This window comes from Micromonospora sp. NPDC048830 (genome assembly GCF_043198215.1).
Classification (GTDB): Bacteria; Actinomycetota; Actinomycetes; order Mycobacteriales; family Micromonosporaceae; genus Micromonospora.
On the sequence record NZ_JBICUP010000004.1, the window covers coordinates 55,318 to 255,526 of the forward strand.

General features: G+C 74.0%; 179 protein-coding genes, 4 tRNA genes, 1 rRNA gene, 1 other RNA gene and 5 pseudogenes (1 of these 190 cut by a window edge). 78 read left to right on the forward strand and 112 right to left on the reverse strand.

The genetic code is table 11. The features are described from left to right. Positions 1 to 551, reverse strand: partial view of a DUF4032 domain-containing protein gene (locus ACGFIZ_RS05590; protein ID WP_393416149.1) — the 5' end (the start) only. Its footprint begins 649 nt before the window's first position; the window shows 551 of its 1,200 coding nt (coding positions 1-551); its start codon is at positions 549 to 551; the stop codon falls past the left edge of the window. 89 nt (positions 552 to 640) lie between these two features. Here ACGFIZ_RS05590 and ACGFIZ_RS05595 point away from each other — a divergent pair, with 89 nt between their 5' ends. Together ACGFIZ_RS05595 and ACGFIZ_RS05600 are read left to right on the forward strand one after the other, a co-directional pair. Further along, on the forward strand, positions 641 to 1,402 hold the full coding sequence (locus ACGFIZ_RS05595) for a phosphatase PAP2 family protein (protein WP_393416151.1): 762 nt from the start codon (positions 641 to 643) through the stop codon (positions 1,400 to 1,402). Between the two features lie 10 nt (positions 1,403 to 1,412). Further along, positions 1,413 to 2,654, forward strand: coding sequence for an APC family permease (locus tag ACGFIZ_RS05600; protein ID WP_393416153.1), 1,242 nt, complete (start codon positions 1,413 to 1,415; stop codon positions 2,652 to 2,654). A 52-nt stretch (positions 2,655 to 2,706) separates the two neighbouring features. Here ACGFIZ_RS05600 and ACGFIZ_RS05605 read toward each other — a convergent pair whose 3' ends face one another. Next, on the reverse strand, positions 2,707 to 4,497 hold the full coding sequence (locus ACGFIZ_RS05605; RefSeq protein WP_393416155.1) for an NAD-binding protein: 1,791 nt from the start codon (positions 4,495 to 4,497) through the stop codon (positions 2,707 to 2,709). A gap of 84 nt (positions 4,498 to 4,581) precedes the next feature. Here ACGFIZ_RS05605 and ACGFIZ_RS05610 point away from each other — a divergent pair, with 84 nt between their 5' ends. The 3 genes from ACGFIZ_RS05610 (at position 4,582) to ACGFIZ_RS05620 (ending at position 6,908) form a co-directional block, all read left to right on the forward strand. Continuing rightward, a complete protein-coding gene (locus ACGFIZ_RS05610; RefSeq protein WP_393416157.1) occupies positions 4,582 to 5,061 on the forward strand; it encodes an MSMEG_6728 family protein in 480 nt (159 codons plus the stop codon). Between the two features lie 4 nt (positions 5,062 to 5,065). After that, a complete protein-coding gene (locus ACGFIZ_RS05615; protein ID WP_393416159.1) occupies positions 5,066 to 6,595 on the forward strand; it encodes an FAD-dependent oxidoreductase in 1,530 nt (509 codons plus the stop codon). A gap of 157 nt (positions 6,596 to 6,752) precedes the next feature. Continuing rightward, entirely contained in the window at positions 6,753 to 6,908 is a 156-nt protein-coding gene (locus ACGFIZ_RS05620) for a hypothetical protein (RefSeq protein ID WP_393416161.1), read from the forward strand. A gap of 133 nt (positions 6,909 to 7,041) precedes the next feature. Here the strand turns inward: ACGFIZ_RS05620 and ACGFIZ_RS05625 are convergent, their stop codons facing one another. Both ACGFIZ_RS05625 and ACGFIZ_RS05630 read right to left on the reverse strand, forming a co-directional pair. Continuing rightward, complete coding sequence (locus tag ACGFIZ_RS05625; RefSeq protein WP_393416163.1) at positions 7,042 to 7,815, reverse strand: enoyl-CoA hydratase/isomerase family protein; 774 nt, start codon at positions 7,813 to 7,815, stop codon at positions 7,042 to 7,044. A 126-nt stretch (positions 7,816 to 7,941) separates the two neighbouring features. Continuing rightward, a complete protein-coding gene (locus ACGFIZ_RS05630) occupies positions 7,942 to 10,329 on the reverse strand; it encodes a M4 family metallopeptidase (RefSeq protein WP_393416165.1) in 2,388 nt (795 codons plus the stop codon). Positions 10,330 to 10,494: 165 nt separating this feature from the next. Here ACGFIZ_RS05630 and ACGFIZ_RS05635 point away from each other — a divergent pair, with 165 nt between their 5' ends. Next, positions 10,495 to 11,031 (forward strand): hypothetical protein, encoded by a 537-nt coding sequence (locus ACGFIZ_RS05635; RefSeq protein WP_393416167.1) that lies wholly within the window; start codon positions 10,495 to 10,497, stop codon positions 11,029 to 11,031. Between the two features lie 132 nt (positions 11,032 to 11,163). Here ACGFIZ_RS05635 and ACGFIZ_RS05640 read toward each other — a convergent pair whose 3' ends face one another. From ACGFIZ_RS05640 to ACGFIZ_RS05655, 4 genes are all read right to left on the reverse strand, one after another. Further along, positions 11,164 to 11,580 (reverse strand): ASCH domain-containing protein, encoded by a 417-nt coding sequence (locus ACGFIZ_RS05640; protein WP_393416169.1) that lies wholly within the window; start codon positions 11,578 to 11,580, stop codon positions 11,164 to 11,166. 126 nt (positions 11,581 to 11,706) lie between these two features. Next, complete coding sequence (locus tag ACGFIZ_RS05645) at positions 11,707 to 12,126, reverse strand: VOC family protein (protein ID WP_393416171.1); 420 nt, start codon at positions 12,124 to 12,126, stop codon at positions 11,707 to 11,709. A gap of 35 nt (positions 12,127 to 12,161) precedes the next feature. Further along, positions 12,162 to 12,560, reverse strand: coding sequence for an AraC family transcriptional regulator (locus ACGFIZ_RS05650; protein ID WP_347669657.1), 399 nt, complete (start codon positions 12,558 to 12,560; stop codon positions 12,162 to 12,164). Positions 12,561 to 12,837: 277 nt separating this feature from the next. Then, positions 12,838 to 12,914, reverse strand: a tRNA-Thr gene (locus ACGFIZ_RS05655). A 364-nt stretch (positions 12,915 to 13,278) separates the two neighbouring features. On the opposite strand from ACGFIZ_RS05655, the gene ACGFIZ_RS05660 reads away from it, so the two are divergent. Beyond that, complete coding sequence (locus tag ACGFIZ_RS05660) at positions 13,279 to 14,370, forward strand: ABC transporter ATP-binding protein (RefSeq protein WP_393416173.1); 1,092 nt, start codon at positions 13,279 to 13,281, stop codon at positions 14,368 to 14,370. A gap of 73 nt (positions 14,371 to 14,443) precedes the next feature. Here the strand turns inward: ACGFIZ_RS05660 and rlmB are convergent, their stop codons facing one another. Continuing rightward, the gene (rlmB, locus tag ACGFIZ_RS05665) at positions 14,444 to 15,577 is read right to left on the reverse strand and encodes a 23S rRNA (guanosine(2251)-2'-O)-methyltransferase RlmB (protein WP_393416175.1); all 1,134 of its coding nucleotides are present in this window, start codon (positions 15,575 to 15,577) and stop codon (positions 14,444 to 14,446) included. Further along, positions 15,577 to 16,998, reverse strand: coding sequence for a cysteine--tRNA ligase (gene cysS, locus ACGFIZ_RS05670; RefSeq protein ID WP_393416177.1), 1,422 nt, complete (start codon positions 16,996 to 16,998; stop codon positions 15,577 to 15,579). The genes rlmB and cysS overlap by 1 nt, the downstream gene beginning before the upstream one ends. Before the next feature lie 489 nt (positions 16,999 to 17,487). Between cysS and ACGFIZ_RS05675 the strand changes: the two genes are divergently transcribed. Beyond that, entirely contained in the window at positions 17,488 to 18,099 is a 612-nt protein-coding gene (locus tag ACGFIZ_RS05675) for a helix-turn-helix domain-containing protein (RefSeq protein WP_347669669.1), read from the forward strand. Positions 18,100 to 18,427: 328 nt separating this feature from the next. Continuing rightward, positions 18,428 to 19,564 (forward strand): hypothetical protein, encoded by a 1,137-nt coding sequence (locus ACGFIZ_RS05680; protein WP_393416179.1) that lies wholly within the window; start codon positions 18,428 to 18,430, stop codon positions 19,562 to 19,564. A gap of 345 nt (positions 19,565 to 19,909) precedes the next feature. On the opposite strand, the gene ACGFIZ_RS05685 is transcribed toward ACGFIZ_RS05680, so the two are convergent. Further along, complete coding sequence (locus ACGFIZ_RS05685; RefSeq protein ID WP_393416181.1) at positions 19,910 to 20,887, reverse strand: DMT family transporter; 978 nt, start codon at positions 20,885 to 20,887, stop codon at positions 19,910 to 19,912. A 78-nt stretch (positions 20,888 to 20,965) separates the two neighbouring features. On the opposite strand from ACGFIZ_RS05685, the gene ACGFIZ_RS05690 reads away from it, so the two are divergent. Continuing rightward, positions 20,966 to 21,511: a CGNR zinc finger domain-containing protein gene (locus ACGFIZ_RS05690; protein ID WP_393416183.1), complete on the forward strand. Its 546-nt coding sequence runs from the start codon at positions 20,966 to 20,968 to the stop codon at positions 21,509 to 21,511. A 25-nt stretch (positions 21,512 to 21,536) separates the two neighbouring features. Here the strand turns inward: ACGFIZ_RS05690 and ACGFIZ_RS05695 are convergent, their stop codons facing one another. The 5 genes from ACGFIZ_RS05695 to ACGFIZ_RS05715 all read right to left on the reverse strand — a co-directional run bounded on the left by ACGFIZ_RS05695 (position 21,537) and on the right by ACGFIZ_RS05715 (position 28,055). Further along, complete coding sequence (locus ACGFIZ_RS05695; protein ID WP_393416185.1) at positions 21,537 to 22,145, reverse strand: GNAT family N-acetyltransferase; 609 nt, start codon at positions 22,143 to 22,145, stop codon at positions 21,537 to 21,539. 304 nt (positions 22,146 to 22,449) lie between these two features. Further along, positions 22,450 to 23,850: a class II fumarate hydratase gene (locus tag ACGFIZ_RS05700; RefSeq protein ID WP_393416187.1), complete on the reverse strand. Its 1,401-nt coding sequence runs from the start codon at positions 23,848 to 23,850 to the stop codon at positions 22,450 to 22,452. A gap of 316 nt (positions 23,851 to 24,166) precedes the next feature. Continuing rightward, positions 24,167 to 25,834, reverse strand: a complete 1,668-nt coding sequence (locus ACGFIZ_RS05705; protein ID WP_347666751.1) for a fumarate hydratase — start codon at positions 25,832 to 25,834, stop codon at positions 24,167 to 24,169. Positions 25,835 to 25,984: 150 nt separating this feature from the next. Next, entirely contained in the window at positions 25,985 to 27,445 is a 1,461-nt protein-coding gene (locus ACGFIZ_RS05710) for a PQQ-binding-like beta-propeller repeat protein (RefSeq protein WP_393416190.1), read from the reverse strand. Positions 27,446 to 27,566: 121 nt separating this feature from the next. Beyond that, the gene (locus tag ACGFIZ_RS05715; protein WP_393416192.1) at positions 27,567 to 28,055 is read right to left on the reverse strand and encodes an Lrp/AsnC family transcriptional regulator; all 489 of its coding nucleotides are present in this window, start codon (positions 28,053 to 28,055) and stop codon (positions 27,567 to 27,569) included. A 137-nt stretch (positions 28,056 to 28,192) separates the two neighbouring features. On the opposite strand from ACGFIZ_RS05715, the gene hppD reads away from it, so the two are divergent. Next, a complete protein-coding gene (gene hppD, locus ACGFIZ_RS05720) occupies positions 28,193 to 29,398 on the forward strand; it encodes a 4-hydroxyphenylpyruvate dioxygenase (protein WP_347666754.1) in 1,206 nt (401 codons plus the stop codon). Positions 29,399 to 29,436: 38 nt separating this feature from the next. On the opposite strand, the pseudogene ACGFIZ_RS05725 reads toward hppD, so the two are convergent. Next, positions 29,437 to 30,619, reverse strand: a pseudogene (locus tag ACGFIZ_RS05725) (RNA-guided endonuclease InsQ/TnpB family protein). Between the two features lie 174 nt (positions 30,620 to 30,793). Between ACGFIZ_RS05725 and ACGFIZ_RS05730 the strand changes: the two are divergent. Together ACGFIZ_RS05730 and hisC are read left to right on the forward strand one after the other, a co-directional pair. Next, positions 30,794 to 31,801 carry an RDD family protein gene (locus ACGFIZ_RS05730; protein ID WP_393416194.1) on the forward strand — a complete coding sequence of 336 codons (1,008 nt, stop codon included), beginning with the start codon at positions 30,794 to 30,796 and terminating at the stop codon, positions 31,799 to 31,801. Next, complete coding sequence (gene hisC / locus ACGFIZ_RS05735) at positions 31,798 to 32,901, forward strand: histidinol-phosphate transaminase (protein ID WP_393416196.1); 1,104 nt, start codon at positions 31,798 to 31,800, stop codon at positions 32,899 to 32,901. Before ACGFIZ_RS05730 ends, hisC begins: the two co-directional genes overlap by 4 nt. 13 nt (positions 32,902 to 32,914) lie before the next feature. Here hisC and ACGFIZ_RS05740 read toward each other — a convergent pair whose 3' ends face one another. The 5 genes from ACGFIZ_RS05740 to ACGFIZ_RS05760 form a co-directional block, all read right to left on the reverse strand. Then, positions 32,915 to 34,168, reverse strand: a complete 1,254-nt coding sequence (locus ACGFIZ_RS05740) for a PQQ-binding-like beta-propeller repeat protein (RefSeq protein WP_393416198.1) — start codon at positions 34,166 to 34,168, stop codon at positions 32,915 to 32,917. Positions 34,169 to 34,239: 71 nt separating this feature from the next. Continuing rightward, positions 34,240 to 34,722 (reverse strand): SRPBCC family protein, encoded by a 483-nt coding sequence (locus tag ACGFIZ_RS05745; RefSeq protein ID WP_393416200.1) that lies wholly within the window; start codon positions 34,720 to 34,722, stop codon positions 34,240 to 34,242. 78 nt (positions 34,723 to 34,800) lie between these two features. Then, entirely contained in the window at positions 34,801 to 35,010 is a 210-nt protein-coding gene (locus tag ACGFIZ_RS05750; protein ID WP_393416202.1) for a DUF397 domain-containing protein, read from the reverse strand. 164 nt (positions 35,011 to 35,174) lie between these two features. Beyond that, positions 35,175 to 36,371 carry a fumarylacetoacetase gene (gene fahA, locus ACGFIZ_RS05755; RefSeq protein WP_393416204.1) on the reverse strand — a complete coding sequence of 399 codons (1,197 nt, stop codon included), beginning with the start codon at positions 36,369 to 36,371 and terminating at the stop codon, positions 35,175 to 35,177. Continuing rightward, entirely contained in the window at positions 36,368 to 37,219 is an 852-nt protein-coding gene (locus ACGFIZ_RS05760; protein ID WP_393416206.1) for a hypothetical protein, read from the reverse strand. The genes fahA and ACGFIZ_RS05760 overlap by 4 nt, the downstream gene beginning before the upstream one ends. A 94-nt stretch (positions 37,220 to 37,313) precedes the next feature. On the opposite strand from ACGFIZ_RS05760, the gene ACGFIZ_RS05765 reads away from it, so the two are divergent. Continuing rightward, a complete protein-coding gene (locus tag ACGFIZ_RS05765; protein WP_393416208.1) occupies positions 37,314 to 38,510 on the forward strand; it encodes a homogentisate 1,2-dioxygenase in 1,197 nt (398 codons plus the stop codon). A gap of 103 nt (positions 38,511 to 38,613) precedes the next feature. Here the strand turns inward: ACGFIZ_RS05765 and ACGFIZ_RS05770 are convergent. Further along, positions 38,614 to 38,899: pseudogene (locus ACGFIZ_RS05770) on the reverse strand (hypothetical protein). Positions 38,900 to 39,053: 154 nt separating this feature from the next. On the opposite strand from ACGFIZ_RS05770, the gene ACGFIZ_RS05775 reads away from it, so the two are divergent. Then, on the forward strand, positions 39,054 to 39,242 hold the full coding sequence (locus tag ACGFIZ_RS05775; protein WP_393416210.1) for a helix-turn-helix transcriptional regulator: 189 nt from the start codon (positions 39,054 to 39,056) through the stop codon (positions 39,240 to 39,242). Between the two features lie 173 nt (positions 39,243 to 39,415). Here the strand turns inward: ACGFIZ_RS05775 and ACGFIZ_RS05780 are convergent, their stop codons facing one another. Genes ACGFIZ_RS05780 through ACGFIZ_RS05790 form a run of 3 tightly spaced genes read right to left on the reverse strand, consistent with a single transcriptional unit; the run spans position 39,416 to position 41,679 of the window. Next, entirely contained in the window at positions 39,416 to 40,429 is a 1,014-nt protein-coding gene (locus ACGFIZ_RS05780) for a tetratricopeptide repeat protein (RefSeq protein ID WP_393416212.1), read from the reverse strand. A 9-nt stretch (positions 40,430 to 40,438) separates the two neighbouring features. After that, the gene (gene ispF, locus ACGFIZ_RS05785) at positions 40,439 to 40,924 is read right to left on the reverse strand and encodes a 2-C-methyl-D-erythritol 2,4-cyclodiphosphate synthase (protein WP_393416452.1); all 486 of its coding nucleotides are present in this window, start codon (positions 40,922 to 40,924) and stop codon (positions 40,439 to 40,441) included. 17 nt (positions 40,925 to 40,941) lie between these two features. After that, on the reverse strand, positions 40,942 to 41,679 hold the full coding sequence (locus ACGFIZ_RS05790; RefSeq protein ID WP_393416214.1) for a response regulator transcription factor: 738 nt from the start codon (positions 41,677 to 41,679) through the stop codon (positions 40,942 to 40,944). Between the two features lie 375 nt (positions 41,680 to 42,054). Here ACGFIZ_RS05790 and ACGFIZ_RS05795 point away from each other — a divergent pair, with 375 nt between their 5' ends. Continuing rightward, positions 42,055 to 43,050, forward strand: a complete 996-nt coding sequence (locus tag ACGFIZ_RS05795) for a hypothetical protein (RefSeq protein ID WP_393416216.1) — start codon at positions 42,055 to 42,057, stop codon at positions 43,048 to 43,050. 42 nt (positions 43,051 to 43,092) lie between these two features. On the opposite strand, the gene ispD is transcribed toward ACGFIZ_RS05795, so the two are convergent. Together ispD and ACGFIZ_RS05805 are read right to left on the reverse strand one after the other, a co-directional pair. Beyond that, the gene (gene ispD, locus ACGFIZ_RS05800) at positions 43,093 to 43,797 is read right to left on the reverse strand and encodes a 2-C-methyl-D-erythritol 4-phosphate cytidylyltransferase (RefSeq protein ID WP_393416218.1); all 705 of its coding nucleotides are present in this window, start codon (positions 43,795 to 43,797) and stop codon (positions 43,093 to 43,095) included. 54 nt (positions 43,798 to 43,851) lie between these two features. Further along, positions 43,852 to 44,337, reverse strand: a complete 486-nt coding sequence (locus ACGFIZ_RS05805) for a CarD family transcriptional regulator (RefSeq protein WP_007073334.1) — start codon at positions 44,335 to 44,337, stop codon at positions 43,852 to 43,854. Positions 44,338 to 44,665: 328 nt separating this feature from the next. On the opposite strand from ACGFIZ_RS05805, the gene ACGFIZ_RS05810 reads away from it, so the two are divergent. Beyond that, positions 44,666 to 45,400 carry a hypothetical protein gene (locus ACGFIZ_RS05810; RefSeq protein WP_393416220.1) on the forward strand — a complete coding sequence of 245 codons (735 nt, stop codon included), beginning with the start codon at positions 44,666 to 44,668 and terminating at the stop codon, positions 45,398 to 45,400. 136 nt (positions 45,401 to 45,536) lie between these two features. Here the strand turns inward: ACGFIZ_RS05810 and ACGFIZ_RS05815 are convergent, their stop codons facing one another. The 4 genes from ACGFIZ_RS05815 to ACGFIZ_RS05830 all read right to left on the reverse strand — a co-directional run bounded on the left by ACGFIZ_RS05815 (position 45,537) and on the right by ACGFIZ_RS05830 (position 49,672). Continuing rightward, positions 45,537 to 46,205, reverse strand: a complete 669-nt coding sequence (locus tag ACGFIZ_RS05815; RefSeq protein ID WP_393416222.1) for a hypothetical protein — start codon at positions 46,203 to 46,205, stop codon at positions 45,537 to 45,539. Between the two features lie 209 nt (positions 46,206 to 46,414). Next, complete coding sequence (locus ACGFIZ_RS05820; RefSeq protein WP_393416224.1) at positions 46,415 to 47,464, reverse strand: type III polyketide synthase; 1,050 nt, start codon at positions 47,462 to 47,464, stop codon at positions 46,415 to 46,417. Between the two features lie 217 nt (positions 47,465 to 47,681). Next, positions 47,682 to 48,848 (reverse strand): acyl-CoA dehydrogenase family protein, encoded by a 1,167-nt coding sequence (locus ACGFIZ_RS05825; RefSeq protein WP_393416226.1) that lies wholly within the window; start codon positions 48,846 to 48,848, stop codon positions 47,682 to 47,684. Between the two features lie 44 nt (positions 48,849 to 48,892). Next, positions 48,893 to 49,672: a methyltransferase domain-containing protein gene (locus ACGFIZ_RS05830; RefSeq protein ID WP_393416228.1), complete on the reverse strand. Its 780-nt coding sequence runs from the start codon at positions 49,670 to 49,672 to the stop codon at positions 48,893 to 48,895. Between the two features lie 45 nt (positions 49,673 to 49,717). Here ACGFIZ_RS05830 and ACGFIZ_RS05835 point away from each other — a divergent pair, with 45 nt between their 5' ends. The 4 genes from ACGFIZ_RS05835 (at position 49,718) to disA (ending at position 54,414) form a co-directional block, all read left to right on the forward strand. Continuing rightward, complete coding sequence (locus ACGFIZ_RS05835; protein ID WP_393416230.1) at positions 49,718 to 50,560, forward strand: UbiA family prenyltransferase; 843 nt, start codon at positions 49,718 to 49,720, stop codon at positions 50,558 to 50,560. A 138-nt stretch (positions 50,561 to 50,698) separates the two neighbouring features. Then, positions 50,699 to 51,553 carry a hypothetical protein gene (locus ACGFIZ_RS05840; protein ID WP_393416232.1) on the forward strand — a complete coding sequence of 285 codons (855 nt, stop codon included), beginning with the start codon at positions 50,699 to 50,701 and terminating at the stop codon, positions 51,551 to 51,553. An 87-nt stretch (positions 51,554 to 51,640) separates the two neighbouring features. After that, complete coding sequence (gene radA / locus ACGFIZ_RS05845; RefSeq protein WP_393416234.1) at positions 51,641 to 53,086, forward strand: DNA repair protein RadA; 1,446 nt, start codon at positions 51,641 to 51,643, stop codon at positions 53,084 to 53,086. A gap of 143 nt (positions 53,087 to 53,229) precedes the next feature. Next, positions 53,230 to 54,414 (forward strand): DNA integrity scanning diadenylate cyclase DisA, encoded by a 1,185-nt coding sequence (gene disA / locus ACGFIZ_RS05850; protein WP_347666774.1) that lies wholly within the window; start codon positions 53,230 to 53,232, stop codon positions 54,412 to 54,414. 85 nt (positions 54,415 to 54,499) lie between these two features. Here disA and ACGFIZ_RS05855 read toward each other — a convergent pair whose 3' ends face one another. From ACGFIZ_RS05855 to ACGFIZ_RS05865, 3 genes are all read right to left on the reverse strand, one after another. Further along, the gene (locus ACGFIZ_RS05855; RefSeq protein WP_393416236.1) at positions 54,500 to 55,237 is read right to left on the reverse strand and encodes a hypothetical protein; all 738 of its coding nucleotides are present in this window, start codon (positions 55,235 to 55,237) and stop codon (positions 54,500 to 54,502) included. Between the two features lie 170 nt (positions 55,238 to 55,407). Beyond that, entirely contained in the window at positions 55,408 to 55,968 is a 561-nt protein-coding gene (locus ACGFIZ_RS05860; protein WP_393416238.1) for a peptide deformylase, read from the reverse strand. Further along, entirely contained in the window at positions 55,965 to 56,477 is a 513-nt protein-coding gene (locus tag ACGFIZ_RS05865) for a glycine cleavage system protein R (protein WP_393416240.1), read from the reverse strand. The genes ACGFIZ_RS05860 and ACGFIZ_RS05865 overlap by 4 nt, the downstream gene beginning before the upstream one ends. A gap of 96 nt (positions 56,478 to 56,573) precedes the next feature. Here ACGFIZ_RS05865 and ACGFIZ_RS05870 point away from each other — a divergent pair, with 96 nt between their 5' ends. Beyond that, positions 56,574 to 57,491 carry an A/G-specific adenine glycosylase gene (locus ACGFIZ_RS05870; protein ID WP_393416242.1) on the forward strand — a complete coding sequence of 306 codons (918 nt, stop codon included), beginning with the start codon at positions 56,574 to 56,576 and terminating at the stop codon, positions 57,489 to 57,491. 100 nt (positions 57,492 to 57,591) lie between these two features. Here the strand turns inward: ACGFIZ_RS05870 and ACGFIZ_RS05875 are convergent, their stop codons facing one another. From ACGFIZ_RS05875 to lysS, 3 genes are all read right to left on the reverse strand, one after another. Continuing rightward, complete coding sequence (locus ACGFIZ_RS05875) at positions 57,592 to 60,123, reverse strand: ATP-dependent Clp protease ATP-binding subunit (protein WP_347666779.1); 2,532 nt, start codon at positions 60,121 to 60,123, stop codon at positions 57,592 to 57,594. A 602-nt stretch (positions 60,124 to 60,725) separates the two neighbouring features. Further along, the gene (locus ACGFIZ_RS05880) at positions 60,726 to 61,076 is read right to left on the reverse strand and encodes an Lsr2 family protein (RefSeq protein ID WP_393416244.1); all 351 of its coding nucleotides are present in this window, start codon (positions 61,074 to 61,076) and stop codon (positions 60,726 to 60,728) included. A 115-nt stretch (positions 61,077 to 61,191) separates the two neighbouring features. Then, a complete protein-coding gene (gene lysS, locus ACGFIZ_RS05885; protein WP_393416246.1) occupies positions 61,192 to 62,700 on the reverse strand; it encodes a lysine--tRNA ligase in 1,509 nt (502 codons plus the stop codon). 91 nt (positions 62,701 to 62,791) lie between these two features. On the opposite strand from lysS, the gene ACGFIZ_RS05890 reads away from it, so the two are divergent. Continuing rightward, positions 62,792 to 63,532: a class I SAM-dependent methyltransferase gene (locus ACGFIZ_RS05890; protein WP_393416248.1), complete on the forward strand. Its 741-nt coding sequence runs from the start codon at positions 62,792 to 62,794 to the stop codon at positions 63,530 to 63,532. A gap of 105 nt (positions 63,533 to 63,637) precedes the next feature. Here the strand turns inward: ACGFIZ_RS05890 and ACGFIZ_RS05895 are convergent, their stop codons facing one another. The 7 genes from ACGFIZ_RS05895 to ACGFIZ_RS05925 form a co-directional block, all read right to left on the reverse strand. Then, positions 63,638 to 64,396, reverse strand: a complete 759-nt coding sequence (locus ACGFIZ_RS05895; RefSeq protein WP_393416250.1) for a type III pantothenate kinase — start codon at positions 64,394 to 64,396, stop codon at positions 63,638 to 63,640. 27 nt (positions 64,397 to 64,423) lie between these two features. Beyond that, positions 64,424 to 65,338 (reverse strand): carboxylating nicotinate-nucleotide diphosphorylase, encoded by a 915-nt coding sequence (gene nadC, locus ACGFIZ_RS05900; protein ID WP_393416252.1) that lies wholly within the window; start codon positions 65,336 to 65,338, stop codon positions 64,424 to 64,426. Further along, on the reverse strand, positions 65,338 to 67,029 hold the full coding sequence (locus tag ACGFIZ_RS05905) for an L-aspartate oxidase (protein ID WP_393416254.1): 1,692 nt from the start codon (positions 67,027 to 67,029) through the stop codon (positions 65,338 to 65,340). Before ACGFIZ_RS05905 ends, nadC begins: the two co-directional genes overlap by 1 nt. Before the next feature lie 80 nt (positions 67,030 to 67,109). After that, on the reverse strand, positions 67,110 to 68,015 hold the full coding sequence (locus tag ACGFIZ_RS05910) for a septum formation family protein (RefSeq protein ID WP_393416256.1): 906 nt from the start codon (positions 68,013 to 68,015) through the stop codon (positions 67,110 to 67,112). A 119-nt stretch (positions 68,016 to 68,134) separates the two neighbouring features. Beyond that, positions 68,135 to 68,560: an aspartate 1-decarboxylase gene (panD, locus tag ACGFIZ_RS05915; RefSeq protein ID WP_393416258.1), complete on the reverse strand. Its 426-nt coding sequence runs from the start codon at positions 68,558 to 68,560 to the stop codon at positions 68,135 to 68,137. 26 nt (positions 68,561 to 68,586) lie between these two features. Continuing rightward, a complete protein-coding gene (gene panC, locus ACGFIZ_RS05920; RefSeq protein ID WP_393416260.1) occupies positions 68,587 to 69,435 on the reverse strand; it encodes a pantoate--beta-alanine ligase in 849 nt (282 codons plus the stop codon). A gap of 120 nt (positions 69,436 to 69,555) precedes the next feature. Next, on the reverse strand, positions 69,556 to 70,536 hold the full coding sequence (locus ACGFIZ_RS05925) for a Rossmann-like and DUF2520 domain-containing protein (RefSeq protein WP_393416262.1): 981 nt from the start codon (positions 70,534 to 70,536) through the stop codon (positions 69,556 to 69,558). A 148-nt stretch (positions 70,537 to 70,684) separates the two neighbouring features. On the opposite strand from ACGFIZ_RS05925, the gene ACGFIZ_RS05930 reads away from it, so the two are divergent. Next, positions 70,685 to 71,851, forward strand: a complete 1,167-nt coding sequence (locus tag ACGFIZ_RS05930; protein ID WP_393416454.1) for an SAM-dependent methyltransferase — start codon at positions 70,685 to 70,687, stop codon at positions 71,849 to 71,851. Beyond that, positions 71,848 to 73,017, forward strand: coding sequence for an NADH-quinone oxidoreductase subunit D (locus ACGFIZ_RS05935; RefSeq protein ID WP_393416264.1), 1,170 nt, complete (start codon positions 71,848 to 71,850; stop codon positions 73,015 to 73,017). Before ACGFIZ_RS05930 ends, ACGFIZ_RS05935 begins: the two co-directional genes overlap by 4 nt. Before the next feature lie 46 nt (positions 73,018 to 73,063). Here ACGFIZ_RS05935 and ACGFIZ_RS05940 read toward each other — a convergent pair whose 3' ends face one another. The 4 genes from ACGFIZ_RS05940 to ACGFIZ_RS05955 form a co-directional block, all read right to left on the reverse strand. Continuing rightward, positions 73,064 to 75,028 (reverse strand): hypothetical protein, encoded by a 1,965-nt coding sequence (locus ACGFIZ_RS05940; RefSeq protein ID WP_393416266.1) that lies wholly within the window; start codon positions 75,026 to 75,028, stop codon positions 73,064 to 73,066. A gap of 129 nt (positions 75,029 to 75,157) precedes the next feature. Beyond that, entirely contained in the window at positions 75,158 to 76,162 is a 1,005-nt protein-coding gene (locus tag ACGFIZ_RS05945) for a glycine betaine ABC transporter substrate-binding protein (protein ID WP_393416268.1), read from the reverse strand. 177 nt (positions 76,163 to 76,339) lie between these two features. Further along, entirely contained in the window at positions 76,340 to 77,062 is a 723-nt protein-coding gene (locus ACGFIZ_RS05950; RefSeq protein WP_393416270.1) for an ABC transporter permease, read from the reverse strand. Further along, the gene (locus ACGFIZ_RS05955; protein WP_393416271.1) at positions 77,059 to 77,745 is read right to left on the reverse strand and encodes an ABC transporter permease; all 687 of its coding nucleotides are present in this window, start codon (positions 77,743 to 77,745) and stop codon (positions 77,059 to 77,061) included. The genes ACGFIZ_RS05950 and ACGFIZ_RS05955 overlap by 4 nt, the downstream gene beginning before the upstream one ends. Positions 77,746 to 77,747: 2 nt before the next feature. On the opposite strand from ACGFIZ_RS05955, the gene ACGFIZ_RS05960 reads away from it, so the two are divergent. Continuing rightward, entirely contained in the window at positions 77,748 to 78,761 is a 1,014-nt protein-coding gene (locus tag ACGFIZ_RS05960) for an ABC transporter ATP-binding protein (RefSeq protein ID WP_393416273.1), read from the forward strand. Between the two features lie 72 nt (positions 78,762 to 78,833). Here the strand turns inward: ACGFIZ_RS05960 and ACGFIZ_RS05965 are convergent, their stop codons facing one another. From ACGFIZ_RS05965 to folP, 7 genes are all read right to left on the reverse strand, one after another. Next, the gene (locus ACGFIZ_RS05965) at positions 78,834 to 79,322 is read right to left on the reverse strand and encodes a hypothetical protein (RefSeq protein ID WP_393416275.1); all 489 of its coding nucleotides are present in this window, start codon (positions 79,320 to 79,322) and stop codon (positions 78,834 to 78,836) included. A gap of 63 nt (positions 79,323 to 79,385) precedes the next feature. Then, entirely contained in the window at positions 79,386 to 79,694 is a 309-nt protein-coding gene (locus ACGFIZ_RS05970; protein ID WP_347666798.1) for a hypothetical protein, read from the reverse strand. A 58-nt stretch (positions 79,695 to 79,752) separates the two neighbouring features. Beyond that, positions 79,753 to 80,970, reverse strand: a complete 1,218-nt coding sequence (locus ACGFIZ_RS05975; protein ID WP_393416277.1) for an ABC transporter permease — start codon at positions 80,968 to 80,970, stop codon at positions 79,753 to 79,755. Between the two features lie 120 nt (positions 80,971 to 81,090). Further along, positions 81,091 to 81,621: a DUF3180 domain-containing protein gene (locus tag ACGFIZ_RS05980; protein WP_393416279.1), complete on the reverse strand. Its 531-nt coding sequence runs from the start codon at positions 81,619 to 81,621 to the stop codon at positions 81,091 to 81,093. 19 nt (positions 81,622 to 81,640) lie between these two features. Further along, on the reverse strand, positions 81,641 to 82,168 hold the full coding sequence (folK, locus tag ACGFIZ_RS05985) for a 2-amino-4-hydroxy-6-hydroxymethyldihydropteridine diphosphokinase (RefSeq protein ID WP_393416281.1): 528 nt from the start codon (positions 82,166 to 82,168) through the stop codon (positions 81,641 to 81,643). Then, entirely contained in the window at positions 82,165 to 82,587 is a 423-nt protein-coding gene (gene folB / locus ACGFIZ_RS05990; RefSeq protein WP_393416283.1) for a dihydroneopterin aldolase, read from the reverse strand. Before folB ends, folK begins: the two co-directional genes overlap by 4 nt. Further along, entirely contained in the window at positions 82,584 to 83,456 is an 873-nt protein-coding gene (gene folP / locus ACGFIZ_RS05995) for a dihydropteroate synthase (RefSeq protein ID WP_393416285.1), read from the reverse strand. The genes folB and folP overlap by 4 nt, the downstream gene beginning before the upstream one ends. A 353-nt stretch (positions 83,457 to 83,809) precedes the next feature. Between folP and ACGFIZ_RS06000 the strand changes: the two genes are divergently transcribed. The 7 genes from ACGFIZ_RS06000 to ACGFIZ_RS06030 are packed head-to-tail and all read left to right on the forward strand — an operon-like array spanning position 83,810 to position 92,136. After that, positions 83,810 to 84,124 (forward strand): hypothetical protein, encoded by a 315-nt coding sequence (locus ACGFIZ_RS06000; RefSeq protein WP_393416287.1) that lies wholly within the window; start codon positions 83,810 to 83,812, stop codon positions 84,122 to 84,124. A gap of 12 nt (positions 84,125 to 84,136) precedes the next feature. Further along, the gene (locus ACGFIZ_RS06005; protein ID WP_393416289.1) at positions 84,137 to 84,499 is read left to right on the forward strand and encodes a hypothetical protein; all 363 of its coding nucleotides are present in this window, start codon (positions 84,137 to 84,139) and stop codon (positions 84,497 to 84,499) included. 52 nt (positions 84,500 to 84,551) lie between these two features. Further along, positions 84,552 to 87,854 (forward strand): ATP-binding protein, encoded by a 3,303-nt coding sequence (locus tag ACGFIZ_RS06010; RefSeq protein ID WP_393416291.1) that lies wholly within the window; start codon positions 84,552 to 84,554, stop codon positions 87,852 to 87,854. Between the two features lies 1 nt (position 87,855). Then, a complete protein-coding gene (locus ACGFIZ_RS06015; protein WP_393416293.1) occupies positions 87,856 to 89,814 on the forward strand; it encodes an MFS transporter in 1,959 nt (652 codons plus the stop codon). A 6-nt stretch (positions 89,815 to 89,820) separates the two neighbouring features. Further along, positions 89,821 to 90,369, forward strand: coding sequence for a hypothetical protein (locus tag ACGFIZ_RS06020; RefSeq protein ID WP_393416295.1), 549 nt, complete (start codon positions 89,821 to 89,823; stop codon positions 90,367 to 90,369). After that, positions 90,366 to 91,523 carry a M23 family metallopeptidase gene (locus ACGFIZ_RS06025; RefSeq protein ID WP_393416297.1) on the forward strand — a complete coding sequence of 386 codons (1,158 nt, stop codon included), beginning with the start codon at positions 90,366 to 90,368 and terminating at the stop codon, positions 91,521 to 91,523. Before ACGFIZ_RS06020 ends, ACGFIZ_RS06025 begins: the two co-directional genes overlap by 4 nt. Positions 91,524 to 91,536: 13 nt before the next feature. Continuing rightward, positions 91,537 to 92,136, forward strand: a complete 600-nt coding sequence (locus tag ACGFIZ_RS06030) for a hypothetical protein (RefSeq protein ID WP_393416299.1) — start codon at positions 91,537 to 91,539, stop codon at positions 92,134 to 92,136. 6 nt (positions 92,137 to 92,142) lie between these two features. On the opposite strand, the gene ACGFIZ_RS06035 is transcribed toward ACGFIZ_RS06030, so the two are convergent. Beyond that, the gene (locus ACGFIZ_RS06035) at positions 92,143 to 92,709 is read right to left on the reverse strand and encodes a hypothetical protein (protein ID WP_393416456.1); all 567 of its coding nucleotides are present in this window, start codon (positions 92,707 to 92,709) and stop codon (positions 92,143 to 92,145) included. Positions 92,710 to 92,934: 225 nt separating this feature from the next. Here ACGFIZ_RS06035 and ACGFIZ_RS06040 point away from each other — a divergent pair, with 225 nt between their 5' ends. After that, on the forward strand, positions 92,935 to 95,535 hold the full coding sequence (locus ACGFIZ_RS06040) for an FtsK/SpoIIIE domain-containing protein (RefSeq protein ID WP_393416301.1): 2,601 nt from the start codon (positions 92,935 to 92,937) through the stop codon (positions 95,533 to 95,535). After that, on the forward strand, positions 95,532 to 96,755 hold the full coding sequence (locus ACGFIZ_RS06045; RefSeq protein ID WP_393416477.1) for a hypothetical protein: 1,224 nt from the start codon (positions 95,532 to 95,534) through the stop codon (positions 96,753 to 96,755). Before ACGFIZ_RS06040 ends, ACGFIZ_RS06045 begins: the two co-directional genes overlap by 4 nt. Before the next feature lie 136 nt (positions 96,756 to 96,891). Here the strand turns inward: ACGFIZ_RS06045 and folE are convergent, their stop codons facing one another. From folE to ACGFIZ_RS06065, 4 genes are all read right to left on the reverse strand, one after another. Then, positions 96,892 to 97,554: a GTP cyclohydrolase I FolE gene (folE, locus tag ACGFIZ_RS06050; RefSeq protein ID WP_393416458.1), complete on the reverse strand. Its 663-nt coding sequence runs from the start codon at positions 97,552 to 97,554 to the stop codon at positions 96,892 to 96,894. 35 nt (positions 97,555 to 97,589) lie between these two features. Next, a complete protein-coding gene (gene ftsH / locus ACGFIZ_RS06055) occupies positions 97,590 to 99,599 on the reverse strand; it encodes an ATP-dependent zinc metalloprotease FtsH (RefSeq protein WP_393416303.1) in 2,010 nt (669 codons plus the stop codon). 407 nt (positions 99,600 to 100,006) lie between these two features. Further along, positions 100,007 to 100,582, reverse strand: coding sequence for a hypoxanthine phosphoribosyltransferase (gene hpt, locus ACGFIZ_RS06060; RefSeq protein ID WP_393416304.1), 576 nt, complete (start codon positions 100,580 to 100,582; stop codon positions 100,007 to 100,009). 101 nt (positions 100,583 to 100,683) lie between these two features. Next, positions 100,684 to 100,821, reverse strand: a complete 138-nt coding sequence (locus ACGFIZ_RS06065) for a hypothetical protein (protein WP_393416306.1) — start codon at positions 100,819 to 100,821, stop codon at positions 100,684 to 100,686. Positions 100,822 to 100,971: 150 nt separating this feature from the next. Between ACGFIZ_RS06065 and ACGFIZ_RS06070 the strand changes: the two genes are divergently transcribed. Beyond that, positions 100,972 to 101,937: a GlxA family transcriptional regulator gene (locus ACGFIZ_RS06070; RefSeq protein WP_393416308.1), complete on the forward strand. Its 966-nt coding sequence runs from the start codon at positions 100,972 to 100,974 to the stop codon at positions 101,935 to 101,937. A 262-nt stretch (positions 101,938 to 102,199) separates the two neighbouring features. On the opposite strand, the gene ACGFIZ_RS06075 is transcribed toward ACGFIZ_RS06070, so the two are convergent. From ACGFIZ_RS06075 to dacB, 5 genes and pseudogenes are all read right to left on the reverse strand, one after another. Continuing rightward, positions 102,200 to 103,834, reverse strand: coding sequence for a gamma-glutamyltransferase family protein (locus ACGFIZ_RS06075; RefSeq protein ID WP_393416310.1), 1,635 nt, complete (start codon positions 103,832 to 103,834; stop codon positions 102,200 to 102,202). A 232-nt stretch (positions 103,835 to 104,066) separates the two neighbouring features. Next, positions 104,067 to 104,318: pseudogene (locus tag ACGFIZ_RS06080) on the reverse strand (TilS substrate-binding domain-containing protein); the annotation flags it as partial. Positions 104,319 to 104,615: 297 nt separating this feature from the next. Next, a pseudogene (gene tilS, locus ACGFIZ_RS06085) lies at positions 104,616 to 105,356 on the reverse strand (tRNA lysidine(34) synthetase TilS); the annotation flags it as partial. A 10-nt stretch (positions 105,357 to 105,366) separates the two neighbouring features. Next, positions 105,367 to 106,434 (reverse strand): zinc-dependent metalloprotease, encoded by a 1,068-nt coding sequence (locus ACGFIZ_RS06090; protein WP_347666818.1) that lies wholly within the window; start codon positions 106,432 to 106,434, stop codon positions 105,367 to 105,369. A gap of 89 nt (positions 106,435 to 106,523) precedes the next feature. Continuing rightward, positions 106,524 to 108,032: a D-alanyl-D-alanine carboxypeptidase/D-alanyl-D-alanine-endopeptidase gene (gene dacB / locus ACGFIZ_RS06095; RefSeq protein ID WP_393416460.1), complete on the reverse strand. Its 1,509-nt coding sequence runs from the start codon at positions 108,030 to 108,032 to the stop codon at positions 106,524 to 106,526. Positions 108,033 to 108,460: 428 nt separating this feature from the next. Here dacB and ACGFIZ_RS06100 point away from each other — a divergent pair, with 428 nt between their 5' ends. Then, positions 108,461 to 108,967, forward strand: a complete 507-nt coding sequence (locus ACGFIZ_RS06100) for an inorganic diphosphatase (protein ID WP_393416312.1) — start codon at positions 108,461 to 108,463, stop codon at positions 108,965 to 108,967. Positions 108,968 to 109,127: 160 nt separating this feature from the next. Here ACGFIZ_RS06100 and eccD read toward each other — a convergent pair whose 3' ends face one another. Then, positions 109,128 to 110,531 (reverse strand): type VII secretion integral membrane protein EccD, encoded by a 1,404-nt coding sequence (eccD, locus tag ACGFIZ_RS06105; protein WP_393416314.1) that lies wholly within the window; start codon positions 110,529 to 110,531, stop codon positions 109,128 to 109,130. A gap of 102 nt (positions 110,532 to 110,633) precedes the next feature. Between eccD and eccCa the strand changes: the two genes are divergently transcribed. From eccCa to ACGFIZ_RS06125, 4 genes are all read left to right on the forward strand, one after another. Continuing rightward, positions 110,634 to 114,617, forward strand: coding sequence for a type VII secretion protein EccCa (gene eccCa, locus ACGFIZ_RS06110; protein WP_393416316.1), 3,984 nt, complete (start codon positions 110,634 to 110,636; stop codon positions 114,615 to 114,617). Between the two features lie 277 nt (positions 114,618 to 114,894). After that, positions 114,895 to 116,079, forward strand: a complete 1,185-nt coding sequence (gene mycP, locus ACGFIZ_RS06115) for a type VII secretion-associated serine protease mycosin (protein WP_393416462.1) — start codon at positions 114,895 to 114,897, stop codon at positions 116,077 to 116,079. A gap of 68 nt (positions 116,080 to 116,147) precedes the next feature. Beyond that, entirely contained in the window at positions 116,148 to 116,957 is an 810-nt protein-coding gene (locus tag ACGFIZ_RS06120) for a phosphatase PAP2 family protein (protein WP_393416318.1), read from the forward strand. Positions 116,958 to 116,987: 30 nt separating this feature from the next. Further along, positions 116,988 to 117,713, forward strand: a complete 726-nt coding sequence (locus ACGFIZ_RS06125) for a phosphatase PAP2 family protein (RefSeq protein WP_393416320.1) — start codon at positions 116,988 to 116,990, stop codon at positions 117,711 to 117,713. Positions 117,714 to 117,731: 18 nt separating this feature from the next. Here the strand turns inward: ACGFIZ_RS06125 and ACGFIZ_RS06130 are convergent, their stop codons facing one another. The 6 genes from ACGFIZ_RS06130 to ACGFIZ_RS06155 form a co-directional block, all read right to left on the reverse strand. Beyond that, positions 117,732 to 118,910 (reverse strand): MarP family serine protease, encoded by a 1,179-nt coding sequence (locus tag ACGFIZ_RS06130; protein WP_393416322.1) that lies wholly within the window; start codon positions 118,908 to 118,910, stop codon positions 117,732 to 117,734. A 55-nt stretch (positions 118,911 to 118,965) separates the two neighbouring features. Further along, positions 118,966 to 119,664: an NUDIX hydrolase gene (locus ACGFIZ_RS06135; RefSeq protein WP_393416324.1), complete on the reverse strand. Its 699-nt coding sequence runs from the start codon at positions 119,662 to 119,664 to the stop codon at positions 118,966 to 118,968. Positions 119,665 to 119,719: 55 nt separating this feature from the next. Beyond that, a complete protein-coding gene (locus tag ACGFIZ_RS06140; protein WP_393416326.1) occupies positions 119,720 to 120,418 on the reverse strand; it encodes a TlpA family protein disulfide reductase in 699 nt (232 codons plus the stop codon). Then, the gene (gene nth / locus ACGFIZ_RS06145) at positions 120,415 to 121,203 is read right to left on the reverse strand and encodes an endonuclease III (protein ID WP_347666828.1); all 789 of its coding nucleotides are present in this window, start codon (positions 121,201 to 121,203) and stop codon (positions 120,415 to 120,417) included. Before nth ends, ACGFIZ_RS06140 begins: the two co-directional genes overlap by 4 nt. Positions 121,204 to 121,287: 84 nt before the next feature. Further along, on the reverse strand, positions 121,288 to 122,445 hold the full coding sequence (locus ACGFIZ_RS06150; RefSeq protein WP_393416328.1) for a CapA family protein: 1,158 nt from the start codon (positions 122,443 to 122,445) through the stop codon (positions 121,288 to 121,290). A 56-nt stretch (positions 122,446 to 122,501) separates the two neighbouring features. After that, the gene (locus ACGFIZ_RS06155; RefSeq protein WP_393416330.1) at positions 122,502 to 123,173 is read right to left on the reverse strand and encodes an adenosylcobinamide amidohydrolase; all 672 of its coding nucleotides are present in this window, start codon (positions 123,171 to 123,173) and stop codon (positions 122,502 to 122,504) included. Positions 123,174 to 123,341: 168 nt separating this feature from the next. On the opposite strand from ACGFIZ_RS06155, the gene ACGFIZ_RS06160 reads away from it, so the two are divergent. From ACGFIZ_RS06160 to ACGFIZ_RS06200, 9 genes are all read left to right on the forward strand, one after another. Beyond that, positions 123,342 to 124,019 (forward strand): Crp/Fnr family transcriptional regulator, encoded by a 678-nt coding sequence (locus tag ACGFIZ_RS06160; RefSeq protein WP_347666831.1) that lies wholly within the window; start codon positions 123,342 to 123,344, stop codon positions 124,017 to 124,019. 110 nt (positions 124,020 to 124,129) lie between these two features. Beyond that, the gene (locus ACGFIZ_RS06165) at positions 124,130 to 124,873 is read left to right on the forward strand and encodes a metallophosphoesterase family protein (RefSeq protein WP_393416333.1); all 744 of its coding nucleotides are present in this window, start codon (positions 124,130 to 124,132) and stop codon (positions 124,871 to 124,873) included. A 640-nt stretch (positions 124,874 to 125,513) separates the two neighbouring features. After that, complete coding sequence (locus ACGFIZ_RS06170) at positions 125,514 to 126,119, forward strand: TetR/AcrR family transcriptional regulator (RefSeq protein ID WP_393416335.1); 606 nt, start codon at positions 125,514 to 125,516, stop codon at positions 126,117 to 126,119. 21 nt (positions 126,120 to 126,140) lie between these two features. Then, positions 126,141 to 126,956, forward strand: coding sequence for a TIGR03084 family metal-binding protein (locus tag ACGFIZ_RS06175; RefSeq protein ID WP_393416336.1), 816 nt, complete (start codon positions 126,141 to 126,143; stop codon positions 126,954 to 126,956). Further along, positions 126,953 to 128,641, forward strand: a complete 1,689-nt coding sequence (locus ACGFIZ_RS06180; RefSeq protein WP_393416338.1) for an acyclic terpene utilization AtuA family protein — start codon at positions 126,953 to 126,955, stop codon at positions 128,639 to 128,641. The genes ACGFIZ_RS06175 and ACGFIZ_RS06180 overlap by 4 nt, the downstream gene beginning before the upstream one ends. Then, positions 128,638 to 129,777, forward strand: coding sequence for an acyl-CoA dehydrogenase family protein (locus ACGFIZ_RS06185; RefSeq protein ID WP_393416340.1), 1,140 nt, complete (start codon positions 128,638 to 128,640; stop codon positions 129,775 to 129,777). Before ACGFIZ_RS06180 ends, ACGFIZ_RS06185 begins: the two co-directional genes overlap by 4 nt. Beyond that, positions 129,774 to 131,375 (forward strand): acyl-CoA carboxylase subunit beta, encoded by a 1,602-nt coding sequence (locus ACGFIZ_RS06190; protein ID WP_393416342.1) that lies wholly within the window; start codon positions 129,774 to 129,776, stop codon positions 131,373 to 131,375. Before ACGFIZ_RS06185 ends, ACGFIZ_RS06190 begins: the two co-directional genes overlap by 4 nt. A 74-nt stretch (positions 131,376 to 131,449) precedes the next feature. After that, complete coding sequence (locus tag ACGFIZ_RS06195) at positions 131,450 to 133,423, forward strand: biotin carboxylase N-terminal domain-containing protein (protein WP_393416344.1); 1,974 nt, start codon at positions 131,450 to 131,452, stop codon at positions 133,421 to 133,423. Then, a complete protein-coding gene (locus ACGFIZ_RS06200) occupies positions 133,420 to 134,610 on the forward strand; it encodes an acyl-CoA dehydrogenase family protein (RefSeq protein ID WP_393416346.1) in 1,191 nt (396 codons plus the stop codon). The genes ACGFIZ_RS06195 and ACGFIZ_RS06200 overlap by 4 nt, the downstream gene beginning before the upstream one ends. Here ACGFIZ_RS06200 and ACGFIZ_RS06205 read toward each other — a convergent pair. Both ACGFIZ_RS06205 and ACGFIZ_RS06210 read right to left on the reverse strand, forming a co-directional pair. Then, positions 134,607 to 135,653: a hypothetical protein gene (locus ACGFIZ_RS06205; RefSeq protein ID WP_393416348.1), complete on the reverse strand. Its 1,047-nt coding sequence runs from the start codon at positions 135,651 to 135,653 to the stop codon at positions 134,607 to 134,609. The two genes, ACGFIZ_RS06200 and ACGFIZ_RS06205, sit on opposite strands and share 4 nt — an antisense overlap. Next, positions 135,650 to 136,588 (reverse strand): transporter substrate-binding domain-containing protein, encoded by a 939-nt coding sequence (locus ACGFIZ_RS06210; RefSeq protein ID WP_393416350.1) that lies wholly within the window; start codon positions 136,586 to 136,588, stop codon positions 135,650 to 135,652. Before ACGFIZ_RS06210 ends, ACGFIZ_RS06205 begins: the two co-directional genes overlap by 4 nt. A 140-nt stretch (positions 136,589 to 136,728) precedes the next feature. On the opposite strand from ACGFIZ_RS06210, the gene ACGFIZ_RS06215 reads away from it, so the two are divergent. Then, positions 136,729 to 137,073: a hypothetical protein gene (locus tag ACGFIZ_RS06215; RefSeq protein WP_393416352.1), complete on the forward strand. Its 345-nt coding sequence runs from the start codon at positions 136,729 to 136,731 to the stop codon at positions 137,071 to 137,073. Here ACGFIZ_RS06215 and ACGFIZ_RS06220 read toward each other — a convergent pair. The 7 genes from ACGFIZ_RS06220 to ACGFIZ_RS06250 all read right to left on the reverse strand — a co-directional run bounded on the left by ACGFIZ_RS06220 (position 137,060) and on the right by ACGFIZ_RS06250 (position 144,982). Beyond that, entirely contained in the window at positions 137,060 to 138,649 is a 1,590-nt protein-coding gene (locus ACGFIZ_RS06220) for a serine/threonine-protein kinase (protein WP_393416354.1), read from the reverse strand. The two genes, ACGFIZ_RS06215 and ACGFIZ_RS06220, sit on opposite strands and share 14 nt — an antisense overlap. Before the next feature lie 30 nt (positions 138,650 to 138,679). Next, complete coding sequence (locus ACGFIZ_RS06225) at positions 138,680 to 139,117, reverse strand: hypothetical protein (RefSeq protein ID WP_393416464.1); 438 nt, start codon at positions 139,115 to 139,117, stop codon at positions 138,680 to 138,682. 101 nt (positions 139,118 to 139,218) lie between these two features. Continuing rightward, positions 139,219 to 142,866: an adenylate/guanylate cyclase domain-containing protein gene (locus ACGFIZ_RS06230; RefSeq protein WP_393416356.1), complete on the reverse strand. Its 3,648-nt coding sequence runs from the start codon at positions 142,864 to 142,866 to the stop codon at positions 139,219 to 139,221. Continuing rightward, the gene (locus ACGFIZ_RS06235; RefSeq protein ID WP_393416358.1) at positions 142,863 to 143,660 is read right to left on the reverse strand and encodes an MBL fold metallo-hydrolase; all 798 of its coding nucleotides are present in this window, start codon (positions 143,658 to 143,660) and stop codon (positions 142,863 to 142,865) included. Before ACGFIZ_RS06235 ends, ACGFIZ_RS06230 begins: the two co-directional genes overlap by 4 nt. 121 nt (positions 143,661 to 143,781) lie before the next feature. After that, positions 143,782 to 144,243: a RidA family protein gene (locus ACGFIZ_RS06240; RefSeq protein WP_393416360.1), complete on the reverse strand. Its 462-nt coding sequence runs from the start codon at positions 144,241 to 144,243 to the stop codon at positions 143,782 to 143,784. Positions 144,244 to 144,274: 31 nt separating this feature from the next. Continuing rightward, positions 144,275 to 144,430, reverse strand: coding sequence for a DUF4177 domain-containing protein (locus ACGFIZ_RS06245; RefSeq protein ID WP_013736319.1), 156 nt, complete (start codon positions 144,428 to 144,430; stop codon positions 144,275 to 144,277). An 81-nt stretch (positions 144,431 to 144,511) separates the two neighbouring features. After that, positions 144,512 to 144,982, reverse strand: a complete 471-nt coding sequence (locus ACGFIZ_RS06250) for a hypothetical protein (RefSeq protein ID WP_393416362.1) — start codon at positions 144,980 to 144,982, stop codon at positions 144,512 to 144,514. A gap of 715 nt (positions 144,983 to 145,697) precedes the next feature. Between ACGFIZ_RS06250 and ACGFIZ_RS06255 the strand changes: the two genes are divergently transcribed. Genes ACGFIZ_RS06255 through ACGFIZ_RS06265 form a run of 3 tightly spaced genes read left to right on the forward strand, consistent with a single transcriptional unit; the run spans position 145,698 to position 148,515 of the window. Then, on the forward strand, positions 145,698 to 146,285 hold the full coding sequence (locus ACGFIZ_RS06255; protein WP_393416466.1) for a hypothetical protein: 588 nt from the start codon (positions 145,698 to 145,700) through the stop codon (positions 146,283 to 146,285). Between the two features lie 47 nt (positions 146,286 to 146,332). Continuing rightward, positions 146,333 to 147,310 carry an ArsA-related P-loop ATPase gene (locus tag ACGFIZ_RS06260; protein WP_393416364.1) on the forward strand — a complete coding sequence of 326 codons (978 nt, stop codon included), beginning with the start codon at positions 146,333 to 146,335 and terminating at the stop codon, positions 147,308 to 147,310. A 56-nt stretch (positions 147,311 to 147,366) separates the two neighbouring features. Continuing rightward, positions 147,367 to 148,515, forward strand: a complete 1,149-nt coding sequence (locus ACGFIZ_RS06265) for an ArsA family ATPase (protein WP_393416366.1) — start codon at positions 147,367 to 147,369, stop codon at positions 148,513 to 148,515. 6 nt (positions 148,516 to 148,521) lie between these two features. On the opposite strand, the gene ACGFIZ_RS06270 is transcribed toward ACGFIZ_RS06265, so the two are convergent. After that, positions 148,522 to 148,842 carry a WhiB family transcriptional regulator gene (locus ACGFIZ_RS06270; protein ID WP_145773991.1) on the reverse strand — a complete coding sequence of 107 codons (321 nt, stop codon included), beginning with the start codon at positions 148,840 to 148,842 and terminating at the stop codon, positions 148,522 to 148,524. Between the two features lie 400 nt (positions 148,843 to 149,242). Between ACGFIZ_RS06270 and ACGFIZ_RS06275 the strand changes: the two genes are divergently transcribed. Further along, on the forward strand, positions 149,243 to 151,696 hold the full coding sequence (locus ACGFIZ_RS06275; protein WP_393416368.1) for a penicillin-binding protein: 2,454 nt from the start codon (positions 149,243 to 149,245) through the stop codon (positions 151,694 to 151,696). A 78-nt stretch (positions 151,697 to 151,774) separates the two neighbouring features. On the opposite strand, the gene ACGFIZ_RS06280 is transcribed toward ACGFIZ_RS06275, so the two are convergent. Then, entirely contained in the window at positions 151,775 to 152,230 is a 456-nt protein-coding gene (locus tag ACGFIZ_RS06280) for a GatB/YqeY domain-containing protein (protein ID WP_347666851.1), read from the reverse strand. 25 nt (positions 152,231 to 152,255) lie between these two features. Between ACGFIZ_RS06280 and ACGFIZ_RS06285 the strand changes: the two genes are divergently transcribed. Further along, positions 152,256 to 153,149, forward strand: coding sequence for a metallophosphoesterase (locus ACGFIZ_RS06285; RefSeq protein WP_393416370.1), 894 nt, complete (start codon positions 152,256 to 152,258; stop codon positions 153,147 to 153,149). A 288-nt stretch (positions 153,150 to 153,437) separates the two neighbouring features. Continuing rightward, positions 153,438 to 153,514: transfer RNA gene (locus tag ACGFIZ_RS06290), tRNA-Pro, on the forward strand. A gap of 91 nt (positions 153,515 to 153,605) precedes the next feature. On the opposite strand, the gene ACGFIZ_RS06295 is transcribed toward ACGFIZ_RS06290, so the two are convergent. After that, positions 153,606 to 154,991: a WD40 repeat domain-containing protein gene (locus ACGFIZ_RS06295; protein WP_393416372.1), complete on the reverse strand. Its 1,386-nt coding sequence runs from the start codon at positions 154,989 to 154,991 to the stop codon at positions 153,606 to 153,608. 648 nt (positions 154,992 to 155,639) lie between these two features. Continuing rightward, positions 155,640 to 156,521 carry a phosphodiesterase gene (locus ACGFIZ_RS06300; RefSeq protein WP_393416374.1) on the reverse strand — a complete coding sequence of 294 codons (882 nt, stop codon included), beginning with the start codon at positions 156,519 to 156,521 and terminating at the stop codon, positions 155,640 to 155,642. 133 nt (positions 156,522 to 156,654) lie between these two features. Here ACGFIZ_RS06300 and ACGFIZ_RS06305 point away from each other — a divergent pair, with 133 nt between their 5' ends. Further along, positions 156,655 to 158,031, forward strand: a complete 1,377-nt coding sequence (locus tag ACGFIZ_RS06305) for a diguanylate cyclase (protein ID WP_393416468.1) — start codon at positions 156,655 to 156,657, stop codon at positions 158,029 to 158,031. A gap of 124 nt (positions 158,032 to 158,155) precedes the next feature. Here the strand turns inward: ACGFIZ_RS06305 and ACGFIZ_RS06310 are convergent, their stop codons facing one another. Then, the gene (locus ACGFIZ_RS06310; protein ID WP_393416376.1) at positions 158,156 to 159,217 is read right to left on the reverse strand and encodes an aspartate-semialdehyde dehydrogenase; all 1,062 of its coding nucleotides are present in this window, start codon (positions 159,215 to 159,217) and stop codon (positions 158,156 to 158,158) included. 2 nt (positions 159,218 to 159,219) lie between these two features. After that, positions 159,220 to 160,485: an aspartate kinase gene (locus ACGFIZ_RS06315; RefSeq protein WP_393416378.1), complete on the reverse strand. Its 1,266-nt coding sequence runs from the start codon at positions 160,483 to 160,485 to the stop codon at positions 159,220 to 159,222. A 358-nt stretch (positions 160,486 to 160,843) separates the two neighbouring features. Between ACGFIZ_RS06315 and ACGFIZ_RS06320 the strand changes: the two genes are divergently transcribed. Next, entirely contained in the window at positions 160,844 to 161,632 is a 789-nt protein-coding gene (locus ACGFIZ_RS06320) for a hypothetical protein (RefSeq protein WP_393416380.1), read from the forward strand. Positions 161,633 to 161,940: 308 nt separating this feature from the next. Then, entirely contained in the window at positions 161,941 to 163,692 is a 1,752-nt protein-coding gene (gene leuA / locus ACGFIZ_RS06325) for a 2-isopropylmalate synthase (protein WP_393416382.1), read from the forward strand. A 41-nt stretch (positions 163,693 to 163,733) separates the two neighbouring features. Here leuA and ACGFIZ_RS06330 read toward each other — a convergent pair whose 3' ends face one another. Continuing rightward, a complete protein-coding gene (locus ACGFIZ_RS06330) occupies positions 163,734 to 165,212 on the reverse strand; it encodes an MFS transporter (protein WP_393416384.1) in 1,479 nt (492 codons plus the stop codon). 109 nt (positions 165,213 to 165,321) lie between these two features. Between ACGFIZ_RS06330 and ACGFIZ_RS06335 the strand changes: the two genes are divergently transcribed. Further along, a complete protein-coding gene (locus tag ACGFIZ_RS06335; RefSeq protein WP_393416470.1) occupies positions 165,322 to 165,963 on the forward strand; it encodes an HNH endonuclease family protein in 642 nt (213 codons plus the stop codon). Beyond that, positions 165,960 to 166,397 (forward strand): hypothetical protein, encoded by a 438-nt coding sequence (locus tag ACGFIZ_RS06340; RefSeq protein WP_393416386.1) that lies wholly within the window; start codon positions 165,960 to 165,962, stop codon positions 166,395 to 166,397. Before ACGFIZ_RS06335 ends, ACGFIZ_RS06340 begins: the two co-directional genes overlap by 4 nt. A 47-nt stretch (positions 166,398 to 166,444) precedes the next feature. Here the strand turns inward: ACGFIZ_RS06340 and ACGFIZ_RS06345 are convergent, their stop codons facing one another. From ACGFIZ_RS06345 to ffs, 9 genes are all read right to left on the reverse strand, one after another. After that, positions 166,445 to 167,542: an ABC transporter ATP-binding protein gene (locus ACGFIZ_RS06345; RefSeq protein ID WP_393416388.1), complete on the reverse strand. Its 1,098-nt coding sequence runs from the start codon at positions 167,540 to 167,542 to the stop codon at positions 166,445 to 166,447. Next, complete coding sequence (locus tag ACGFIZ_RS06350; protein WP_393416390.1) at positions 167,539 to 168,525, reverse strand: ABC transporter ATP-binding protein; 987 nt, start codon at positions 168,523 to 168,525, stop codon at positions 167,539 to 167,541. Before ACGFIZ_RS06350 ends, ACGFIZ_RS06345 begins: the two co-directional genes overlap by 4 nt. Positions 168,526 to 168,688: 163 nt before the next feature. Further along, a complete protein-coding gene (locus tag ACGFIZ_RS06355; RefSeq protein ID WP_393416392.1) occupies positions 168,689 to 169,645 on the reverse strand; it encodes an ABC transporter permease in 957 nt (318 codons plus the stop codon). Further along, positions 169,642 to 170,649, reverse strand: coding sequence for an ABC transporter permease (locus tag ACGFIZ_RS06360; RefSeq protein ID WP_393416394.1), 1,008 nt, complete (start codon positions 170,647 to 170,649; stop codon positions 169,642 to 169,644). Before ACGFIZ_RS06360 ends, ACGFIZ_RS06355 begins: the two co-directional genes overlap by 4 nt. Before the next feature lie 96 nt (positions 170,650 to 170,745). After that, on the reverse strand, positions 170,746 to 172,419 hold the full coding sequence (locus ACGFIZ_RS06365; protein ID WP_393416396.1) for an ABC transporter substrate-binding protein: 1,674 nt from the start codon (positions 172,417 to 172,419) through the stop codon (positions 170,746 to 170,748). A 458-nt stretch (positions 172,420 to 172,877) separates the two neighbouring features. Continuing rightward, positions 172,878 to 173,471, reverse strand: coding sequence for a recombination mediator RecR (gene recR / locus ACGFIZ_RS06370; protein WP_145774005.1), 594 nt, complete (start codon positions 173,469 to 173,471; stop codon positions 172,878 to 172,880). A 12-nt stretch (positions 173,472 to 173,483) separates the two neighbouring features. Continuing rightward, complete coding sequence (locus tag ACGFIZ_RS06375; RefSeq protein WP_246140594.1) at positions 173,484 to 173,792, reverse strand: YbaB/EbfC family nucleoid-associated protein; 309 nt, start codon at positions 173,790 to 173,792, stop codon at positions 173,484 to 173,486. Between the two features lie 217 nt (positions 173,793 to 174,009). Further along, positions 174,010 to 176,604, reverse strand: a complete 2,595-nt coding sequence (locus ACGFIZ_RS06380) for a DNA polymerase III subunit gamma and tau (protein ID WP_393416398.1) — start codon at positions 176,602 to 176,604, stop codon at positions 174,010 to 174,012. Between the two features lie 107 nt (positions 176,605 to 176,711). Further along, positions 176,712 to 176,801: signal recognition particle sRNA small type (ffs, locus tag ACGFIZ_RS06385), an RNA gene on the reverse strand. 82 nt (positions 176,802 to 176,883) lie between these two features. Between ffs and ACGFIZ_RS06390 the strand changes: the two genes are divergently transcribed. Next, positions 176,884 to 176,968, forward strand: a tRNA-Ser gene (locus ACGFIZ_RS06390). A gap of 413 nt (positions 176,969 to 177,381) precedes the next feature. On the opposite strand, the gene ACGFIZ_RS06395 is transcribed toward ACGFIZ_RS06390, so the two are convergent. Further along, positions 177,382 to 178,041 carry a hypothetical protein gene (locus ACGFIZ_RS06395; RefSeq protein WP_393416400.1) on the reverse strand — a complete coding sequence of 220 codons (660 nt, stop codon included), beginning with the start codon at positions 178,039 to 178,041 and terminating at the stop codon, positions 177,382 to 177,384. Positions 178,042 to 178,043: 2 nt separating this feature from the next. Then, a complete protein-coding gene (locus tag ACGFIZ_RS06400) occupies positions 178,044 to 179,237 on the reverse strand; it encodes an AAA family ATPase (RefSeq protein ID WP_393416402.1) in 1,194 nt (397 codons plus the stop codon). Positions 179,238 to 179,735: 498 nt separating this feature from the next. Between ACGFIZ_RS06400 and ACGFIZ_RS06405 the strand changes: the two genes are divergently transcribed. The 9 genes from ACGFIZ_RS06405 (at position 179,736) to ACGFIZ_RS06445 (ending at position 184,707) form a co-directional block, all read left to right on the forward strand. Further along, complete coding sequence (locus ACGFIZ_RS06405; RefSeq protein WP_393416404.1) at positions 179,736 to 180,974, forward strand: helix-turn-helix domain-containing protein; 1,239 nt, start codon at positions 179,736 to 179,738, stop codon at positions 180,972 to 180,974. 239 nt (positions 180,975 to 181,213) lie between these two features. Continuing rightward, positions 181,214 to 181,459 carry a hypothetical protein gene (locus tag ACGFIZ_RS06410; RefSeq protein ID WP_393416406.1) on the forward strand — a complete coding sequence of 82 codons (246 nt, stop codon included), beginning with the start codon at positions 181,214 to 181,216 and terminating at the stop codon, positions 181,457 to 181,459. Next, the gene (locus ACGFIZ_RS06415; protein ID WP_393416408.1) at positions 181,456 to 181,653 is read left to right on the forward strand and encodes a hypothetical protein; all 198 of its coding nucleotides are present in this window, start codon (positions 181,456 to 181,458) and stop codon (positions 181,651 to 181,653) included. The genes ACGFIZ_RS06410 and ACGFIZ_RS06415 overlap by 4 nt, the downstream gene beginning before the upstream one ends. Beyond that, a complete protein-coding gene (locus ACGFIZ_RS06420; RefSeq protein ID WP_393416410.1) occupies positions 181,647 to 181,931 on the forward strand; it encodes a hypothetical protein in 285 nt (94 codons plus the stop codon). Before ACGFIZ_RS06415 ends, ACGFIZ_RS06420 begins: the two co-directional genes overlap by 7 nt. A gap of 2 nt (positions 181,932 to 181,933) precedes the next feature. Beyond that, the gene (locus ACGFIZ_RS06425) at positions 181,934 to 182,191 is read left to right on the forward strand and encodes a hypothetical protein (protein ID WP_393416412.1); all 258 of its coding nucleotides are present in this window, start codon (positions 181,934 to 181,936) and stop codon (positions 182,189 to 182,191) included. 94 nt (positions 182,192 to 182,285) lie between these two features. Beyond that, complete coding sequence (locus ACGFIZ_RS06430; RefSeq protein ID WP_393416414.1) at positions 182,286 to 182,816, forward strand: hypothetical protein; 531 nt, start codon at positions 182,286 to 182,288, stop codon at positions 182,814 to 182,816. Between the two features lie 378 nt (positions 182,817 to 183,194). After that, positions 183,195 to 183,392: a hypothetical protein gene (locus ACGFIZ_RS06435; RefSeq protein ID WP_393416416.1), complete on the forward strand. Its 198-nt coding sequence runs from the start codon at positions 183,195 to 183,197 to the stop codon at positions 183,390 to 183,392. Positions 183,393 to 183,568: 176 nt separating this feature from the next. Continuing rightward, positions 183,569 to 184,183 (forward strand): hypothetical protein, encoded by a 615-nt coding sequence (locus tag ACGFIZ_RS06440; RefSeq protein ID WP_393416418.1) that lies wholly within the window; start codon positions 183,569 to 183,571, stop codon positions 184,181 to 184,183. A gap of 32 nt (positions 184,184 to 184,215) precedes the next feature. Beyond that, the gene (locus tag ACGFIZ_RS06445) at positions 184,216 to 184,707 is read left to right on the forward strand and encodes a hypothetical protein (RefSeq protein ID WP_393416473.1); all 492 of its coding nucleotides are present in this window, start codon (positions 184,216 to 184,218) and stop codon (positions 184,705 to 184,707) included. Positions 184,708 to 184,768: 61 nt separating this feature from the next. Here ACGFIZ_RS06445 and ACGFIZ_RS06450 read toward each other — a convergent pair whose 3' ends face one another. Further along, a complete protein-coding gene (locus ACGFIZ_RS06450) occupies positions 184,769 to 185,227 on the reverse strand; it encodes a hypothetical protein (RefSeq protein WP_393416420.1) in 459 nt (152 codons plus the stop codon). A gap of 106 nt (positions 185,228 to 185,333) precedes the next feature. Continuing rightward, positions 185,334 to 185,420 (reverse strand) — tRNA-Ser (locus tag ACGFIZ_RS06455). A gap of 75 nt (positions 185,421 to 185,495) precedes the next feature. Between ACGFIZ_RS06455 and deoD the strand changes: the two genes are divergently transcribed. Continuing rightward, positions 185,496 to 186,203 carry a purine-nucleoside phosphorylase gene (gene deoD, locus ACGFIZ_RS06460; protein WP_393416422.1) on the forward strand — a complete coding sequence of 236 codons (708 nt, stop codon included), beginning with the start codon at positions 185,496 to 185,498 and terminating at the stop codon, positions 186,201 to 186,203. 61 nt (positions 186,204 to 186,264) lie between these two features. Here the strand turns inward: deoD and ACGFIZ_RS06465 are convergent, their stop codons facing one another. The 4 genes from ACGFIZ_RS06465 to ACGFIZ_RS06480 form a co-directional block, all read right to left on the reverse strand. Further along, entirely contained in the window at positions 186,265 to 186,711 is a 447-nt protein-coding gene (locus ACGFIZ_RS06465) for a nucleoside deaminase (RefSeq protein ID WP_393416475.1), read from the reverse strand. A gap of 238 nt (positions 186,712 to 186,949) precedes the next feature. Then, entirely contained in the window at positions 186,950 to 187,480 is a 531-nt protein-coding gene (locus tag ACGFIZ_RS06470) for a tRNA adenosine deaminase-associated protein (protein ID WP_393416424.1), read from the reverse strand. A gap of 145 nt (positions 187,481 to 187,625) precedes the next feature. Then, on the reverse strand, positions 187,626 to 187,793 hold the full coding sequence (locus ACGFIZ_RS06475; protein ID WP_393416426.1) for a hypothetical protein: 168 nt from the start codon (positions 187,791 to 187,793) through the stop codon (positions 187,626 to 187,628). Positions 187,794 to 187,890: 97 nt separating this feature from the next. Continuing rightward, on the reverse strand, positions 187,891 to 188,274 hold the full coding sequence (locus ACGFIZ_RS06480) for a hypothetical protein (protein WP_393416427.1): 384 nt from the start codon (positions 188,272 to 188,274) through the stop codon (positions 187,891 to 187,893). 82 nt (positions 188,275 to 188,356) lie between these two features. On the opposite strand from ACGFIZ_RS06480, the gene ACGFIZ_RS06485 reads away from it, so the two are divergent. Together ACGFIZ_RS06485 and ACGFIZ_RS06490 are read left to right on the forward strand one after the other, a co-directional pair. Continuing rightward, positions 188,357 to 189,112 (forward strand): M23 family metallopeptidase, encoded by a 756-nt coding sequence (locus tag ACGFIZ_RS06485; RefSeq protein WP_393416429.1) that lies wholly within the window; start codon positions 188,357 to 188,359, stop codon positions 189,110 to 189,112. Between the two features lie 66 nt (positions 189,113 to 189,178). Then, positions 189,179 to 190,243 (forward strand): PHP domain-containing protein, encoded by a 1,065-nt coding sequence (locus ACGFIZ_RS06490; protein WP_393416430.1) that lies wholly within the window; start codon positions 189,179 to 189,181, stop codon positions 190,241 to 190,243. On the opposite strand, the pseudogene ACGFIZ_RS06495 reads toward ACGFIZ_RS06490, so the two are convergent. Beyond that, a pseudogene (locus ACGFIZ_RS06495) lies at positions 190,132 to 191,018 on the reverse strand (DMT family transporter); the annotation flags it as partial. The gene ACGFIZ_RS06490 and the pseudogene ACGFIZ_RS06495 overlap by 112 nt on opposite strands. Before the next feature lie 116 nt (positions 191,019 to 191,134). Between ACGFIZ_RS06495 and ACGFIZ_RS06500 the strand changes: the two are divergent. Both ACGFIZ_RS06500 and ACGFIZ_RS06505 read left to right on the forward strand, forming a co-directional pair. Then, positions 191,135 to 191,734 carry a Uma2 family endonuclease gene (locus tag ACGFIZ_RS06500; RefSeq protein ID WP_393416432.1) on the forward strand — a complete coding sequence of 200 codons (600 nt, stop codon included), beginning with the start codon at positions 191,135 to 191,137 and terminating at the stop codon, positions 191,732 to 191,734. A 52-nt stretch (positions 191,735 to 191,786) separates the two neighbouring features. After that, positions 191,787 to 193,457 carry a DUF885 domain-containing protein gene (locus ACGFIZ_RS06505; RefSeq protein WP_393416434.1) on the forward strand — a complete coding sequence of 557 codons (1,671 nt, stop codon included), beginning with the start codon at positions 191,787 to 191,789 and terminating at the stop codon, positions 193,455 to 193,457. 69 nt (positions 193,458 to 193,526) lie between these two features. On the opposite strand, the gene ACGFIZ_RS06510 is transcribed toward ACGFIZ_RS06505, so the two are convergent. The 3 genes from ACGFIZ_RS06510 to nudC form a co-directional block, all read right to left on the reverse strand. Beyond that, positions 193,527 to 195,134, reverse strand: a complete 1,608-nt coding sequence (locus tag ACGFIZ_RS06510) for a DUF6114 domain-containing protein (RefSeq protein ID WP_393416436.1) — start codon at positions 195,132 to 195,134, stop codon at positions 193,527 to 193,529. A 54-nt stretch (positions 195,135 to 195,188) separates the two neighbouring features. Continuing rightward, complete coding sequence (locus ACGFIZ_RS06515) at positions 195,189 to 195,731, reverse strand: DUF6230 family protein (RefSeq protein WP_347671497.1); 543 nt, start codon at positions 195,729 to 195,731, stop codon at positions 195,189 to 195,191. 459 nt (positions 195,732 to 196,190) lie between these two features. After that, a complete protein-coding gene (gene nudC, locus ACGFIZ_RS06520; RefSeq protein WP_393416438.1) occupies positions 196,191 to 197,114 on the reverse strand; it encodes an NAD(+) diphosphatase in 924 nt (307 codons plus the stop codon). A 160-nt stretch (positions 197,115 to 197,274) separates the two neighbouring features. On the opposite strand from nudC, the gene ACGFIZ_RS06525 reads away from it, so the two are divergent. Then, entirely contained in the window at positions 197,275 to 199,095 is a 1,821-nt protein-coding gene (locus ACGFIZ_RS06525; protein ID WP_393416440.1) for a VanW family protein, read from the forward strand. A 113-nt stretch (positions 199,096 to 199,208) separates the two neighbouring features. Here ACGFIZ_RS06525 and ACGFIZ_RS06530 read toward each other — a convergent pair whose 3' ends face one another. After that, positions 199,209 to 199,835, reverse strand: a complete 627-nt coding sequence (locus ACGFIZ_RS06530) for an NADPH-dependent F420 reductase (protein ID WP_393416442.1) — start codon at positions 199,833 to 199,835, stop codon at positions 199,209 to 199,211. A gap of 279 nt (positions 199,836 to 200,114) precedes the next feature. Beyond that, positions 200,115 to 200,209, reverse strand: a 5S ribosomal RNA gene (rrf, locus tag ACGFIZ_RS06535); the annotation flags it as partial.

A 200,209-nucleotide genomic window follows, 5' to 3' on the forward strand; every position in this document is an offset into this window, starting at 1 on the left:
CCCCGCTGACCGTTGGAGAGGGAGGCGCGCAGCGCGCCGGTCTCGGCGTCGACGAGGTACGCGGCGAACGCGCCGGCGTCCCGCCGGAACAGCGTGTTGGACAGCGAGCAGTCGCCCCAGAAGAAGCCGGTCAGGTGCATCCGGACGAGCAGCGCCGCCAGCGCGTCCAGCAGCCGGCCCATGGTCTCCGGGCGCAGCGTACGGGAGAACAGCGCCCGGTACGGCAGGGAGAACTGCAGGTGCCGGGTGATCAGCACCGGGTCGAGCGGCTCGCCGTCCTCGGTCTGCCGGTCGGCGACGATGGCCACCGCCTCCACCGCGGGGAAGTCGATCCGCTCCAGCGCACGGAGCAGGTCGTACTCCCGCTCGGCGACCCGCTCGCCGGTCTCCTTCACCGCGTACACGTAGCCGCCGAGGCGGACGAACCGGACGATGTGCCGGGAGATGCCCTGCGGCAACGCCACCAGGTGCTCGGCAGGCCACTCCTCCAGCGGGGTCGACCAGGGCAGGTCGAGGAGCGCCGGGTCCACGAGGGCAGAGGTGATCCGCACGCGACAAGCATGACCGCTGGTTCCGCTGAGCGCCTCCCATCGTGGCTCGCCCCACAGCCCGTCCCCGGGCGGGCCGGTACCGTGGGCGCGTGCAGAAGACCAGGACCGTACGGCTGCGGCCGGTGCGCCCGGCCGGCTGGTGGTTCGACGCGCTGCTGCTCGCCGCCCTGGCCGGGCTCACGGCCGCGCTCGCCGCCGACCGGCTCCTCGGCGTCGACCGGGCGGTGGCCGACTGGGCGGATGCGCACCGGCCGGCGCCGGCCGAGTGGACGGCGGTGGTCCTCAACTACCTGGGCCAGGGCAGCCCCCTGACGTTGATCGCGCTGGGCGCGGGCGTGCTGCTGGCCGTCCGGGTGCGGTCGGTGCTGCCGGTGCTGCCACCGGTGTGCGCGTTCGTGCTGAACTACCTGACCATCGGCCCGCTCAAGGTGTGGACCGCCCGGCCGGCGCCCAGCGCCAGCACCAAGGACCCCTTCCTGACCCCCGAGCAGACCCTGCCGCTGTTCCAGCACGAACTGCCGCTGAAGTACGCGCAGTCGTATCCGTCGGGGCATGTCGCCAACGCAATCGTCTGGTACACGGTGATCGCGCTGCTGCTGGCCCCGCTGCTGCGCAGCTTCGACCGGACCGTGCCGCCCCGGCTGGTCACCGTGGTCCGGCTGGTCCCGCCGGTCGTCGTGCTCTGCACCACCACGTACCTGGGCTGGCACTGGCTCACCGACTCGGTGGCCGGGCTGCTGCTCGGCCTCCTGATCAGCCGGGTGCTGCGCCGGGTGCCCTGGGACGACCTGCCGCTGCCGGCACGGTTCGACAGCCCCGACCGTCTCGCGTTGTTCACCTCGACCCCCTAGGGTCCGCGTCGTGGAACGGTTGGCGCGGCGGTTGGGCGTACCCGATGCGGTGGTCGTCGGTCTGGGGTCGATGCTCGGCGCGGGCGTCTTCGTGGTCTTCGCGCCGGCGGCCGCCGCGGCCGGCGGGTCCGGGCTGCTCGTCGCGCTCGCCGTCGCCGGGTTCGTCGCCTTCTGCAACGCGACCAGCTCGGCCCGGCTGGCGGCCCGCTACCCCGAGTCCGGCGGCACGTACGTCTACGGCCGGGAACGGCTCGGCCCGTTCGCCGGCTTCCTCGCCGGCTGGGGGTTCGTGGTCGGCAAGACCGCGAGCTGCGCGGCGATGGCGCTGACGATCGGGGCGTACCTCTGGCCGGGGCGGGCCCGGCTCGTCGCGGTGGTCGCGGTGGTCGCCGTAACCGCGGTGAACCTGCGCGGCATCGGCAAGACCGCGACGGCCACCAAGGTCCTGGTCGGCGTGGTGCTGGCCGTGCTCGCCCTGGTCGCGGCCACCGGGATCGTCGGCGGCGGGTTCGCCCCGGCCCGGCTCGGCGGCCCCGGTGGCGGGGCGCACGGCGTGCTCGCCGCCGCCGGGCTGCTGTTCTTCGCGTTCGCCGGGTACGCCCGGATCGCCACCCTCGGCGAGGAGGTGCGCGAACCGGGGCGCACCATCCCCCGCGCGGTGCCGCTGGCCCTCGGCATCGTGCTCGCGATCTACCTGGTGCTGGCGGTGGTCGCGCTCGGCGTGCTCGGGGCCGACCGGCTGGCCGGGTCGGCCGCGCCGCTGGCCGACGTGGTGACCGCCGCCGGGCTGCCCGGCCTGGCCTGGGTGGTCCGCGCCGGGGCGACCGTCGCGGTGACCGGGGTGCTGCTCTCCCTGCTCGCCGGGGTCGGCCGGACGCTGCTGGCGATGGCCCGCCGCCGGGACGTGCCGCACGCGCTGGCCGCCGTCGACGCCGTCCACCGGGTGCCGCGCCGGGCGGAGCTGGCGGTGGCCGCGGTGGTGACGCTGGTGGTCGCCGCCGGCGACGTACGCGGGGCGATCGGCTTCTCCAGCTGCACGGTGCTGGTCTACTACGCGATCACCAACGCGGCGGCGCTCACCCTGGGCCGGGACCCGGACCGGAAGCTGCCCGTACGGCTGCTCGCCGCGCTGGGGCTGGTCGGCTGCGTGACGCTCGCGGTCAGCCTGCCGGCGGCCAGCGTCCTCGCCGGCCTCGGCGTGCTCGCCCTCGGCGCCGCCTGGTACGCGCTGCGTCACCGCCTCGGCCGCTGACCGGGTGGTGCCGCCGCCCCGGGGCCGCCGGCGCCGTCCGGCCGCCCGCCGACTACTCGCCCGCCCGGGGCAGGGGCGCGCCCGGGGCCTCGGGCTGATGGGGCGCCGGGGGCGGGGTGGTCTGGCGCAGCAGCGCGGTCAGCCCGGCCCGGCGGGCCAGCACGGTCAGCCGGTCCCCCGCGGTGATCACCAGGCGCGGGTCGGCGGACCAGTCCGCCTTCTGCCCGGGGCGGGCGTGCGCGAGCAGGCGTACCTCGCCGGGGTGGGCCACGCTGGCGAGCGGGCGGCCGTCCAGCGGCGACCCGGCGGCCACCGGCACCTCCGTGACCAGCAGCGCGTGCCGGCCCACCGGGATCGTGGCGATCACGGCCCGGTCCAGCAGCGCGGCGGCGAACGAGGGCGCGGCCAGGTACGACACGCTGCGCGAGATGCCGATGCCGAACGCCTTCTGGACGCGCTCGGCGAAGTCGCCGTCGAACAGGCGCAGCACCACCCGCAGGTCCGGGTCGAACCCCCGGGCGTTCAGCGCCGCGCGGAGGTTGACCCCGTCGTCGGTGGAGACCACGACCAGGGCCTGGCAGGTCTCCACGGAGGCGGACCGCAGGGTCTGCTCCAGCGCCGCGTCGCCGACCACCAGCGGCACGCCGAGCCGGTGCGCCAGCGAGGCGCCGCGGGCCTCCGGGTTCTTGTCGATGGCCACCACCTCGACGCCGAAGTCGTGCAGCTGGGCCATCACCCGGGTGCCGATGTTGCCGAGGCCGACCACCACGATGTGCCCGGACCGGTGCGGCTGGAGCCGGCCGGTGTGCAGGGCCAGCCGGGCGTTGACGATGCCGTCGACCACCGCGGCGGTGATCAGCGGGATCAGGGCCAGCCCGGCCAGGTTGAGCACCACCTGCATGACCTGCGCGGCGACCGGCTTGTCGACGTTCGGGTCCTCGCCGGTGAGCGTGGTGACCAGGGTGAGGTAGAGCGCGTCGGCCCAGCCGACCCGCGCGGCCCGGGCGTTGAGCCAGCCCAGCACGGCGATGACCCCGAGCAGCACGAGCACGGCGATCCCGATCTTGCGGGTCGCAAAGCTGCGGACCGCCCGCAGCAGCACGGCGACCGGCCGGCGGCGGCGCCGGGCCCGGGCGAGCCGGCGGGCCGCCAGCTCGGTGCCGGGCGGCTGGCCGGTCGCCTCGGCGAGCACCACGTCGGCGCTCGCCTCGTCGGCGGGCAGCACCCGGGCGCGGGCCGGGTCGCTGGTGTCGGCCACCCCGCACACCACGTCCTGCGGGCGTACGTCGGCGCGGCGGGCCACGTACAGGGTGCGCCCGCCGTGCCGGAAGTGGGTCGGGGCCACCTCGCCGAGCGCGGCGGCCACGAACGCGGGGGCGGCCATCGACGCGTCGGAGAGCACCGCCGAGTCGGGGAAGAGCTGCCGCACCCCGTTGGCCAGGCTGGTGTTGAACATCCGTACCACCAGGCGCAGCCGGGGCTCGACCTCCTGGGCGCACAGCGCGGCGTGCATGTTGCCCACGTCGTCCTGGTGCAGCAGGGCCAGCCCGTCGGCGCCGGCCAGCCCGGCCCGCCGGAACGTCGCCTCGTCGAGCCGGTCGGCGCGGACGACCTGGATGCCGTCGACGTCCCGGCCGTCCGGCCCGTCGGAGCGGCGGCGCTCCGGCACCACCAGTGTGATCCGTACGCGGCCGGACTCCAGCTCGGTGGCGAGCAGCGCCCGCACCACCCAGTACGCCAGGGGATCCGAGCCGCAGACGACGTAGTGGGGGCGGTGCTCCCCGTTCATCCGTAGCCGCCAACCCGTCGCGCGGCGCGCCCGGTCCCGCAGCGGCTCCCCCATGGCCGAATCGTAGTCAGCGGGCGGAATCCGGCGCAGCCCCGTGATCATGAACGCGCGGGGTGCACCGGCGGGTAGAACGGTGGCATGCAGACGTTCCTGCCGTACCCGGACTTCCTGGCGAGCGCCCGGACGCTGGACCAGAAGCGGCTCGGCAAGCAGCGGGTGGAGACGATCCAGGTGCTGCGCGGGCTGACCTGGCCGACGTACGGCTGGCGCAACCACCCGGCGGTCAAGATGTGGGCCGGGTACGAGGAGGCGCTGGTCCGGTACGGCCTGGACGTCTGCGCGGTCTGGTGCGAGCCCGGCCGGGCCGACACCTGCGCGGCGACGCTGGCCACCGACCTCGCCGCCGCCTGCGGCGTCGGCACGGTACGCACCCAGCCGGAGCTGGCCGAGGCCGGCGAGCTGCCGCCCTGGCTGGGTCGGGAGGACCTGCACCGCAGCCACCGCTCCTCGCTGCTACGCAAGGACCCCGAGCACTACGGGCCCCTGTTCGGCGGCGTCCCGCCCGACCTGGAGTACGTCTGGCCGCCCTCGGACCGCCCCCGCCGCTGCGCGGCCTGAGCGGATGGACGTGTCGCGGCTGGTCGGGCGCCTCCTGGGCGTACGACAGCATGTGGTGGACCCGGGCGGCGGTGGCGCCCCCCGCGTGCCGGAACCGGTCGCGGCCCTGGTCGTCGGCGGCGGGATCGCCGGCATGTCGGCGGCCGTGGTGCTCGCCGAGCGGGGGGTGGGCGTGACGGTGCTGGAGGCGGCTGCGACGCTCGGCGGCCGGCTGGGCGCGTGGCCGGAGACGCTGGCCGACGGCACACCGCAGGCGGTCGAGCACGGCTTCCACGCGTTCTTCCGGCAGTACTACAACTGGCGCTCGATCCTGCGCCGGGTCGACCCGTCGCTGGGCTTCCTCCGGCCGGTCCCCGGCTACCCCGTCCTGTCGGCGCGGTGGCCCGCCGAGGAGTTCGGCCGGCTGCCGCCGGCCCCGCCGGCGAACCTGCTCGCCCTGCTGCTGGGCAGCCCCAGCGTGCGCCTGGCCGACCTGCGCGCGATGGACCGGGACGCCGCGCTGTCGCTGCTCGCCTACGACCCGGTACGCACGTACGCGGAGCTGGACACCAGCACCGCGGAGGAGCTGCTCGACTCCTTGCGGCTGCCGGATCGGGCCCGCGCGATGCTCTTCGAGGTCTTCGCGCACTCGTTCTTCAACCACGAGGCGGAGATGTCGGCCGCCGAGCTGGTCGCCCAGTTCCACTTCTACCTGCTCGGCAACCCGGAGGGGCTGGCCTTCGACTGCCCGGACGAGGACTACGCGAGCGCGATCTGGCGGCCGCTGGCCCGGTACGTGGAGGGGTGCGGCGGGCGGGTGGTCACCGGGGCCGCCGCCGGCCGGGTGGACCCGGGCCCGGACGGCTGGCGGGTGACCACGGCCGACGGCGCCGCGTACGCGGCCGGGCACCTGGTGCTCGCCGTCGACCCGCCCGCGCTCGCGGCGCTCGTCGCGAACTCCCCCGGCCTCGCCCGGGCGGCACCGGGGCTGGCGGCGCGGATGCCGTCGTTCGGCGCGCCCGGCCCGCCGTACGCGGTGGCGCGATACTGGTGCGACGGGGACGTCGGCCCCGGCCGGGCGGTGTTCAGCGGGGTGTCCCGGCAGCCGACGCTGGACTCGGTGACCCTCTACCACCGGCTGGAGCGCGAGCCTCGCCGCTGGGCGGAGCGCGTCGGCGGCTCCGTGGTCGAGCTGCACGCGTACGCCTGCGAGCCGGGCGTGCCGGCCGGGGAGCTGGCGCGGCGGATGTGGCGCGAGCTGGCCGCGCTCTGGCCGGAGGCGGCCCGGCTGCGGGTCCGGGAGCTGCGGGCCCGGGTGGCCGCCCAGGCCCCGGCGTTCGCCCCGGGCAGCCACGCCGGGCGGCCGGCGGTACGCACCGACGCCGCCGGGCTGTACCTGGCTGGCGACGGCATCCGGACGGACTTCCCGAGCGCGCTGATGGAGCGGGCGGCGGCCACCGGGATCGTCGCCGCGAACCACATCCTGCGGGCCGCGGGCGCGGCGGCCGAGCCGGTCCGCTCGATCCGCCCCCGCGGCCTGCTCGCCCGGCGCTGACCCGGCGCGCGGCGGCGGATCGAAATGCGTTGCCCGCCGCGCGCCCGCCGACCTACCGTGATCGCGCAAGGTCAACCAGTACGCCGGGAGCAGGTCATGCCGTTGTCGCACGTCACCAGCGTGTCGTCGAGGCTACCCGTCGACGGTTGCCGATCCGTTGGTCTCCGGGGCGGGTGGCCCGACTGACGCGTGCCCGCACGCCGCCTGCTACGGCTGCAACCAGCGCAAGGGCGACCTGACGCCGGCCGAGGCGGGCATGCCGCTGCGGCACGAGCCGGTCGTACCGAGCTGGGCGTCGTCCGCCGCGCGGTGACGAGCGGGGCCGGCGGGCATCGGGGGGCCGCATCGGGGTACGCCCCGGCGCGGCACCCGTCGGCCCCTCCGGGGCGTACCTCCACGGCCCCACCCACCGCGAGCGGCGCCCGGGCGTCAGCCGGCGGTGGACATCAGCCGGCGGTGGGCGGGGTCCAGCGGAACACGGGGGGCCGGCGCTCGTTGGCCGCCGCCACCCCTTCGCGGGCCTCCCCGCTCTCCCGCGCCTTCCGGTGCCACCAGGCGACGCGGGCCGGGCCGGCCCGGTCGTCGACGATCTCCTTGGCCGCGGCGATCGTGAGCCGGGAGCGCTCCGCGATCGTGGCCGTCAGCGCGTCCGTTCGCGCGGTGAGCCCGTCGGGCGGCAGCACCTCGTCGACCAGGCCGATCCGCAGCGCCCGCTCGGCGTCGATCAGCTCGGCGGTGAAGAGCAGGTGCTTCGCGGCGGACGGGCCGACCAGGCGGGTCAGCCGCCGGGTGGTCGGCGCGGGGTACACCACGCCCAGGCGCGCCGGCGGCACGCCGAACCGCGCGTCGGCGGCGGCGATCCGCAGGTCGCAGGCCACCGCGAGCTGGCAGCCGCCCCCGACGCAGGCGCCCTCGATCGCGGCCACGGTCGGCCGGTCGAACGCGGCGAGCCGCTCCTCGGCGGCGACGGCGATGCTGGCGTCCCCGGCGTTCAGCAGCTCGTCGAGGTTCCCGAGGTCCGCGCCGGCGCAGAAGGTGCCGCCGGCGCCGGCAAGCACCAGGACGCGGACCCGCTCGTCCGCCTCCAGCCGGTCCAGCAGCACCGGCAGCCGCCGCCACATCGCCGGGGTCATGGCGTTGCGCCGCCCCGGATTGGAGATCACGATCCTGTCCACCGGCCCGGCCGTCGCCACGGTCAGCTCCGCGTCCGGCACCGTCACCGCCCCCTCGCCTCGCCCGATCCCGGCGCTCGGGAGCGCGCCGACCCGGTGCGGCGACCATAACGGCGCGGGCCCGGCGACCACCCGTGTGGGGTGGCCGCCGGGCCCGCCGGCGGTCCGGCTACGTCAGGAGACGTTGACCGCCGTGTCGTCCACGACGAAGGAGGTCTGCAGCGAGACGTCCTCCGTGCCGGTGAACTTCAGGGTGACGGTCTGGCCCGCGTACGCGGCCAGGGAGAACGACTTCTGGCTGTACCCGGTGGCCTTGTTCAGGTTCGAGTACGTGGCCAGGGTCGCCAGCACCGTCCCGGACGAGTTGAGCACCTGCACCCGCAGCGTGTCGTACGCCGTGGTCGTGGTGCTCTCGGCCGAGTCGATGTGCAGCCAGAAGCTGAAGTTGTACGAGGCGCAGCCGGCCGGCAGGCTCACGGACTGGGAGAGCGTGTCGGTGTGGCTGGTGCCGTAGCCGTCCATCCAGGCGTTCCAGGTGCCGGTGCGCGGCGGCTGACCACCGCTGCCGTTCTGGCCGATGACGCCGGAGCTGGCCGTCCAGACCGTGTTGCCGGACTCGAAGCCGGGGTTGCCGAGCTTCTGGCCCGGGCTGGTGCAGCCGCCGGTGCCGTTGACGGTCAGCGTGTACGTCGCCGTGCGGTTGCCCGAGGTGGCCGCGCCGGTGACCGTGACGGTGTAGGTGCCGGGCGCGGTGCTGGCCGAGGTGCTGATGGTCAGGGTGGACGAGCCGCCCGAGGTGACCGAGGCCGGGTTGAACGACGCGGACGCGCCGCTCGGCAGGCCGGACGCGGAGAACGTCACGGTCTGGGCGGAGCCGCTGGTGGTCGCGGTCGACACGGTGGTGGAGACGGCGCTGCCCGGGTTCACCGAGCCGTCGGTCGGCGACAGCGTCACGGAGAAGTCGTTGCCGGTCGAGCAGGGCGCGTCGTTGCCGGCCACGTTCACCGCGGTCCACGCCGCCTGGACGGTCTTGTACTCCGTGGAGCAGGTGCCGTACAGGTCGGTCGCCGCGCGCAGGGTGTACGCCCGGGCGGTGTTGGCCGGGTTGGTGGTGTTGACGTACGACGTGCTGGAGGTGAAGTACACGTCGAGCGCGCGGTACCAGATCTTCTCCGCCTTGGTCCGGCCGATGCCGGTCACCGCCGGGGCGGAGCCGCAGAGCGGCGAGGTGCCGTACGCGGTGGAGCCGGTGCCCTCGGCGAGGTTGAAGAAGAAGTGGTTGCCCGGGCCGGAGGAGTAGTGCACGTCGACGTTCTTGGTGTTGGTCGACCAGCAGGTGTGCGACGCGCCGTCCAGGCCGGGGTTGTACATGTAGCGCAGCGGGGTGCCGTCGCCGTTGATGTTGATCTTCTCACCCATCTGGTAGTCGCCCGGGTCGGCGGTGGTGTTGGCGTAGAACTCGACCGCGGTGCCGAAGATGTCGCTGGTGGCCTCGTTGAGGCCGCCGGCCTCGCCGGAGTAGACCAGGCCGGAGAGCGCCTCGGTGACGCCGTGGGCCATCTCGTGGCCGGCCACGTCGAGGGCGACCAGCGGGCGGGCGTTGCTCGCACCGTCACCGTAGGTCATCCGGGAGCCGTCCCAGAAGGCGTTGACGTAGTTGTTGCCGTAGTGCACCCGGCTCGGTACGCCCCGGCCGTCGCCGAAGATGCCGTTGCGGCCGTGCACGAGCTTGAAGTAGTCGAACGTCTTGGCGGCGCCGAAGTGGGCGTCGACGCCGGCCGACTGCCGGTTGGAGTTGGTGCCGTTGCCCCAGACGTTGTCGGCGTCGGTGAACGTGGTGCAGGTCGACGTGCCGTTGTTCATGTCGCAGGTCGTGCCGTTGCCGTGCGACGGGTCGACCATCTGGTACGTGCTGCCGGAGAGCGTCGTGTCGACGGTGACGGTGCCGGAGTAGATGCTGTTGCCGGTGCCGGCGACCGACTCGATCTCGTCGTAGGAGCCGATGACCTTGCCGGTGACCGCGTCGGTGATGACGTGCAGGCGCGACGGCGTCTGCTTGTCGGCCTGCCAGCCGGAGGCGACGGTCTCCCAGGCCAGCCGCCCCTTGCCGGAACTGGCGTCGACGAAGAGCTCGGGAGCACCCACCTCGGTGAGCGAACCGGAAAACTCCTGGCGGGCGGCCTCCTTGGCCTTCGCGGAGGAGACCTTCGGGGTCACGCTGAGGGCCAGCGGGGCCGCGAGGCCCACCGAGGACCCGGCGTACGCGCCGTTCGCCGCGGTGTGGATGACGAAGTCACCACCGTAGACACGCAGCCCGTGGTAGGTCCGGGTGTACTTGGTGTGCGCCGCGCCGTCGGCGTCCACCTTCGTGCGGACGGCCTGGTACGCCTCTCCGCTGGCGCCTTGGACGGCGCCGGGGTTGCTGCGGAGGATCGACTCGGCGCGGGTGGCGGGCGAGGAGTCCGGGGCCGCGGCGGTGGGTGCTGCCTGCGCGGTTGTGGCGCCGGTCAGCAGGCCGCCGGTCAGCAGCGCTACGCCGACGGCTGCGAGGGATTTCTTCACGTGCCCTCCTGCAATGAATGCGTGACGAGGGTAGTCACACATGTAGATATAGCTATGCATTAGGGAAAAGAGAAGGGGGCAGCCGATTCCCGATCCCAACACTGGCCGTTCGGGGGAGGGACCGCAGGTGAGGAACCACACGGAGTCCGGACACGTCCGACCGGCATGAGACCCTTCCCCGCGCGCCTGGCCCCGATCGCCGTGCTGTTCGTGGCGCTGAGCGGGTGTTCGACGAAGCAGCCCGACCCACCCGCACCGCCGCCTTCGGCGGCCGCCGCGTCGCCCGCCGCCACCAGCGCACCGGCCCCGCCCGACGCCGGAACGCCCACCGCGACCGCGCCGGCGGGCACCCCCTCCGCCGCCGCCGTCCGGGTCACCCTCCGCCGTTCGGGCGGCATCGCCGGACAGCACCACACGGTCACCGTGGAGCGGGACGGCCGGTGGACGGCCGTGGACCACACCGGCGCCCGGAGCAGCGGCCGACTGGGCGCGGCCGACCTCGACCGGCTGCGGAGGCTCGCCGCCGACCCCACGCTACGGAGCGCCGCCAGCCCCGAACCGGACGGCCACTGCGCCGACGCCTTCGCCTATCGCCTCACCATCGGCGCGACCACGGTGAACTGGCTCGACTGCGCGCCGGCGGGCACCCCGCCCGAGGCCGCGTCGGCGCTGGCCGCCCTCATCCTCGAAGCCGCCCAGTGATCGAAGCCGCTCAGCAAAGATCCGCCGTCGCGGAGGCACACCGACCGGCCCGGCCGACGACGACGGCCGGCTGACCGGCGGTCGGCCGGAGCCGCCGATCGACCGGAGCCCGGGGGCCCGCCTCGCGACCTGTCAGAGCCGCCGCACTAGCCGGAACCGCACGGCGACCGCCAGCATGTCGTCGTCCACCGTGAACTCCGGGTCGCCGAGGTAGCCGCGGTAGTCGGGGCCGTGCCAGTACTCCTCGTGGCCGGCCCGCCAGGCGGCGACCGAGTCGTACCCCTCGCCCTCGTCGCGCGCGTGGTCGAGATCGACGTCGCTGAGCCGGACCACGCGCACGTCCGTCACCTCGATCACCGCGACCGGGCGGTCGGCGGAGTCGACCACCACCGAGCGGTCGCCGACCGCCGACAGCGGCTCGCCGTCCCGCTCGTAGTCGGCCAGCAGGCCGGTGGTGGAGGTCTTGGCCCCGGAGAGCACGGCCGCGACCAGTTGGTCGCGCAGCGGCCCCGGGAAGGCGAAGTAGGTCGTCGGCAGGTCGGGCGTCATCGTCACCTCGCACGGATCGGGGAGGCGCGATGGTAGCCCGCGCCTCCCCGATCCCTCGTTGCCGTGCCGCCGCGGGCCCCTCAGGCCCGCGGCGGCGGGCCCCTCAGGCCCGCGGCGGCGGGCCCCTCAGGCCCGCGGGAACATCTGGCCGATACGGATCTTGTTGCCGAACGGGTCCCGGATGCCGAAGTCGATGCCGTACGGCCGCTCGGTCGGCTCGTCGTAGCACTCCACGCCCTTCGCCACCAACTCCTCGTACGTCTTGTGGGCGTCGCCCGTGGTCATGAAGAGGTGGCCGCCCAGCGCGCCCTTGGTGAGCAGCTCCCGGACCTGCTCGGCGGTGGCCGGGTCGAGGGCCGGCGGCCCGGGCTTCTCCAGCAGGACCTCGCGCTCCGGGTCGCCGGGCAGGTTGACCGTGAGCCAACGCATGAAGCCGAGGTCGACGTCGGTGTTGACCTCCATGCCGAGCTTGCCCACGTAGAAGTCGAGGGCCTCGTCCTGGTCGAGCACGTAGATCTGGGAGCGGCTGATCGCGTTCATCGTCATGCCCGGAACGCTATGGCACCGGCCTGACCTGCCGCTTATCCAAAACTGCTCGGTCTCATCCACGCCTTCACGAAGCACGACGGCACGTTCGCCGGGACCTTGCGCCGGCGGTACTCCGTCGGAGACTCACCGACGATCTGCCGGAACGTTCGGCTGAAGGTGCCGAGGCTGCCGAAGCCCACGGCGAAGCAGACGTCGGTGACGTCCCGGTCGGTCCGCGTCAGCAGGTACATCGCCCGCTCGACCCGGCGCCGCTGGAGGTAACGGTGCGGGGTCTCGCCGAACGTGGCGCGGAAGGTACGGATGAAGTGCGCCTCGGAGACGTGCGCTATCCGGGCCAGCGCGGGGATGTCCAGAGGTTGGGCGTACGCCCGGTCCATGGCGTCGCGGGCACGCAGCATCGCCCGGTTGGACTCCTCCACCGCCCGACTCACGCCCACCCCTTCGTACCTGGACAGGATACGAGCCGTCACAGGTGCTGGACGACGTGGATCGGACTGCTGTCGAAGGCGCGAGACCCGCCTCCGCACCGCCCCCCAGCCCCTGGAGGTTCCACGCATCCCGGGTGAGCAGCGACAAGGATCACCGAACTCCCCGAACGTCGGGAACGGCAGCGGGCCGGGCGGCTGCCGTGAGCCGGTGGCTGTCAGCGTCGCTGTCAACCGCCGGCTCCCGGTCGGCACCCACCCGTCCCGGAGAGCCCGATGGAGTTGGAGCCCCCGGCCGGGATCGAACCGGCGACATCTCGCTTACAAGGCGAGTGCTCTGGCCAGCTGAGCTACAGGGGCGCGTCGTTCGTGGCCAGCATAAGCGACGCAGGCCGGAAGATCCGCCTCGGCAGGCCCTCCGAGCACGGAAAACGCCGTTTTGCCGACCCGTTGCCGGCCATTCGTCGGCAGGCGGACCGGTCTCCGCGGAGATTGATGCCTGCCTGTGCCCGAGTGACCGGAATGCGCATGCCGTCCGTCCCACCCCATGCTCCCCGTCTTGGCAGGTCACGGAAAGCCGTTTACCGTGCAGTGGCACGGATGACACCAGGTCGCCGTCAGGTTGGCCTGGTCGTCGCCCGGAAGGCCGGCGTCGCACGACGCCGGTCGCTCCTTCACTCGGATCGTCCGGCACGTTCCTGCCGGTGAAAGGAAGCGTTCCAGCATGGCCACGGTCACCTACGCGAAGGCGTCCCGGATCTACCCGGGCACCGAGCGTCCCGCAGTGAACCAGCTCGACCTCGAGATCGGCGACGGGGAGTTCCTCGTCCTGGTCGGTCCCTCCGGTTGCGGCAAGTCCACCAGCCTGCGCATGCTCGCCGGCCTGGAGGACGTCGACGACGGCGCGATCTACATCGACGACCGGGACGTCACCCACCTGCCGCCGAAGGCCCGCGACATCGCGATGGTCTTCCAGAACTACGCCCTCTACCCGCACATGTCGGTGTACGAGAACATGGCGTTCGCCCTCAAGCTGCGCAAGACCCCGAAGGACGAGATCGACCGGCGGGTCAAGGAGGCGGCCGGCCTGCTCCAGCTGGAGGACTTCCTCAACCGCAAGCCGAAGGCCCTCTCCGGCGGTCAGCGTCAGCGGGTCGCCATGGGCCGGGCCATCGTCCGCGAGCCGCAGGTCTTCCTCATGGACGAGCCGCTGTCGAACCTCGACGCCAAGCTCCGCGTGCAGACCCGTACCCAGATCGCGTCGCTGCAGGCCAAGCTGGGCATCACCACGGTCTACGTCACCCACGACCAGGTCGAGGCCATGACGATGGGTCACCGCGTGGCGGTCATGCTCGACGGCAACCTCCAGCAGGTGGACACCCCGCGGGCCCTCTACGACACCCCGGCCAACGTCTTCGTCGCCGGCTTCATGGGCTCCCCCGCCATGAACATCAAGACCGTGCCGCTGACCGACAACGGCGCCGAGTTCGCCGAGCTGGTCATCCCGCTGACCCGGGAGCAGGCCGAGGCGGCCCGCGCCGAGGGCGCCAACGGCAAGGTGACCGTCGGCTTCCGCCCGGAGGACTGCGACCTGGTCAGCCCGACCGAGGGCGGCATGCCGGTCGTGGTCGAGCTGGTCGAGGACCTCGGCTCGGACGCCAACATCTACGGCCACGCCGCGCTGGAGGGCCAGAACGAGCGGTTCGTGGTCCGCACCGACCGGCGCAACATGCCGAACATGGGCGACACCGTGTTCGTCAAACCGCGCGCCGACCGTACCCACGTCTTCCACGCCGGCACCGGCAACCGGATCTGACGTACGCCGGAAAAGGGGCGGCCCGCCGACCGGCGGGCCGCCCCTTTCGTCGTACGCGGATGACGCGGCCGGGTCACGCCTCCGCGGCGCGCCGGCGGGCCACCTCGGCGAGGGTGACGGCGGCGGCGACACTGGCGTTGAGCGACTCCACGTCGGAGACCATCGGAATGCGCACGGTCAGGTCGCAGGTCTCCCCGACCAGCCGGGACAGCCCGCGCCCCTCGGAGCCCACCACGACGACCAGCGGGCCGACCGCCGCCTCCAGGTCGTACAGGTCGGTGCCGCCGTCGGCGTCCAGCCCGACGATCATGAAGCCGGCCTCCCGGCATGCCTTCAGCGACCGGGTCAGGTTGGTGACCTGGGCGACGGGCACCCGCGCCGCCGCGCCGGCGCTGGTCCGCCAGGCGGTCGCGGTGATCCCGGCCGCCCGCCGCTCGGGTACGAAGACACCCTGCGCGCCGAACGCGGCGGCGGACCGGATCACGGCGCCGAGGTTGCGCGGGTCGGTCACCCCGTCCAGCGCGACCAGCAGCGGGCACGCCTGCTCCAGCGCGGCCGCCACCATGTCCTCGAACGGCTCGTACCCGAACGGCGGCACCTGGAGGCCGACGCCCTGGTGCAGCACCCCGCCGGTCATCCGGTCCAGCTCGGCCCGGCTGACCTCCAGGATCGCGATGCCCCGGTCGGCCGCGGTGCGGATGGCCTCCTTGACCCGGTCATCGATGTCGATGCCCTGGGCCGTGTAGAGCGCGGTGGCCGGCACCTGGGCGCGCAGCGCCTCCAGCACCGGATTGCGCCCGACGAGCAGCTCCGGGCTGTCCTTGGCCGGGTTGGACTTGCGGCCCGGTGCGACCCGCGGGCCGGTGCGGCCCGTCGGCTTGCCGCCCCGGCCGGCGCCCCCGCCCCGACCGGCGGCGGGAGCGCCGCGCCCGCCGCCCCTGCCCCAGGTGGTGTCCTTGCTGCCCGGCTGGCCGACCTTCGGGGCGCGCCCCTCCTCGGCCGCCGCCCGGCGCTCCTTCTCCTGCTTCCAGGCGGTGCGCTGGGGCAGCTTCTCGGTGCCCGAGTACGCCTTGTGCCAGGGCCGCTCGTCCGCCGGCAGCGTCTTGCCGCGGCCCGCGAGGGCGTCTCGGTTCTTGCCACCGGAGCCCTTGGGGGCGCCCGCCTTCGGCGTCAGTCGCCGGCCACGGCGCTGCGAGTTGCCGGCCATCAGTCCTGCTCTCCAATAGTCCAACGGGGGCCCTGGGGGGTGTCCTCGACCACCACACCCGCCTGCTTGAGCTGGTCGCGGACGGCGTCCGCGGCGGCCCAGTCCTTGCGGGCCCGGGCCTGCGCGCGCTGCTCCAGGGCGAGCGCGACCAGCGAGTCCACCGCGTCGCGCAGGTCGCCGGCCCGGCCGCCGGTCCAGACGGCGTCGAGGGGGTCGAGGGGGTCGAGCCCGAGGATATCCAGCATCGCCCGGGCGTCGGCGAGCGCGGTGCGGACCGTCACATCATCGCCGGTGGTCAGCGCGGTGTTGCCGTCCCGGATCGTCTCGTGCAGCACGGCGAGCGCCGCCGAGGTGTTGAGGTCGTCGTCCATCGCGGCGACGAAGCCGGGCGGCAGCGTGCCGAGCTGCCCGGTGCCGACCCGCTCGGCGGCCCGCTGCACGAACCCCTCGATCCGCCGGTACGCCACCCCGGCCTCGCGCAGCGCGTCCTCGGAGTAGTCGATCCGGGAGCGGTAGTGCGCGGCGGCGTAGTAGTAGCGCAGCTCCACCGGGCGCACCCCGAGCGAGTCGACGTACGCCAGGTCGAGGGCGTTGCCGAGCGACTTGCCCATCTTGGTGCCGGCGATGCTGACCAGCCCGTGGTGCACCCAGTAGCGGGCGAACGGCAGGCCGGCGGCCTGCGACTGGGCGATCTCGTTCTCGTGGTGCGGAAAGGTCAGGTCGAGCCCGCCGCCGTGGATGTCGAACTCCGCGCCCAGGTAGCGCCAGCACATCGCCGAGCACTCGATGTGCCAGCCGGGGCGTCCGCGCCCCCACGGCGAGGGCCAGTACGCGTCGGCCGGCTCGTCGGGCTTGGCGCCCTTCCAGAGGGCGAAGTCGCGCGGGTCGCGCTTGCCCCGCTCCGGGGCGTCGTCGGCCGGCTGCATGGCGTCCGGCGACTGACCCGACAGCGACCCGTACGCGGGCCAGGAGGCCACGTCGAAGTAGACGTCGCCGGAGCCGTCGGTGGCCGGGTAGGCGTGCCCGCTGTCGATCAGCTTCGCGATCAGCTCGTGCATCTCCGGGACGTGCCCGGTGGCCCGCGGCTCGTACGTCGGCGGGAGCACGTTCAGCGCCCGGTACGCGGCGTCCAGCGCCTGCTCGTTGGCGTACGCGATCGACCAGAACGGGCGGCCCTGGTCCAGCGCCCGGATCAGGATCTTGTCGTCGATGTCGGTGAGGTTGCGGATGAAGGTGACCTCGAAGCCCGAGGCCAGCAACCAGCGGCGCAGCACGTCGTAGTTGGCGCCGGAGCGAAGGTGACCGATGTGCGGGGGCGCCTGGAGGGTGAGGCCACACAGGTAGACCCCCACCTTGCCGGCTTCCCGCGGGACGAAGTCCCGCACCGATCGGGTGGCGGTGTCATACAGGCGTAGCGTCACCGTACAAGGGTAGCCGCCCGCGCTTCCCCGGGTCGCTCCGAGTTGGGCCGCACGCCGCCCGCCGCGGCGCGCGGCGAACCGGGACGGTCGGAGGCGGAGCCGGGTCATAGGCTGCCCCTCGTGGACGAGGCGGGACGGCCGGACGGGACGGCCCGGGCGGTGGAGCGGACGGACGGCGCCGGGAACGCGCCGGCGCGCGGAGGCGACATGGCGCGCGGGGGCGACACAGCACGCGGAGGCGAGACGGCGCGCGGAGGCGACACAGCACGCGGGGGCGACACGGCGCGCGGAGGCGACACGGCGCGCGGAGGCGACACAGCGCCCGGGGGCGACACGGCGCGCGGAGGCGACCCAGCACGCGGGGGCGAGACGGCACGCGGGGGCGAGACGGCACGCGGGGGCGAGACGGCACGCGGGGGCGAGACGGCGCGCGGGGGCGAGACGGCGCGCGGGGGCGAGACGGCGCGCGGGGGCGAGACGGCGCAGACCCTGGACCGGGGGCTGCGGCTGCTGCACCTGGTCGCCGACGCGCCGGCCGGGCTGACCGTGACCGAGGCGGCGCACCGGCTGGGCATCGGCCGGGCCGCCGTGTACCGGTTGGTCGGGGCGCTGAGCGGGCACGGCATGGTGCGGCGGGACGCCGACGGCCGGCTGCGCCTCGGCGCCGGAGTGCTGCACCTGGCCCGGCGGGCCCAGCCGCTGCTCGCCGAGGGGGCGCTGCCGGCCCTGCGCCGCCTGGCCGAGCAGGCCGGGGCGACCGCGCACCTGACGGTGGTGGAGGGCGGCGAGGGGGTCGCCCTGGCGGTGGTGGAGCCGAGCTGGACGTCGTTCCACGTCGCGTACCGGACGGGGACGCGGCACCCGCTGGAACGGGGGGCGGCCGGACGGGCCATCCTCGCCGGCCGGGCGGGCACGGCTGGCCCGGTGAGCACCACGGGCGAGTTGCAGCCCGGGGCGTACGGGGTGGCCGCGCCGGTGCTCGGCGTACCGGGGTTGGAGGCGAGCGTCGGGGTGGTGGCGCTGGCGCCGCTGGACCCGGAGGTGGTGGGCGAACAGGTGCTGGCGGCGGCCGCCGCCGTAGCGGCGGCGTTCGCAACCTGACCCACCGCCCGGTCACAAGCGCAGGACCGCCCGGCCGCAGGCGCAGGACCGCCCCTGGCCGCAGGCAGCGGGGCCGCCCGGCCACAGGCAGCGGGGCCGCCCGGCCGCAGGCAGCGGGGCCGCCCGGCCACAGGCAGCGGGGCCGCCCGGCATGTCGGCGACATGGGGCTGTACCGGCTGCCGGATACCACCATGTCGCCGACATCGCGTCGCCCCTTACCACATCGAGCCCCGATCGGGCCGGTTGTCCACAGGGGGACAGCGCGTGGCGTGCGGCGGTTGTCCACAGGGGTGTCGCGATGGGTCGGATGACCGTGACGCTGTGGACATGCCCCCACAACCTCACCGGCCCGGCGCACTGGAGTGGCAGGTCTTCCGCGGTTCGGAGGCCGTCCGGCGCGGGTTGCTCACCCGACACCAGCTCCGCGGCGCGTCCTGGCTGCGCGTACGCCATGACGTGTACGCCGACGTCCGCCTGCACCGCGACCACGGGCTGGCCTGTCGCGCCGCCATGCTGCGGCTGCCGCCCGACGCGGTGCTCGCCGGCCCCTCGGCGGCCTGGCTGCACGGCATCGAGCACGCGGCATCCTTCGCCGACGACGTACACGTGCTCATCCCGAGGTCGGCGCGGGTCGATTCCCAACCCGGCATCCGCGTGCACACGCTCGGCGCGGACCTCCCGATCCCGGCGACCCACGGCGCAGGCACGGCGACCCACGGCGCAGGCACGGCGACCCACGGCGCAGGCACGGCGACCCACGGCGCAGATGCGGGCGGCCTGTCGGCCCAGCCGGGTCAGGCGTCGCTCTACCCCGGCACGCCGGGCACTCGCGCGATCAGCCTCGCCACCGACTGCGGCCCGGCCGGCCTCCGCGTGCCCGGCCCGGCCGCCGACCCCGGCGCGGCCAGCCTGGGCAGGGCTAGCCATGACGCTGGCAGGCTGCCGCGGAGCCAGCCGGCCCAGGCCGCGTGGGAGACGGCGGTGTGGCTGGAGCCGGTGCAGGCGGTGGCCATCGTCGACAGCCTGCTCGGCAGGGGTCTCACCACCCGGGCGGCCCTGGCGGCGGTTGCCGGCCACAACGCGGACCGGCCGGGCGGCCGGCGCGCCCAGTGGGTGTTCGGGCTCGCCGACGGGGGTGCCCAGTCACCACCGGAGTCGCACCTGCGGGTCCGGCTCGTCCTCGCGGGCCTGCCCCGCCCGGTCACCCAGCACCCGGTGCCGCTGGCGTCCGGGCTGGTCCTGCACCCCGACCTGGCGTGGCCCGGCTTCCAGGTCGCCGTCGAGTACGACGGACACTGGCACGCCGACGCCGACCAGCTGCACCGCGACCGGCAACGGCTCAACCACCTCGTCGGGGCGGGCTGGGTGGTACTGCACGCGACCAGCCGCCGGCTCCACCAGGACTTCCCGGCCCTGGTCCGGGAGGTTCGCGCCGCGCTGGTGGCCCGTGGCTGGCGGCGCTGACCCACAGGAGAGGGCCTCAGCGCCACTATGTCGCCGACATCGCGCAGACCCACGCACCCTGACACCGCCACATCGCCGACATCGCGCGGCCCGCCCCAGCCTCACCGGCCCCACGCACCCCGAACACCGCCACATCGCCGACATCGCGCGGACCCGCCCCAGCCTCACCGGCCCCACGCACCCCGGACACCGCCACATCGCCCACCGGCCCCACCCCGACACCGTCACCATGTCGCCGACATCGCGCGGACCCACGCACCCGGCTACCGCCCCGTCGCCGACATCACGCGCCCCGCGGGAGCGGGCACCAGGGACGGGCGCCAGGGACAGGGGGCGCGGGGGTGGTCAGCGGTCGGTGGCGAGTGCGGGTTCGGTGGGCCGCTCGGCTGGCCGGTCGGCGGCGGCCCGCGCAGCGCGCAGCTCGTCGAGCCGGACCACGGCGACCCCCACGACGATGAGCGCCCCGCCGAGCAGTTGCACGGCGGTCGGCAGCTCGTCCAGCATCAGCCAGGCGATCAGCACCGCGAACATCACCTCGGTCAGCCCGACGAAGGACGACAGCCGGGCACCCAGGATCCGGGTGCCGGCGATGCCCGCCAGGTACGCGACCACGGCGGCGACCAGTGCCAGGCCGGCGACGGGGACCAGCCAGCTGGTGCGCTGCCCGGCGAAGGTGACGTCGCCGAAGGCGGCCCGCAGCGGCAGCACCCCGACCAGGTCGAGTAGGAGCAGGACGGCCGCGCCGACGGCCATGCCGGCGCTGGCCATCGTCACCGAGGGCAGTCCGTCGTCGAGCCGGCCGGCGATCACGAAGTATCCGGCCAGACCGATGGCGGCGCCCAGCCCCCAGAGCACGCCGATCGGGTCGAGGCGGCCGGCGCCGGTGAGGTCCAGCACCCCGACGAGGCCACCGAGCGCCGCCACCGAGCCGGCGACGGTGAGCCCGCGCGGGCGCTGGCCGTGGACCAGCCACATCCAGCCCACCACGAGCACGATGCCCAGGTACTCCAGCAGCAGCGCCACCCCGACCGGGAGGTAACGCACGGCGTTGAAGAAGCACGCCTGCGCCGCGGCGACCCCGAGCAGCCCGAAGACCCCGATGGGGAGCAGGTTGCGGCGCAGCACGCCCAGCCGGCCGCGTACGGCCAGCGCCGCCGGCACCGCGAGCACGAGGGCGGCGACGCCGACGCGGGCGACGACGGCCGCCTCCGCCGACCAGCCTGCCTCGATCAGCGACCGGGCGAAGGTGCCCGAGGTGGCGAAGGTGACGGCCGACAACAGCGCCAGGCCGAGTCCGACGCCGGCGGCGGGTCGTGGACGCATCGACTCTCCTCGGGGTACGTCACAAGCAAAGTAGTCTTATGCTGATGACGCTAGGCCGGCCGAGTGACAGGAGTCAAGTTGCTCTTCGCTCATGACACCGAGTGCGGGCTGATCGCGTCCGCCGCCCTCGTCAACACCGAAAGCGCCCAGGGGGAGGGGCTGCCGGACGTGGCCGCCCTGGGCGCGTTCATCACCGCGCAGGGCTGGACCGGCCGGCACGAGCAGACCGAGGCGGAGCTGCGGTCCGTCCGGGAGCTGCGGCCCCGGCTGCGCCGGATCTGGTACGCCGACACCGACGAGATCGTGGCGATCGTCAACGGTCTGCTCCGCGAGGCCGGGGCGCTGCCGCAACTGATCCGGCACGACGACGAGCCGTACCACCTGCACGCCGTGCCGAGGGACGCGCCGCTGGCCACCCGGATGGCAGTCGAGGCCGCGATGGCCATGGCCGACCTCGTTCGCAGCGGTGAGCTGAGTCGGCTGCGCCGCTGCGCCTATCCGGACTGTGACAACGTGCTGGTGGACCTGTCGAAGAACCGGTCCCGGCGGTTCTGCGACGCCGGCTGCGGCAACCGCGCCGCCGTCACCGCCTACCGCGCCCGCAAGGCCGCCGCGGGCTCCTGACCGGGCACCGGCGACAGGACCGGCCCTACCGGCCCCGGTCGCCGGCCGTCCACTCCGCGCGCAGCAGCTCGTACTCGACCTCGCCGTGCTCCGTGCCCGCGATCGGATCGTCCCAGTCGAGGTGGAACGTGCGCACGTACCGCAGGCCGGCCTTCTCCATCACCCGGCGGGACGCGGCGTTGACCGCCATCGTCTCCGCCCAGACCCGCCGCAGGCCGAGGGTGGTGAACGCGTACCGGACCAGCGCCAGCGACCCCTCCGTGGCCAGGCCCCTCCCCCACGCCGCCCGGCGCAGCCGGTAGCCCAGCTCGGCCTGCGTCCCGTCGCCGTCCGTCGGCGCGTCGAGGGCGAACCAGCCGAGGAACTCTCCACCCGCGCGGTCCACGGCCGCCCAGCGGCCCAGCCCGGGGTGGCGGTCGTACCCGCGTAGCAGCCGGGGCAGCACCTCGGCCCGGACCACCTCGGCAGGGGTCGGCCGGCCGCCGGTCAGGAACCGCATCACCTCAGGGTCCGAGTCCAGCTCGACCAGGGCGTCGGCGTCGGCTGGGTCGAACCGCCGCAGCCGCAGCCGGTCGGTCTCCAGCAGGACGCTCGCCCCGGCCCCGAACCCGCCGCTCTCCCCGATGCCAGCCATGGCGTGGATGATGCCGGCACCCGGCCCGGCGGTCGAGCGGATAAGCGGCACCGGCACCGGTCGGCGGGCCAGCCGACGACGGGGATGAGACAGCCGATCGCGGCCGCCGGCCGATAGCGTGAACGGGGCAGCTCCAGAGGGCCGGGTTCAGCCACGTGACCAGGGACTCCGTCACGCTGCATCGCCACCTCCGACGCGACGTCGCTGCCGAACCGCACGTCGGGCCAGGAGCCGACGCGCCGGGCCAGCGCGCCGAGGGCCAGGAGCCGACGCGCCGAGGGCCAGCGCGCTGCCTCCAACTCGGTCAGGGGTGGGTCATCCGGAGCAGGTCCAGCGCCTCCTCCAGCTGGTCGGCGCTGAGCTTGCCGTTCGCCACGTGGCCCCGCTCGATCACCACGTCCCGGATCGCCGCCTCCCTGGCCAGCGCCTCCTTGGCGATGGAGGCGGCCTCGTCGTACCCGAGGTAGCGGTTGAGCGGGGTGACGATCGACGGCGACCCCTCCGCGTACGCCAGGCAGACGTCCTCGTTCGCGACCAGGCCGGCCACGCAGCGGTCGGCGAGCAGGCGGCTCGACGCGGCCAGCAGCTTGATCGACTCCAGCAGGTTGCGGGCCATCACCGGGAGCATGACGTTCAGCTCGAAGTCGCCCTGCGAGCCGGCGAAGCCGACCGCCGCGTCGTTGCCGACGACCTGGGCGCAGACCTGCCGGACGGCCTCGGCGACCACCGGGTTCACCTTGCCGGGCATGATCGACGAGCCCGGCTGGAGGTCGGGGATGCGCAGCTCGCGCAGCCCCGCCCGGGGGCCCGAGCCCATCCAGCGGATGTCGTTGGCGATCTTGTACAGGCCGACGGCGACGGTGCGGAGCTGACCCGAGGCCTCCACGAGGGCGTCCCGGGCGCCCTGCGCCTCGAAGTGGTTGCGCGCCTCGGTCAGCGGCAACCCGGTGGACTCGCGCAGCTTCGCGATCACGGCGGCGGCGAAGCCGAACGGCGTGTTGATGCCGGTGCCCACCGCCGTCCCGCCGAGCGGCAGTTCGGCCAGCCGGGGCAGGGTCGCCTCCAGCCGCTCGACGCCGTAGCGGACCTGGGCGGCGTACCCGCCGAACTCCTGGCCGAGGGTGACCGGCGTGGCGTCCATGAGGTGGGTGCGCCCCGCCTTGACCACGGTCTCGAACTCGGCGGACTTCTCCTCCAGCGCCCCGGCCAGGTGCTTCAGCGAGGGGATCAGGTCCTCCACGACGAACTGCGTCGCGGCCAGGTGGATCGAGGACGGGAAGACGTCGTTGCTGGACTGCGAGGCGTTGACATCGTCGTTGGGGTGCACGTCCCGGCCCAGCTCCCGGCTGGCCAGGGTGGCGATGACCTCGTTGGCGTTCATGTTGGACGAGGTGCCCGAGCCGGTCTGGAAGACGTCGATCGGGAACTGGTCGTCGTACCCGCCCTCGGCGACGTGCGCGGAGGCGGCCGCGATCGCGGCGGCCACGTCCGCGTCGATCACGCCCAGCTCGCCGTTGACCAGGGCCGCCGCGCCCTTGATCTGGGCCAGGGCCTTGATCTGCGCCGGCTCGATGCCCCGTCCCGAGATCGGGAAGTTCTGCACCGCGCGCTGGGTCTGCGCCCGCCACAGCGCCTCGGCGGGCACCTCCACCTCGCCCATCGAGTCGCGTTCGATCCGGTAACCGGTCTCCTCTGGAGTCGTCACGCGTTCCATCCTGCCGCGCCCGCCGCCGGTCCGCAGATGATCGCGGGTCGTCGGCGGCGCTCGAAAAAGGGGGCGGGCACGGGGTCCCGCGCAGACGGTCGCGGCGGGCGCCGACGGCTCGGCGTCGGTGACCTACACGCCGACGACCGCGGGGCTGCACCGGGTCACCGTCTACTCGCGGACCGGCGACGGGTCGTGTCGCAGACCTTCAGCAGCCTGTTCTTCGCCGCCCAGGCCGCCTGACGGGCGACCCGGACGCACAACCGGGCGGCGGACCGGCCGGAGGGTTCACCTCCGGCCGGTCCGCCGCCGCGGGTCAGCGGCGGCCGACGGTGAGCACCGGCTTGGTGACCTCGGCGAAGAAGTCGTTGCCCTTGTCGTCGACGACGATGAAGGCCGGGAAGTCCTCCACCTCGATCTTCCAGACCGCCTCCATGCCCAGCTCCGGGTATTCCAGGACCTCGACGTGCTTGATGCAGTCCTGGGCGAGCCGGGCGGCGGGGCCGCCGATCGAGCCGAGGTAGAAGCCGCCGTGCTGCTGGCAGGCGCGGGTCACCTGGGCCGACCGGTTGCCCTTGGCCAGCATCACCATCGATCCCCCGGCCGCCTGGAACTTCTCCACGTAGGCGTCCATCCGCCCGGCGGTGGTGGGGCCGAACGAGCCGGAGGCGTACCCCTCGGGGGTCTTCGCCGGGCCGGCGTAGTAGACGGCGTGGTCACGCAGGTACTGCGGCATCGGCTCGCCCGCGTCCAGCCGCTCGGCGATCTTGGCGTGGGCGATGTCCCGGGCCACGACCAGCGGGCCGGTCAGGGACAGCCGGGTCTTCACCGGGTACTTGGACAGCTCGGCGCGGATCTCGTCCATCGGCCGGTTCAGGTCGACCCGGACGACCTCGGACGCGTCCAGGTGCGCGTCGGTGACGTCGGGCAGGTACCGCGCCGGGTCGGTTTCGAGGCGCTCCAGCCACACGCCCGACGGGGTGATCTTCGCGACCGCCTGCCGGTCGGCGGAGCAGGAGACCGCGATGGCCACCGGGCAGGAGGCGCCGTGCCGGGGCAGCCGGACCACCCGTACGTCGTGGCAGAAGTACCGGCCGCCGAACTGCGCCCCGATGCCGAAGTTGCGGGTCAGCTCCAGCACCTCGGCCTCCAGCTCCAGGTCGCGGAAGCCGTGGGCGGTCATCGAGCCGGAGGTGGGCAGCGCGTCGAGGTACTTGGCGGAGGCGTACTTGGCGGTCTTCAGCGCGTACTCGGCCGACGTGCCGCCGATGACGATGGCCAGGTGGTACGGCGGGCAGGCCGACGTGCCGATCAGCCGCAGCTTCTCCTCCAGGAACTGCATCATCCGCGTCGGGTTCAGCAGTGCCTTGGTCTCCTGGTAGAGGTACGACTTGTTGGCGGAGCCGCCGCCCTTGGCCATGAAGAGGAACTTGTACGCGTCCGGGTGCCCGTCCGGGTCCTCGGCGTAGATCTCCACCTGCGCCGGAAGGTTGCTGCCGGTGTTCCGCTCCTCCCACATGGTCAGCGGGGCGAGCTGCGAGTACCGCAGGTTCAGCCGGGTGTACGCCTGCCAGACGCCGCGCGAGATCGCCTCGGCGTCGCCGCCGTCGGTCAGGACGTGGCGCCCGCGTTTGCCCATCACGATGGCGGTGCCGGTGTCCTGGCACATCGGCAACACGCCGCCGGCCGCGATGTTCGCGTTGCGCAGCAGGTCGAGGGCGACGAACCGGTCGTTCGGCGAGGCCGCCGGGTCGTCGATGATCGCCCGGAGCTGGGCGAGGTGCGCCGGGCGGAGGAAGTGGGCGATGTCGTGCATCGCCTCGGCGGTCAACGCGGTCAGCGCGGCCGGCTCCACGGTCAGGAACCGGCGGCCCCCGGGACCGTTGACGACGTCGACGCCCTCGTCGGTGATCAGCCGGTACTCGGTCTGGTCCGGCCCGGTCGGCAGCAAGGGGGCGTAGGAGAACGCGGCGGCACTGCTCATGAGCGGAAAGCCTAGGGCAGACCGGTCGATCGTTGGCACCCGCCGGGTGCGTCCTGGGACGCCGCTCTCACCCGGCCGGGCCGGCGACGCGGCCGTGAGCCCGGACACGGCCGGGAACCGGGCGGCCGGGCCCCGCCCGCCGGCCGGGACTCAGCCGTCCTTGCCCCGCTCCGGGCACAGCTCCTGCTTCGGCCCGCAGGTGCTGCCGCCGTCGGCGCCCGGGGCGCCGCCGGTGCTGCCCGGGCCCGCGCCGCCGGGGTCGCCGGGATCGCCGCCCGGCGGCTGTGCCGGGCCGGCCGCGCCCGCGCCGAAACGGACGTACCCGATCTCCCGCCCCTCGCCGATGATCATGCCGGCCGGCCCCACGGCCAGGGCGTTCGCCGGGGTCCGCAGCACCACCAGCTCCCTGCCGGTACGCGGGTCCAGCGCCACCAGCCGGTTCGGCTTCTCGTCGGCCAGCACCGCCGCGTACGGGGTGAGGGCGGCGCCGCTCTTCCCGCCGGCCGGCCGGCTCCACCGGGTCCGGTCCGCGCCCAGCTCCCGGGCCAGGACCGAGCGCCGGTCGGCGGACCGGACCAACGCGTACCGGTCGTCGACCGCCATCAGCCGCTCGCCCTCGGCGTTGACCTGGAGCAGCCGGCCGTCGTATCCGTCGAGGACAGCCTCCCGGCCGTCCGGGGCGACACCGATGAGCACGTTCCGCGCGCCCTGCGGATCCTCGCGCTGGGCGCAGCCGGCGCTGTCGGCGGTGCGCAGGTTGATCCCGGCGCGCCGCCACACCTGCTTCCCGTTGGCGGGGTCGTGCGCGGTGAGGGTGAACCGGCACGCGCCGTCCTGGGACACCGCGGTGATGCGCAGCATCCGGCCGCCGACGACCGCCAGCCGCTCGTCCCGGCCTGGTTCGACGTCCTGGAGCACCCGGCCGGTCGCCGTGTCCACGACGTGCACCCGGCCGTCCACGGGGAAGCCGAGCAGCGGGGGTACCGGCTCGGGGCCGGCCACGCCGCCGTCGATCCGGCTGGCGGTGAGCCGGCGGGTGCCGAGCAGGCCGGGATTGTCGGCGAAGAGGCCGGTGCTGACGCCGGGCAGGAACGCCGTCCACAGCGGCGACGTGCCGCGCGGGTCCCAGGCGCGCAGCGTGCAGTCGGTCGCCGCGACGCACCGGGCGTCGAGCAGCAGGTTCCGGTACGTCCAGACGCCCACCGCGTCGCCGTCGCGGCGGCGCACCGCCCCGGTGGTGGGGTCGAGCAGCTCGTACCCCTTGCTCAGGAGCTTGCCCACGGCGACGACCGGGTCGCGGTCGCCGCCGGCCACCGCGGACCAGTCGGCCTTGCGGTCCCAGAGTTGTGCGCCGGTGGCGAGGCTGCGCGCCTCGACCCGGGTGCGCTGCTCGACGATGACCGCGTCGCCGGCGATGGTGACGCTTCTCGGGGTGCCGCCGATGCGCTGCTGCCAGACCACGTCCGGCTCCGAGATGGGCGTGCTCCGGTTGACCCGGTCCCAGACGCCCGGCCACGGGTTCCAGACTCCGGTGGCGGCGAGGACGATCACCGTGACGAGGCCGAGCAGCAGCCAGCCACGCACGCCGATCCTCCGGTTCACACCGGACACGGTAACGACGATTACCAGCGTCCCGGGCGCCCCGGTGGCCGTGTCGCGGCGCTTTCTCCGCGCGCCGTCGTGTTAGTAGGGGGTTCCTGCTCTACCGGAAGCCTTGCTGAGGGGCCCTTGCTCAGCCGCCGGCGGCGGAGCGGACCAGCGGCAGCACGCGGTACGGGATCTGCTCGGCGAGGGCGATGATCGTCGAGGCCCGCCGGATGCCCTCGTACGAGACGATCTGGTCGATCACCCGCTGGAGGTCGGTGTTCGAGCGGGCGACGATCCGGCAGAGCAGGTCGCTGGAGCCGGTGATGGTGTGTGCCTCCAGCACCTCCGGGATCGCCGCGAGGTGCCGGGTGACGGGGTCGTGCCCGTGCCGCTGGCTGATCTCCAGCGTGACGAAGCTGGTCACCCCGAAGCCGATCGCGGCCGGGGAGACGTCCGGCCCGAAGCCGGCGATCACACCCCGCTCGACGAGCTTGTCGAGCCGGGCCTGGACGGTGCCGCGGGCCACCCCGAGCCGCCGCGAGCACTCCAGCACCCCGATCCGCGGCTCCTCGGCGAACAACGTGAGCAGCCGTGCATCAAGGTCATCGAGCTGGACAGGTTGTACAGCGTTCATGGGTGAATACCGTACCGAATGCGCAACCTGACCAGCGAATACGGCAACTGTTGCCCAGCCCGCGCCAGGCGGCGATTCTCCCCACATCAGCAACCACGGCGGCCCGCGGGGCCGGCCGGTACGCAAGGGAGGCCACCATGACCCAGGCGATCGACCGACCCCAGTCGACCGAGGACGTCGACGTCGACCGGCTGGTCGGCGCCGTCGACCACGACATCAGCCGCGACCCTTTCCCCGTCAGGGGCCTCGACCACGTCCGCTTCCTCGTCGGCAACGCCAAGCAGGCCGCGCACTACTACTCCACCGCGTTCGGCATGACCTGCGTGGCGTACCGGGGGCCGGAGCAGGGCTACCGCGACCACGCCGAGTACGTGCTGACCAGCGGATCGGCCCGGTTCGTGCTGACCGGCGCGGTCCGCCCCGACGCCCCGGGCGCCGAGCACGTCACCAAGCACAGCGACGGCGTCTCCGACATCGCCCTGGAGGTGCCCGACGTCGACGCCGCGTACGCGCACGCCACCGCGCAGGGCGCGACCGGCCTGGTCGAGCCGCACGACGTCACCGACGAGCACGGCACCGTCCGGCTGGCGGCCGTCGCCACGTACGGCGACACCCGGCACACCCTGGTCGACCGGTCCCGCTACACCGGCCCGTTCCTGCCCGGCTTCGTCGCCCGCGGCCCGATCGTGGACCGGCAGCCGATGATCGACGCCGGTCTCCAGCCCAAGCGCTTCTTCCAGGCGGTCGACCACGTCGTCGGCAACGTCGAGCTGGGCCGGATGGACGAGTGGGTGGAGTTCTACAAGCGGGTCATGGGCTTCACCAACATGGCGGAGTTCATCGGCGACGACATCGCCACCGACTACTCAGCCCTGATGAGCAAGGTCGTCGCGAACGGCACCCGCCGGGTGAAGTTCCCGCTCAACGAGCCGGCGATCGCCCGCAAGAAGTCGCAGATCGACGAGTACCTGGAGTTCTACCAGGGCCCGGGCGCCCAGCACATCGCCGTGGCGACCAACGACATCCTCGCCAGCGTCGACGCGATGCGGGCCGCCGGCGTCGAGTTCCTGGACACCCCGGACTCGTACTACGACGACCCGGAGCTGCGCGCCCGGATCGGCGAGGTGCGGGTGCCGATCGAGGAGCTGAAGTCCCGCAAGATCCTGGTGGACCGGGACGAGGACGGCTACCTGCTGCAGATCTTCACCAAGCCGGTGCAGGACCGCCCGACGGTCTTCTTCGAGCTGATCGAGCGGCACGGCTCGCTCGGCTTCGGCAAGGGCAACTTCAAGGCCCTGTTCGAGGCCATCGAGCGCGAGCAGGAAGCGCGCGGCAACCTTTGACGTCCTCCCCGCTATGGATGGCGAGGATTCCGGCCTGCTCACACCCGGCTAGGTGTGGGCTTCCGGTGGGTTACCGCTTCACCGCGCTGCGCCGGCACGGATGCCGGTCTTACCCGCGCTCCACGGTCGTTGAGGTCCGCCCGTCCGGCGGCCCTGATGTTCCTGGCGGCGTTGACGTCCCGGTCGTGGACACTGCCACACGAGCAAATCCACGACCGGATGTCCAACGCCAGCTTGTCGCCGACCCGACCACAGGTCGAGCACATGCGGGTGGACGGCAACCAGCGGCCCACCCGGGCGAAGGCGCGTCCGTACCGGGCGGCCTTGTACTCCAGCATGCCGACGAACGCCGACCAGCCGGCGTCGTACACCGACTTGGCGAGCCTGGTGCGGGCAAGACCGGCCACGGGGAGGTCTTCCACGTACACCGCTTGGCTGTCGCGGATGATCGTGGTCGACAGTTTGTGCAGCCAGTCCCGCCGCGTGTCGGCCACATTCGCGTGCGCGCGGGCGACCTTGACGACGGCCTTCTTACGGTTGTTGCTGTCCCGCTGCTTGCGGGACAGGTCCTGCTGCAGGCGGCGCAGCTTCCGCGCCGCCCGTCGCAGGAACTTCGGTGCCGCGATCTTCGTCCCCGTCGGACAGAACGGCGAAGTGCGTCAGCCCCAGGTCGATGCCCACCTCGGCATCGACCTGGGGGAGCGGCTGGTCGTCAGCCTGCACCACGAACGAGGCGAAGTACCGGCCTGCCGCGTCTTTGATCACAGTCACGCTCGACGGCGACGCAGGCAGCGGGCGCGACCACCGCACTTCCAGGTCACCGATCTTCGGTAGCCTGAGCCGACCGTTGTTCAACACCCTGAACCGGGCATTTGCGGTGAATCGGATCGCCTGCCGGTTGTCTTTGCGAGACCGAAACCGCGGCGCGCCCACCTTCCGGCCCTTGCGTTTACCCGACAGGGAGGCGAAGAAGTTGCGAGACGCGGTATTTAGGTCTGCCAGAGCCTGCTGGAGCACCACCGACGACACCTCGGCCAGCCACGCCCGCTCCGGTGTCTTCTTCGCCTCGGTGATGACCAGCTTCGACAACTCGCCGTCGGAGACGTATGGCAGCCCGGCCTTCCAGGCCTGCTGTCGTGCGCGCAGCCCGTCGTTGAACACCACCCGCGCACACCCGAACGCTTGAGCCAACGCCTCGCGCTGACTGACATCCGGGTACATCCGGTAGTTGTAGCGAAGCTGCACGTAAGGGAGCCTAACTGTGTCCAATGACCGAATCTACGAACGTCCGCATTGGCACGCGCTGTTCTCCCGCCCACTTGATTTGGCGAGCGCGTCAACATACCGGCCGGTGGGCAGCCGCCCGTCGCCGCACGGCGTCGTTAAGGTTGCTCCGTGAGTGTGCAGCCAGGCTGGTACGTCGATCCCGCCGACCCGGAGACCAGGCGGTACTGGGACGGTGAGGGCTGGATCGGTGCGCCGATCCCGGTCGACGCCACCCCGCCGGAGGGGCCGCCCCCGGTCGAGCCTCCCCCGCCCCCGGTCAGCCCGGCCGCCCCGGCGGGACACCCCGCCGCCGCGCCCATGTCGGCCGGCCCGTTCCCCGGGCCGCAGCCGGGCCCCGCGCCCGGCCCCGGCGCGCACCAGGGCCCCGGCTACGGGCCACCGCCCGGATACGGGCAACACGGACCACCGCCCGGATACGGGCAACACGGACCACCGCCCGGATACGGGCACCCGCAGGGGCCGCCGCCCGGCTGGCCGTATCCCACCTGGCCCGTGCGCCCGCCGCAGCCGCGCCCGCACGGGCTGCCGCTGGCCGGCTACGGCGCCCGGCTGGTCGCCCGGCTGATCGACCTCGGCATCGTGTTCCTGCTCAACGTGGTGGTCAACGGCTGGTTCGTCTGGCGGTACGTCGAGGAGGTCACGCCGTACCTCCGCGAGGCGTGGCGCCGGGGGCTGGCCAACAACCCGTCCATGGAGGGGCTGCCCCAGCCCGGCGAGCAGGCCGGCGGCCTCCAGATCGCCATCCTGCTCATCGCCACCGCGCTGTGGTTCGCGTACGAGGTGCCGGCGATGGCCGGCAACGGGCAGACCCTCGGCAAGCGGCTCATGGGCATCCGCGCCGTGCCGATGGAGGCCGACCAGCCGCTCGGCTTCGGCCGGGCGCTGCGCCGGTGGAGCACCCTGGGCCTGCCCACCCTGCTCTGGTACTGCTGCGGCCTCGGCCTGCTGCTCCAGCTCGTCGACGCGGTGTCGCCGCTGTTCGACCAGCCGCTGCGCCAGGCGCTGCACGACAAACGCGCGCTGACGGTGGTGGTCCAACTCCCCCGCACTCCCGGTGCCGGCACCGGCACCGCCGCCCCGCACGACCCCGCCAACCCTCCGGGAGACACGCCATGACCGACACCGGACGCCACGAGCCGCCGCTGCGGCTGACCCGCGCCGACCTCGACGCCCTGCCGAACTACGTCCCCGGGCGCAGCCCGGCTGACCTGGCCCGCGAGCTGGGCCTGCCCGAGGCGATCAAGCTGGCCAGCAACGAGGTGCCGTACGGCCCGCTGCCCGGGGTGGTGGAGGCCGTCACCGAGGCCGTGACCGCGTCGCACCGCTACCCGGACATGGGCGTGGTCGCGCTGCGGGGGGCGCTCGCCGAGCGGTACGGCGTCGACGCCGAGCGGATCGCCACGGGCTGCGGATCGGTGGCGCTGGCCGAGCACCTGGTCCGGGCGACCTGCCTGCCGGGCGACGAGCTGCTCTACTCCTGGCGCTCGTTCGAGGCGTACCCGATCATCGCGGCGACCAGCGGCGCGACCAGCGCGCGGGTGCCCAACGACGCCGCGCACGGGCACGACCTCACGGCGATGGCCGCCGCCGTGACCGACCGGACCCGGATGATCCTGGTCTGCAACCCGAACAACCCGACCGGGACGGCCGTCCGCCGCGCGGAGCTGGACCGCTTCCTCGACGCGGTGCCGGACGACGTGCTGGTGGTGATCGACGAGGCGTACCGGGAGTTCGTCACCGACCCGGAGGTGCCGGACGGCCTGACCTACTCCGACCGGCCGAACGTCGCCGTGCTGCGCACCCTGTCCAAGGCGTGGGGGCTGGCGGGGCTGCGGATCGGCTGGCTCGTCGCCGCGCCCGAGGTGGCCGCCGCCGTGCGCAAGGTGGTCACCCCGTTCTCCACCAGCATGGCCGCCCAGGCCGGGGCGCTGGCTGCGCTGGCCCAGGCCGACGAGGTGGAACGCCGCTGCGCGCTGGTCGTCGCCGAGCGGGACCGGGTCACCGAGGCGCTGCGCAAGCTCGTCCCGGACGTGCCGTCCAGCCAGGCGAACTTCGTCTGGCTGCCGCTGGGCGACCGGGCCGTGGAGTTCGGCCGGGCGTGCGAGGCGCGCGCCGTGATCGTCCGCCCGTTCCCCGGCGACGGCGTCCGGGTCACCATCGGCACCCCGGCCGAGAACGACGCCTTCCTCGCCGCCGCCGAGGCCGCCCTCGCGTGACGGCGCGGCCGGCTCAGGTGGCGGCCAGCACCACCGGCTCGGACATCAGGAAGTACCGCTGGTCGTCCGCGTCCGGGTCGACCGGCTCGCGCAGCCGCTCCACCGCCACGTAGCCGTCCGCCGCGTACGCGAGGCCGGGCGCCCAGCCCAGGCCGTCCCGGCCCACGGTGAGCGGGAAGCGGGAGCGTTGCGCGCCGGTCGCCGGATCGAGGGTGACCAGGTCGTTCCGCTCGGTGAGCAGGTGCACCCGGCCGGGCTGGGTGGCGAGGATCCGGACCGGCCCGAGGTCGGCCCGGCGCCACAGTTCCTCGCCGGTCCGGGCGGACCGCGCGGTCAGCACCCCGTCGGTCACCCCCACGACCCGATCCCCGGCCACTTCCGACCCGGCCACGTCGAGGCCCGACGCCGCGACGGGCGGGCCCGCGGCGACCAGCCAGCCGCGGGCCGGGGCGTCGGCCGGGCCGGCGGTGCGCAGACCCCGGCACCGGGAGCGGTGGCTCACACAGCCGACGGGGGTGGCGAACAGCTCGGCGGAGCCGCCCGGCGGCTGCCAGAGTGTCGTCGTCGTGCCGGTCGACACGTCGCGGAACTCGACCGCGGGCGGGCCGGCGCAGCGGTCGACCGCGAGGAACTGCCCGGCCACCGTGGTGCCGACGTCGGTGCGGCACCGGTCGTCCACTCCGGCCGACCAGAGCTGCCGGCCGTCGGCCAGCGCGAAGCCACGGACCCCGCGTCGCCCGGAGACGACCAGCACGGCCCGGCCGTCGGCGGCCCGGGCGAGGAAGAGCCCCGCCGGGTCCCAGACGGTGCCGGCCCCGGTGCGGCGGGCGGTCGGGGAGTCGGCGGGCGCCGGGCCGTCGGCCCGCCAGGCGACCCGTCCGGTACGCGCGTCCAGCGCCACGAGCTTCCCGTCCGACCAGTGGCTGAGCACGGTGGTCCCGTCGGCCACCACCCCGCTCAGCCGCGCGGGCCAGCGCCGGTACGACCAGTACGGGCTGACCCGGTACCGACCGTCGGCGGGCTGGTCGGCGTACACCTGGCGGGCGGCCGTGTAGACGCGGAGCCGGCCGTCCACGATCAGCGGGGCCACCGGGAGCCGCCCCACCACCCCGACGGTCGGCGTGGCCGCAGGCGGGTAGCCGGCCCGGGCGACCGTCTCGACCTCGGCGGGGGCGAGCACCCGGTGGACGACGACCGCGACCGCCCCGACGCCGAGCAGCGCCGCGACCACGGCCGCCACCCCGCGCCGCCCCTTCGGGAACCCCATGCCGCACCTCCGCCCGGCACCCTACCGAGGGGAACCCCGGCAGCCCCTGTCAGGTCGCGCGGCCGCCCGGCTCAGGCCGCCGCCGCGGCGGCCGGGGATCGGGCGGCGCGGGCGAGGTCGCACAGGTCCCGGCGGAACGCGCCCTCCACGGCCCGCGCTGCCAGTCCGCCCAGGAGCAGGGCGAGCACCCGGCCGTACGGGGCGGTGGGCAGCGCCTCCTGCCGCACGCTGACGGCGGTGCGGGCGCGACCGCACCGCCGCACCGCACGCAGGGTCCAGGTGGTCCGGTAGTCCACGCCGATGCCGGGCGAGCTGAGCACGAGCCGCCGGAACGGGACGGCCTCCACCACGACGAACTCCTCCGTGTGGGCGGCCCCGTCCGGTTGGGTGCGGGTCTCCCGCCAGGCGGTGCCGGGGGCGAGGCGGCCCGGGGTGAGCAGCTCGACCGCGCGGACCGTGGAGAGCCAGTCGGCGCGGTCCGGCAACTCGACCAGGAGCCGCCAGAGCTGGTCGGCGGGCGCCTCGATGATCTGGGTGACCGAAACCGTCGACATGAGCACCTCCCGTGTCCCCCACCGTACGGGGAGTGAGGGTGCGACGGGAGCCCATTTTTCGTCGCCGGCGGGCGTCGCTCAGGTGCGGAATCCCCCGTCCCGGACCGCCCCGACAAAGGCCGCCCAACCCGACGGGCTCACGGTCAGCGCCGGGCCGGACGGGTCCTTGGAATCGCGTACCGCGACCACGCCGACGGTCCGGACCAGGTTGTCCGCCACCTCGACGCACAGCCCCTGGTCGTTGGAGCGGCTGCTGGTACGCCAGGCGGCGCCCGCGAGATCGGTCATGCTCGTCTGCCTCCTCGTCCGCTGGGGCGTTTCCCCACGACGACCGGCGCCGCCGGCGGGTGCCCGCCGCGAACCGGCCCGGGACGATCAACGCGGATACGCCGAACCCCGGTCGCACAGCGGGTGCGACCGGGGTTCGGGGTGGGGGGAGGCTCCCGGCCTGGTCAGCGGGCCGGGCGGATGGTGCCCATGACCTCGCCGAGGGCGACGGTGGTGCCGTCCGGGCCGGGCGCGGTGGCGGTGATGGTGACCGTGTCGCCGTCCTCCAGGAACGTGCGGGTCTCGCCGCCGACCTTGACCGGCTCGGCACCGCCCCAGGTCAGCTCCAGGAACGAGCCGACCTGGCCGCGCTCGGGGCCGGAGACGGTGCCCGAGGCGTACAGGTCGCCGGTGCGCAGCGACGCGCCGTTGACGGTGAGGTGGGCCAACTGCTGGGCGGGCGTCCAGTACATGGTGGCGAAGGGAGGCTCGCTGACCCGCTCGCCGTTCCACTCCACGGCCAGCCGCAGGTCCAGCCCGAGGTGCGGCACGTCGTGCAGGTACCGCGCCACCGGCGGGTCCTGGTCGGGCGCGGGGACGAACGCGTCGGCGAGGGCGTCCAGCGGCGTCACCCACGCCGACACCGAGGTGGCGAAGGACTTGCCGAGGAACGGGCCGAGTGGCTGGTACTCCCAGGCCTGGATGTCCCGGGCGGACCAGTCGTTGACCAGCACCACCCCGAAGACGTGGTCCGCGAAGTCGGCCACCGGGACCCGGTCGCCGAGCGCGCTCGGCACGCCGACGACGAAGCCGACCTCGGCCTCGATGTCGAGGCGTACGGACGGTCCGCAGACCGGCCCCTGCGGGGTGGCCCACTGCCCGGTGGGCCGGACGATCGGCGTGCCGGAGACCACCACCGTGCCGGCGCGGCCGTGGTAGCCGATCGGCAGGTGCTTCCAGTTCGGCAGCAGGGGCGGCTGGCCGGGGCGGAAGATCTGCCCGACGTTGGCCGCGTGGTGCTCCGAGGAGTAGAAGTCGACGTAGTCGGCCACCTCGAACGGCAGCAGCAGCTCGACCTCGGCCAGCGGCACCAGCAGCGGCTCCACCGCGGGCCGGTGGGCCTCGTCGGTGAGCAGCTCGGTGATCCGCTGCCGGACGGTGGTCCACTGGGGACGGCCCAGCGCCATGAACGCGTTGAGGGTGGGCCGGCGCAGCGCGCCTCCCGCCAGCACCAGCTCGGCCGCCTCGGCGCCGGCCAGGTCGAGCACGAGGTCGCCGATCCGCACCCCGATCCGGGGCTCGCGGCCGTCGGAGCGAAACACCCCGTACGGCAGGTTGCGCACCCCGTACGCCGAACCGTCGACGCCCGTCACCCAGGTCATTCCTCGCCCCCGTTCACCAGCCCCAGCCGGATGAGATCGGTCAGTGGTTCCACGATGCTGCACGAGCCGAACCCGACCCACAGCGGGCGGGTCGCGTCCCGGGCGGCCCGGGCCCGCTCGGCCAGCCGCGCCGGGTCGGTCGCGGCGAGCAGGGCGGCCAGCTCGTCCACCTCGGCGCCCTCCGGCGCGGCGAGCGTGGCGGCGAGCACGTTGCCGAAGCCGTGGTGGACGAGCCCGGTCTCCGGGTCGAGGTGCCGGACGGCGTGGTGCAGCCCGGCGGTCAGCTTGAACGGCAGCTCCCGGTCCCGGCAGGCGGCGATCACGGCGGCCAGCTCGACCGGGGTCGGGAACAGCTCGGCGGCCAGCCCGCCGGTGCGGAACTTGGCCGCGATCGGCACCCCGTCGGCGCGGGCGGCGGCGAGCGCGTCCAGCGCCCCCATCAGCCCGAACGCGAGCGGCACCTCGGCGTACGCCCGCAGACCGGTGGCGCGGGCGAGGGCGGCCAGCTCGGCCAGGCCGGGCTGCGGGTCCTCGCCGCGCTTGGCCACGGCCGCCTCGACCTGCCGGACGTCGATCCGGGGGTCGATCCCGGCGCGCAACCCGTCGAGCCGGTCCAGCGGGACGTCCGCGATCACCCCGACGGCGAACCGCTCGTCGACCCCGAGCAGGCCGGCCAGCGCGGGCAGCGCCGAGGCGGGGACGAGCAGCGGGCCGACCAGGTCGGCGTACCAGGAGTCGCGGTGCCGCCGGTGCGCGGCGAGCGCGTCGGGCAGCGTCGCGCTGCCGGGCGGGAAGACGGCGGCGTCGTCGACGAGGCCGGCGAGGAGGCGGGGCACCTGCGTTGACACGAAACAAGAACTTACGGGACGCTACAAGGAACGGACAACAGCGTCCGATTATCGGACGCCAGCGGCCGGTGAACGGGACGAATCGGGAGGTGACATGCCGTACTACCGCAGCGTCGGCGAGGTGCCCCGGAAGCGGCACACCCAGTTCCGCCAGCCCGACGGCAGCCTGTACGCCGAGGAGCTGATGGGCCAGGAGGGCTTCTCGTCCGACTCGTCCCTGCTCTACCACCGCCACGCCCCGACGGCGATCGTCGCCGCCGAGGAGTACCACCCGCCCGCCTTCACCCGCGTGCCGAACCTGCCGCTCAAGCCCCGCCACCTGCGCACCCACAAGCTGGACTCCACCGCCGCCGACCCGATCCTCGGCCGGCGCTACCTGCTGGCCAACGACGACGTCCGGATCGCGTACGTGCTGGCCGACCGGCCGTCCCCGCTGTTCCGCGACGCCACCGGCGACCACTGCCTCTACCTGGAGTCGGGCACGATGCGCGTGGAGTCGCCGTTCGGCGCCCTCGACGCGGTGGCCGGCGACTACGTCATCATCCCCACCTCGACCATCCACCGGCTCGTGCCGACCGGCGGCGAACCGGTCCGGCTGCTGGCCGTCGAGGCCGCCGGGCACGTCGGCCCGCCCAAGCGCTACCTCTCCGTCCGGGGGCAGTTCCTGGAACACTCGCCGTACTGCGAGCGGGACGTCCGGGGGCCGGACGCGCCGCTGCTGGTCGACGGCGAGGACGTGGAGGTCCTGGTCCGCCACCGGTCCCGGGCGGGACGCCCGGATGGCAGCGGCACAGCTTGGACGCGTCACATCTACGCCAACCACCCGTTCGACGTGGTCGGCTGGGACGGGCACCTGTACCCGTGGGCGTTCTCCATCCACGACTTCGAGCCGATCACCGGCCGGATCCACCAGCCGCCGCCGGTGCACCAGACGTTCCAGGGCCCCAACTTCGTCGTCTGCTCGTTCGTGCCGCGCAAGGTGGACTACCACCCGGACGCCATCCCGGTGCCGTACAACCACCACAACGTCGACTCCGACGAGATGCTGTTCTACACCGGCGGCAACTACGAGGCCCGGCGCGGCTCCGGCATCGAGCAGGGCTCCATCTCGCTGCACCCGTCCGGGTTCACCCACGGGCCGCAGCCGGGCGCGGCCGAGCGGGCGATCGGCGCCGAGTTCTTCGACGAGTTGGCGGTCATGGTCGACACGTTCCGCCCCCTCGACCTGTGCGACGCCGCGAACGAGTGCGAGGACCCGGGGTACGCCTGGACCTGGGCGCGCCGGGCCTAGCGTCGCGTCCCGGAGCGCGCCGCCCCGTGATCGTCTGCTGCTGGGGAGTACTTCCACCGGCGTGTCGTCCACCCCAGCAGCAGACGATCACCGCACGAGTGCCCTAGTCACCCGCCCCCGCTCGCCGGTCACCCGGGGGCGGGTGTCTCCTCGCCTGGGCGCCCCGCGTCCCGGCCGTCCAGGCGAGGAAGCGGTCGAAGAGGTCGGCGGGCGACGGCGCCGGGTTCGGGTTGAGCCGCACCAGGTCGCCGGTCGCCTCGAACAGCAGTCCCGCCATGTACACCGACAGCCCCACCCGGTCCCGCCGGTACTCCATCACCAGCAGCAGGCGGGCCGGCTGACAGGGCCACGGCCCCCGCACAGACCTGGCACAGCCACAGCGGCCGCATGGGCAGATGCGGCCGAACGGCCCGCCGCTGCCGCTCCTGACCAGCAAAGGCACCAAATGACGACACCACTCCATGCTGACGCAAGCCGTTGCCACTGTCAACGCGCTCCGTCGTTGTCGCAGCGGCACGACAGCCGCACTGCCATCGTCAACCCATGGAGCTGGTGGGCGTGTCCGAGATCCGGGAGATGCTCGGGAACGTGTCCCGGCAGCGGGCCAGCGTGATTGCCAATCAGCGGAACTTTCCCGAGCCGATCGCCGTTCTGGCGATGGGCAAGGTGTGGCTGAAGTCCGACGTGGAGGCGTGGATCAGGCAGCACCGCCCCGAGCTGGCAACGGACTAGAGCGGAGCAGGCAGACCTCGGCCCTGGGAGGGCAGTTTCGTACCAAGGTTTCTGCCGCTCGCGTCGGGCGGACCGGGACCACGTCAGGCTTTCGCCGGAGCCCGCCCGCGGAGGGATCAAGCCTGACCGCCCGGAGCGGGCGGGCTCCGGCGAAACCCACCGCACCCACAACCTCAACGCACGGTACGGAAGAACACCGCCGACTCCGCCGCAGCAGTAACCACGATCGCCAGGACCAACGGCCACGGCGTCCCCACAACCGCGTAGAGCAGCAGCAGGACGGGTGCCGCCGCCACCCCGTACACGGCGAGCGCCAGCAACCGGTCCGAGCGCAGCAGGTCCGGCAGGACGGTGCGGGTCAGCCCCGGCACCCGGGCCGCCAGCAGCCAGCCCACCACCGCCCCGCTGAGCGCCACCAGCACCGCGAGGAACCGGGACGGGCCGGACGCGCCCGCCGCCGCGACCGCCACCAGGACGGTGCCGACCAGCGACCACCCCGCCCCGTACAGCACGAGCCGGCGCAGGTCGTCGGGGGCGCCCCGGCGCGGATCGGCGACCGGCACGGGAGCCGCCGGGGCCGTCTCCGCCAGCGCCGCCAGCGCCTCGGCGTACCGGCGCCGTTCCAGCCGGACCACCCCCGGCTCGTCGGCCGCCCCGGCCAGCTCCGGGTCCAGCCGCAGCGCCTCCCGGTACGCCCGCTCGGCCAGGTCGTACAGGTGCAGCCGGGCGGCGACGAGGCCGAGGACGAGGTGCGCCTGCGGCTCCTCCGGGGCCAGCTCCACACCCCGCCAGGCGGCGTTGAGGGCGGGCTGCCCGTTGCGCGTTCCGGAGAGGATCGCCGCCGCGCTGCGCTGGGCGTACGCGTCGTCGGGGCCGGCGACGAGCAACTGCTCGGCGGTGCGCGCCGACTCGGCGTACTCGCCGAGGTCGGCCAGCGCGAGCCCGCGGACGACCAGCGGGCCGACGGTGCCGGGGGCGACGGTCAGGGCCGCGTCGGCGGCGTCCCGCGCCTCGGCGGGCCGCCGGGCGGCGAGGTGCACCCGGGCCAGGGTGGTCAGCGCGGCCGGATTCGCCGGTTCCAGGGCGAGCGCGAAGCCCACCTCGCCGGCCGCCTCGTCGTACCGGCCCAGGTCGGCGAGGAGCTGGGCCCGTTGGAGGTAGCCCTCGGCGGTGGCGTCGCTCGACATGCGGCGGCCCTAGGCGGCGGAAGCCGGGTAGACCAGCGCGACCGCGATCCCGGCGAGCCCCTCCCCGCGCCCGGTGAAGCCCAGGCCGTCGGTGGTGGCCGCGGAGACGCTGACCGGGGCGCCGACCGCCTCCGACAGCACCGCCTCGGCCTCGGCCCGGCGCGGCCCGATCTTCGGCCGGTTGCCGACCACCTGCACCGACACGTTGCCGATCTGGAAGCCGGCCGTGCGGACCCGGCGGGCGGTCTCGGTGAGCAGCGCCACGCCGGGGGCGCCCGCCCACTCCGGCTCCGCCACCCCGAAGTTCGACCCGAGGTCGCCGAGGCCGGCGGCGGAGAGCAGCGCGTTGCAGGCCGCGTGGGCGGCCACGTCGGCGTCCGAGTGGCCGGCCAGGCCGTCCTGGTCGGGCCAGTGCAGACCGGCCACCCAGCAGGGCCGGCCGGGCGCGAAGGCGTGCACGTCCGTGCCGACGGCCACCCGAGGAACGATCATGATCCGAGGGTACGCCGGGATCAGTCGCACCAGCCGAGCCGGGCGGCCAGCACACCCGCCTGGAACCGGGTACGCGCTCCCAACTCCGTCGCCACCCGGGCCATCCGGGCCCGCACCGTCCGCACCGACACGCCCAGCCGACGGGCCACGGCGTCGTCGGTGAGCCCCTGCGCGAGCAGCGTCACCACCTGCCGGTACGGGTCGGCGGCCGGCCCGCCCACGGGCACCGCCCCGCGCCACAGCTCGATGAAGAGGCTGGCCAGCGCGGCCACCAGCACCGGCGACCGGACCAGGTGGAACTGGTACGCCGAGCCGGCCAGGTCGTCGCCCCAGCGCAGCGGCAGGGCGGCGTGCTCGCCCAGCACGTAGTAGCCGCTGGGCAGCTCGGACCGGACGCGTACCGCCATTCCCGCGTCGGCGAAGCGGGCCAGGCTGGCGGCGGCCGGCGCCGAGTCGAGGACGGCGGCCTCGACCAGCAGCGACATCACCACCAGCCCGTCGCGGGAGGCCTGCAGCAGGTCGTCTATCCACGGCAGCACCGCTGTGTCGAACGCCCGCGGGTCCCGCTGGCAGCAGTACGACCGCATCGGCGGATCGGCCCGCACGACCGAGATCGGCACGTCCCATGCCTGGTCGACGCCGGAGACCAGGCGCACCGCCCACGCGTCCGCGCCCGCCCGCAGCCCGGCCGCGTGCTCGCGGCTGAGCGGCTCGAGCTCGCCGACCAGCCGCTCGATCGCGGCGAGCCGCTCCCCCAAGCGCCGAGGCCGGAGCGCAGCAGGTGGGCCAGGCCGGCGGGCGGCATCGGCTCGACCGTGGCGTCCGTCCCGGTTATCAGGCCGAGCGCGCGGAGGCGGGCCAGATCGGCGTCCACCCGGTCCGGGGTGGCCCGCAGCGCGCAGGCGAGCTCGTCCCGGCCGGCACCCGGCATGCGCAGCGCCAGGGCGTAGAGCGCGCGCAGGTCGTCGTCGAGATTCACGGCGGCACGGTACCGCCACCCGCCAGGGACCGCCGATCGTGCAACTTGCTGAAGCTGCACGTTCTGACATGGAGCGCCAGGCCGGCCGCCCCGACCATGGGGGCCGCGACGGAGCCGTCCACCCCGGACGGACCGGCGGACAGGAAGGAACGGCATGGAGCGGAACAGTGCGCTGCGGGCGGTGATCGTCGCCCTGGCGGCCGTCGGTCTGGTGGCCGGTTGCGGTCCGGACGACCTCGACCCGGGTACGCGGGACGCGGTCGACGCCGTCGCCTCGGCGGGCGCCGAGGTCGACCTCGGCGGCGGTGGCGGGACGATCGACCTGGTGATCACCGGCGACCTGCCCCGGACGGAGTGGACCGGCGGCATCACCGACACGTACGGCGAGCACTGCCGGCTGGGGCGTACCCCGCCGTTCGAGGGTGGCTCGGGCGCGGACGTGGTCAAGTCGAAGGCCGCCAGCGGGGAGCGGCCGGCAGTGGCACTGAACGTGTGGAGCCCGCGCCAGGCCGAGGCCGGCGAGTTGCAGGGCCCGCCCCAGGTGATCGTCGAGGTGAACCTCGACACGGCGTTCACCGCGCCGTTGCCCGCCGGGGCGGTGAACGGTGCCACCCTGCGGCTGGACCTCGCCCTCGCCGGGGTGAACGCGTACGCCGGGAAGACCGCACACGTCGCCGGCACCGTCACCTGCGCCGCCGGTTCGCCGACGCGGCCGGCGGCGGCCGGCACGCCCGGGTCGGCGAGCCCGACGGACGGCCCGGCCGGAAGGGTGGACGTCTGCGGCCTGATCAGCACGGCCCAGATGGCGGAACTGGCCGGGGTGGAGGTCACGGGCACCGAGTTCGAGATGAGGGGCGACGTCTCCAACTGCGCGTACGTCACCGTGCACCACGGATTCATCAACGTCCAGTACCAGCCGGGCGGCCGGACGCACATCGACAGCCCGTTGTTCTCCGGTGGCGAGAAGGTGCCCGGGCTCGGCGAGGACGCCAAGTGGTTCGAGGGACGGGCCGGCCTGCACGTCGCGGTCGGCGGTCAGGACACCCTGAACGTGATGCTCGGCGCGTCCGGCGTCAAACTGCGCGGCGGCGACCTGAAGGGCCTCGCGATCGACATCGCGGAGGCGGCGCTGCCCCGGCTGCGGCGCTGAACGGGAGGCGGAGAGCCTTCGGGCGGGGCGCGCAGGAGCGGGTTACCCGGACCGCGGTGCCGCGCGCAGCAGGTGCTCGGCCAGCGCCAGGTCGAACGGCCGGGTGATCTTGAGGGCGTACTCCGAGCCGGGGACGCAGACCACCGGCACGCCCTGCTTCTCCACGAGGCCGGCGTCGTCGGTGAGCGGGTCGCCGGCCGCGGCGTGGGCGGCGGCCAGCACCGAGCGGCGGAAGCCCTGCGGGGTCTGCACGGCCCGCAGGGCGGACCGGTCGACCGTACCGAGGACCACCTCGTCCGCGCCGACCTCCTTGATCGTGTCGACGACGGGGAGCACGGGGATCACCGCATCGTGCCCGGAGCGGACCGCCGCGGCGACCGACTCGACCAGGTCGGGCGGGGTCAGCGCGCGGGCCGCGTCGTGGACCAGGACGATCTCCGGGCCGGCGGGGACGGCCGCGAGCGCGGCGGCCACGGACGCCTGCCGCTCCGCGCCGCCGGGGACGACCAGCGCCGGGGCGACCGGGTCGAGCAGTTCACGGACCGCCCCGACCTCGGCGGCCGGGGCGGCCACCACGATCGTGTGCACGGACGGGGCGGCGGCGATCCGGCGTACCGCGTGCACCAGCAGCGGCTCGCCGGCGAGCAGGCGCAGGGCCTTGGGCGCGCCCGGGCCGAGGCGTACCCCGGCGCCGGCCGCAGGGACGAGGACCGCGACGTCACCGCGCGGATTGAGCTGCGCGGTCACGTCGCGGTCCTCGGGTTTCTTTGCTTCGGGGTGGGTACGAAAGTGCTGTGGGAACTAGGCCTCGGTCAGCACCTTGTCGAGCAGCGTCTCCGCCTCGTCCTTGGTGCTCTTCTCGGCCAACGCGACCTCGCCGACCAGAATGTCGCGGGCCTTGGCGAGCATGCGCTTCTCGCCGGCGGACAGGCCCCGCTCCCGCTCCCGGCGCCACAGGTCGCGGACGACCTCGGCCACCTTCAGCGGGTTGCCCGAGGCCAGCTTCTCCAGATTCGCCTTGTAACGCCGCGACCAGTTGGTCGGCTCCTCGGTGTGCGGAGCCCGGAGGACGTCGAAGACCTTGCCCAGGCCCTCCTCGCCGACCACCTCGCGCACACCCACGATCTCGGCGTTCTCAGCGGGCACCCGGACCGTCAGGTCACCCTGCGCAACCCTCAGGACGAGGTACTGCTTAGGCTCGCCCTTGATGACCCGAGTCTCGATTGCCTCGATGAGTGCGGCCCCGTGGTGGGGGTAAACAACGGTCTCGCCGACACTGAAAACCATAGGTTCGAAACCCCTTTCGCTGTGTCTAGGGTAACACGCTCAGACACCGATGTCCCACCGCTGTCCTGACCGTTGGCGCAGCTCAGGGGCCCTGTGAGAGGTATTTCTTCGGCTTGACAGGCGGCCAAGCCAATGAATCGAACACGCTCCGTGATGGCCGTATGACAACCCGGCACGGGTGATCGGGGCGTGGATTTCTCGGGCGATGCGCTCGTCCCATGGTATCCCGCCCCGGCCAACCGCGCCCAGGTGTAGCGGGAGGAGCCGACGGTGCGGGACGCTGGAGGTGAACCGCTGTCCACGCGCCGAGACGGTTCGAGGGGGTCCGATGGGCATGCCTGACGCAGACGGCCCCGGCCCCGGCGAGGGCCTCCCGGGCCTGCCGCCCGAGTGGGGCCGGGTGGTCGTGCCGGACGACGCGTCCGCGCTGGCCGAGGAGGCCGAGCGGATCAGGCGCGAGCTACGCCGACGGGCCGCCCGGGCCCGGTTGCGCGCCCGGCTCGGCCTGCCGCCCCGGCCGAACGGACGGCCCCCGCTCGGCCTGCCGCTGGTCGTCCTCCTGGTCGCCGTCCTCGCCACCGTCGCCGGGCTGTTCGCCGTCACCTGGAGCCGTCCGCCGCGTACCGCCGAGCGCCCGACCGTCGTGCCGCACCCGACGCCGGCGACCGACCTGGCCGGCCGGCCGCTGCCCGCGCTGGAGCTGGTCGACGCCGAGAACACGGCCGTCTCGCTGCGCGCGCTGCTCCCCGCGGTGATCGTCCTGGTGGACGCGTGCGCCTGCCCGGAGCGGGTCGCCGAGGCCGCCGCGCTCGCGCCGGCGGGGGTGACCGTGGTCACGGTGGCCGGCGGCCGCAGGGTGGACCCGACGGCGGCTTCCGTCGGCCCGCCCGTACGCGCGCTCGCCGACCCGGCCGGCGGCCTGCGCGCCTTCCTGCGCCTGCCGCCGCGCCCCGGCACGGCGACCGCCGTCCTGGTCGACCGCGGCGGGACCGTGCTGCGCGTGGTGCCCGAGCTGCGCTCCGCCGAGGACTACCGCGCCGACCTGCCCCGCCTCGCCGCCTGATCCGCGGCGGGGTCGGGCCGCGTCGGGCCGCGTCGGGGCGGGTCGGGGCGGGTCGGGCAGCACCATGTCGGCGACCTGGGGGTGTCCGAACGCCACGGACCCTGCCAGGCCGGCGACATGGGGGTGGACCACCGGCTCAGGGGAACAGGGCCGCGAGCTGCGCCTCGACCACGACCGGGGCGCCGCCCGGGGCGGCGAGGGCAACGCCTACCCGACCGCCCGTGGGGTTCACCCACAGCGTGGCGAGAGACCCGTCGCAGCGCACCCGCCGGCTCTCGGAGCGGCCCGACCGGACCTCCAGCACCAGGTGGCCGCCGGGGCCGCCGCACCGGTACTGGAGCAGGTGCGGGCCGCCGGCGACCGTCACGACCCGGCGCTGTGGAGGCAGGCCGGGCGACACCTTCAGCCGAGCCTGCCAGACCGTCCCGCCGAACTGCCCCGCGCCGCCACGCGGGCCACCGTCGCCCGCGACGGGGCTGCCCTGCCCGCTCACGATCTGGCCGGTGGCCGGGTCGACGAGAAAGGAGCGGACCGTGCCGGACTCGGCGATCACCCGGCCGGTGGCCGCGTCGAGGACAACCGTTCGGCGAAACAGACCGCGCCGGAGACCGCTACCCGGGGCGTCCGCATCGGCGGCCAGGCCGCTCGCCGCGCCGCCGGGCGCCGCGTCCTGGGATGCGCGCGGGACGGACGGACCGGTCGTCGGGGCGTGGGCGCTCCACCAGGTCACCCCGGCGGTCAGGGCCAGCGCGGACAGCCCCGCGAGCACACCGAGGCGCAGCCGGTCAGCCGCATCGATGTCCACGCCGCCGAGCGTAGCCACCCGCCGCCGGTCCCGCACCACGGCGCCCGCCGCGGTCCCGCACCACGGCGCCCGCCGCCGGTCCCGCACCACGACGCCCGCCGCCGGTCCCGCACCACGACGCCCGCCGCCGGTCCCGCACCACGACGCCCGCCGCGGTCCCACAGCACGCGCCCCTCGCGGTCCCGCAGCACGGCGCCCGCCGCCGGCCGTCAGTCCCGGCGCTCCAGCAGGGCCGCGTACAGGGTCAGGCCGGGGCCGAACGCGAGCATCAGGACCCGCCCCGGCGGCCGGCCCGCGCGCAGCAGCCGGTCCAGGATCAGCAGCACCGTCGGCGAGGAACAGTTGCCGTGCTCGTCCAGCGTGGCCCGGGACGCGGCCAGCCCGTCCGGCGGCAGGGCCAGCTCGCGTTCGACCACGTTGAGGATGCGCGGCCCACCCGGGTGCACCGCCCAGCCGTCCACGTCGGCCAGGCCGGCGCCGTGCCGGGCCAGCAGGTCGTCGACCAGGCCCCGGACGTGGGCGGAGAGCACCTGGGGCACCTTCGGCGACAGTCCCATCCGGAACCCGGTGTCGGTGACGTCCCAGGTCATGTGGTCGGCGGTCGACGTGTCGGTGACCGAGGTGACCTCGCGCAGCGCGTACCCCCGGCCGTCGGGGACGACCACGGCGGCGACGGCGGCGTCCGAGAAGAGCGCGTGGGAGACGATCTGCTGGGTGTCCACCCGGGCCGTGGCGGGCTGGATGTGCAGGCTGGTCAGCTCCGCGCAGAGCAGCAGCGCGGGACGCCCCCGGGCGGTGACGAAGTCGCCGGCCGCGCCGAGTCCCGGCAGGGCGGCGTAGCAGCCCATGTGGCCGACGAACATGCGCTGGGTGTCCGGGGCCATCCCCAGGTCGCGGGCCAGCAGGATGTCCAGCCCCGGGGTGGCGTACCCGGTGCAGGAGCAGACGACGAACAGCCCGACGTCGCCGGCGGCCAGCCCGGCGGCCGTCAGCGCCCGGCCGACCGCCTCCTTGCCCAGCGGCAGCGCCTCCACCTGGTAGCGCCGCATCCGGCGCTCCGTCGGCCAGTCCGAGACGTCCTCCAGCAACGGGTTGACGGCCGCCTGCCGCCGGCTCACCCCGGAGTTGGCGAAGATCCGTTGGGCCAGCGCCCGGGTGGCGCCGGCGAAGTGCCGGGAGAAGAAGCCCTCCCAGAGCTCGTCCTGCGCAGCCGCCGGCGGCTGCGCCGCGCCCAGGCCCGCGATCACCGGTACGGCCACGCTCCCACCTCTCGTCCGCCCCTGCACGCTTCCCCAACTCACCAACGTCGCATTCGTTCGCGCTGCGGGACGGGCGAACCCGGCCCGTTCCTCGCACTCACCAACGTCGCATTTCGTTCGCGCTGCGGGACGGGCGAACCCGGCCCGTTCCCCGCACTCACCAACGTCGCATTTCGTTCGCGCTGCGGGACGGGCGAACCCGGCCCGTTCCCCGCACTTACCAACGAGGGGCAGTGCCGTCCCGGTCCGGGTCACCGCCCAACGCGGCGACGCCCAGCCAGTCCGCGCACACGTCGGAGGTGGCCGGGTGCAGTGAGCCGCACCGGGCGTCCCGGTAGAGCCGCTCCAGCGGGTGGCCCCGGCGGGTCGCCGAGGTGCCCGCGGCCTCCAGCATGGACGCCGCCACCTCGGCCGCGGTGGTGCCGGCGAGCAGCTTGGCCCGCCACACCCAGCGGTTGGTGTCCGCGTCCCCGGGCGCCTCGTCGACCCGGCGGGCCGCCTCCGCGACGGCCAGCCCGGCCGCCGCCACCGCCGCGTCGGCGCGGCCCAGCCGGGCCCGGACCGCGGGCAGGCCGGCGAGGTTGCGGGCGTTCACGTGCTCCGCCGCCGCGTCGACGGCGGCCCGGGCCACCCCGACGTAGACGGCCGCGTAGCTGGCCACCAGCCAGTGCGGCATGAGCTGGGCGACCACCAGGGCCAGGCCCTCCACGCCGCCGAGCAGCCGGTCCGCCGGCACGGTCACGTCGAGGTGCAGGTCGTGGGAGGAGGTGGCGCGCATGCCGAGCGAGTCCCAGGTCGGCTCCACCGTCAGCCCGTCCCCGGCCGGCACCAGGAACTGGGAGACCACCGACGGGTCGGCGGCGCTGCGGGCGGCCACCAGGTAGCCGTCGGCGTGCCCGGCGCCGGAGCAGAACGTCTTGCTGCCCTTGATCCGGAAGCCGCCGTCCACCGGCTCGTACACGGTGCTGAGCTGGGAGAGCCGGGCGCCCGCGCCGCGCTCGCTCATCGCCACCGCGTACCAGGCGCCGTCGGCCGCGGCGCGGAGCAGCCGGTCCCGGGCGGCCAGCGCCTCGTCCGGTACGCCGAGGGCCTCGGCCAACTCCTCGGTGACCGCGCCGAGCGCGCCGGTGACCGAGGCGTGCATGTTGAACACCAGCGCGGTCGCGCCGTTGCCCCTGGCCAGCTCGGTGGCCACGGCGGCGTACCCCGCGAACGTCGCCCCCGCACCGCCCAGCTCCGCCGGGACCATCAGCCCGAACAGCCCGGCGTCGCCCAGGTCCCGGAAGTCCTCGGCCGGGAACGTGCCGTCCCGGTCGTGTTCGGCCGCCCGGGCGGCGAGGCGCGGCGCCAACCGGCGGGCCGCCTCCAGCGCGTGCACAGTCATCCCGTCCCCTTCTCGGCGTTCCATCTACCCCCGCCCCGGCCCGGCTACCCGCGCCGGATGCCGCGCCCCTGGTACAGCACGGCGGTGGACCAGGTCGGCTTGATCTCCGGCGCCGGGCCGGCCGGCGTCGACTGTGGACGGCCCCGCCCGGCAGCGGCCCGCATCCGGCGGGCCAGCCAGCGCACCGTCCCGCGCAGCCCCGGCCGAACGCCCCGCACCCGCAGGTCCACGCCGCGCCGCGCGCACTCGGCGACCAACTGCCGGTGGTCCACGAACAACCGTGGGTCGTGAATGCCCCGGGGCACGGTCGGCAGGCGCTCGCCGATCTCGACCGCGAGCAGCCGACTCAACACGGTGTCGTTGAGGGTGTCCAGCACCAGCAGGCCGCCCGGCCGCAGCAGCCGGCACGCCTCGGCGACCGCCCGCGGCCAGTCGGGGACGTGCTCCAGTAGTTCCCCGGCGGTGACCACGTCGGCGCAGCGGTCGGCCAGCGGCACGGCGGTGGCGTCGGCGTTGACCACGGTCACCCCGTGCGCCGCGGCCTGGGCCAGCGCGGAGCGGGTGACGTCCACCCCGACGTGCCGGTAGCCCTTCCCGGCCAGGTGCGGGGCGAGCAGCCCGGCGCCGCAGCCAAGGTCGACCAGCAGCGCGCCGGGACGGTCGGCGGGCGGCACCAGCGCCGCCCGGGCCCGGGCCAGCCAGTGCAGCATGGCGAAGGCGCCGTCCGGCCGCCACCACTCAGCGGCCAGGTCGTCGTACTGCCGGGGGTCGTTCGGCGGCAGCACACGAGGCACGGCGGACACCGGGGACGGACCCTCTCGCATGGGACGAGCGTGGCACGACTGGGCGGTAACGACCAGACTTCCCTTATGTCGACGACGGTGTTAGGGCTGGTCAGGGCGAGCCATCCGGAGCCGGCCGCGGCCGTCACCGCGGTCGCCGGGCTGCTCGCCCACGGCGTGGGACACCGCCCGGCCGGGGTGGCCGCCGTGGCCCTCACCGTGCTCGCCAGCCAGCTCGCAGTGGGCTGGTCCAACGACCACCTGGACGCCGACCGCGACGCCGCGGTGGGGCGTACCGACAAGCCGGTGGCCACCGGGGCGGTGAGCCGGCGGGCGGTCGGCCTGGCGGCGCGACTCGCCGCCCTGGCCACGGTCCTGCTCGCGGCGGCGGCCACCAACCCCGCGGCGACCCTCTGCGTGGCCGTGGGCCTGGCCTCCGCGCTGCTCTACAACTGGCCGCTGAAGTCGACGCCGGTCTCCGTGCTGCCGTACGCGGTGTCGTTCGGGGCGCTGCCCGCCTTCGTGGTGCTGGCCCTGCCCGGCGCGCCCACCCCACCGGGCTGGCTGCTGGCCGCCGCCGCCCTGCTCGGCGCCGGCGCGCACTTCGCGAACGTGCTGCCGGACCTGGCCGACGACGCCCGGACGGGGGTGCGCGGGCTGCCGCACCGGCTCGGCGCCGTCGGCAGCCGGACCGCCGCCGCCGGGCTGCTGCTGGCGGCAACGGTCACGCTGGTCGTCGGGCCGCCCGGGCCGCCGTCGTGGGCCGGCCTGTCGGCGCTCACGGCCGCCGCCGTGGCACCACCCCTGACCTGGTACGCCGAACGGCGCGGGGACGCGGCCCGGGTACGTGGGACGGCGGTGTTCCGGGCGGTGATGCTGGTGGCCCTGATCGATGTGGTGCTGCTGGTGGCGAGCGGCCGGGTGGTCTGAGGCGGCCCCGCGTAGGTGGCGGTGCCGGGTCCCCGTGCGGCCCTCGATCAGCCCCAACTACCCTGGAGCCCGGTCTGCGCGGGTATGGCCACCGCGCCCGGGAACCGCCGGGTGGGGATCGTGACGAGGAGGACCGACGTGACGCGCTCGATCAGGGGATCCCGGCGGGCGGCCCTGCTGCTGGCCGGCACGGCCGCGGCGGCCGGCCTGCTGCTCTCCGGCTGCGGCTCGGGGCAGATTGCCGAGACCGCCGTCAAGCAGCCGTCGGTGCAGGGCGTCAACCTCCAGACCCCGGACACCAAGCTCAAGGTGCGCGGCCTCTACGTCGAGTACCCGGGGCCGACCGGCTACCAGGCCGGGGCCAACGCCCCGCTCAACGCCGTCATCTACAACGACTCGACGGAGGCGGTGACGGTGACCGTCACCACGGACAGCGCCCGCCAGGTCGTCATCTCCAGCGGCTCGGCCGCCTCGGCCAGCGCGTCGCCGTCCGAGCACGCGTCGCCGTCGGAGCACGCCTCGCCGTCGGAGCACGCCTCGCCGTCGGAGCACGCCTCGCCCTCGGAGCACGCCTCGCCCTCGGAGCACGCCTCGCCGTCCGAGCACGCCTCGCCGTCGGAAAGCGCTTCGGCGTCCGGGTCGGCCAGCCCGGCCGAGAGCGGCTCGCCGTCGCCGTCGGCCTCGGAGGACGCCTCGGCCAGCCCGTCCGCGCCCGCCGGTGAGCCGGCCCGCTTCGAGATCCCGGCCAACAGCTACATGCAGCTCAACGTCCAGGGCGGCCGGTTCCTCCAGCTCGTCGGGCTGAACGAGCGGCGGCTCGTCGGCGAGTCGGTCAACCTGGTCTTCGACTTCGGCAACGGCAGGACGATCCGCGCGGCCGCCGCGATCGGCGTGCCGCTGACCCCTGCCCCACCGGCCTCCCCGATCATCGAGCGTGAGGGCGCGCACGGCGCCGAGGGCGGCACCGAGGCCGGCGCCGGCGGGCACGGCTGACCCGCACCCCCGACGTCGACAGAACCGCCGGCGTGGCACCCGCCACGCCGGCGGTTCTTCGTCGTACGGGGACGCTAGCGTCCTGGTGTGACAACCTCTCGATCCACCTCCCGGGCGACCCCCCGCGGCACGGGCCGGGCCGCCCGCGAGCCCCGTCCGGCCTACGAGTGCGACGCCTGCGGCCACCAGCCGCCCAAGTGGGTGGGGCGCTGCCCCGAGTGCGGCGAGTGGGGCTCGGTGGTCGAGTGCACGGTGACCGGCCCGACGGTCTCCGGGCGGGTGGTCAGCTCCCGGATGCCGGCCGAGCCGGCCCGCCCGATCGCCACCGTCAGTGCCGCCCCGGCACGGGCCCGGCCCACCGGGGTCAGCGAGCTCGACCGGGTGCTCGGCGGCGGGCTGGTGCCCGGCGCGGTGGTGCTGCTGGCCGGCGAGCCGGGGGTCGGCAAGTCCACGCTGCTGCTCGACGTGGCCCAGCAGTGGGCGGCCAACGCCGGCAGCCCGTCCCTGGTGGTCAGCGGGGAGGAGTCGGTCAGCCAGGTGCGGCTGCGCGCCGAGCGGATGGGCGCCCTGCACGACCAGCTCTGGCTGGCCGCCGAAAGCGACCTGGGCGCCGTCCTCGGCCACCTCGACGCCGTCAAGCCGGGGCTGCTGGTGCTCGACTCGGTGCAGACCATCTCCATGGCCGGCACCGACGGGGTGTCCGGCGGGGTGACCCAGGTGCGGGCGGTCACCGCCGCCCTGGTGGCGGTGGCCAAGGAGCGCGGCATCGCCACGGTGCTCGTGGGGCACGTGACCAAGGACGGCCAGGTGGCCGGCCCCCGGGTGCTGGAGCACCTGGTCGACGTGGTGCTGCACTTCGAGGGCGACAAGCACTCCTCGCTGCGGATGGTGCGCGGCGTGAAGAACCGGTTCGGCGCCGCCGACGAGGTCGGCTGCTTCGAGATGCACGAGGGAGGCATCAGCAGCCTCGCCGACCCGTCCGGCCTGTTCCTCACCCGCTACTCCGAGCCGGTGCCCGGCACCTGCGTGACGGTGGCGATGGAGGGGCGGCGGGCCCTGGTCACCGAGGTGCAGGCGCTGATCGGGGCGACGGTCGCGGGCTCACCCCGGCGTACGGTCTCGGGGCTCGACGGCGCGCGGCTCGCGATGGTGCTGGCGGTCCTCCAGCGCCGCACCGAGCGGCTGACCCTGCACGACCGGGAGGTCTTCGCGGCCACCGTCGGCGGCATCCGGGTGGTGGAGCCGGCGGCGGACCTGGCCGTCGCCCTCGCCGTGGCCTCCGGCGGCCTCAACCTGGCCCTCGACCCGCACCTGGTGGCGATCGGCGAGGTCGGGCTGACCGGCGAGGTGCGGCGGGTCGGCGCGGTGCCGCGCCGGCTGGCCGAGGCGGCCCGGCTCGGCTTCCGGATGGCCCTGGTCCCGCCCGGGTGCGGCCCCGCGAGCACGGGCGCAGGCCCGGAGAACATGCGGGTGATGGAGGTCACGGATCTGCGTTCGGCGCTCCAGTGTGCCGCCCGCGCGTCGGCGGAGTGACCGACGGTGTTCGCCCGGCGGGACCGCCCGTGCGATTCGGGACGAGGGCGGCCGGTTCGCCCGGCCCGGCCATCGGGTCGCATCGTGACACATCACAGTAACCGCGACAGCACCCACCGCACGACAGTCCGTAGACTGTGCCCGTGCCGATCGACCGCGATGCCAGCAGAACAGCAGGCGCGACAGCCCACGCCCGCACCGGCGCCGTGGGCTCGCCCGCCCGTCCGATCAGCGTCAGCGTGACCGGGAGCGTCGGCGGCGCGGGTGGCGACCCGTTGCGCGCCAACCTCGCGCTGATGGCGCCGGGCACCGCGCTCCGCGACGGCCTGGAGCGGATCCTGCGCGGGCGGACGGGCGCGCTGATCGTCCTCGGCTACGACAAGGTGGTCGAGCAGATCTGCACGGGCGGCTTCCCGCTGGACGTCGAGTTCTCCGCGACCCGCGTCCGCGAGCTGTGCAAGATGGACGGTGCGGTCGTGCTGTCCAGCGACGGCACCCGGATCGTCCGGGCGGCCGTGCACCTGATGCCGGACCCGTCCATCCCCACCGAGGAGTCCGGCACCCGGCACCGCACCGCCGAGCGGGTGGCCCGGCAGACGGGCTATCCGGTCATCTCGGTCAGCCAGTCGATGCGGATCATCAGCCTCTACGTCAACGGCCAGCGCCACGTCCTGGACGACTCGGCGGCCATCCTGTCGCGGGCCAACCAGGCCCTGGCCACCCTGGAGCGCTACAAGCTGCGCCTGGACGAGGTCTCGGGCACGCTCTCCGCCCTGGAGATCGAGGACCTGGTCACCGTCCGGGACGCGGTGGCGGTGGTGCAGCGGCTGGAGATGGTCCGCCGGATCGCCGACGAGATCGCCGGCTACGTGGTCGAACTGGGCACCGACGGCCGACTGCTCGCCCTCCAACTCGACGAGCTGATGGCCGGCGTCGACGCCGACCGCACCCTGGTCATCCGGGACTACCTCCCCAGCGGTCGCAAGTCGCGGACGCTGGACGAGGCGCTGGTCGAGCTGGACCTGCTCGGCGCCACCGAGCTGATCGACCTGGTGTCGGTCGCCAAGGCGATCGGGTACCCGTCCGCCTCCGACGCGCTGGACGCGGCCGTCAGCCCGCGCGGCTTCCGACTCCTGGCCAAGGTGCCCCGGCTGCCGGTGGCGATCGTCGACCGGCTGGTGCTGCACTTCGGCAGCCTCCAGCGGCTGCTCGGGGCCACGGTGGAGGACCTCCAGGCCGTCGAGGGCGTCGGCGACGCCCGGGCCCGGGGCGTCCGGGAGGGGCTGTCCCGGCTCGCCGAAGCATCCATCCTGGAGCGTTACGTCTGATCGGCGGGCCGGGGCCACTGGCACGCGCCGGCGGCCGGGAAGCCGCGCGGATCATCCGGTCCCTCCGGTCCGGCGGGCCCGCCGTTCAGTTCGTGATGGTGAGCTTGACCGGCTCGCTCAGCTTGGTGTCGAGCCGCCCGAACACCTGGTACGTCCCGGCCGGCACGAACTGACCGCTGGCGATCCCGTTCGCGCACTTGCTGCTGTACTTGCCGTTCCAGTCCACCTGGTACGACCGCTCGAAGCCGGGGGTGAACGACTGCACGTCGGAGCCCTTGGCGGTGCCGCAGGTGTCGGAGGACCAGACCTTCTCCGCGCCCGACTTGATGAACAGCTCCTGCACGTCCGCGCCGACGTCCCGGCTGCACGTGCGGTCCGACCTGTTCTTGATCTTCAGTTGCAGGCCGACCACCGTGCCCGACGGCGCCCTCGCGGGCAGTGGGGCCGGGGTCACGGAGATCTCGGCGTCGGTGCACGTGCCGGCGTCCGCCGCGGGCACGGCCGGCGCGTCGTTCCCGCCCCCGGAGGAGGGCGAGCCGGCGTCGCCCGACGAGCCGGCCTCGTCGCCCGAGCCGCCGGCGGGCGGTGCGCCGGTCTCCGGGGACAGCACGGAGCCGCTCGGGTCCGGCGACGCCGGCTCGCCGGAGGCGTCCGGCACCGGCGTCGAGGTCGGCGTCGACCGCGACTGCGGTGTGGTGCCGCCGTTGCCTGAGGCATTGCACGAGTAGAGCAGGACAATCAGGAAGAGAAGCCCCGCTCCGAGCACGACGGCGCGACGCCGCCAGTACACGGCGGGGGGCAGGGGGCCGACCGTCAGACGCATGATGCCCCCACCGTAACGGCGCGACACGTGCTCGGCCGGCGCGACGCGCCGTACCGTCCTCCGCTCACCCCGGCGACCCTCCACTCACGACACCCGCGGTCGCCGCGCGGCCTCGCCCCGGGCCGGACGCGCCACCGCCCCGGCCCGCCCGGCGTGCGGCGGGGACACCGTCACAGGTAGACCTTGCGCTGGTAGATCGCGTGCGCGCCGGCCACCCGGTCCAGGAAGAGCAGGCCGGCGCAGTGGTCGATCTCGTGCTGCAGTGCCCGCGCCTCGAACCCGTCGGTGACCAGCCGCACCGGTGCCCCGCTGCCCGGCAGCGCCCCCTCGACCACCAGCCGGCTGGCCCGCTTGACGTCGCCGGTGAGGTCGGGCACCGACATGCAGCCCTCCCGCCCCGCCTTCCACCGGGTCGCCTCGACGACCCGCGCGTTGCACAGCACGAACGCGCCGTGCACGGTGACCGCCTTGGGGTGACCGGTGACGTCCACGGCGAACACCCGGGCACTGACCCCCACCTGGGGCGCGGCGAGGCCCACGCAACCGGGCGAGACCCGCATGGTGGCGACCAGGTCGGCGGCGAGCTGGACCACCTCGGCGGAGGCGGGATCCACCTCCGGCCCGGGCCGGCTGAGCACCGGATCGGGCGCGGCGACCACCGGGCGCACCTCGCCGGGCACGCCCAGCGCATCGGGCGTCCAGCCGTCGAGGCCCGCGTACCCGGCTGTCACAGCAGGTCCGGGTCGGCCGGGCGGAGGCTGACGCCGACGCCCAGCTCCGCCGCCGCACGCGTCAGCCGGCCGGCCACCTCGTCACTGCTTCCCGGCGGCAACTCGACCTCGGCGACCACCACGTACAGGGAGCCGGTGAGCCGGGTGCTCAGGTCGGTGACGTTGCCGCCCGCGTCGGCCAGCACGCGGGTCATGGTCGCGACGATGCCCATCCGGTCCGCGCCGTGCACCGCGAGCACGTACGGCTCGCCCGTCGGCGCGACGACGCCGTCGGGGGTGACCGCCCGTACGGTGGCCAGGAGCTGACCGTCGGCGGCGAGCGGGGCCAGGGCGGCCTCGACGTCGGCGGCGGCCGGGCCGACGCAGATCAGCGTCATCGCGAAGTGGCCCCGCAGCCGGGTCATGGTCGAGTCGGTGAGGTTCGCGCCGAGCCGGGCGAGCACCTCGGCGACGTCGGCGACGATGCCCGGCCGGTCCCGGCCGATGACGGTGATCGCTAGCTCGTTCATTCGGGCATTCTGCCCGACCCGGCGCCGACCTCGGCGGTGCCCCGCCCGGCCCGCCCAACCTGCGGGAAGCTCGCCCGTGACATGATCGGCGGCGCCATGTCTGAGCCCACTTTCGCCGCCCTGGTCAGCCGCTGGTACGAGAAGAACGCCCGTGACCTGCCGTGGCGCGAGCCCGGCGTGGGCGCGTGGGCGATCCTGGTCAGCGAGGTCATGCTCCAGCAGACGCCCGTGGCGCGGGTGCTCCCGGCCTGGACGGCGTGGCTGGAGCGGTGGCCCACGCCTGCGGCGCTGGCCGCGGACCCGCCCGCCGAGGCGATCCGGATGTGGGGGCGGCTGGGCTATCCCCGCCGGGCGGTGCGGCTGCGCGAGTGCGCGGTGGCGATCGTGGAGCGGCACGGCGGCGAGGTCCCGGACCGGCTGGAGCAACTGCTGGCGCTGCCGGGGGTGGGCACGTACACGGCCCGGGCGGTGGCCGCGTTCGCGTACGGCCAGCGGCACCCGGTGGTCGACACCAACGTACGGCGGGTGGTGTGCCGGGCGGTCGCCGGCGAGCCGGACGCGGGCCCGGCCACCCGCCCGGCCGACCTGGTCGCCTGCGAGGAACTGCTGCCGGAGGAGCCGGCCGCCGCCGCGCTGGCGAGCGCCGCGTTCATGGAACTGGGGGCGGTGGTCTGCACAGCCCGGTCACCGCGCTGCGGCGTGTGCCCCGTGGCGGCGGTCTGCGCGTGGCGGGCGTCCGGCCAGGAGGCTCCGGCCGGCCCGACGCGGCGGCCACAGCGGTACGCGGGCACCGACCGGCAGGTACGCGGGCTGCTGCTGGCCGTGCTGCGGGAGGCCACCGGACCGGTGCCGCACCAGCGGCTGGACCAGGTCTGGGCCGACGACGTGCAGCGGTCCCGGGCCCTGGCCGGGCTGGTGCAGGACGGCTTGGTCGAGCCGGCCGGCGCGTCGTCGTTCCGCCTGACCGGCGACGGCCCCCCGCCCCCCGCACCCCCGCCCTCACTCGACGCCTGACCCCGCCGTCACCCCTTGTGGCGCGTGGGGCGTGGGACGGGAAAGGCGACGGCCCCGGGTGGCTTTCGCCGACCGGGGCCGTCGCCCTGTCAGATGTGCCTTACTCGTCTGCGCCCGCGGTGGCGGCGCCACCGAGGTCGGCGGGGACGGCGTCCGGCACCTCGACCGGCTTGTCGGCTCCGCGGAACACGAGCTTGGACTTGTCGATGTTGTTGGGGTCGCCCTCGCAGTCGACGACGACGATCTGGCCGGGGATCAGTTCGTTGAACAGGATCCGCTCGGACAGGTTGTCCTCGATGTCACGCTGGATCGTGCGGCGCAGGGGCCGCGCACCGAGAACGGGGTCGAAGCCCTTCGTGGCGAGGTACTTCTTCGCGTTGTCGGTCAGCTCCAGGCCCATGTCCTTGTTCCGCAGCTGGGTCTCGATCCGGGCGATCATGATGTCGACGATCGACAGGATCTCGGTCTGACGCAGCTGGTGGAACACGATCGTGTCATCGATACGGTTCAGGAACTCCGGCCGGAAGTGCTGCTTGAGCTCGTCGTTGACCTTCTGCTTCATCCGGTCGTAGTTCGACTCCTGGTCCTCCGACGCCTGGAACCCGAGGCTCACGGCCTTGGCCACGTCACGGGTGCCCAGGTTCGTGGTCAGGATGATGACCGTGTTCTTGAAGTCCACGATCCGACCCTGACCGTCGGTGAGCCGACCGTCCTCCAGGATCTGCAGGAGCGTGTTGAACACGTCCGGGTGGGCCTTCTCGATCTCGTCGAACAGCACCACACTGAACGGCCGACGACGCACCTTCTCCGTCAGCTGCCCGCCCTCGTCGTAACCCACGTACCCGGGAGGCGCACCCACCAGGCGGGACACCGTGTACCGGTCGTGGAACTCCGACATGTCCAGCTGGATGAGGGCGTCCTCCGAGCCGAACAGGAACTCGGCGAGCGCCTTGGACAGCTCGGTCTTACCCACACCCGACGGGCCGGCGAAGATGAACGACCCCGACGGACGCTTCGGGTCCTTCAGGCCGGCGCGGGTACGACGGATCGCCTTCGACACGGCCTTGACCGCGTCCTCCTGGCCGATGACGCGCTTGTGCAGCTCGTCTTCCATCCGCAGCAGCCGGGAGGTCTCCTCCTCGGTCAGCTTGTACACCGGGATGCCGGTCCAGTTGCCCAGGACCTCGGCGATCTGCTCGTCGTCGACCTCGGACACGACGTCCAGGTCGCCGGCCTTCCACTCCTTCTCCCGCTGCGCCTTCTGGCCCAGCAGCTGCTTCTCCTTGTCCCGCAGCTGCGCGGCCCGCTCGAAGTCCTGCGCGTCGATCGCGGACTCCTTGTCGCGGCGCACCTGCGCGATCCGCTCGTCGAAGTCCCGCAGGTCCGGCGGCGCGGTCATCCGGCGGATCCGCATCCGCGCACCGGCCTCGTCGATCAGGTCGATTGCCTTGTCGGGCAGGAAGCGGTCGGAGATGTACCGGTCGGCCAGCGTGGCGGCGGCCACCAGGGCGGCGTCGGTGATCGACACGCGGTGGTGCGCCTCGTACCGGTCCCGCAGCCCCTTGAGGATCTCGATGGTGTGGGCCAGCGACGGCTCACCCACCTGGATCGGCTGGAACCGCCGCTCCAGCGCGGCGTCCTTCTCCAGGTGCTTGCGGTACTCGTCGAGGGTCGTGGCGCCGATGGTCTGCAGCTCGCCACGGGCCAGCATCGGCTTCAGGATGCTGGCGGCGTCGATCGCGCCCTCGGCGGCACCCGCACCCACCAGGGTGTGGATCTCGTCGATGAACAGGATGATGTCGCCGCGGGTGCGGATCTCCTTGAGGACCTTCTTCAGGCGCTCCTCGAAGTCACCGCGGTAGCGGGAACCGGCGACCAGCGCACCGAGGTCGAGGGTGTAGAGCTGCTTGTCCTTCAGCGTCTCGGGCACCTCGCCCTTGATGATCTTCTGGGACAGGCCCTCCACCACGGCGGTCTTGCCGACGCCGGGCTCGCCGATCAGCACCGGGTTGTTCTTGGTGCGGCGGGACAGCACCTGCATGACCCGCTCGATCTCCTTCTCCCGCCCGATCACCGGGTCGAGCTTGCCCTCGCGGGCAGCCTGGGTCAGGTTCCGACCGAACTGGTCCAGCACGAGGCTGGTGGACGGGGCGGCCTCACCCGCCGCGGCACCCGCCGCCGCCGGCTCCTTGCCCTGGTAGCCGGAGAGCAGCTGGATCACCTGCTGCCGCACCCGGTTGAGGTCGGCGCCGAGCTTGACGAGGACCTGGGCGGCGACGCCCTCGCCCTCGCGGATCAGGCCGAGCAGGATGTGCTCGGTGCCGATGTAGTTGTGCCCCAGCTGCAGCGCCTCGCGCAGCGACAGCTCCAGCACCTTCTTCGCCCGCGGTGTGAACGGGATGTGCCCGCTCGGCGCCTGCTGGCCCTGGCCGATGATCTCCTCGACCTGCTGACGCACACCCTCCAGCGAGATGCCGAGGCTCTCCAGGGCCTTGGCCGCCACGCCCTCACCCTCGTGGATGAGGCCCAGCAGGATGTGCTCCGTACCGATGTAGTTGTGGTTGAGCATCCGGGCCTCTTCCTGGGCCAGGACGACAACCCGTCGCGCTCGGTCGGTGAACCGCTCGAACATGCCCTCGTGCTCCTCACGTGCCGTGCGCCTTGATGGGTCAGATCTCGGCGGGGCCGGTGCGCGGACGTCCGGGATGGGCGTCCGTGCCTCCTTACTCTAACGTCGCGGACCGACTCCGCTGAGGTCGTGTGTCCTCGGCGGGATGCCGGTACGCGCCGTTTATGACAACCGTCCGCGCTCAGGCGGTGTTCCGGTACCTCTTGCTGTACGCGCAGAGCGAAATTCGGATCGCCGGCGAGCCGACGCACCCGGGGGCCTGGGAACTCCTCCCGCCGCCGCCCGGCGCTCACCGGACGGGTGGACGGCAATCCACAGGCTGTGGACAGAATCTCCACCGGCTGTGGACAACGCCGGGGACGGACCGATTCTTCCCGGCGCAGCCGGCCCGTACCGGCGGGCGTCCCGAGGCGTCCACGCCGACCCGGGCGGCACGGTCCGGAGGCGTCCTCGCCGACCGGGCGGCACCGCGCCCGAAAGACGGCGACGCCGGCCCGGAGGCATGCTCCGGGCCGGCGTCCGTGTCGCCCGTGTCGGGTCTGTCCCCCGGATCCCCCTACGCGCCCCTCAGGAGGCGGGCGGAGGCCCGGAACGACGGTCGTCGGTCAGCGACCGGCCTTCGAGTGGTACTCGTCGACGATCTCCTGGGGAATCCGGCCGCGGTCGGAGATCTCCCGACCCTCCTTCTTGGCCCACTCACGGATCGCCTTGTTCTGCTCACGGTCGGCGGTGGCGCCGCCCCGACCGCGTGCGGCCCGGCCGCCCACCACCACGCCGCCCCGGCCCACCTTGGTGCCGGCGCCGACGTACGGCGCGAAAACCTCGCGCAATTTCTCGGCGTTCACACTCGAGAGGTCGATCTCGTACTGAACACCGTCGAGCGCGAACTTGACGGTCTCGTCAGCGTCCCCGCCGTCCAGGTCATCGACCAGCTTGTGAATGATCTGCTTGGCCACGTCCCACATTCCTTTCGAGCAGGGTGTACCTGCAACAATCTGAGAGCACAATAACCCGCCCGACGCTTGTCACGTCAATAGGACGCGGTATCCGCCACCCCCAAGGCGCCCCCGCCTACTCGGGGCGGACCAAGGGGAAGAGGATGGTTTCCCGAATTCCGAGGCCCGTGAGGGCCATCAAGAGCCGGTCGATTCCCATTCCCATGCCCCCCGACGGCGGCATTCCGTACTCGATGGCCCGGAGAAAGTCCTCGTCCAGCCGCATGGCCTCGTCGTCGCCGCGGGCGGCCAGCTGCGCCTGGGCGACCAGCCGCTCGCGCTGCACCACCGGGTCGACCAGCTCCGAGTACGCGGTGCCCAGCTCGAATCCGAGCACGTAGAGGTCCCACTTCTCGGCCAGGCCCGGCTCGCTGCGGTGGCCGCGGGTCAGCGGGCTGGTCTCCTCCGGGTAGTCCCGGACGAACGTGGGCTCCCGCAGCCCCGGCACGACCAGTTCCTCGAACAGCTCCTCGGCCAGCTTGCCCGGCCCCCACTTGGGGTCCACGGACAGCCCGACCTTGTCGGCGTACTCGACCAGGCGGGCGTGCTCCGTGCGGACGGTGACCTCTTCGCCGAGCGCCTCGGAAAGCACACCGAAGAGCGTGACCGACCGCCACTGGCCGCCCAGATCGAGCTCCCGGCCATCCGCGTGCGTCACCACGGTCGACCCGGCGACGGCGATCGCGGCCTGCTGCACGAGATTACGGGTGAGCACCGCCATGGTGTCGTAGTCCGCGTACGCCTGGTACGCCTCGAGCATCGCGAACTCGGGCGAGTGCGAGGAGTCGATGCCCTCATTACGGAAGTTGCGGTTGATCTCGAAGACCCGGTCGACGCCGCCGACGACGGCGCGCTTGAGAAACAGTTCCGGCGCGATTCGCAGATACAGATCGGTGTCCAGCGCATTGCTGTGGGTCACGAATGGCCGGGCGGCGGCACCGCCGTGGAGCAACTGGAGCATCGGGGTTTCCACCTCGATGAAGCCCTCGCCGTGCATGGTCTCGCGCAGGGAGCGCACGGCCGTCGCCCGGGTGCGTACCATCTGCCGCGCCTGGGGCCGGACGACGAGGTCGACGTACCGCTGGCGGACCCGGGCCTCCTCGCTGAGCGGCTTGTGCGCCACGGGCAGCGGGCGCAGCGCCTTGGCCGTCACCGCCCACTCCTCGACCAGCACCGACAGCTCCCCCCGGCGGCTGGTGATCACCTCGCCGGTCACCCCGACGTGGTCGCCCAGGTCGACCAGGCGCTTCCAGTCCTCCAGGCGCTCCGCACCCACCCGGTCCAGCGAGAGCATCGCCTGCAGCTCCGTGCCGTCGCCGTCCCGCAGCGTCGCGAAGCACAGCTTGCCGGTGTTCCGTACGAAGATCACCCGGCCGGTGGTGGCGGCCCGGTCGCCCGTGGCCGTGTCCGTGGGCAGCTCCGCGTACTTCTCGCGGATCTGCGCCAGAGTGCTGGTCCGGGGATATCCCACGGGGTACGGCTCGACGCCCTCGGCGAGCATCCGGTCCCGCTTCTCCCGGCGGACCTTCATCTGCTCGGGAAGGTCGTCGGCGGGGTCGACTGGCACGGCGTTCTGCTCGGTCACGGCACGCTTCCTCAGCTAAGGATTCTCGGCGGGGTCAGCCCCCGAGCGTACTCAAGCCGCCCGCGGGTCGTTACGGGATAACCTGCCCCCCATGACGCACCCCACTCAGGCGCTCTCGTTCGGCGCGGCGGCGGTCGAATACGACCGGTTCCGCCCGCGGTACCCGGAGGCCGCGGTGAGCTGGGCGCTCGACGGGCTGGGCGCGCCCGCCCGCGTGGTCGACCTCGGCGCGGGCACGGGCATCCTCACCCGCGCCGTGCTCGCCGCCGGGCACGAGGTGGTACCGGTGGAGCCCGACCCCGGGATGCGGGCCCAGCTCGCCGCCGCAACCCCCGGCGTGACCGCGCTCGCGGGCAGCGCCGAGTCCGTGCCGCTGCCGGACGGCGCCGCGGACGCGGTGCTGGTGGGCCAGGCCTACCACTGGTTCGACAGGGAACGGGCGCACCCCGAGATCGCGCGGCTGCTGCGCCCCGGCGGGACGTTCGCCCCGATCTGGAACACCCGGGACGAGCGGGTCGGCTGGGTGGCCGAGCTGAGCCGCATCGCCCACCTCGGCGACCACGCGGGCGACGTGACCGAGAAGTACGGCGACTTCGGCCCGGCCTTCGAGGCGACGGAACTGGGCGAGTTCGGCCACGCGACCGTGCTCACCCCCGACGAGGTGATCGGCATGCTGCGCACCCGCTCGTACTGGCTGACCGCGTCGGCCAACGAGCAGGAGCAGATCGACCGCGGCCTCCAGGGCCTCTTCGCCACCCACCCGGACCTGGCCGGACGGGACACGGTCGAACTCCCCTACCGCACCTTCGTGATCAGATCCCGACGGCGCTGAACCGCGAACGGTTTCCGGGCAGCCCGGCCGGCGCAGGGATCAAGCCTGACCGTCGGAGCCGGCCGGGCTGCCCGGAAACCCCACGCGAGGCACCGGAGCGAAGCATCAGACGTTGCGCTCGTAGACCATCCGCAGCCCGATCAGCGTGATCATCGGCTCGTGGTGGGTGATCGAGCGGCACTCGCCGATGACCAGCGAGGCCAGCCCGCCGGTCGCGATCACCGCCTTCACCTCGCCCAGCTCCTCGGTCATCCGCTCGACGATCCGGTCGACCTGCCCCGCGAAGCCGAAGTACAGGCCGGACTGGAGGCACTCGACGGTGTTCTTGCCGATCACCGAGCGCGGCTTGGCCGCCTCCACCTTCCGCAGCTGGGCGGCGCGGGCCGCGAGGGCGTCGAAGGAGATCTCGATGCCCGGGGCGAACGCCCCGCCCAGGAACTCGCCCCGGCCGCTGATCACGTCGAAGTTCGTGGTCGTGCCGAAGTCGACGACGATCGACGGGCCGCCGAAGAGGGTGTAGGCCGCCAGGGTGTTCACCACCCGGTCCGCCCCGACCTCCTTCGGGTTGTCGATCGCGAGCTGCACGCCCGTCCGCACCCCCGGCTCGACGATCACGCTCGGCAGGTCGGCGTAGTACCGGGCCAGCATCGTACGCAGCGAGCGCAGCGCGGCCGGCACCGTCGAGCAGGCGGCCACCCCGGTGATCTCCACGGCGTCACCGGCGAGCAGCCCCCGGAACATCAGACCCAGCTCGTCCGCAGTGGAGCGGGCGTCGGTCTTGATCCGCCAGGAGTGCACCAGCTTGTCGCCGTCGAAGGTCGCCAGCACGGTGTTGGTGTTTCCGATGTCGATGCAGAGCAGCACGCACGCAGCCTAGACGCCGCGCAACCCCTACTCCGTGCGCAGGTCCAACGCGATGTCCAGGATCGGCGAGGAGTGGGTCAGCGCCCCCACCGACAGGTAGTCCACCCCGGTCGCCGCGTACGCCGCCGCCACGTCCAGGGTCAGCCCGCCGGTCGCCTCCAGCTCGGCCCGGTCCCCCACCGCGGCGACCACCGACTCCAGCGTGGCCGGGGACATGTTGTCCAGCAGCAGGAAGTCCGCGCCGGCCTCGACCGCCTCCAGCGCCTCGGCCAGCGTGTCCACCTCCACCTGCACCGGCACGTCGGGGAACGCCTCCCGGACCCGGCGGTACGCCGCCGCGACGCCCCCGGCCGCGAACTTGTGGTTGTCCTTGATCATGGCGACGTCGTGCAGGCCCATCCGCTTGTTCGTGCCGCCGCCGGCCCGGACCGCGTACTTCTCCAGGGCCCGCAGCCCCGGGGTGGTCTTGCGGGTGTCCAGCACCATCGCCTTCGTGCCGGCCAGCGCGTCCGCCCAGGCCCGGGTGTGGGTGGCCACCCCCGACATCCGGCACAGCAGGTTCAGCGCCGTCCGCTCGGCGGTGAGCAGCAGCCGGGTCGGCCCGGTGACCGTGGCCAGCACGTCGCCGCGGGCCACCCGCTGGCCGTCGTGGGCCACCAGCGACACCTCGACCGCCGGACCGGTCGCCGCGTCGGCCGGAAACCCGGTCATCTCGCCGACCAGCTCGAACACCGCCGCGGCGACGGCCAGCCCGGCCACCACCCCGTCGGCGCGGGCGACCAGGTCCGCGGTGTCGGCCTGGCTGGCCGGGATGGTGGCCACGCTGGTGACGTCGAGGAAGTCCGGGCCCAGGTCCTCCGCGAGCGCCGTGACGATCACCTGCCGCACCTGCACCGGGTCGAGCCCCCCGGCCCGCAACGACTGCTCCGTCGACTGCCTCATCACGACTCCTCCCAGCGGGACGTCAGCCTGCCCTGCGCCCCGATCGCGCCCACGGTATGACCCAGCCACCGCTCGTCTGCCGTCGGGAAGTCCTCCCGCCAGTGACAGCCCCGGGTCTCCCGGCGGGTGTACGCGGCGGCGACCAGCGCCGACGCCACGGTGACCAGGTTCGTCGCCTCCCAGTCCGCGGTACGCGGGGTGCCCCGGCCCTCGCCCAGTTCGCCGAGGGTCCGCGCGGTGGCGGCGAGCGTGTCCGCCGAGCGGAGCACCCCGGCGCCCCGGGTCATCGCCCGTTGCATGGTGGGCGTGCCCCCGGCCGGCACGACCCAGCCCGCCCCGCCGACCCAGGCGCCGGTCGCCGCGGGGCGGGCCTGCTCGGGCAGCCCGGTGGCCACGTCCTCGGCGATCCGGCGGGAGAAGACCAGCCCCTCCAGCAGCGAGTTGCTGGCCAGCCGGTTCGCGCCGTGGACGCCGGTGCAGGCCACCTCGCCGCACGCGTACAGGCCGGGGATGGAGGTGCGTCCGCGCAGGTCCGTACGCACTCCGCCGGAGGCGTAGTGGGCGGCCGGGGCCACCGGGATCAGGTCGACGGCCGGGTCCACGCCGATGGCGAGGCAGGAGGCGACGATGGTCGGGAAGCGCCCGGCCAGGTAGTCCCCGCCGAGGTGCCGGGCGTCGAGGTACACGTGGTCCGCGCCGGTCGCCAGCAGCACCCGGTGGATGCCCTTGGCCACCACGTCCCGGGGGGCCAGCTCGGCCAGCTCGTGCTGGCCGAGCATGAACCGCTTGCCGTCCCCGTCGACCAGGTACGCCCCCTCGCCGCGCAACGCCTCGGAGACCAGCGGCTGCTGTGCCCGGCCGGCCCCGGGCACGCCCGCGCCCGGCGGGGTGATCAGGGCGGTCGGGTGGAACTGGACGAACTCCACGTCGGTGACGTCCGCGCCGGCCCGCATGGCCAGGGCCACCCCGTCGCCGGTGGAGACCGCCGGGTTGGTGGTGGCGGAGAAGATCTGGCCCATCCCGCCGGTGGCGAGCACCACGGCGCGGGCGAGGATCGCGCCGACCCCGTCCTCGCTGCCCTCGCCGAGCACGTGCAGGGTGATCCCGCAGGCCGGGCCGAGCCCGCCCGGCCCGTCGCCGGGGGCGCGCAGCAGGTCCAGCACGAGGGCGTGCTCGACCAGGCGGATCCACGGGTCGCGGCAGACGGCCGCGTGCAGGGCCCGCTGTACCTCCGCGCCGGTGGCGTCGCCGCCCGCGTGCACGATGCGGTCCGCCCGGTGCCCGCCCTCCCGGGTGAGCATGAGCGAACGGTCCGGGTTGCGGTCGAACTCCGCGCCGATCCGCATCAGCTCGCGCAGCCGGGCCGGGCCCTCCTCCACCAGCACCCGGACCGCCGCCGGGTCGCACAGGCCGACGCCGGCCACCTCCGTGTCGTACGCGTGCGCGGCAGGCGTGTCGGCCGAGTCGAGCACCGCGGCGATGCCGCCCTGCGCCCAGCGGGTCGAGCCGTCGTCGATGTTGACCTTGGTGACCACGGTGACGTGCAGGCCGGTCTCGCGCAAATGCAGCGCGGCAGTCAACCCGGCCACCCCGGAGCCGACCACGACCACGTCCGTCGTCTCCACCCAGCCGGGCGCGGGCGCGGCCAGCAGCGACGGCAGGGCGGGCAGGTCAACTGTCGGAACGTCCATGAGCACAGTCAACCCGAAGCATTCTCGCTCCGCGCAGCGGGGGCGGGACGAGTGGTTTGGGCTACGGGACGCGACCAGGGTCACTTCGTCCGGACGGGGAGCCCCGCCGGACCGGCGCCCCGGAGCGAGGCGGTGACCGTACGGTCGCTGAGCCACAGGTAGCAGCGGACGCCCCGGTCGCCGACCCGCCAGCGGCCGGCCCCCGGCGGGCGGACCACCACGCCGCTGCGGAAGCGCAGGTCGTCGTCGTCCGGCACGCCGACGTAGCGGGCGAGGACCGAACGGCAGCCGGCGTAGAGCGGAATCCAGTCGGCGTCCCGGGCCGGGTACGGCTTGTCCGGCGCCTTCCACACCCCGACGAACTCGGCGTCGTGCCGGGTCCCGCACGCCACCGGCACCAGCGCCTGCGCCTGCGCCCCCCGAACGGCGGCGGACCGGGTCCGCTGGCAGCCCAGCCGCAGCGCGGAGGTGGGGGACTTCAGGGCGTCCCGCAGGCTGCCGGTGCGGGTCACCACCTTCGCTCCCGCCTCGACCGTGTCGACCTCGACCAGGTCGCAGCGGTACCAACGGGCGCCGGACGCCCACCCCACCTGCGACGGCAACGCCACGGCCAGCCGCAGCCGGCCGGCCCGCCAGTCGTCCCCGAGGTAACCGGCGGCCTGCGCGTCGCAGTCGGCGAACGCGGAGCGCAGCTCCACGGAGTCGGCGGCAGGCGGCCCGCCCCTGCCGGCCCGGAAGATTCCCACGTGCACGGTCTCCACCCGGTGTGCCGCGGCGCAGTCCACCGGCTGGTACGCCGCCAGGGCGACCACCTCGGTGAAGTCGGCGACCTGGCACACCCCGGCGGCCGGGACGAACGGCCCGGCGGGTGCGAGGGCAGCCCAGTCGTCGGTCAGGTCGCCGTCGATCCCCGCGGCGGCGCCGCATCCGGCCAGCGTCACCGCCGCGACCAGGGCCGCGGCCAAAGCGGTCATCGCACGGCGCATCGGGCCTCCCCAGCCACCAGCTCACACGGCGATCCAAGGGTAACCAGAGACGACCTTCCGGTGACAGACCGCGCAGGCAGGCAGAATCCGCCCGCGGTCGGCCGGTCGACCCCGCCGGGTCAGCCGACGACGGCGAGCGGGCTCGGGGTCGGGTCGCCCGCGGTGCCGGGGGCGACCGCGGCCGGGTCGGCGCCCAGCTCGACCACCCGGTTGTCCGCGTCGACGTGCACCACCCGGGGCCGGTACGTCCGCGCCTCCGCGTCGTCCATCTGCCCGTACGAGATGAGGATGACCAGGTCGCCCGGGTGCACGAGGTGGGCGGCGGCACCGTTGATGCCGATCACACCGCTGCCCCGCTCGCCGGGGATCACGTACGTCTCCAGCCGGGCCCCGTTGGTGATGTCCACGATCGCCACCTGCTCGCCGGGGAGCAGGTCGGCGGCGTCGAGCAGGTCCTGGTCGATGGTCACCGAGCCGACGTAGTGCAGGTCTGCCTGGGTCACCGTGGCCCGGTGGATCTTGGACTTGAGCATGGTGCGGTACATGGGGTGCCTTCCGGGAAAAGGGGAGGTCAGGAACGCGGGGCGAGCCGGATCGCCGCGTTGTCGATGAGCCGCGTGTCGCCGACCCAGGCCGCGACCAGCAGCCGGGCCGGACCGGAGACCGGGCCGGGCTCCAGGTCGGGGTCGGTCAGCACGAGATAGTCGAGTTCAGCGCCGGGCGCGCCCGCGCCGAACGCCCGGTGGGCGGCGGCCAGCACCTCGCCGGCGTCCAGCCCCCGGTCGGCGGCCTCCCCGCCGGCCCGCAGCGCGGCCGACAGGCTCAGCGCCGCCTCCCGCTCGTCGGGCGAGAGGTAGCGGTTGCGGCTGGACAGGGCCAGCCCGTCCGGCTCCCGGACCGTCGGCACGCCGACCACCCGCACCGGCACGTCGAGGTCCCGGGCCATCCGCCGCACCAGGGTCAACTGCTGGTAGTCCTTCTCGCCGAAGAAGGCCAGGTCGGGGCGGGTGAGCTGGAACAACTTGAGGACCACGGTCAGCACACCGTGGAAGAAGCCGGGACGGCTCTGCCCCTCCAGGTCCTCGCCGAGCAGGCCCGGGTCGACCCGCACCCGGGGCTCGCCGTCCGGGTACATCTCCTCCCGGCCCGGCGCGAAGACGACGTCCGCCCCGGCCCGCCGGCAGATCTCCAGGTCGTCGGCGAGGGTGCGCGGGTACCGGTCGAAGTCCTCGTTCGGGCCGAACTGGAGCGGGTTGACGAAGATCGTGACCAGCACGTGGTCGGCCTGCTCCCGGGCGGCGCGCAGCAGCGCCTCGTGGCCGGCGTGCAGGGCGCCCATGGTCGTCACCACGCCGACCGTGCCGGTCATGCCGGCGCGCGCCTTCGCCAACTCCTCACGGGTCCGCACCAACTCCGTCACGCTCTACTCACCTCAGTTCGCGACTGCGGGGCTCGCGAAACCGGCTCACTCCTCGCGCTCACGCTCTACTCACCTCAGTTCGCGACTGCGGGGCTCGCGAAACCGGCTCACTCCTCGCGCTCACGCTCTACTCACCTCTCGGTAGGTCCCACCCAGCACGTCCAGCAGCGCCACGGCGTCGCCCGGCCGCAGCCGGCCCGCGGCGATGGCCCGGTCGGCCGTCCGTCTGGCCAACGCCAGGTAGGGGGCCACGGATTCCGGCGCGGTCGCGGCCAGCCGTTCCAGGTGCCTGCGTACGGTGCCCGCGTCGCCCCGGGAGACCGGGCCGGTCAACGCGTCGTCGCCGAGCCGCAGGGCGTTCTCCAGCGCCGCCCGCAGCAACGGGGCGAGCACCTTCTCCGGCTGGGTCACCCCGGCGTCGCGCAGCCGGTCGGCCGCCTCGTTCACCAGGGTGACCAGGTGGTTCGCGCCGTGCGCCAGCGCGGCGTGGTACAGCGGGCGGTCGGTCTCGCCCACCCACTCGGGCACCCCGCCGAGGTCGGCGACCAGCCGGGCGGCGAGCGGACGCAGCTCCACCGGGGCGGTCACCCCGTACGAGATGCCGGCGAGCCGGCCGAGGTCGTCCGGCGTACCGGTGAAGGTCATCGCCGGGTGCAGGGCCAGCGGACGGGCGCCGACGGCGACGGCCGGGGCGAGGACGCCCAGCCCGTGCGCGCCGGAGGTGTGCGCGACGACCCGGCCGGGCCGCAGCGCGCCGGCCTCGGCGAGGCCGGCCACCACCCCGGCGAGCGCGTCGTCGGGCACGGCGATCAGCAGCAGGTCGACGGCCGCCCGGGCCACCTCGGCGGCGGAGCGGTTGCGGGCGCCGGGAAGCAGCAGGGCGAGGCGGGCCGCGGAGGCCCCGGAGCCGCCGGAGGCGGCGACCACCCGGTGGCCGGCGGCGGTGAGCGCGGCGCCCAGCACGGCGCCGACCCGGCCGGCGCCGACGACGCCGACGGTGAGCACGCGGGGAAGGTTGATCGGGGCGCCGGTGCCGGCGCCGCCCGACCGTACGGCGGCCCCGAACGGGGCGGCCGGACGCGGGCGCAGCGGTGCGCTCATGGCGACGATCCAGTCCTCTAGGGGGTACCGGTCGATGGCAAGTATGCGCCGCGGCCACGGAGCCCGAACAAGGATGTGTGAAAACCTTCACCGGCCGGCAGCCCGTAGCGTCGGCTGCGTGACGCACCCTGGATCCGAAGCCGGCCCGATGCGCTGGCGCGACGCGATGGACGGGGCCCTCTACGGGCCGGGCGGGTTCTTCGTCTCCTCCGGCGGACCCGCCGACCACTTCCGGACGAGCGTGCACGCCTCCCCTTTGTTCGCGTCGTGTCTGCTGCGCGTGCTCGCCGCCCTCGATTCCGCCCTCGGGCACCCCGCGCGGCTGGACGTCGTGGACGTCGGGGCGGGGCGGGGTGAGCTGCTGCGGGCGCTGGTCGCGCTCGCCGGGGTGGGGGGTTCCGGGGAGCCCACCCGCTCCGGGCGGTCAGGCTTGATCCCTCCGCGGGCGGGCTCCCCGGAACCCCTGCCACTCGCCCACCGCCTGCGGCTCACGGCCGTCGAGGTCGCCCCCAGGCCGGTGGACCTGCCGCCGGGCATCGGCTGGGTCGCGGAGGTCCCGGCGGGGATCACCGGGCTGCTGCTGGCCACGGAGTGGCTGGACAACGTGCCCCTCGACGTCGCCGTGCCCGCCGAGGACGGCTGGCGGTACGTGCTGGTCGACCCCGCCACCGGCGAGGAGGCGGTGGGCGACCGGGTGAGCGCGGCTGACGCCGGCTGGCTCGCGGCCTGGTGGCCGGGCACCGACGCTCCCACCGTGACCGGGTCGGGTTTCCGGGCAGCCCGGCCGGCGGAGGGATCAAGCCTGACCGCCCGGAGCCGGTCGGGCTGCCCGGAAACGCCCACGGCGACCGGCACACGGGCCGAGATCGGGCGGACCCGCGACGAGGCGTGGGCTGAGGCCGTGGGACACCTCGACCGCGGGCTTGCCCTGGCCGTGGACTACGGGCATCTGCGGGAGGACAGGCCGGTCGGCGGCAGCCTGGCCGGGTACCGGGGCGGGCGGCAGGTGCCGCCCGTACCCGACGGGTCCTGCGACGTGACGGCGCACGTCGCGTTCGACGCCGTCGCCGCGGCCGGGGCGGCGGTCGCCGGGTGCGCGTACACCCTGGTGAGCCAGCGGGAGGCGCTGCGGGCGCTCGGGGCGGACGGCGCTCGGCCGCCGCTGAGCCTGGCCGCCGCCGACCCGGCCGGTTACGTGCGGGCGCTGGCCGCCGCGTCGGCGGTGGCCGAGCTGACCGACCCGGCCGGCCTCGGCGGGCACCGGTGGCTGCTGCAACCGGTCGGCGTCGCCGCCGATGCGCTCATGGCACGATGACGGGCATGACCACGGACGCCGGCGACCTCCGCGAACTGACCGTCGGCACCGGTGCCGGTGGGGAGCAGCTCGGCACCGACATGGTGCTCAACATCGGCCCGCAGCACCCCTCCACGCACGGTGTGCTGCGGCTGCGACTGGTGCTCGACGGGGAGCGCGTGGTCAGCGCCGAACCCGTCGTCGGGTACATGCACCGGGGCGCGGAGAAGCTGTTCGAGGTGCGCGACTACCGGCAGATCATCGTGCTCGCCAACCGGCACGACTGGCTGTCGGCGTTCTCCAGCGAGCTGGGCGTGGTGCTCGCGGTGGAGCGGCTGATGGGCATGGAGGTGCCGGAGCGGGCGGTCTGGCTGCGGATGGCGCTGGCCGAGCTGAACCGGGTGCTCAACCACCTGATGTTCCTCGGCTCGTACCCGCTGGAGATCGGCGCGATCACGCCGGTGTTCTACGCGTTCCGGGAGCGGGAGACCATCCAGGCGGTGCTGGAGGAGGCCTCCGGGGGGCGGGTCCACTACATGTACAACCGGATCGGCGGGCTCAAGGAGGAGGTGCCGGCCGGCTGGACGCGGCGCGCCCGCGCCGCCATCGGCGAGGTACGCCGCCGGATGCCGGACCTGGACAACCTGATCCGGCGCAACGACATCTTCCTGGCCCGTACGGTCGGGGTGGGCGTGCTGTCCGCCGCCGACGCCGCCGCGTTCGGCGCGTCCGGGCCGGTCGCCCGGGCCTCCGGGCTCGACATGGACCTGCGCCGGGACGAGCCGTACCTGGCCTACGACCAGCTCGACGTGCCCGTGGTGACCCGCACCGCCGGGGACTGCCACGCCCGCTTCGAGGTGCTGCTCGACCAGGTGTACGTCTCGCTGGACCTCGCCGAGCGGTGCCTGGAGCGGGTGGACCGGCTCACCGGGCCGGTGAACACCCGGCTGCCGAAGGTGGTGAAGGCCCCCGAGGGGCACACGTACGCCTGGACGGAGAACCCGCTCGGCGTCAACGGCTACTACCTGGTGTCGCGGGGCGAGAAGACCCCGTGGCGGCTCAAGCTGCGCACCGCGTCGTACGCGAACGTGCAGGCCCTGGCCACCCTGCTCCCGGGCTGCCTGGTGCCGGACCTGATCGCCATCCTCGGCTCGATGTTCTTCGTGGTCGGGGACATCGACAAGTAGGCGGGGCGACCCGCTCGGCCCGCCTGCCGTGCGGCGGCCTCGCCGGTCAGCGCCAGCGGTCGGACGAGCGGGCTCCCCCGGCGCGCGGCACCTCGTCGCGCGGCGGGTAGCCGTACCGCTCCTCGTCGGCGCGCTGGTGGCGGCTCGGGCGGCCCCGCTCGGGCTCCGCCGCGCGCCACCGCTCCCCCGACCGGGCGTCGTGCTGGGCCGGCTGGCGCCACTCGGTGGGCACCGGCACGCCGCCTGCGGGCAGCGCCGGCGGGGTGGCTTCGGGCAGCTCCGGCCGGTCGGACCAGGATTCGCCGCCCCACCCCGTACGGCCGCCCTCGTCGTGGCGTCCGCGGTCCCGGCCCGCACCCGGCTCGTCGTGGCGTCCGCGGGCCGGGTCGGCAGCCGGCTCGTCGTGGCGTCCGCGGGCCGGGTCGGCGTCCGGCTCGTTGTGGCGTCCGCGGGCCGGGTCGGCAGCCGGCTCGTTGTGGCGTCCGCGGGCCGGGTCGGTGTCCGGCCAGGAACCGGCCCGGTCCTCGCCGGACCAGTGGCCGGCCTGCTCCCGGCCCGGCCACGGTTCGCCCGGGCCCTGCCAGGAATCGCCCTGCCGGACGGAGGCCCAGCGGTCCTCCACCCGGTACGCCGTCCCGGAGGCGTCCGCGTGCGCCGCGGCCCGGCGCTCGCCGGCCCGAACCTCCCGGCCCCGTTCGTCCTCGCGCACCTCGGCCCAGCGGTCGCCGGCCCGCGCCTGCGACCACTGCCCGGGCCCGGCGGCCTCCCCGCCCGGGTACGGCCGGGCCCGTCCAGCGGGCTCTTCCGCCGGGTACGGCCGGGCCCGTCCGGTGGTGCCGGCGGAGGCCGGCTCGGCCGGCGCACCCCAGGAGCGGTCGGAGCGCCCGGCGTCGGCGGGCTCGTCCCGCTGCTCGGCCCAGCCCGGCTCGTCGATCCGTCCGTGCCTGTCGGGCTGGCCGGAGCGGTCGGGCCAGTCGGCCTGGCCGGGCCAGTCGGCCTCGTTGCGCTGATCGGGCCGGCCCGGCTGGTCGTGCCGGCCGGCCACCCAGCCGTGTTCCTCGCGGCCGTGCTCCTCGCGCCGGCCGGACCAGGCGGGCTCGGGGCGGGCGGGACGCTCGGGCCAGCGGTCGGGGGACGGCTCGGCGCGGGACCGGTCGTGCGGATCGGCGGCGTAGCCGGCCCAGCCGGCCTCGTCCGGCTCCGGCGTCGTCGGGCCGCCCCACGGCCGCTCCTCCGGCGCGGACGACCAGCGGCCGGCGTACCCGCCGCCGTAGAGGCCCACCTCCGGGTCCGGCCCGTCCACCACCGTGTGCCGGGTGGTGACGTGCACGGTCTCGGTGCGCCGGACCACCGGCCGGGGGCCGTGCCCGGCGACCGGCTGGGCGGCACGGGCGTCCGGGTCGGCCGGGCGGGCCGCGCCGTAGACCCCGGGCTGGGCGGAATCGGACCGCCCGTACCGGGGGGCCGGCTGGGGGCGGCGGACCGGGGGCTCGTCGTCCTCGCGGGCCGTCCCGGCCCGGCCGGAGGGCACGTCGTCGACGTCGCGGGAGCGGCCCGCCTCGTCGTACCCCTCGGGGGACGGCACCCGGGCGCGGCCTGCGCCGGCCGGCTCCGCCGACGGGTCCGCGGACTCGCCGGCGATCGTGGCCGCCGTGGCGTCGAGCCGGCGGCGCAGCGCGACGACCTGCTCCTCGATTCGCTGGGACGCGTCGAGCGCCTGGTTGCCGCGCTGGGCGGCGGCGACGATCTCCCCGCGCAACTCCCGGCGCACCTGCTCGATCTCGTCGAGCAGTTCGTCCGCGTCGACGGCACCGCCGCCGCCTGCGCGCAGCGCGATGGACAGGCCGATCAGCACGACGGCGACGATGGCCAGCACGGCGGCGAACCGGAGCGGACCGTTGCCGTCGGCGACCAGCAGGATCAGCGCCGAGACCGGGGCGAACGCCACACCGGTCCAGAAGAGCACGGACAGCAGCCGGGGGTCACGCCTGTCGAGAGCGGAGGCGGGCATGGCTGTGCAGCCTACCGAGAGTTGCGGCCGCTGGAAACGGCGGGCGAACGCCCTGATCCGCAGCGGTCGTCGATTGTGGAGCGATGCCGGTCGCCGGCGGCGCGTGGACCGCCGGCGACCGGCCCGGCGTCAGCTCGCCGCGAGGGCGCCGTCGGACGAGAAGACCAGCCCGACGCTGGCGCTGCCCGTCTTCAGCGCGTTCTTGGTCTGCGGACCACCGGCGTCCAGCGAGCTGAACGAGCCGGCCTTGAAGTCGTAGACCTGGACGAGCCCGGCCTGGCACTTCGGACGCTGCGGGCACTCCGGCGGGCCGGCCAGCACGGTGGCGCTGCCGGAGCACTTGGCGGCCAGCTCGGAGAGCGTGTTCACCCCGTACTTGTCGGCGAAGGCCTTCGTGACGGCGAAGGCGTTCTGGTCCTGCGCGGCGGAGGGCGTCCCGAAGACGATGCCGGCCTTGTCGCCGGCGGCCTTGAGCGCCGCGACCGTCTTGTCCAGCTCGGGCGAGGAGACCGGCTGCGCGTCCTTGCCGTTGGCCTTGGTGTTGAGGAACTCCGCCATGGTCGCCGCGTACTCCGGGACGACCTGGATCTCGCCCTTCTCCAGGGCCGGCTCGTAGAGCTCCCGGTTGCCGATCTGCTGCACCTTGACCTGGTACCCGGCGGCGGTGAGCGTGATCTTGTACAGCTCGGCCAGCGTCTGGCTCTCGCTGAAGTTGCCGGCGCCGACCACGATCGTGCCGCCGGGGCCCTTGGCTACGCCCTGGGTGAGGTTGTTGGCCGTGGCGAACTCCTCGGCGGCGACCTTGGACGTCTTGCGGTCGACGTCGACGGCCTTGTTGAGCCCGATCAGCTTCGTGGTGTCCAGCGCCGCGGAGACCTTGTCCAGCGCCGCGAGCAGCTCCGGCTTGGCCACCTTGGCGTTGACCGCCGGGAGGATGTTGTCGGTGTTCTGCAGTTTCTTGTCGTCGGTCAGGACGACCAGTTGGTCGCCTGCCACCGGGGCGCAGCCGGCCCCCGAGGCGGCCTGCTGGGGCGCCTCGGTGCCGGAGGAGCCGGCGTCCCCGCAGCCGGTGAGGACACCCGCCGCGGCGAGGGCGCCGATCGCGCCGATCGCCAGCCGTGTACGTGCGCGCATGGGTCGAGCCCGCCTTCCGTGTCCCGGCGCGACCCCTCCGGGCCGGCCGCGTGTCCGACGGGCGATTCGGTGTTTTCGATCGCCCGTGATCTCTCACCCAACATCCTGCACGAGGGGCGGACAACTCAAGGCGGCCATTGTCACCAGATCGTCACACCGCCCCGGTACGGGCGGCGCTCAGCTCCCGGGGACGGCGGCGGCGCGCCGATTCGCCCGGCGCCGGACCGGGCGCAACGGGCGCGGGGTGACCAGGCGCTCGACCAGGGCGAGGACCAGCTCGACCAGCACCGCCAGCCCGGCCACCAGCACGCCGCCGGCGATGATCTGCCCGCCGCCGGCGGCGATGTCCAGCCCGAAGCCGGCCCGGATGATCTGGCCGAGCCCGCCGCCGTTGACGAACGAGGCCAGCGCGGCCGTCGCCACCACCTGCACGGTCGCGGTGCGGAAGCCGGCGGCCAGGTACGGCACGGCCAGCGGCAGCTCCACCCGGCGCAGCACCTGCCCGCCGGAGAGGCCCATCCCGCGCGCCGCGTCCCGGGCCTCCGGGTCGGCCTGGCGCACCCCCGTGTACGCGTTGGCCAGCAGCGGCGGCACCGCGAAGACCGCCAGCGCGACCACCACCGAGGAGCGGCCGAAGCCGAGGAAGGTCAGCGGCAGGATGGTCAGCAGCGCCAGGGTCGGCACGGCGAGGGTGACGTTGGACACCAGCACGACCAGCCCGCCGCCCCGGCCGGTGTGCCCGAGCCACAGGCCGACCGGCCAGGCCACCAGGCAGCCGAGCAGCACGGCGGCGGCCGACATGGCCAGGTGCTCGCCGAGCCGGTCCAGGATGCCGCCCGGATTGGTCCAGTTCAGCGGGTCGTTGAGCCAGAGCACCGCCTGGCCTACCGGGTTGCTCACCGGGCCCTCCCGCGCAGCCAGGGGGTGACCGCCCGACCCAGCCCGGCCAGGAGCAGGTCGAGGGCCAGGGCGAGCAGGACGCAGAGCAGTGTGCCGGTCATGATCTCGGCCTTGTAGAAGTTGTTCTGGAAGCCGGCGAAGATGAGCTGGCCGAGACCGCCCCGGCCGACCACCACTCCGACCGTCACCAGCGCGACGGTCGACACGGTGGCCAGCCGCAGCCCGGTCAGCACACCGGGCAGGGCCAGCGGCAGCTCGACCCGGAACAGCTGGCCCCAGCGGCCGTACCCCATCCCCTCGGCGGCCTCCCGGACCTCGGGGGGCACCTGGGCGAGCCCGGCGAGCACGTTGCGGACGATCACCAGCAGCGCGTACAGCACCACCACGCTGAGCACGGTCAGCGCCCCGATGCCCAGGTACGGCGCGAGGAAGGCGAACAGCGCCAGCGACGGGACCGTGTACAGCACTCCGGTGAGTGCGAGAATCGGGCCGGCGAGCGAGCGGTACCAGTGGGCCGCCACGGCCAGCGGCAGGGCCACCAGCGCGGCGATCAGCACGGCCCGGGCGGTCAGCCAGGCGTGGTCGCGCAGCGCGGCGAGGATCGTGTCAGAGTTGTCCCGCACGTACTGCCAGGAGAACCACGGGTTACCCGGGTCGGCCCGGTAGCTCAGGCGGAAGGACATGCGTGGACGTTACCTTGGAAACCCCCGGCGCCGCCGAACTCGACGGCGCGCATCCGGGTGCGGCGTCGATCACCCTCGAGGGCGTCGGCAAGCGGTACCCGGACGGCACCGAGGCGGTCCGGGAGCTGAGCCTGGAGGTCCGGGCGGGTGAGCTGGTGGTGCTCATCGGCCCGTCCGGCTGCGGCAAGTCGACGGTGCTCCGGATGATCAACCGGCTGGTCGAGCCGAGCGGCGGCCGGATCCTGCTGGGCGACGAGGACGTGACCCGGGTCGACCCCGTCGCGCTGCGCCGCCGGATCGGGTACGTGATCCAGAACGTCGGCCTGTTCCCCCACCAGACCGTCCTCGCCAACGTCGGCACGGTGCCCCGCCTGCTCGGCTGGTCGCGCGACCGGGTCCGCGGCCGCGCGGCGGAACTGCTGGAACTGGTCGGGCTCGACCCGGGGCAGTTCGGCCGGCGCTACCCGCACGAACTGTCGGGCGGGCAGCGGCAGCGGGTCGGGGTGGCCCGGGCGCTCGCCGCCGACCCGGTGGTGCTGCTCATGGACGAGCCGTTCTCGGCCGTCGACCCGATCGTGCGGACCCGGCTGCAGGAGGAGTTCCTGCGGCTCCAGGCCGAGGTGCGCAAGACGATCGTGCTGGTCACCCACGACCTGGACGAGGCGGTCCGGCTCGGCGACCGGATCGCCGTGCTCTCCGAGGGCGGCCGGCTGGAGCAGTACGACAGCCCGGCGGCCGTGCTCGGCACGCCCGCCTCGGGGTTCGTCCGGCAGTTCGTGGGCGCGGACCGGGGCATCCGGGCGCTCGCGGTGACCCCGGTCACCGCGGAGGCGCTGGACCCGGTGCCCGCCGACCCGGCCGGGCTGCCGGAGGTCACGCTGGGCTCCTCGGCGTACGACGCGCTGGCCGTGATGCTGACCTCGGGGGCGGACCGCGTGCTGGTCACCGCCGACGGGCGGGCGGCGGGGCTGCTCACCCGGGAACGCGCGCTCGCCCCGGCCCGGCGCCAGGACTGACGACGGTAGGTCTCGGTCCGCCGCGGGGGCGGCGTTCGCCGGGCAGCCGAGCCGCAGGGAAGGGGCGGCCCGTCAGGCCCGGCCCCCGAGGCTGGCCGTGCCGATGATCCAACCGGAGAGGAAGCCGTAGCCGGCGCCGGTGGCGGCGGCCTGCACCGCGCCGAGCAGCGACGGGTCCGGCCCGAGCAGCGTGCCGAGCAGCGCGGCCAGTCCGGCGGCCAGCACGTACGCGCCCCAGCCGGAGAAGAACTGGCTGAGCGAGCCCTGCACCCGGGCGACCTGCCCGGCGGGCAGTACGTAGAGCAGGGCGGCGGTGAGGATCACCAGCAGGATGGCCCGCAGGTCGGTGGCGAGCACGCCCGAGTCGCCGGAGCCGAGCCGCCAGGCGGGCCAGGCGAGCAGCCGCAGGAACCAGCCGCCGGCCGAGTTCGGGTCGGTGGCGTCCTCGGCCCACCCGACGTACAGGGGGCTGCCGCAGACGCCGACGAGCACCAGCGCCGCCAGCGTGCCGGTGCCGGCCGCGGTCCCGTACCGGCTGACCGCGCCGTTGGTGAGAGCCATGCGGCGCCCAGTTCCCGGCGCGGGCCGGCGGGCAAACCTACGAACCGTCACGGTCGGGGCTCGTCAGCGCTGCATCAGGTAGTCGATGAACTTGGCCCGCAGCAGCGGCGCCGACTCCTCGTAGCCGTGGCCGGTGAGTTCCCGCCACAGCGCCGCCGCCTCGTCGACGGTCGGGCCGACCGAGTTCGGCGCGCCGTCCAGCGCGGCGGCCTCGTCGGCGTTCGGCAGGTGCCGCAGGACCGACCAGAAGAACCGGACGTCGTGGCGCTCCCGGGCCAGCGCGAACGCCCGTTCCCGCAACTCCTCGGTGGACAGCGCGTCGAGCTCGTCGAACGTGGTCCCGCCCGGACCGGTGGAAGGTGTCTCGGTCATGTCGCCGAGCCTAACCGGCGAGATCACCACCGGCGCGCCGGACGCGGGCGCGTCGGTCTCAGCGGTCGCCGCCGTCCCAGCGCGGCGGGCGGGTCTCCCACCGGGACGCGTCCCACGGGTCGGTGGGGGTGTCGTCGGGGCGGACGGGCAGGGCGGGCGGCCAGTCGTCCAGCTTCGTCGGCCGGGGCACCGACCAGCCTGAGCCGAGGGTGGAGTCGGCGAGGGCCGGGGGCTCCGGGTCGGCGCCCGCCGGCCGGGGCCGCCCGTACGCCTCGACCAGCCGGGTGACCAGCAGTCCCACGCCGAGTGCGGCGCCGCCGACCGCCCACCGGCTCACCGCCCAGCCCTCGACGTGCGCCCAGGCGAACACGACGCCGACCAGGCTCACCGCGAGCAGGGTGCCGAAGATCCCGCCACGCCGGCCGTACGCGCTGGTGCCGGCGAGCAGCGCGGTGCCGACCGCCAGCACCGTCCAGTCCAGGCCGTCGCCGGGGCCGACCGTGTCCCTGCCGTTGGTGGCGACGAGGATCCCGGCCAGCGCGGCGAGCACGGTGGACACGACGCAGGCGAGCGTGGCCACCGTCGCCGCCACCGCGCCCCGCCGGCGGGCCGGGTCGGCCACCGGCCGGAACCGGCCGACCAGCCGACGTACCGGCCGGATCGCCCCGAACAGCCCGCCGAGGACCGCCACGGCGGCGAAGCCCGCGAAGAGGTAGAACGTGCTGCCCCGCGGGTCGTACCCGCTCTGCACCAGGACCGGCTCGGAGCGGGGCCCGATGTACACCACGACCCCGGCCGCCCCGGCCAGGCTGGCCGCCCAGCCCGGCACGTGCAGGACGGTCACCGCGAGCCCCAGGGCCAGGCCCCCCACGGCGGCCACCGCGGCGGCCTGGCCGAGCGCCAGCGCCACGCCCCGGTCGCCCTGCTCTGCGCAGTGCAGCGCGGCGGCGACCATCACCGGTCCGATCGCCAGGTTCACCGCGGCGGTCCGCAGGCTCAGCCCGGCGGCCAGGGCGAGCAGCCCCAGCGCCACCACGTCCACCAGCAGAACCCGCAGGCCGGGATCGCCCAGCACGGCCGGGTCCGCCTGCCAGAGCAGCCAGATCAGCACGGCCAGGCCGGCGGCCAGCACCACCTCCCAGACCACGTGCACGGCCAGCCGGTCCCGCCCCGGCTCACCGTGGGCGGGGTCGTCGAAGACGTTCTCCAGTACCGCCGCGGGCACCCCTGACGAGGGCTCCACCGGGGCGTGCCGGCCCGGATCGTCGTACCCCATGACGCGCGCCCTCCCCAGGTACGGCCGCGACCGGTCCGCCCGGGGCGGACCGGTCGCGGCCGTTGGTCACCGGTCGCCAGGCACGGTACCCCCGCGCCGCGATCGGCGTAACCCCCGTGATCAACGCTGGCCGGGTCGGCTCTCCCGGTGGTCGGGCTCGCGCTCGTCCTCCGGCCGCTCCGGCACCCGGCAGGACCGCTCCAGCCACAGCGCGGCGGCCACCAGCGCGAGGGAGGCGAGCAGGCTCGCCCCGGCGGCCGGGCGGTCCGTCGCCGCGGCCTGGGTGGGCTCGATGAGCAGCCACCCGGTCAGCCCGGCGGAGAAGCCGGCGAAGATCGCGCCGGCCAGGGCGGACGCCTTGGCCAGCACCACGAACCGGGCCACCATCAGCGGGTTGACCGGGTCGCGACCCGGCCGGCGCTCGATCCGGCCCCGCGTGTTGACCGCGGCGTACCCCTCGAGCACGGCCAGCACGGCGAGGGTGATCACCGGCAGCCAGGGCAGCCGGGGGAACTCCCGGTACGTGCTGCTGATGAGCAGCCAGGCCACGGCGGCGGCGGCCAGGCCGGCGACGACCAGCGTGGAGATCCGGGTGGGGCCCATCCTGAACCGGTCGTGGTCCGTTCCGCGTGGGGACTGCGCCTGGGTCATGCCGGCCGGCTCCACTGGCTCATGCCGACGACTCTAACGCCAGATCGGGCCGCGGGCTCAGTTCCAGCGCGTCGCCGGCCACCGGTTCGGCGTTCAGCAGATCGGTCAGCCAGCCATGGCCGGGCAGCCGCCCGTACGGCTGGATGTCGATCCAGGGCCGCAGCACGAAGGCCCGCAGGTGTGCCCGGGGGTGCGGCAGGGTCAGCTCGGGGCCGTCGCGGAGCACCGGCTCCCCGGCGTCGTCCCAGACCGCCACGACGTCGACGTCCAGGGTGCGGGGGCCGAACCGGCGGGCCGGATCGCGCTCGCGTCCGGCCCGGCGTTCGGCGGCCCGGGCCCGCTCCAGCCAGTCTTCGGGCGCCGCCGCCGGGTCCTCGACCAGCGCCACCGCGTTCAGGTACGCGGGCTGGTCGGCGTCGCCCCACGGCGGGGTCTCGTAGACACCGGAGACCAGCAGCACGGCGTCGCCGAGCCCGGCCACGGCCGTCCGGAGGTGGGCGTGCCGGTCCCCGAGATTGCTGCCGAGGGAGAGCAGGGCGCGGGTCACCAGGCACCCCCGTTACCGGGGGTCTGCTGCCTGGGGCCGGCCGCCCGCTCGCCGGTCTCGACCCGGCTGCGGGTCATGGTGACCGCCACGTCGGTGAAGGCGTGCGGGACCGGGGCCTCGGGCTTGTGCACGGTGATCGTCGCGCGCGCCACCCGTGGGTCGGCCAGGCAGACCGCCAGGAGCCGGTCGGCGAGCGTCTCGATGAGGTTGACCGGTTCCCCGGTCACCACCGCCACCAGCCGCTCCGCCAGTTCCCCGTAGTGCACGGTGTCGGCCACCTCGTCGGAGCGGGCGGCCGGCGTGAGGTCCAGCTCGAGGACGGCGTCGACCACGAACTCCTGGCCCCGCTCGCGCTCGAAGTCGTAGACGCCGTGCCGCCCGTGCGCCCGCAGGCCCGTCAGCGTGATCCGGTCGGTCATCGATTCTGTTCCTTTCCCACCAGCTGGGTGGCGACCAGTCGCGGGCTACCGCTGGCCCGCCAGACGGCCAGCGCGTCGACGGTGCCGAGGACGTCGTGCACGCGTACCCCCCAGGCGCCCGCCGCCACCGCGAGCAGGCTCGTGGCGGCGGTGGCCGCCTCCCGGCCGCCGGCCGGCCGGGGATGCCCGTCCGCGTCGGCCAGCAGCTGGCCGAGGTACGACTTGCGGCTGGCGGCGAACAGCAGCGGGAAGCCGAGTTCCAGCAGCTCGGGCAGACGCGTGCTGAGCTGCCAGTTGTGCTCGGCGGTCTTGGCGAAGCCGAGGCCCGGGTCGATCACGATCCGGTCGGGGGCCACCCCGACTGTCAGGGCCGCCTCGACCCGCTGGGCCAGCTCGGCCTTCACGTCGGCGACCACGTCGGTGTAGGTGGCCAGCTCGCGCATCCCGCGCGAATGCCCCCGCCAGTGCATCAGCACCCAGGGGCAGCCGGCGTCGCGGACCACCCGGGCCATGTCCGGGTCGGCCAGGCCGCCGGAGACGTCGTTGACCACGGCGGCACCGGCCGCGAGGGCCGCCTCCGCCACCCGCGCCCGGGTGGTGTCGATGCTGACGGTGACCTCGGCGGCGGCCAGTTCCCGGATCACCGGCAGCACCCGGGCCGCCTCGGTCTCCGCGTCCACCCGGTCCGCGCCGGGACGGGTCGACTCGCCCCCGACGTCAACCAGGTGCGCGCCCTCCGCCCGGAGTCGCACCCCGTGTGCGACGGCCGCGTCGAGATCGGCGTACCGACCGCCGTCGGAGAACGAGTCGGGCGTGACGTTGAGGATGCCCATCACCACCGGGCCCTGCGCCCGTACCAGATCGGTCACGACTGCACCGTACCGGTCCGACGGGCGGCTCTCGGCGGCCCGGTCGCAACGTCCCGCAGCGACCCTGACATGCACATTGGAACAGGTGTACGATCGGTCGCCGAGGTCGTTCCCGGTCGACTCTTCGCGGCTTGTCGCAAAGGAGGGCGGCCCGTACCCTTTGGAATTGCCCAGCAGCGAGACGGCGAAGCCTGGAGGGAGGGCCGAAGCGGGAAAAATCCCCCCAAAGCTCACCACCCTCCGTGGTGGGCGCCGAACGCAGGGTTGCGTACCTTGCGCAGAGTGAGCATCATCCCGCCAGGCTTGCCTACTGCACCGCCGCGGCTCCGCCGGCCGCGATTGGGGAGGTTCCAGTGATCGCCATCGAGCTCATGGAGGCGGCGTCGTCCGGCGCCATCCACGCGCTCCACGCCCTGGCGTCGACTCCACTCGCCGAGCCCGCGCCCAAGGGCATCGACACCAACGGGGTCGTCACGTTCTTCGCGAGCAAGATCGCCCCGATCCTGCTCGCCGTGCTCGGCGTCATCTTCATCGGCCGGGCCAGCCGGGGCGAGATCTCCAAGGTGCTGACCAGTTCCGCGATCGCGATCGTCGGCCTGGCCTTCATCGCGGGAGCGGCCACGCTCTTCTTCGTCGGCGACTACCTGATCAACCTGATCTTCGAGTAGGCACGGGCAGAGATGCGGCTGCGGACCGACGACGACATCTACCGGGCCCGCCTGGTCTATCTCGGGCCGCCCGGCTACACCCTGCCCGTCCACCTGCCGTACGCCCAGTACGGCCTGTTCATGCTGCTCGTGCCCCTCTACATGTTCATCCACTGGCTGCTCACGCTGAAGGTCGAGCTGTTCCCGGCCTGGGAGATCGCGCTCGCCATCGTGAGCACCTCGTTCATCTTCCGGCACGTCGACCCGGACCGGCCCGCGCGCATGGTGATCCGCACCGCGCTGACCGACTGGCGACGGACCCGGGAGCCGGCCGCCGAGCTGCGCGATCCGCGCCTGGTGGCGAGCCGGATCAGGATCCGGGAGGAACTGGCATGACCGGGCGTACCCCGACCGGGCGGCAACGACGGCACTCGGGCGAGGCGATGGCATGAGTCGCTCTTCCACGCCGGGTTCCCCGGGACGTCACGCCGCGCCGCACGGCAACCGTGCGCGTTCGTTCGACTACCCGGCGAGCGAGGAGCTGGACGAGACCGCCGTCGATCCCGCGCTGGCCACCACGCCCGGGCACGGCCGGGTCGGGGTCTTCCAGGCACCGCGGCCCGCTCCCGGGCGCGGCGCACCGAACGCCGACGCCCCCGCCCCGGTGATCCCCGACGGCGCCGACATCGACTCCCCGTTCCTCGACCTGTTCGGGGGCGCCCACCCCGGCGCGTCCCGGCCGGCGCTGCCCGCGCCGCCGCGGCGGGAGCATCCCGCGATCCCGCACCAGCAGCCGCCGGCCGCGCAGCCGCCGGCCGTCGAGCGGCCCGCCCCGTCCCCGGCCCGGACCCGGGTCCCGCAGCAGGCGGGCGACCGGTTGCCGGTGGTGCGCCCGCCCGCCCAGCCGAAGCTGCCGCCCCCGCCGGTGATCCCCCCGCCCGCCGCCGCCGACGACGAGACGTACGGCTGGCGCGACGTGGAGCCGCCCGCGTCCGGGGAGTCCGGACGGTCCCCCCGCCGGGACCCCGAGCCGGGCCGGTGGGCCGGGCGCCCCGCGCCCGGGGCCGCCGCGCAGCCCCCGGCGGCCCGCGAGGTCACGCCGCCGCGACAGCGGACCGTCGACCGGCAGGAACGGCCGGTTAAGCCGGCGAAGTCGGCGAAACCCGCCAGGCCGGTGCGCCCGCCGAAGATCAAGTTCGGGGACCGGGACCCGTCGGTCGAGCTGGCCATCACCGAGATCGCCGGGCACCTCACCTTCACCCCGAACACCGTCACCGCCTGGTACTGGCTGCCGGAGGTGCGCTGGGCGTTCCGGCCGGACGCCGAGCGGGAGGCCCTGCTCTCCGCGATCTCCGAGCAGTACGCCGGCCTCGCCGGCTTCCGGCTGCACCTGCGCCGCACCACCCGGCCCTTCCCGGCCGACGAGTGGGCCCGCACCATCGACGCGCACACCCCGGCCCCGCTGCCCGACGTGGCGGGCACCCCCGGCTGGGGCGACCACCTGGTGGCCGCCCAGCGGCACCTCCTCTCGGTGAACCACGCGGAGGGGCAGACGTACCTCGGGGTCACCTTCGCCCGGCGCTCGCTCGGCGACACGCTCACCGAGCGGCTGCTGCGCACCTTCGGCCGGGGCGTCGCCGGGGGCGAGCGCCGCAAGCTCGGCCGTACCGTCGAGCAGTTCGACGAGGTGCTGGGCGCCTTCGGCATGCGCGGCCGGCGGGTGACCGCGCAGGAGCTGGAGTGGCTGCTGTACCGCTCCGTCGCGCTCTGCATGGCGCCGCCCGGCACCCTCTCCCCCGTCACCAACGGCCGGTGGGAGCGCGGCGACCTGCTCGCGCTCACCGAGCAGGTCGAGCGGTACCGCACCCCGTACGGGTCGACGGTCAAGCTGGTCAACCGGATGACCGGCGAGGAGCGGCACGTGGCCGTCCTCGCGGTCGGCCGCATGGAGCCGCTGGAGATCCCCGAGCGGCACGAGCCGTGGCTGCACTTCCACGAGCGGCTGCCCTGGCCGATGGAAACCTCCACCCGGGTCGACATCCTCGGCTCCGGCGACTCCTTCCGGAACCTCGAGCACCGGCTGCGGATGATCCGCTCCCAGCAACTCGACTACGCCGAGCACGGCATCGACGCCCCGCCGGAGCTGGAGCGGCTGGCCAAGCGGGCCCTGGTGATCGGCGACGAGATGACCACCGGGCTGCCGGTGGACTCCGCCCGCGCGCACGGCTGGCACCGCATCGCCGTCGGCGGCCGTACCCGGGAGGAGTGCCTGGAGCGGGCCCGGCGGCTGATCCAGCTCTACTCCCGCGAGCTGCGCATCTCGCTGCAGCACCCGAAGAACCAGGACTGGCTGGCCCGGGAGTTCATCCCCGGCGAGCCGGTCGCCAACACCGGCTACGTCCGACGGATGCCCGTCCACCTGCTCGCCGCCGCGCTGCCGCAGGCCGCCTCCACGGTCGGCGACCGCCGCGGCGACCTCATCGGGCGCACCGCCGGCACCTGCCGCCGGCCCGTCTTCCTCGACCTGCACTTCCCGACGGAGGTGCGGGAGCGGTCCGGCCTGGCGGTCTTCGTCGCCGAGCCCGGCGGCGGCAAGTCCACCCTGCTGGGCGCGCTCGGCTACCTGGCCGCGCGGCGCGGGGTGCAGGTGACCCTGCTCGACCCGTCCGGCCCGCTCGCCCGGCTGTGCGACATGCCGGAGCTGCGACCGTACGCGCGGGTGCTCAACCTGACCGGCTCGGAGCAGGGGACGCTGGCCCCGTACGCGCTGATCCCGACCCCGCTGCGCAGCGAGTTCGGCGCCGGCGCGGCGGGCGACCGGGAGTTCGAGATCTCGGTCTCCAACGCCCGGGCCGAGCGGCGGATGCTGGTCCAGGACATCTGCATGATGTTGGTGCCGCCGCAGGTCGCCCGGGAGGCGTCCACGGCGACCCTGTTCCGGCACGCCGTACGCCAGGTGCCGGCGGAGGAGACGTCCACCCTGGACGACGTGGTCGCCTGCCTCCAGGGGCTGGACGACGACGCCGGCAGGGAGCTGGCCAACCTGCTGCTGGACACGGCCGAGATGCCGCTGGCGATGCTCTTCTTCGGCCGGCCGCCGGAGGGGCTGCTCGGCGCGGACGCGGCGCTCACCGTGATCACCATGGCCGGCCTGCGGCTGCCCGATCTCAAGATCGAACGCGAGTACTGGTCGGCCGAGGAGGCCCTCGCGCTGCCCATGCTGCACACGGCCCACCGGCTCGCGGTGCGCCGCTGCTACGGCGGTTCGATGTCGTCGCGCAAGCTCGTCGGCCTGGACGAGGCGCACTTCATGGAGGGCTGGCGCTCCGGCCGGTCGTTCCTGGTCCGGCTCGCCCGCGACTCCCGCAAGTGGAACCTCGCCGCCCTCGTGGCCTCGCAGAACCCCCGCGACATCCTCGGCCTCGACGTGCAGAACCTGGTCTCCACCGTCTTCGTCGGCCGGATCGCGGAGGACAGCGAGATCGCCTCCGAGGCGCTACGGCTGCTCCGGGTGCCGGTCGACGACGGGTACGAGGCCACCCTGGCCTCGCTGTCCATGGCGGACGCCACCTCCGCCGCCCGGCTCGGTTTCCGCGAGTTCGTCATGCGGGACGTCGACGGACGGGTGCAGAAGGTCCGGGTCGACGTGTCGTACGTGGACAGACTGCTGGAGCATCTCGACACCACCCCCGCCGCGGTCGCCTCGGCCGCCGGGCAGCTGCCGACCATCCTGCCGGATCTGGAGGCGTGACATGGCGAGGGCCCGGGCACGGATAACGGCGTTCCTGCTCGCGCTCGGCGTACTCGCCGGGGCCACCGTCGCCTGGCCGGCGGTGGGCGGCGGGAGCGCGTACGCGGCGACGCCGGTCGCGCAGGCGCAGGCACGGGCGGATCTGTGCAGCACCCAGGAGTGGCAAGCCGACTTCCGCGCCTGCGTCACGAAGCTCAGCGAGGTCAGCAAGAGCGAGGTCCAGTGCCGCAACGCTCCGGTACCCGGGACACCGGACTCGGGTCTCGCCGGCTGGTTCGCGGGCCGTCCCGACGCCGCCAAGCTGCCCGGCCCGAAGGGCCTGTACAGCGACTACGGGTACGCCGGATACAGCTACCCCACGTACGACATTCCGGGCGGCTGTGCCTCGTCGGTACTCCACCCGGACTACAAGTTCACCACCACCGTCGCCAACGGTGAGTTCATGATCGCGACGGCGATCATCGGTGCCTCGAACGCGCTGCGCGAGCGTGCGTGGAACCCGCGGTCGATGTGGGGCTGGGCCGACCCGCTGGTCGAGCAGGCCACGAAAGCCGTCTACCAGAAGGTGTTCAGCGTCTTCGGCATCATCACGCTCTGCGTGGTGGGTCTCTACCTGCTCTGGCGCTCCCGCCAGTCCGACATGAGCAACGCCATGACCACGGCCGGCTGGGCCCTGGTCGTGATGGTCGCGGTGACGGCCCTGGCGGCGTGGCCGGTCAAGTCGGCCAACATCGCCGACGGGACGCTCGTGACGACCCTCGGCGTCGTCCACGACGCTGTCGGCCCGGCTTCCAGGGACATCCCGCCCGACAAGTGCGCCCTGCCTAACCCGGATGCCTGCGTCGACAAGCGCCCACCGGCCGTCCGGGCCAGCGATACCGCGACCGAGGCGATGCTGTATCGGAACTGGCTGCGGGGAGTTCTCGGTTCGGCAGACAGCGAGACCGCCAAGAAGTACGGCCCGGCACTCTACGACGCGAAGTCGCTGTCCTGGGAGGAGGCCGAGAAGCTCCGGGCCAACCCGAAGACCCGGGAGGCGACCATCGACGCCAAGCAGCAGCAGTGGGCGCGGGTCGCACAGCAGATCAAGACCGAGGATCCCGAGGCTTACGAATACCTCCAGGGCATCCGGGACATGGACCGGGTGGGATCCGGCTTCATCGCGGTACTGGCCGCGCTGCTGTTCGCGATGTTCGATCTCACCGCCTCCGTGCTGGTTCTGCTGGGCTTCCTGATCTTCCGGTGGGCGGTGATCGCAGCACCGATCCTGGGCACGGTCGGCCTGCTGCGGCCAGCGAGCGCCGGGCTGCGGAGGCTGGCCAACGCCGTCGTCGCGGCGGTCTTCAACATCGCGATCTTCGGCACCGGCGCCGCCATCTACCTCTTCGCGGTTGACCTGATCATGAGCACCGCCACCCTGCCCGGCTGGCTGCAGGTGGTGCTGGTCTGGCTGTGCGGAGTGGTCGGCTGGCTGCTCCTTCGCCCGTACCGACGGATCACGCAGCTCGGCGGCAAGGACAGCAGCGAGGCGGTCAGCTCGGCCGGTTCGTGGCACCGCCGGTTCTTCCGCGACATGCGCACGGCCGCGCGGCTCGACCTGGCCGAGCCCGGCGGCACCGCCGAGCCGGCCCTGAACCGGCACAGGGGTGCCACGCTGGCGCCGAGCACCCTACGGCCCGAAGCCCGGAGCGAGGATCCCAGCCAGTCCAGCGCAGCCGCCGCCCAGACGAGCGAACGGCAGCGGCCCGACGGCCGGGAGCGCCCAGACGAGGCGACTGTACCGGAGCAGAGCGCGGCCACGCCTCCCACCGCGCCGAAGCCGCGTCGTCGCCAGCCGGCGACGTGGACCGAGCCGGACGTACCCGAGGAGAGCCCGTCCTTCGTCATCTACCGCCCTGGCTCGGCTGAGCCCGCCGCGCCTCGTCCCGCCGCGCCCCGGATTCGCACCGAGGCCCGGTGACAGGCGATGCGGCGTGCGGTGGAGTTCCTGGTCACCAGGTTGTTGCGGTCCCGGCTGGGCGTTGCCCTGGCGATCGCCGTCCTGGTGCTCGGCGTGATCGGCGCGGCCCGACTGGTCTCCGGTCCCGCGGACCCCGGGACCGGTCTGAGCAGCCGGCCGAGCCAGCCGATCACCACCGTCGACCCGGAGGCCGGTGACGACGGCGTGGTCGGCAGCACGGCGCCCCCGTCGCCCAGGACGCGGGCCGGCGCGCTGACGCCGGAGCAGACCGCCGACAGATTCACCGCCGCCTGGCTGGGAGGTCGCGGTGACAGCGCCGAGGAGTGGCACGCCAGGCTGCGACCGCTGTCCACGCCGGAGCTGACCGAGAAGCTGTCCGGCGCTGACCCGGCGGGTGTCCCGGCACAGCGGACGACCGGCGAACCGAGCGTCCGCCCACGGACGGAGAAATTTGTCGAGGTGCTGATCCCGCTCGACTCGGGGCAGCTCCGCCTCGAGCTCGTGGCCCCCGACGGGCAGTGGCTGGTAGACGCGGTGGACTGGGAGCGGACATGAGCGATCACGTACGGGAAGCGGGCGCTCCGCCCCGTCGCCGGCAGCTGCGCCTCGGTGCCCTGGCCACGGCGCTGACCGCCGCCCTGACCCTGCTTTGCTGCACCGGCGGCACGGCCGCGTTCTTCCTGACCGAGCTCAGCGGCGGGGCGGACGACGTGTCCCCCGAGTCCCGGTCCGCCTGCGGTACGAGACACGAGGTGAACATCACCGGGGCGATGCCGCGCTTCGCCCAGTACGGCGACAGCCAGATCCGCAACGCCGCGGTGATCATCAAGGTCGGCTCGGACATGAAGGTCCCGCCCCGGGGCTGGGTGATCGCCGTCGCCACCGCCATGCAGGAGTCCGCCCTGCGCAACCTGCCCCATCTCGGGAGCCGCAACGACCACGACTCGGTCGGCCTGTTCCAGCAACGGCCGAGCCAGGGCTGGGGCTCTCCGGAGCAACTGCAGGACCCGGCCTACTCCTCACGGAAGTTCTACGAGAAGCTGGTCAAGGTCCCCGACTGGGAGCGGATGCCACTGACCAGGGCCGCCCAGCGGGTGCAGGTCAGCGCCTTCCCGGACGCCTACGCCAAGCACGAGGAGCTGGCCAGCAAGATCGTCGACGCGTTGGCCGGCGGGGCGGCGCGGACGGCGCAGATCTCCCAGCGCAGCATCTGCAACGCGGCCGCCCGGGGTGCGATCGCCGCCTCCGGTTGGACGGCACCGATTCCGGGCGGCGTCGGCTCCGGGTTCCGGACGGCGGAGCGGCCCAGTCACAACGGCGTGGACATCGCCGCGCCGAAGCACACGCTCATCCGAGCCGCGGCCACCGGCCGGGTGCTGGTCGCCCGCTGCGACCCCGACCACAGTGGTCGGCTGAGCTGCGACGTGGACGGCTGGCCGAACAAGGGCGGATGCGGTTGGTTCGTCGACATGCTGCACGCTGGCGGATACATCACCCGGTACTGCCACATGATCGTCAAGCCGAGGGTCGTACCCGGTCAGCTCGTCGAGGCCGGCGAGGTGATCGGCGAGGTCGGGACGAGCGGCAACTCCTCCGGTCCGCACCTGCACTTCGAGGTGCACCGCGACGGAGACCGGTCCCGTCACGGCGCCATCGACCCGGTGCCGTTCATGCGCGACCGCGGCGCGCCGCTGAACGGCAAGGCGTGAGGCGTCCGGACGCATGACGGGGCCGCTGCCCGATCCCTTCGCGGACCAGCCCGACTGGGCGCCCCGCCCACCCCGCCCGATCGAGATCGTGCCCGCGGGCGGCCGGATCGAGCTGCGCGGCCGGCGGGTCCTGGTCGGGCTGCCCGGGTTCGGCTGGCGTGGCGACCTGCGGGCCGACGAGCGGGTCGTGCAGAACAGCCGCACGTACGTGCCCGTCATTTCGGAGCACGAGTGGTATCGGGCCGAATCCGAGCAGGTCGAAGTTTTCGCTCCGCTCGTCCCGGTCGAACGGGTGTGGGTGGAGACGCTGGGTGACGCGCGTGACGTCAGCCCCGGCGGAGGGTCGAGCGTCAACCTGGTGTCCCTGGACGCGCCCACCCACCGGTCGCCGACGCCGGTGTTCGAGGCCGACGCCGTCACCGGCCGCCGGGTGGTGCACGCGACGGACTCCGGCGAGCAACGGGACCTGCGGGCCGTGACCGAGACCTACTCGGGCGCGGAGGGGGACATCTGCGTCCGGGTCACGCCGGAACTGGAGTGGTACCGGTGGGCCTGGCGCGGCCAGCCACCCACCACCCTGGAGGTTCCGGTCCACCTGCTCTGGATCGAGTGAGACGACTCAGCCGGCAGGCGCTCCGTCGCACACTTTCCACCCATTGTCAACGCGACTGGCCTTGAATCGCCACGGCTGGCGATCGCTCTGTGACATGCCTTCGACAGAGGCGGAAATTATCAGGTCGACGCGCACGTGGGCGCTGTCGCCCTGCTCCTGAACGTCGAGCCTGCCCCAGGTCACCAAAATTGTCGTCGCAAATCGCGTCTCTCGCGCGACTAGGTCGTCGCGCAACAGTCGGATCTCTTTCAGCCCTGGCGCATCGTCATCGCAGGTGAACTGGTTCGCCTTGATGTCGTTGCGATCGACCAGGAAGGCACGCAGGTAGTTGTCGACCACCACGTCGGGGGCGCTGCGGTCCGGGGTTGTCGCGCGGTCGTACAGGACGAAGGCGGCGATGCCGCCGCCGAGAAGGAGCAGGGCGACCACCCCGGCGACCACGGTGACGGCGGTCCGGAGCCGACGTGGCGGGCGGGCCGGCGCCGGTGCCGGCGGCGGGGGCGCCAACTGGTCCGGCGGCGGGGTCCGCTGCGCCGGCACGCGGGATACCTGGGAACCGGCGGGGGGATGCACTGATTCCACCCCCTGAGGCTATCGGCTGGACGCCCCGTACCCAATGCCCCGGAACCCCTCATCGCGATGCGCACGGAGGGCTGGAAGCGGTGCCGGGCGGACGGCGGGCGACGGGCCTGCGGTGCCGGTAATCACCCGGCGCACCGCCGTGCCGCATCCCGCTGGACGGGCCGGACCTGGGATACCGTCACTGCTCGGGGAGGTTGCCAGCCTCGGGACGAGGGGGTGGACGCGGTGGCCGGTCCGAGGGCACGTACGAACCGCGCCGCTGCCCTGCACCGCCGGGCGGAGGCGACCGCCGCAGCAGCAGCCAACATTCTGGACGAGACCCGGCCCGCGCCCGCCGACCAGCGCCGCCAGTACGAGTTGGCGGATCGACTGCGGTCGGCCGCCGCGCTGCTGGCTCCGGGGTGGGCCGGGGCGCCACTGGAGACGGCCACGGTCGAGGCTCCCGCTGGCGAGGGTCCGCCACCATTCGTCCGGGTCGGCACGGCCGCGCCGCTGGAGGACGCGCGTTTTCCCGCGCTGGTGCCCCTGCTCGGCACCGGGCACCTGGCGATCGACACCGACGCCCGCGATCCCCGGGTGGCCGGGCTGCTGCGGGCGATCCTCCTGCGCCTGCTCGCCGCGACGCCCACCGGCTGCCTGCTGGTCCGCGCCGTGGACGCCGTCCCGGTCGACGCCGGCACGGCCCCGGACGCGCGTACCGGCACGTTCTCGCCGTTCGCGGCGCTGGCCGACGCCGGTCTGCTGCCGCCGCCCGCGCAGGACGTCGCGGAGCTGCGGGCCGTGCTCACCGAGGCGGAGCAGTGGGTGGCGCCGGGGACGGGCCGGCCGCGCCGCCACGACCGGACGCTGCTGCTGATGATCGCCGGGCTGCCGGAGCCGATTGGGGCGAGCGACCTGAGGCGGATCGAGGCGCTGGCCGAGCAGGGGCCGGCCGCCGGGCTGCACCTCGTCGTCGCCGGCTGGCCCCCGGCCGGCCCGTACGCCACCCGTCCCGCGTTGCCACTGGCCACCGCGCTGAGCCTGCGCAACGCGTACGCGCTGCTCGGCGCCCCGCCCGGCACCTCGTTCGCCAGCCCCGGGGCGGCGCCGCCGGGCGGGCTGAACTCGCCTGTCTTCGTCGACGACGACCCGCCCCCGAAGCTGGTGAACGTCGTCTGTCGGCGGCTCGCCGAGGAGGTCGAGGCGGGTTCCCGGCTCAGTCTGGCCGATCTGCTGCCCGATCCGGACGCGCCGCTGTGGACGGCCAGCTCGGCGGAGGGGATCTCCACCACGGTCGGCGACGCCGGCGGCCGGCCGGTCCCCGTCGGCTTCACGGAGCTGACCCCGCACTGGCTGGTCAGCGGACGGTCCGGCGTGGGCCGGTCGGCGTTCCTCACCAACGTGCTGCTGGGCCTCACCGCCCGGTACGGCCCGGCCGAGCTGGCCCTGCACCTGGCCGACCTGGGCGACGGTGAGTCGTTCGCCGACTTCCTCCAGACCGCCCGGGACCGTTCCTGGGTGCCCCAGGTGCGCTCGGCGGGGATGGCCGCCGACCGGGAGTACGTGCTGGACCTGCTCGACGAACTGGCGGCGGAGGCTCGGCGCCGCGAGGAGGCCGGGCGGCGGGCGGGCGGGCAGCGGTTCACTGCGCTGCGGGAGCACCAGGATCTGCCCCGGATGGTCTGCGTGATCGACAATCTCGCGCTGCTCTTCGCCGAGCGGGACGGGGTGGCGAGCGAGGCGGCGGCCCGCCTGGACGCCCTCGCCCGCACGGGCCGCGCGTACGGGATCCACCTGGTCCTGGCCGGCGAGGGTGACCTCGGTGTGGCCGGCGGCCCGACGCCCCGCGACTCGATGCTCGGGCAGTTCCCGGTGCGGGTGGCACTGGCCGGCGGCGGCGCCGTGCTGGAACCGAGCAACGACGCCGCGGCCGGGCTGCCGGTGGGCAGCGCGGTGGTGAACACCGCGGGCGGGCTCGGCGGGCCTCGGGGCGCGACCCGGGGCCACGAGCGGACCGTCCGGTTCCCCGACCCCCACGGCAGCCCCGACAGCATCCAGGAGCTGCGGCAACGGCTCTGGACGGCCCGCCCCGAACGCTCCGCCCCGCCGGTGGTCTTCGCCGGCTGGGCGCGTCCGCGGCTGCGCAACGATCCCCGCTACCGGGCGGCCTCCGCCGGCCGGTCGAGCGGTCCGGCCGCCCTGCTCGGCCGGGCCGTGGACCTGCCCCGGTCGACGGTGGCGGTCCCGCTCGGCCCGGCCGCCGGCCGTAACCTGGCCGTCCTCGGCCCGACCGCGGCGGCGCCCGCCCTGCTGGCGACCGCGGTCCGCAGCGTCGCCGCGCACCATGCTCCAGGCACCGGGCGGTTCCTGGTGGCGGCGCTGACCGCCGATGCGGCTCCGGTGGCCGGGGCGCTCGCCGCCGATCTCGCCGCACAGCACCGGGTGGACCGGGTCGACCTGCCGGGGCTGCTCGCGGCGCTGGACGCGGACGAACCGGGCTACCTGGTGGCCTTCGGGCTGGACGGGCCCGCGCCGGCCGACCTGCCTGCGGACCGGCTCCGGAGCCTGCTGCGGGAGGGCCCGCCCGCCGGCCGGCACCTGCTCGGCTGGTGGCGTACGGTGCCGCCGTTCGTGGCGGCGGTCAGCCAGCCTGGGGACGAGGTCGGCAAGCTCGCCGCCGTGGTGGCGGTCGACGTGCCGGGAACGCAGTTGGCGCCGCTGTTCGGGCACCCGGTGCAGTGGCGGCCCCGGCCGGGCCGGGCCATGCTCTGGGACGGCCCGGCCGAGTCGGGCATCCTCCTCGTGCCGTTCGCCGAGCCCGGGGAGGAAAGGTCATGAGGCCGGAGCAGGTTCGCGCCGGCGCGCCGTCCGTGACCGGCCCGCTGCCGCAGCGGACCGCTGACCGTTCCGGCCCCGCGCCGTCCCCTCCCGCCGAGGCCGGGGATCCGGGCGCCGGGGCCACCACGAACGCCTCAGGCGGCGCCAGCCACCACGCCGCCGGAGGCAGCCGGGGCGCCGGGGCCGGCGTCGAGGCCGCCTGGACGGCGTACGTCGCCGCGGCCCGTCAACTCGACGGGGTGCGCCGGGGCGCCGCGGCCGCCGCCACGGAGCAGGCCCGGGCGGTCCAGGCCGCCCGTGAGGAGCTGACCGCCGTACGCGAGCGACTCGCCCCGCAACGCTCCCGGCTGCATGAGCTGGGCGTACCGCCGATGGCGCTGGTGCCGACGCCGCCGGAGCTGACGGAGGCGGCCCGGGCCATGGTCGGCGGGCCGACCGCGGTGCTCGCAACGCTGGGCGCGGCCCGGGGCTGGGCGGACGTGGCGGACGACGTGCTCACCGCGCGGCGCCGGCTCCACCCGGGCAGTTGGCCGCCGCGGGCGCGCAACCTGCTCGTGTACGGGCCGCTGGCGCTGGTCGTGCCGCTTCTGCAGGTTGCGCTCCACGCGGCGTTCGGCACCGGCCCGGCGAGCGTGGCCGCGTTGCTCTGCGGCCTGCCGATGCCCGCGGTCGCCTTCGTCGCCGGCTGGTGGGGCGTCGGCCGCCTGTTCGGCGGGAACTCCCGGGCGGGCGTCGACGGTCCGGCGCGGCCCGTCCCGCCGCCCGGCTTCGGCGTGGGCGGCGCAACCGGCACGGGCAGCCCACCCAACACAGGCGGCCCAACCGAGGCGAGCGGCCCAGCCAACGCGAGCGGCGCACCTGAGGCGGACGGCGCCGTGGGCGGCGCACCCGAGGCCGGCGGCGGTGCCGGTCCGGGCAGTTCAGCCGCGGCGAGCGGCGCCCGTCCGGACGGTTCAGCCGCGGCCGGCGGTGCCGGTGTGGGCGGTTCAGTCGCGGCGAGCGGTGCCGGTGTGGGCGGCGCTGCTGGCGAGCCCGTGCCCGGCGTCGAGGGTCCGGAGGGTCGGGCGGCCTCGTCCGCCGGGACGCCGGATCAGGTCGCACCCGTTCTGGCGGCACCGGCCGGCTGGCTGGACCGCACGCCCCGCTGGGGAGCGCTGGTGTGCCTCGTCCCGGCGGTGCTGGCCACGACCGGGATCCTGCTGTCGATGCTCGCCGGCTGACCCGCCCCGGCCGGCGCGATGTGACGACGAGCGCGGGGGCGACCCCGCGCACCGACCACCGCCGGCCCCGGTCCGAAGGCGGCGTCGCCGGGCCGGGCGGACGCCCGACCCGGCGACGCCGGGGAAGCTCCCGCGGTCAGCGGGGGATGATCAGGGCCATCGCCTCGGCGCGGGACTTCGCGTCGCGCTGGAGCGTGCCGCGTACCGCGGAGGTGATGGTCTTCGCGCCGGACTTCTGGATGCCGCGCATCGCCATGCACATGTGCTCGCACTCCAGCACCACCACGACGCCGCGCGGGGCAAGCCTGTCCATCAGCAGGTCGGCGATCTGCGACGTGAGTCGCTCCTGCACCTGGGGGCGGCGGGCGAAGACCTCGACCAGCCTGGCCAGCTTGGACAGCCCGGTGATCCGGCCGTCCGGCCCGGGGATGTAGCCGATGTGCGCGCTGCCCCGGAACGGGAGGAGGTGGTGCTCGCAGAGGCTCATCACGTCGATGTCCCGGACGAGCACCAACTCCTCGTGGTTGGCCTCGAAGGTGGTGCTGAGCACCTGCGCCGGGTCGACCCGCAGCCCGGCGAACAGCTCGGCGTACGCCCGGGCCACCCGGGACGGGGTCTTGACGAGCCCGTCCCGGTCCGGGTCCTCCCCGACCGCGATCAGGATCTCGCGGACCGCCTTCTCGATCCGGCCCAGGTCGACGGACTCCTCCACCGGTCGGCCGGTCAACCGGCCGTTGACCAGGCGCGCGGCGAGATAGTCCAGCTCGTCGGTATCGGGCTCGGTGGAGGAGGCGGCCAGCGCCGCCCCCTCCTGGCCGACTGTCGATTCGGTGCTCAGTGCGTACCGTCCGAGTTGTTGGGGCTGCCGCTGCTGACGGCCGCGCCGTCGGCCTGGGCCTGCGCCTTGAGTGCGTCCTTCTCCGCCGGCGTGAGCACCGGGGGCTCGGTGGACGGCTGGCGCTTGCCGAACCCGTTGTACGGGGCCATCGGCGGGCGCTTCACCACCCGGCCGCAGATGCGGGCCATGTCGGCGGTGGAGAGGGTCTCCTTCTCCATCAGCTCCAGGACGATGCTGTCCAGGACGTCCCGGTACTCGACCAGGATCTCCCAGGCCTCGTCGTGGGCCAACTCGATGAGCGCCCGCATCTCGCTGTCGATCTCGGCGGCCACCGCGTCGGAGTAGTCCCGCTCGTGGCCCATGTTGCGGCCGAGGAACGGCTCGTCGCCGCTGGTGCCGTACTTGATCGCGCCGAGCTTGGAGCTCATGCCGTACTGGGTGATCATCGCGCGGGCCAACTGGGTGGCCTTCTCGATGTCGTTGCCGGCGCCGGTGGTCGGCTCGTGGAACACCAGCTCCTCGGCGGCCCGGCCGCCCAGCGCGTACGCCAGGGTGTCGACCATCTCCGCGCGGGTCTGGGTGTACTTGTCCTCGGTCGGCAGGACCAGGGTGTGGCCCAGCGAACGGCCGCGGGACAGGATCGTCACCTTGTGCACCGGCGCGGCGTGCGGCAGCGCCCAGGCGACCAGCGCGTGCCCACCCTCGTGGTACGCGGTGATCTTCTTCTCCTGGTCGCTCATCACCCGGGTCCGGCGCTGCGGACCGGCGATCACCCGGTCGATCGACTCCTCCAGGGAGTCGTTGGTGATCGCGCGCTGGTCCTTGCGGGCGGTGAGCAGCGCGGCCTCGTTGATCACGTTGGCCAGGTCGGCGCCGCTGAAGCCCGGGGTACGCCGGGCCACCGAGTCGAGGTCGACGTCGGGGGTGAACGGCTTGCCCTTGGCGTGCACCCGCAGGATGGCCTTGCGGCCCTCCATGTCGGGGGCGTCCACCGGGATCTGCCGGTCGAACCGGCCCGGGCGCAGCAGCGCCGGGTCGAGGATGTCCGGCCGGTTGGTGGCGGCGATCAGGATGACGCCGCCCTTGGTGTCGAAGCCGTCCATCTCGACGAGCAGCTGGTTGAGCGTCTGCTCGCGCTCGTCGTGACCGCCGCCCATGCCGGCGCCGCGGTGGCGGCCGACGGCGTCGATCTCGTCGACGAAGACGATCGCCGGGGCGTTCGACTTGGCCTGCTCGAACAGGTCGCGGACCCGGCTGGCGCCGACGCCGACGAACATCTCGACGAAGTCCGAGCCGGAGATCGAGTAGAACGGTACCCCGGCCTCGCCGGCGACGGCGCGCGCGAGCAGGGTCTTGCCCGTTCCGGGCGGGCCGAAGAGCAGCACGCCCTTCGGGATCTTGGCGCCCAGGGCCTGGTACTTCGCCGGGTTCTGCAGGAAGTCCTTGATCTCCTGCAGCTCCTCGACGGCCTCGTCCGCGCCCGCGACGTCCGCGAAGGTGGTCTTCGGCGTGTCCTTGGTGATCATCTTGGCCTTGGACTTGCCGAAGTTGAGCACCCGGGAGCCGCCGCCCTGCATCTGCGACATGAAGAACAGCAGCAGCAGCACGAGCAGCGCGATGGGCAGCAGGTTGACCAGCAGGCTCACCCAGACGCTGTCGCTCGACACCTTGGTGTCGGCGGGGCCGGTGATCCGGTTGGCCGCCTTGGCGGCGAGGACCTCGTTCCAGACCTGCTCACCGGCCTGGTACGGGAACTGCGCCTCGATCCGGTCGGTGGTGGTGTCGTCGAACTTGGTCTTGCTCTCCAGGTCGAGCTGGAGCGTCTGCTCCTTGTCCTGGTAGACCGCCTTCTTGATCTTCGCGGTATGCAGTTGATCGAGCGCAACGGACGTGTCCACGCGGTGGTAGCTGGGACCAGCGGTGAACAGCTGACTGAGCACAACGGCGCCGAGGATGACCAGGATGATCCAGACCACCGGTCGGCGGAAGAAACGCGTACGTTCCATACTGTCGTCGGGCGAAGAGACGCCCGCATCCTCCTGATCGACGTCCTGACCGTCTTCAATGGCGTTTGCCGCCGTGGCGGCGGCCGGAGCCGCCGTGCGGGCCGGCCTCGACCCCGGGCGCGTCACTTCCGCGCCACGGTCATTCGACGGTACACCGTGTGCGCGAGATGTGAGCTTGTGAGCCCAGCAGTTACGCGTACGGCGAACCGGGACGGCCGGCGTGCCGGGAGCTCCGCGCCCGACCATCCGACCGCCCGGTCACGCGGTTCGAGGGGTCGGGCAGGGAGAAAGCCTCCACGTCACCGGCCCCTACCGTAGTCCCGTTGGCTGAGAGCGCGCTGAACGTCGGCTTGACGCGTGCCGGGCGTGGGCCGGGCCGAGCGGGTCCGCGGCCGCGTCGGCCGCGCTCACGCCCGCGCGTAGACCTCCGGCTTGAGCACGCCGACGTAGGGCAGCTCGCGGTAACGCTCGCCGAAGTCGAGGCCGTAGCCGACGACGAACTCGGTCGGGATGTCGAACCCGACGTACTTCACCGGGACCGGGACCTTGACCGCGTCCGGCTTGCGGAACAGGGCGACGACCTCGACGCTGGCCGCCGACCGGGACTCCAGGTAGCGCAGCAGCCAGGACAGGGTCAGCCCGGAGTCGACGATGTCCTCGACGACGACCACGTGCCGGCCGGCGATGTCCCGGTCCAGGTCCTTCAGGATCCGCACCACACCCGAGGAGGTGGTGCCCTGGCCGTACGACGAGATGGCCATGAAGTCCAGCTCGGCGGGCGGGCCCTGCCGCCCGAGCGCCCGGGCGAAGTCGGCCATGAACATGACCGCGCCCTTGAGCACGCAGACGAGCAGGAGGCCGTCCTCGACGTGCGCGTAGTCCGCGGACACCTGCTTGGCGAGTTCCGCGGTCTTGTCGCGGATCTGCGCCTCCGAAATGATCACGTGGTCGATGTCGGCGTCGTACCAGGAGCCGTCAGCCATAGCTCCTAGCCTGCCGTACGCCGGATGCCCCCCGTCGGCGGGGCCGCCCCTTTCGGCGCGTCCCCGCCCACGATTTTCCGGTACGAAGGGAGCGGATCGGGTCAGCAGGTGCGGGACGCCCATCGCCGGCCCTCCTCGGTGGGCTTCCAGTCCGCCGAGTCCCTGGTGTCGGTGGCGAGGCCGGCCGCCGAGGCGACCGCGAGGAGGAGCAGGAAGAGCAGGAGCAGCAGGAATTCCATGACGAGCTCGCTTTCGCGTGGCTTTGACTGGTTTTCGCCGCTGGTGCGCACCGGGCTGCACCCAGTCTGCGCGGCGCCCGAACCGGCGGACAGCGGCAGCAATGCCACGGGGCATCGATTTCCTGCCAATCGGCGGGTTACCCTCGTCACATGCTCCGCTCGGTCGCCGTCGTCGCGTTGGATCAGGTCGCCGCGTTCGAGCTGGGGGTGCTCGCGGAGGTGTTCGGCACGGACCGCACCGCCGACGGCTTCCCCGGTTACCAGTTCGCCGTCTGCACCGTCGACGGCGGCCCCGTGCAGACCGGCTCCGGGTTCCACCTCACCCCGCACGCGGACCTCGGGCCGATCGAGCACGCCGACCTGGTGGCCGTGCCCGCCCACGGCAAGGACGGCGCCGCCGTTCCACCCCCGGTCCTGGATGCGCTGCGCCGGGCCGCCACCCGGGGCGCGTACGTCATGAGCGTCTGCTCCGGCGCGTTCGTGCTCGGCGAGGCCGGGCTGCTCGATGATCGGGAGTGCACCACCCACTGGCGGCACGTCGACGAGTTGCAGCGCCGCAACCCCCGCGCGCGGGTGCGCTGCAACTCGCTCTACGTAGCCGACGGCCGGCTGCTCACCAGCGCGGGCACGGCGGCCGGCATCGACGCGTGCCTGCACCTCGTACGGCAGGAGCACGGCTCGGCCACCGCCACCCGGCTGGCCCGCCGGATGGTCGTGCCGCCGCACCGCGACGGCGGCCAGTCCCAGTACGTCGAGGCACCCATCCCGAAGGCCCCCGAGGCGCCGACGCTGGAGCCGGTCCTCGCCTGGCTGATGGGGCGGCTGGACCGGCCGGTGACCGTCGACGACCTGGCCGCCCGGGCCGGGATGTCCCCGCGCACCTTCGCCCGCCGGTTCCGCGCCGAGACCGGAACGACGCCGCACGACTGGCTGACCAACCAGCGGGTGCTGCTGGCCCGGCGGCTGCTGGAGGAGACGGGGCTGAGCGTGGAGAGCGTCGCCGGGCGGGCCGGCTTCGGCGACGCGGCGGCGCTGCGGCACCACTTCACCCGCCGCGTCGGCACCACCCCGAACGCCTATCGAGCCACCTTCCGCGACCGCATCGGGGCGCACTGATGCCGCGACCGTCCCTGCGAAACCAGCCGCCACAGCGCCAGCGGACAGCGGCCAGCGGACAGCGGACAGCGGACAGCGGACAGCGGACAGCGCCACAACGCCACAACGCCACAACGCCACGACGCCACAACGCCACGACGCCACAGCGCCACAGCGCCACAACGGGCACGACGGGCACGACGGGCACGACGGGCACGACGGGCACGACGGGCACGGTGACAGAAGGGCTGGCACGGCGGGAGCCGTGACAGGGACGGCCGGGTCAGCAGCCGACGGCGGCGCCGTCCACCCGGGGCTCGGTGCCCGCCACGTAGCCGCCGGCCGGTGACCGCCACAGCGCCTGCCCGTACCCGAAGACCGCGGGCTCGTCGGCGACGGTGACCTCGTGCCCCCGGGCGCGCAACCCCGCGACCAGGCTGGGCTCGGCCGCCAACTCCGGCTCGACGAGCAGCGACCGGCCGGCGTGCCAGTACCAGCGCGGGGCGCCCAGCGCGGCCTGCGGGTCGAGCCTTCCGTCAAGGGTCGCCGAGACCAGCTGGACGTGCCCCTGCGGCTGCATGTGCCCACCCATCACCCCGAACGGACCGATCGGCTCGCCGTCCCTGGTCAGGAAGCCGGGGATGATCGTGTGGTACGGCCGCCTGGCCGGCCCGACCGCGTTGGGGTGACCGGGGTCGAGCCGGAAGCCGAGGCCCCGGTTCTGCAGGGCGAAGCCGTGCCCGGGCACCACCACGTGCGAGCCGAACGCCAGGTACGTGGACTGGATCAGGCTCACCATCATCCCCCGGGCGTCGGCGGCGCAGAGGTAGACCGTGCCGCCGCGCTCCGGGTCGCCGGCCGTGGGGCTGCCGGCCCGATCACCGACCAGGGCCCGGCGGGCCTTCGCGTACGCCGGGGACAGCAGCGCCTCGGTGGGCACCCGCGCGTAATCCGGGTCCGCGACGTGGGCATGCGCGTCGGCGAAGCCGAGCTTGACCGCCTCGATCTGCCAGTGCAGCCGCTCCTCGGGCGGGAACGCGGCGAGGTCGACCCCGTCGAGGACGCCCAGCGCGAGCAGTGCGGCGAGCCCCTGCCCGTTCGGCGGCAGCTCCCACACCTCGTGCCCCCGGTAGCGGACGCTGACCGGGCGCACCCAGGTCGACCGGTGCCGGGCCAGGTCGTCGGCCGTGACGAGCCCGCCGGTGCGGGCCGCGTGCGCGGCCAGGGCCTCGGCGATCCGGCCCCGGTAGAAGTCCTCCGCACGCGTGGCGGCGATCCGGCGCAGGGTGGTGGCGGCGTCCGGGTTGCGCCAGCGCTCGCCGGGCCGGGGCGCCCGGCCGTCGATCGTGAACACCCGGCCGAATTCGGCGTACTCCGGCCCGGCGAGGCCGGCGTGCCCCGCCACCCCGCGCGCCCAGGTCGCCGCCGCGCCGGGGCTCACGGGATGGCCGTGCTCGGCGTAGCCGATCGCGTCGGCGAACAGGTCGGCGAACGGCAGGGAGCCGAACCGGTCGTGCAGGTCCCGCCAGCCGGCAGGGGCGCCGGGAACCGTGACCGGCAGCCAGCCCCGGGCCGGCATGGCCCGGCCGGCGGCCTGGTCGCCGCCGAGCGCGTCCACCGGCTCGGCGCCTAGGCCGCCGGTCGCGGCGAGCACCGCCTCGCGGGTGAGCGCCGCCGGGGACCGGCCGGAGGCGTTCAGCCCGTGCAGCCGCTCGCCGTCCCAGACGATGGCGAAGAGGTCGCCGCCGATGTCGTTCGACGGCGGTTGCACCACGGTCAGCGTGATAGCGGTGGCCAGCGCGGCGTCGACGGCGGTGCCGCCACGCCGGAGCGCGGCCAGGCCGGCCGCGGCGGCCAGCGGGTGGCTCGTCGCCACCGCGCCGTTCCGGGCGTGGAGCGGCTGTCGGGGGTACGCCATCCGCCATGTCTACCGCGCCGGGCGCGGCGGCGGGAGCCCGCACCGGCAGGCGCTCCGCCATGTCGGCGACATAGCGGTGACCCGGCACCGGCGACCCCGCCATGTCGCCGACATGGCGCGTTGCGGGGCCGGGAAGGCCGCCACGTCGGCGATGTGGCGCGTTGCGGGGCCGGGGAGGCCGCCACGTCGGCGATGTGGCGGTATCCCGGGGCCAGCGACCCCGCCAACCGCGCTACCGCCCGCCGTCGACCACCAGCCGGCCGGCGCGGCGGACAACCTGAATCCCGCCGGGAAGATGGGCGGGCCCCTGCCCGCGCCAGCCGGTGACCAGCGCGTCGAGTGCGGCGACGTGCCGGTGTGACAGCGCGGCCGGCGACGCGCCCAGTTCCCGGGCCCAGGCGTGCAGCACCCGGGCCCGGACCGCGGGCACCAACCCGGCCAGCGCCGCGACCGACAGCCCGCCGCCGGCGGCCCGCACTCCAGCTGGCGGCTCGCTCCGCACCGTGAGCGCCTCCGCCGACACCCCGTCAACCCCGGCCCCCACCCCGGCCGGCCGCTCGCCCTCGGCGGCTGGCGGCGAAACGGCGACCGGCGGCGAAACGGCGGCCAGCGGCGAAACGGCGACCGGCGGCGAAACGGCGGCCAGCGGCGAAACGGCGGCCAGCGGCGAAACGGCGGCCAGCGGCGAAACGGCGGCCAGCGGCGAAACGGCGGCCAGCGGCGAAACGGCGACCGGCGGCGAAACGGCGACCGGCGGCGAAACGGCGACCGGGCCAGCCGCGAGGGCGGCGGCGGCCAGGTCGTCGAGGGCGGCGGTGTCGGCGGCCACCAGCCGGGCGGTGCGCGCCAGGTTGTCCACCACCGCGGGGCCGAGCGCCCGGATCAGCGCGGGCAGCAGCTCCGCCCTGACCCGGGCGCGGGCGTACGAGGGGTCGGTGTTGTGCGGGTCCTCCCATGGCGTCAGCCCGAGCGCCGCGCACGCCTTGCGGGTCTGCTCCCGGCCGACGTCGAGCAGGGGCCGCAGCAGCGGCACCCCGGACAGGTCCCGCCGGGGCGGCATCCCGGCCAGCCCGCGCGGGCCGGCACCCCGGGCGAGCGCGAGCAGGACGGTCTCCGCCTGGTCGTCGCGGGTGTGCCCGGTGAGCAGGGCGGCAGCGCCGTGCCGCCGGGCCGCCTCGACCAACGCCTGGTAGCGCGCCTGGCGGGCGGCCGCCTCCGGGCCGCCCGGGCGGCCGGCGACCTCGACCCGTACCGCCTCCGCCGGTGCGAACCCGGCGCCGGCGGCCCAGGCGGCGACGTCGGCGGCCCGCCGGTCGGAGCCGGCCTGGAGGCCGTGGTCGACGGTGATCAGCCCGGCCCGCCGGCCGAGCCGGGGCGCCACGAACGCGGTGGCGGCGGCCAGGGCGAGCGAGTCGGCCCCGCCCGAGCAGGCGACGAGCACCGGGCCGTCCCCGGTCAGCCCGGTGAGCGCCCGGCGGACGGCGGCCCGCAGCGCGGCGACCGGCGGGGAGAGCGCGGCCATCGGCGTACGGTCAGCCGACGGTGGGGGTGGCGCCGGTCGGCCCGTGCACCCGGGCCACCCAGGCGTCCGGGTCGCCCAGCTCCTCCAGCCGGGGCAGGGTGAGCGGCGAACCGAAGACCTTGTTGAAGCCGTCCATGCCGACCCGCTCGACCACGCCGTGGACGAACTTGCGGCCCTCGGCGTACTGGCGCATCTTGACCTCGACGCCGAGCAGCCGGCGGACCGCCTTCTCCAGCGGGTTGCCGGCCTCCCGGCGCCGGTTGAACGCGGCCCGGATGCGCTCGACGCTCGGGATCACCTGCGGCCCGACGCCGTCCATCACGAACTCGGCGTGCCCCTCCAGCAGCGTCATCAGCGCGGTGAGCCGGTCCAGCACGGCCCGCTGGGCGGGGGTCTGCACGAGGTCCAGGACGCTGGTCCGGCTCTCCGGGTCCCGGATCGCATCGGAGAGGGTGGCCACGCCCCGGCGCAGCCGCTCCAGCAGGTGCTCGCCGCCCTGCGAGGCGTCCACGAACGCCTGCACCTCGCCGAGGAAGTACGCCCGCATCCAGGGCACGGCGGTGAACTGCGTCCGGTGGGTCACCTCGTGCAGGCAGACCCAGAGCCGGAAGTCGCGCGGGTCGGCCTGAAGCTTTCGCTCGACCTCGACGATGTTCGGGGCGACCAGCAGCAGCTGGCCCGGGTCGCCGGAGAAGACCTCGTACTGGCCGAGGACCCGGCCGGAGAGGTACGCCAGCACGCTGCCGGCCTGCACCCCGGTCAGCCGGGAGCCGATCGCCTCGGTGAGCGGGCCGGGCCGCTTGTCCCCCGCGAGGCGGCTGACGAGCGGGGCGATCACCTCGCGCAGCCCCGCGATGTTGGTCGCCGCCCAGTCCCGCCGGTCCACCACCCGCACGGGCGGGTGGTGGACCTGGGAGTGCAACCCCGTGTAGTCGGCCACGTGGCCGGCCGCCTCGTCGGTGAGCCGCCGCAGCTCGGCGACGACCTCGGTGGCCTCCGCGTACGACACCCGGGGGCCGGACTTACCCAGTGCCCCCGCGGTCGCGGCGGCCAGATCCCAGTCGACGAACTGCGCCATGGACCCACCGTACCCGCGCCGGAACACCTCGCCGGCCGGCGATCAGGCCCATACCGCCTCCAATCACCGCCAACTCGCCCCGTATCGGGTCAGCGGCAGCCGCAGGCGGCCAGGGCGGAGGTGATGCGGTCGAGTGCGCGGCGGGTCTCGTCCGGGGTGCCGGCCGGGGCCTCGTCGGTGAGCACGGCGAAGGTGAGCAACCGCCCGTCCCTGGTGGTGACCAGTCCCGCGATGGCGTGCACCCCGGTCAGCGTCCCGGTCTTCGCCCGCACCACGCCGGCCCCGGCCGTGGTGCCCGTCGCCTGGTACCGGCCGTCGAGGGTGCCGGACCAGGCGGCGACGGGCAGGCCGCCGAAGATGGCGGCCAACTCGGGGTGGCTGCCGTTGCCGGCGAGCGTGACCAGGTCGGTGAGCAGGGAGGGGCTGATCCGGTTGTCCCGGGACAGCCCACTGGCGTCGGAGAGGGTGATCTCATCGGCTGGCAGGCCCAGCTCGCCGATCACCGCGTCCATGGCCGCCGCGCCGCCGGCGAACGACCCCGGCTGGTTGCGGGCCAGCGCCACCTGCCGGGCCAGCGCCTCGGCGATCACGTTGTCGGAGTCGCTGATCATGATGTCGACCAGCCGGATCATCGGCAGCGACTCGACCCGCCCCAGTTCGGCGCCGGGCGTGACGGTGCCGGCCGGGGCCCCGTTGGCCGCGGGCGCCCTGCCCCGCCTCACCTCGGCGGCGTCCCCGGAGAGCCCGAGCAGCCTGGCGAACGCGCGTCCGGCGGCCAGGTCCGGCTGCGCCGACCGCTGCGCCCAACCGTGCATGTCGTCGAAGTTCTTCCGCGCGGCCTCCGGGTCCGTACGAGCGCCGTCCGTCATCAGCGCGGTGATCGCCGCGCCGAAGCCGCCGGTCGGGATGTCGGAGTCCCAGCCGGGCCCGTGCACCGGGCCGGGGAAGAGCGAGGAGTCGACGGTGACCTTGGTCGGCTCCGTACCCCCGAGGGCGTGCTCGACCTGCTTCGCCAGGTCGTCCAGGCGGGCCGCCCCGGGGTAGAAACCGTCGCCGTCGACCGCCAGGGTCGGGTCGCCGCCGCCCACCAGCACCACCTCGCCCGGGTCGGTGCCGGCCACCGCCCGGGTCGGGATGCGGTAGCTGGGACCGCGGGCGGCCAGCACGGTCACCGCGGTCGCCAGCTTGGTCACCGAGGCGGGCACGGTGCCGTCGTCGCCGCCCCGGGCGTAGAGCGAGTCGCCGTCCGCCACGTCCGCCACCGACACGTTGACCCGACCGCCGAGTTCGGGAGCGCGGACCAGCGGGTCCAGCGCGGCGCGGACCCCGTCGGGGGTCGGCGCCGGCGCGCCCGGGTCCGCGCCGGCGAGCACCGGCACGGGGGCGGACTCCGCGGCGTCGGCGGCCGCCTCCGGTGCGACCCGGTCCGCGCCGAGCCAGCCGGCCACCGGGCCGGGCCGGACCACGGCCAACCCGGCCCCGACCAGGGCGAGCAGCAGCACCGTGGCCAGCACGGCGAGCGGGAGCCGCCGGCGACGCCGGGCGGGAGTCGGGGGGACGCCGGGCGGCGGGCCGGGCGGCGGCGGGACGGCGGACACCGGGGGCGGGGTGTCGACCGGGATGCGCGAGGCGTCGGTGAGGTCGGCGTACCGGTCGGCGGCCGTCGGGCCGGCCGGGGGCGCCCACGCCGGCGGCGGTGGCAGGTCGCTCGGCGCGGTCAGGGCGCCGCCCGGGGGCGCGGCGGCGGGATCGGGCCTACGGGGCAGATTGGCCCCGGGCACCGGAAAACGGCCGTTCACCCTCCCGGAAGGCGGGCGTCCGTTCTCCCGTCCGTCAAGCCCCTCCGGGCGGTAGTGTGAATCTTCCCTCCCCACGGCCCCCTCCTCCCGGTGTGGAAAACAGCTTGGGTGACACTACTTCGGTCCGAACACTATGCGGCGGCCGGAGCCCGCGGGTGCATTCACCCGTACGGGAGCGGCGTCACTGGTTTCCGTCAGCCAGCGTGGGCAACGAGGGAGCGTGGGAGATGGATTTCGACGTCACGGTTGAGATCCCCAAGGGTCACCGGAACAAGTACGAGGTGGACCACGTGACCGGCCGCATCCGGCTGGACCGCACCCTCTTCACGTCCACGCAGTACCCGGCGGACTACGGGTTCATCGAGGGCACCCTGGGCGAGGACGGCGACCCGCTGGACGCCCTCGTGCTGGTCCCCGAGCCGACCTTTCCGGGCTGCCTCATCCGCTGCCGCACCATCGGCATGTTCCGGATGACGGACGAGAAGGGCGGCGACGACAAGGTCCTCTGCGTGCCCTACGAGGACCCGCGCCAGGAGCACCTGCGGGACATCCACCACCTGGGCGAGTTCGACCGGCTGGAGATCCAGCACTTCTTCGAGGTGTACAAGGACCTGGAGCCGGGCAAGTCGGTCGAGGGCGCGACGTGGGTCGGCCGGGTCGAGGCCGAGGCCGAGATCCGCGCGTCGTACCGGCGTGCCAAGGAGGCCGAAGAGCGCGGCGAGTCCGCGCACTGAGCCCGCCGGGGAGCGCGGCGCGAGCGTTCGCCGCGAACCGCCGGTGAAGCGCGCGAGCGCGCCGGGGACCGCCGGTGAAGCGCGCGAGCGCGCCGGGGACCGCCGGAGAGCGTGCGAGCGCGCCGCAAACCACCTGACGTCGACGGGCCCGCCGGGCCGCTCAGCCGAGCAGCCCCCGGGCCCGTTCGTACAGGTCGAGCACCGCGCAGGCGACCGGCACGACGGCCACCACCAGCGCGGTGTCGGCCAGGTCGGCCGCCCGGCCGACGTACGGCGAGACGGGCCGCCGGGCGTAGGCGGTGCCGGCCGCCACGGCGGTCAGGGCCACGGCGAGCCCGCCGGCGGCCAGCAGCAGCAGCCGCCCGGCCGGCCCGGAGTCCGCGGCGAGCACCCCGCCCAGCAGGGCATACCCGGCCAGCCCGGCGACCACTGCGGGCACCCGCTGGCGCACCGCCACGAAGAGTCGGGAGCGCAGCAGCAGCACGGCGGAGACGACGGCCACGAGCAGGCGTCCGGCCAGCCCGCCCGCCGTGGCGAGCACCGCCGCCGCCCCCACCACCAGCACGGCGTGCCCGAGCAGCATGCCGGTCAGCATCTCCTCGGTCCGGGCCACCGCCGCGTGCACCCGGGCCCGGTCCGGCAGGTCCCGGACCGCCGCCGCCCCCGGCGTCGGGTCGCCGGGCAGGGTGATCGGCGGCAGCGGCAGCTTGCCCAGCCGGATGGCGACCAGCGGCAGCGCGCCCAGCGCGAACACCAGGGCGCACAGCAGCACCGCCGTGGCGCCCTCCGGCGGCAGCGCCAGCGCGCCCAGGGCGGCGAGGGCGGCGCTCAGCCCGACCGTCGCGCCGGCCACGAAGACCCGTACCCGGCTGGCCACGCCGAGCAGCCCGAGGACCGCCGCCAGCAGCAGCGCGACCGCCCCGGCCAGCAGCTCGGGGGCCCCCAGCCAGGGCAGCGCCCGGACCGGGCCGACCGGGTCGCCGGAGCTGACGGCCAGGGCGCCGGCCGCGGCGGCGTACGGCAGGGCGTAGCCGCCGAGGGTCGCGCCGGCCGCGCCGTCGGCGTACGCCCGGGAGGCGGCCGTGCCGGCGAGCGTGAGCAGCAGCGCCACCGCGACCGCGACGGGCCAGCCGGACCGGTACCCCGGCCCGGCGGCGAGCAGGGCGAGCAGCCCGACGGCGAGCGGCACCCCCGCTCCGGCCAGCGCGGCGGCGCGGGTGGCGGCGGGCGACCAGGCGGCGCCCCGGCGGCGGGCGCCGTCCACGATCGCCTCGACCACGTCGTCGTACTCCAGCTCCGGCCACTCGGCGCGGGCCGGCACCAGGTGCAGCACCTCGCCGTCGCGCACGCCCTGCGGCAGCAGCGCCTGGGCGGTCAGCAGCGCGGCCCCGTCGGCGCGCCGCAGCACCCAGCCGCCGTGCCGCTCCCCGTCGTCGGCCAGGCCCTCCCCCGCGTGCCGCAGCACCTCGGGCAGCAGCTCGGCCAGCGGCACCTGCTCCGGCAGGGCGACGTCGACCCGCCGCCGGGGGGCGCTGATCGTGACGCGGGCGAGCCCGGTTGCCATCGACGTGTCTCCAATGTCAGGCGGGGAGTGGTACGGCGCGGACGACAGGACTTTACCTACGATGAGCCAGGCTCGGGTTACCGAGCGCTGTGGGGAGGCCGAGTGTCCACTGTCGTCGTCAAGCGACCGCCCCGGCGTCCGGCGCCGGACATCCCGGTGGGCGAACTGCCCGTCGACGGGCCGCCGGAGATCCCCGCCGTCGCCGGCGGGCGCTGGCAGCAGGCGCTGATGCTGCTGCCCATGCTCGGCGGCACGGTGGCCATGGCGATGATGTTCGGCCGCGGCGGCGGGGCGTACTCGTACGTGGTCGGCGGCCTGTTCGGGCTCTCCTCGCTGGCGATGCTGGTGACCTCGTGGGGCAGCGCGTCGGGCACGCCGAAGAAGTCGGAGATGATGGCGGCCCGGCGTGAGTACCTGCGGCACCTCACCACGCTGCGCCGCCGGGTCCGGCAGACCGCCGGGCAGCAGCGGGCGGGGCTGTACTACCGCCACCCCGACCCGGGGCGGCTCTGGTCGACCGTCGACAGCCACCGGGTCTGGGAGCGCCGGCCGGCCGACCCGGACTTCGCGGTGGTCCGGGTGGGCGTCGGGCCGCAGACGCTGGCCACCCCGCTGGTTCCCCCGGTCACCCGGCCGCTGGAGGAGCTGGAGCCGATGACCGCGGGCGCGCTGCGCCGGTTCCTCGACGCGTACTCGGTCGTGCCCGACCTGCCGGTGGCGCTGTCGCTGCGCAGCTTCGCCCGGGTGTACGTGCGGGGCGGGCCGGCCCGGCAGGGGGCGGACGGGACCGTCCGGCCCGGCACCGGGTCGCCGGACGCGCAGGCGCTGGCCCGGGCCGTACTCGCCCAACTCGCGGTGTTCCACACCCCCGACGAACTGCTGATCGCGGTCTGCGCCGGCCCGGAGCGCCGACCGCTGTGGGAGTGGGTCAAGTGGCTGCCGCACGCCCAGCACCCGACCCGCTACGACGCCCTCGGCCCGGTCCGCCTGGTCACCAGCTCCGCCGTGGAGCTGGAGGGGCTGCTCGACGAGGTGCTGTCCAGCCGGTCGCGGTTCAGCCCGGCCGGCCCGGCCACCGACGGCCCGCACGTCGTGGTGGTGCTCGACGGCGGCGACCTCACCGGCGCGACCGACCTGGTCGGCGACGGCGGCATCGACGCGGTCACCGTCGTCGACCTGGACACCCCGCCGCCCCGCCTGCTCGACCGGTACGCCCTCCTGCTCGACCTGCGCGGCGGCCGGCTGCACTCGCACTCCGCCGACGGGGCGGCCGAGGTCGGCACCCCCGACCGGTTGGCGCCGGCCGACGCCGAGGCGGTCGCCCGCCGGCTGGCCCCGCTGCGGCTCGCCACCGCCGTACGCGGGCCGGACGCCCCGGTCAACGCCGAGCTGGGCCTGCCCGAGCTGCTGGGCATCGGCGACCCGGAGAACTTCACCGCCGAGCAGGGCTGGGCGCCCCGCTCGGCGCGGGACCGGCTGCGGGTGCCGATCGGGGTGGGCACGGACGGCGGCGCGATCGAACTGGACCTCAAGGAGTCCGCGCAGGACGGCATGGGCCCGCACGGCCTGCTGATCGGGGCGACCGGATCCGGCAAGTCCGAGCTGCTGCGCACCCTGGTGCTCGGGCTGGCCGCCACGCACAGCTCCGAGCAGCTCAACTTCGTGCTGGTCGACTTCAAGGGCGGGGCGACGTTCGCCTCCTTCGAGCGGCTGCCGCACACCGCCGCGGTGATCACCAACCTGGCCGACGCGCTGCCCCTGGTCGACCGGATGGTCGACGCGATCAACGGCGAGCTGGTCCGCCGCCAGGAGCTGCTGCGCCGGGCGGGCAACTTCGCCAGCCTGCGCGACTACGAGCGGGCCCGGGCGGCGGGCGCCCCGCTGGCCCCGCTGCCGTCGCTGCTGCTGATCTGCGACGAGTTCTCCGAGCTGCTGTCGGCGAAGCCGGACTTCATCGACCTGTTCGTGCAGATCGGCCGGCTCGGCCGGTCGCTCGGCGTGCACCTGCTGCTGGCCTCACAGCGGCTGGAGGAGGGCCGGCTGCGCGGGCTGGACACGCACCTGTCGTACCGGATCGGGCTGCGCACCTTCTCGGCGCTGGAGTCCCGGTCGGTGCTCGGGGTGCCCGACGCACACGAGCTGCCCCGCTCGCCCGGCCACGGCTACCTGCGCTTCGGCACCGAACCGCTGGTCCGCTTCAAGGCCGCGTACGTCTCCGGGGCGCTGCGCCGCACGGGCGGCGCGGCGGGGGCCGGCGGGGCCGGCGCGCCCCGGCTGCTCGCTTTCTCCACGCACGTCGTGCCGGTCCCGGAGCCGGTCACCCCGACTCCGCCCCCCGCCGAGGCGGAGACCGGCGTGGAGAGCCTGCTCGACGCGCTGGTGGGCCGGCTGGCCGGGCAGGGCCCGCCGGCGCACCAGGTGTGGCTGCCGCCGCTGGCCGAGGCGCCGACCCTGGACGAGCTGCTCGGGCCGGTCGGCACCGACCCGGCGCGCGGGCTGACCGTCGCCAACCCGGAGCTGCACGGCGCGCTCCAGGTGCCGGTGGCCGTCGTCGACAAGCCGTTCGAGCAGCGCCGGGACCTGCTCTGGCTGACCCTCGGCGGGTCGGCGGGGCACGTCGGGGTGGTCGGCGGCCCGCAGAGCGGCAAGTCCACCCTGCTGCGCACGCTGGTCTGCGCGCTGGCGCTGACCCACACCCCGGCCGAGGCGCAGCTCTACTGCCTCGACTTCGGCGGCGGCGGGCTCGGCGCGCTGCGCGACCTGCCGCACGTCGGCGGGGTGAGCGGCCGGACAGACCCGACCGCCGTCCGGCGGACCGTCGGCGAGCTGGTCACCCTGCTCGCCGACCGGGAGCGGCGCTTCGCCGAGCTGGGGGTGGACTCGATGGGCGCGTACCGGCAGCGGCGCGCCGCCCTCGCCGCCGCCGGGCAGCCGGCCACCGACCCGTTCGGCGACGCGTTCCTGGTGGTGGACGGCTGGGACGCCCTGCGCAAGGAGTACGAGGACCTGGAGCCCCTGGTCACCGAGCTGGCCACCCGGGGCCTGTCGTACGGGGTGCACGTGGTGGCCACCGCCCACCGCTGGACGGACTTCCGGCCGGCGGTCCGGGACCTGTTCGGCTCGCGCGTCGAGCTGCGCCTCGGCGACCCGACCGACTCGCTGCTGGTACGGCGGAACATCGCGGCGAGCGTGCCGGAGCGGACGCCGGGCCGGGGGATCACGGCCGACAGCCAGCACTTCCTCGCCGCGCTGCCGCGCCTGGCCGGGCTGGGCGGGGAGACCGCCGACCTGGTCAAGGCGGTCGCCGCGGCGTGGACCGGCCCGGCCGCGCCCGCCGTCCGGCTGCTCCCGCCCGTGCTGCCGTACGCGGAGCTGGACCTGACCGTGACGACGGGCCTGGCGCTGCCGATCGGGATCGCCGAGGCCGACCTGCGGCCGGTGGCGCTGGACTTCGCCACCGAGCCGCACCTGCTGGTCTTCGGCGACGCCGAGTGCGGCAAGTCGTCGTTCCTGCGGGCGCTGGCCACCACCATCGTCGGCCGGTTCACCCCCGACCAGGCCCGGGTCATCCTGGTGGACTACCGGCGCAGCCTGCTCGGCGCCATCGAGACGGACCACAACATCGGGTACGGCATCGACGCCGCCCACACCACCGACCTGGTCGAGTCGGCCGCCGGGTACATGCAGCTCAGGCGTCCCGGCGGGGACATCACCCCGGCGCAGCTGCGGGAGCGGTCCTGGTGGTCGGGGCCGGAGCTGTTCGTGCTGGTCGACGACTACGACCTGGTCGCCAGCGCCCCGGTCAACCCGCTGCGCGCGCTGGAGGAGTACCTGCCCCAGGCGCGGGACATCGGCCTGCACCTGGTGCTGGCCCGCCGGGCCGGCGGCGCCGGCCGGGGGTACGACCAGTTCCTCCAGCGGCTGAAGGAGCTGTCCACCCCGGGGCTGGTGATGGCCGGCAGCCCCGAGGAGGGGCCGCTGGTCGGCCAGGTCCGGCCCGGACCGCTGCCCCCGGGCCGCGCCCGGCTGGTCACCCGGCGGGAGGGCGTACGGCTGGTGCAGCTCGCCCACCTGCCTCCGCAGTGACCGCTGTTCGCGGTTCGTCCCGTCGCGGACGCGGGAACCGGTAATCTCCGAGCAGCATGTGTCCACGGCGACGAATGGCGGGGATGTGACTGGGGTTCGGCACGGCCGCCAGCCGACGGGGCGAGGGCTCACCGGCCGCGCGCTGCTCGGCGCGACGGTGGTCGCGGTGTCGGTCGCCGGTCTCGCGCCGCCGCCGGCCCACGCCGCCGACCTCGCGCCCGTCGCCGCCCCGGCGGTCCACGCCGTCGGCCTCGCGCCCGTCGCCGCCCCGGCGGCCCTGCCGGTCGCCCGGCCGGCAGCGCCGGTCGACACGCCGGCGCGCACCGACCAGATCCGCGACGAGCAGTGGCAGCTCGACGAGCTGCGGGCGGCGACCGCCTGGCAGTCCTCGACCGGGCGCGGGGTCACCGTGGCGGTGATCGACTCCGGGGTGGACGGTTCGCACCCGGACCTGGCCGGTCAGGTGCTGCCCGGCATCGACCTGGTCGGCGACGGCGACACCGACGACGGGGCGGACCCCGTCGGGCACGGCACGACCGTGGCCGGCCTGATCGCCGGGCGCCGCGACGACAGGCGGGGCGTGGTCGGGCTCGCCCCGGACGCCAGGATCCTGCCGGTCCGGGTCCTGGACGACAAGAACCGGTACGACGACGCGATGATCGTCGCCAAGGGCGTGCGCTGGGCGGTCGACAACGGCGCCCGGGTGATCAACCTGTCGCTCGGCGGCAGCGGTGACAGCCCGGCCCTGGCGGCCGCGCTGGACTACGCGTTCGTCCGCGACGTGGTGGTCATCGCCTGCACCGGCAACCTGGCCACCTCCTCCGACGTCAGGGTCTGGTACCCGGCGCGGGAGCCGGGCGTCGTCGCGGTCGCCGGCCTGGAGCAGGCCAGCGAGAACCTCTGGGCCGGCTCGATCACCGGCCGCGCCACCGTCCTCACCGCACCGGCGACCGGCCTGGTCGGCGCCCGGCCGGGCGGATACTGGCGGGTGCAGGGCACCAGCTTCGCGTCCCCGCTGGTCGCGGCGACCGCCGCGCTGATCCGGGCCCGCTGGCCGCAGATGTCGGCCGGCGACGTGGTGAACCGTCTGATCAGCACCGCCCGGGACATCGGCCCCACCGGCCGCGACGACCGCTTCGGGTACGGCCTGGTCGACCCGGTCGCCGCGCTCACCGCCGACGTACCAGCGGTGTCGCACAACCCGCTCGACGACCACTCATCCCCCGGCGTGGTCGGCTTCGGCCCGGCACCCGGCGTCCCCGAGCACGACCGGCTGACCGCCACGGACAGCGCCCCGCCCGGCCTGACCACCGCCGAACAGCGCAGCGGGTGGTTGGCGCAGCCGGCCGGCGGCGGGCACGATTCGGACCGGGAACGGCTGTGGGCGGGGATGGTCCTCGCCGTCGCCGTCGTCACCGGAACCGCGCTGATGGTCCGCCGCCTGCGGCGATGGGGCCGCTGACCGGCCCGCGCCGGCCCCGTCGCAGCCGCCCGGTCTGATCGGGTGCTGCGCGGGGTAGGGATGCGAGCATGAACAGGCCAGGTCGCACAGAGCTGCCAACCCGCCCGCCGTGGCCGGTCCGCCGGCTCGACCCCGACGCGTCCCTGGGGCTGCGGCTGACACTCGCCGCCACCGCGGCCTTCCTGATCCTGGTGCCGTTCGCCCTGCTCGCCGTGCTGGTCGTCGGAGCCTGGCCGCCGCTGCACCGGCTGGACGCCGCGGTGACCGACGCCCTGCACGGGTACGCCCTCGGCCATCCGGCCTGGGTGCGCTTCATGACAGTGTGGACAGACGTCTTCGGCCCGGGACCGCTGCGGCTGGCCGCGCTCGCGGTGGTGGTCTGGCTGTTCCGCCGGGGCGCGCACCGGCTGGCCTGGTGGGCGATCACCACGATGGTGGTCGGTGGCCTGCTCGGTCCGCTGCTCAAGCTGCTGGTCGGCCGCCACCGGCCGGACCTGCTCGACCCGGTGGCCTCGGCCGCCGGCTACGCGTTCCCCTCCGGGCACGCGCTGAACGCCGCCCTGGCCGCCGGGGTGCTGCTGCTGGTGTTCCTCCCGTACGGCCGGGGGCGCCCGGCCGCGCGATGGGCACTGTGGGCCGGGGCCGTGCTGCTCACGGGGCTGACCGGGGTGAGCCGGGTGGCGCTGGGCGTGCACTGGGTCAGCGACGTGGCCGGCGGTTGGCTGCTCGGCACGGCGACCGTGGCCGCGACGACCGCCGCCTTCCGCACCTGGCGGGCCCGGACGGGCCGGCGGCCGGGGCACCCGGTCACGGAGGGCGTCGAGCCCGAGTTGGCCGACCGGGGGGAGCCGCGCCGGCCGGACGACCGCCGCGCGTAGTTCGGCGCGCGCCGGGGTAATGGGCGGGCCATGTCCGATTTCGCGGTACGGGCTCTCCGGTGGGTGGTGCTGCCGGTGGCCCTGCTTCTGGCGGTCATGGTGCTACTGGGGGTCCTCGTCACCCGGGTGTTCGACCGGACGTGGCCGTTCACCGTGGAGGACGCGGTCAACCGCGAGCTGGCCGCCGACCGGACCGAGGGCTGGAACAACGTCTCGCTCGTGTTCAGCACCCTGGCCAGCACGCAGGTGATCGTCGTGGTCACCGTGCTGGTGGCCCTGGTTCTCTTCCTGGTGCTGCGCCGCTGGCGGGAGCCCATCTTCCTGTGCGCGGCGGTCAGCGCCCAGGCGCTGGTCTTCCTGCTGACCACGATCGCCATCGACCGGCGCCGCCCGGCGGTCGAGCACATGGACGTCTCTCCGCCCACCTCCAGCTTCCCGTCCGGGCACACGTCGGCGGCGGTGGCGCTCTACGTCGGCGTCGCGGTGCTGCTCGCGGTGCGGTCGAGGGGCACCGGGGCGAAGGTCGCCTGGTGGGCCCTGCTGCTGGTGGTGCCGGTCGGCGTCGCGCTCACCCGGATGTACCGGGGCATGCACCACCCGAGCGACGTGGTCGCGTCCTTCCTGAACGGCGGCGCCTGCGTGCTGATCATGGCGCGGGCGGTGCTGGACCGCGGGGTGCGGTGGGGGCGGGGGAAGCTGTCCACCGTCACCGGCCGGGCCGGCGAATCGGCCCGTGCCACCACTCCCGCCTCCTGACCCCGGCTCGGGCGTCGGTCAGGTGCACTTGCCGGTGCTGACGGGGCGGGTCCGCTCGGCGCCGGCGAGGGCCACCGGACGGGCCTCGGCGGCGGTCACCGCGAAGCCCGTGTGCGGGTCGTCCGCCGCCGCCGCGAAGATCACCCCGAGCACGAGCCCGTTCGAGGAGAGCAGCGGACCGCCGGAGTTGCCGCTGCGGACCCACGCCCGGATCGTGTAGATCTCCCGGGTGACGTCCCCCGAGGAGTAGATGTCCGGCCCGGTGATCCGGTCGACGTCCCGAACCCGGGCCGACTGGGCGTTGTACGGCCCGTCGAGCGGGAAGCCCAGCACGACGGCGTCCGCACCGCTGCCCGCGTTGCCCGCGGCGAAGCGCAGCGACGGGCCGGGCAGCCCCGGCACCCGGAGCACGGCCAGGTCCCGGTCCGGGTCGTAGACCACCACCTCGCCGTCGTACCGGTCGCCGTCGAGCTCGACCGACACCGAGCGGGTGCCGGCGACGACGTGGGCGTTGGTCATCACCCGGTCGTCGGCGTACACGAAGCCGGAGCCCTCGATGCGGCGCGCGCAGCTCGGCGCGGAGCCCAGCACCTTGACGACCGAGCGCCGGCCGTCGGCCACCACCTCCGAGCCGGCCAGCGCCGGGTCCGGGGGATCGACCTGCCGCGCGCGGGTCGGCGCGAGGTCGCCGAAGACGTCCGGGAAGCCGTTGGTGTCGACGGTGTCCCGCAGCGCGTTCGAGACCTGCTTGGCCCGCTCGGGCATCACCTCGTCGACCACGGTCAGCAGGGCGCTGTTGCGCACCGAGGCGGCGAGCCAGGGCAGCGACGACGAGCCCAGGGGCGCCACCACCAGCCAGGCGGCCAGCAGGACGGCGACGGTCGAGACGAACACGCCGCCGATGTCGTCGGCGTGTCTGCCGACCTCGCTGGTGATCGTCTTGCGCAGGTGGGAGCCGACCCAGCCGGCCAGCGCCTGCCCCGCCACCGCCAGTCCGAAGACCGCGGCCAGGGAGACCAGTACGCGCGTGCCGGGTTCGGCGAACTGCCGGGCCAGCAGCGGCCCGGCCTGGAGGCCCACGAGGACGCCCAGGAAGAAGCCGGACAACGACAGCAGCCCGATCACGAAGCCCTGGTGGTATCCGCTGATCGCGAACACGAGCATGAGCAGGAGCAGGACGACATCCACGGCGGACACGGGTCAAGGGTACGGGCACAGCGCTCGGCTGGCCGTCGCTCGCTGAACGTGACGGTCAGGTCAGCGGGCCGGCCATCTCGTCGACGGCGTCCGTGCCGGCCGACGGTGCCGGGGCCGCCCCGGTCGGCGGCAGGTCGACGACCCGGTCCCGCGGCCACGGGCGGGCCCAGCCACCCATCTCCAGCAGTGTGGCGAGCACCCCGGCGGTGAAGCCCCAGACCAGCATCCCCCGTACGGAGAAGGCGGGGCCGATCCAGCCGCTGGGGTGGCGTACCCGCATCCGGTTGTCCGGGTCGACCAGCTCGGCGATCGGCAGCCGGGCGACGTGCGCGACCTCGGCCGGTTCCCGGGGGTGCACCGGGTGCGGCCGGTGCCACCAGGCGAGCACCGGGGTCACCACGAAGTCGCTGACCGGGATCCACAGCTTCGGCAGTTCGGCCAGGACGGTGACGCTGGCCGGGTCGAGGGCGACCTCCTCGTTCGCCTCGCGCAGCGCGGTGGCGGCGGCGTCGGCGTCCTCCGGGTCGGCCGCCCCGCCGGGGAACGCCGGCTGCCCGGCGTGGTTGCGCAGGGTGGCGGCGCGCTGCAGGAGCAGCACGTCCGGGCCGGCGGCGGGCTCCTCGGCGAGCAGGACCAGCACGGCGCTCTCCCGCCCGCCGCTGGCCGGGGTGGCGATCCGGGTGAAGTCCTCGGCGCGGGCGGTGCCGAGCCGGGCCAGCAGCGGGTCCAGCCACGGCGGCGGCTGCCGGGTCATGACTCGCCCTCGGTGCGCGACAGCGCGGCTGGCGAGCCCGGCCCGGTCCACGCGCTCATGACTCCACCGCCACGCCCAGGTGCTCGCGGACGAGGGCGGCGAGGCGGGCGTCGTCCAGCGCGCCCGAGGTGTCCACGTGCCGGATCCGCCCGTCGCCGTCGACCAGCACGGTCAGCGGGATGGCGTTGCGTTCCAGCCCCCGCCGCAGGCTCTCCCCCTGGTCGAACAGGACCGGGAAGCGGATGCCGAAGTCCTCGCCGATCGACTGTGCCGCGTCCCGGCTGTCCCGGGTGTTCACGCCGATCACCTGGAGCCGGCCGGCCGTACGCTCGCTGAGCCGCTGGAACGCGGGCAGCTCCTTGCGGCAGGGCGGGCACCAGGACGCCCAGAGGTTGATGACCGCCGGCCCCCGGATGTCGCGCAGCGCGACCGGCTCGCCGCCGGTGAAGCAGGGCAGCGCCAGGTCGGGCAGCGCCGGGCCGCCCGGCGCGGCGGCGGGTGCCGTCCCGGCCGGGCCGGGCGCGGCCGAGGAAGAATCCGCGGGTGCCGCCGAGACGGAACCCGCAGGCGCGGCGGAAGCGGAACCCGCGGGCGCGGCCGAGGCCGGCGGCGCGGTCAGGCCGGCGCAGGCGGCGAACGGCGACGGCCGGGTGTTCTTCCGGGGCGCGGTGGCCGACGGCTCCTCGGCGGTCGCGGTGCAGGCGGCGGTCAGCAGGGCCACCGGCAGGAGCAGGGCGGCGAGGCGGCGCTTCACGGCACCTCCGCCACGACCGCCTGCTGCGGCACGAGCGCCGGATCGACGCCGGCGGCGACGGCCAGGTCCCGGGCCCGGGGGCCCTTGAGCAGCTTCGCGGCCGCGGCCGCCTCGGTCGGCCCGGTGCCGTACGACGGGCAGAGCCTCGCCAGCGTGCACGCGCCGCAGGCCGGTTTGCGGGCGTGACAGACCCGCCGGCCGTGGAAGATGATCCGGTGCGACAGCATCGTCCAGTCGCGCTTCGGGAACCGCGCGCCGACGGCGTGCTCGATCTTGACCGGGTCGGTTTCGGCGGTCAGCCGCCAGCGGTGCACCAGCCGCTGGAAGTGGGTGTCGACCGTGATGCCGGGGACGTCGAAGGCGTTGCCGAGGATGACGTTGGCGGTCTTGCGCCCGATCCCGGGCAGCGTCACCAGATCGGCGAGCTTTCCCGGCACCCGCCCGCCGTACCGCTCGACGAGGGCCTGGCCCAGCTTGATCAGCGAGTCCGTCTTGTTCCGGTAGAAGCCGGTCGGCCGGATCAGTTCCTCCAGCTCCGCCCGGTCCGCCCCGGCGTAGTCCGCCGCCGTCGGGTAGCGGGCGAACAGCTTCGGCGTGACCTCGTTGACCTTCTTGTCCGTGCACTGCGCGGAGAGGATGGTGGCGACGGCCAACTCCAGCGGGTTGGCGTGGTCGAGCTCACAGTGCGCGTCAGGATGGGTGTCGGCCAGCATCCGGCCGATCTTCCGCGCGCGCCGGGTGCGGCCGAGATCGGTCTCGGTGGCTCGGGAGGGACTGGTGGTCACGACGGCCAGCCTACGTCGGACCGCCCGCGGACCGGCGGGTCCACGGGCGGCACGCCTAACCCTGCGTGATCCGGCCCCGGTCGCCTAACCCTGCGTGATCCGGCCCCGGTCGTCGAAGCCGGCGCCGGTCTCCGGGAAGTCGCTGCGGCTGAGCTGCCGGACCAGGCCGAGGCCCCGGTCGTCCGGGTCCATCGTCGGCTTGCCGATCGAGTTCATGTACGTCGAGGTGAACGACCCGCCGGCCCAACTGCCGTCCGGGTTGAGCGACACCTTGAGGACGCCACCCCAGCCGAGCCGGCCGTTGCCGCTCAACTGGTTGCCGCCGCCGGCGAAGTTGCCGAGGCTGTACGCGATCAACCGGCCCTTGTAGAACTCCATGCCGCGCAGCACGTGCGGGCCGTGCCCGACGATCAGGTCCGCCCCGGCGTCGATCATGGCGTGCGAGAACCTGACCGGATCGCCCCGGTTCTCACCCAGGAACATCTCCGTGCCGGGCCGTACCCGGGTCTTGTCGGCGCCCTCGCCGCCCATGTGCACCTGGACGACGACGAGGTCGGCCATGGTGGCCGCCTTCTTGATCACCTGCCGGGCGGCGGCGATGTCGACGAGGCTGTTGGACCAGACGTACGACGAGAAGCCGGCGACCGCGACCTTGACGCCCTCGACCTCGACGACCGTGATCTGGTCGGGCGCGCCGGTGTGCTGGAGGTCGTACTTCTCCAGCGCCCGCTGGGTGTTCTCGTACCCCTTGGGGCCGTAGTCGTAGCCGTGGTTGTTGGCCTGGTTGAGCAGCATGAAGCCGGCGTCGCGCAGGTGCGCGGCGTACTCCGGCGGGGCCCGGAACTGGAAGCAGCGGGTCGAGTTGGTCCCGCACTTGCCGGTGCCGGTGTCCACCGTCAGCGGCTCCTCCAGGTTGCCCATCACCAGGTCGGCCTTGAGCGCGCCCTTGACGGAGTCGAAGAAGCCCTTGCCCCCGTTGGGCGGAACCCGGTTCGGGGCGTTGCCCATGATGATGTCGCCGGTGGCCGCGAGCGAGATGCTCTTCGCCTCGGCGGCCGGGGTGGTGGCGGCGGGAGTCGGGGAGCCGGTGGCGCCGGTGGCGTCGCCCTCCGGCCCGGACTGCCAGGCGGGGCCGCCGCCGGACCCGGTGCAGCCGGCGGCGAGCAACGCGGTCAGTAGCACGCCGAGCGCGAGCGCGAGGCGGCGGCGCGGGCGGTTTCCGGAGCGGACGGAAGCGGACATCGAGCGCGACGCTACCTGTTGTCCGGCGCGTGGACGATGACCGATCGGCCGGAGTTTCATCCCGCCCAACGGTCCGACCACGGGACGACCGTGCCGGCTCCGCCGGCCAGCACTGCGGCGTGCACGGCCCGGGCGAGCGGCGCCCCCCAGGTCGAGCGCGGCCCGCCGTACGCGACGGGCGGGCCGTCGGCCGGGCACAGGACGGCGACCGCGTCGGTGGGCGTGCCGGTGGCGGTCAACCCCAGCTCGCGGATCGCCTGGGTCTTCGCCTCGGTCGCGGTGGCCACGGCGTTGACCAGCGCCGCGTCGCCGAGTCGGGCGGGCACCTGGACCACGATGTTGACCGTGCCGACCCGGGGCGCGGGGCACCCGGCCGGCTCGGGCTCCGCGGCGGCGGCCTGGACCGGGGTGCCCAGCCCGACGGTCGCCCAGACGCGCACGCCGCCGTCCGCGCGGGTGACCACCTCGGCGACGTCGACCCCCGTGAGCAGGCCGACGCCGGGCCCGTCCAGGCCCAGCTGGTCGGCCAGTTCGGCCAGGTGGTCGGCCGGGTCGTCCCGGTGGTACGACATCGGCACGGTCGCGTTGACGACCCAGTTCCGTACGCCGATCCCGCCGCCGAGCGGCGCGGAGCTGACCGCCAGCAGCGGCCGGCCGGAGCGCCAGACGAGCAGCGGAACCTCCCGCCCGTCCTCGCGGCGGCTGGTCAGGGTCGGCTCGGTCAGCACGGGGCCGACCCTACGTCCCGGTCCTCGGGGCGGGTGTGCAGGTCCCGGGGTATGGCGGGGATCAGGGGTGCACCTCTGATTACCGCTCACGTGCGCCTAGACTGGCCACGCGCGAGGGATCAGCGGACGGCGGAACCGACGGACGGTACGCGCAGGCGGAGGTGCGGGATGGACGAGGTACTGGCTCGCAGCGGGATCTTCCAGGGCGTCGACCCGGAGGCTGCCGAGGCGCTCGCCAAGGAGATGGAGACGCTCGAGGTTCGCAAGGGCGAGGTCATCTTCAACGAGGGCGAGCCCGGCGACAGTCTCTACATCGTCCTGGCCGGCAAGATCAAGCTCGGCCGTCGCGCGGCCGACGGGCGACAGAACCTGATCTCCGTCATGGGCCCGTCCGACATGCTGGGCGAGCTGTCGCTCTTCGACCCCGGCCCGCGTACGGCGACCGCCACCGCGGTTACCGACACCCGGCTGGTCCGGCTGCGCAAGCAGGCGCTGCGGCCGTGGCTGAACAACCGGCCCGAGATCGCCGAGCAGCTGCTCCGGGTGCTGGCCCGCCGGCTGCGGCGGACGAACGACTCCCTGGCCGACCTGATCTTCACCGACGTGCCGGGCCGGGTCGCCAAGAACCTGCTCCAGATGGCCGGCCGGTTCGGCACCCGCGACGGCGGGGTGCTCCGGGTGACCCACGACCTGACCCAGGAGGAGATCGCCCAGCTCGTCGGCGCCTCCCGCGAGACGGTCAACAAGGCGCTCGCCGACTTCGCCTCCCGGGGCTGGCTGCGGCTGGACGGCAAGAGCATCATCATCCTCGACCCGGAGCGCCTGGCCCGCCGCGCCCGCGTCTGAGCCGCCGCGCGTCATGCCCGCGCCCGGGCACTCCGCGTCCGGGCCGGGCGGCGCTCTGCCCGGCGCAGAATCGCTGGACGGGGGCGGCCGGCGGGCGGGACGGTGGGGCGATGCTGGAACGAGTCGCCGTCCTCTCCGACGTCCACGGTGCGCTGCCCGCGCTGGAGGCCGTCCTGGCCGAACCGGACGTGGCCGCCGCCGACCTGATCGTGCTCACCGGCGACATCGCCGCCGGCCCGCAGCCGGTCGAGGTGCTCGACCTGCTCGCCGGCCTGGGTGACCGCGCCTGCTGGGTGGGCGGCAACGCCGACCGGGAGCTGGTCGAGGCGCGGGCCGGCAAGCCGTGCCCCGTCGAGGTGTCCGAGTGGGCCGCCGGCCAGCTCCGCGACGACCAGGTCGCCCGCCTGGCGGCGCTCCCGCTGACGGTCACCCTGCCGGTCGCCGGGCTGGGCGACGCCCTCTTCTGCCACGCCACCCCTCGCGACGACGAGGAGGTGGTCCTCGTCGACACCCGGATGTCCCGGTGGGCGGAGGTCTTCGCCGGCCTCCCGGCCGAGGTCACCACGGTGGTCTGCGGCCACACCCACATGCCGTTCACCCGGCTGGTCGACCGCCGGCTGGTGGTGAATCCGGGCAGCATCGGGATGCCGTACGGCGGGGCGGGCGCGTGGTGGGCGCTGCTCGGGCCCGGGGTGCAGTTGCGGCGTACCCCGTTCGACGTGGACGCGGCGTGCGCCCGGGTCGCCGCGGAGTCGGCCTACCCCGACGCCGCCGCCTGGGCCGACGAGTACCTGCGTTCCCGGCACAGCGACGCCGCCGCGCTGGCCGTCTTCGGCCCTCGCGACGGCCGCTGAGCCTGCCGGCGGGGCTGGCCGCCGTGTCGGCCCTCCCGACGGCCGCTGAACCCGCCGGCGGGGCTGGCCACCGTGTCGGCCCTCCCGACGGCCGCTGAGCCTGCCGGCGGGGCTGGCCACCGTGTCGGCCCTCCCGACGGCCGCTGAACCCGCCGGCGGGGCTGGCCGCCGTGTCGGCCCTCCCGACGGCCGCTGAACCCGCCGGCGGGGCTGGCCACCGTGCTCGACCGTGCCTCACTTGCGCGCTGTGGAGCTGCCCCGCGCACGCTCCCGCCCGAGGGGCAAGGCGCGCCGGACCCGCGACTCGGGGCGCGGCGAGCCGAGGCGGAGCGGGCCGTCCGCGGTTGCCCCGCCCGTGCGGGCAGCTCCACAGCGCCGCCGACAGCCGCCGCCGGGTGGCGGGAAATCGTCATTGGCCTCGACGCCGTCCGTGCGGGCAGCTCCACAGCGCCGCCGACAGCCGCCGCCGGGGGGGCGGGAAATCGTCATTGGCCTCGACGCCGTCCGTGCGGGCAGCTCCACAGCGCCGCCGACAGCCACCCGGCCCCGGCCGGGAAGCGGCGGCGGGCGGGAAACGGCGGCGGGCGGGGCGGAAAAAGTCAGGCTTGACTGTTTGTTTTTGCGCGAGCACGCTGTCCCCGTGCCCACCGCATCGACCCGTGTCGCTCAACAGGAGCGCAGCCGCGCCACCCGGGCCCGGCTCCTGGAGGCGACCGTCGAGTCCCTGGTCGAGCACGGCTGGGCCGGCACGACCACCACCGTCGTGGCCGCCCGGGCCGGCGTCTCCCGGGGCGCCCAGCTGCACCACTACCCCACCAAGGCCGCCCTGGTCACCGCCGCCGTCACGCACCTGACCGAGCGTCGGGCGGCGGAGCTGCGCGCCGAGGCGGAGGCGCTGCCCGCCGGCCCGCAGCGGCTCGACGGGGTGATCGACCTGCTCGGCGCGGCGTTCACGGGGCCGCTGTTCGTCGCGGCGCTGGAGCTGTGGGTCGCCGCCCGCACCGACTCGGAGCTGCGGGCGGCCCTGGTTCCGCTGGAGGCCCGGGTGGGCCGGGAGATGCACCGGCTGACCGTGGCGCTGCTCGGCGTCGACGAGCGCCGCCCCGGCGTCCGGGAGGCCGTGCAGGCCACCCTCGACCTGCTGCGCGGGCTCGGGGTGGCGAACCTGCTCAGCGACGACTCCACCCGGCGCACCGCCCTGCTCGCCACCTGGAAACGACAGCTCGCCACCCTGCTCGCCCCCTGACCGGCCCGCCCTGGAGGCACCATGGTCGACGACCGCACCGACCTGCTCACGGAGCTGCTCACGGACCTGACGGCCGAGTCCGAGCAGCTGGACGCCCTGGTCCGCCCGCTGCCGCCGGAAAGCTGGGCGCGCCCGACCCCGGCCCCCGGCTGGACCGTCGCCCACCAGATCGCGCACCTGGCCTGGACCGACCACGTCACCCGGCTCGCGGCCACCGACGTCGAGGCGTTCGTCACCTCGGCGGCCTCGGCCCCGGACGTGACCCGGCTCGTCGAGGGCGGCGCGCAGGCGTTCCTGGCCCCGCCGGCGGAGCTGCTGGCCCGCTGGCGCGTCGGCCGCGCCGCGCTGGCCGACGCGCTCGCCGCCGTCCCCCTCGGGCAGAAACTGCCCTGGTACGGCACCCGGATGTCGCCCGCCTCGATGGCCACCGCGCGGCTCATGGAGACCTGGGCGCACGGCGAGGATGTCGCCGACGCGCTCGGCGTCACCCGTACGCCGGCGGCCCGGCTGCGGCACGTCGTGCGCCTCGGCTTCCGTACCCTCGGGCACGGCTTCGCCGCCCACGGCCGGGCGGTCCCGACGGCGCCGGTGCGGCTGGAGGTGACCGCGCCCGACGGTGCCACCTGGGCCCACGGCCCGGCGGACGCCGCCGACCGGGTCACCGGCCCCGCGCTCGACTTCTGCCTGCTGGTCACGCAGCGCCGACACCGGGACGACCTGGCCCTGATCGCCGCCGGCCCGGTCGCCGACGAGTGGCTGGACGTGGCCCAGGCGTTCGCCGGGCCGCCGGGCGTGGGACGGGCGCCGCTGGCCACGCCGTCGGGGGTGACCGCATGACCGGGCCGCTGCGGGTCGGCAACGCGTCCGGCTTCTACGGCGACCGGTTCAGCGCCTGGCGGGAGATGCTGGACGGCGGCGAGCTGGACGTGCTGACCGGCGACTACCTGGCCGAGCTGACCATGCTGATCCTGGGCCGGGACCGGGCGCGCGACCCGGGCCTCGGCTACGCGCGGACGTTCCTGCGGCAGCTGGAGGGCTGCCTCGGCACGGCGCTGGAGCGCGGGGTGCGGATCGTGACCAACGCCGGCGGACTCAACCCCGCCGGGCTGGCCGCCGCGATCGGCGCGCTCGCCGACCGGCTCGGCCTTCCCGTCCGGATCGGGTACGTCGAGGGCGACGCCCTCGACCGCCCGGACGCGCTGACCGCGAACGCGTACCTCGGGGCGTTCGGGATCGCTGCCTGCCTCGACGCCGGGGCGGACGTCGTGGTCACCGGCCGGGTCACCGACGCGTCCCTGGTGGTCGGGCCGGCGATCGCCCGGTTCGGCTGGGGCCGGGGCGACCTGGACGCGCTCGCCGGCGCGACCGTCGCGGGTCACCTGATCGAGTGCGGGGCGCAGGTCACGGGCGGCAACTTCAGCTTCTTCACCGAACTGCCGGACGGCGGCCACCGCCCCGGCTTCCCCGTCGCCGAGATCCACCCGGACGGCTCGGCGGTGCTCACCAAGCACCCCGGCACCGGGGGTGCGGTCACCGTCGAGACGGTCACCGCCCAGCTCCTGTACGAGGTGGGCGGCCCGGAGTACCTGGGGCCGGACGTGGTGGCCCGGCTGGACACCGTCGAGCTGAGCGCGGACAGCCTGGACCGGGTACGCGTCGCCGGGGCCCGGGGCGCGCCGCCGCCGGACACGCTCAAGGTCGGCATCACCCGCCTCGGCGGGTTCCGCAACTCGATGACGTTCGTCCTGTGCGGGCTGGACGTCCCGGCGAAGGCGGAGCTCGTCCGGGGCCAACTGGAGGCGGCGGTCGGCAAGGACGGGCTGGAGTTCACGCTCGCCCGCACCGACCACCCGGACGCGGTCGACACGGAGACGGCGAGCGCGCTGCTGCACGTAGACCTGCGCGACGGCGACCGGGCGCGGGCCGGGCGGGCCTTCTCGGCCGCCGCGGTGGAGCTGGCCCTGGCCTCGTACCCGGGCTGCACGCTGACCACCCCGCCCGGCGACGCCACCCCGTACGGGATGTTCACGGCCGACGCCGTGCCGCAGGACGCGGTCGAACACGTGGCGGTGTTGCCGTCGGGCGAGCGGGTCGTGATCGCCCCGCCGCCGGTGACCCGACCGCCGGCGGCTCCCGAGCCGGTGGGGCCGGCGACCGGAGGCGCCGCGCCGGGGGCCACCCGGCGGGGGGCGCTGGGCGAGCTGGTGGGGGCGCGGTCGGGGGACAAGGGCGGGGACGCCAACCTCGGCGTCTGGGCGCGTACCGACGCGACCTGGGCCTGGCTGCGCGGCTGGCTCACCGTGGAACGGTTGGCCGAGCTGCTGCCGGAGACCGCCCCGCTGACCGTCGAGCGGTACGAGCTGCCGAACCTGCGCGCGGTCAACTTCGTGATCCGCGGGCTGCTCGGGCCGGGGGTGGCCGGGTCCACCCGGTTCGACCCGCAGGCCAAGGCGCTCGGCGAGCTGCTGCGCGCCCGGGTGGTCGACCTGCCGGCCGACCTGACCGCCGGGGGTGCCGCGTGACCATCGTCGACACGCCGGAGCGGCGGCAGTTGCGGGAGCTGACCCGGGCGTTCGTGACCCGGGAGGTGCTGCCGCACCTGGACGACTGGGAGCGGGCCGGCGAGGTGCCCCGGCAGCTGCACGCCACCGCCGCGAAGCTGGGCCTGCTCGGCATCGGGTTCCCCGAGTCCGTGGGCGGCAGCGGCGGCGACCTGCTCGACTCGCTCCTCGTCACCGAGGAGATCATCCGCTCGGGCGGCTCGTCCGGGCTGGTCGCCGCGCTGTTCACGCACGGCATCGCGCTACCCCACATGGTGTCCTCGGGAAACGAGGACCTCATCGACCGGTACGTCCGGCCCACGCTCGCCGGGACGATGATCGGCGCGCTGGCGATCACCGAGCCGGACGGCGGCTCCGACGTGGCGGGCATTCGCACCCACGCCCGCCGCGACGGCGACCACTACGTGGTGCACGGCGCGAAGACGTACATCACCAGCGGCGTCCGGGCGGACTTCGTGACCACGGCCGTGTGCGCCGACTTCCCGAGGTCCGGGGCGCTCAGCCTGCTCGTCGTCGACAGGGGCACGCCGGGGTTCACGGTCGGCCGGCCGCTGGAGAAGCTCGGCTGGCACTGCTCCGACACCGCCGAGCTGTCCTATGTGGACGTACGGGTGCCGGTGGCGAACCGGATCGGCGCGGAGGACACCGGGTTCCTGACGATCGTGCAGCACTTCGCCGCCGAGCGGCTGTCCCTGGCCACGCAGGCGTACGCGATCGCGCAGCGCTGCGTGGAGCTGGCGGTGCGCTGGTGCCGGGACCGGTCGACGTTCGGCCGCCCGCTGGCCGACCGGCAGCTGATCCGGCACCGGCTGGCCGAGATGCACACCCGCGCCGAGGCGGCCCGCGCGTACGTGCACGACGTGGCGACCCGGGTGGCCGCTGGCGAGCCGGTGGTGACCGAGGTGGCGATGGCGAAGAACGTCGCGGTGGCCGCCTGCGCGGAGGTGGTCGACCAGGCGCTGCAGCTGCACGGTGGGTTCGGCTACCTGCGCGAGGCCGAGGTGGAGCGGCACTACCGGGATGCCCGCATCCTCGGCATCGGCGGCGGCACCACCGAGATCATGAACGAGATCGTCGCGAAGGGGATGGGGCTGTGACCACCCTCGTCAGCGTCGTCGACCCGGCCGCGCCCGCCTTCCGGGCCAACCGGGAGGCGCTGCTGGAACGCCTCGCCGAGCTGGAGGCGGCGCTCGACCAGGCCCGCGCGGGCGGCGGCGAGAAGTACGTGACCCGCCACCACGCCCGGGGCAGGCTGCTGCCCCGGGAGCGGATCGAGCTGCTGCTCGACCCGGACAGCCCGTTCCTGGAGCTGTCGCCGGTCGCCGCGTACGGCACGGACTTCCCGGTCGGGGCCAGCGTGGTGACCGGGATCGGCGTCGTCGAGGGCGTGGAGTGCCTGGTCGTCGCCAACGATCCGACGGTACGCGGCGGCGCGGTGAACCCGTGGTCGCTCGCCAAGACCCGGCGGGCCGGCGAGATCGCCCTGGCGAACCGACTTCCCATGATCAATTTGGTGGAGAGCGCCGGCGCCGACCTGCCCACCCAGGCGGAGATCTTCATCCCGGGCGGCCGGGTGTTCCGCGACCTGACCCGGCTCTCGGCCGCGAGGATCCCCACGGTCAGCGTGGTGTTCGGCAACGCCACGGCCGGCGGCGCGTACGTGCCGGGGATGTCGGACCAGGTGGTCATGATCCGGGCACGGTCGCAGGTCTACCTGGCCGGGCCGCCGCTGGTGAAGATGGCCACCGGCGAGGTCACCGACGACGAGTCCCTCGGCGGGGCGGCCATGCACGCCACGGGGTCCGGCCTGGCCGACTTCCTCGCGTCCGACGAGCGGGACGCGATCCGGCTGGCCCGCCGGTGCGTACGCCGGCTCAACCGGCGCAGGCAGGGCCCGCCGCCGCGCACCCCGCTGCCCGCCCCGCCCAGGTACGACCCGGAGGAGCTGCTCGGGATCGTCAGCGCCGACCTGAAGGTGCCGTTCGACCCGCGCGAGGTGCTGGCCCGGGTGCTCGACGGCAGCGAGTTCGACGAGTTCAAGCCCGGCTACGGCAGCGCGCTGGTCACGGGGTGGGGCGAGCTGCACGGGTACCCGGTCGGGGTGCTCGCCAACGCCCGGGGCGTGCTGTTCAGCGAGGAGGCGCAGAAGGCGGCCCAGTTCATCCAGCTCGCCAACGCCGCCGACACCGCGCTGGTCTTCCTCCAGAACACCACCGGCTACATGGTCGGCACCGAGTACGAGCAGCGCGGCATCATCAAGCACGGCGCCCTGATGATCAACGCGGTGTCGAACTCGACGGTGCCGCACCTGACGGTCAACCTCGGCGCCTCGTACGGGGCCGGCAACTACGGGATGTGCGGCCGGGCGTACGAGCCTCGGTTCCTGTTCACCTGGCCGAACGCGAAGTCGGCGGTGATGGGGCCGGCGCAGCTCGCCGGGGTGCTGTCGATCGTCGCCCGGCAGGCCGCGCAGGCCCGGGGGCGGGAGTACGACGAGGACTCCGACGCCGCGATGCGGGCGATGGTGGAGCAGCAGATCGAGTCGCAGTCCGGGGCGCTGTTCCTCTCCGGGCGGCTCTACGACGACGGGGTGATCGACCCCCGGGACACCCGCACCGTCCTCGGGCTCTGCCTGTCGGCGGTGCACAACGCACCGGTACGGGGCGCCGACGGCTTCGGCGTCTTCCGGATGTAGGGGGCTGACTGTGAGTGCGAGGAACGCAGCGCAGCGGAGTCCCGCAGTCGCGAACGAAAGGGGAGACTCAGCACATGATCACGCGACTGCTGGTCGCCAACCGGGGGGAGATCGCCAGGCGGGTCTTCGCCACCTGCCGGGCGCTCGGCGTCGAGACGGTCGCCGTGTACTCGGACGCCGACGCCGACGCGCTCCACGTCGCCGAGGCCGACCGGGCGGTCCGGCTGCCGGGGAACAGCCCGGCCGAGACGTACCTGCGGATCGACCTGGTGCTCGACGCGGCCCGCCGGTCCGGCGCGGACGCCGTGCACCCGGGCTACGGCTTCCTCGCCGAGAACGCGGCGTTCGCCACGGCGGTGACCGACGCGGGGCTGACGTGGGTCGGGCCGCCCGCCAAGGCGATCGCCGCGATGGGCGACAAGGTCGAGGCGAAGGCGCTGCTCGCCGAGGCGGGCGTGCCGATGCTGCCGACCTGGACGGAGGCCGACCGGACCGCGGAGTTCCCGGTGCTGGTGAAGGCGGCGGCGGGCGGCGGCGGCCGGGGCATGCGCATCGTCCGGGACGCCGCCGGCCTGGCCGACGCGCTGGCCTCCGCCCGCCGGGAGGCCGCCGCCGCGTTCGGCGACGGCACGGTCTTCGTCGAGCGGTACGTCGAGCGGGGCCGGCACGTCGAGGTGCAGATCGTCGGCGACGCGCACGGCACGGTGCTCGCCCTCGGTGAGCGGGACTGCTCGATCCAGCGCCGGCACCAGAAGATCGTCGAGGAGGCGCCGGCGATCCTGCCCGACGGGGTGCGGGCGCGGCTGCACGAGGCGGCGGTCGCCGCCGGGCGGGCGGTCGGCTACGTCGGGGCCGGGACGGTGGAGTTCCTGCTCGCCCCGACCGGGGAGTTCTTCTTCCTGGAGATGAACACCCGGCTCCAGGTCGAGCACCCGGTCACCGAGGCGGTCACGGGCCTGGACCTGGTCCGCCTGCAACTGCTGGTCGCCGAGGGCGCGCCGCTGCCGCTGGCGGCGACCCCGCCGGCCACCGGCCACGCGATCGAGGTACGCCTCTACGCCGAGGACCCGGCCCACGGCTTCCGGCCCGCCACGGGAATCCTGCACCGGTTCGCCGTCCCCGGGGTGTCCGGCGAGTTCGCCCCGACCCGGGGGCTGCGCCTGGACTCCGGGGTGACGGACGGTTCGACGGTGAGCGTGCACTACGACTCGATGCTCGCCAAGCTGGTCGCCTGGGCGCCGACCCGCGCCGAGGCGGCCCGGGCCCTCGCGGGCGCGCTGGCCCGCGCCGAGTTGCACGGCGTGGCCACGAACCGCGACCTGCTGGTCCGGGTGCTGCGCGGCGCCGAGTTCGGCGCGGCGCGGGTCGACTCCGGCTTCCTCGACCGGCACCCGGAGGTCTTCGCCCCGCTCGTGCCGGCGGACGGGGTGCCGCTGGCCGCCCTCGCCGCCGCGCTCGCCGCCGCGGCGGCCCGCCGGGCGGCGGCGACCGTGCTCGCCGGCCTCCCCTCCGGCTGGCGGAACGTGCCGGCGTTCCCGCAGGTCGCCCGCTACGCGGGGCCGGGCGGCGAGATCGAGGTGCGGTACCGGCTGGACCGGACCGGGGCGCTGGCCGACTGGTCCACCGACCCGGCGACGGAGCGGACGGTGGCGCTGGTCGAGGCCGCCCCGGACGGGGTCGTGCTCGACGTCGACGGCGTACGGCAGGCGTGCCGAGTGTCCCGGGTGGGGTCGGCGGTGTTCGTGGACGGCCCGGACGGGTCGACGGCCCTGGCGGAGCTGCCGCGCTTCCCGCCGCCGGCCGCGGCGCTGGCCGCCGGCTCGCTGCTCGCGCCGCTGCCCGGCGCGGTCGCCCGGGTGCACGTCGAGGTCGGCCAGCGGGTCGCGGCCGGCGACGCCCTGCTGACCCTGGAGGCGATGAAGCTGGAGCACCCCGTGCTCGCGCCGGCCGACGGCGTGGTCGCCGAGCTGCCGGTGCCGGCCGGCGGCCAGGTCGAGGCCGGCGCCGTGCTGGCCGTGGTCAACCCCGTCGAGGAGGCCCCCGCATGAACTTCGACCTCACGCCCGAGCAGGAGCAGCTGCGCGACGCCGTCCGCGCGCTGGGCCGGCGGTACGGCCACGGCTACTTCGTCGGCAAGGCCAGGGCCGGCGAGCACACCACCGAGCTGTGGGACGAGGCCGGCCGGCTCGGCTACCTCGGGGTCAACATCCCCACCGAGTACGGCGGCGGGGGCGGCGGCATCACCGAGCTGGCCCTCGTCTGCGAGGAGCTGGCCGCGGCCGGCTGCCCGCTGCTGCTGCTGGTGGTCTCCCCCGCCATCGCCGGCACGGTGCTCGCCAGGCACGGCACCGACGAGCAGCGCAAACGCTTCCTGCCCGGCCTCGCCGACGGGTCGACGAAGATCGTCTTCGCGATCACCGAGCCGGAGGCGGGGTCGAACTTCCACCGGCTCGGCACGGTGGCCCGGCGCGACGGCGACGACTGGGTGCTGTCCGGCCGCAAGTGCTTCATCTCGGGCGTCGACGAGGCGCGGTACGTGCTGGTCGTGGCGCGGGTCGCCGTCGGAGACGGAGACGGGGGCCCAGCGGAGGCCGCGCCGCGCAAACTCAAGCCGGCGCTGTTCGTCGTGCCGACCGACGCGCCGGGGTTGACCCGCTCCAAGCTGGACATGGAGATCGTCTCTCCGGAGCACCAGTTCCTGCTCTACCTGGACGACGTGCGGGTGCCCGCCGACGCGCTGGTCGGCGGGTCGCTGGACGCCGGCCTGCCGGCGCTCTTCTCCGGCCTCAACCCGGAGCGGATCACCGTCGCCGCGATGGGCGCCGGCACCGGCCGGTACGCCATCGAACGGGCGTCGGAGTACACGGCGACCCGCCGGGTCTGGGGCGGCCGGAGCATCGGCTCGCACCAGGGGGTGGCGCACCCGCTGGCGCATGCGGCGGTGCAGGTGGAACTGGCCCGCCTGATGATCTACAAGGCGGCGAGCCTGTACGACGCCGGCCGGGACCTGGAGGCCGGGGTCTCCGCCAACATGGCCAAGTACGCGGCCGGCGAGGCGGCGGCGCTGGCCGTGGACACCGCCGTGCAGGCGCTCGGCGGGGCCGGCATGACCACCGAGTACGGCGTGGCCACCCTGCTCGGCGGGGTACGCGCCGGCCGGATCGCCCCGGTGAGCCGCGAGATGATCCTCAACTTCGTCGCCCAGCACGTCCTCAGGCAGGAGAAGTCGTACTAGGCGGTGGTGCGGCAGCCGGCGTCGATGCGGTGCACGGGGCGTACCCGCCGGCCCAGCGCCTCCAGCAGCGAGTCCTCCACGTGGAAGTCGTGGACGCGCAGCCGGTGCCGGGGCAGCTCCTCCTCGCTCGGGCAGAGCACCTGACGCTTCACCTGGTCGATCGGCACGTACCGGACGCCGCCGTGCTCCTGGAGGAGCACCATGTTGACGTCGTCGACAACCACCACGTGGCCGCGGACGTCCTCGGCGACGCCGGGGGCGGTCTCCACGGTGGTGACGGTCAGCGGCAGCACCGGCGTGGTGATCACCGGCAGCGCCGCCCACACCAGCATGGCGAGCACGGCGGCCTCGGTGATCGAGGCGAGTGGCCGGATCACCGCCCCGGGCAACGGCCCGGCGATGCCGAGCGCCAGCAGCGGCGGCGCGAGGAGCAGCGCCAGGACCAGGTACTCCCGCTGGCGCCAGGCGTCCAGCACGGTCGGCGCCAGGAAGAAGAGGTACCCGCCGAGCAGGGCGGCGACGATCAGCACCCGGGCCGGCATCAGCTCGTGCAGCCGCTCCGGGTGGAGCTGGAACGCGGCGACGAACGCGGGCAGCAGCAGCGGAAGGTACAGCAGCTGCCACGTGACCAGCGCCAGCAGGAAGCTGGACACCACGAACCAGGCCGGGGTGATGTCCGCCCAGCGGGCGAACAGCGGGCGGCGGTGCCCCGGCAGCCGGTCGACGCTGACTCCCAGCACCGCGCCGAGGGCGAAGACCGCGACGAGGCCGGTGGACAGCAGCCGGGCCGCCGTGGTGAGGAACCCGGCGAGCAGGTTGACCGGCCCCACGTTGGCGACCAGCAGCAGGGTGGTCTGGAGCTCCCCGCCGGCCTCCACGCCGAGCCGGAGCACCGAGAAGACGGCGGGCACGCCGACCACCACCGTCCAGAACGACTGGCTGGCCCGCGCTCGGCGCTCCTCCCGGTCGTGCCCGGCGGCGGGCCGGGGTGCCGGCGGGGCGGCACCGCCGTCGCCGTTTCCGGCCGCTGCCGGCGCGGTCATCGCGGGGGCGCCTTGTCGTCGAAGTCGACGAGTTCCGGCACCCGCAGCGGCTGCGGCTGGGTCTTCGGGGTCTTCAGCCACGGCCCCAGCGTCCGGTGGTACGCGGTCAGCCACGGGCTGCTCAGCCCCTTACGCCCCTGGAGGTAGCTCTTGTTCAGGAAGAACGCCACCAGGTCGCGCAACGCGGGGTCGCCGATCGGCACCCCGACGCCCAGCAGCTCGCTGGTGCCGAAGGGCATGTCGACGATGGCGAGTTCCTTCGGGTGCTGGGAGAGGAAGCCGGCGAGGATGGTCTCGTCCGAGCTGACCGCGTCGTAGCGTCGCTCCAGGATGCCCTGGACGCAGTCGCCGACGTCCTTGACCACGAACGCCTTGATCTGGTGGTTCCTCAGCTCGGCCTGGGTGGTCGAGCCACCGCTGGTGCAGACCCTGGTGGCCGGGTTCTGCAGGTCCTCGATGGTGCGGATCTTGTCCCGGAGCCGGACCGGGATCATCGTCTCCTGCGTGGTCACGAAGTACGGCCCCGCGAAGCCGATCTGCTTCTCGCGTTCCTCGGTGATGGAGAAGCTGGAGACCACCATGTCGACCGTTCCACCCTGGAGGGCGGGGACGCGCTCCTCGGTGGCCAGGGACACCCACTCGATCCGCTGGTCGCCCTCGAAGCCCAGCTGCGCCGCGAGGTACCGGGCGATCTCGACGTCGAAGCCGACGTGGGCGCCGCTGGCCAGCTCGCCCATCAGCGGCTCCGTGGTGGACACCCCGATGCGGATCTTCGGCTGGCCGTACACGTTCGACTCGCGCAGCTTCTCCGCCACGGACGGGAGCTTCGGCTGTCGGCTCTCGCAGCCCGCGGCGGCGGCAAGGGTCAGGGTCAGGGCGACCGCCACGGTGGTGGCGACGGACCGGACCCGGAACCGGGTGAGAATCTGGTTCATCGGTGACCTCGCTGAGCAGTGCACCTGGAAAGACCGAGCGTAGCGGTTCCCGTCCATCCTCGTGGTCGCCCGGCGCTCCGCACCAGTCGGTTGTGGACGTTCGGACACCGGCGGGTTGACACGCGCGCCATCCTTGACGGGTGACTCGAATCCCTCGGCCCACCGCGCTCGCCGTGGCGGTCGCCGCGGCGCTGGCGGCGGCGTCCCTGGTGGTGACGCTGCTCGCGTGGCGCCCGAGCAGCATGGTCTCCGTGGTCCTCGCCCTGCTCTGCGTCCTGCTGGCGATGATCTCCGGAGTGGCGGCGACGGACGTCCGGCAGCGCCGCGAGGAGGCGGGCCGGGACGCCGACCCGGAGTCGACGAAGGGGCCGGGCCAACCGGTCAGCGGCGGCGTGGACGCCGACACCCTGGAGGCCCTGGACAGCCAGGACGCGCTGCGCGCGGTCGAGGAGCGCCGCCGCGCGAACGGGCTCAGCGGCCGGTGAGGGTGGGCTCGTACAGCCGGTCGGCCCCGCGCCCGGCCAGGCAACGGTAGGTCCGCTGCGGGTCGGACTCCGGCGGCGGCAGGACCTCCAGGTGCCAGCCGCTGGTGTACGGGATCCCGCTGGTCAGCCGGAACGTCACGGGATTGCAGACCTTGCGCACCGCCGGGTCGGCGGTCACCTCGTCGTGTCCCGCGCCGACCAGGGCGGCGGGCAGCTCGCCCTCGGCGTACGTCTCCCAGGTGTGCCGCCCGTCGCAGGGCAGCCGCGGCGCCTCGGCCCGGCTGCCGCGCACCCGGATCGGCCCGAAGCACTCCAGTTCGGCGGCGCAGAACGCGCCCGCCGGCAGGGCCTTCGCCCCCGGCGAGCCGGCCACACACCCGGGCAGGGTGCCCCAGCGGGCGGCCGGGGAGGTGCCGGCCGCGCTGGCCACCGGCGTGGGCGTCGGCGTGACGGGCGCGGCGCCGCTCGCGACCCAGGCGCCGGCGCTGGCCGAGGCGGCCAGGGCGAGCACGCCGGCGCCGCCGAGGAACCACCGCCGCCGCCACCGCCGGCGCGGGGTGGGCACGGTGGGGTGGCCGTCCTCGACCGGGGGACGCGGCACCGGGCGGCCGGGCTGGCCCGTGCCGTACAGGCCGCCGGACGTGGACGGGCTGCCGGTGCCGCCCGCCGACCCCGACGAGCCGCCGGAGACCGGGCCGCCCGCCGTCGGACCGCCGCAGACCGGGGCGCCGCTGACGGGCGCGCTCACCGGGTCCAGCGGCAGGCCGGCGAGCAGGCCGCGCAGCTCCACCGCCGACGGTCGCTCCCCCGGGTCGTTGGACATGCCCCGGCGGAGCACGTCGACAAGTTCGTCCGGCACGCCGGGCAGCCCGGGAATCGGCTGGTGGAACATCTCCAGGACGGTGACCAGGCTGGGATTGCGATCGGACTGCCAGCGCGGCGGCCGGCCGTGCATCACCGCGTAGAGGGTGGCGCAGAGCGCGTAGATGTCCACCGCGGGCGACGGCGGGCTGTGGTTGAACATCTCCGGCGGCGCGTACGCCGGGGTCAGCACCTCCAGGGTGACCGACGCGTCGCGCACCTCGGCCAGCACGGCGAGCCCGAAGTCGGCCAGCACCGCCGGGTTGAACTGGGAGTACAGGATGTTGGCGGGCTTGACGTCGCGGTGCAGCACCCCGTTCGCGTGGGAGTGGGCCAGCGCGTCGGCGATCTTCACCCCGAGGTCGCGGGTCTCCGCCGGGCCCAGCGGCGAGGTGCGCATCCGCTCGGCGTACGACCCGTCGCAGAGTTCCATGATCAGGTACGGGTGCCGGTCGACGGTGACCCCGACGTCGAACAGGTCCACGACGTGCGGGTGGGACGACATCTTCCCGGCGGCCCGCGCCTCGCGCAGAAACCTGGCCTGGTCGCGCTCGTTGTCGAGCGTGCGATTCTCGATCTTGACCGCGACCTCACGCCCCACGGAGATCTGGGTGGCGCGGTAGACGGTGGCATGGCCACCCCGGGCAAAGACCTGCAGATCGGTCAGACCAGGCACAATGGGCAGCCGCAGGGCGCCGGGCGGGGTGTCGGTCACGGCTCGAAAATACCCAATCAGCCCGGGAACTCAGTGCGCCGCACTCGCGGGCGGACCGGCAGGCGCCGCGGCGCGGCGGGCGTCCCAGCGCAGCGCGAGGGCGGTGACCAGCGCACCGACGCCCTCCCAGGCGGCCACCGTCAGGAACCCGGCCGGCGCCACCTCGGCCAGCACCACGATGGTGAAGACGGCGCACGTGACCAGCCGGAAGAACACCGTGAACCGGTAGAACGGCCGCCACTCGGTGGCCGTCGCCAGCAGGTAGTAGACCCCCATGTTGAACGACGCCATCGCGGACGCGGTCAGGAACGTGCCCGTGTAGTCGCCGGCCGCGCGGCGTTCCGGCACCTCGAAGCCGAGCAGCCGCAGCTGCGCCTCGGGCCAGAGCAGCCCGAGCGCGCCCATCAGCAGCGCCAGGACGCCGAAGACCGCGATCGTCCAGCCGGCACTGGAGCGCGGCAGCCTCATCACGTCCCTTTCGGTGTCCGGCACGGGCCGCCGCAGCGGACCGTCTGGACCTGACACGGTATCGGCTGCGAAGGATGTCCGCATCGGCGGAACCGGCAGACTCAGGACGCGGCACGCCCGCCCGGGTCGGCCGTCGCCGCCAGCCGGTCCCGCAGCGCGTCCGCCGCGGCCCGCTCGCTGCGCTGCTCCGTCGCGTACGCCAGGCGGACCGCCTCGTCGGCGCTCGCCAGCGCCTCGGCGGAGCGGCCGTCGGCGGCGAGCGCCTCGGCCAGCACGCTCGCCGCGATCACCTGGCTGCGCACGTCCTCGGCCGGGGCGGCGACGGCCCGCTGGGCCCAGTCGAGGGCCTGCTCGCGCTGGCCGTGCGCGAGCAGCGCGTCGGCGTACCGGGCCATGGTCTGGCGGCGGGAGAAGAGCATCGACGGCGCGTTGGCGGCGGCGGTGGCCACCGGGGCCAGCAGCCCGACGGCGGTGGCCGGGTCACCGGCGGCCAGCCGGGCGGTCGCCAGCAGCACCCGGGGACCCACCTGGACGGGCGCCTGCGGATTGTGCGGCTCGACGGCGGTCAGCACCGCGCGGGCCGCCTGCTCGGCCGTCTCGTGGTCGCCCAGGTCCAGCGCCACGAAGCCGCGCAGCGTGCCGGCCATCCCGGTGAGCAGCGGGTGCGAGGTCTGCTCGGCGTACGACACCGCGTCGGTGAGCAGGTCGGCCGCGTGTTCCGGCTCGCCCAGCCCCCGGGCGACCGCCCCGCGCACCACCAGGGCGAAGCCCTGCCCCCAGTCGTCGGAGACCGCGGCGAAGTCCCGGTACGCCCGGCGGGCCGCCCGGTCGGCCTCGGCCAGCTCGCCCAACTCGGCGGCGGCGAACGCCTCGACCGCGCGCAGCGTGCCGACCGCCCACGCCTCGCCGACCCGCTCGCCGAACGGCAGGAACACCCGCGCCATCCGGCACGCCTCCCGCAGCCGGCCGGCGAGCAGCCGGGCGAACGCGGTGGTGCCGCGCAGCCACGCCCGCCCGTACGGGTCCTTCAGCTCGGCGAAGAGCCGGGCGGCCCGGCCGAGCACGGCGTCCGTACCGGCGAAGTCGCCCCGGGTGGTGGTGACCCAGGCCAGGTTCTGCAACGACCAGGCCTGCCCGCGCCGGTCCTGCGACGTGAGGCTGACCTGGTACGACGCCGCGAGCCGGCTGCTCGCCTGGCTCAGCCGGCCGGCGATGAAGTCGGCCATGCCGAGCCGGCGCATCGCCGAGGCGCGCAGGTTCGGCAGTTCGCCGGCCGTGGCCACCTGCAACGCCTCCTGCCAGCAGGCCGTCGCCCGGGCCTGGTCGCCCAGCGTCTGGTGGGCCTGGCCGGCCAGCAGCAGGGCGCTGGCCCGGGTGCCCGCCTCGTCCCCCGCCTCGTCCCCCGCGTTGGCGGCGATCTTCTCGGCGTACGCGAGCGCGTCGGCCGCCCGGCCGACCTGGAGCAGGGCGCGGGCGTGCAGCACCCGCAGTGCCGCGGGGACCGCGCCCCGGGCCAGCTCGGTGGCGCGCTCGGCGTACTCGACGGCGGCGGCCGGCTCCCCGGCCTGCAGCGAGCGGCGGGCGGCCCGGCCCAGTGCGGCCACCCCCAGCGGGCCGACCGTGCGGGCCGGTGCGTCCGGGCGCAGCTTCACGGCGTCGGCGAGGGCGGCCGCCCGCTCGACGTGCTCGGCGACGAAGGCGTCCCGGGCGGCGTCGCCGAACCCGCCCGGGGCGGCCGGCTCGCCCGGGGCGGCCGGCCCGCCCGGCTCGCCGGGCGCGGCCCAGCGGGCCAGCGCGGCGTGCCGCTCGGCCAGCTCGGCCTTGCTCACCCCGGAGTACGCGGCCTCCCGCATCAACGGGGTGGCGAAGGCGTACCCGGCACGGGTGCGGTGCAGCATCCGGCGTTGCAGCAGCTCCTCGACGGCCCGTTCGAGCTCGACGGCCACCACGGCGGCGGGCCGGCCGTCCCGCCCGGCCCGCTGCTCGCGCAGCGCCGTCAGGGCCCCGCCCGGTACGGTGTCGCCGACGACGGCGGCGTCCCGCAGCACCGACCGGGCGTCCGCCGGCAGCGCGTCGATGCGCGCCGCGAGCACGGCGGCGAGGTCGCGGGAGAGCAGCCGGCTGCCGAGCGAGCCGGGGGCGAGCCGCCAGGTGGCGCCACCCGACCCGCCCCGCTCCGGGCCGACGGTCAGCGCGCCCCGCTCCATCAGCAGGGTGACCAGCTCGGCCAGGTAGAACGGGTTGCCCTGGGCGGTGGCGAGCAGCCGGTCGGCGTCGGCCTGCGGCAGCTTCCCGCCGCCGAGGTAGCTGGTGAGCAGCCGCGCCGCGTCGGCACCGCGCAGCGGGGGCAGGGCGTGCACCTCGGCCTCCGAGACCCGGGTGAGCGCCCCGGCCGTACGGACCAGCTCGGGGCGGCCCAGCAGCAGCACCAGGACCGGCCCGGCGAGGCGGTTGAGGGTCAGCGCGAGCGCCTTGATGGTCTCGGCGGTCGCGTCGTGCAGGTCGTCGACGACGATCACCAGCGGCGCCTCGCCGGCCATGGCGGTGAGCAGGGCGGCCACCGCGTTCGGCACGGCCTCCGCGTCCGCGGGCGGCTGGGCGCCGGCCCACTCGCCCTGGTCGGCCGGGCCGGCGCCGGGCAGCTCGGCGTACCCGAGCAGGGCCAGCAGCTGGTCGGCGGCGACCGGCGCGGGGTCGTCGCGCAGCCGGCCGAGACGCTGGTTGAGCCGACGCAGGCGCTCCTCGACGGCCGGCCGGGTCAGCGCGGTGGCCGGGTCGTTGGGCAGGCCGACGGCGGCCCGGACCAGGTCGGCCAGCGGGGCGAGCCGGCGACGCTCGCCGAACGCGGCGCAGCGCACCGAGAGCACCCGGGCGCCGCTGTGCGCGGCGTACCGGCCGGCGCCGACGTCGTAGCCGGCGGCGAGCCGTTCCACCTCGGCGGCGAACCGGGACTTGCCGATCCCCGCCTCGGCGGTCATCAGCAGCACCCGCGGTTCCGCCCGGTCGATCACCTCGGCGAGCCGGCCGGCGACCCGGCCGATCTCGGTCTCCCGGCCGACGAACGGCGCCTCGTCGCCCAGGCCCGACCGGGTGCCCGGGGCGTCCAGCAGCCCGAGCAGCTCGTACGCCTCGACCGGCTCGCGCTTGCCCTTGAGGCGCAACGGCCGCAGCGCCCGCCAGGAGGCCACGTGCCGGGTGGCCGCCGAGGTGCGGGCGCCCGCGTAGACCGCGCCGACGGCGGCGGCGTCGGCGAGCCGGGCGGCGGTGTTCACCGTGTCGCCGATGACCGTGTACTCGATCGCCGCCTGGATGCCGGCGATCACGTCCCCGGTGTTCAGCCCGACCCGCAGGCCCAGCGGCGCGCCGCCGCCGCGCTCGTCGTCGAGCACCCGGCGCACCGCGCGCTGCATGGACAGCGCGGCGCGGACGGCCCGCTCGGCGTCGTCCTCGTGCGCGACGGGCGCGCCGAAGACCGCCATGATCCCGTCGCCGGTCAGCTTGTCGACGTGCCCGCCGAACGTCTTGACCGCGCCGGCGAGGGCGGCGAGCACCCGGTCGGTGACCGCGCCGACCCGTTCCGGGTCGAGGTCCTCGGACCAGGAGGTGAAGTCGGACAGGTCGCCGAAGAGCACGGTGACCACCCGCCGCTCGGCGGCGGGCAGGGTGGCGGCGGCCGGCAGGGCGGCGCCGCAGTTGTGGCAGAACCGGGCGCCGGGCACGGCGACCGTCCCGCACACCGGGCAGGTCACGGCCGCTCCGCCCCGAGGTACTCCAGCTGGGCCCGCACCGACCACTCGGCGGCCCACCAGAGCGCACGGTCCACGTCGGCGTACACCTTGGCCACCACCTCGCCGGCGGTGGTCGCCCCCTCGGCGACGGCCTGCCGCACCTGGTCGAGCCGGGCCCGGCGGTGGGCGAGGTAAAACTCGGCGGCGACGCCGCAGTCGGCCAGCGCCGGGCCGTGCCCGGGCAGCGCCGGCACCCCCCGGTACGTCGAGAGCAGCTCCAGGCTGGCCAGATAGTCGCCGAGATGGCCGTCGGGGTGGGCCACCACGGTGGTGCCCCGGCCCAGGATCGTGTCGCCGGTCAGCACGACCCGCTCGTCGCCGCGCGCGACCAGGAAGCAGACCGAGTCGGCGGTGTGCCCGGGGGCGGGGACCGCGGTGACGGCGAGGCCGGCCTGGTCGAGCGGGGCGTTCGCGTCGAGCGGCCCGCCGCCGTGGCAGTGCGCGGGGTCGACGGCCCGCACGGGCGCACCGCCGAGCAGCTCGCGCAGCCGGGGCGAGCCCTCGGTGTGGTCCGGGTGCCCGTGGGTGATCAGCACCGCGGCGACCGGGCCGTGCGCCGCGATCGCGGCCAGGTGGCCGTCGTCGGCGGGCCCCGGGTCGACCACGACCGCCGGCTCGCCGGGCCCGGACCGCAGCACCCAGGTGTTGGTGCCGTCGAGGGTCATCGGCCCCGGGTTGGGCGCGCGCAGCAGCGTCACCCACTCCGGCAGCTGGCCAGCCAGCGCCGCCACGGCTCCCGTGATGTGCCCGGTCATGCCAGCGATCGTACGACCCCGACCGCCACTCCCCGCGATCTTGCAGTTCCGGCCCCTGGTATGTGCCCGTTCACGGCTTTCGCCCGGGCCGCCACCGCAGGACCGCGGGGTACGGGACGGGTCAGGCGACCTCGACGATCAGTTCGAGCTCGACCGGGGCGTCCAGGGGGAGCTCGGCGACGCCGACCGCGGAGCGGGCGTGCCGGCCGGCCTCGCCGAAGACGGCCCCGAACAGGTCGGACGCGCCGTTGATCACGGCCGGCTGGCCGGTGAACCCGGGCGCGCTCGCGACGAAGCCGCCCACCTTGACGATCTTGACCACGTTCTCCAGGCCGACCAGCGCGTCCACGGCGGCGAGGGCGTTCAGCGCGCACCGCGCGGCCAGGTCCTTGGCCTGCTCGGCGGAGACCCCGGCGCCGACCTTGCCGGTGGCGAGCAGCTTGCCCTGCGCCATCGGCAGCTGACCGGAGACGTAGACGTGCTGCCCGGACTGGACGGCCGGCACGTAGCTGGCCACCGGGGGCACCACCTCGGGCAGTTCGAGCCCGAGTTCGGCGAGCTTCGCGTGCGGTCCGTTACTCATGCCGCCACCTCGCTTCGTCCGCTCATGCCACTCATGCCTTCGGCCGCTTGAGGTACGCGACGAGCTGCTCCGGGTTGGGACCGGGGACCACGGAGACGAGTTCCCAGCCGTCCTCACCCCAGTTGTCGAGGATCTGCTTGGTCGCGTGGACCAGCAGCGGGACGGTGGCATATTCCCACTTCTGCATCGGCGCAGGGCTCCCTAGGAGGCGACGAGTTACCGGGCACAGCCTACGATCCGGCGCCCGCCGTCCGACGCGGGACGCCGCTCACCGGGCGGCCGGTGGTTCCCCGCAGGCACCCTCGTGGTCGTACGGCTGGGGACAGCGGGACCGGTCCGGCATCAGCAGGTCGCAGAAGACGCGGTGGCGGTTGTTCTGGTCGTCGGCGGTGGAGACGGTGGTCTCCCCGGCGTCCAGCTCGCGCAGGAAGCCCAGCGAGACCGCGACCGTGCCGGCCAGCGCGGTGGCCGCCGCCAGGTCCGCGACCCGGATCGGCAGGTGGATGACGTAGCCGGGCCCCTCGTCGTCCGTGGACCGCTCGGCCGGTCGGCTCAGCACGCGCAGCGCCTCGCCCTGGTCGGCGAACCGCCGGTACGACCGCTCGTTGACCGGGTACGGCCGCTCGGCCGGCTGGCCGGTGGCCGGACCCTCCTCGTCGACGGAGGGGGTGCGCCGGTTCCGGCTGGCGCTACCGACGGGTGGAAACTGGGCTCGGGAGATGTTGTCCGTGTCGCGCATGCACTGCCTCCGGCCTCTCGCCTGATCAGGTCGCCATCAGGCTCGGACCATCCGTCCGGTCCGCACCCGCACGCCGGCCACAACGTAGGACCGATGCCGGACCGGAACAACAGGGCGCGCATGGAAGGCTACGAGAAGTCACATATGCGACACTTCGCGAGTCCGGCACCCGACGGCACCGGGCGCGCTCGCGCGATCCACCGTCGGCGTGGCCGGCCCGGGGACCACCCCGGGCGGCGGTTCACCGCTACCCTTCCCGTCGGAGGGGCGCGCAGGACGGCCCCCTTCGTCCGACCAGCCCGTCGCGTCCGGTGCGGACGTCGACGCGCCGCACCCCCGGGGGACCGACATGACCCAACCACCCAACGGCGCCACCGGAACGCCCGGCGACCCGCCCATCGGCGACCGCGCCCCGGAACCGTTCGGCAGCCCCGTTCCCCCGGCTCCGCCGGGCGCTCCCGCGGGCTCCCCGGTTCCCCCCGGTCCGCCGGGCACCTTCCCGGGCGGCCCGGATCCCGCCGGCCCCCATCCGGCCGCTCCGGGCTTCGGCGGCGCCCCGGCCACCCACGGTGGTCAGCCGTCCCCCGGCCCGGGCCATGCGCCGCCGCCCAACGGGCCGTTCGCCGCGCCGCCGCCCGGTGCGCCGGGCCATGCGCCGCCGCCCAACGGGCCGTTCGCCGCGCCGCCGCCCGCCGGGCCGCAGCCGGGTACCCTACTGCCCGGCCCGCCCCAGCCCGGCGGGCCCCAGGCGGGCTTTCCCCAGGCGGGCTTTCCCCAGCCCGGCCCCCCGCAGCCCGGCGCGCCGGGAGCCGTGCCGCCGGGATACCCGCCGTACCCGGCACCGGCACCGGCCCAGCCGCGAAAGAAGCGGGGTGTGCTCATCGCCTCGATCGTGCTCGCCCTGGCCGTCCTGCTCTGCGGCGGCGGTGGCGTCGCCGCGTTCCTGACCCTGCGCAACGTCGAGAGCGGGGAGGGCGCGAAGGAGCCGACCGCCGCGGTGCAGAACTTCCTCGCCGCCGTCTACCAGGAGCGGGACGCGAAGAAGGCGGCCGGCCACGTCTGCTCCGCCGCGCGGGACGACAAGCAGATCGCGGCGAAGGTGGCCGAGGTCAAGCGGTACGCCGAGGAGCACGAGGGCGCCCGGTTCCGGTGGACCGCTCCCAAGGTGGACAACCAGACCGACGACCGGGCGACCGTCACCACCAAGGTGACCATGACCACCTCCGACGAGAAGGTGGCCGAGCAGGACCTGCGCTTCACGGTCGTGCAGCAGACCGGCTGGTGGGTCTGCGAGATCGCCTGACCCGGGCGGAGCCGCCGGGGGCGAGGCCGAGTGGATAGGCTCGACGGGTGCGAGCAGCTGAGCGGCCGGCCGACCCGGCCGGTACGGAGTGGGCGGCCCGGCTCCACGTGGTGACCGGCAAGGGCGGCACGGGCAAGACCAGCGTGGCGGCGGCCCTGGCGTTGGCCCTGGCCACCGACGGTCGGCGCACCCTGCTGGTCGAGGTCGAGGGGCGGCAGGGCATCGCCCAGCTCTTCGGCACCGATCCGCTGCCGTACGAGGAGCGGCACCTCACCGACGCCCCCGGCGGCGGGGAGGTCCGGGCCCTGGCGGTGGACGCCGAGGAGGCCCTGCTGGAGTACCTCGACATGTTCTACAAGCTCGGCGCGGCCGGCCGGGCACTGCGCAAGTTCGGCGCGATCGACTTCGCCACCACCATCGCCCCCGGCCTGCGGGACGTGCTGCTCACCGGCAAGGTCAAGGAGGCCACCACCCGTACGGCCGGCCCGCGCCGGGCGTACGACGCCGTGGTCCTCGACGCGCCGCCGACCGGGCGGATCGGCCGGTTCCTCAACGTCACCGCGGAGACCGCCCGGCTGGCGAAGGTCGGCCCGGTCAAGACGCAGAGCGAGGGGGTCGCCGCGCTGCTGCGCTCCCCGATCACCGCCGTGCACGTGGTGACGCTGCTCGAGGAGATGCCGGTCCAGGAGACGGTGGACGCGATCGCCGAACTGACCCAGCTCGGCTTCCCGGTGGGGCGGGTGGTCGTCAACGCGACCCGGCCACCGCTGCCGGCGGGGCGGGTGGTGAGCTCGGCCGAGCTGCGGCGCGGGCTGCTCGCGGCGGGCCTGCCGGCGGACCGGGCGACCGTCGCCGGGCTCGCCGGGGAGGCGCGCGACCAGCTGATCCGCCGGGAGCTGGAGGACTCGCTCCGGGCCGACCTGGTGGAGCTGGGGCTGCCGCTGATCGAGTTGCCGTTGCTGCCCGGCGGGGTGGACCGGGCGGGCCTGGAGACGCTGGCGCGGGCGCTCGTCCGGGCGGATTGACTCACACTGGCGCCGGCACGGCACAGCGAGGCCCGGGAGCCCGATACGCTCGATTGGTGCCTTCCGAAGACGCGGCGACGCAGCTGGACGTCGACCAGATCCTCGCCGACCCGGACGTACGGATCGTGGTCTGCTGCGGGGCGGGCGGGGTGGGCAAGACGACCACCGCCGCGGCGCTCGCGCTGCGGGCCGCCGAGCAGCACGGCCGCCGTACGGTGGTGCTGACGATCGACCCGGCCCGCCGGCTGGCCCAGTCGCTCGGCCTCACCGAGCTGGACAACACGCCCCGGCAGGTCAAGGGCATCGACGCCGAGGCCAGCGGCGGCGAGTTGCACGCCATGATGCTCGACATGAAGCGCACCTTCGACGACGTGGTGCTCCAGCACACCGACCCGGCGAAGGCGGCGGAGATCTTCGCCAACCCCTTCTACCAGGCCATGAGCTCGACCTTCGCGGGCACGCAGGAGTACATGGCGATGGAGAAGCTCGGGCAGCTGCACGCGCGCGGCGAGTGGGACCTGATCGTGGTGGACACGCCGCCGTCGCGCTCGGCGCTGGACTTCCTGGACGCGCCGGCCCGGCTCTCCCGGTTCCTCGACGGGCGGATGCTGCGGCTGCTGCTGGCCCCGGCGCGCAGCGGGGGGCGGAGCATGTTCAGCCTCGTCACCGCCAGCTTCGGCATGTTCTCGCGGGTGGTGCAGAAGGTGCTCGGCGCCCAGCTGCTCACCGACCTGTCCGGCTTCGTGGCCGCGCTGGACTCGATGTTCGGCGGCTTCCGGCAGCGCGCCGAGCAGACGTACCGGATCCTGCAGGCACGGGAGACGGCGTTCCTGCTGGTCGCGGCGCCGGAGCCGGACGCGGTCCGGGAGGCGGCCTACTTCGCGGGCCGGCTGCGCGAGGAACGGATGCCGCTGGCCGGCCTGGTGCTCAACCGGGTGCACCGGCCGGCCGTGGGGTCGCTGGACGCGGCCGAGAGCCTGGCCGCCGCGCAGCGGCTGGCCGACCTCGGCGGGCACGAGGGCACCGTCGAGGTGCTGCGGGCCCACGCCGCGCTGGCCCAGCAGGCGGTACGCGAGCGGCAGGTGGCGGCCCGGTTCACCGAGGCGTTCCCGCAGGTGCCGTCGGTGTCGGTGACGGCGCAGCCCGCCGACGTGCACGACGTCGACGGGCTGCGGACGATCGGCGCGGCGGTCAGCCGGCCGTGACCGGCGTCAGCCGGTGGTGACGAGGACCTTGTCCTTGCCGGGCTTGTTGTCCTTGGCGTTCTTCTTCATGGCCGCCTCGAACATCTTCCGCCAGCTGGCGACCTGGGGGTGACGGCGCAGCAGGGCCCGGCGCTCCCGCTCGGTCATGCCGCCCCACACTCCGAACTCGATCCGGTTGTCGAGCGCGTCGGCCAGGCACTCGTACCGAACTGGGCAGCTCCGGCAGATCCGCTTCGCCACGTTCTGTTCAGCGCCCTGTACGAACAGCGCGTCCGGGTCCCCGTTCTGACACGCCGCCAGCGACGGCCAGTCAGTGATCATGCCCATGTGTACACGTCCCCCCTTGCAGTACCTACCGACTTCGCGCGACCAGCCGCCGATTCCCCCCGGTCGTCCGCCCGGCCTCCCCAGGGCGGCACGGACGACCAGCGACTCCGTCGCCGCCATCATCATGCTCTGTAGTTGGCTGATTACGCAACGTTGTCGGCTAAATCCATCATTACGGACACTCCCGGCTTCCCGGGCCTTCGGCCCCCGTCTACCCGGCCGGAGTACGTGAAAACGCTGCGCGGCCCCACCGATCGGTGGAGACTCGGCGCCGGATCCACGCAACCACGTACCGGGGTTCGTGCGTTTAGCACAACGAGGTGGGCGCGCGCAGGAAATGGGGAAAGTACGCCCCAGCGCCCCTCGTGACCTGTTCGCGTACCCTGTCGAGGTGACCTGGATGCGGAAACGTGACCACAATCTGCTGACCAACGCCGCATCGCTACTCGTCTGTGGCCTGCTGGCCGGCGTGGTGGTCGCGGCGGCGGCCTTCCCCGCGGTGGCGATGTCCGGGCTGGCCGCGAAGGCCGGCGCCGAGACCTTCGGCGCGCTGCCCAAGGAACTGACGGTGGCCCGCGCGCCGCAGATCAGCTATCTGCTCGCATCGGACGGCAAGACACCGCTCGCGACCATGTACGACGAGAATCGGCGGGACGTGAAGCTGTCCGACATCTCGCCGTACATGCAGAAGGCGATCATCGCCGCCGAGGACCACGACTTCTACAAGCACAACGGCGTCGACCTCAACGGCATCGCCCGCGCGTTCGTCAACAACCAGTCCGGCGCCAACTCCCAGCAGGGGGCGTCGACGCTGACGATGCAGTACGTCCGGCTGGCCATCGCGTACTCGGCCACCCACCCCGCCGACGTGGTCGCCGCGACCGAGGACACCAGCGCCCGCAAGCTGCGCGAGATGCGGCTGGCACTCCAGGTCGACAAGGAGTTCTCCAAGGACGAGATCCTCAACCGCTACCTGAACCTCGCCTCCTTCGGCAACGGCGCGTACGGCATCTACGCCGCCAGCCAGGTCTACTTCGGCAAGCCGCCGAGCAAGCTCACGATCGCCGAGGCCGCCCTGCTCGCGGGCATGGTGAAGGCCCCGAGCACCAACGACCCGACCACCAAGACCGGGTACCCGCTCGCCCTCGACCGGCGCAACTACGTCATCAAGAACATGGTCGAGATCGGCGCCATCACGAAGGAGGAGGCCGAGGCGGCCCAGGCCACCAAGCTGGTCGTGAAGGACAAGACCACCCCGAACGGCTGCGTCGCCACCAACAAGAAGGAGTGGGGCTTCTTCTGCGACTACTTCTACCGCTGGTGGTTGCAGCAGCAGACGTTCGGCTCGACCACGTACGACCGGGAGCGGCGGCTCAAGAGCGGCGGCTACACCATCACCACCACCCTCGACGTGCAGGCGCAGAACGCGGGCGACAAGGCCGTCCGCAGGAACCTCGGCGTGAACAGCAAGGCGGCCCGGATGGTCGCGGTCGTCGAGCCGGGCACGGGCCGGGTGCGGGCGCTGTCGGTCAACCGGAACTTCAAGATCGACGACCCGCAGCACCCGCAGAACAAGATCTCCAGCGACCCGCGGAAGGCCAGGAAGAAGATCCGGGGCAACGTCCCGAACACGGTGGTCCCGCTGCTCAGCGGCGGCGGTGACATCAAGGGCTACCAGGCCGGCTCGACGTTCAAGATCTTCACCATCGTGGCCGCGCTGGAGAAGGGCATCCCGCTCAGCTACACGATCAACTCGCCGAAGCAGTTCAAGTCCGAGTACATCATCGACAGCAGCAGTCCCGCGGCCTGCCCGGGCACGCACTTCTACTGCCCGACGAACTCCTCGGAGTCGATGGCCGGCCCGCACAACATGTGGAGCGCGTTCGGCAGCTCCGTGAACACCTACTTCGTCCCGCTCCAGCAGCAGGTGGGGGCGGAGAACGTCGTCAAGGCGGCGCAGAAGCTGGGCATCCAGTTCCGCTCCGCGGAGGACGCGAAGTTCGCCAACAACAAGGAGGCGGCGCACCAGTGGGGCGCCTTCACGTTGGGCGTCTCCGCCGCCACCCCGCTCGACCTGGCCAACGCGTACGCCACCCTGGCGGCGGACGGCAAGTACTGCGAGCCGATCCCGGTACAGAAGATCGTCGGCCCGGACGGCAAGGCCCTCGACGTGGCCAACCCGCGCTGTGAGCAGCGGATCAGCACCGAGGTCGCCCGGGCGGCCGTGGACGCCGCCCGCTGCCCCGTCGGCGACCGCTCCTCGACCTCGAGGTGCAAGGGCGGCACCGCCCGCAACGTGCGGGGAATCGTCGGGAAGCCGGTGGCCGGCAAGTCCGGCACCACCGACTCGGAGAAGACCTCCGCCCTGGTCGCGATGACCAAGCAGTACTCGGTGGCCGGCATCCAGGCCGACCCGGACTGGCCGCAGACCAACCAGAGGATGGGTCACAACGAGCCGACCGGCATCAACCCGCCGGTGTACGAGACGCTGCGCGACGCCATGAAGGGCAAGCCGGGCATCGAGTTCACCCCGCCGAGCGGCAAGATCATGGATGGCGATCAGCGCTCGATTCCCGACGTGAAGTGCGTGGACATCGAGACCGCGAAAAACCGGCTCAGGGGCGCCGGCTTCCAGCCGGTGGTCGCCTCGAACCGGGTCCCGTCGAGCTGCGCCGCCGGCAAGGCCGCCGGGACCAGCCCGACCGGGCGCACCATCAAGGGCGGCGTGGTGACCATCGAGGTCAGCAGCGGCAGCGGCAACCCGGTCAACCCGCCGGTCAACGACGGCACCGGCGACGTGCCCGGGACCGGCAACGGAAACGGCAACGGCGGCCGGCCGGGTCGCCAAGGCTGACCGACCCAGCCATCCGTGAACGGGCGGGTACCTCTGCGGGGGTGCCCGCCCGTTCACGTCACGGCATCGTCGAGAGCGTCAGAGGCCGAGCTGGCGACGTACCTCGGCGGCGACCCGGCCCCCCTCGGCCCGGCCGGCCACCGCGGCCTGGGCCGCCTTCATCGCCGGGCCCATCTGCGCCTTGCCGCTGAACCCACCCGCGGCGAGCGCCCCCGCGACCAGCTCGGCCAGCTCGTCGTCGGAGAGCTGCTTCGGCAGGTAACGCTCCAGCACGTCGCCCTCGGCGCTCTCCTTCGCGGCCTGCTCGGCGCGACCGGCGTCGGCGAAGGCGGTGGCGGCCTCGCGCCGCTTCTTCGCCTCCTTGGTCAGCACCGCCAGCACCTCGTCGTCGTCGAGCTCGCGCTTCTCCTTGCCGGCGACCTCGGCGTTGCCGACGGCCGCGAGGGCCATCCGCAGCGTGGAGGTGGTCAGCTCGTCGCGCGCCTTGAGGGCGGCGCGCATGTCGGCGGTCAGACGGTCCTTCAGCGTGCTCATGGACGGTCAAACTACCCTGAACGCCATGCGAAAGCGCACACTATTCCGGCTCGCGGCGGGGACCGCCGCGGTCGGCGCGGCCACCCTGGCGTACGCGTCGCTCGTCGAGCGCAACATGTTCACCCTGCGCCGGTTCGACGTGCCGGTGCTACCGGCCGACACCGAGCCGCTGCGCGTCCTGCACCTGTCGGACCTGCACATGATGCCCGGGCAGCGGCGCAAGCAGGACTGGGTGGCGTCGCTGGCGGCGCTCGACCCGGACCTGGTGGTGGTCACCGGGGACAACATGGCCGACCCCGGGGCGGTGCCGGGCGTGCTGCGGGCCCTGCAACCCCTGCTGGACCTGCCCGGCGCGTTCGTGTTCGGCTCCAACGACTACACCGGGCCGGTGCTGAAGAACCCGTTCAGCTACTTCCTGCCCGACCGGGAGTACCGGGAGGGGGCGGAGCTGCCGTACGAGGAGCTGCGCGACGTCTTCACGGGCGCCGGCTGGGCCGACCTGAACAACGCCCGGACGACGCTCAAGGCGGGCGGGCGGCTGGTCGAGCTGGTCGGGGTCGACGACCCGCACGTCGCCCGCGACGACTATCCCTCCGTTGCCGGCCCGGTGTCCGCCTCCGCCGAGCTGTCGATCGGCGTTGCGCACTCCCCCGAGCCGGCCGTGCTCGACGAGATGGCCGCGGACGGGTTCGCCCTGCTGCTCGCCGGCCACACCCACGGCGGCCAGGTCTGCGTGCCCGGTGTCGGGGCGCTGGTGACCAACTGCGGCCTGCCCCGGTCGATGGCCAAGGGCCTGCACCGCTGGCCAGGCTCCGACTCCTGGCTGCACGTCTCGGCCGGCCTGGGCACCCACCCGACCGCGCCGGTCCGGTTCGCCTGCCGCCCGGAGGCGAGCGTCCTCACGCTGATTCCGCGCTGAGCCGTCCCGTCCCACCCGCCCTGCCCGTCCCGCCTGCCCTGGCGGGCGGGCGGGTGTGAGGTGCGTCGCTACGGAGCTGCCCCGTCTGTGCTGTCGCTTCCCTCGCGGGCAGGGCCGCGAACCGGCCCGGACACTTGGCTACCCGGCCGGGTCCGGCCGCCCGACGCCGCCCGCCCTGATCAAACCGCATTGCGGGTACGCCACCGCCAGCGCCGGACGACCCGGCCCGGCGCGAGGGGGTACCGAGTTTGACCCTCGGGACGGGTGGGCTACTATTTGTCAGCACCTCGGGGTGTGGCGCAGTTTGGTAGCGCGCTTCGTTCGGGACGAAGAGGTCGTCGGTTCAAATCCGGCCACCCCGACCAGGTGAGAGGGCACATCCAATCGATGGATGTGCCCTCTGGCATTTCCCCGGTGGCCACCGGTGGAGCTACGGGGCGTCGGGGGGCGCACTGTCTACAGCTGCCACAGTCGGGCCGTCTTGTCGTTGCCGGCGGTGGCGAGCGTACGCCCGTCCGGGCTGAACGCGACCGTCTGCACCGGGCCGGTGTGACCGGTGAGGGTGGTGGCGAGCACCGGCCGGGCGGGATCGGTCACCTCCCACAGGCGAGCCGTCTTGTCGTTGCCGACGGTCGCGAGGGTACGCCCGTCCGGGCTGAACGCCACCGACAACACCTTGCCGGCGTGCTCGGTGAGGGTGGCGGTGTGCAGCGGTCGGGCGGGAGCGGACACGTCCCACAACCGAGCCGTCTTGTCGAAGCTGGCCGTCGCGAGGGTACGCCCGTCCGGACTGAACACCACCGACCCCATCGGGCTGGCGTGACCGGTGAAAGTGGCGGTGAGCGTCGGCCGGGCGGGAGCGGACACGTCCCACAACCGAACCGCCTTGTCGAAGGCGACGGTCGCGAGGAGGCGCCCGTCCGGGCTGAACGCCACCGATGCCACCCAGCCCTTGTGATCGGCGAGGGTGGCGGTGAGCGTCGGCCGGGCGGGGTCAGACACGTCCCACAACCGAGCCGTCTTGTCGAAGCTGGCGGTGGCGAGGAGGCGCCCGTCCGGACTGAGCGCCATCGATGCTATGCCCTTGGTGTGGCCGGCGACGGTCGCGGTGAGCGCCGGCTGGGCGGAGCCGGTCGTGTCCCACAACCGGGCCACCTTGTCCTGGCAGGTGACAGCGAGGGTGCGCCGGTCCGGGCCGAACACCACGGACCCCATGACGGTGAGCCAGAATATCCCCCGCGGCTTGTCGGGGCGGCCGGCGAGGGTGGCGGTGAGCGCGGGCCGGGCGGAGTCGGCCAGGTTCCACAACCGGGCCGTCCTGTCCTGGCCGGTGGTGGCCAGGGTGCGTCCGTCCGGGCTGAACGCCACCGAGATCACCGTGCCGGTGTGGCCGGTGAGGGTCGCGAGGGGCGTACCGGGTGTCGATCGACGCGCCACCGGCGTCGGCGCAGGCTGAGACTGTGGCGCCGCCGATGCGGCCAGCCGCCGGACCAGGTCGGCGGAGGGCATGCGCCCGCCGGTGACGTCCTCGTGCCGCACGTCGCCGAGGCGGGCGAACGGCTCGCCCTCCAGCAGCAGTGGCAGGATCGGCTTACCCACCTTCTCCGCCCGGTCGATCTCCCGCTCCACCTGTGGCGACGCCTCCGCTGCCGGCGTCATCACCACCACGAGTGCCGCGCAGGAGTCGATGCGTTCCTCCGACACGTCATCCCACTGGTCATCGCTGACGCTCTCCTGGTCGAACCGGACCGCCACACCGGAGGCTTCGAGATGGCCAGCCAGCCGCTGGACGTACGCGGCGTCGGAGGCATGGCTGAAGCTGATGAACACGTGATTGCCCACCCCGGCAATCTACCGAAAGACATCGATCTAGTGGCATCAGCCGGAAGACCAGAAAGGCGACTGGCGCCGATACGGCCGCCGCGCCGGCGAACGGCCGCCGCCCGCTACTCGTCGTACGCTGCCGGGCGCGAGTCGGCCCGGCGACCCTGCTCCGTGCCGTGACAGGGGTCGATCGTGGGGTCGCGGCGGTCGGGGGTGGCCGCGGTCGTCGCAGACAGCGTCTCATCTTCCCCCGGTGCAGGTCGATGCGGGAAAGCCCACCAGAACCGCCGGAACCCGGGACGAACCGGAGCGAACGGCCGGGCGGCCCGGACATGACGGTTCCGACCGTCCCGGGGGCGCCGGCTCCCGGTGCGAGGAGCCGACGCCGTTCCCGGGACGGCCGGGCGTGGCACCGTTCCTGGCGGCGCCTGCCTGGGAGGTGACCTGAGGCTGCCATGCACCGGGGCAATTGTGGAGGGCGGGATCTCTGCGTCGACAAGTATCGACCGGTGGAATGACCGGCCGTGACCGAACGGCGACACCGTCGCGACCGAACAGCGCGGGACGAACGTCCGCACGGCGGGGGCGGACCCACTCGACCCGTGCCGCTCGCCACGGCGCGCCGAAGGCCGGCATCGGTGCCCGTCGCGCGCGCCCTTCCGCCGGTCAGAACCCGCCGGTCAGGCCGGCCGCGTGGCTGACCTGCACCGTGTGCGTGGCGCAGCCGGCCTTTGTGACGAGATGCAGCAGGAACGCGGTCGGTTCGAGGACGTACCCGAACCGCTCCGCGGCGTCGAGGGCCAGCGACGACTGCCGCCACGTGCTCGGCGCGGTGGTCAGCACCGTTCCGGCGAAGTCGACGGTGACGGCCCGGTGCACGTGGCCGGCCAGCACCCGGACGACGTGCGGGTGGGCGGCGACGACCTTGGCCAGGTCGTCGCCGTCGCGCAGCCGGATGCCGTCGAGGAAGGGCATGCCCACGGGGACGGGCGGGTGGTGCAGGCAGACCACGGCGGGCAGCCGCGGCCGGCGGGCCAGCACCTCGTCCAGCCAGGCGAGCTGCTCGGCGCCGAGCCGGCCGGCGCCGTCCGCACCGGCCGTGAGCGAGTCCAGTACCACCAGGGTGGCGTCCGGCCGCTCCACCACGTAGTGCGCGGAGTAGCCGCCGGCCAGGCACGGCGTGCCGCCGAAGATGTCCAGCAGCGACTCCCGGTCGTCGTGGTTGCCGGCGACCAGGTGCACCGGCAGCGGGAACCGGCCGACCACGTCGCGCAGGGCGACGTACTCGTCGGGGCGGCCGTGCTCGGTCAGGTCGCCGGTGATCACGACGTGGTCCGGTCGGGGGGTCAGGCCGAGCACCCGGCCGAGCGCCCGGTGCAGCCCGGCGGCCGGCTCGGCGGCGAGCGGCCCGGTGGTCAGGTGGGTGTCGCTGAGCTGGGCGATGAGCATCGCGTCCTCCAGGTCGACCGGCACGTCCCAGGCTATCGCCGTGACGTCGTGTGCACAGGCCGCGTCCACAGCCTGTGGATAGCACATGTGTACGATCATGATGATCTTGAAAAATGGGCAGTGAGCTGCGGGTGAGTACGCTTGACCGGACGACTCGCCCCTCCCCTCCCCCTGGAGCGACGTACGCGTGGATCACAGCCGGGTGCTCCGGGACGTGACGGTCCGCCTACCCATGGCGTCGACCGCCGTGGAGGCGTGTCAGTGGACGGTCACCGCGCTCGCCCGGTACGCGCCGGCCACCATCTCCGTACTGCTGGAGGTGGCCGGCCGGCTGCGCTGCGTCGCCGCGACCGGCGCCTGGCAGGTCTTCTCCACCGTCCCGCCCGGGACCGGCGTCGTCGGGCGGGTGTACGCCTCGGGCGAGGGGGCCACCGTCGCCGACGTGTCCGGGGATCCCGACCGCCCCCCGGTACGCCCCGACGTCACCGCCGAGGTCTGCGTACCGGTGCTCGACCCCGCCGGCCACCCGATCGGGGTGCTCGACCTGCAGTGGAGCGAGCCGGTCGAGCTGGGCCCGTGGCGGGAGACCGCCGAGGTGGTCGCCGCCCGCCTCGGCGCCCGGATCATGGCGCTCGGCGGCCCGCCCGAGGAGAGCCGCAGCGAGAAGCTGCTCCGGCACGCCGCCGCGCTGACCGCCGCCACCACGGAGCGGGACCTGCGGACCGTCGCCATCCGCGCCGCCCGCGAGGTCTCCACCCTCGGGGCGGCCGTGCTGGTGCTGGCGGACGGGACGGGCCCCCGGCTGAGCGACCCGGCGGACTCGCCGGGCGAGCTGGAGTCGCGCATCCGGGCGGCGCTGACCGGGGCGGGCGGGCCCGCGCTCGGCCGGATGATCAGCCAGGCCCACCGGCACGGCGCGGGATACACGCTCGGGAGGGCCGGGCATCCGCCGACGGAGGAGTACCGGCCCGTCGCCGACGCGGGGGCGCGGACGCTGGTGGCGGTGCCGGTCGGGCCGCCGGACGGCGGCGGGGTGCTGCTGGTCGCCGACGAGCGGCTGCTGCAGCCGGACCCGACCACCGTGAACCTCCTGGAGCTGCTCGCCGACCAGGCGTGGACCTGCCTGGACCGGCTGCGCACCCTGGCGCGGCTGTGCGAGCAGGCCAACTCCGACCCGTTGACCGGGCTGCGGCACACCGGCCCGTTCGGGCAGCGGATCGCCCGCGCCACGCCGGACCGGACGGCCCTGCTCGCGATCGACGTGGACGGCTTCAAGACCGTCAACGACACGTACGGCCACCAGGCCGGCGACCGGCTGCTGGTCGGCCTGGCCCGGGCCCTGGAGGCGGCGCTGCGCCAGGGTGACGAGCTGTACCGGATCGGCGGGGACGAGTTCGTCGCGGTGATCGAGGTGAACCGCCCCGAGGAGGCGGTCCGGATCGCCGAGCGGCTGACCGAGGCGGCGCGGGGTGTCGGCCGCACGATCAGCGTGGGCGTCGCCCTGCCCCGGTCTGGCGAACTACCGGAGCAGACGCTCCAGCGCGCCGACCAGGCCCTCTACGCGGCCAAGCGGCAGGGCCGCGACGCCGTCCACCTCTCCGCCGCCTGACCGCGCCCCTGACGACCCCGCCCCTCCCCGCGATCTTGCAGTTCGGCCCCGGCATGCCACCCCATAAGCAACATAACGGGGGCACAAAGTGCAAGATCGCCGCAGACAGGGGGCAGGGCAGGGGTCAGGGGCGGGTCAGGTCCCTGGCCAGGAGCTCGGCAATCTGGGCCGTGTTCAGGGCGGCGCCCTTGCGCAGGTTGTCGCCCGTCACGAACAGGTCCAGGGCGCGCGGATCGTCGACGGCGCGGCGGATGCGGCCGACCCACGACGGGTCGGTGCCGACGGCGTCGATCGGCATCGGAAACTCCCCGGCGGCCGGGTCGTCGACCAGGATCACGCCCGGGGCGTTGCGCAGCACCTTGCGGGCCCCCTCGGCGTCCACCTCGGTGGCGAAGACCGCGTGCACGGCCACCGAGTGCCCGGTCACCACCGGCACCCGGACGCACGTCGCGGAGACCTTCAGGTCGGGCAGGCCGAGGATCTTGCGCGACTCGTTGCGCAGCTTCAGCTCCTCGGACGACCAGCCGCCGTCGGCGAGCGAGCCGGCCCAGGGCACCACGTTGAGCGCCAGCGGGGCCGGGAACGGGCCCAGCTCGTCGCCGACGGCCTGTCGCACGTCGCCCGGACGGGAGCCGAGCATCCTGTCCCCGGCGATCTTGCCGAGCTGGGAGTGCAGCGCGTCCACCCCGGCCTGACCGGCCCCGGAGACCGCCTGGTACGAGGCGAGCACCAGCTCGCGCAGGCCGTACTCGCGGTGCAGCGGGGCGACGGCCACGATCATCGCGAGGGTCGTGCAGTTGGCGTTGGCGATGATCCCCTTCGGCCGGTTGCGCACCTGCTCCGGGTTGATCTCGGGGACGACCAGCGGGACGTCCCGGTCCATCCGAAACGCCCCGGAGTTGTCCACCGCGACCGCGCCCCGGCCGACCGCGATCGGCGCCCACTCGGCGGAGACCTCGTCGGGCACGTCGAACATCGCGACGTCGACGCCGTCGAACGCCTCCGGGGTGAGCGCCCCGACGGTCAACTCCTCGCCCCGGCACCGCACCCGCCGCCCGACCGACCGCTCGGACGCGAGCAGCCGGATCTCACCCCAGACGTTGGCCCGGGACGAGAGCAGCTCGCACATCACCGTGCCGACGGCGCCGGTCGCCCCGACCACGGCCAGGGTGGGCAGCGACGGCACGGCTACCGTCCGGTGCCCGCGTAGACCACAGCCTCGGAATCGCCGCCCAGCTCGAAGGCGTCGTGGATGGCCCGGACCGCCTTGTCGAGGTCGGTGTCCCGGCACACCACGGAGACCCGGATCTCGGAGGTGGAGATCATCTCGATGTTGACCCCGGCCGCGCCGAGGGCGGCGAAGAAGCCGGCCGCCACGCCCGGGTGCGACCGCATCCCGGCGCCGATCAGGGACACCTTGCCGACGTGGTCGTCGTACAGCAGGCCCTTGAACTTGACCGACTCCTGGATCTTGCTCAGCGCCGCCATCGCGGTGGGGCCGTCGGTCTTGGGCAGGGTGAACGAGATGTCGGTGCGTCCGGTGCCCTCGGTGGAGACGTTCTGCACGATCATGTCGATGTTGATCTCGGCACCGGCCACGGTGTCGAAGATCCGCGCGGCGGCGCCCGGCTCGTCGGGCACCCCGACGATGGTGATCTTCGCCTCGCTGCGGTCGTGGGCGACCCCGGTGATCAGCGCCTGTTCCACGGAAAGGTCCTCCATCGATCCGGTGACCATCGTGCCGGTGTTGGTCGAGTATGACGAACGGACGTGGATCGGCAAGCCCGCGCGCCGGGCGTACTCGACGCTGCGCAGGTGCAGCACCTTCGCGCCGCAGGCGGCCAGCTCCAGCATCTCCTCGTACGTGATGTGCTTGATGTGCCGGGCGTTGGGCACGATCCGGGGGTCGGCGGTGAACACGCCGTCGACGTCGGTGTAGATCTCGCAGACGTCGGCGTCCAGCGCGGCGGCGAGCGCCACGGCCGTGGTGTCCGAGCCGCCCCGGCCCAGGGTGGTGACGTCCTTGGTGTCCTGCGACACGCCCTGGAAGCCGGCCACGATGACCACCGCGCCCTCGTCGAGCGCTCCCTTGAGCCGCCCCGGGGTCACGTCGATGATCCGCGCCTTGCCGTGCACCGAGGTGGTGATCACGCCGGCCTGCGAGCCGGTGAACGACCGGGCCTCGTACCCGAGGTTGTGGATGGCCATGGCGAGCAGCGCCATGGAGATCCGCTCGCCGGCGGTGAGCAGCATGTCCAGCTCGCGGCCCGGCGGCAGCGGGCTGACCTGGTTCGCCAGGTCGAGCAGCTCGTCGGTGGTGTCGCCCATGGCCGAGACGACGACCACCACGTCGTCGCCGGCCTTGCGGGCGGCGACGATCCGCTCGGCCACCCGCTTGATCCGCTCGGCGTTCGCGACGGAGGATCCGCCGTACTTCTGCACCACGAGTGCCACGACGGTGCACTCCCTCCCAAGCGTCCCTCTTCGTGCCGACGCCGCCGGGACCAGGCCGGCGGCGCATGTCAGACCACCTCAGCGTATCCGGCGGCCGGCGCGCCGGGGCCGGGTGATCCCACCATCCGGCCCCCGCGGACCGCGGCCGACGCCTTCCCGCCGGCCTCTTCCGGGGTACGTGACGCGCTCCGCGCGGCGTCCCGGCGGCTCTTCCCCGGTACGCGACACGCCGCGCGGAGGTGTTTCCGGCGACCGTGCGACACGCCACAGGGGCCGCCGCCGACGGGTATGCGACACGCCGTGCGGCGGGGCGTCGCGCGGGCCCCCGGGCGGCGCCGGCGCACCGCAGAATGACCCCGTGCATGCCCACCTCCGCGGGGTCCGGCGCCTGACCGCCGCCCTCGCGCTCACCCTTCCGGCCCTGCTCGCCGCGTGCGCCGGCGGCCAGCCGGCCACGCCGACCCCATCGCCTTCCGGCGAGCCCACCCCCGCCGCCATGGACGCGGCCCGCAACGAGCTGGCCGCCCTGGCCGCGGCGGCCCAGGATCGGCACTTCACCGCCCGCTACGCCCTCTCCGGGGGCGACGGCCCGGCCCGCTCGATCGTGGTGACCAGGGCGGCCGACGGCACGTGGCGGGTGGACGTGCCGGGCTGGGCGCTCGGCGGCACCGCCGACATCGCGCTCGTCGCCACCGGCGACGGGCTCTTCCAGTGCGGCCTGCCGTCGGCCGGCTGGCCGGAGCCGGCGAGCTGCGTACGCCTGGGCGGCCGGACGGGCAGGGTCCCGCGCCGGCTGGACCCCTGGGTGCAGCACCCGTTCACGGACTGGCTGGAGGTGCTCACCGACCGGCGGGCCCCGCTCGCGGTCTCCCCGGCCAGGCCGCCGGCCGGGGCGACCGGCGCCTGCTACTCCGTCGACTCGACCTCGGCCTCGCTGACCGCCCCGCTCGGCGTGGGGATCTACTGCTACGCCCCCGACGGCACCCCGACCGCCGTGCGCACCGACTCCGGGACCCTGACGCTGTCCGGTCCGGCCGGCCCGGCGCCGGCCTCCGTACGGCTGGCCGGGCCGGTCACCGGCGGCGAGCCCCTCGGCACCGCCGCGCAGAGCCCGGACCCGTCGACCACGGGCACGGGAACGGGCTGACGCATCGGCCCGTACGGATCGCCGGCTCTCACCCCGAGCCACCCCAACTGGGAAAATGCGATGTTGGTCTCATAATTCGGGCCAGCCTTCCCGCCGCCCGCAACATCACGTAGGGTCGCCCTGTCATGTGGCAGGCGTACCTCCTCCTTGGTCGCCGCGACGAGGCCTGATCGGCCGGCACCTCGTCGCGGGGTCTAATCGCGCCGTCCAGCACATCCGAACCTCCCGTCGGCACTCTCCGCCGACCCGGCAACGTCGCCGGACCTTCCGATTGCTGACGCCACATGTTCCAGGGGGAGCACTCCGCCATGGCTCAACCAGCCACCGACGCCGAGACCGATCCGATCGCCCGGCAGCGCCCCAGCCGGATGCCGTACCGCCGCTACCAGCCGTACCAGCAGCAGTTCCGGATCGACCTGCCGGACCGCACCTGGCCGACGCGGCACGTCGAGGCCGCGCCGCGCTGGTGCGCGGTCGACCTGCGCGACGGCAACCAGGCCCTGATCGACCCGATGTCCCCGGAGCGCAAGCGCCGGATGTTCCAGCTGCTGGTGCAGATGGGCTACAAGGAGATCGAGGTCGGTTTCCCGTCGGCGAGCCAGACCGACTACGACTTCGTCCGGCAACTCATCGAGCAGGACCTGATCCCGGAGGACGTGACGATCCAGGTGCTCACCCAGTGCCGGGAGCACCTGATCGACCGGACCTTCGAGTCGCTGCGCGGCGCCCGGCGGGCGATCGTGCACTTCTACAACTCGACCTCCGTCCTCCAGCGCCGGGTGGTCTTCGGCCTGGACCGGGACGGCATCACCGACATCGCCACCACCGGCGCCCGGCTCTGCCAGAAGTACGCCGAGATCCACACCCCGGACACGGACATCCTCTACGAGTACTCCCCCGAGTCGTACACGGGCACGGAGCTGGAGTACGCGCTGGAGGTCTGCGCGAAGGTCATCGAGGTGATCGACCCGACCCCGGCGCGGAAGCTGATCGTGAACCTGCCGGCGACCGTCGAGATGGCCACGCCGAACGTGTACGCCGACTCGATCGAGTGGATGCACCGGCACCTGCCGCGGCGGGACAGCCTGGTGCTCAGCCTGCACCCCCACAACGACCGGGGCACCGGGGTCGCCGCCGCCGAGCTGGGCCTGCTGGCCGGCGCCGACCGGATCGAGGGCTGCCTGTTCGGCAACGGCGAGCGCACCGGCAACGTGGACCTGGTGACCCTGGGGCTGAACCTCTTCTCCCAGGGCGTCGACCCGATGATCGACTTCTCGCGGATCGACGAGGTGAAGCGGACCGTCGAGTACTGCAACCAGCTCCCGGTGCACGAGCGCCACCCGTACGCGGGCGACCTGGTCTACACGGCGTTCTCCGGCTCGCACCAGGACGCGATCAAGAAGGGCTTCGACGCCCTGCACGCCGACGCCGACGCCGCCGGCGTACCGGTCGACGAGTTCGCCTGGGCCGTGCCGTACCTGCCGATCGACCCCAAGGACCTGGGCCGCACCTACGAGGCGGTGATCCGGGTCAACTCGCAGTCCGGCAAGGGCGGCGTCGCGTACATCATGAAGAGCGAGCACCAGCTCGACCTGCCGCGTCGGCTCCAGATCGAGTTCTCCGGCGTCGTCCAGCAGGTCACCGACCACGACGGCGGCGAGGTCGACCCGGGCACGATGTGGGACATCTTCGCCCGCAACTACCTGGTCGACCACCAGCCCGACCCGGCCGTGGCCCTGACCGGCTACGCCATCGGCACCGTCGACGGCAAGGTCGAGATCGAGGCCCAGGTGGCCCTCGGCGGGGAGCGCCGGTCGCTGGTCGCGGTGGGCAACGGCCCGATCGACGCGTACGTCAGCGCGCTGCAGGCGGTCGGCGTGGCCGTACGGGTGCTCGACTACCACGAGCACGCGATGTCCTCCGGCGGGGACGCCCAGGCCGCCGCGTACGTCGAGTGCGAGGTGGACGGCCGCACGGTCTGGGGCGCCGGGGTGGACGCGAACATCGTCACCGCCTCGGTGAAGGCGGTCACCAGCGCCGTCAACCGCGCCCGCGCCTGAGTTCGCCCGCAGGGGCCCCGCGTCCGTGGGGCCCCTGCGGCTCACCTGTCCGGCGGAGTCGAGGCCGGCAGCGAGGGGCAGGGCTGGGCGCCCGGCGCCCGGCGGGCCGGGCGGTGGATCAACAGCCCGGCCAGCGCCGCCCCGACGAGCAGCAGCCCGGCGCACCACAGCATCGCCCCGCGGAACGCGCCGGTCAGCGCCGCCTTCTGCTCGTACCCGGTGCCGCTGAGGCCGACCAGCAGCGGCAGCGCGGCCACCGCCAGCAGGCCACCGACCCGGGACGCCGCGTTGTTGAAGCCGCTCGCCACCCCGGCGAACCGGTCCGCGACGGCGGCCAGCACCGAGGCGGTCAGCGGCGCCACCACCAGGGTCAGGCCGAGGCCGAACAGCGCCACCCCGGGCAGCACGTCCGTCCAGTACGACGCGCCCGGCCGCACCCCGCGCAGCAGCAGCAGGCCAATCGCGGCGACGACCGGGCCGACCGTCAGCGGCAACCGGGGGCCGATCCGCGCCGACAGCGCCCCGGCGCGGGACGACCCGACCAGCAGCAGCAGCGTCATCGGCACGGTGGCCAGGCCGGTGAGCAGGGCCGACCAGCCCACCACGTTCTGCAGGTACACGGCGAGGAAGAAGGTGAACCCGCCCAGCGCCGCGTACACCACCACGGTGAAGACGTTCAGCACCGAGAAGAGCCGGCTGCGGAACAGGCCCGGGGGGAGCATGGCGCTGCCGCCCCGGCGGCGCTCCACCAGCACGAAGGCGACGATCGCGAGCACCCCGGCCAGCGCCGACACCGGCACCGCCGGCGAGCCGAGGCCGCGGGCCGGGGCGTCGATCAGGGCGTACGTCACACCGCCCAGTCCCAGCGCGCCGAGCAACGCGCCCAGCACGTCGAACCGCCGCCCGGCCCCCTTGCGCGAGACGTCCTCGTCCCGGCTCTCCGGCACCCAGCGCAGCGCGGCGAGCACCACCGGGACGGCCAGCGACACGTTGAGGAAGAAGATCCACCGCCAGGAGAGGGTGTCGATCAGCCAGCCTCCGACGAACGGGCCGAGCGCGGTGGACACCCCGGCGAGCCCGGACCAGGTCCCGATCGCCCGGCCCCGGTCGTCCGGGTGGAAGCTGGACTGGATCACCGACAGCGAGCCCGGCGTGAGCAGCGCGCCGCCGGCTCCCTGCAGGACGCGGGCCACGATCAGCCAGGAGGTGCCCTGGGCGAGGCCGCACAGCACCGACGCGGCGGTGAACCAGACCACCCCCAGCAGGAACACCCGCCGCCGTCCGAACCGGTCGCCGAGCGCGCCGCCGAGCAGCACGAACGCCGCCAGCATGAGCAGGTACCCGTTGATCGTCCACTGGAGATCGGCCACGGTCGCCTTGAGGTCGGCGCCGAGCCGGGGCAGGGCCACGTTGACCACGGTGCTGTCCAGGAAGACCATGCCGGAGGCGAGGACCGCGGCGAGCAGCGTCCCCCGGCCCGCGGGGGTGGCCAGCCGGAGCGCGGGCGCGGATTCGGTCACGGGTATCCATCTTCCTCGGATCGATTTGCCGGACGCCACGAATCACGGAAACGCACCCGGGGTACTGTGCGCAATCGCCGGGAGCCCGCAAGCTGGAGGGGTGTCGTCTGTGCGTACCAGATCAGGACGTCGCGCGGCCGGGGCGGCCGCGCTGACCGCGGTGCTCGCGGTCGTCGCGGCCGGCTGCGCCCCGGCGGAGGAGCCGGACGCCCCGCCGGGCAGCGGCGGCAACGTCAGCGAGAAGCTCGACCAGCTGACGGTGGCGAGCGCCGGCTCGATGCGGGGCTACAGCCGGGACCACTTCCCGCACTGGCGGGACACCGGCAAGAACTGCGACGTACGGGACAGCGTGCTGAAGCGCGACGGCCGGGACATCCGCCTCTCCGGCTGCAACGTGGTCGCCGGGCGGTGGGAGAGCGTGTACGACGGCCGGGTCCTCACCGACCCCTCCGACGTGGACATCGACCACATGGTCCCGCTGGCCAACGCGTGGCGCTCCGGCGCCGACGAGTGGGACGACCAGAAGCGGGGCGACTTCGCCAACGATCTGACGAGGCCGCAGCTCCTGGCGGTTTCCGCCTCCTCCAACCGGGCAAAGGGTGACCAGGATCCGTCCCAGTGGAAGCCGGCGAACCGGTCGTACTGGTGCCAGTACGCCGAGAACTGGGTGACGGTCAAGCACCACTGGCGGCTGACGGTGACCAGCGCCGAGAAGGCCGCCCTGACCGACATGTTGGAGGGCTGCACATGACCGAGCAAGCCGTGCCGGGGGCCGGCGGCGGCACCACGGCCGGGATGGACGTGGACGGCGCCCCGCCCGCCCGGGCCGACGTCGCGGGCGCGGGGATGTCCGCCGACGCGGGGCCGGCCGGGGAGCCTGCACCAGCATCCGCCGGCCCGGCCGGGCCAGCCGCGGCGGCCCCGCCGGGAGGCGGGCCGCAGAGCCGTACCGCGGACATCGTGCCGGGGCCCGGCGGGGTGATGACCGACGAGGTCGGCGTGGTCACCGGCGAGCTGACCCTGCGGACGGAGTACGCCGACGGCCAGGTCACCCTGCGGGTGCAGTACCGGGAGGCCGACGAGTGGTACGCGGTCACCGGCGGGCGCGCCCCGCTGGCCGACCCGGCCGGGCTGGACGCGGTGCACACGATCGCGGTCGGCCTGCTCAACCGACCGGAGGGCTGACCCGGACGAGGCCCCGTCCCACGAAGGGGCGGGGCCTCGTCACGTCGTCACGGCGTGGGGATCAACTCGCCGGGGTCACCCGGCGCGGCCCCGTCGTCGGGCCGGACCAGCTCCGGCTCCACCTCGTGCGGCCGGATTCGCCCGGCCGCGATGTCCTCCGCGTAGTGGCAGGCCACCCGGTGCCCGGTGACCACCTCGCGCAGCGCCGGCCGCTCGTCCGCGCAGCGGGTCTTCTGCGCCCAGGGGCAGCGGGTGTGGAAGCGGCACCCGGCGGGCGGGTTGGTCGGCGAGGGCAGGTCGCCGGCCAGCAGGATCCGCTCGCGGCGGTCCTCCACCTGCGGGTCGGGCACGGGCACCGCCGACATCAGCGCCCTGGTGTACGGGTGCATCGGCTCCCGGTAGAGGTCGTCGCTCGACGCCTCCTCCACCAGCCCACCGAGGTACATCACGCCCACGGTGTCCGCGATGTGCCGGACCACCGCCAAGTCGTGCGCGATGACCAGGTACGTCAACCCACGCTCGTTCTGCAGGTCTTCCAGCAGGTTGAGCACCTGCGCCTGGATCGACACGTCCAGCGCCGAGACCGGCTCGTCGGCCACGATCAGATCCGGGTTGAGCACCAGCGCCCGGGCGATGCCGATCCGCTGCCGCTGGCCGCCGGAGAACTCGTGCGGGTACTTGCTCAGCGCCGACGCGGGCAGGCCGACCGCGTCCAGCGTCTCCCGCAGCTGCCGGCCGGCCGCCGCCTTGTCGGCCGCCAGCCCGTGCGCCTTGAGCCCTTCCACCAGCAGCGACTCGACGGACTGCCGGGGGTCGAGGCTGGACAGCGGATCCTGGAAGATCATCTGCATGCGGCGGCGGGCCCGGCGCATCGACTCGCCCTTGAGGGCGCGGATGTCGGTACCGTCGAAGACGATCTCGCCCGCGGTCGGCTCGACCAGCCGCAGCAGGCCCCGCCCCAGCGTCGACTTGCCGCAGCCCGACTCGCCGACCAGCCCGTACGTCTCACCCGCGTTGATCGACAGCGAGACGCCGTCGACCGCGTAGACGTACCCGACCGTGCGGTCGAAGAGCACGCCACTCTTGATCGGAAAGTGGACCTTGATGTCGCGCAGTTCGACCAGTGGTCCCGTCCGCTCGGTCACGGCACCGCCACCTCCTCGGAAACGGGGTTGTTGCACCGCAGGTCGCCGCCGGTCGCGGTGGGCTCCAACGGGGGCGACCCGTCCAGGCAGGCGTCCGCCACGTAGTCGCAGCGGGGCGCGAAGGCGCACCCCTCGGTCCACGGGATGTTGTCGGCGACCGAGCCGCGGATCGCGTGCAGCCGCTCCCCGCGTACCGAGTCGAGCCGGGGCACCGAGTTGAGCAGGCCATGCGTGTACGGGTGCCGCGGGCGGGCGAACAGCTCGTGCCGGGCGGCCCGCTCGACCACCTTCCCGCCGTACAGCACGTTGACGGTGTCGCACAGGCCGGCCACCACGCCCAGGTCGTGAGTGATCATGATGAGCGCCGTGCCGGTCTCGTCAACCAACTGCTTGAGCAGGGTGAGGATCTGCGCCTGGATGGTCACGTCCAGCGCGGTGGTCGGCTCGTCCGCGATCAGCAGCCGCGGCTTGCAGGCCAGCGCGATCGCGATCAGCGCCCGCTGGCGCATACCGCCGGAGATCTGGTGCGGGTACTCGGAGAGCCGGCGCTGCGGGTCCGGGATGCCGACCGCGTCCAGCAGGTCCCGGGCCTCCCGCAGCGCCTGCTTGCGGTCGCGCCCCTGGTGCCGCTCCAGCACCTCGGCCACCTGGACACCGATCGGGATCACCGGGTTCAGCGAGGAGAGCGGGTCCTGGAAGATCATGCCGATGTCCCGGCCCCGCCGGTTCCGCATGTCGTCCGGCCGGAGCTTCAGCAGGTCGGCGCCCTCGAAGAGCACTTCGCCGGTGACCTTGTTGCCCCGCTTCGGCAGCAGGCCCATGATCGCCAGGCTGGTCACGCTCTTGCCGCAGCCGGACTCGCCGACCAGGCCGACGGTCTGCCCCGGCTCCACGCTGAAGCTGACCTTGTCGACCGCGGTGAACGGCCGCTCGCCCCGGCGTTGGAACACCACCGTCAGATCGCGTACGTCGAGCAGGCTCATCGGGTCACTTCCTCACCGTGCAGGTCTTCCGCTCGCGACTGCGCTGTCCTCAGCCCGCGACTGCGGGGCTCGCTTCGCTCGCTCCTCGCGCGGGCGAGTGGGGCTCGCAAGCTCACTCCTCGCGCTCGCAGGTGCTGGGTTGTGCTGATCCGGCCCACCGGGCTCACCGCCGGTTCTTCGGGTCGATGGCCTCGCGCATCGCCTCACCGAGCAGGGTGAAGCCGAGCGCGACGACGACGATCGCCGCCGCCGGGTAGTAGGCCAGTTCGGGGCGGACCTCGAAGTAGCGCTGGCCGTCCACGCCGAGCATCAGGCCCCACTCGGCGCGGTTGATGTCCGGGTCGCCGAGGCCGAGGAAGGACAGCGCGGCCGCGTCCAGGATCGCCACCGCGAAGGTCAGCGTGGCCTGCACGATCACCGCGGTCAGCGAGTTGGGCAGCATGTGCCGCAGCACGATGTTGCGCTCCTTCACCCCGAGCGCGCGGGCGGCGAGCACGTGGTCGCTCTCCCGCTGGGCGAGCATCGAGCCGCGCAGCAGCCGGGCGAAGATCGGCACGTTGACGATGGCCACCGCGAAGATGACGGTCCACTGGCTGGACCTACTCGCCATGGCCACCAGGGTGATCGCAAGCAGCAGGCTCGGCAGGGCCAGCATCACATCGGTCACCCGCATCAGCAGGACGTCGGCCCAACCCCCGAAGGCGCCGGCCAGCGCCCCGAACAGCACGCCGAAGGCGAGACCGATGAGCGTGGCGAGCACGCCGACGAAGAGCGTCTGCCGGCTGCCGTGGATGAGCCGGGACAGGAAGTCCCGGCCCAGCGGGTCGGAGCCGAACGGGAACTCGGCGCTGCTACCGGGGATGCTGTCGACGGTCAGGTTCTTCGTCAGCTCGTCGAAGCGCTGCACCGGGTCGTGCGGGGCGATCAGCGGGGCGAAGACAGCGATCAGGACGAATAGCCCGACGATGGTGGCGCCGACGATGGCCACCGGGTTGCGGCGCAGTCGGCGCAGCGCGTCCCGGACGAGGCTGACCCCGCCCTTGTCGGCGCTGGCCCGCGCCAACTCCTCCAGCCGCGCCTTCTTACGGTCGCCGAGCAGACCAATGCTTCGTTCGCTCATCGCACACGCACCCTCGGGTCGATGAAGGCGTAGGAGAGGTCGACCAGGAGGTTGACCACCACGAAGACCAACGCGGCGAGCAGGATCAGGGCCTGCAGCACCGGGTAGTCCCGGCCCCCGCTGATCGAGTCGGTGATCAGCGTGCCCAGGCCGCCCCAGTTGTAGACCTTCTCGGTGAGCACCGCGCCGGAGAGCAGCGCGCCGGTCTGGAGGCCGATGGTGGTGACCACCGGCAGCAGGGCGTTACGCAGGATGTGCCGGCCCCGGATGGTGCGGTGCCGCAGGCCCTTGGCCTCGGCGGTACGCACGTAGTCCTCGTTCAGCACGTCGAGGACGCTGGCCCGGGTGATCCGTACGATCACCGCCAGCGGGATGGTGGCCAACGTGACCGCCGGCAGGATCAGGTGCCACAGCGCGTCGGCGGTTGCGTCGAACTCCCGGGTGAGCAGCCCGTCGAGGACGAAGAACCCGGTGACCGTGGTGTTGTCCAGGCCCGTGGTCAGCCGGCCGGAGGGCGGGAACCAGTGGATGTCCTGGGTGAAGACGCCCTTGAGCAGGTAGCCCAGGAAGAAGATCGGGATCGAGATGCCGAGCAGGGTGCCGGCGATCGTCAGATTGTCGAGGGCGCGACCGCGCCAGCGGGCGGCCAGGTAGCCGAGCGGCACGCCCAGCCCGACCGCGATGATCATCGCAGCAAGAGCCAGCTCGATGGTGGCCGGGAAGGCGCGGGCGATCACGTCGGTGACCGGGTCGCCGGTCCGGATCGAGTTGCCGAAGTCACCACTGATGACCCGCTGCATGAACTTGCCGTACTGGACCAGGATCGGCTGGTCGTAGCCGAGTGCCTTGGTCAGTAGGGCACGGCGCTCAGGGGTGGCCCGCTCGCCGAGCAGCGCCTCGATCGGGCCGCCGGGCAGGTTCCGCAACCAAACGAAGATCAGCGCCGACAACGCTATCAGCGTCACCACCAACTGAAGTAGGCGGCGGACTATGACTCGCAACATCTCTCACGCACCAGACTCTCGATGTGTGCGGAATCGGCCCGGGCCAGGAGGGTCCCGGCCCGGGCCGACTCGCGCTACGGCGTCAGCCGATTGACGTCACTTGGAGACGCTGACGGTGTTGAACCGCTCGTCGGTCAGCGGGCTCGCGACGAGGCCCTTGACGTCCTTGGTGACGACGATGGCCGGCGGGGCGTGCCAGATCGGCACGGCCGGCAGCCACTTGCTGGCGATGTCCCGGTTGACCTGCTCCCAGGCCGCCTTCTTGCCCGCCTCGTCGACGGTGGCGTCGGCCTTGGCGATGGCGTCGAACATCTCGGTCATGGCCTGGTCGCCGAACTCGACCTTGCCACGGCCGAAGAAGGTGCCGACGAAGTTGCCCGGGTCGTTGTAGTCACCGGTCCAGCCCAGGATGTGCAGGTCCTGCTTGCCGAACTGCTGGACGTCGTCCTTGAAGCCACCGTTCCACGGGCGCGGCACGCCGTTCACCTTGATGCCGACGGCCTGCAGGTCGTTCGCGAGGACGGTAAAGATCTCCTGCGGGTTCGGCATGTACGGCCGGGAGACGTCCGGCGGGTAGTAGAAGTTGAGGGTCAGCCCCTCGGCGCCGGCCTCCTTGAGCAGCTGCTTGGCCTTCTCCGGGTTGTGCTCGTACTTCTGCACGTCCGGGGCGTAGCCGAGCACGGTGTCCGGCATGAACTCGTCGGCGACCTTCGACCCGCCCGGGGCCTTGGTCTGCACCAGTTGCTGACGGTTGAGCGCATAGGCAATCGCCTGCCGCACCCGCAGGTCCTTCAGCTTCGGGTTCTTCTGGTTGATGCCGAGATAGAGGATGTTGAACGCCGGGCGGTTGATGACCTGGAAGCCCTCACCCTCCAGCGCCTTGCGGTCGGCCGGGGCCGGGAAGTCGATGCCCTGGACGGTGCCCGCGCGCAGCTCCTGCTTGCGGGTGTTCTCGTCCTTGATGATCTTGATGATCATCTTGTCGACCTTGGCCTTCTCGCCCCAGTAGTCGGGGTTCTTGTTCAGCGTGATCTCGTTCTTGGCCTTGTCCCAGCCGCCGAATGTGAACGGACCCGTGCCGACCGGGTTGGTGGTGGCGAAGGCGCTGTACTCGAAGGAGTCGCCGTTCTGCTTCACCGTGTCGGCGTCGTGCTTCTTCAGCGCCTCGGGGCTGGCCATCGAGAGCGAGGTCAGCGCGAACGCGCCCGGGAACGCGCCCTTGTACTGGTTGAGTGTCAGGACGGCGGTGGAGTCGTCCTTGGCCTCGCACTTGCTGTAGATCGACGTGCCGGCGCCCTCGGCCTCGTTCTTCGCGAAGCCACCGAAGACGTCCATGTAGTAGATCATCTGCGACTGGGCGGCGGCGCCCTTCATGTTGTACCAGCGGTCGAAGTTGAAGCAGACCGCCGCGGCGTTGAAGGGGGTGCCGTCGTGGAACTTCACGCCCTGGCGCAGCTTGAACGTCCAGACCTTGCCCTCGGCGTCGTGCTCCCAGCTCTCGGCCAGGCCGCCCTGGAGCTCCGCCGTACCCGGCTTGTGCGAGACCAGCGTGTCGAACATCTGCCGAACCGGCCGGAACGACTCGCCGTCGTCGTTGAAGATCGGGTCGAAGTTCTTGGGGTCACCGGCCCCAGCGAAGATGAAGGTGCCGCCAGTCTTGGCCTCGCCACTGTCACCGCCGCGGTCGCTCTCCGCGCAGCCGGCCGCGCCGACCGCAAGGGCGGTAACGGCCGCGAGGGTCGCCGCCGTCCTGAGCCTTCTCGCCTGCATCTCTCACCTCTGTCATCCGCGTGCCCACGCCGGGTTGGTGGCTCGCTCCGTGAGCGGGAGGCTATGACACGACACCGCGAAGCGGAATGGTCGTAAGTCAATCGCTATCAACCCGACACCAAGCGATCCGATCTGACACCAATTGACGGAAGGCAAACAGGGGTGTCACAGGACGGCCGGTGGCGACCGGGACGGTAGGGCACGGCAGACCGGTGGCGGGCAAATCACCGCACGGAACCCAAGCCGTGCGCGTGAGATTGAACACCACCGTCGCCTTGCCGTTTACAGATGCTCTCCACGAACTCTTTCGCGGTGCGGCGGGCGGGCCACAACCGACGGCGCGGCTGCGATCGAGGTCCGGGCGGCCACGCGTACGACCAGGACCTAGCCACCCCGGCCCAGGGTGCTCTCGCCGGCGCACTTCCCGATGCGGGCCGTCCCACCCGAGAAGCGGGCGCTTAGACTGCCCTGCGCCCCTCGAACGCGCGGCCGAGGGTGATCTCGTCGGCGTACTCCAGGTCGCCGCCGACCGGCAGCCCGCTGGCCAGCCGGGTCACCGCGATCCCCATCGGCTTGACCATCAGGGCCAGGTACGTCGCGGTCGCCTCGCCCTCGGTGTTCGGGTCGGTGGCGAGGATCAACTCGCGCACCGTCCCGCCACCGAGCCGCGCCATCAGCTCCCGGATCCGCAGATTGTCCGGGCCGATCCCCTCCAACGGGTTGATCGCGCCGCCGAGCACGTGGTAGCGGCCCCGGAACTCGCCGGTCCGCTCGATCGCCACCACGTCCTTCGGCTCCTCGACCACGCAGAGCACCTCGTCGGTGCGGCGCGGGTCGCGGCAGATCCGGCACTGCTCGGACTCGGCGACGTTGTAGCAACTGGTGCAGAAACGCACCAGATCCTTCACCTTGCGCAGCGCGCCGGCCAGCCGGTTGACGTCGGCCGGATCCGCGGACAGGACGTGGAACGCGATCCGCTGGGCGCTCTTCGGGCCGACGCCCGGCAGCCGCCCCAGCTCGTCGATCAGGTCCTGGATTGCGCCCTCGTACATCTGTCGACCGGCTCAGAAACCGGGCAGGCCGAGGCCGCCCATGCCGCCCGCGACCGGGCCCATCTTCTTCTCGGTCAGCTCGCGCGCCGCCTCGGCGGCGTTGTGCACGGCCGCGACGACGAGGTCCTCCAGGGTCTCCACGTCCTCCGGGTCGACGGCCTTCGGGTCGATCCGGATCGCCTTGAGCTCGCCCGTACCGGCGACGGTCGCGGTGACGAGGCCGCCGCCCGCGGTGCCGGTCAGCTCCGCCTCGGCGAGCTCGGCCTGCGCCTTGGCGATCTGCTGCTGCATCTTCTGCGCCTGCTTCAGCATCTGCTGCATGTTCGGCTGTCCACCTGGGCGCACGGATGGCTCCTTCTCGCACTCGTCTGCTCGGCCGCGCCCAGCCTAGTCGGGGCGCGGCCCGTTCCGCGGCACGGGCGACGCCTCGATGTCGGTGACATGGGGGTGTCCGCGCATCCCGTGCCATGTCGGTGACGTGGGGGTGTCCGAGCCACACGGATGCCGCCATGTCGCCGACATCGAGTAGATCAACCGGTCAGCGGGCGTCCACCTCGTCGATCTTCTCGGCTCCGAAGACCTCCCGGAGCAGCCGCACCGCCTGCTCCTCACTCGACTGCCGGGCCGTCCGCTCGTCGATCACCTCGTCCAGCGGCTCGTCGCCCGGGTCGAAGCCCTCGTAGGTCGGGGTCGCCGGTGCCGTCGGCCCCGGACGCCCCGCGCCGGGCAGCGGCCCGTCGTAGTCCGGGTCGTACGGCGGCTCGCCGGCCCAGTCGGCGTCCGCGGTCCTGCGCGCGGCGTCCGCCGTCTTCCGGGCCCCGTTCTCGGTACGCGGGCCGCGGCCGGCCGCGGCGGCGGCCCGCGCGGCGGCGAGGCCACTGCTGACCGGCGCGCCGCCGGCACGGCCGTTGGCGCCGCCGGCACTGTCGGCGGTACCGCTGCCCGGCCGGACGGCCGGCGCCGGGGTCGCCGGGGCGGCGGGACGGGCCGGGGCCGGGGCGGCGGGACGGGCCGGGGCCGGGGCGGCGGGACGGGCCGGGGCCGGGGCGGCAGGACGGGCCGGGGCGGTGGCCGAAGCCGGCTCTGTCGCCTGGGCCGGCGTCGGCGACGACGCCGAGACTGCGGTGGGGACCGGCCCGCCCGGGCGGGCGGCCTCCGGCCACTCCTCGTCCTGGGGGGCGCTCCCGGCGGGCGCCGCACCGCCGGGGCGGGCCGGCTCAGGCCAGTCGTCCTCGTCGTCGCCGGCCGAGACGGCCGACGGGCCACCGGGCCGTGCCGAGGTGGCACTGCCCCGGCCCGTGGGCCCGACGGCGGGCCCGACCGGCGTGCCGCTGGACGGGTGGGCCGGGGCGGTGGCTCCCGGGGCTGGCGGGGCCTGGCGAGCCGCCGCGGAAGGCACCGCCCGGGGCCCGCCACCCGGCGCGACCCCACCCCGCTCGCCGGAGACCTCGCAGCGGATCTGCCAACGGCCGCCCAGCTCCTCGTAGAGCGCCTCGATGACCAGACCCGGCTCGTTGGAAAGTGCCTGCGCGTGGAACGGATAGCGGAACGTGAGAACCAGGGTCTGGTCGTCCACCTCGCGTACAGTGGCCTCCCTGGCCCAAGCCGCTACTTTCTTGCTCTTTCGGCCAACTTTGCCGACAACGTTCTGCCAGGCATCTTGCACCGCACCCAGTGCGCCGGCACGCTCCGGGGCGGAGCGGGACACAGCTGGGGTGGCCGGCTCGGGTATGACGGCCTCCACCGAGACCTCCCGCCGGGACGGGGGCGGAGCGGCCTCGGAAGCGGCGGAGGGTGCCGGGTCACCCGCCGGGGCGGCGGACGCCGCCGCCGGCGCGGAAGCCCCGACAGCCGCCGCAGGCGGGGTGGCGGGCTCCGGGCGTACCGGGACCGGCGGGGTGACCGGTGCGGGGCCGGCGGCGGGCGGGGCGACCGACGCGGGGCCGGCGGCGGGCGGCGGCTCGGCGCCACCCAGGGTGAGCCGGCGCTCCATCCGCTCCAGGCGCTGGAGCAGGCCGCCGGTCGAGTCGTCCGCGCCGGGCAGCAGCATCCGGGCGCAGATCAGCTCCAGCAGCAGTCGGGGCGCGGTGGTGCCGCGCATCTCGACCAGGCCGTTGTGCACGATGTCGGCGCACCGGGACAGGGTGCCCGGGCCCAGCCGCTGGGCCTGGGCGGTCATCCGCTCGATCTGGTCGGTCGGCCCGTCGATCAGGCCCTTTCCGGCGGCGTCGGGCACCTGCTGGAGGACGATCAGGTCGCGCAGCCGCTCCAGCAGGTCGGAGGCGAACCGCCGCGGGTCGTGCCCGGCCTCGGCGACCCGGTCGACGGTGGCGTACGCGGCGGCGCCGTCCCCGGCGGCCAGCGCGTCGCACATCTCGTCGATCAGCGCGGAGTCGGTGACGCCGAGCAGCGCGGCGGCCCGGGCGTAGCTGACCCCCTCGGGCCCGGCCCCGGCGATGAGCTGGTCGAGCACGGAGAGGCTGTCCCGGGCGCTGCCGCCGCCGGCGCGCACGACGAGGGGGAAGACCGCCGGCTCGACCGTGACGCCCTCGGCCTCGCAGAGCTGCTCGAGGTACGGCCGGAGCACCTTCGGCGGGATCAGCCGGAAGGGGTAGTGGTGGGTCCGCGACTTGATCGTGCCGAGGACCTTCTCCGGCTCGGTCGTGGCGAAGATGAACTTGACGAACTCCGGGGGCTCCTCGACCAGCTTCAGCAGGGCGTTGAAGCCGGCCGACGAGACCATGTGCGCCTCGTCGATGACGTAGATCTTGAACCGGCTGCGGGCCGGCGCGAAGAACGCCTTCTCGCGCAGCTCCCGGGCGTCGTCGACGCCGCCGTGGCTGGCCGCGTCGATCTCGATGACGTCGATCGAGCCGGCCCCGTCGGTGGCCAGCGACCGGCAGGACTCGCACTGGCCGCACGGCTCGGGGGTGGGACCCTGTTCACAGTTCAGCGAACGGGCGAGGATCCGGGCGCTGGAGGTCTTGCCGCAGCCGCGCGGGCCGGAGAAGAGGTACGCGTGGTTGAGCCGCCCGCTGCGCAGCGCCTGCGACAGCGGCTCGGTGACGTGCTCCTGCCCGATGACCTCGGCGAACGTACGCGGCCGGTACTTGCGGTAGAGGGCCAGTGTCACCCGTCCCGCCTCCTCTCGACCGAGCCATTCTGCGCCGGTCAGGCGCGGGTGACCACCCACCACCCCGTGACCGGACGGGCGGGGAGGTTGCCGGGCACCGGAGACAAAAAGGCCTCCCGTGCACCCGGCAGAGCTCGCTTATCCTTGCTGCCTTCCGGCCCTGGGGAGGTTCACGAGATACCGCCGCACGGGAGGTGCCACCAAGCCTACCCGATGTTCGGTGGATCTTCGGGGGGTGGTGGGGTGGCCGCCACGTCTGGGACCTGTATCCTGTTCCGCGGAGGATTCGCCTAGAGGCCTAGGGCGCACGCTTGGAAAGCGTGTTGGGTTCACACCCTCACGAGTTCGAATCTCGTATCCTCCGCTCGCTGAGCAGCACGAACGTGAGGGTCGGTCCCATCGGGGACCGGCCCTCCGTCGTAGGAGTCTCAGTTGCCCGGATGAGCCCCACACCCGGCCACGCCTCCGGCTACGGGAGGTTGCAGTCACGCCGTCGCGCCTCCTGACGTAGGCAGTGGTAACTACCGGGCCGCCCTTGGCTCCTTCGAGGAGGTCCCCGGCCGGCAGGCGCGGCTGCAGTCTCGCGCACCCGGCTGACCACGCACGACCGGCGGTGGTTCATCGCGCGTGTGGTTGACGAGGCCACCCGTCCCGATTTTTCCGAGGGAAGTTTCGGCCGTTCGACAGATGGTGGCGTAGGCGGTGCGAGGATGACGAGAGCTTCTGTACACATCGCAAATCTTGCGGCGGATGCGTAGGCGACAGGACAAAAAGCTATCAAGCTTTCGGATAGATGCCAGCGCGACCCTCTCGAACCTCCGTCGCAAGAAACGTAAGTGCGCTCTCTAAGCGTCGGAAAGAGCTTAAGCCAGCGGCTCGGAGTTCGGCGATCTTCATCGCGCGCGTAAGGGGAAGTTGATGAACCGTAGGCTTATATGAGACACCTCCCATCAGTTCACGCTCCACCCAACCCTTAGCATCGCGCAACTGCTCCGGGTTGGAAGGCACACTCTGCGGGCTCTGGAGCGTGATGATCGCTTGTCCGGTCGGCGACTTCAGCACGCTTCCCCCAAGTGATCGCGCGATGGAGATCGCGAGAGTTTCATACTCTCGATAAAAGAACAGGACCGCAACAGGGAAGCCGACGCCAGCTTTGGCAACGGCATCTGCGAAGCGTGGCGCGGCAGTCGCCGGGCACGAGTCTTCCAAGTCGGCAGTCAGGAGAGCAGCCGATGGGTTGAGGGTCGCCGCTATCCGGGCCGCACGTACAGCTTGCTCTGGCGTAGTGATGGCGTAGCGAGGACTGGGAGGAATAGACCAGAAGGGACTCGGCATCACACCAAGCTCCTTCCCAGTGCGAACTACAAGGTTCTCCACCGAGCCATCTTCGCCGCGCCCCTCGCGAATAATCACTAAGCGGCCATTTGCAGACACCATGCTCAGTTATCCTCACTGAACAAGTCGAAGAGGTTTTGATCTACCACATCCGTCCGAAAGCCGCCGGAACGCAGCAGGTTTCCAGGTGACAGCAAAGACTCTCTGACTATCGCACGTTGATGATCCGCAACCCCTCCCACGTACGTGGCACCATCCACCCGCTCGACAACTCGGACATCATCCATGTCGAGCAAGTCGAGCAGGTCAGGACTATGGGTGGTAATCGCAACCTGACATCGCCTGCTTGTGGCTCGCAGATAGTCATATAGCAACGGGAGCAATCCCGGATTGATGGTAAGTTCGGGCTCCTCAATGCCCATGAGGGGTGGACTCGGGTGCTGCAGAAGCGCCGTCAGAATTCCCGCCAAACGCAATGTCCCGTCGCTTTCTTGGCCAGCACTAAACCAGCGATTACCACCACGGAGACGATGTTCAAATTCTGCAGTATAGTAGCCGCCTGCAGAATCCACCCGGACGCCTGTTATGTCGCCAGTGATCCGCTCCAACCCGAGCTGCAGTTCCCGTAGGGCTGATTCATCCATTGTCCTGAGCACTGCACACCAGTTCGATCCAGTGTCGTCAAGGGGCGGCGCAACACCGATTGGCTGCGGCTGGCCGAGCTCGCGTGGAAAAATGCTGTGGATCCGGATGGAGCGTAGCGCTTCAACGACGGGCCTAATCTGAGGGTCACCTGCCAACGCCGGCAGAACCAGTTCCGTATCGCTCCCAAGAGGGGAGAGCCCACTGGGGGCAATTCGCACCCTACCCCGATCAACAAGGAGGGAAGTCTCGTCGTCAGAGAAGGGCGTGTGCAGAGTTTCGTTTTCAACTCGATAGGAGGCATTCTTCGCCGCATTGATCTGCAGTTCATAGGCGGCACTCCACGCCGCAGACTGTAGATCAATCCTGATCTTCACTGCACGCGGTTTCGTTGGTGCGACGCGACGCAGCCGATTGATTCCCAGCCTCTTAGAGATGGCCGGCTCCAGGCCGAACGTGAGGGCCTCCCGCAGGAACCGGAAGACATCAAGGACATTGCTCTTACCCGACCCATTTGGACCTACGAAGGCGGTAAGATCGCCAAACTCTACAACCACATCGTCGCTCAGCGACCGGTAATTCGATACCTTAAGCCGCACCACCCGTGCGGCGGCTTGAGCCTCTGACCCTGTGTGTGGAAGCAGCTCGGCGGTCATGTCACTCCTTGCTCGACTTGCCTGGATCCTAGAACGGGAGACTCCTGTGCGCTGCGACAGAACAGCCATGAGTCCGTGTCAAGGCCCGAGGGAGGTGTCAGTAGACAAACCAGCGTGGTTCTGTGGGATAGAAGGTTGGCGCACGAGACACGTCCCCTCGTGGTCCCAGTTAGGGACGGTCCTTGTGACGCCGAGCGGACAACGGAGTACCGGCAAGCCTTGACGGCTGCTGCCGGCTGACCTGCCTGTGGGCAGGTGGCCGACCAAATCCTCAACAAGCCGGCTTGAACAGTTCGGCGACTGGATACTACGCGTGGCGTCCGGTGTTGGCTGGATCGAGGGCAGCCAGCAAGCACTGTCGGCACCGCGAATTACGTGCCGCGGCGCTAGATGTCCTGTCCTGTCGGGCTGGCCCGCCAGCGGTACCGTCAACAGTGGCGGCCCGCTGGAGTGGAGGCTGGCGGAACGCCGCCCAGCCCTCATACCGGGGAGCCAACCATGAGCCAGTCGACCACCGGCGAGCACCTCGCCCGCCTCCGCCGCCAGGCCAGCCTTACGCAGGAACAACTTGCCGAGCACTCTGGGATCAGCGTCGAGGTGATCCGCAAGCTGGAGCAGGGCGCACGCAGATCCGCCCGTCTGGAAACCCTCCACGCACTCGCCCGTGCCCTGGGCCTGCCAACGACCGCACTGTTCGGCGACGCATCCGAGGCCGCCGCACGCGCCGAACCGGACCACCGGCCGCTGTCCTTGGCAGAGATCCGCCGCGCGGTTGCGCCTGTTCACGGCCTCACCGGCGTCCCGCTGATCCCGCGCGCTGCGGAGCCGCCAGCACCCGACGTGCTCCGGGCTCGCCTGCACACCGTCGACCGGGCATACCAGGCCAACAACTATGCTCACGCGCTGGCCGAGATGCCTCCGCTACTTCTCGACGTCCGGGCCGCCGTCGACCTTGCCGCCGCCGACGAGCAGCCCGCCGCGTACGCGCTGCTCGCCCGCACGCTGCACCTCACTGGCAATCTGCTGATCCAACTACGCGCCGGAGACCTCGCGCAGACCGCGCTGGCCGATGCGCTCCAGGCCGCGCGCCGCTCTGGCGATCAGGTCGTCGCGGCCACAGTAATTCAGGGCATGTGCTGGCTGCTGATGCGCCAGGGTCGCATCGCCGAGGCGGCCGAGCTAGCCGTAAGTACAGCCGACCGGATCGAGCCACGGTTCTCTCGGGCCGCGCCGGCAGAGCTGGCCGCGTGGGGCTGGCTGACCATGGGCGCCGCCGCCGCGTACGCCAGGGACAACCGGCCGGACGAGGCGGCCGAGCTGGTCGACGCCGCAGCCGCAGCGGCGGTCCGAATCGGCGAGCGCGACCCAGGCGGCGAGCACCTGATGATGGTTGGCGGATTCAACGCCGGCAGGGTGCAGATGCAGCGGGTAGAGAATGCGGCCGTGGGTGGCGATCCGGCGAGGGTGCTGGACCTGGCCGGCATGGTGCCCCCCGGCCCGACCCCAGTCGGGTCCAGCTGGCAGCGCCACCGCTTGGACGTGGCGTGGGCGCACGCCCAGCGCCGACAGTACCCAGAGGCGACCGCCGTCTTGCAGGAGCTGCGACAGCTCGCGCCGGCGTGGCTGCGGCACCAGCGGTACGCGCGGGACATCGTGCAGTCCATTGCGGAGAGCCGACGTCGGACGATGTCGAAGGAACTGGCCGAGCTGGCCACGCTGGTGGGCTGCGAGGCGTAGTCCGAACTCGTACACCGCGTACCAGAACCTTGACTCTCCGCTGATCGTCGTACCGATCGCACCTGGAGAACCAACGCCGCACGCCTGACCCTGGCGTGAGGTTCCGGTTACCCGTCGTTGCCTCCACGGCGGCGGTTGATCGGACCCTTGGGGCGGCGGCGGGCCGGCCCCGGCACCCGATACGGAACCACAGCCTCGCCGCCGCCATCCCCGGTTACGTGGATGAGGGAGGCGATCCGGTGGCGATCTGGTCCGAGCTGCGCGACATCGTGCGGAGGCTGTTGCGGCGGTCCGACCCGCCTCCGCCGCCTGGCACCGGCCAGCGCCACCAGGCCGCCGAGCAGGCAGCCGCGCAGCGGCGGCTGCTCGACCAGGCGCAGCGGTTGCGGAACAGCCGCTGGCACTGCGAGCCGACGCAGTTCGTCCCGAACGTACGGATGACCCTGGGCCAGCGCACCTGTTACGGGACGAGGGCCGAGCGGTGAGCCGCATCGATGGAAAGCTGAGCCCGGATGACCTGCTGTTCGTCGTCAGCCTCGTCGTGGCCGACCACGACGCCGGCCGGCCCTGCCGAAGGTGCATCGAGCAGGGCTGCGACCAGCTCGCCTGGGCGAGGTCCCTGGTCGACCTGGCCGCCGCCAACATGGCGCAGTTCCGGGCGCTGGTGGGGTCGTGCTGACGGCTGGTGTGGTCCGGTGGGAGCAGCCGCCCCCGGCGGCTCGACGCGGCAACAACGTACTCATGAGGAAGGCCGCCCGGCGCGCGGCTGTCGAGCTGCGCGAGCGTCCCGGGGCGTGGGGTGTGGTCGTCGAGGGTGCGGGCGCGCGGGTCCTGGTGACCCGGATCCGGCAGGGCCTGGACCTGGCATGGCAGCCGGCCGGCGCGTACGAGGCGGTCTGCCGCACCATCGACGGGCGGCTCACCATCTACGCCCGCTACGTCGGCCTGGAGGAGTGACAGTGAGGATCATGCTCCCCGCCGACACCCGGCTGTCCCTGCGCGCCGGCGAGTGGGCCACGCACGTCGGGCAGCTCGGCACCACGTACCTGGATCTGCGGGTCGTCGACGTCGGCGGGGAGCCGACCGACGTGCCCGGCTGGGTGCGGGTCCGCGGCCACGGCCTGGAGTGCCGGTGGCCCTCGGTCGACTGTCCGGAGCCGTGGTGCATCGAGATCACGGCGCGGGGCGAGGCCCTGTACGACGCGGCGAACCGGTAGGCCGGCGTGCGTCGGAGCCGAGCGCCGCCGCCCCGCCGGTAGACTGGCCCGGCCCGTGAGCTGCCACGATCCCCGACAGATCAGGAGAGCACCCGTGCAGGTATCCCAGGCCCTGGACATCATGGAAGCCCTCCTCCAGGCCGCCGAGCACCCGGACATCACCGCGATCGGGCGGTATGGCCGAGACAGCGAGCCGGGCGGCCAATCCCCCCCAGGGGTCAAGGTGACGCACGCAAACGGGTCAAGCGCCATGCTCTGGGCGGCTGTCCCACCCCGGGACGCGCAGCCCGTGCCGCTCGGCGAGATGCCGCCCCCGCGGTGGCGCTTCTGGCGGCTGCTCGTGCTCGCTCACCAGCTCCTCGACGTCGCCCGGCCTGACCAGTTCAGCGGGTGGGAGCTGTGCGCGGTGTCCGACGTCGGCTGGATCGAGGACGGCCAGCGGACTCCGTCGGCGCTGCGGATCACATGCCGCGACCGGTCAGTGATCTACCTGCGGGCCACCGCGGCGTCAGGATCGGCGCGCGAGCCGGAAACGGACCCTTACCCGGACTACCAGATCCCCCAGGGAGTCCAGTCATGGCACCTCAGAGTCAGTGCTCCGTCTGCGGAGCCCGTGTCGGCGTAGCCCCCGGCGGTTCCTGCCCGCCGCACCAGGCCATAGGTAGCCGCGGCACCTGCCCCGGCACCGGCCGAGCCACGATGTAGCAACACGCGGCCCCGCTTTCGTCGCTGCGAGCGGGGCCGCGCCATTTCGGTGCCACGGGCCGTCGTTGCTCCGCCGCGTCGTCGTACTTGTCTGCACTCTCCGCCTTGATTGGCGCTTTCGCCCAGTTCACGGGCGCCTTGTTCGCCGCCGGGCCGGTAACATCCCGCGTATTCGATCTTCGAGCGGCTCCCCCGGCCGCTCCTCGAACGAAGGTTCTCCGATGCGCAGGAAAGCGCTCAGCTCAGCCGCCGTCTGCGCGGCCACAATTCTCGGCGGGACTACTTCGGCAACTCACTGGTGATCGCCGACACCGACAAGAACAGCAGCCCCGAAGTCTACGTCGGCGGCAACGGCGAGGACGGCTACAAGGGCCGCGTGTGGAAACTCCAGACCGGCCCAACCGGCCTCACCGGCACCGGCGCCACCAGCTTCCACCTGGGCACCCTCGGCGGCCCCACCGGCAGCGCGAACTTCGGCTACCGCATGGTCGCCTGACCGTTTCCTTCCCGACGGACGAGCAACGAAGGGCCGGCCCCGGCGGGTCGGCCCTTCCTCGTACCGCACGGGCTGATGAGCTCTGCCGGGGCCTGCGATGATCGGCCCAATGCCGCCGGGCTGCGCGGCTTCGTACACATGTTCCATCCACAGCCTGTGGACGCCCGGAGGGTGCGATGGGTTACCAGCTCAGCGCGGTCGTCGCCGACGTCGAGTTGCTCCGCGAGCAGACCGCCGACCTGGACCACGCGGTCCTCGCCGCGCTGCGCCAGGACTTCGCGTTGCTGCCGCTCACCCCGCAACTGGTCGAGGAGTTGACCGGCGCGCTGCCGGACTACGCGGTCGGGGAGCCGAGCGTCGAGCAGCCGTTCGACCTGGTGCTCTCGCCGGCCCTGGCCGGGCTGCTGGCGCGGTGGTCCCGGCGCGGGCCGGTGGCGTACCTGGAGGCGGAGTTCTCGGGCGGCCTCGGGCGCCAGGCGGCGATGGTCTGGCTGGGCGGCGAGGCGTACTGGGGGCCGCACTTCGACGACGTGCTCGACTCCCCGCGCGAGCGGTGGCCGCTCAACGCCGCGCTGGTCCGCATCGGCGCGGAGCCGGGCCGGTGGATCGACCCGTTCGCCGAGTTGGGCCTGCACCTGGAGCGGAACACCGCCGGCTGGCTGGCGCACGGGCGGCGGGGGCTGTCCGCCGACTACTGGGACGACCTGGCCGAGGAGTGGGAAAACCGGCAATCCGCCGATCGGCAGCAACCTGAGCGCCCCGGTCCCGTTGGGGACTGGGGGATTCCATGAAATTGCGACAATTCGTTTTCATCGCGGCGCTACTGACGGCCGCTTCCATCGCCGGCAGCGGCGTCCATCCACAGGGGCTGGTCGACGGCGTCAGGCCGGCCGGCAACGACGTGGTGGTGGATCTCAACGGCCTGCCCGACGTCGAGTTCGGCGACACCGAGGAGGACCTGACCCGCCGGGGACTGCTGCAGGCCGGGGTCGACGCGTGCGGCCGGACGCTCGCCGGCCACGCGGCCAGTCCGGTCTTCGTCGACGACCGGCTGGTCCTGCTCTGGGTCGACGACCCCTTCCGCACCCCGGAGGGAATCAGCGTGGGCGCTTCCGTCGAGGAGGTCCGCGCCCGCTACCGCACGCTGCACCCGCTGCGCGCTCCACAGGGGACGCACCGGTTCGACGGGCTGCTGGCCCGCAGCGGCGACCGCGCGTACCTGTTCCTGCACGACGGGCGCACGGTCCGGAAGATCGTCGCGGGGTACGCCGACTGGGCCCGCCGCCTCTTCGACGAGGGCCACGGCCCCTGCTGAGGGCAGCTCGCCGACGTGGCGGTGTCCGGACCACCCGGACACCGCCACGTCACCGGGTCGCTCAGTAGGTGCTCTGCGGCCCGGCGATGTTCAGGCCGTACGACTGCGGCCAGATCCGGTCGGTGCGCAGGGCCAGGCCGGTCCACATGGTGCTCTGCGGCACGAGCCCGCCGGTGGAGCCGTGGAACCGGGTGATGGCCCCGGACGGATCCCCGGCGGTGTCGCCGGTCACCTCTTCCCCGAACGCGGCCACGACCGCGTCCAGCGGGCCCGTGCCGTTGGGGTTCAGGATCGCGACGGAGTTGCCGAACCAGTCGTCGCGCTCGGCCGTGCTCGGGACGGCCGACTGGCCGATGAGGTAGTCGTTGTGCGGCGCGGACGAGTAGCGAACGGCGACCACGCCGCTCGGGGTGTGGGGCAGGCTGTAGTTGAAGGGGTCGCCGCTGGCCGCGACGTCGTCGCCGTCGAAGTCGGAACGGGTGACGCCCGTCCCCTGCACCGGGGTGCGCGTCTTCGCCACCACCGAACGGCCGACCCGGCCGGATGCCCGCCAGCGAGACCAGGCCAGAAACGGAACGCCCGGTCGATCCATATGGATCGACCGGGCGTTCTCGCTGTTCAGCGAGCGGTGGCGGCGGGATTTGAACCCGCGGAGGGCGTAAACCCTCACACGCTTTCGAGGCGTGCTCCTTAGGCCACTCGGACACACCACCGCCGAGTAGGGTACAGCACCCCGGGGGCGGACGCCGAACCGGTATGCCCCCCGCCGGCCTGGCAGGATCCCTGACATGAGTACGCACATCGGCGCGAAGCCGGGAGAGATCGCCGAGCGGGTCCTGATGCCGGGCGACCCGCTGCGAGCCAAGTGGATCGCGGAGACCTACCTCGAGGACGCCAAGTGCTACTCGACGGTCCGGGGCATGCTGGGCTTCACCGGGCGCTGGAACGGCGTGGAGGTGTCCGTCCAGGGCTCCGGCATGGGCATGCCGTCCGCCTCGATCTACGCCCACGAGCTGATCAACGAGTACGGGGTGAAGAGCCTCATCCGGGTCGGCTCCTGCGGCGCCCTGAGCGAGGATCTCCAACTGCGGGACGTGGTGGCCGCGATCGGCTCGTCCACGGACTCGAACATGAACCGGATGCGCTTCGACGGGCTGATCGACTACGCCCCGGTCGCCGACTTCGGGCTGCTGCGTACGTCGGTCGAGATGGCCGAGCGGCGGGGCGTCAGCATGCGGGTCGGGCCGATCCTGGCGGCCGACGCCTTCTACACCGACCGCCCGGACCTCTACGACGCCCTCGCCGACTACGGCGTGCTGGCCGTGGAGATGGAGTCCGCGGCGCTCTACACGATCGCCGCCCGGTTCAAGGTGCGCGCGCTGACCCTCCTGACGGTCAGCGACCACATCAAGACGGGCGAGAAGACAACCTCGCAGGAGCGCGAGCAGACCTTCTCCCAGATGGTCGAGATCGGCCTGGACACGATCATCGCCTGAGCCACCGGGCCCCTTCCCGTGCGAGATGCGTGGCGCCAGGAAGGGGCCCTTTCTTTCACGCTCACCGGAAGAAGGCGCGCAGCAGGGTGGCGCTCTCGGCCTCCAGGACGCCCCCGTAGACCTCCGGCCGGTGGTTGAGCCGCCGGTCCCGGACGACGTCCCACAGCGACCCGACCGCGCCGGTCTTCGGCTCCCAGGCGGCGAAGACGACGGTGGAGACCCGGGCCAGCACCAGAGCCCCGGCGCACATCGTGCAGGGTTCGAGGGTCACCACCAGGGTGCAGCCGTCGAGCCGCCACCGGCCCAGCCGCTCGGCGGCCCGCCGCAGGGCCAGCACCTCCGCGTGCGCGGTCGGGTCCTGGGTCAGTTCCCGCTCGTTGCGCCCGATCGCCAGTTCGGCGCCGTCCGGGCCGTAGAGGACCGCGCCGACCGGGATGTCGTCCACGCCGGCCGGGCCGTCGGCCGGGAGGTCGGGCCCGGTGACGGCGATCTCCAGGGCCCGACGCATCCAGAGTTCGTGCCGCTGCCGCCGCCCCGCGCCGGTCGGGTCGACGAGGCCCTCGTCGGCTCCCGGCCCCGCCCGGCCCACCGCGCCGGGGGTCGGCTGCCCGGGCCGTAGCCCCTCCAGCGCCGGGTCCGTCGCGTCGGCCGGCTCGGCGCCCCCGGTCCAGCCGGCGAAGGAACGCGCCGCACCGACCCAGCCGCCGGTGCCGGCGTCCGCCGGCCCGCCGTCGCCGCCCGGCCGGTCAGACGCCACGCAGTTCCTCGACCTCGTCGACGCAGCCGAGCACCTGGCAGATCTCGGCGGTCACGTCCGCGGGCAGCATGCCCTCGTGCGCGCAGAGGTTCAGCAGCCGCTGCGGCGAGACGCCCAGGTCGGCGAGGATGTCCGCGTCGCCCACCGGGTCGGCCTCCGGGTCCACCGCCGGCTGCTCGCCGTCCTCGTCGCCCCCGGCGGCGCTCGGCCGCGCCTCCTCGGTGTCGTCGAAGCCGGTGACCGACGTCTTCAGGTCGCCGACCAGCAGGGCGCCGAGCCGGGACTCCTCGGCGTACGCGGAGTCCGAGCCGAAGATCCGCAGGTCCTCCCCGTCGTCCAACCGCAGGATGACCAGGTACGCGTCGTCGGCCTCGACGAAGAGCAACGACAGGTCGGCGTCCGGGTCGACGTCGCGGAGCCGGTCGGCGACCTCGTCGACGTCGGTGGCGCCCCGCAGGTTCACCTCGGCGGCGGTCCAGCCGCCGTCGTCGCGCACCACGGCGGCAGCGAAGTACGACACGGTCCCCCCAAATTGGCCTCGGCGCAGCACGCCGACTCGTTACGCGTGCACGTTAACCGGTCGGGTCGGCAGGCGACCGGGCAACGCCCCGAAGGGCCGGCCGGATCCTGCGGAAAGTATGGAAAGTGTGGTCGGCCGGAACCGGTCAGCCCGCGACGCGGCGCCGGGTGGCGATCAACTGCCGCAACTGCTCGGTGCTGGCACGCCACGGCCGCTCTCGCCGGCGTACCGCTCGGGCACCCGACAGCTCGGCGAGGATCTGCAGGCGGCGGCGGCTCCGCTCGGGAGCGAGCCGGGGAGTGGTCCAGGCCATACCGCCGAGCGTGCGCCGTCCACGCGGGTACGTCAAGACGGGATTCACTGCGCAGCCGGCCCGCGACCGAGGGTGTTCGGCCAGGTCGGCCGGGGCCTCACCACAGGGGCCAGTTGCCGCTGGTGGCCCATCGGACGGCGACCACCGCCGCCGCGATGCTCCAGCCTCCGGCGGTGACGATGGCGATGCCCGTCGCCACCCCCCGGTCGCCGAACCGGACCAGGGCCAGGGCGGCCAGCCAGGCCAGCCCGCCGGCGAGGATCGTCCACCACGCGTACCCGGGGACGTCCCGGCCGAGCAGGCCGAACAGCACGAGCCACGCGGCGGCGAGCGCGCCGCCCGCGGCGACCCCCGTCCCGGTCACCCGGTGCGGTTCCCGCCAGGTCGGGCGCGACGGCGGGCCGGCGGGGAAGAGCCCGGAGGGGGTATGCGCGGGGCGACCCGGCTCGGGCCGGCCGGGGAGGGCGGGCTGCCAGGTCATGGCTGTCATTCCTTTCCGCGTGCCGTGGTCCGCGCCGGGCGGACCGTTCGTCCCACCGTAGCCGTTCTGTCAGGATGACCGGATGGCCTCGCGTCCCACCCGTCGCCGCAGGCGCGCGGCGTACCCGGTCCTGCTGCTGCTCGCGCCGGTGCTGGCCGCCGGCTGCGGGGCGCCGCCGCCGGCCGCGACGCCCACGGGCAGCTGGGCGGGCCCGACCGACGCCGGGCAGCCGGCCCCGACGACCGTGCCGCCCGCCCCGGCGACCGCCACCCCGTCGCCGTCGCCCGCGCCGGCCCGCGCCGGCCTGCGACACGTCTTCCCGGTACGCGCGGGCGACGTCGCCTACCACCCCACCCACTCCGTGTACCCGGGCACGGACATCTTCGCCGACTGCGGAAAGCCCGTGGTGGCGGTGACCGACGGGACGATCCTGGAGGTGAGCCGGGTGGACCGGTTCGACCGGCGGGGGCCGCTCGGGCCGTACAACGGGGGCCTGTCGGTGTCCCTGCTCGGCGACGACGGGGTGCGCTACTACGGCTCGCACCTGAGCGTCATCGCCCCGGAGGTCGACGCCGGCGTCCGGGTCCGGGCCGGCCAGCAACTCGGGAAGGTGGGCCGGACGGGCAACGCCAACAACGTCTGCCACCTGCACTTCGGCATCTCGCCGGCCTGCCGCGGACACGACGACTGGTGGATCCGGCGCGGGGTGGTCTGGCCGGCCCGGTACCTCGACTCGTGGCGCCGGGGCGGCAACCGGGAGCCGGCCGCCGAGGTGGTCGCATGGCACCGCAAGCACGGCTGCCCGAAGGCGCCGGCCACGACCGGCGGGGCCGGCTGATCACGGCACCGGCGACCGCCGCCGGTCGTACCGCGGCCGGCGGCGCGGGCGCGTAGGTTGCAGGGCATGAGCCCCCGCGACCCGATCGCCGACCTGCGCCGCATCGCGTTCCTGCTCGAACGGGCCAACGAGGCCACCTACCGGGTGCGGGCGTTCCGGTCGGCGGCGAAGGCCCTGGCCGCGCTGGCGGACAGTGAGGTCGCCGAGCGGGCGCGCACCGGGAAGCTCACCGAGCTGGCCGGGGTCGGCGACGTCACGGCCCGCTGCGTCGCCGAGTCACTCGCCGGCGAGGAGCCCGTCTACCTGCGCCGGCTGGTCGCCACCGAGGGCAGCGACCTGGACGCCGAGGCCACCGCGCTGCGCACCGCCCTGCGCGGTGACTGCCACACCCACTCCGACTGGTCCGACGGCGGCTCGCCGATCGAGGAGATGGCGCTCGCGGCGGTCGAGCTGGGCCACGAGTACGTGGTGCTGACCGACCACTCGCCCCGGCTCACGGTGGCCCGGGGCCTGACGGCCGACCGGCTGCGCAAGCAGCTCGATCACGTGGCGAAGGTCAACGAGGCGCTGCCCGAGGGCTTCCGCATCCTCACCGGGATCGAGGTGGACATCCTCGCCGACGGCTCGCTGGACCAGGACGAGGAGCTGCTCGCCCGCCTCGACGTGGTGGTCGGCTCGGTGCACAGCGGCCTGAACGACGAGCGGGGCAAGATGACCCGCCGGATGCTGACGGCCGTCGCCAACCCGCACCTGGACATCCTCGGCCACTGCACCGGCCGGATGGTGTCGTCCCGTCCCATCGGGGTGACCGGCCCCGGCGACCGTGGGCACCGGGCGCGGACCCGCAGGGAGAGCGACTTCGACGCGGACGCGGTCTTCGCCGCCTGCGCCGAGCACGACGTCGCGGTCGAGATCAACTCCCGACCGGAGCGGCAGGACCCGCCGAAGCGGCTGATCCGGCTCGCCCTGGAGGCGGGCTGCCGCTTCGCGATCAACACGGACGCGCACGCGCCCGGGCAGCTCGACTGGCAGCCCTTCGGCTGCGAGCGGGCGGCCCGCTGCGGCGTCCCCGCCGACCGGGTGGTCAACACCTGGCCGGCGGAGCGCCTGCTGGAGTGGGCGCAGGGCTGACGGGCCGGGCACGGGCCCCCGGCCACCCGGATGTTCCGCATGTTGATCACGAAGGCCAGGCCGGTGCCGAGCGCCCCAGCGCCAGCACGCTGGCCAGCACCTCGACCGACAGGCCGGTCGGCGCCGGCGGCGCCCCGGCCACCAGCGGCGCCACGATGGCGAGCTGGCCGGCCGCCAGCACCAGCTGGGCCGCCGAGAGCGACAGGCCGGAGTGGGCGCTGCCCGCGACGAACCGCTTCTGGTACGGGATGGCGACGCCGTAGCAGGCCGCCGCGCCGAAGCACATCAGCTGGCCGGTGAAGTGCGAGCCGGCGACGCCCTCCCACACGCCGAGCACCACGAGCACCCCGGCGAAACCGAGCCCCAGGCCGACCGTCCGGCGCGCGCTCAGCCGCTCGGTGCGGAACACCAGCATCGCCATCGGCAGCACGACCAGCGGCGTCGTCGCGTTCCAGATGCCGATGAGCATCGACTCGACCCGCTGCTCGCCGTACCCGAAGAGGGTGAACGGGACGGCGACGCCGAGCGCCGCGACCACGAAGAGGTGGGCCCAGACCCGGGGCTCGCGGGGCAGCCGGTCGCGCAGCGCCAGGAGCACGAGCAGCAGCGTGAGCGCCCCGGTGGTGACCCGGTAGAGGGTGAGGTGCAGCGGATGCAGCTCCCGCACGCCGACCTTGATGAACAGGAAGCTGGAGCCCCAGATCGCGGCGAGCGCGACGAAGCCCGGCAGCCAGCCGCGCAGCGCCGGCTTGTCAGGGGTGGGGGTCATGTTCACCCCTGACACTCTGCCGGAGCGGTACGACGGGGTCTCGCGCTTTTCGGCCACCGTGTCCCGCGCCACAGAAACCGCCTACGCTGGTGGAGCGTTGACCAGCCGAGGAGGTGCCCCCGATGGCGATGCCGATGCGATTCGACCCGCTCGCGGACCTCGACGGGATGTGGACGACCCAGCTCGCCGCGCGGTACCTCCCGCTGCCGGAGCTGCCGGATGCGCGCTACGAGTGCATCGACGGAAGGTTGGTCATGACGCCCGCTGAGGTCGGCACGAACAGTTTTGGCGAGCTGAGGCTCGGTCGGATCCTCGCGCCGGCCGCCGAGGCCGCCGGCTACTACGTGTACGGCCAGGTGAACCTGACCTTCTCGCCGCAGCGCTGGATCCAGCCCGACCTCACCGTCCTGCACGCCCTGCCGAAGAGCGACGAGGAGGACCGGTGGATCCCGGCCCACCTCTGCACGATGGCCGTCGAGTTCGTCTCCCCGGGCAGCCGTCGGCAGGACTTCGTCGACAAGCCGCAGCGCTGCGCGGAAGGTCGGGTCCCGTACTTCATGCGGGTGGAGATCTCCCGGCGGCTGCGGCACGCGGCGGTGGAGCTGCTCGCCCTCGGCGAGTTCGGCGGCTACGACACGGTGGCGAAGGTCGTGAGCGGGGGGCGGCTGCGGGCCGACGCGCCGTTCCCGATCGACTTCGATCCGGCCGAGCTGCTGCCCTGAACACGGCAAACACGGTCGACAGCCGGCCGGCACGGTCGCGTAGGGTCAGCCTGTGGGACGAATCGATGACCTCGCCGACCGGTACGTCGCCGACTGGGCGCCGCTGAGCCCGACCGGCGCGACCTACGTCGGCATCTCCGGATACGACGACCAGCTGGACGACCTGTCACCGGAGGGCTACGCGGCCCGGGCCGAGCTGACCCGGCGTACCCTCGCGGAGCTCGACGTGACCGAGCCCGACTCCGAGTCGGAGCGGACCGCCAGGGAGGCCATGCAGGAGCGCCTCGGCCTGGACCTCGCCCGGTACGAGGCGGGCGAGACGACCAGCGAGGTCAACGTGATCACCAGCGGTCTGCACGACCTGCGCTCGGTGTTCGACCTGATGCCGACCGAGGGTGCCGACGCGCAGGCCGACATCGCCGCCCGGCTCAACAGGTTCGCGGGCGCGCTGGAGGGCTACAAGACGACGCTGCGCGAGGCGGCCGCCGCCGGCCGGGTCAGCTCGAAGGCGCAGCTGATCGAGGTCGCCAAGCAGTGCGACGCCTGGACGGACCCGAACGGCGACAACTTCTTCCACGGCCTCGTCGAGCGGCTCGGCGCGGAGGGCACCCTGGACGCCGAGCTGCGCCGGGGCGCCGCGGCGGCCACCGCCGCCACCGCCGGGTTCGGCCAGTTCCTCCGCGACGAGCTGGCCCCGGTCGGGCGGGACAAGCAGGCCGCCGGCCGGGAGCGGTACGAGCTGGCCTCGCAGTACTTCCTCGGCGCGAGGGTCGACCTCGACGAGACGTACGCCTGGGGATTCGCGGAGCTGGCCCGGCTGGAGGGCGAGATGCGCGCGGTGGCCGCCCGCATCGTCGGGCCGGGCGCCACGATCGACGAGGCGGTGACGGCGCTGGACGCCGACCCGGCCCGCACGATCCAGGGCAAGGAGGCGTTCCGGGACTGGATGCAGGCGCTTGCCGACAAGGCGATCGGCGCGCTGCACGGCACCCACTTCGACATTCCCGAGCAGGTGCGCCGGATCGAGTGCTGCCTCGCCCCGACCAGCGACGGCGGGATCTACTACACCGGCCCGAGCGAGGACTTCTCCCGCCCCGGCCGGATGTGGTGGGCCGTGCCGCAGGGCATCACCGACTTCTCCACCTGGCGTGAGGTGACCACGGTCTACCACGAGGGCGTACCCGGTCACCACCTCCAGGTCGCGCAGACCGCGGTCCGGGCCGACCTGCTCAACCGCTGGCAGCGGCTGCTGTGCTGGGTGTCCGGCCACGGCGAGGGCTGGGCGCTCTACTCCGAGCGGCTGATGGACGAGCTGGGCTACCTGGAGGACCCGGGCGACAAGCTCGGCATGCTCGACGGGCAGGCGTTCCGGGCGGCCCGGGTGATCGTCGACATCGGCATGCACCTGGAGCTGGAGATCCCCAAGGACAACCCGTTCGACTTCCACCCCGGCGAGCGGTGGACGCCGGAGCTGGGCTGGGAGTTCATGCGGGCGCACTGCCGGGTGCCGGACGAGAACCTGCGGTTCGAACTGAACCGCTACCTGGGCTGGCCGGGACAGGCGCCGTCGTACAAGGTGGGCGAGCGGATCTGGCTGCAGGCCCGGGAGGACGCGAAGGCCCGCAAGGGCGCCGACTTCGACCTCAAGGAGTTCCACCGGCGGGCGCTCGACCTCGGCTCCCTGGGGCTCGACCCGCTGCGCCGGGCGCTGGCCCGGATCTGACGACGAAGGCGGCCGGGGGACGGGTGCGCGCACCCGTCCCCCGGCCGTTTCGTTCTTCCGGCCGGACCCTCAGGCGAGGGTCACCGTCAGCGCCGGCTTCGCGGTCAGCGTGCCGCTGTCGACGTACGCCAGGTCGATCTCCGGGTCGGTGAAGGTGACCGGCGCCGGGAAGGTGACCGGCAGTCCGTCCGGGAACGGCAGGTCCGGCGTGAGGGTGATCTTGATGCCGGCGAGCCACCCGACGAACCGGGTGGCGTAGAAGGCCACGTCGCCCTCGACGGTAAGCCGATCGGTGGCGTACCGCAGGGTCTTCCCGCCCCCGCCGGTCTGGAGCAGGAAGTCGTCGGTGACGCCCCTGGACATGGTGAACTTCAGCGCCCGGAGCTCACCCTCGGCGGTGGGCAGCTCGACGATCCCCGCGAAGTGCAGATCCGTCATGGTCACCTCCGAGCCGGTGAGCTTCGACGGCTTCGCGGCCACCCGGGGCTGACCGGGTTCGGCGGCGGCCCCGGGCGGCGGCTCGCCGGCCTCCACCCCGCCCGGCTTGGTCGGCGTGGGCGTGACGCACGCGGGGTCGTCCGGCTTGCCGGTGGCGGAGGCGCTCGGGGTGGGCCTGCCGGTGGCCGACGGCTCGCCGGTCGGAGTGGCGCTCGGCGTGGCGGTGGGCGATCCCGTCGGCTCCGGGCTCGCCGTCGGCTCGGCGGCCTGCGTGTCGCCCGACGCCGGCTCGGCGCCGCCGCCGTCGGTGCGGCTGTCCCCGATGGTGTCGGTGAGCAGGTTGCCCTCCGACGGCTTCTCCGGGCCGGTGCCCTCCGGGCTCGTGGCCCGGCTCGTGCCGGCCGGCCGGAACGGCGACAGGCTCGGCCTGGCCTTCCCGACCGTGGACGGGGCGGCGCAGGGCTTCGCCGGGGCCGCCCGCACCGGGGCCTGGTCGCGCAGTGCGAGCGCCCCGGCGGCCGAGACGCTCAGCAGCACCAGGGTGACCGCCAGCAGCTTCGGGTCCCGGTGCGGGCCGCGCCGCGGGCCGTCCTCGGGGCCGACCACCGGCGGTCTGTGCGTGCCGTCGGTCGGCATCGGCTCGCGCAGCGGGTTGCGGGGGCGGGGCAGGGTGTCGGTGAGCGGGCCGGTGACCTCCTCGCCGGGCATCAGCTCGTCGACGAGCGTCGGCCCGTCAACGAGCGTCGGCCCGTCGACGCCCTCCTTCTGCGGGTCGGACGGCGCGTCGGTCGGCTCCGGCTCGGCCGGCGCGGACGCCGGGCGGCGGGGCACCCAGGCGAAGCCGAGGGCGCTGCCGACCATGCCCAGCAGCAGGCCGACGAAGAAGCCGCCGAGGTTCACGCCGATGAGGGAGAAGACCGCGGTGACCGAGCCGACGATCGCGTAGAACATCCGCTGCTGCGGGGTGAACCACATCAGCATCCCGCAGGCGATCAGGATCGCCGGGATCAGCCAGGACAGGAAGCCGCTCGGGCCCATCTGGAAGGTGAGGCCGCCCAGACTCATCTGGGTGGTGGAGAAGATCTCCAGACCGGCCAGCGCGGTGAACAGCCCGCCCCAGAAGGGCCGGGTCCGCCGCCAGCGGCGGAAGCGCCGCCACGCCTGGCTGACCCTGCCCGGCTGGGCATGCTGCGGGTGGGCGGTCGTCACGTACTCCTCCTGGCGGTGCTCACTGGTCACGAGACAGGGCCGAGGCTCGCGGAGGGCGCCCTCCGCGGGCCTCGGGTACTGGCGTCAGAAGCATTCCTTGGCGTCGGCACCGACGGCGATGCCGAGCTTCAGCCCCTTGAGGGTGAAGACCGCGGCGCTGGTGGAGCGGGCAACCTGCTGAAGGCCGGTGATGGTGACGTGGTCGGCACTCTGCCCGAAGGACTTCGCCTCGGCCTTCGCGTTCAGGTCGGTGGCGTCCCGGCCGATCTTGATCTCGGTGAACTTGGCGTCGCCCTCCAGCCTCTCCATGTCGATCAGCAGGCCCGTCGCGGTCGCCGGGTCGCCACCGCCGCCGGCGTTGATCGTGAGCACGACCGGCAGCTTCGGGTGCTTCACCGACTGGCAGAGGTCGTACAGTTCGGCGCTCGCGATCTCGGAGACGGCGACCGGGTGGGTGGTGCCGTCCTTCTCGACGACGACCCCGCCGTACTGCTTGAAGCCGTCACCCTCCAGCCGGGAGGCCTCGACCTTGAAGGTCTGGCCGGAGACGGCGAACGACGCCGCGATCGCGCCGTTGGCCATGCCGAAGACGATGGCGCCGGCGACGGCGGTCGCGGGCACCATCATGGCGGCGAAGCGCCGCCAACGGGTGCCGCCCTGCGCCAGACGGTCTTCCGATTCCTTCACGGGGTCCTCCTAGACGAGGGGGTCACCGAGCGCGGTCCGCGTCTCGGGATGAGGGGGAGCTGTGGTGTGGTGCCTTCGGGGTCCGCCGTACGCGCGTACGGGGAGAGGCTGCGGATTGGATGCTCTCGCGAAGAGACGCGGCTCACAACCCCCGAGCTACTGACGGGTAACCCGCAGGCGACCCCATGATCATCCATGGTCACGATCGGTCAACCCGCCATCGCGGGGACTGGCCAGGCAAAACGGGGCGAGAACCCCAATGAACGCGGAAAGTCTCACCTGCGGTAACGGTCGGTACCGGTGAGTAACTTTTCGGTAACGGAGACCTGAAAAGCCGCTGAGGATGACCCGCCGTCACCCGTCCAGGCGGCGCCGCCCGGACGGACGGGCGGGCGGACGTCAGTCGCGCCCCGCCAGCCAGTCGTGGAGCAGCCGGTGGTCGATCGAGTCGACCCGCCCCAACGGCTTTCCCGCCGCCACCTGCTCGCGCAACTCGTCCCGGGTGAACCAGCGCGCCTCCAGCAACTCCACCCCGTCCACCCGCACCTCCGCGGAGGCCGCGGTGGCCCGGAAACCGACCATCAGGCCGGCCGGGAACGGCCACGCCTGCGACCCCTGGTACGCCAGGTCCGTCACGGCCACCCCCGCCTCCTCGGCCATCTCCCGCCGCACCGCGTCCTCCAGGCTCTCGCCCACCTCGACGAACCCGGCCAGCGTCGAGTACGCGCCCTCGGGGGCACCGCCGTGCCGGGCCAGCAGGCAGCGCGCGGGCGGGCCGGGCGTCTCCACCAGCACGATGATCGCCGGCTCGATCCGGGGGAACAGCAGCCGCCCGCAGTCCGGCCCGGCGCACGCCCGCACGTGCCCGCCGTCGCGGGACACCGTCGCCGCGCCGCAGCCGCCGCAGTGGCGCTGCTGGCGGTGCCAGTGCAGCAGCCCCCGGGCGTACGCCTGGACGGCCGCGTCGCCCGGCCCGAGCCGGCCCACGAGGGCACGCACGTCCACCGCGGCGTCCGCCCCGGCGAGGCGCAGCGCGTCGGGCTCCGCACGGCCGGACAGGTCGGCGGCGAACACGGCCGCGCCGTCGGCCAGGCCGAGGAAGACGACCTCGTCGGCGGCACCGCGGACCTCCGCCGCGGCCGCCCCGGTCAACCGGACCGGCGTGTCGCCCGCCGAGACCAGGCAGCGGTCCCGCCACAGCGGCAGCAGCACACTGCCCGACCCGGCCAGCCGCTCCGAGACCCACTCCGGGTCCGCGCGCAGCCCGCCCGCCCGGTCCAGCCATCCGCCGCCGTACGCCAGGGGCCGCTCGTCCGTTCGCACCCGGACACCGTGCCACGACCCGGTCACCGGCCCGCACACCGGCGCCCGTCGCGTACCGCGACACGCTGCGCGGGCACGGCCCGGACGCAAACTGTCGATCGGCCCGGCCGTTGGTTACGGTAGGTCCCGCCCCACGTGGTACGTACCGATCGAGGTTGCTGTGACTCTGTACGGCGATACACGACCGCCCGCCGACGACCGGCCGACCGTCAAGGTGACCGCGGTGAGCTGGCCGGGTGACGGGCCGGACACCGCCGTGGCAGCCACCCCTGTCGCCCCGGACCACGGCCCGGGGCGCCGTCCCCGCCGGCTGCGTGTCCTGGTCGCCGCCGGCGCCACCGCGGTCGTCCTCGGGGCCGCCGCCGGAGCCGGCGCGTACGCCTACGCCGGCGACGTGCCGCGCGGCACGACCGTGCTCGGCGCCGAACTCGGCGGGCGCAGCCGCGCCGACGCGGTGCGCGAACTACGCGCCGAGCTGGACCGGTCCGGCACGCTGACCACCGCGTTCCGGGTCGTCGTCGGGGAGAAGACCGTCGAGCTCAAGCCCGCCGACGTGGGGCTGGCGGTCGACGTCGAGGCGACCGTCGACGCGGCGGCGCGCACCTCCGCGCACCCGGTCAGCCGGCTCGTCGGCTCCCGGACGGTCGCCCCGGTGGTGACGGTCGACGCCGCCCGGCTCGACGCGGCCCTGCGCAAGGCGGCCGGCGACCAGACCCGCGAATGGACGGTGCCGGCGATCATCTTCACGGGCACCACCCCGAAGCCGGTGCGCCCGAAGCCCGGGCTCGCGCTGGACCGGGAGCGCTCGGCCCAGGCGGTCCGCGAGGGCTGGCTCTCCGGCCGGCCGGTCACCGTCCCGCTGGTGGAGCAGCGACCGGCGACGACCGCCGAGGAGGTGGACCATCTCGTCGCCGAACTGGCCCGCCCTGCCGTCGCCGCCCCGGTCACGCTCCGTACCCCGAAGGGCACGATCACCATCCCGCCCGCCGCCATCGCCCGGAGCCTGCGCTTCGCGGCCGACGACGCCGGCAAACTCACCCCGAGGATCGACGTGAAGCGGCTGCGCGCCTCCCTCGGCAGCCGGCTCGACGCCATCGAGGTCGAGCCACGCGACGCCCGGATGACGATCACCGACGGGAGGCCGAAGGCGGTGGAGGGGCAGCCGGGCCAGCAGCTGGACGCCGCCGCGCTGGCCCGGGACCTGCTCGCCGTGCTGCCCCGTACCGACGACCGGACCGTCACCGGTCGGCTCAAGGAGACCCAGCCGAAGCTGACCGCCGAGAAGCTGGCCGGCCTCGGGATCAAGGAGCGCGTCTCCCGCTTCACCACCTACTTCACCGGTGGGCTCTCCTCACCCCGCAGCCAGAACATCGTGCAGATCGCCAAGGAGGTCGACGGCACGGTGGTGCTGCCCGGGGAGACGTTCTCCCTCAACGGCCACACCGGCGAGCGCGGCTACGCCCAGGGGTACCAGGACGCGCCCGTGATCCTCGACGGCAAGCTCGTCCCGGGCGTGGGCGGGGGGACCTCCCAGTTCACCACCACCCTGTTCAACGCCACGTACTACGCCGGGCTGGAGGACGTCGAGCACAAGCCGCACTCGTACTGGTTCAGCCGGTACCCCCCGGTCATCGAGTCGACGATCTTCTGGCCGGACCTCGACTTCAAGTCCCGGAACAACACCCCGTACGGCGTCCTCATCGACACCTCGTACACATCCAGCTCGATCACCGTGTCGATCTGGAGCACGAAGATCTACGACAGCGTCAAGACCGAGTACGGCCCGCGCCGCGACATCACCAGGCCGAAGACGATCCACCTGAAGCCCGGGCCGTCCTGCATCCCCAGCAACGGCATCGACGGGTTCACCCAGGACGCCTTCCGGGTCATCCGGAAGGACGGGAAGGTCGTCAAGCGGGAGAAGTTCACCTGGCGCTACCTGGCCGAACCCCGCTACGTCTGCGGCCCGGCCCCGAGCTGAGGGCCAGCCCGACCCAGCACCCCGCGCCCCGCCGGCCACGTCGCCGGCGGGGCGCTTCCGTCGGGTACGCCGAAACGGGAGCCCGCCACCGGCCAGCTCCGTACGGCCGGCGGTCAGGGCCGCGCCTCGGCCAGCCCCCTCCGTACGCCGTCCGCGTCGCGGTCCGCGCCGTAGACCGGGGTGCCGGGCTGCTGCCGCCAGCTCCCGTCCAGGCCGCCGGCGTCGACCGGGTCGAAGCCGAGGGCGTCCACCAGGTCCATCACCACCCGCTTCGCCTCGACGTCGTCCCCGGCCACCGGCAGCGCGATCCGACCCGGGGCGCCCGCGGGGCGGCCCTCGTCCACGAGGTGCTGCGCCTGGATGGTGTTGAACGCCTTCACCAGGCGGGTTCCCTTGAGCTGGTCCGCGGTCCACCGGCTGGAGCTGAGGCTGCGGTCCAGCAGCTCGTCGACGTCCCCGTCGCGCTCCGGGTAGTAGTTGTCCGCGTCGACGACGATCCTGCCCTCGAACCGCTCGGCGGGCAGCGCCGGCACCGCCCGCAGCGGCACCGCGAGGACGACCACGTCGGCCTGGTCGACGGCCTGTTCCACGGTGCCGGGGGTGGCGCCGGTCTCCCGCGCGAGGTCTGCGAGGGTCTGCGGTCCCCGCGAGTTGGCCACCGTCACGTCGTGGCCGATGGCCCTCAGACGACGGGCGAGCGCCCCGCCGACGTGTCCCGACCCAATGATCCCGATCCTCATGACCACTCCTGCCTCGCCTGCCGGCGGCCGTATCCGCCGAGTCGTATCCGCTGAACGGAGCGCTGATACCCGCATCTCCGGGTTCGAACAGTCCGGCGAGGTGTACTCCCGGGCCCGCAGGCGGGCGCGGGCCGGCGGGCGCGGGCCGCCGCCCGCGGGCGCGGGCTGCGGAGGGTGGTGTGCGTCCGCGGCGGCCCGGGGCGGGCTTACGCGGTCGGGAAATGGTTCCGGAAATGCGTTCAGGGCCACCCCAACCGGGGTGACCCTGAACGAAAGAATGTCCGGCGGTGTCCTACTCTCCCACACCCTCCCGAGTGCAGTACCATCGGCGCTGGAAGGCTTAGCTACCGGGTTCGGAATGTAACCGGGCGTTT

Coding starts and splice junctions, on each gene's coding strand:
- ACGFIZ_RS05605 (WP_393416155.1), bottom strand. CDS start 4,497: ATGGGGGAGCCGCTGCGGGACCGGGCGCGCCGCGCGACGGGTTGGCGG.
- ACGFIZ_RS05610 (WP_393416157.1), top strand. CDS start 4,582: ATGCAGACGTTCCTGCCGTACCCGGACTTCCTGGCGAGCGCCCGGACG.
- ACGFIZ_RS05615 (WP_393416159.1), top strand. CDS start 5,066: ATGGACGTGTCGCGGCTGGTCGGGCGCCTCCTGGGCGTACGACAGCAT.
- ACGFIZ_RS05635 (WP_393416167.1), top strand. CDS start 10,495: ATGAGACCCTTCCCCGCGCGCCTGGCCCCGATCGCCGTGCTGTTCGTG.
- ACGFIZ_RS05640 (WP_393416169.1), bottom strand. CDS start 11,580: ATGACGCCCGACCTGCCGACGACCTACTTCGCCTTCCCGGGGCCGCTG.
- ACGFIZ_RS05645 (WP_393416171.1), bottom strand. CDS start 12,126: ATGACGATGAACGCGATCAGCCGCTCCCAGATCTACGTGCTCGACCAG.
- ACGFIZ_RS05660 (WP_393416173.1), top strand. CDS start 13,279: ATGGCCACGGTCACCTACGCGAAGGCGTCCCGGATCTACCCGGGCACC.
- rlmB (WP_393416175.1), bottom strand. CDS start 15,577: ATGGCCGGCAACTCGCAGCGCCGTGGCCGGCGACTGACGCCGAAGGCG.
- ACGFIZ_RS05680 (WP_393416179.1), top strand. CDS start 18,428: ATGCCCCCACAACCTCACCGGCCCGGCGCACTGGAGTGGCAGGTCTTC.
- ACGFIZ_RS05685 (WP_393416181.1), bottom strand. CDS start 20,887: ATGCGTCCACGACCCGCCGCCGGCGTCGGACTCGGCCTGGCGCTGTTG.
- ACGFIZ_RS05695 (WP_393416185.1), bottom strand. CDS start 22,145: ATGGCTGGCATCGGGGAGAGCGGCGGGTTCGGGGCCGGGGCGAGCGTC.
- ACGFIZ_RS05705 (WP_347666751.1), bottom strand. CDS start 25,834: ATGAGCAGTGCCGCCGCGTTCTCCTACGCCCCCTTGCTGCCGACCGGG.
- ACGFIZ_RS05715 (WP_393416192.1), bottom strand. CDS start 28,055: ATGAACGCTGTACAACCTGTCCAGCTCGATGACCTTGATGCACGGCTG.
- hppD (WP_347666754.1), top strand. CDS start 28,193: ATGACCCAGGCGATCGACCGACCCCAGTCGACCGAGGACGTCGACGTC.
- hisC (WP_393416196.1), top strand. CDS start 31,798: ATGACCGACACCGGACGCCACGAGCCGCCGCTGCGGCTGACCCGCGCC.
- ACGFIZ_RS05740 (WP_393416198.1), bottom strand. CDS start 34,168: ATGGGGTTCCCGAAGGGGCGGCGCGGGGTGGCGGCCGTGGTCGCGGCG.
- ACGFIZ_RS05745 (WP_393416200.1), bottom strand. CDS start 34,722: ATGTCGACGGTTTCGGTCACCCAGATCATCGAGGCGCCCGCCGACCAG.
- ACGFIZ_RS05750 (WP_393416202.1), bottom strand. CDS start 35,010: ATGACCGATCTCGCGGGCGCCGCCTGGCGTACCAGCAGCCGCTCCAAC.
- fahA (WP_393416204.1), bottom strand. CDS start 36,371: ATGACCTGGGTGACGGGCGTCGACGGTTCGGCGTACGGGGTGCGCAAC.
- ACGFIZ_RS05765 (WP_393416208.1), top strand. CDS start 37,314: ATGCCGTACTACCGCAGCGTCGGCGAGGTGCCCCGGAAGCGGCACACC.
- ACGFIZ_RS05775 (WP_393416210.1), top strand. CDS start 39,054: ATGGAGCTGGTGGGCGTGTCCGAGATCCGGGAGATGCTCGGGAACGTG.
- ACGFIZ_RS05780 (WP_393416212.1), bottom strand. CDS start 40,429: ATGTCGAGCGACGCCACCGCCGAGGGCTACCTCCAACGGGCCCAGCTC.
- ACGFIZ_RS05795 (WP_393416216.1), top strand. CDS start 42,055: ATGGAGCGGAACAGTGCGCTGCGGGCGGTGATCGTCGCCCTGGCGGCC.
- ACGFIZ_RS05805 (WP_007073334.1), bottom strand. CDS start 44,337: ATGGTTTTCAGTGTCGGCGAGACCGTTGTTTACCCCCACCACGGGGCC.
- ACGFIZ_RS05810 (WP_393416220.1), top strand. CDS start 44,666: ATGGGCATGCCTGACGCAGACGGCCCCGGCCCCGGCGAGGGCCTCCCG.
- ACGFIZ_RS05825 (WP_393416226.1), bottom strand. CDS start 48,848: ATGACTGTGCACGCGCTGGAGGCGGCCCGCCGGTTGGCGCCGCGCCTC.
- ACGFIZ_RS05830 (WP_393416228.1), bottom strand. CDS start 49,672: ATGCGAGAGGGTCCGTCCCCGGTGTCCGCCGTGCCTCGTGTGCTGCCG.
- ACGFIZ_RS05835 (WP_393416230.1), top strand. CDS start 49,718: ATGTCGACGACGGTGTTAGGGCTGGTCAGGGCGAGCCATCCGGAGCCG.
- ACGFIZ_RS05855 (WP_393416236.1), bottom strand. CDS start 55,237: ATGCGTCTGACGGTCGGCCCCCTGCCCCCCGCCGTGTACTGGCGGCGT.
- ACGFIZ_RS05865 (WP_393416240.1), bottom strand. CDS start 56,477: ATGAACGAGCTAGCGATCACCGTCATCGGCCGGGACCGGCCGGGCATC.
- ACGFIZ_RS05870 (WP_393416242.1), top strand. CDS start 56,574: ATGTCTGAGCCCACTTTCGCCGCCCTGGTCAGCCGCTGGTACGAGAAG.
- ACGFIZ_RS05875 (WP_347666779.1), bottom strand. CDS start 60,123: ATGTTCGAGCGGTTCACCGACCGAGCGCGACGGGTTGTCGTCCTGGCC.
- ACGFIZ_RS05890 (WP_393416248.1), top strand. CDS start 62,792: ATGACGCACCCCACTCAGGCGCTCTCGTTCGGCGCGGCGGCGGTCGAA.
- nadC (WP_393416252.1), bottom strand. CDS start 65,338: ATGAGGCAGTCGACGGAGCAGTCGTTGCGGGCCGGGGGGCTCGACCCG.
- ACGFIZ_RS05905 (WP_393416254.1), bottom strand. CDS start 67,029: ATGGACGTTCCGACAGTTGACCTGCCCGCCCTGCCGTCGCTGCTGGCC.
- ACGFIZ_RS05910 (WP_393416256.1), bottom strand. CDS start 68,015: ATGCGCCGTGCGATGACCGCTTTGGCCGCGGCCCTGGTCGCGGCGGTG.
- panD (WP_393416258.1), bottom strand. CDS start 68,560: ATGTACCGCACCATGCTCAAGTCCAAGATCCACCGGGCCACGGTGACC.
- ACGFIZ_RS05925 (WP_393416262.1), bottom strand. CDS start 70,536: ATGAGCGCACCGCTGCGCCCGCGTCCGGCCGCCCCGTTCGGGGCCGCC.
- ACGFIZ_RS05930 (WP_393416454.1), top strand. CDS start 70,685: ATGCGCTGGCGCGACGCGATGGACGGGGCCCTCTACGGGCCGGGCGGG.
- ACGFIZ_RS05935 (WP_393416264.1), top strand. CDS start 71,848: ATGACGGGCATGACCACGGACGCCGGCGACCTCCGCGAACTGACCGTC.
- ACGFIZ_RS05940 (WP_393416266.1), bottom strand. CDS start 75,028: ATGCCCGCCTCCGCTCTCGACAGGCGTGACCCCCGGCTGCTGTCCGTG.
- ACGFIZ_RS05945 (WP_393416268.1), bottom strand. CDS start 76,162: ATGCGCGCACGTACACGGCTGGCGATCGGCGCGATCGGCGCCCTCGCC.
- ACGFIZ_RS05955 (WP_393416271.1), bottom strand. CDS start 77,745: ATGTCCTTCCGCCTGAGCTACCGGGCCGACCCGGGTAACCCGTGGTTC.
- ACGFIZ_RS05965 (WP_393416275.1), bottom strand. CDS start 79,322: ATGGCTCTCACCAACGGCGCGGTCAGCCGGTACGGGACCGCGGCCGGC.
- ACGFIZ_RS05970 (WP_347666798.1), bottom strand. CDS start 79,694: ATGACCGAGACACCTTCCACCGGTCCGGGCGGGACCACGTTCGACGAG.
- ACGFIZ_RS05975 (WP_393416277.1), bottom strand. CDS start 80,970: ATGGGGTACGACGATCCGGGCCGGCACGCCCCGGTGGAGCCCTCGTCA.
- ACGFIZ_RS05980 (WP_393416279.1), bottom strand. CDS start 81,621: ATGACCCAGGCGCAGTCCCCACGCGGAACGGACCACGACCGGTTCAGG.
- folB (WP_393416283.1), bottom strand. CDS start 82,587: ATGACCGACCGGATCACGCTGACGGGCCTGCGGGCGCACGGGCGGCAC.
- ACGFIZ_RS06005 (WP_393416289.1), top strand. CDS start 84,137: ATGCGGCTGCGGACCGACGACGACATCTACCGGGCCCGCCTGGTCTAT.
- ACGFIZ_RS06010 (WP_393416291.1), top strand. CDS start 84,552: ATGAGTCGCTCTTCCACGCCGGGTTCCCCGGGACGTCACGCCGCGCCG.
- ACGFIZ_RS06015 (WP_393416293.1), top strand. CDS start 87,856: ATGGCGAGGGCCCGGGCACGGATAACGGCGTTCCTGCTCGCGCTCGGC.
- ACGFIZ_RS06020 (WP_393416295.1), top strand. CDS start 89,821: ATGCGGCGTGCGGTGGAGTTCCTGGTCACCAGGTTGTTGCGGTCCCGG.
- ACGFIZ_RS06025 (WP_393416297.1), top strand. CDS start 90,366: ATGAGCGATCACGTACGGGAAGCGGGCGCTCCGCCCCGTCGCCGGCAG.
- ACGFIZ_RS06030 (WP_393416299.1), top strand. CDS start 91,537: ATGACGGGGCCGCTGCCCGATCCCTTCGCGGACCAGCCCGACTGGGCG.
- ACGFIZ_RS06045 (WP_393416477.1), top strand. CDS start 95,532: ATGAGGCCGGAGCAGGTTCGCGCCGGCGCGCCGTCCGTGACCGGCCCG.
- ftsH (WP_393416303.1), bottom strand. CDS start 99,599: ATGGAACGTACGCGTTTCTTCCGCCGACCGGTGGTCTGGATCATCCTG.
- hpt (WP_393416304.1), bottom strand. CDS start 100,582: ATGGCTGACGGCTCCTGGTACGACGCCGACATCGACCACGTGATCATT.
- ACGFIZ_RS06065 (WP_393416306.1), bottom strand. CDS start 100,821: ATGGAATTCCTGCTGCTCCTGCTCTTCCTGCTCCTCCTCGCGGTCGCC.
- ACGFIZ_RS06070 (WP_393416308.1), top strand. CDS start 100,972: ATGCTCCGCTCGGTCGCCGTCGTCGCGTTGGATCAGGTCGCCGCGTTC.
- ACGFIZ_RS06075 (WP_393416310.1), bottom strand. CDS start 103,834: ATGGCGTACCCCCGACAGCCGCTCCACGCCCGGAACGGCGCGGTGGCG.
- ACGFIZ_RS06090 (WP_347666818.1), bottom strand. CDS start 106,434: ATGGCGCAGTTCGTCGACTGGGATCTGGCCGCCGCGACCGCGGGGGCA.
- ACGFIZ_RS06100 (WP_393416312.1), top strand. CDS start 108,461: ATGGATTTCGACGTCACGGTTGAGATCCCCAAGGGTCACCGGAACAAG.
- eccD (WP_393416314.1), bottom strand. CDS start 110,531: ATGGCAACCGGGCTCGCCCGCGTCACGATCAGCGCCCCCCGGCGGCGG.
- ACGFIZ_RS06120 (WP_393416318.1), top strand. CDS start 116,148: ATGAACAGGCCAGGTCGCACAGAGCTGCCAACCCGCCCGCCGTGGCCG.
- ACGFIZ_RS06125 (WP_393416320.1), top strand. CDS start 116,988: ATGTCCGATTTCGCGGTACGGGCTCTCCGGTGGGTGGTGCTGCCGGTG.
- ACGFIZ_RS06135 (WP_393416324.1), bottom strand. CDS start 119,664: ATGACCCGGCAGCCGCCGCCGTGGCTGGACCCGCTGCTGGCCCGGCTC.
- ACGFIZ_RS06150 (WP_393416328.1), bottom strand. CDS start 122,445: ATGTCCGCTTCCGTCCGCTCCGGAAACCGCCCGCGCCGCCGCCTCGCG.
- ACGFIZ_RS06160 (WP_347666831.1), top strand. CDS start 123,342: ATGGACGAGGTACTGGCTCGCAGCGGGATCTTCCAGGGCGTCGACCCG.
- ACGFIZ_RS06165 (WP_393416333.1), top strand. CDS start 124,130: ATGCTGGAACGAGTCGCCGTCCTCTCCGACGTCCACGGTGCGCTGCCC.
- ACGFIZ_RS06175 (WP_393416336.1), top strand. CDS start 126,141: ATGGTCGACGACCGCACCGACCTGCTCACGGAGCTGCTCACGGACCTG.
- ACGFIZ_RS06180 (WP_393416338.1), top strand. CDS start 126,953: ATGACCGGGCCGCTGCGGGTCGGCAACGCGTCCGGCTTCTACGGCGAC.
- ACGFIZ_RS06195 (WP_393416344.1), top strand. CDS start 131,450: ATGATCACGCGACTGCTGGTCGCCAACCGGGGGGAGATCGCCAGGCGG.
- ACGFIZ_RS06200 (WP_393416346.1), top strand. CDS start 133,420: ATGAACTTCGACCTCACGCCCGAGCAGGAGCAGCTGCGCGACGCCGTC.
- ACGFIZ_RS06205 (WP_393416348.1), bottom strand. CDS start 135,653: ATGACCGCGCCGGCAGCGGCCGGAAACGGCGACGGCGGTGCCGCCCCG.
- ACGFIZ_RS06210 (WP_393416350.1), bottom strand. CDS start 136,588: ATGAACCAGATTCTCACCCGGTTCCGGGTCCGGTCCGTCGCCACCACC.
- ACGFIZ_RS06225 (WP_393416464.1), bottom strand. CDS start 139,117: ATGAGGCTGCCGCGCTCCAGTGCCGGCTGGACGATCGCGGTCTTCGGC.
- ACGFIZ_RS06235 (WP_393416358.1), bottom strand. CDS start 143,660: ATGACCGGGCACATCACGGGAGCCGTGGCGGCGCTGGCTGGCCAGCTG.
- ACGFIZ_RS06240 (WP_393416360.1), bottom strand. CDS start 144,243: ATGAGTAACGGACCGCACGCGAAGCTCGCCGAACTCGGGCTCGAACTG.
- ACGFIZ_RS06245 (WP_013736319.1), bottom strand. CDS start 144,430: ATGCAGAAGTGGGAATATGCCACCGTCCCGCTGCTGGTCCACGCGACC.
- ACGFIZ_RS06250 (WP_393416362.1), bottom strand. CDS start 144,982: ATGCGCGACACGGACAACATCTCCCGAGCCCAGTTTCCACCCGTCGGT.
- ACGFIZ_RS06270 (WP_145773991.1), bottom strand. CDS start 148,842: ATGGGCATGATCACTGACTGGCCGTCGCTGGCGGCGTGTCAGAACGGG.
- ACGFIZ_RS06275 (WP_393416368.1), top strand. CDS start 149,243: ATGCGGAAACGTGACCACAATCTGCTGACCAACGCCGCATCGCTACTC.
- ACGFIZ_RS06280 (WP_347666851.1), bottom strand. CDS start 152,230: ATGAGCACGCTGAAGGACCGTCTGACCGCCGACATGCGCGCCGCCCTC.
- ACGFIZ_RS06285 (WP_393416370.1), top strand. CDS start 152,256: ATGCGAAAGCGCACACTATTCCGGCTCGCGGCGGGGACCGCCGCGGTC.
- ACGFIZ_RS06300 (WP_393416374.1), bottom strand. CDS start 156,521: ATGATCGTACACATGTGCTATCCACAGGCTGTGGACGCGGCCTGTGCA.
- ACGFIZ_RS06305 (WP_393416468.1), top strand. CDS start 156,655: ATGGCGTCGACCGCCGTGGAGGCGTGTCAGTGGACGGTCACCGCGCTC.
- leuA (WP_393416382.1), top strand. CDS start 161,941: ATGGCTCAACCAGCCACCGACGCCGAGACCGATCCGATCGCCCGGCAG.
- ACGFIZ_RS06340 (WP_393416386.1), top strand. CDS start 165,960: ATGACCGAGCAAGCCGTGCCGGGGGCCGGCGGCGGCACCACGGCCGGG.
- ACGFIZ_RS06350 (WP_393416390.1), bottom strand. CDS start 168,525: ATGAGCCTGCTCGACGTACGCGATCTGACGGTGGTGTTCCAACGCCGG.
- ACGFIZ_RS06355 (WP_393416392.1), bottom strand. CDS start 169,645: ATGAGCGAACGAAGCATTGGTCTGCTCGGCGACCGTAAGAAGGCGCGG.
- ACGFIZ_RS06360 (WP_393416394.1), bottom strand. CDS start 170,649: ATGTTGCGAGTCATAGTCCGCCGCCTACTTCAGTTGGTGGTGACGCTG.
- ACGFIZ_RS06365 (WP_393416396.1), bottom strand. CDS start 172,419: ATGCAGGCGAGAAGGCTCAGGACGGCGGCGACCCTCGCGGCCGTTACC.
- recR (WP_145774005.1), bottom strand. CDS start 173,471: ATGTACGAGGGCGCAATCCAGGACCTGATCGACGAGCTGGGGCGGCTG.
- ACGFIZ_RS06375 (WP_246140594.1), bottom strand. CDS start 173,792: ATGCAGCAGATGCTGAAGCAGGCGCAGAAGATGCAGCAGCAGATCGCC.
- ACGFIZ_RS06395 (WP_393416400.1), bottom strand. CDS start 178,041: ATGGTGTCTGCAAATGGCCGCTTAGTGATTATTCGCGAGGGGCGCGGC.
- ACGFIZ_RS06400 (WP_393416402.1), bottom strand. CDS start 179,237: ATGACCGCCGAGCTGCTTCCACACACAGGGTCAGAGGCTCAAGCCGCC.
- ACGFIZ_RS06405 (WP_393416404.1), top strand. CDS start 179,736: ATGAGCCAGTCGACCACCGGCGAGCACCTCGCCCGCCTCCGCCGCCAG.
- ACGFIZ_RS06440 (WP_393416418.1), top strand. CDS start 183,569: ATGGGTTACCAGCTCAGCGCGGTCGTCGCCGACGTCGAGTTGCTCCGC.
- deoD (WP_393416422.1), top strand. CDS start 185,496: ATGAGTACGCACATCGGCGCGAAGCCGGGAGAGATCGCCGAGCGGGTC.
- ACGFIZ_RS06465 (WP_393416475.1), bottom strand. CDS start 186,711: ATGCGTCGGGCCCTGGAGATCGCCGTCACCGGGCCCGACCTCCCGGCC.
- ACGFIZ_RS06475 (WP_393416426.1), bottom strand. CDS start 187,793: ATGGCCTGGACCACTCCCCGGCTCGCTCCCGAGCGGAGCCGCCGCCGC.
- ACGFIZ_RS06480 (WP_393416427.1), bottom strand. CDS start 188,274: ATGACCTGGCAGCCCGCCCTCCCCGGCCGGCCCGAGCCGGGTCGCCCC.
- ACGFIZ_RS06485 (WP_393416429.1), top strand. CDS start 188,357: ATGGCCTCGCGTCCCACCCGTCGCCGCAGGCGCGCGGCGTACCCGGTC.
- ACGFIZ_RS06490 (WP_393416430.1), top strand. CDS start 189,179: ATGAGCCCCCGCGACCCGATCGCCGACCTGCGCCGCATCGCGTTCCTG.
- ACGFIZ_RS06500 (WP_393416432.1), top strand. CDS start 191,135: ATGGCGATGCCGATGCGATTCGACCCGCTCGCGGACCTCGACGGGATG.
- ACGFIZ_RS06515 (WP_347671497.1), bottom strand. CDS start 195,731: ATGATGGTGCCCGCGACCGCCGTCGCCGGCGCCATCGTCTTCGGCATG.
- ACGFIZ_RS06530 (WP_393416442.1), bottom strand. CDS start 199,835: ATGAGGATCGGGATCATTGGGTCGGGACACGTCGGCGGGGCGCTCGCC.